Source organism: Nocardiopsis sp. MT53, assembly GCF_019598965.1.
Lineage (GTDB): Bacteria > Actinomycetota > Actinomycetes > Streptosporangiales > Streptosporangiaceae > Nocardiopsis > Nocardiopsis changdeensis.
Window position 1 is genome coordinate 2,342,710 of sequence record NZ_CP080599.1, and the last position, 226,104, is coordinate 2,568,813.

At 73.5% G+C, this 226,104-nt stretch carries 208 protein-coding genes and 3 pseudogenes (2 of these 211 cut by a window edge); 75 read left to right on the forward strand and 136 right to left on the reverse strand.

Features of this window, described 5'->3' with window-relative positions:
- From K1J57_RS10300 to K1J57_RS10410, 23 genes are all read right to left on the reverse strand, one after another.
- On the reverse strand, positions 1 to 288 hold the 5' portion of the coding sequence (locus tag K1J57_RS10300) for a hypothetical protein (protein ID WP_220564204.1). The gene continues 141 nt to the left of window position 1, outside the view; only the first 288 of its 429 coding nucleotides appear in the window; the start codon lies at positions 286 to 288; its stop codon lies off the left edge, out of view.
- A 144-nt stretch (positions 289 to 432) separates the two neighbouring features.
- Complete coding sequence (locus K1J57_RS10305; RefSeq protein ID WP_220564205.1) at positions 433 to 630, reverse strand: hypothetical protein; 198 nt, start codon at positions 628 to 630, stop codon at positions 433 to 435.
- A 211-nt stretch (positions 631 to 841) separates the two neighbouring features.
- The gene (locus K1J57_RS10310) at positions 842 to 1,258 is read right to left on the reverse strand and encodes a hypothetical protein (protein ID WP_220564206.1); all 417 of its coding nucleotides are present in this window, start codon (positions 1,256 to 1,258) and stop codon (positions 842 to 844) included.
- Between the two features lie 156 nt (positions 1,259 to 1,414).
- Positions 1,415 to 1,639, reverse strand: a complete 225-nt coding sequence (locus K1J57_RS10315) for a hypothetical protein (protein WP_220564207.1) — start codon at positions 1,637 to 1,639, stop codon at positions 1,415 to 1,417.
- Positions 1,640 to 1,673: 34 nt separating this feature from the next.
- A complete protein-coding gene (locus tag K1J57_RS10320) occupies positions 1,674 to 2,033 on the reverse strand; it encodes a hypothetical protein (RefSeq protein WP_220564208.1) in 360 nt (119 codons plus the stop codon).
- Complete coding sequence (locus K1J57_RS10325) at positions 2,030 to 2,905, reverse strand: hypothetical protein (RefSeq protein WP_220564209.1); 876 nt, start codon at positions 2,903 to 2,905, stop codon at positions 2,030 to 2,032. The genes K1J57_RS10320 and K1J57_RS10325 overlap by 4 nt, the downstream gene beginning before the upstream one ends.
- 110 nt (positions 2,906 to 3,015) lie before the next feature.
- Complete coding sequence (locus K1J57_RS10330) at positions 3,016 to 3,261, reverse strand: hypothetical protein (RefSeq protein WP_220564210.1); 246 nt, start codon at positions 3,259 to 3,261, stop codon at positions 3,016 to 3,018.
- 258 nt (positions 3,262 to 3,519) lie between these two features.
- The gene (locus tag K1J57_RS10335) at positions 3,520 to 5,484 is read right to left on the reverse strand and encodes an AAA family ATPase (RefSeq protein WP_220564211.1); all 1,965 of its coding nucleotides are present in this window, start codon (positions 5,482 to 5,484) and stop codon (positions 3,520 to 3,522) included.
- Positions 5,481 to 5,768, reverse strand: a complete 288-nt coding sequence (locus K1J57_RS10340; protein WP_220564212.1) for a hypothetical protein — start codon at positions 5,766 to 5,768, stop codon at positions 5,481 to 5,483. The genes K1J57_RS10335 and K1J57_RS10340 overlap by 4 nt, the downstream gene beginning before the upstream one ends.
- Positions 5,769 to 5,833: 65 nt before the next feature.
- Complete coding sequence (locus K1J57_RS10345; RefSeq protein WP_220564213.1) at positions 5,834 to 6,376, reverse strand: hypothetical protein; 543 nt, start codon at positions 6,374 to 6,376, stop codon at positions 5,834 to 5,836.
- Positions 6,373 to 6,699, reverse strand: coding sequence for a hypothetical protein (locus tag K1J57_RS10350; RefSeq protein WP_220564214.1), 327 nt, complete (start codon positions 6,697 to 6,699; stop codon positions 6,373 to 6,375). Before K1J57_RS10350 ends, K1J57_RS10345 begins: the two co-directional genes overlap by 4 nt.
- Complete coding sequence (locus K1J57_RS10355) at positions 6,696 to 6,914, reverse strand: helix-turn-helix domain-containing protein (protein WP_220564215.1); 219 nt, start codon at positions 6,912 to 6,914, stop codon at positions 6,696 to 6,698. The genes K1J57_RS10350 and K1J57_RS10355 overlap by 4 nt, the downstream gene beginning before the upstream one ends.
- Positions 6,911 to 7,660 carry a hypothetical protein gene (locus tag K1J57_RS33975; protein WP_277615498.1) on the reverse strand — a complete coding sequence of 250 codons (750 nt, stop codon included), beginning with the start codon at positions 7,658 to 7,660 and terminating at the stop codon, positions 6,911 to 6,913. The genes K1J57_RS10355 and K1J57_RS33975 overlap by 4 nt, the downstream gene beginning before the upstream one ends.
- Positions 7,657 to 8,070 (reverse strand): hypothetical protein, encoded by a 414-nt coding sequence (locus K1J57_RS10365; protein WP_220564216.1) that lies wholly within the window; start codon positions 8,068 to 8,070, stop codon positions 7,657 to 7,659. The genes K1J57_RS33975 and K1J57_RS10365 overlap by 4 nt, the downstream gene beginning before the upstream one ends.
- Positions 8,067 to 8,258, reverse strand: a complete 192-nt coding sequence (locus K1J57_RS10370) for a hypothetical protein (RefSeq protein ID WP_220564217.1) — start codon at positions 8,256 to 8,258, stop codon at positions 8,067 to 8,069. The genes K1J57_RS10365 and K1J57_RS10370 overlap by 4 nt, the downstream gene beginning before the upstream one ends.
- Positions 8,255 to 8,989 carry an exonuclease domain-containing protein gene (locus K1J57_RS10375; RefSeq protein ID WP_220564218.1) on the reverse strand — a complete coding sequence of 245 codons (735 nt, stop codon included), beginning with the start codon at positions 8,987 to 8,989 and terminating at the stop codon, positions 8,255 to 8,257. The genes K1J57_RS10370 and K1J57_RS10375 overlap by 4 nt, the downstream gene beginning before the upstream one ends.
- Before the next feature lie 60 nt (positions 8,990 to 9,049).
- Complete coding sequence (locus K1J57_RS10380) at positions 9,050 to 10,201, reverse strand: hypothetical protein (protein WP_220564219.1); 1,152 nt, start codon at positions 10,199 to 10,201, stop codon at positions 9,050 to 9,052.
- A gap of 1 nt (position 10,202) precedes the next feature.
- Entirely contained in the window at positions 10,203 to 11,183 is a 981-nt protein-coding gene (locus tag K1J57_RS10385; RefSeq protein WP_220564220.1) for a hypothetical protein, read from the reverse strand.
- The gene (locus K1J57_RS10390; protein WP_220564221.1) at positions 11,176 to 11,493 is read right to left on the reverse strand and encodes a hypothetical protein; all 318 of its coding nucleotides are present in this window, start codon (positions 11,491 to 11,493) and stop codon (positions 11,176 to 11,178) included. The genes K1J57_RS10385 and K1J57_RS10390 overlap by 8 nt, the downstream gene beginning before the upstream one ends.
- Positions 11,490 to 11,825: a hypothetical protein gene (locus K1J57_RS10395; protein ID WP_220564222.1), complete on the reverse strand. Its 336-nt coding sequence runs from the start codon at positions 11,823 to 11,825 to the stop codon at positions 11,490 to 11,492. The genes K1J57_RS10390 and K1J57_RS10395 overlap by 4 nt, the downstream gene beginning before the upstream one ends.
- A complete protein-coding gene (locus K1J57_RS10400) occupies positions 11,822 to 12,283 on the reverse strand; it encodes a hypothetical protein (RefSeq protein ID WP_220564223.1) in 462 nt (153 codons plus the stop codon). Before K1J57_RS10400 ends, K1J57_RS10395 begins: the two co-directional genes overlap by 4 nt.
- A 71-nt stretch (positions 12,284 to 12,354) precedes the next feature.
- Positions 12,355 to 12,567 carry a hypothetical protein gene (locus tag K1J57_RS10405; RefSeq protein WP_220564224.1) on the reverse strand — a complete coding sequence of 71 codons (213 nt, stop codon included), beginning with the start codon at positions 12,565 to 12,567 and terminating at the stop codon, positions 12,355 to 12,357.
- Positions 12,564 to 12,854, reverse strand: coding sequence for a helix-turn-helix transcriptional regulator (locus K1J57_RS10410; protein WP_220564225.1), 291 nt, complete (start codon positions 12,852 to 12,854; stop codon positions 12,564 to 12,566). Before K1J57_RS10410 ends, K1J57_RS10405 begins: the two co-directional genes overlap by 4 nt.
- A 202-nt stretch (positions 12,855 to 13,056) precedes the next feature.
- On the opposite strand from K1J57_RS10410, the gene K1J57_RS10415 reads away from it, so the two are divergent.
- The 3 genes from K1J57_RS10415 to K1J57_RS10425 all read left to right on the forward strand — a co-directional run bounded on the left by K1J57_RS10415 (position 13,057) and on the right by K1J57_RS10425 (position 15,885).
- On the forward strand, positions 13,057 to 13,545 hold the full coding sequence (locus tag K1J57_RS10415; RefSeq protein WP_220564226.1) for a hypothetical protein: 489 nt from the start codon (positions 13,057 to 13,059) through the stop codon (positions 13,543 to 13,545).
- A 292-nt stretch (positions 13,546 to 13,837) separates the two neighbouring features.
- Positions 13,838 to 14,146, forward strand: coding sequence for a hypothetical protein (locus K1J57_RS10420; RefSeq protein ID WP_220564227.1), 309 nt, complete (start codon positions 13,838 to 13,840; stop codon positions 14,144 to 14,146).
- Positions 14,147 to 14,223: 77 nt separating this feature from the next.
- Entirely contained in the window at positions 14,224 to 15,885 is a 1,662-nt protein-coding gene (locus K1J57_RS10425) for a recombinase family protein (RefSeq protein ID WP_220564228.1), read from the forward strand.
- Between the two features lie 10 nt (positions 15,886 to 15,895).
- Here the strand turns inward: K1J57_RS10425 and K1J57_RS10430 are convergent.
- The 4 genes and pseudogenes from K1J57_RS10430 to K1J57_RS10445 all read right to left on the reverse strand — a co-directional run.
- A pseudogene (locus K1J57_RS10430) lies at positions 15,896 to 16,396 on the reverse strand (AMP-binding protein); the annotation flags it as partial.
- 46 nt (positions 16,397 to 16,442) lie between these two features.
- Entirely contained in the window at positions 16,443 to 17,225 is a 783-nt protein-coding gene (locus K1J57_RS10435; protein ID WP_220565447.1) for an amidohydrolase family protein, read from the reverse strand.
- 154 nt (positions 17,226 to 17,379) lie between these two features.
- Positions 17,380 to 18,219: an EamA family transporter gene (locus K1J57_RS10440; protein ID WP_220564229.1), complete on the reverse strand. Its 840-nt coding sequence runs from the start codon at positions 18,217 to 18,219 to the stop codon at positions 17,380 to 17,382.
- Positions 18,220 to 18,350: 131 nt separating this feature from the next.
- Positions 18,351 to 18,836 (reverse strand): Lrp/AsnC family transcriptional regulator, encoded by a 486-nt coding sequence (locus tag K1J57_RS10445; RefSeq protein WP_220564230.1) that lies wholly within the window; start codon positions 18,834 to 18,836, stop codon positions 18,351 to 18,353.
- A 192-nt stretch (positions 18,837 to 19,028) separates the two neighbouring features.
- Between K1J57_RS10445 and K1J57_RS10450 the strand changes: the two genes are divergently transcribed.
- A complete protein-coding gene (locus tag K1J57_RS10450) occupies positions 19,029 to 20,354 on the forward strand; it encodes a CynX/NimT family MFS transporter (RefSeq protein ID WP_220564231.1) in 1,326 nt (441 codons plus the stop codon).
- A 728-nt stretch (positions 20,355 to 21,082) separates the two neighbouring features.
- On the forward strand, positions 21,083 to 22,318 hold the full coding sequence (locus tag K1J57_RS10455; protein ID WP_255647152.1) for an MFS transporter: 1,236 nt from the start codon (positions 21,083 to 21,085) through the stop codon (positions 22,316 to 22,318).
- A gap of 24 nt (positions 22,319 to 22,342) precedes the next feature.
- On the opposite strand, the gene K1J57_RS10460 is transcribed toward K1J57_RS10455, so the two are convergent.
- From K1J57_RS10460 to K1J57_RS10480, 5 genes are all read right to left on the reverse strand, one after another.
- On the reverse strand, positions 22,343 to 23,083 hold the full coding sequence (locus tag K1J57_RS10460) for an anti-sigma factor domain-containing protein (protein WP_220564233.1): 741 nt from the start codon (positions 23,081 to 23,083) through the stop codon (positions 22,343 to 22,345).
- Complete coding sequence (locus tag K1J57_RS10465) at positions 23,080 to 23,691, reverse strand: sigma-70 family RNA polymerase sigma factor (protein ID WP_220564234.1); 612 nt, start codon at positions 23,689 to 23,691, stop codon at positions 23,080 to 23,082. Before K1J57_RS10465 ends, K1J57_RS10460 begins: the two co-directional genes overlap by 4 nt.
- Positions 23,692 to 23,793: 102 nt before the next feature.
- Positions 23,794 to 24,429, reverse strand: coding sequence for a fasciclin domain-containing protein (locus K1J57_RS10470; RefSeq protein WP_220564235.1), 636 nt, complete (start codon positions 24,427 to 24,429; stop codon positions 23,794 to 23,796).
- A gap of 71 nt (positions 24,430 to 24,500) precedes the next feature.
- A complete protein-coding gene (locus K1J57_RS10475) occupies positions 24,501 to 26,102 on the reverse strand; it encodes a molybdopterin-dependent oxidoreductase (RefSeq protein ID WP_220565448.1) in 1,602 nt (533 codons plus the stop codon).
- Between the two features lie 53 nt (positions 26,103 to 26,155).
- Positions 26,156 to 27,751, reverse strand: coding sequence for a molybdopterin-dependent oxidoreductase (locus K1J57_RS10480; RefSeq protein ID WP_220564236.1), 1,596 nt, complete (start codon positions 27,749 to 27,751; stop codon positions 26,156 to 26,158).
- A 145-nt stretch (positions 27,752 to 27,896) separates the two neighbouring features.
- Here K1J57_RS10480 and K1J57_RS10485 point away from each other — a divergent pair, with 145 nt between their 5' ends.
- The 4 genes from K1J57_RS10485 (at position 27,897) to K1J57_RS10500 (ending at position 33,356) form a co-directional block, all read left to right on the forward strand.
- On the forward strand, positions 27,897 to 29,498 hold the full coding sequence (locus tag K1J57_RS10485) for an OmpA family protein (protein WP_220564237.1): 1,602 nt from the start codon (positions 27,897 to 27,899) through the stop codon (positions 29,496 to 29,498).
- A 381-nt stretch (positions 29,499 to 29,879) separates the two neighbouring features.
- Positions 29,880 to 30,221: a hypothetical protein gene (locus K1J57_RS10490; RefSeq protein WP_220564238.1), complete on the forward strand. Its 342-nt coding sequence runs from the start codon at positions 29,880 to 29,882 to the stop codon at positions 30,219 to 30,221.
- Positions 30,222 to 30,264: 43 nt separating this feature from the next.
- Positions 30,265 to 32,811: a hypothetical protein gene (locus tag K1J57_RS10495; protein ID WP_220564239.1), complete on the forward strand. Its 2,547-nt coding sequence runs from the start codon at positions 30,265 to 30,267 to the stop codon at positions 32,809 to 32,811.
- Complete coding sequence (locus K1J57_RS10500; RefSeq protein ID WP_220564240.1) at positions 32,811 to 33,356, forward strand: hypothetical protein; 546 nt, start codon at positions 32,811 to 32,813, stop codon at positions 33,354 to 33,356. Before K1J57_RS10495 ends, K1J57_RS10500 begins: the two co-directional genes overlap by 1 nt.
- A gap of 216 nt (positions 33,357 to 33,572) precedes the next feature.
- Here the strand turns inward: K1J57_RS10500 and K1J57_RS10505 are convergent, their stop codons facing one another.
- The 3 genes from K1J57_RS10505 to sigJ all read right to left on the reverse strand — a co-directional run bounded on the left by K1J57_RS10505 (position 33,573) and on the right by sigJ (position 36,014).
- Positions 33,573 to 34,061 (reverse strand): general stress protein, encoded by a 489-nt coding sequence (locus tag K1J57_RS10505; RefSeq protein ID WP_220564241.1) that lies wholly within the window; start codon positions 34,059 to 34,061, stop codon positions 33,573 to 33,575.
- 338 nt (positions 34,062 to 34,399) lie between these two features.
- Positions 34,400 to 35,035 (reverse strand): AAA family ATPase, encoded by a 636-nt coding sequence (locus K1J57_RS10510; RefSeq protein WP_220564242.1) that lies wholly within the window; start codon positions 35,033 to 35,035, stop codon positions 34,400 to 34,402.
- 97 nt (positions 35,036 to 35,132) lie between these two features.
- The gene (gene sigJ, locus K1J57_RS10515) at positions 35,133 to 36,014 is read right to left on the reverse strand and encodes an RNA polymerase sigma factor SigJ (protein ID WP_220564243.1); all 882 of its coding nucleotides are present in this window, start codon (positions 36,012 to 36,014) and stop codon (positions 35,133 to 35,135) included.
- A gap of 140 nt (positions 36,015 to 36,154) precedes the next feature.
- On the opposite strand from sigJ, the gene K1J57_RS10520 reads away from it, so the two are divergent.
- The 3 genes from K1J57_RS10520 to K1J57_RS10530 all read left to right on the forward strand — a co-directional run bounded on the left by K1J57_RS10520 (position 36,155) and on the right by K1J57_RS10530 (position 39,325).
- Positions 36,155 to 37,315, forward strand: a complete 1,161-nt coding sequence (locus K1J57_RS10520; RefSeq protein WP_220564244.1) for a serine hydrolase domain-containing protein — start codon at positions 36,155 to 36,157, stop codon at positions 37,313 to 37,315.
- Positions 37,312 to 38,751 (forward strand): MFS transporter, encoded by a 1,440-nt coding sequence (locus K1J57_RS10525; RefSeq protein ID WP_220564245.1) that lies wholly within the window; start codon positions 37,312 to 37,314, stop codon positions 38,749 to 38,751. Before K1J57_RS10520 ends, K1J57_RS10525 begins: the two co-directional genes overlap by 4 nt.
- Before the next feature lie 76 nt (positions 38,752 to 38,827).
- Entirely contained in the window at positions 38,828 to 39,325 is a 498-nt protein-coding gene (locus K1J57_RS10530) for a carboxymuconolactone decarboxylase family protein (RefSeq protein WP_220564246.1), read from the forward strand.
- Positions 39,326 to 39,728: 403 nt separating this feature from the next.
- On the opposite strand, the gene K1J57_RS10535 is transcribed toward K1J57_RS10530, so the two are convergent.
- From K1J57_RS10535 to K1J57_RS10545, 3 genes are read right to left on the reverse strand one after another with little or no spacing between them, the layout of a single operon-like run.
- Complete coding sequence (locus K1J57_RS10535; protein ID WP_338151200.1) at positions 39,729 to 39,962, reverse strand: DUF397 domain-containing protein; 234 nt, start codon at positions 39,960 to 39,962, stop codon at positions 39,729 to 39,731.
- The gene (locus K1J57_RS33440; RefSeq protein ID WP_255646951.1) at positions 39,923 to 40,039 is read right to left on the reverse strand and encodes a DUF397 domain-containing protein; all 117 of its coding nucleotides are present in this window, start codon (positions 40,037 to 40,039) and stop codon (positions 39,923 to 39,925) included. Before K1J57_RS33440 ends, K1J57_RS10535 begins: the two co-directional genes overlap by 40 nt.
- A 1-nt stretch (position 40,040) precedes the next feature.
- A complete protein-coding gene (locus K1J57_RS10545; protein WP_220564252.1) occupies positions 40,041 to 40,889 on the reverse strand; it encodes a helix-turn-helix transcriptional regulator in 849 nt (282 codons plus the stop codon).
- 296 nt (positions 40,890 to 41,185) lie between these two features.
- Here K1J57_RS10545 and K1J57_RS10550 point away from each other — a divergent pair, with 296 nt between their 5' ends.
- Genes K1J57_RS10550 through K1J57_RS10560 form a run of 3 tightly spaced genes read left to right on the forward strand, consistent with a single transcriptional unit; the run spans position 41,186 to position 42,947 of the window.
- Positions 41,186 to 41,740 carry an ATP-binding protein gene (locus K1J57_RS10550; RefSeq protein WP_220564253.1) on the forward strand — a complete coding sequence of 185 codons (555 nt, stop codon included), beginning with the start codon at positions 41,186 to 41,188 and terminating at the stop codon, positions 41,738 to 41,740.
- 8 nt (positions 41,741 to 41,748) lie between these two features.
- Positions 41,749 to 42,657, forward strand: coding sequence for a hypothetical protein (locus K1J57_RS10555; protein ID WP_220564255.1), 909 nt, complete (start codon positions 41,749 to 41,751; stop codon positions 42,655 to 42,657).
- Complete coding sequence (locus tag K1J57_RS10560; protein WP_220564257.1) at positions 42,654 to 42,947, forward strand: hypothetical protein; 294 nt, start codon at positions 42,654 to 42,656, stop codon at positions 42,945 to 42,947. Before K1J57_RS10555 ends, K1J57_RS10560 begins: the two co-directional genes overlap by 4 nt.
- A gap of 60 nt (positions 42,948 to 43,007) precedes the next feature.
- Here the strand turns inward: K1J57_RS10560 and K1J57_RS10565 are convergent, their stop codons facing one another.
- A complete protein-coding gene (locus K1J57_RS10565) occupies positions 43,008 to 43,835 on the reverse strand; it encodes an alpha/beta fold hydrolase (RefSeq protein WP_220564258.1) in 828 nt (275 codons plus the stop codon).
- Between the two features lie 319 nt (positions 43,836 to 44,154).
- Here K1J57_RS10565 and K1J57_RS10570 point away from each other — a divergent pair, with 319 nt between their 5' ends.
- The 6 genes from K1J57_RS10570 to K1J57_RS10595 all read left to right on the forward strand — a co-directional run bounded on the left by K1J57_RS10570 (position 44,155) and on the right by K1J57_RS10595 (position 51,644).
- Positions 44,155 to 45,381, forward strand: coding sequence for a Cmx/CmrA family chloramphenicol efflux MFS transporter (locus tag K1J57_RS10570; protein ID WP_255646952.1), 1,227 nt, complete (start codon positions 44,155 to 44,157; stop codon positions 45,379 to 45,381).
- Between the two features lie 141 nt (positions 45,382 to 45,522).
- Positions 45,523 to 46,626: a winged helix DNA-binding domain-containing protein gene (locus tag K1J57_RS10575; RefSeq protein WP_220564260.1), complete on the forward strand. Its 1,104-nt coding sequence runs from the start codon at positions 45,523 to 45,525 to the stop codon at positions 46,624 to 46,626.
- A gap of 114 nt (positions 46,627 to 46,740) precedes the next feature.
- Positions 46,741 to 48,273, forward strand: a complete 1,533-nt coding sequence (locus K1J57_RS10580) for a hypothetical protein (protein ID WP_220564262.1) — start codon at positions 46,741 to 46,743, stop codon at positions 48,271 to 48,273.
- A 169-nt stretch (positions 48,274 to 48,442) separates the two neighbouring features.
- Entirely contained in the window at positions 48,443 to 49,072 is a 630-nt protein-coding gene (locus tag K1J57_RS10585) for a hypothetical protein (RefSeq protein ID WP_220564264.1), read from the forward strand.
- A 239-nt stretch (positions 49,073 to 49,311) separates the two neighbouring features.
- Positions 49,312 to 50,718, forward strand: coding sequence for a dihydrolipoyl dehydrogenase (gene lpdA, locus K1J57_RS10590; protein WP_220564266.1), 1,407 nt, complete (start codon positions 49,312 to 49,314; stop codon positions 50,716 to 50,718).
- 230 nt (positions 50,719 to 50,948) lie between these two features.
- On the forward strand, positions 50,949 to 51,644 hold the full coding sequence (locus K1J57_RS10595) for a hypothetical protein (RefSeq protein WP_220564268.1): 696 nt from the start codon (positions 50,949 to 50,951) through the stop codon (positions 51,642 to 51,644).
- 137 nt (positions 51,645 to 51,781) lie between these two features.
- On the opposite strand, the gene K1J57_RS10600 is transcribed toward K1J57_RS10595, so the two are convergent.
- Complete coding sequence (locus K1J57_RS10600) at positions 51,782 to 52,447, reverse strand: TetR family transcriptional regulator (protein ID WP_220564270.1); 666 nt, start codon at positions 52,445 to 52,447, stop codon at positions 51,782 to 51,784.
- A 120-nt stretch (positions 52,448 to 52,567) separates the two neighbouring features.
- On the opposite strand from K1J57_RS10600, the gene K1J57_RS10605 reads away from it, so the two are divergent.
- Entirely contained in the window at positions 52,568 to 53,353 is a 786-nt protein-coding gene (locus tag K1J57_RS10605) for an SDR family NAD(P)-dependent oxidoreductase (RefSeq protein ID WP_220564274.1), read from the forward strand.
- A 72-nt stretch (positions 53,354 to 53,425) separates the two neighbouring features.
- Here the strand turns inward: K1J57_RS10605 and K1J57_RS10610 are convergent, their stop codons facing one another.
- The gene (locus K1J57_RS10610; RefSeq protein ID WP_220564275.1) at positions 53,426 to 55,792 is read right to left on the reverse strand and encodes a trehalase-like domain-containing protein; all 2,367 of its coding nucleotides are present in this window, start codon (positions 55,790 to 55,792) and stop codon (positions 53,426 to 53,428) included.
- 728 nt (positions 55,793 to 56,520) lie between these two features.
- Between K1J57_RS10610 and K1J57_RS10615 the strand changes: the two genes are divergently transcribed.
- A complete protein-coding gene (locus K1J57_RS10615) occupies positions 56,521 to 58,428 on the forward strand; it encodes a hypothetical protein (protein WP_220564276.1) in 1,908 nt (635 codons plus the stop codon).
- Positions 58,429 to 58,456: 28 nt separating this feature from the next.
- Here the strand turns inward: K1J57_RS10615 and K1J57_RS10620 are convergent, their stop codons facing one another.
- Positions 58,457 to 59,158: a class I SAM-dependent methyltransferase gene (locus K1J57_RS10620; protein WP_220564277.1), complete on the reverse strand. Its 702-nt coding sequence runs from the start codon at positions 59,156 to 59,158 to the stop codon at positions 58,457 to 58,459.
- Positions 59,159 to 59,299: 141 nt separating this feature from the next.
- Between K1J57_RS10620 and K1J57_RS10625 the strand changes: the two genes are divergently transcribed.
- From K1J57_RS10625 to hisG, 3 genes are all read left to right on the forward strand, one after another.
- Positions 59,300 to 60,127, forward strand: coding sequence for an SDR family oxidoreductase (locus tag K1J57_RS10625; RefSeq protein ID WP_220564278.1), 828 nt, complete (start codon positions 59,300 to 59,302; stop codon positions 60,125 to 60,127).
- Positions 60,128 to 60,267: 140 nt separating this feature from the next.
- Positions 60,268 to 60,531: a phosphoribosyl-ATP diphosphatase gene (locus K1J57_RS10630; protein ID WP_220564279.1), complete on the forward strand. Its 264-nt coding sequence runs from the start codon at positions 60,268 to 60,270 to the stop codon at positions 60,529 to 60,531.
- 77 nt (positions 60,532 to 60,608) lie between these two features.
- Positions 60,609 to 61,463 carry an ATP phosphoribosyltransferase gene (hisG, locus tag K1J57_RS10635; RefSeq protein ID WP_220564280.1) on the forward strand — a complete coding sequence of 285 codons (855 nt, stop codon included), beginning with the start codon at positions 60,609 to 60,611 and terminating at the stop codon, positions 61,461 to 61,463.
- 126 nt (positions 61,464 to 61,589) lie between these two features.
- Here the strand turns inward: hisG and K1J57_RS10640 are convergent, their stop codons facing one another.
- Positions 61,590 to 63,017 carry a cellulase family glycosylhydrolase gene (locus tag K1J57_RS10640; RefSeq protein WP_220564281.1) on the reverse strand — a complete coding sequence of 476 codons (1,428 nt, stop codon included), beginning with the start codon at positions 63,015 to 63,017 and terminating at the stop codon, positions 61,590 to 61,592.
- Between the two features lie 54 nt (positions 63,018 to 63,071).
- Here K1J57_RS10640 and K1J57_RS10645 point away from each other — a divergent pair, with 54 nt between their 5' ends.
- Together K1J57_RS10645 and K1J57_RS10650 are read left to right on the forward strand one after the other, a co-directional pair.
- Positions 63,072 to 63,584, forward strand: a complete 513-nt coding sequence (locus tag K1J57_RS10645) for a hypothetical protein (RefSeq protein ID WP_255646954.1) — start codon at positions 63,072 to 63,074, stop codon at positions 63,582 to 63,584.
- Positions 63,585 to 63,744: 160 nt separating this feature from the next.
- Positions 63,745 to 66,459: a hypothetical protein gene (locus K1J57_RS10650; RefSeq protein WP_220564282.1), complete on the forward strand. Its 2,715-nt coding sequence runs from the start codon at positions 63,745 to 63,747 to the stop codon at positions 66,457 to 66,459.
- Positions 66,460 to 66,664: 205 nt separating this feature from the next.
- Here the strand turns inward: K1J57_RS10650 and K1J57_RS10655 are convergent, their stop codons facing one another.
- The 3 genes from K1J57_RS10655 to K1J57_RS10665 form a co-directional block, all read right to left on the reverse strand.
- Positions 66,665 to 67,051 carry a DoxX family protein gene (locus K1J57_RS10655; RefSeq protein WP_220564283.1) on the reverse strand — a complete coding sequence of 129 codons (387 nt, stop codon included), beginning with the start codon at positions 67,049 to 67,051 and terminating at the stop codon, positions 66,665 to 66,667.
- Between the two features lie 69 nt (positions 67,052 to 67,120).
- Positions 67,121 to 67,333, reverse strand: a complete 213-nt coding sequence (locus tag K1J57_RS10660; protein WP_220564284.1) for a YbdD/YjiX family protein — start codon at positions 67,331 to 67,333, stop codon at positions 67,121 to 67,123.
- Between the two features lie 6 nt (positions 67,334 to 67,339).
- Complete coding sequence (locus tag K1J57_RS10665) at positions 67,340 to 69,556, reverse strand: carbon starvation CstA family protein (protein ID WP_220564285.1); 2,217 nt, start codon at positions 69,554 to 69,556, stop codon at positions 67,340 to 67,342.
- Between the two features lie 239 nt (positions 69,557 to 69,795).
- Here K1J57_RS10665 and K1J57_RS10670 point away from each other — a divergent pair, with 239 nt between their 5' ends.
- Positions 69,796 to 70,485 (forward strand): spermidine synthase, encoded by a 690-nt coding sequence (locus K1J57_RS10670; protein WP_220564286.1) that lies wholly within the window; start codon positions 69,796 to 69,798, stop codon positions 70,483 to 70,485.
- Between the two features lie 76 nt (positions 70,486 to 70,561).
- On the opposite strand, the gene K1J57_RS10675 is transcribed toward K1J57_RS10670, so the two are convergent.
- The 7 genes from K1J57_RS10675 to trxA form a co-directional block, all read right to left on the reverse strand.
- Complete coding sequence (locus K1J57_RS10675; RefSeq protein WP_220564287.1) at positions 70,562 to 70,777, reverse strand: EF-hand domain-containing protein; 216 nt, start codon at positions 70,775 to 70,777, stop codon at positions 70,562 to 70,564.
- A 112-nt stretch (positions 70,778 to 70,889) separates the two neighbouring features.
- On the reverse strand, positions 70,890 to 71,801 hold the full coding sequence (gene pstA / locus K1J57_RS10680; RefSeq protein WP_220564288.1) for a phosphate ABC transporter permease PstA: 912 nt from the start codon (positions 71,799 to 71,801) through the stop codon (positions 70,890 to 70,892).
- Positions 71,798 to 72,805 carry a phosphate ABC transporter permease subunit PstC gene (gene pstC, locus K1J57_RS10685; RefSeq protein WP_220564289.1) on the reverse strand — a complete coding sequence of 336 codons (1,008 nt, stop codon included), beginning with the start codon at positions 72,803 to 72,805 and terminating at the stop codon, positions 71,798 to 71,800. The genes pstA and pstC overlap by 4 nt, the downstream gene beginning before the upstream one ends.
- Before the next feature lie 164 nt (positions 72,806 to 72,969).
- Entirely contained in the window at positions 72,970 to 74,061 is a 1,092-nt protein-coding gene (gene pstS, locus K1J57_RS10690; RefSeq protein WP_220564290.1) for a phosphate ABC transporter substrate-binding protein PstS, read from the reverse strand.
- Between the two features lie 371 nt (positions 74,062 to 74,432).
- Positions 74,433 to 75,218, reverse strand: coding sequence for a response regulator transcription factor (locus K1J57_RS10695; protein ID WP_220565451.1), 786 nt, complete (start codon positions 75,216 to 75,218; stop codon positions 74,433 to 74,435).
- 58 nt (positions 75,219 to 75,276) lie between these two features.
- The gene (gene pstB, locus K1J57_RS10700) at positions 75,277 to 76,149 is read right to left on the reverse strand and encodes a phosphate ABC transporter ATP-binding protein PstB (protein ID WP_220564291.1); all 873 of its coding nucleotides are present in this window, start codon (positions 76,147 to 76,149) and stop codon (positions 75,277 to 75,279) included.
- Positions 76,150 to 76,448: 299 nt separating this feature from the next.
- Entirely contained in the window at positions 76,449 to 76,823 is a 375-nt protein-coding gene (trxA, locus tag K1J57_RS10705; RefSeq protein ID WP_220564292.1) for a thioredoxin, read from the reverse strand.
- Positions 76,824 to 77,051: 228 nt separating this feature from the next.
- Between trxA and K1J57_RS10710 the strand changes: the two genes are divergently transcribed.
- Both K1J57_RS10710 and K1J57_RS10715 read left to right on the forward strand, forming a co-directional pair.
- Positions 77,052 to 77,414 (forward strand): YidH family protein, encoded by a 363-nt coding sequence (locus K1J57_RS10710; RefSeq protein ID WP_220564293.1) that lies wholly within the window; start codon positions 77,052 to 77,054, stop codon positions 77,412 to 77,414.
- The gene (locus tag K1J57_RS10715; RefSeq protein ID WP_220564294.1) at positions 77,411 to 77,785 is read left to right on the forward strand and encodes a DUF202 domain-containing protein; all 375 of its coding nucleotides are present in this window, start codon (positions 77,411 to 77,413) and stop codon (positions 77,783 to 77,785) included. The genes K1J57_RS10710 and K1J57_RS10715 overlap by 4 nt, the downstream gene beginning before the upstream one ends.
- Positions 77,786 to 78,094: 309 nt before the next feature.
- Here the strand turns inward: K1J57_RS10715 and K1J57_RS10720 are convergent, their stop codons facing one another.
- The 3 genes from K1J57_RS10720 to K1J57_RS10730 all read right to left on the reverse strand — a co-directional run bounded on the left by K1J57_RS10720 (position 78,095) and on the right by K1J57_RS10730 (position 80,717).
- A complete protein-coding gene (locus K1J57_RS10720) occupies positions 78,095 to 79,078 on the reverse strand; it encodes an NAD(P)-dependent oxidoreductase (RefSeq protein WP_220564295.1) in 984 nt (327 codons plus the stop codon).
- A 104-nt stretch (positions 79,079 to 79,182) separates the two neighbouring features.
- Positions 79,183 to 79,896, reverse strand: coding sequence for a PIG-L deacetylase family protein (locus tag K1J57_RS10725; protein ID WP_220564296.1), 714 nt, complete (start codon positions 79,894 to 79,896; stop codon positions 79,183 to 79,185).
- 119 nt (positions 79,897 to 80,015) lie between these two features.
- Positions 80,016 to 80,717, reverse strand: coding sequence for a WbqC family protein (locus K1J57_RS10730; protein WP_255647153.1), 702 nt, complete (start codon positions 80,715 to 80,717; stop codon positions 80,016 to 80,018).
- A gap of 394 nt (positions 80,718 to 81,111) precedes the next feature.
- Here K1J57_RS10730 and K1J57_RS10735 point away from each other — a divergent pair, with 394 nt between their 5' ends.
- Positions 81,112 to 82,599: a glycosyltransferase gene (locus K1J57_RS10735; protein WP_220564298.1), complete on the forward strand. Its 1,488-nt coding sequence runs from the start codon at positions 81,112 to 81,114 to the stop codon at positions 82,597 to 82,599.
- A gap of 145 nt (positions 82,600 to 82,744) precedes the next feature.
- Positions 82,745 to 83,155: a DUF3817 domain-containing protein gene (locus tag K1J57_RS10740; protein WP_220564299.1), complete on the forward strand. Its 411-nt coding sequence runs from the start codon at positions 82,745 to 82,747 to the stop codon at positions 83,153 to 83,155.
- Here the strand turns inward: K1J57_RS10740 and K1J57_RS10745 are convergent.
- From K1J57_RS10745 to K1J57_RS10755, 3 genes are all read right to left on the reverse strand, one after another.
- A complete protein-coding gene (locus tag K1J57_RS10745; RefSeq protein ID WP_220564300.1) occupies positions 83,131 to 83,961 on the reverse strand; it encodes an SURF1 family protein in 831 nt (276 codons plus the stop codon). The genes K1J57_RS10740 and K1J57_RS10745 overlap by 25 nt on opposite strands.
- A gap of 396 nt (positions 83,962 to 84,357) precedes the next feature.
- Complete coding sequence (locus tag K1J57_RS10750; protein ID WP_255646955.1) at positions 84,358 to 84,543, reverse strand: hypothetical protein; 186 nt, start codon at positions 84,541 to 84,543, stop codon at positions 84,358 to 84,360.
- A 123-nt stretch (positions 84,544 to 84,666) separates the two neighbouring features.
- Positions 84,667 to 85,179, reverse strand: a complete 513-nt coding sequence (locus K1J57_RS10755) for a DinB family protein (protein ID WP_220564302.1) — start codon at positions 85,177 to 85,179, stop codon at positions 84,667 to 84,669.
- Positions 85,180 to 85,321: 142 nt separating this feature from the next.
- Between K1J57_RS10755 and K1J57_RS10760 the strand changes: the two genes are divergently transcribed.
- Positions 85,322 to 86,086, forward strand: coding sequence for an alpha/beta fold hydrolase (locus K1J57_RS10760; protein WP_220564303.1), 765 nt, complete (start codon positions 85,322 to 85,324; stop codon positions 86,084 to 86,086).
- A 1-nt stretch (position 86,087) separates the two neighbouring features.
- Here K1J57_RS10760 and K1J57_RS10765 read toward each other — a convergent pair whose 3' ends face one another.
- Entirely contained in the window at positions 86,088 to 86,480 is a 393-nt protein-coding gene (locus K1J57_RS10765; RefSeq protein ID WP_220564304.1) for a VOC family protein, read from the reverse strand.
- Positions 86,481 to 86,778: 298 nt separating this feature from the next.
- Between K1J57_RS10765 and K1J57_RS10770 the strand changes: the two genes are divergently transcribed.
- Genes K1J57_RS10770 through K1J57_RS10785 form a run of 4 tightly spaced genes read left to right on the forward strand, consistent with a single transcriptional unit; the run spans position 86,779 to position 89,422 of the window.
- Complete coding sequence (locus K1J57_RS10770) at positions 86,779 to 87,750, forward strand: ABC transporter ATP-binding protein (protein WP_220564305.1); 972 nt, start codon at positions 86,779 to 86,781, stop codon at positions 87,748 to 87,750.
- Positions 87,747 to 88,604 carry an ABC transporter permease gene (locus K1J57_RS10775; protein ID WP_220564306.1) on the forward strand — a complete coding sequence of 286 codons (858 nt, stop codon included), beginning with the start codon at positions 87,747 to 87,749 and terminating at the stop codon, positions 88,602 to 88,604. The genes K1J57_RS10770 and K1J57_RS10775 overlap by 4 nt, the downstream gene beginning before the upstream one ends.
- 46 nt (positions 88,605 to 88,650) lie before the next feature.
- Entirely contained in the window at positions 88,651 to 88,845 is a 195-nt protein-coding gene (locus K1J57_RS10780; protein ID WP_255647155.1) for a helix-turn-helix transcriptional regulator, read from the forward strand.
- A gap of 37 nt (positions 88,846 to 88,882) precedes the next feature.
- A complete protein-coding gene (locus K1J57_RS10785) occupies positions 88,883 to 89,422 on the forward strand; it encodes a hypothetical protein (RefSeq protein ID WP_220564308.1) in 540 nt (179 codons plus the stop codon).
- Between the two features lie 39 nt (positions 89,423 to 89,461).
- Here K1J57_RS10785 and K1J57_RS10790 read toward each other — a convergent pair whose 3' ends face one another.
- A complete protein-coding gene (locus K1J57_RS10790; RefSeq protein ID WP_220564309.1) occupies positions 89,462 to 90,124 on the reverse strand; it encodes a class II aldolase/adducin family protein in 663 nt (220 codons plus the stop codon).
- 320 nt (positions 90,125 to 90,444) lie between these two features.
- Here K1J57_RS10790 and K1J57_RS10795 point away from each other — a divergent pair, with 320 nt between their 5' ends.
- From K1J57_RS10795 to K1J57_RS10820, 6 genes and pseudogenes are all read left to right on the forward strand, one after another.
- Entirely contained in the window at positions 90,445 to 91,968 is a 1,524-nt protein-coding gene (locus tag K1J57_RS10795; protein ID WP_220564310.1) for an aldehyde dehydrogenase family protein, read from the forward strand.
- Positions 91,969 to 92,030: 62 nt separating this feature from the next.
- The gene (locus K1J57_RS10800; protein ID WP_220564311.1) at positions 92,031 to 93,596 is read left to right on the forward strand and encodes a GMC family oxidoreductase; all 1,566 of its coding nucleotides are present in this window, start codon (positions 92,031 to 92,033) and stop codon (positions 93,594 to 93,596) included.
- Positions 93,593 to 94,732, forward strand: a pseudogene (locus tag K1J57_RS10805) (glycine betaine/L-proline ABC transporter ATP-binding protein); the annotation flags it as partial. The gene K1J57_RS10800 and the pseudogene K1J57_RS10805, both read left to right, overlap by 4 nt.
- A 511-nt stretch (positions 94,733 to 95,243) precedes the next feature.
- A complete protein-coding gene (locus tag K1J57_RS10810; protein ID WP_220564312.1) occupies positions 95,244 to 97,232 on the forward strand; it encodes a proline/glycine betaine ABC transporter permease in 1,989 nt (662 codons plus the stop codon).
- Entirely contained in the window at positions 97,225 to 98,184 is a 960-nt protein-coding gene (locus K1J57_RS10815) for an ABC transporter substrate-binding protein (protein WP_220564313.1), read from the forward strand. The genes K1J57_RS10810 and K1J57_RS10815 overlap by 8 nt, the downstream gene beginning before the upstream one ends.
- A 163-nt stretch (positions 98,185 to 98,347) precedes the next feature.
- On the forward strand, positions 98,348 to 100,249 hold the full coding sequence (locus K1J57_RS10820) for an endonuclease/exonuclease/phosphatase family protein (RefSeq protein ID WP_220564314.1): 1,902 nt from the start codon (positions 98,348 to 98,350) through the stop codon (positions 100,247 to 100,249).
- Here the strand turns inward: K1J57_RS10820 and K1J57_RS10825 are convergent, their stop codons facing one another.
- From K1J57_RS10825 to purS, 6 genes are all read right to left on the reverse strand, one after another.
- Positions 100,250 to 100,504: a hypothetical protein gene (locus K1J57_RS10825; RefSeq protein WP_255646957.1), complete on the reverse strand. Its 255-nt coding sequence runs from the start codon at positions 100,502 to 100,504 to the stop codon at positions 100,250 to 100,252.
- 121 nt (positions 100,505 to 100,625) lie between these two features.
- Positions 100,626 to 102,920 carry a phosphoribosylformylglycinamidine synthase subunit PurL gene (gene purL / locus K1J57_RS10830; protein WP_220564315.1) on the reverse strand — a complete coding sequence of 765 codons (2,295 nt, stop codon included), beginning with the start codon at positions 102,918 to 102,920 and terminating at the stop codon, positions 100,626 to 100,628.
- Positions 102,921 to 102,998: 78 nt separating this feature from the next.
- A complete protein-coding gene (locus K1J57_RS10835; protein WP_220564316.1) occupies positions 102,999 to 103,517 on the reverse strand; it encodes a hypothetical protein in 519 nt (172 codons plus the stop codon).
- Positions 103,518 to 103,563: 46 nt separating this feature from the next.
- Positions 103,564 to 104,259 carry a phosphoribosylformylglycinamidine synthase subunit PurQ gene (gene purQ / locus K1J57_RS10840; RefSeq protein WP_220564317.1) on the reverse strand — a complete coding sequence of 232 codons (696 nt, stop codon included), beginning with the start codon at positions 104,257 to 104,259 and terminating at the stop codon, positions 103,564 to 103,566.
- Positions 104,260 to 104,545: 286 nt separating this feature from the next.
- Entirely contained in the window at positions 104,546 to 105,040 is a 495-nt protein-coding gene (locus tag K1J57_RS10845) for an ATP-binding protein (protein ID WP_220564318.1), read from the reverse strand.
- Positions 105,041 to 105,270: 230 nt separating this feature from the next.
- On the reverse strand, positions 105,271 to 105,516 hold the full coding sequence (purS, locus tag K1J57_RS10850) for a phosphoribosylformylglycinamidine synthase subunit PurS (protein WP_220564319.1): 246 nt from the start codon (positions 105,514 to 105,516) through the stop codon (positions 105,271 to 105,273).
- 377 nt (positions 105,517 to 105,893) lie between these two features.
- Between purS and K1J57_RS10855 the strand changes: the two genes are divergently transcribed.
- The 6 genes from K1J57_RS10855 (at position 105,894) to K1J57_RS10880 (ending at position 112,206) form a co-directional block, all read left to right on the forward strand.
- Positions 105,894 to 106,499, forward strand: a complete 606-nt coding sequence (locus tag K1J57_RS10855) for a sigma-70 family RNA polymerase sigma factor (RefSeq protein WP_220565453.1) — start codon at positions 105,894 to 105,896, stop codon at positions 106,497 to 106,499.
- A 409-nt stretch (positions 106,500 to 106,908) separates the two neighbouring features.
- Positions 106,909 to 108,015 carry a pyruvate dehydrogenase (acetyl-transferring) E1 component subunit alpha gene (gene pdhA, locus K1J57_RS10860; RefSeq protein WP_220564320.1) on the forward strand — a complete coding sequence of 369 codons (1,107 nt, stop codon included), beginning with the start codon at positions 106,909 to 106,911 and terminating at the stop codon, positions 108,013 to 108,015.
- A 3-nt stretch (positions 108,016 to 108,018) separates the two neighbouring features.
- On the forward strand, positions 108,019 to 108,996 hold the full coding sequence (locus K1J57_RS10865) for an alpha-ketoacid dehydrogenase subunit beta (RefSeq protein WP_220564321.1): 978 nt from the start codon (positions 108,019 to 108,021) through the stop codon (positions 108,994 to 108,996).
- A gap of 14 nt (positions 108,997 to 109,010) precedes the next feature.
- Positions 109,011 to 110,405, forward strand: a complete 1,395-nt coding sequence (locus K1J57_RS10870; protein WP_220564322.1) for a dihydrolipoamide acetyltransferase family protein — start codon at positions 109,011 to 109,013, stop codon at positions 110,403 to 110,405.
- A gap of 240 nt (positions 110,406 to 110,645) precedes the next feature.
- Complete coding sequence (locus K1J57_RS10875; RefSeq protein ID WP_220564323.1) at positions 110,646 to 111,053, forward strand: YciI family protein; 408 nt, start codon at positions 110,646 to 110,648, stop codon at positions 111,051 to 111,053.
- A gap of 7 nt (positions 111,054 to 111,060) precedes the next feature.
- Positions 111,061 to 112,206, forward strand: coding sequence for an RNA polymerase sigma factor (locus tag K1J57_RS10880; protein WP_220564324.1), 1,146 nt, complete (start codon positions 111,061 to 111,063; stop codon positions 112,204 to 112,206).
- Positions 112,207 to 112,394: 188 nt separating this feature from the next.
- Here K1J57_RS10880 and K1J57_RS10885 read toward each other — a convergent pair whose 3' ends face one another.
- The 4 genes from K1J57_RS10885 to K1J57_RS10900 form a co-directional block, all read right to left on the reverse strand.
- A complete protein-coding gene (locus K1J57_RS10885) occupies positions 112,395 to 114,290 on the reverse strand; it encodes a serine hydrolase (RefSeq protein ID WP_220564325.1) in 1,896 nt (631 codons plus the stop codon).
- A 222-nt stretch (positions 114,291 to 114,512) separates the two neighbouring features.
- Positions 114,513 to 115,589: a CU044_5270 family protein gene (locus tag K1J57_RS10890; RefSeq protein WP_220564326.1), complete on the reverse strand. Its 1,077-nt coding sequence runs from the start codon at positions 115,587 to 115,589 to the stop codon at positions 114,513 to 114,515.
- A complete protein-coding gene (locus K1J57_RS10895) occupies positions 115,577 to 116,131 on the reverse strand; it encodes an RNA polymerase sigma factor (RefSeq protein WP_220564327.1) in 555 nt (184 codons plus the stop codon). Before K1J57_RS10895 ends, K1J57_RS10890 begins: the two co-directional genes overlap by 13 nt.
- A 120-nt stretch (positions 116,132 to 116,251) precedes the next feature.
- Positions 116,252 to 117,181, reverse strand: coding sequence for an AEC family transporter (locus K1J57_RS10900; protein WP_220564328.1), 930 nt, complete (start codon positions 117,179 to 117,181; stop codon positions 116,252 to 116,254).
- A 120-nt stretch (positions 117,182 to 117,301) separates the two neighbouring features.
- On the opposite strand from K1J57_RS10900, the gene K1J57_RS10905 reads away from it, so the two are divergent.
- Positions 117,302 to 118,639 carry a PQQ-binding-like beta-propeller repeat protein gene (locus K1J57_RS10905; protein WP_220564329.1) on the forward strand — a complete coding sequence of 446 codons (1,338 nt, stop codon included), beginning with the start codon at positions 117,302 to 117,304 and terminating at the stop codon, positions 118,637 to 118,639.
- 79 nt (positions 118,640 to 118,718) lie between these two features.
- On the opposite strand, the gene K1J57_RS10910 is transcribed toward K1J57_RS10905, so the two are convergent.
- The 6 genes and pseudogenes from K1J57_RS10910 to K1J57_RS10935 all read right to left on the reverse strand — a co-directional run bounded on the left by K1J57_RS10910 (position 118,719) and on the right by K1J57_RS10935 (position 123,942).
- Positions 118,719 to 119,621, reverse strand: a complete 903-nt coding sequence (locus K1J57_RS10910; RefSeq protein WP_220565943.1) for a hypothetical protein — start codon at positions 119,619 to 119,621, stop codon at positions 118,719 to 118,721.
- Between the two features lie 1,338 nt (positions 119,622 to 120,959).
- Positions 120,960 to 121,646: pseudogene (locus tag K1J57_RS10915) on the reverse strand (protein kinase); the annotation flags it as partial.
- A gap of 41 nt (positions 121,647 to 121,687) precedes the next feature.
- Positions 121,688 to 121,999, reverse strand: coding sequence for a hypothetical protein (locus K1J57_RS10920; RefSeq protein WP_220564330.1), 312 nt, complete (start codon positions 121,997 to 121,999; stop codon positions 121,688 to 121,690).
- A 14-nt stretch (positions 122,000 to 122,013) separates the two neighbouring features.
- A complete protein-coding gene (locus K1J57_RS10925; protein ID WP_220564331.1) occupies positions 122,014 to 122,310 on the reverse strand; it encodes a WXG100 family type VII secretion target in 297 nt (98 codons plus the stop codon).
- 36 nt (positions 122,311 to 122,346) lie between these two features.
- On the reverse strand, positions 122,347 to 122,595 hold the full coding sequence (locus K1J57_RS10930; RefSeq protein WP_255646960.1) for a hypothetical protein: 249 nt from the start codon (positions 122,593 to 122,595) through the stop codon (positions 122,347 to 122,349).
- A 222-nt stretch (positions 122,596 to 122,817) separates the two neighbouring features.
- Positions 122,818 to 123,942, reverse strand: a complete 1,125-nt coding sequence (locus tag K1J57_RS10935) for a hypothetical protein (RefSeq protein WP_220564333.1) — start codon at positions 123,940 to 123,942, stop codon at positions 122,818 to 122,820.
- Between the two features lie 777 nt (positions 123,943 to 124,719).
- Here K1J57_RS10935 and K1J57_RS10940 point away from each other — a divergent pair.
- A complete protein-coding gene (locus K1J57_RS10940) occupies positions 124,720 to 125,298 on the forward strand; it encodes a hypothetical protein (RefSeq protein WP_220564334.1) in 579 nt (192 codons plus the stop codon).
- 275 nt (positions 125,299 to 125,573) lie between these two features.
- Positions 125,574 to 126,614, forward strand: a complete 1,041-nt coding sequence (locus K1J57_RS10945; protein WP_220564335.1) for a PQQ-binding-like beta-propeller repeat protein — start codon at positions 125,574 to 125,576, stop codon at positions 126,612 to 126,614.
- 336 nt (positions 126,615 to 126,950) lie between these two features.
- On the opposite strand, the gene eccCa is transcribed toward K1J57_RS10945, so the two are convergent.
- On the reverse strand, positions 126,951 to 130,904 hold the full coding sequence (gene eccCa / locus K1J57_RS10950; protein WP_255647157.1) for a type VII secretion protein EccCa: 3,954 nt from the start codon (positions 130,902 to 130,904) through the stop codon (positions 126,951 to 126,953).
- A 288-nt stretch (positions 130,905 to 131,192) separates the two neighbouring features.
- Here eccCa and eccD point away from each other — a divergent pair, with 288 nt between their 5' ends.
- On the forward strand, positions 131,193 to 132,527 hold the full coding sequence (eccD, locus tag K1J57_RS10955) for a type VII secretion integral membrane protein EccD (protein WP_220565454.1): 1,335 nt from the start codon (positions 131,193 to 131,195) through the stop codon (positions 132,525 to 132,527).
- On the opposite strand, the gene K1J57_RS10960 is transcribed toward eccD, so the two are convergent.
- The 6 genes from K1J57_RS10960 to K1J57_RS10985 all read right to left on the reverse strand — a co-directional run bounded on the left by K1J57_RS10960 (position 132,524) and on the right by K1J57_RS10985 (position 142,705).
- On the reverse strand, positions 132,524 to 133,042 hold the full coding sequence (locus K1J57_RS10960; RefSeq protein ID WP_255646961.1) for a hypothetical protein: 519 nt from the start codon (positions 133,040 to 133,042) through the stop codon (positions 132,524 to 132,526). The two genes, eccD and K1J57_RS10960, sit on opposite strands and share 4 nt — an antisense overlap.
- A gap of 256 nt (positions 133,043 to 133,298) precedes the next feature.
- Positions 133,299 to 135,320: an acyl-ACP thioesterase gene (locus K1J57_RS10965; protein WP_220564337.1), complete on the reverse strand. Its 2,022-nt coding sequence runs from the start codon at positions 135,318 to 135,320 to the stop codon at positions 133,299 to 133,301.
- Between the two features lie 47 nt (positions 135,321 to 135,367).
- Entirely contained in the window at positions 135,368 to 137,425 is a 2,058-nt protein-coding gene (locus K1J57_RS10970; RefSeq protein WP_220564338.1) for a serine/threonine-protein kinase, read from the reverse strand.
- 10 nt (positions 137,426 to 137,435) lie between these two features.
- Positions 137,436 to 139,589 carry a WD40 repeat domain-containing serine/threonine protein kinase gene (locus K1J57_RS10975; RefSeq protein ID WP_220564339.1) on the reverse strand — a complete coding sequence of 718 codons (2,154 nt, stop codon included), beginning with the start codon at positions 139,587 to 139,589 and terminating at the stop codon, positions 137,436 to 137,438.
- A gap of 112 nt (positions 139,590 to 139,701) precedes the next feature.
- Positions 139,702 to 141,759, reverse strand: coding sequence for a serine/threonine-protein kinase (locus K1J57_RS10980; RefSeq protein ID WP_220564340.1), 2,058 nt, complete (start codon positions 141,757 to 141,759; stop codon positions 139,702 to 139,704).
- 583 nt (positions 141,760 to 142,342) lie between these two features.
- Positions 142,343 to 142,705, reverse strand: a complete 363-nt coding sequence (locus tag K1J57_RS10985) for a hypothetical protein (protein ID WP_220564341.1) — start codon at positions 142,703 to 142,705, stop codon at positions 142,343 to 142,345.
- Between the two features lie 595 nt (positions 142,706 to 143,300).
- Here K1J57_RS10985 and K1J57_RS10990 point away from each other — a divergent pair.
- From K1J57_RS10990 to K1J57_RS11000, 3 genes are all read left to right on the forward strand, one after another.
- Entirely contained in the window at positions 143,301 to 144,575 is a 1,275-nt protein-coding gene (locus K1J57_RS10990; RefSeq protein ID WP_220564342.1) for an MFS transporter, read from the forward strand.
- Positions 144,576 to 144,639: 64 nt separating this feature from the next.
- On the forward strand, positions 144,640 to 145,422 hold the full coding sequence (locus tag K1J57_RS10995) for a GNAT family N-acetyltransferase (protein WP_255646962.1): 783 nt from the start codon (positions 144,640 to 144,642) through the stop codon (positions 145,420 to 145,422).
- Positions 145,423 to 145,487: 65 nt separating this feature from the next.
- Positions 145,488 to 145,847, forward strand: coding sequence for a VOC family protein (locus tag K1J57_RS11000; RefSeq protein ID WP_220564343.1), 360 nt, complete (start codon positions 145,488 to 145,490; stop codon positions 145,845 to 145,847).
- Here K1J57_RS11000 and K1J57_RS11005 read toward each other — a convergent pair.
- A complete protein-coding gene (locus tag K1J57_RS11005; protein WP_220564344.1) occupies positions 145,844 to 146,455 on the reverse strand; it encodes a hypothetical protein in 612 nt (203 codons plus the stop codon). The genes K1J57_RS11000 and K1J57_RS11005 overlap by 4 nt on opposite strands.
- A gap of 60 nt (positions 146,456 to 146,515) precedes the next feature.
- Positions 146,516 to 147,091, reverse strand: coding sequence for a TetR/AcrR family transcriptional regulator (locus K1J57_RS11010; protein ID WP_220564345.1), 576 nt, complete (start codon positions 147,089 to 147,091; stop codon positions 146,516 to 146,518).
- 135 nt (positions 147,092 to 147,226) lie between these two features.
- Between K1J57_RS11010 and K1J57_RS11015 the strand changes: the two genes are divergently transcribed.
- A complete protein-coding gene (locus tag K1J57_RS11015) occupies positions 147,227 to 148,771 on the forward strand; it encodes a carboxylesterase/lipase family protein (protein ID WP_220564346.1) in 1,545 nt (514 codons plus the stop codon).
- An 86-nt stretch (positions 148,772 to 148,857) separates the two neighbouring features.
- On the opposite strand, the gene K1J57_RS11020 is transcribed toward K1J57_RS11015, so the two are convergent.
- The 13 genes from K1J57_RS11020 to K1J57_RS11080 form a co-directional block, all read right to left on the reverse strand.
- Positions 148,858 to 150,675, reverse strand: a complete 1,818-nt coding sequence (locus K1J57_RS11020; RefSeq protein WP_220564347.1) for an acyl-CoA dehydrogenase — start codon at positions 150,673 to 150,675, stop codon at positions 148,858 to 148,860.
- A gap of 210 nt (positions 150,676 to 150,885) precedes the next feature.
- A complete protein-coding gene (locus K1J57_RS11025) occupies positions 150,886 to 152,637 on the reverse strand; it encodes a thiopeptide-type bacteriocin biosynthesis protein (protein WP_220564348.1) in 1,752 nt (583 codons plus the stop codon).
- 42 nt (positions 152,638 to 152,679) lie between these two features.
- Complete coding sequence (locus tag K1J57_RS11030; protein ID WP_255646963.1) at positions 152,680 to 154,131, reverse strand: hypothetical protein; 1,452 nt, start codon at positions 154,129 to 154,131, stop codon at positions 152,680 to 152,682.
- Entirely contained in the window at positions 154,128 to 155,915 is a 1,788-nt protein-coding gene (locus K1J57_RS11035) for a TOMM precursor leader peptide-binding protein (RefSeq protein ID WP_220564350.1), read from the reverse strand. Before K1J57_RS11035 ends, K1J57_RS11030 begins: the two co-directional genes overlap by 4 nt.
- Positions 155,906 to 157,486, reverse strand: coding sequence for a hypothetical protein (locus tag K1J57_RS11040; protein WP_255646964.1), 1,581 nt, complete (start codon positions 157,484 to 157,486; stop codon positions 155,906 to 155,908). Before K1J57_RS11040 ends, K1J57_RS11035 begins: the two co-directional genes overlap by 10 nt.
- Positions 157,479 to 158,615: a lantibiotic dehydratase C-terminal domain-containing protein gene (locus K1J57_RS11045; protein WP_220564351.1), complete on the reverse strand. Its 1,137-nt coding sequence runs from the start codon at positions 158,613 to 158,615 to the stop codon at positions 157,479 to 157,481. Before K1J57_RS11045 ends, K1J57_RS11040 begins: the two co-directional genes overlap by 8 nt.
- On the reverse strand, positions 158,612 to 161,302 hold the full coding sequence (locus K1J57_RS11050; protein WP_220564352.1) for a lantibiotic dehydratase family protein: 2,691 nt from the start codon (positions 161,300 to 161,302) through the stop codon (positions 158,612 to 158,614). Before K1J57_RS11050 ends, K1J57_RS11045 begins: the two co-directional genes overlap by 4 nt.
- Positions 161,299 to 162,177, reverse strand: coding sequence for an ABC transporter permease (locus K1J57_RS11055; protein WP_220564353.1), 879 nt, complete (start codon positions 162,175 to 162,177; stop codon positions 161,299 to 161,301). Before K1J57_RS11055 ends, K1J57_RS11050 begins: the two co-directional genes overlap by 4 nt.
- Positions 162,174 to 163,160, reverse strand: a complete 987-nt coding sequence (locus K1J57_RS11060; protein WP_220564354.1) for an ABC transporter ATP-binding protein — start codon at positions 163,158 to 163,160, stop codon at positions 162,174 to 162,176. Before K1J57_RS11060 ends, K1J57_RS11055 begins: the two co-directional genes overlap by 4 nt.
- Positions 163,161 to 163,482: 322 nt before the next feature.
- On the reverse strand, positions 163,483 to 163,659 hold the full coding sequence (locus K1J57_RS11065) for a thiazolylpeptide-type bacteriocin (protein WP_073380607.1): 177 nt from the start codon (positions 163,657 to 163,659) through the stop codon (positions 163,483 to 163,485).
- Positions 163,660 to 163,952: 293 nt separating this feature from the next.
- Positions 163,953 to 164,135, reverse strand: coding sequence for a thiazolylpeptide-type bacteriocin (locus K1J57_RS11070; protein WP_220564355.1), 183 nt, complete (start codon positions 164,133 to 164,135; stop codon positions 163,953 to 163,955).
- A 216-nt stretch (positions 164,136 to 164,351) separates the two neighbouring features.
- Positions 164,352 to 164,759: a hypothetical protein gene (locus K1J57_RS11075; RefSeq protein ID WP_220564356.1), complete on the reverse strand. Its 408-nt coding sequence runs from the start codon at positions 164,757 to 164,759 to the stop codon at positions 164,352 to 164,354.
- A 473-nt stretch (positions 164,760 to 165,232) separates the two neighbouring features.
- Positions 165,233 to 165,778 (reverse strand): GNAT family N-acetyltransferase, encoded by a 546-nt coding sequence (locus K1J57_RS11080; protein ID WP_220564357.1) that lies wholly within the window; start codon positions 165,776 to 165,778, stop codon positions 165,233 to 165,235.
- 304 nt (positions 165,779 to 166,082) lie between these two features.
- Between K1J57_RS11080 and K1J57_RS11085 the strand changes: the two genes are divergently transcribed.
- A complete protein-coding gene (locus K1J57_RS11085; RefSeq protein WP_220564358.1) occupies positions 166,083 to 166,868 on the forward strand; it encodes an alpha/beta fold hydrolase in 786 nt (261 codons plus the stop codon).
- A 458-nt stretch (positions 166,869 to 167,326) separates the two neighbouring features.
- Here K1J57_RS11085 and K1J57_RS11090 read toward each other — a convergent pair whose 3' ends face one another.
- The 8 genes from K1J57_RS11090 to K1J57_RS11125 form a co-directional block, all read right to left on the reverse strand.
- Complete coding sequence (locus K1J57_RS11090) at positions 167,327 to 168,223, reverse strand: macrolide 2'-phosphotransferase (RefSeq protein WP_220564359.1); 897 nt, start codon at positions 168,221 to 168,223, stop codon at positions 167,327 to 167,329.
- Between the two features lie 107 nt (positions 168,224 to 168,330).
- Positions 168,331 to 169,977 (reverse strand): DUF6745 domain-containing protein, encoded by a 1,647-nt coding sequence (locus K1J57_RS11095; protein WP_220564360.1) that lies wholly within the window; start codon positions 169,975 to 169,977, stop codon positions 168,331 to 168,333.
- A gap of 92 nt (positions 169,978 to 170,069) precedes the next feature.
- Positions 170,070 to 171,050 carry an arsenic resistance protein gene (locus K1J57_RS11100; RefSeq protein WP_220564361.1) on the reverse strand — a complete coding sequence of 327 codons (981 nt, stop codon included), beginning with the start codon at positions 171,048 to 171,050 and terminating at the stop codon, positions 170,070 to 170,072.
- 4 nt (positions 171,051 to 171,054) lie between these two features.
- The gene (locus K1J57_RS11105; protein ID WP_255646965.1) at positions 171,055 to 171,219 is read right to left on the reverse strand and encodes a MerR family DNA-binding transcriptional regulator; all 165 of its coding nucleotides are present in this window, start codon (positions 171,217 to 171,219) and stop codon (positions 171,055 to 171,057) included.
- A gap of 59 nt (positions 171,220 to 171,278) precedes the next feature.
- Positions 171,279 to 171,701: a hypothetical protein gene (locus K1J57_RS11110; protein ID WP_220564362.1), complete on the reverse strand. Its 423-nt coding sequence runs from the start codon at positions 171,699 to 171,701 to the stop codon at positions 171,279 to 171,281.
- 121 nt (positions 171,702 to 171,822) lie between these two features.
- Entirely contained in the window at positions 171,823 to 176,811 is a 4,989-nt protein-coding gene (locus K1J57_RS11115; RefSeq protein ID WP_220564363.1) for a DNA repair ATPase, read from the reverse strand.
- 11 nt (positions 176,812 to 176,822) lie between these two features.
- Positions 176,823 to 178,907 (reverse strand): flotillin family protein, encoded by a 2,085-nt coding sequence (locus K1J57_RS11120; RefSeq protein ID WP_220564364.1) that lies wholly within the window; start codon positions 178,905 to 178,907, stop codon positions 176,823 to 176,825.
- A gap of 258 nt (positions 178,908 to 179,165) precedes the next feature.
- Entirely contained in the window at positions 179,166 to 179,804 is a 639-nt protein-coding gene (locus tag K1J57_RS11125; protein WP_220565457.1) for an OB-fold-containig protein, read from the reverse strand.
- A gap of 431 nt (positions 179,805 to 180,235) precedes the next feature.
- Between K1J57_RS11125 and K1J57_RS11130 the strand changes: the two genes are divergently transcribed.
- Positions 180,236 to 183,007: a BTAD domain-containing putative transcriptional regulator gene (locus K1J57_RS11130; protein WP_220564365.1), complete on the forward strand. Its 2,772-nt coding sequence runs from the start codon at positions 180,236 to 180,238 to the stop codon at positions 183,005 to 183,007.
- A 37-nt stretch (positions 183,008 to 183,044) separates the two neighbouring features.
- Here the strand turns inward: K1J57_RS11130 and K1J57_RS11135 are convergent, their stop codons facing one another.
- Positions 183,045 to 183,425 carry a nuclear transport factor 2 family protein gene (locus K1J57_RS11135; RefSeq protein WP_220564366.1) on the reverse strand — a complete coding sequence of 127 codons (381 nt, stop codon included), beginning with the start codon at positions 183,423 to 183,425 and terminating at the stop codon, positions 183,045 to 183,047.
- A 376-nt stretch (positions 183,426 to 183,801) separates the two neighbouring features.
- On the opposite strand from K1J57_RS11135, the gene K1J57_RS11140 reads away from it, so the two are divergent.
- The gene (locus tag K1J57_RS11140) at positions 183,802 to 186,654 is read left to right on the forward strand and encodes a BTAD domain-containing putative transcriptional regulator (RefSeq protein ID WP_338151201.1); all 2,853 of its coding nucleotides are present in this window, start codon (positions 183,802 to 183,804) and stop codon (positions 186,652 to 186,654) included.
- A 28-nt stretch (positions 186,655 to 186,682) separates the two neighbouring features.
- Here K1J57_RS11140 and K1J57_RS11145 read toward each other — a convergent pair whose 3' ends face one another.
- A complete protein-coding gene (locus K1J57_RS11145) occupies positions 186,683 to 186,913 on the reverse strand; it encodes a hypothetical protein (RefSeq protein ID WP_220564367.1) in 231 nt (76 codons plus the stop codon).
- 244 nt (positions 186,914 to 187,157) lie between these two features.
- On the opposite strand from K1J57_RS11145, the gene K1J57_RS11150 reads away from it, so the two are divergent.
- Positions 187,158 to 187,676 carry a hypothetical protein gene (locus K1J57_RS11150; protein ID WP_220564368.1) on the forward strand — a complete coding sequence of 173 codons (519 nt, stop codon included), beginning with the start codon at positions 187,158 to 187,160 and terminating at the stop codon, positions 187,674 to 187,676.
- An 8-nt stretch (positions 187,677 to 187,684) separates the two neighbouring features.
- Here the strand turns inward: K1J57_RS11150 and K1J57_RS11155 are convergent, their stop codons facing one another.
- Entirely contained in the window at positions 187,685 to 190,351 is a 2,667-nt protein-coding gene (locus tag K1J57_RS11155) for a DUF4135 domain-containing protein (RefSeq protein ID WP_220564369.1), read from the reverse strand.
- Between the two features lie 183 nt (positions 190,352 to 190,534).
- Here K1J57_RS11155 and K1J57_RS11160 point away from each other — a divergent pair, with 183 nt between their 5' ends.
- The 3 genes from K1J57_RS11160 to K1J57_RS11170 all read left to right on the forward strand — a co-directional run bounded on the left by K1J57_RS11160 (position 190,535) and on the right by K1J57_RS11170 (position 193,152).
- Positions 190,535 to 191,098 carry a hypothetical protein gene (locus tag K1J57_RS11160; RefSeq protein WP_220564370.1) on the forward strand — a complete coding sequence of 188 codons (564 nt, stop codon included), beginning with the start codon at positions 190,535 to 190,537 and terminating at the stop codon, positions 191,096 to 191,098.
- Positions 191,099 to 191,352: 254 nt separating this feature from the next.
- Positions 191,353 to 191,799: a YciI family protein gene (locus K1J57_RS11165; RefSeq protein WP_220564371.1), complete on the forward strand. Its 447-nt coding sequence runs from the start codon at positions 191,353 to 191,355 to the stop codon at positions 191,797 to 191,799.
- Positions 191,800 to 191,847: 48 nt separating this feature from the next.
- Entirely contained in the window at positions 191,848 to 193,152 is a 1,305-nt protein-coding gene (locus K1J57_RS11170) for an RNA polymerase sigma factor (protein WP_220564372.1), read from the forward strand.
- 21 nt (positions 193,153 to 193,173) lie between these two features.
- Here the strand turns inward: K1J57_RS11170 and K1J57_RS11175 are convergent, their stop codons facing one another.
- Both K1J57_RS11175 and K1J57_RS11180 read right to left on the reverse strand, forming a co-directional pair.
- On the reverse strand, positions 193,174 to 193,593 hold the full coding sequence (locus K1J57_RS11175) for a PIN domain nuclease (RefSeq protein ID WP_220564373.1): 420 nt from the start codon (positions 193,591 to 193,593) through the stop codon (positions 193,174 to 193,176).
- Positions 193,584 to 193,784, reverse strand: coding sequence for a type II toxin-antitoxin system VapB family antitoxin (locus K1J57_RS11180; RefSeq protein WP_220564374.1), 201 nt, complete (start codon positions 193,782 to 193,784; stop codon positions 193,584 to 193,586). The genes K1J57_RS11175 and K1J57_RS11180 overlap by 10 nt, the downstream gene beginning before the upstream one ends.
- A 131-nt stretch (positions 193,785 to 193,915) precedes the next feature.
- Here K1J57_RS11180 and K1J57_RS11185 point away from each other — a divergent pair, with 131 nt between their 5' ends.
- On the forward strand, positions 193,916 to 194,905 hold the full coding sequence (locus tag K1J57_RS11185) for an NAD-dependent epimerase/dehydratase family protein (protein WP_220564375.1): 990 nt from the start codon (positions 193,916 to 193,918) through the stop codon (positions 194,903 to 194,905).
- 47 nt (positions 194,906 to 194,952) lie between these two features.
- Here K1J57_RS11185 and clpB read toward each other — a convergent pair whose 3' ends face one another.
- From clpB to dnaK, 5 genes are all read right to left on the reverse strand, one after another.
- Positions 194,953 to 197,565 carry an ATP-dependent chaperone ClpB gene (gene clpB / locus K1J57_RS11190; protein ID WP_220564376.1) on the reverse strand — a complete coding sequence of 871 codons (2,613 nt, stop codon included), beginning with the start codon at positions 197,563 to 197,565 and terminating at the stop codon, positions 194,953 to 194,955.
- Between the two features lie 95 nt (positions 197,566 to 197,660).
- The gene (locus K1J57_RS11195; RefSeq protein WP_220564377.1) at positions 197,661 to 198,143 is read right to left on the reverse strand and encodes a heat shock protein transcriptional repressor HspR; all 483 of its coding nucleotides are present in this window, start codon (positions 198,141 to 198,143) and stop codon (positions 197,661 to 197,663) included.
- Between the two features lie 5 nt (positions 198,144 to 198,148).
- Complete coding sequence (gene dnaJ / locus K1J57_RS11200) at positions 198,149 to 199,315, reverse strand: molecular chaperone DnaJ (RefSeq protein WP_220564378.1); 1,167 nt, start codon at positions 199,313 to 199,315, stop codon at positions 198,149 to 198,151.
- A 126-nt stretch (positions 199,316 to 199,441) separates the two neighbouring features.
- The gene (gene grpE / locus K1J57_RS11205) at positions 199,442 to 200,179 is read right to left on the reverse strand and encodes a nucleotide exchange factor GrpE (RefSeq protein WP_220564379.1); all 738 of its coding nucleotides are present in this window, start codon (positions 200,177 to 200,179) and stop codon (positions 199,442 to 199,444) included.
- A gap of 36 nt (positions 200,180 to 200,215) precedes the next feature.
- Positions 200,216 to 202,066, reverse strand: coding sequence for a molecular chaperone DnaK (gene dnaK / locus K1J57_RS11210; RefSeq protein ID WP_220564380.1), 1,851 nt, complete (start codon positions 202,064 to 202,066; stop codon positions 200,216 to 200,218).
- 342 nt (positions 202,067 to 202,408) lie between these two features.
- Between dnaK and K1J57_RS11215 the strand changes: the two genes are divergently transcribed.
- The 3 genes from K1J57_RS11215 (at position 202,409) to K1J57_RS11225 (ending at position 206,585) form a co-directional block, all read left to right on the forward strand.
- Positions 202,409 to 203,239: a sensor domain-containing protein gene (locus K1J57_RS11215; RefSeq protein WP_255646967.1), complete on the forward strand. Its 831-nt coding sequence runs from the start codon at positions 202,409 to 202,411 to the stop codon at positions 203,237 to 203,239.
- Between the two features lie 117 nt (positions 203,240 to 203,356).
- Positions 203,357 to 204,052, forward strand: a complete 696-nt coding sequence (locus K1J57_RS11220; RefSeq protein ID WP_220564381.1) for a GPP34 family phosphoprotein — start codon at positions 203,357 to 203,359, stop codon at positions 204,050 to 204,052.
- Between the two features lie 331 nt (positions 204,053 to 204,383).
- Positions 204,384 to 206,585 (forward strand): (Fe-S)-binding protein, encoded by a 2,202-nt coding sequence (locus tag K1J57_RS11225; protein ID WP_220564382.1) that lies wholly within the window; start codon positions 204,384 to 204,386, stop codon positions 206,583 to 206,585.
- Between the two features lie 27 nt (positions 206,586 to 206,612).
- On the opposite strand, the gene K1J57_RS11230 is transcribed toward K1J57_RS11225, so the two are convergent.
- On the reverse strand, positions 206,613 to 207,278 hold the full coding sequence (locus K1J57_RS11230) for a DUF998 domain-containing protein (protein ID WP_255646968.1): 666 nt from the start codon (positions 207,276 to 207,278) through the stop codon (positions 206,613 to 206,615).
- 625 nt (positions 207,279 to 207,903) lie between these two features.
- On the opposite strand from K1J57_RS11230, the gene K1J57_RS11235 reads away from it, so the two are divergent.
- From K1J57_RS11235 to K1J57_RS33980, 4 genes are all read left to right on the forward strand, one after another.
- Positions 207,904 to 208,893, forward strand: coding sequence for an ABC transporter ATP-binding protein (locus K1J57_RS11235; protein ID WP_220564384.1), 990 nt, complete (start codon positions 207,904 to 207,906; stop codon positions 208,891 to 208,893).
- A gap of 39 nt (positions 208,894 to 208,932) precedes the next feature.
- Positions 208,933 to 209,775, forward strand: coding sequence for an ABC transporter permease (locus tag K1J57_RS11240; RefSeq protein ID WP_220564385.1), 843 nt, complete (start codon positions 208,933 to 208,935; stop codon positions 209,773 to 209,775).
- A gap of 70 nt (positions 209,776 to 209,845) precedes the next feature.
- Entirely contained in the window at positions 209,846 to 211,057 is a 1,212-nt protein-coding gene (locus K1J57_RS11245; RefSeq protein WP_220564386.1) for a sensor histidine kinase, read from the forward strand.
- Positions 211,054 to 212,253, forward strand: coding sequence for a sensor histidine kinase (locus tag K1J57_RS33980; RefSeq protein ID WP_277615499.1), 1,200 nt, complete (start codon positions 211,054 to 211,056; stop codon positions 212,251 to 212,253). The genes K1J57_RS11245 and K1J57_RS33980 overlap by 4 nt, the downstream gene beginning before the upstream one ends.
- Before the next feature lie 2 nt (positions 212,254 to 212,255).
- On the opposite strand, the gene K1J57_RS11255 is transcribed toward K1J57_RS33980, so the two are convergent.
- Complete coding sequence (locus K1J57_RS11255) at positions 212,256 to 212,435, reverse strand: hypothetical protein (RefSeq protein WP_220564387.1); 180 nt, start codon at positions 212,433 to 212,435, stop codon at positions 212,256 to 212,258.
- A gap of 310 nt (positions 212,436 to 212,745) precedes the next feature.
- Between K1J57_RS11255 and K1J57_RS11260 the strand changes: the two genes are divergently transcribed.
- Positions 212,746 to 212,937 (forward strand): hypothetical protein, encoded by a 192-nt coding sequence (locus tag K1J57_RS11260; protein WP_220564388.1) that lies wholly within the window; start codon positions 212,746 to 212,748, stop codon positions 212,935 to 212,937.
- 165 nt (positions 212,938 to 213,102) lie between these two features.
- Positions 213,103 to 213,756, forward strand: a complete 654-nt coding sequence (locus K1J57_RS11265; RefSeq protein WP_220564389.1) for a response regulator transcription factor — start codon at positions 213,103 to 213,105, stop codon at positions 213,754 to 213,756.
- A 26-nt stretch (positions 213,757 to 213,782) separates the two neighbouring features.
- On the opposite strand, the gene K1J57_RS11270 is transcribed toward K1J57_RS11265, so the two are convergent.
- The 17 genes from K1J57_RS11270 to K1J57_RS11350 form a co-directional block, all read right to left on the reverse strand.
- Positions 213,783 to 215,570, reverse strand: a complete 1,788-nt coding sequence (locus tag K1J57_RS11270) for an ABC transporter ATP-binding protein (RefSeq protein WP_220564390.1) — start codon at positions 215,568 to 215,570, stop codon at positions 213,783 to 213,785.
- Positions 215,567 to 216,874 carry a pitrilysin family protein gene (locus tag K1J57_RS11275; protein ID WP_220564391.1) on the reverse strand — a complete coding sequence of 436 codons (1,308 nt, stop codon included), beginning with the start codon at positions 216,872 to 216,874 and terminating at the stop codon, positions 215,567 to 215,569. Before K1J57_RS11275 ends, K1J57_RS11270 begins: the two co-directional genes overlap by 4 nt.
- Complete coding sequence (locus K1J57_RS11280) at positions 216,874 to 218,160, reverse strand: pitrilysin family protein (protein WP_220564392.1); 1,287 nt, start codon at positions 218,158 to 218,160, stop codon at positions 216,874 to 216,876. The genes K1J57_RS11275 and K1J57_RS11280 overlap by 1 nt, the downstream gene beginning before the upstream one ends.
- Positions 218,157 to 219,110: a hypothetical protein gene (locus tag K1J57_RS11285; RefSeq protein ID WP_220564393.1), complete on the reverse strand. Its 954-nt coding sequence runs from the start codon at positions 219,108 to 219,110 to the stop codon at positions 218,157 to 218,159. The genes K1J57_RS11280 and K1J57_RS11285 overlap by 4 nt, the downstream gene beginning before the upstream one ends.
- On the reverse strand, positions 219,104 to 219,721 hold the full coding sequence (locus K1J57_RS11290) for a flavoprotein (protein WP_220564394.1): 618 nt from the start codon (positions 219,719 to 219,721) through the stop codon (positions 219,104 to 219,106). Before K1J57_RS11290 ends, K1J57_RS11285 begins: the two co-directional genes overlap by 7 nt.
- Positions 219,714 to 220,709, reverse strand: coding sequence for an LLM class flavin-dependent oxidoreductase (locus tag K1J57_RS11295; RefSeq protein WP_220564395.1), 996 nt, complete (start codon positions 220,707 to 220,709; stop codon positions 219,714 to 219,716). Before K1J57_RS11295 ends, K1J57_RS11290 begins: the two co-directional genes overlap by 8 nt.
- Before the next feature lie 35 nt (positions 220,710 to 220,744).
- Positions 220,745 to 221,572, reverse strand: coding sequence for an ABC transporter permease (locus tag K1J57_RS11300; protein ID WP_220564396.1), 828 nt, complete (start codon positions 221,570 to 221,572; stop codon positions 220,745 to 220,747).
- Entirely contained in the window at positions 221,569 to 222,297 is a 729-nt protein-coding gene (locus tag K1J57_RS11305; protein WP_220564397.1) for an ABC transporter ATP-binding protein, read from the reverse strand. The genes K1J57_RS11300 and K1J57_RS11305 overlap by 4 nt, the downstream gene beginning before the upstream one ends.
- Positions 222,298 to 222,400: 103 nt before the next feature.
- Entirely contained in the window at positions 222,401 to 222,577 is a 177-nt protein-coding gene (locus tag K1J57_RS11310; RefSeq protein ID WP_220564398.1) for an LxmA leader domain family RiPP, read from the reverse strand.
- A 58-nt stretch (positions 222,578 to 222,635) separates the two neighbouring features.
- Positions 222,636 to 222,812 carry an LxmA leader domain family RiPP gene (locus K1J57_RS11315; RefSeq protein WP_220564399.1) on the reverse strand — a complete coding sequence of 59 codons (177 nt, stop codon included), beginning with the start codon at positions 222,810 to 222,812 and terminating at the stop codon, positions 222,636 to 222,638.
- Positions 222,813 to 222,841: 29 nt separating this feature from the next.
- Entirely contained in the window at positions 222,842 to 223,024 is a 183-nt protein-coding gene (locus K1J57_RS11320) for an LxmA leader domain family RiPP (protein WP_220564400.1), read from the reverse strand.
- A 25-nt stretch (positions 223,025 to 223,049) separates the two neighbouring features.
- Entirely contained in the window at positions 223,050 to 223,214 is a 165-nt protein-coding gene (locus K1J57_RS11325; protein ID WP_220564401.1) for an LxmA leader domain family RiPP, read from the reverse strand.
- 25 nt (positions 223,215 to 223,239) lie between these two features.
- The gene (locus K1J57_RS11330) at positions 223,240 to 223,398 is read right to left on the reverse strand and encodes an LxmA leader domain family RiPP (RefSeq protein WP_220564402.1); all 159 of its coding nucleotides are present in this window, start codon (positions 223,396 to 223,398) and stop codon (positions 223,240 to 223,242) included.
- 195 nt (positions 223,399 to 223,593) lie between these two features.
- On the reverse strand, positions 223,594 to 223,758 hold the full coding sequence (locus K1J57_RS11335; protein ID WP_220564403.1) for an LxmA leader domain family RiPP: 165 nt from the start codon (positions 223,756 to 223,758) through the stop codon (positions 223,594 to 223,596).
- Between the two features lie 76 nt (positions 223,759 to 223,834).
- On the reverse strand, positions 223,835 to 224,791 hold the full coding sequence (locus K1J57_RS11340) for a T3SS effector HopA1 family protein (RefSeq protein WP_220564404.1): 957 nt from the start codon (positions 224,789 to 224,791) through the stop codon (positions 223,835 to 223,837).
- Positions 224,788 to 225,852 carry a class V lanthionine synthetase subunit LxmK gene (gene lxmK / locus K1J57_RS11345; RefSeq protein WP_220564405.1) on the reverse strand — a complete coding sequence of 355 codons (1,065 nt, stop codon included), beginning with the start codon at positions 225,850 to 225,852 and terminating at the stop codon, positions 224,788 to 224,790. Before lxmK ends, K1J57_RS11340 begins: the two co-directional genes overlap by 4 nt.
- On the reverse strand, positions 225,842 to 226,104 hold the 3' portion of the coding sequence (locus tag K1J57_RS11350) for a bifunctional 2-polyprenyl-6-hydroxyphenol methylase/3-demethylubiquinol 3-O-methyltransferase UbiG (RefSeq protein ID WP_220564406.1). The gene runs 478 nt beyond the window's last position; only the last 263 of its 741 coding nucleotides appear in the window; its start codon lies off the right edge, out of view; its stop codon occupies positions 225,842 to 225,844. The genes lxmK and K1J57_RS11350 overlap by 11 nt, the downstream gene beginning before the upstream one ends.

Genomic DNA, 226,104 nt, shown 5'->3' on the forward strand with positions numbered 1-226,104 from the left:
CGAGTAGTCCAGGCCGGTGTACGCGGCCACCTGCTTCATCGTGAGCGGCCGGTCGGCCGGGATGTCGGTGGTCTCGGGCGGGAACCACATCCACGTGCGGACAAGGGCGTCGACGTCCTGGGCGTCGTAGCGGACCGGCTTGACGCCGGGCGGGGTCAGGCGGCGGACGCTGGCCTTCCACTCCTCGGACAGGACCCAGGTGTTGTTCACGACGCCGCGGGACCGGCCGTACTTGGCGGCGATTTCGGTGACGGTGAGCCCTTCGGGGGCCGGCGGCTGGGTTACCATGGCGGTGCCTCTCTGAGGTGTTTTCAAACGGACGGCGGCGGGTTTGCCACTTGGGCTCTGCGGGGCCTGGCCCGCCGCCGTTGTGCTGTGCGGGGTGGCGGAGAGAGAGGGGGCGCCCCGCCCGGGGGCGGGGCGCCGTGTGCGTCAGTCCTCGTAGTCCCACTCCTCGGTCGGGTCCCACCAGGCGGCCCCGCTGGGGTCCTGGTCGGTGTAGTCCCGGCCGCTGACCTGGCAGATGCTGCCGACCTGGCAGGCGGGGCACGGGGTGCCGCCGCACGGGCAGAGGTGGTCGGTGGGCACGTGCCGTTCGGTGTCGGCGTCCCACGTGGTGGACCGGATCATTCCTCGGTCGCAGCCCTGCAAGCAGGCGTTTACGCAGGTGAAGGTCATGACTGACTCTCTCTCTATGGTGTTTTCAAACGGCTCCGGTGGGGTGCCATCCCCTCCGGCATGTCTCTATTAAACCACAGTCACTCTCCATTGCGCAACACCGAACGTGGGGCGGAAACAGAGAAGCCGCCCCGGCTGGGTGCCGGGGCGGCGGGGGTGTGAGCTAGTCGTCCATGGCCTGTCCGCCCAGCTCCTCGCTGGCGACGTGGAGGCTGATGTCGGCGTCGCTGATCACCAGTTCAGCGGCCCGGAACATCCACTCCTCCAGCTTGTCGCCTTCGCCGTCGACCATGAACTCGGCCATGGTGGCGACGTGCTGGCTGCACATCAGGGCCTTGGCAAGTCCCTGCTGGAGGATCTCCCGTCCCTGATCGGGGATGATGCTGACCAGGGGTTCTTCGTCCATGAGGATCATGGTGCGGCTCATGGCGTCCCAGATCTCGGTAGCCGTGTCCGGGGTGAGGACCGGCGGGAGGGTCACGGGCGTGACGTCCGCGAGGATCTCCCGGGCCAGGGCCAGGACGTGAAGGAGTCGGAAGGACAGGTGTGCCAGGCGGGCCCGGCGCTCGTCGTGGTTCACGACGTTCTCACTCTCTGTTGTGTTTTCAAACTGCGTGTCGGGTTGGGGTGCCATCCCCTTGCCGACATCTCTATTAAACCACACCCTCTCTCTATTACGCAACACCACGGGTCACAGAAAACCCCGGGCGTCACAGCCCGGGGCTCCCGTCCCAGCTCACACCCGACGCCACCCCGACAACACCGGCTCCGCCGGGGTGCCCTCGAAGGTGACCTCGAAGTCCATCCCCGGCAAGTCCTTCGGGTCGGAGACGCCGACCTCGGAGGCCAGCTGAGCGGCGTCCACCCGCACGGGGTCCGTGTAGTCGCGCTCCGGGAGCGTCACCTCCGCCCAGGGGCCGATGAGCAGCAGGCAGCGGGCGCGGACGATGGTTCCGGTCATGGTCGTGGTCCTCTCGGTTCGGTAGTGCAGGGGGTCAGCGAAGGCGGTTGCCGCGCGCGTCGCGCGGGGCCCGGGTGGCGTCGCGGCTGATGCCGAACGCGCCGAACGCGGCGACCAGGGTGAGCGGGCCGGCGGCGGCGAGCCACCACCCGCCGGCCACCCAGGCCGCGGCGGCGGGGAGGCCGAACACGGCCAGGATAAGCGCCCCGAGGACGATCCCGGCGGGGTGCCGGGTGGGCTCGGGCGCGGCCGGGCGCGCGCCCGGGTGGCGGGTGGCGCGGTGCTGGGTGAGCGCGCCGACCGGGTCGAGGCGTTCGGACGTGGCCCAGGTGGTGCACAGGTCGCAGGTGATCCGGCCGTCGTCGGTGACGGTGCCGATGGGGTGGGCGGTCATGCTGTGTGGGTCTCCTCGGTCGTGGTGGGTGTGAGCAGGGCGAGGGCGTCCTCGACGAGGTAGAGCGGCCGCTGTCGGCCGTCGTCGGTGGCCCAGCAGGGCACGAGCCTGCCCCGGTGCGCCCAGCTCTTCAGGGTCCCGAGGGGCACGGGGTGCCCGAGGGTGGTGAGGGCCTGGCGGACCTCGGTGAGGGGGAGCACCTGGGCGGCGAGCTGGGCGCGGACGTCGGTGCGCCACTGGGCGGTGTCGACGAGCCCGAGGCAGTCGCGGTCGTGGCACTGGGCGGTGGCGGCGTCGGGGCGGGCGTAGACGGGGCGGCCGCAGTCGGGGCAGAGCCCGGCGAGGGTGTAGCCCGGGGTGTCGGCTCCGTAGAGGTGATACCGGGCCTGGTCGACGGCGGCCGTGATCTCGTCCACCAGGTGCCCGCCCTCGGGGTGGCGGCGGATGTCCGGGATCAGGGTGCGCAGGAGTGCGGCGACCGTGGCCCCGCGCGGAACCGGCTGTGCGGCGCGACGGCGGGCGCACGAGGGGTGGCCGCACCCGGCACGGCAGAACGGGCCTATGGGGCGTCCTGGGGCTTCCTGGGCGTCTCCGGCGAGGGTTCGGCGCCACATGCCCAGGGTGCGCACGAGGACGTCTCGGGCTTCGGAGGCGTGGAGGTCGAGCGGGAGCGGGGGCTCGGTCGGCCGGGTGTGGCCGGCGGGGCGGGGCCGGCGGGCCTGCCGGGTGATCTCGACGTCGAGTTCGGCCAGGAGGCCGGGGACGTCGGCCAGGGCGACGGCGAGCCGGTGTGTGCAGGCGTCGCACACGAGCGTGGCCGTGGTGGTGGTCCGCTCGCATTCGGGTGTGCGGCACAGGCCCGGGGTGGTCATGGGGTGGTGCTCCTCCTGTGGGTGGGGACGGGGACGGGGGACGGCTACGTGCGCGCGGGCCGGGGGCCGACCGAGCGCCTGGTGGTCGGTGGTGCCCATGGGGGTGGTGCCTAACGTCGTTGTGGTGGGTCGGCCGACCGAGCGGCGAGCTGGTCGATGAGGTCGAGGGTGGCGTCGCGGAGGTCGTCGGGGAGGTTGCTGGTGCGGAGCATGCGGCGGGCGCCGGTGATGCTGCGGGCGTCGGTGAGCACGACCGCAGCGCACCCGGCCGCCTTCCGCTCGAGGGAGCTGCGGGCGGAGGTGGCATGCAGCTGTTGGGCGCGGGCGGCGAGTTCGGCGGTGGTGGGAGAACACATTGGGGTTCTGGGCCTCTCTAATTAAAAAAAGATGATGTTATTGGTGATATTGGGTTTGACCTGGGGTTTTGTGTGACGGATATGGTGACGGGTTTGGTGTCATTGACGGGATTGGGGCTGACCTGCGGTTATGTGTTCCGCGGTCGGTGTTTGTGCAGGTCAGCCCCAATGTCGTCAATCCCGTCACATACTCGTCAGGTGTTTGTGCAGGTCAGGCCCAATGTCGTCATGTCCGTCTGTGTCTGTGTGTCATGAGCGTCATGCGGCGGCGTTTGTGTTCGGGACGGCATCGGGGAGGGTCCAGTAGGCGCGCTTCTCCTTCCCGAACCCGGTCATCTGGGAGACGATCTTCAGCTTGCGCTTGGCGCGGTCGATGGCGGAGTCGGAGAGCCCGGCGGCCTTCCCGGCCTTCTTGATGTCCGCGGCCAGCTCGGACCCGCCCATGTCCTCGAGGTAGGAGCGGAGCCACACGGCGGCGTCGGCGGTGGTGGAGGCGTCCATGTCGGGGTGCAGGCTGGCCTGCATCTGCTCCTTGACGCTGGTCGCGGTGGTCTCGGGCCCGAGCACGAACCGGCTGAGGTAGGCGGGTTCGGTTTCGTCGGGGATTTCCACGGTGACGGGCTGGATGGTGTACGTGTGCGAGGGGAGCCCGAGGCGGCCCAGGTTGTTCTTCTCCAGCGACATGACGAACTCGCCGGGGCCGTCGTCGTCGGCGTCCTCGACCCGTGAGAACACGATGGCGGCGCGGATGAGCTGCCCGAACGCCCCGGACCCGGCGATGCGCGCGAGCGGGTCGGCGGAGCCGCTCTTGGTGAAGTGGGCGAGTCCGAGGATGCTGAACTCGTAGCGGTCCGCGGCGGCGACGAGCGGCTCGAGGGCCTGGCGGACCTCGTTCGCCCGGTGGTCGTTGATCTTGCCGTCGATGAGGGACAGCAGCGGGTCGGCCACCAGGAGGGCGACGCTGTAGAGCTCCGCGGCCTGCCCGAGGCGGGTGATGTCCCTCGGGAGGGTGAGGCGGGCGTGGGCTTCCTGGTCGTCCTCGACGTCGATGCGGAACACGAGATCCAGGTCGGCGCCGGCGGCGATGAGCCGGGGGGCGATGGTGTACGCCCAGGAGTCTTCGGTGGCGGCGTAGATGACGGCGCGGGGCTTGCCCCATAGCTCCCCGGGGAGGGTGCCGGTGGTGATGCGGGCGGTCATCCACGCGGCGAACTGGGACTTGCCCAGGCCGGGGCCGCCTGCGGCGATGGCGAGGGAGTGCATGGGGATGCGGCCGTGGCTGGTGGGGGGCTGGCCTTCGGGGGTGGTGTCCCAGAGCCAGCGGACGCGGCGGATGCGGATCTTGGATGCGGGGGTGAGGAGGAGGCGCCGCTCCTCCCCCGGCGCGGTGTTCTCCTGGGGTTCGGGGTGGGTGGTGTCGGCCGGGGCCGGGGCGGTGTCGAGGTCGACCAGCTGGTCGAGGGTGCCTCCGGCGGCGAGGTGGTCGGAGAGGTCGGCGCCCTTGCGGTCGAGGGGGGAGCGGACGGTGCGCACGCTGGCGGCGGCGCCGGTGATGGCGGCGGCGATCTTGCGGGCGTGCTCGATGCCGGGTTCGTCGTTGTCCGCGATGATGATGACGTGGGCGCCGCGGAGGGCTTCGGTGTATCCGTCCTCCCATCGGGCCTTGGCGCCGTTGACGGCGGTGGTGCCGACGTGTCCGAGGCGGATGAGGGCTTCGGCGTCCTTCTCGCCTTCGACGACGTAGACGGTTCCGCCGGTGGTGGCGGCCTGGCGGACGGCGGCGAGGTTGTAGAGGACGCGCACGCCGCGGGGCAGGCCGGGGCGGGTGGTGGCGGGGTTGTGCGGCATGAACGACTTGGCGCCGCAGTTCGGGCACCGGAAGCGGCGTTGGACGTAGAGGATGTACCCGTTCTCGTCCTTGTAGTCGTATCCGGCGACCTGGTCGAACGTCTTCCACGGCTTGTCGTGGTGGCACTGGGGGCGGCGGGTGTCCTCGTCGAAGAGGTCGCCCATGGCCAGCCCGAGCTTGGCCACGACGTCTTCGGCGTGGCATCCGGCGTGGCAGGACACGCCCAGGGTTCCGGTCTTGTTCCCGTAGCCGACGGACAGGGACGCTTCCCGGTCTTCGTGGGCGGGGCAGCGGGCGGACAGCTGGGAGCTTCCCCGGGGGTTGCATCCGGCGGCCTCGAGCGCTTGGCGGACGCGGTCGAGAGCGGTGGTCAACGGGTTCCTTCCAGGGCTCGGGCGATGGCGGCGCGGATGCCCTTGATGGTGGGGGCGTGGGTGCCGATCACGTCGATGTGGTGGGCGGCTCGGAGGGCTCCGGCGAGGGTGCGGGCGGTGCGCTGGGTGATGCGGTGGGCGTCACCGACGTCGAGGAGCACGCAGCACCCGGCGGGCACGGGGGAGAGGCCTCCGTGTTCCTGGGTGGGGTGGGGTGTCTCGGCGTGTCCGTCGCGCACGGTGAGGCGGATGCGCACGGTCACGGTGACGGTGGTGTCGGTCATGGGGTCCCCCCGGGGTGTGGGGCCCGCCCCCGGTGGGGTGGGGGCGGGCCGGTGCGGTCGGCGGTCTACTCGTCCAGGGCCAGCTGTTCGCCGTCCTCGTCGGCGTCGGGGCGCTGCCCCAGGAGGACCAGGAGGCCCGTCGAGATGCGCTCCATCTCGTGCCACATCTCGCTCGCGGAGAGGTGGGCGACGGTGGCCTTGTGGGCTTCGTGCTGCCACTGCTCGACCCCGGCGCGCAGGCGGGCGGCGGCCAGGCTGGCGACGTCCCGCCCGGCGTGCCGGAGGGTGTGCTTGGCGATGCGGATCTCGCCTTCCTCGTCGAGGGTGCCGGTGGCGGTGCGGGTCACCCACAGGGCGCGCTGCACTTCGCGGACGGCCTCGGCCTGGTCGACGTCGGGGATCTCCACCGAGGACAGGCGGAGCTTGAGGGAGGCCTCCTTGTCCTCTCCGGCCATGGGCTCGATGCGCTCGACGGGGCGGAGGGTGCCGACGATGAGGAGTTCGTCGGCCTGGCCGGCGCGGGCCTTGGCCATGAGGGTGTCCATGTGGGGGTCGAGGACGTCCCCGACCTGCGCAGTGATCTTGGCGTCGATCTTCGGGGTGGTCATGCTGCGCGGCTCTCTTCCTGGGCGCGGAGGTGGGAGTTGTAGCGGGTGATGGTGCGTTCGCTGACGCCGAGACGGCGGGCGGCCTCGGGGACGGGCACCCCCCACGACCGGAGTTCGAGGTAGTCCTCGAGGCGGCCGCGGACGGATTCGGAGATGAGCCGCATGGGCCGGTTCACCGGGGCCTGGGTGAGGGGCCAGTCGTTCAGGCGGCCGTGGTACTTCTCGCGGTGCCAGCAGGCGGTGATGAGGCCGCGGCCGTGGTGGGGTCCGGTGCGGCCGCATCCGCAGATGCATGTGACGGTGCGGGATCGCTCGGAACTCACTGCTTGGGGTCTCCCTTCGGGGTGAGGGTGATGTCGTAGCCCAGGGCGGCCGCGTAGTCGGTGAGGCCGTCGAGGTCGGGCACGTTGAGGCCCTTCTCCCACCGGTAGATCGTGTTCAGGGCGTAGCCAGCGTGAGCGGCGGTGTCCTTGAGGGTGATCTGATGGGCGCGGCGGTGGGCGGCCAGCTGGGCGATGATCGGGTGTGGGGCGCTCACTGGGTGATCACCTCCGGCCAGGTGGCGCCCTGCACCGCTCGGCCCTGGGCGGGGGTGAGGGGGGCGGCGGTGGCCCAGGCGTTGCCCATGTCGGCCAGGGCCAGGGCGTCGGCCTCGTCGCTGCTGGTGATCTCCACGTCGGGGAATCGGGCCGACATGGCCTTGGTCATGGACACCTTGTCGGCGTTGCCGCGCCCGGTGGCCCAGAGCTTGAGCGTGGACGGGGGGATGATGGCGACGGGCACGCCCAGGCGGTCGAGGTCGTCCCTCACCATCCAGCGGAGCGCGGCCATCTCGTCGTGCCCGGCCTGGGTGGCGCGCCCGTAGGCGGGGCCTTCGAGGACGGCCAGCGAGTAGGGGCGGGCGTATCCGGTGATGCGCTCGCGGATGTAGCGGAGCCGCTCGAGGCCGCGGAGCTGGCGGGGCCGGATGCGTTCGGCCCACCCCAGGGAGGAGGCGACACCGGTGGAGGTGAGGGACAGGTCCAGGCCCAGCACGAACATGGTGCCGGCCGGGACCAGTTCGTCGGCGTCGTAGTGCGCGGGGAGCTGGTGGGGGTCGTTGTCGAGGAGGACGCCGTAGCCGCCGTAGGCGCCGATGTTGGCGATGGTGCCGGGGGTGCCGACCGGGACGGCGTAGTCGGCGGGGAACCCGGGGGTGGAGGGTGCGGGGGCGGTGGTGCGGACGCGGTCGCCCACCTTGTAGGGGGCGGTGCCCATTGCGGGGTCGGCGGTCGGGGTGGTCATCGGGTCTGCTCCTCGGTGTCGTCGGCGGGCTCGGTCCAGGTGGTGACGGGTCCGGTCTCGCCGTCGACGTCGGACACCTCGACCTCGACCACGGCCGGGGCGTCGTCCTCCTCCGGCGCGGCGGGCACGAGCGCCCACGCGGTTTCCGGGGCCTCGATCTCGCCGGCCAGCTTGCGGAGCGCCTGGGCGACCTCCGCGTGGGCGGTGGCCGGGTCGTCGAGGTAGGCGGCGGTGACGGTGCGGGCCTTGTGGGTGCCGACCTGGAGCCGGACCCGCACGGGCACGGTCTGGGTGGCCCCGATGCGGGCGGCGGCCAGGTCGTCGACGAGCCGGGCCTGCTCGAGGGGGTGGAGGAAGAGGCGTTCGCCCATGGCGGCGAAGTGGGACATGAGGCGGGAGAGGGTGGTCATGAGGTCGCTCCGAGTCGGCTGAGGGCCGCGTTGACGTTGTGCAGGTGGAGGCGGAGGTTGGCGCGGCGGTGCGGGTCGCTGGTGCCAGCGAGACGGCGGAGGGTTTCCTCCCGGGCGACGCGGAGCCGCTGGGCGCGGTCGTAGCGGGTCTCCAGCCAGGCGGCCGCGGGCGGCAGGACGGCGCTCATCGGATCTGCTCCTGCACCACAGCCGGGGCGGGGATGAACGGCCAGTCGCGGGCGACCGTGGCGGCCGGGTCGTTCTTGCGGAGCCACCGCTCCAGCCCCGCCGCCTGGTCCCGCTTCCACTCGACCTGCATGCCGTGCAGGTCAGCGACCGGCATCCGGCCGATGTGGTCGTACCGGGAGGCGATCACGTAGGCCACCCGGGCGGCGGCCAAGCTGTCGGCGGCGGACCCGTGGGCGTCCTCCTCCGCCAGGTCGATGCCGTAGTGGCGGGCGGCGTCGACCAGCTTCCTCGAGCCCTTCCGGTACTTGTCGACGGCCTTGTCCAGGACCAGCGGGTCGACCACGGGCCGGATGGCGGCGATCCCGGCGGCCTCCCGGTGGTGCCCGTACCGCAAGCATTCCCGGTGCAGGAGGGACAGGTCGAACGGGGCGTTGTACGCCACCGTGACGGCGCCCTGCTCCGCCCAGTGCAGGAGGTCCCCGGCGATCTCCCGCACGGCGGACGCGGGGTGCTGGCCTCGGGCCTGGGCGTGCTCGGTGGTGATGCCGTGGATGGCGGCGGCCTCGTCGGGGATGTCGATGCCGGGGTTGATCAGCCACCCGGAGTGGACCTTCTTCCCCTGGGCGGGGTCGATGGTCCACCGCGACCAGGTGACGATGCGGTCGGATTCGATGTCGACGCCGGTGGTCTCGGCGTCGATGGCGCACAGGGCGCCGGTGTGCCAGGTCATGCGTGCCTCTCGGTGGTGTGCGGGGCCGGGGGAGGGTGCGCCTCCCCCGGCCCGGGGGGGTCAGAACGGGGGGCGGTCGCCAGCGGGGGCGGGGGTGTGGTCCTCGACGACCTGGGCGACGGACTCGCCGGGGACGCCGGGGCGCGGCACCCGACCGGCTCGGAGGGCGTCGGCGAACGCGGCCAGCTGGGCGCCGGTGGCGTCGTCGACGAGGGCGCCCTCGTGCTGGGCGGAGTAGGCCTCCATCAGCTCCGTGGTCGACCAGTCGTCCGGGGCGGCGGCGACGCACGCCATCCACATGGCGTCGGCGTCCGGCTCCGGCGCGGCCGGGGGAGCAACCGGCGCCGGGGCCGGGGCGGCGGGTTCGGGCTCGGCGCGCTGCCGGAGTTCCGCGGCGCGCGCCTTCATCGCGGCCGCCACCGAGTCGGGCGCGCCGGCGGCCTGGGCCTGGGCCCACAGCGCGCGGAGGGCGTCGAAGTCGGGGGCCTCCGAGGCCTCCGCGATCCAGTCCCGCTGGGGCGGCGCCTCGATCTCCGCCGGGCCCTTCCCGGCCGACACCGCCGGGGCGATGCCGCCCTCACCGGCCATCAGGGCCGTGGGGGTGGCGTCCACTTCGAGCGTGGGCACCATCCACGTGCGGGTCTGCCCGTCGCGCTTGGCGGTGCGCTCCTCCAGCGCCAGCCACGCGCTCACGTAGCCGCCGGTCTGGGCCAGCATGTTTGCCACCCCGGGCAGCTCCACCGCGGCGTAGTAGCCGTGGCTCTCGAGGCGCCACACCCCGACGCCGGGCACGTCGCGCAGGACGACGTTCAGGCGCGTGGTCGGCTTGCACTCGCGGGCCTCCGGGTCGGGGCCGCACGGGCACATGATGTCGCGGAGGACCTCGGTGCGGCCGTCGCAACGGCGCTGGCACCCGCCCCCGGACCACAGCTCGTACCACTGGGTGACCGGCTGGGGCGGGATGTACACGGGGAGCCGGTCGGCGGTGGTGAACACCTCCCACTGGGAGGGGCCGCCGTTGGCCGGGGTCCACGGCTGGACCTGGCCGCCGTACAGCTCCGCGACCTTCTCCAGCAGCGGGCGGCTGGCGGAGGTGAGGCGGAACCGATCGAGCTTGGCCGGACGCGTCCGGCCGTTCTTGGTGGGGAGGACCTGGCCGATGCGGATGCGGCCCAGCTCCCGGATGCGCTGCTGAATGTCGAGGATCGGCACGTCAGGCCGCCTTCCTGGTGGTGGTGTGGGTGGGCACGGGGAGGGCGTCGCCCACCAGGTGCGGGGACAGGTCCGCGTTGAAGTCGGCCACGTGCCGGATGTGGCGGAACGCCTCGAACACCTCGGGGCCGCACTTCACGGGGATGAGCCGGTACCCCTCCGGACGCAGGTGCAGGACGACCCCGACGTCGTGGACCTCGTCGGCCGGGAACGGCACCCGCGTGCCGTCGCGGAGCCACCCGTATTCGGCGTGCGCGTAGGCGGACATCTGCACTCCGGCCTCGGGGTAGACGCCCTTGACGTCCAACTCCCCGCCGGTCTTCGTGTCGCCCATGAGGAGGGCGCCACCGGCGATGTGGGGGGAGCGCAACAGGTAGTCGAGGGTGCCCGCGTAGCTCTCCGTGTAGCTGGCCACGACCATCTCCGACGCCTCGAAGGTCACCTCGAAGTCGTCGACGAACCGGCGGAAGTGCTCGAGGTAGGGCGCGGTCTCCGGGTCGGTGAGCAGCTGCTCGGGCACCGGCTCACCGAGGACGTGAGCCTCGATCAGCGCGTGCACCGCGGAGCCGACTTCGGCGCGCTCGTCCTTCTTGCGGGTGTGGGCGCGGCGGAGCCAGTCGTAGGCCTCGACCCGGGTCTCCTCCCGGCGGGACGCCTTCACCAGCCGCGGCAGGCTCTCCATGGCGGTCTCCGCGACCAGGTTCCCGGCCCAGTGCACCAGGGCGGGCTTGGGAGAGCCCTGTCCGAGGATGGTGGTGACGGAGCGGAGCATGGCGCCGGTGGTGTGGCACTTGTAGAACCCCGCGGTGGACCGGCGCGGGATGCGGGCCGGGCCGACCGGGCGGCCGCCGCCGGGGCACGGCATCTTGATCCCGTCGCCACCGTCGCACTTGTGCTTGCGCAGGGTGCCCGTCTTGGTGACGGGGTACTCGCCGCTGCACACGTCGCAGACGGCGCGGTCGGGGAGGTCGAGGTCAGGCACTGAGGGCCTCCTCCTGGTCGTGAACGGTCGGGGTGGGGGTGGGGCGGGGGGCGTGCCACCAGCAGCGGCGGCCCTGGATGTAGAGGCGGGTCGGGCGGCGGCCGCACCGGCGCCCCTGGGAGCCCAGGTACAGGCGGCAGGGCTCGGCGGTCGCGGCCGCCAGCCAGGCAGCGGGGATGCGGGACAGGGCCGCGCGGGCGCGCAGGCGCCGGCGGGCGCGGGGGGCCTCGGTGCGGGCGGCCTTGCGCTCCGCCCAGGTGGCGGACATGGCCGCGACGTCGGCCGGGTCGGTCCAGTCGGAGGCGCTCACCGGGCACCCCCCACGTGGTGGCGTCCGGCCGGGGGCTCGAGGTCCGGGACCTGCCCGGCGCGCTGCACGGCGTGGGTGGTCTCGGAGATCACGGCCTCAGCGGCGGCCAGCTGGCGGAGCGCGTCGTCGCGCTGGGACTGCGCTTGGGCGGCGGCGGCGCGCTCCTGGCGGGCGACCCGGCGCGCCCGGTTGGCGCGCTTGATGGCGGCGGCCGCCATCCGCTGGGACAGGAGGGTGCCCTCGCACCCGAGCAGGTAGCCCAGGACGATGCCGAGCAGGACAGCGCCGATCGCGAACATCGGGAGCAGGGCCATGGCGGTGTCGTGGCTCACCGGGCACCCCCGGCGATGGCGCGCGAGGAGATGTGCCCGGACAGCTGCACCGGCACCCCATCGACCTGGCCCCAGGCGATCAGCTCGACACCGCCCGAGGCGGTGCGGTGCTCCTCCACCGGCGCGGCGATCACCTCAGCCCACGCGGCGACGGTCTCCCGGACGGTGCCGTTGGGGACGGTGATCCCGTCGTGCAGGGTCCCCCACACCTCGACGTGCATCTCGTCGCCCGCGGGGACCTGGATGGACCAGGCGACCGGCGTCCGGTCGGCCAGGGTGCGGAGGTGGGTCACGACGTGCGCGGCGTGGGTGATCTGGTCGGCTACGGGCATCTCGTCGTGGGGGGTGCCCGGGACGGGGGTGTCCTGGAGGGCGTCCTCCAGGGCCGCGCCCGCCTGCACGATGAGGTCCCACGCGCGGCGGGTGGCCGCGGAGGCGGGGTTGGTAGGCTGATTCACAGAGAACTCGCTTTCTCGACTTGGCCCTCGCCCCGGATGCAGCCGGGAGGGGGCCGTTTTCATGGGTGGGGTCAGGCGGCGGCCTGGGCGGAGCGGGCGGCCAGGGCCTCCGCGCGCCAGCGCTCGTTCATCTCCGTCAGCTCGTCCACGGACGGCCCGCCGGGCCGGTAGGCCAGGAGGGCGGCCTCCCGCGGGGAGAGGGAATCCCGGACCCGGCGGGCGTCCGCGAGGATGCGACCGGCGGCCCGGATACGGCGAGCAAGTTCGGGCGGGTGCGCGCTCATGCGGCCTCACTCCCCATGGGGTGTTCGTGGTGAGGAGCCTGTGGGGTGTCGAGCCACAGATCCCCGAAGGAGAGCCCGAGACGGCCGATGATCCGGAGGTAGGTGTCCGGGTGGGGGCGCGTCCGGTGACCGGACTGGAGCTTCTTGAGCCCGGACTCGGATCGTCCGATTTCCCTGGCCAGGCGGGCGAGGGAGAGTCCGGCGCGGGTGCGTGCCTTCCGGAACGCCACCCGATCGAAGACCAGGTTCTCCGCGCCCTCGTCGTGGTGAGTTCGTGGTGAGGTCATGGGTAGGACGGTACCCCATGGGTTCACCATAGGGATACACCTTTATGTCGGTGGGGATAGGCCGGAACCCGAACGCTCGTGCGCTACAACCCCTGTGGCTAAGGGGTTTTCGTCATCCGGGGAAAGTCAAGACCGGCCCAAAAATTGGCAGAATCCGGCCTCGATTGGGTACCTAATGGGTACCGTCTGTACCCTCGACCCCATGGCTTCCCCATACGCACCCTCACCCGAGCGACTCCGCCTCGGACGTCTCATCGACCAGCGCAAACGCCGCAAGAGCTGGACTTGGACCGAGATCGCCGCCCGCGGCATCCCCCTCGAGACCCTCCGCCGCGCCCGACTCGGCACCGCCCCCCTCACCAAGGAGACCTTGGAGCGCCTGGACCACACCCTCCAGTGGGAACCCGGTTCGGCTCAGACCGTCCTCAACGGCGGCAACCCGGTCCCCCTCGAAGGGCCCACGGTCGAGCAGGAGCAGCGCGTCCTCTCCACCCCGCTCGGGGAGGCGGCCTACACGGTCATTCGGGAGATCGAGGAGGACAGCGAGGACCTGGACCCCGAGGAGCGCGAGGAACTCGAGGCCGCCCTAGCGGAGCGCTTGAGAACCGAGATGACCCTTTTCGCGAACATGAAGCGCGCCGAACTCGAACGCCGCCGGGGCCGGCGCGCCCGGTCCGGAGACGAGGGTTGACACGAAAACTGTCCGCTTTTGGCCTAGATGGAGGTAAACCTCACTCCCCGTAGTAACACCAGGTAGTAGCGTGTCCAGTTTTTCGGCGGTATGCCTCGAAACCCTGGCCTCGAACATGGGTTCGCCCTACGATTGGGTCCCCACGCACCCACCAGGAGGCATAGTGGACCCTTGTCGTATCCCCCGCCCCGCACGCTCCGGCCGACCGGCCAACACCCTGCACTACCCCCGGCCCCGCGTTCACCCCGCGCCGATCAGCATCACCCTCGGAGACCTCCCCCGCGGGGAGACCATGCACATCTACGAAGTGGGGGATGGGCACTGCCTGGTGGTGATCAACCTCCGCTACGTCGACGACCCGGAACGCATCGAACGGGCCTACCTGAACCTCCCGGCCGACCACCCCGCGCGCCCGGCCGTCTGGCAGATGCTGTGCGTCCCGGACCCGCTCATCGACCCGGTCGGGTACGCAGAGGCGCACTGGTGGCGAGACCTGACCATCGTCGACATGGGCCTGATCCTCCGCATGGAGGCCCTGGGCCTCATGCGCCCGTGGCCGCACAGCCACACCGCCGGACCAATCCTCACCCCCTCCCGGTAACCCCCGGGGCGGCATCGTGGGGTGGAGCTCCGGCGGGGGCCTCGAGCTCCACCCCCAACCCGAGGAGAGAGCAGCACGTGAACCACACACCCCCGACCCTGACCCTCCCGCGGCCGCCCGGCGCCGCCGGAGTCCCCCTGGACCTCATCCCCGCCATCGGCTACATCCGCGTGTCGAAGAGCCGCGAGGAGATGATCAGCCCGGAGATCCAGCGGCAGGCCATCAAGGACTGGGCCCGCCGGAACGGCCGCTGGATCGTCGACTGGGTCGAGGACCTCGACGAGTCCGGCCGGTACTGGCAACGGCGGATCATGAGCGTCATCGAGCGCGTCGAGGCCGGCGAAGCCCGCGACGTGATCGTCTGGAAGTACAGCCGGTTCGGCCGGGACCGGTCCGGTAACGTCGTCAACCTGGGCCGGTTGAACAGGGCGGGCGGCGAGCTGGAGTCCGCCACCGAGGACATCGACGCCTCCACGTCCGTGGGCAAGCTCAGCCGCGGCCTGCTGATGGAGATCGCGGCGTTCGAGTCCGACCGCATGGCGGAGTCCTGGGCGGAGACGTGGACATGGCGGCTCGACCAGGGCCTCCCCGCGCGCGGCGGCCCCCGCTGGGGATACGAGCACGTGGGCCGCATCCCGAACCCGGTCGGCCCCGGGTCGTTCCGAGACCCGAACACCCAGGAGGCATACCTCCCCATCGAGGAGATGGTCCCGCACGCGGTGTGGGCGTTCGAGGCGTACAACAACGGGTCCGGGTACAAGCCCATCGCCCGGGAGTGGAACCGGCGCGGCCTGGTCACCATCGCCGGTGGCCCCTGGGCCGAAACCACCGTCCGCGGCGTCATGCTGGCCGGGTTCATGGCCGGACAGCTCCAGATGCACGACCCCGCATGCACCCGCGACCACCCCCGCCGGCACCGCGGCGGCTGCACCCAGCGCATCCGTGTCCCCGGCGCCCATGAGCCGATGATCACCGTCGACGCGTGGGAGACCTACCTCGAGCGGTCGGCGCGCCGGGCCGCGGCTCCGGTCGCGGACCGCACGGCGAAGCACCTCCTGTCGGGCGGGATCTTCCAGTGCGGGCACTCCGGCGACCGCATGAAGGGCGCCCCGAATCAGGGGAAGATCCAGTACAAGTGCGTGGGCTGGGCCAGCTTCGGCCGGTGTGCTGCCCGGACCGTCCGTGAGGAGGTGGTCGTCCCTCACCTCCTGGCCGACATTGCGGCGTGGGCCGACGACCTCGAGGCCGCGGCCGCGGAGCGCGCCCGGGAGCAGGAGGAGGCCCCGGCCGCTCCCGTCGTGGACGAGACCGACCAGGCCCGGAAGGAGGTCGAGCGGCTCGACCGGAAAATCGGGCGCCTGGTCGACCTCTACATGGACGGCGACATGGAGAAGAGCGAGTACGCGGACCGGCGCGGCAAGCTCGACGCCGAGCGGGCCGCCGCGGCCGCGCGGCTGGAGGAGCTGGAGGGCGCCCAGCAGGCGGACCCGGCGGAGTACATCCCCGTGGCGCGCGGCCTGGTGGAGGAATGGGCGTCGCTGCCGCTGGCGCACCAGCGCGAGCTACTGCATCAGCTGGTGGAGAGGATCGAGATGTTCCGGGAGTCGGCCACGAAGGCGTGGATCGTCGTGCGGCTGGCGGATGGCACCGAGCACCGGCACGACGTCAGCCACGACTACACGGGGAACACGAAGGCGGCGATCGAAGCGCGCCGTCGTGCCCTGAAAAAGGTCCTGTAGATGCGACCTAGTTGATGGTCAGCAGCTGGTGCTCGTCGATCCCGGGCCGGTCGAACGCCGGGTCCGACCCCGCGACCAGCGCCTCGTAGTCCTCCCACCCCTCCCGGGCGCCCTCCAGCGCGACGAACCGCTCCACCCCCGGCATCCGGTCGCGCACGCCGTCGACCGCGTCCAGCTGGTCGGCGTGCGCGCACAGCACCTTCGCGCCGGAGTGGTTCACGATGTAGACGAAGTCCTCGGCGGTCAGCCGGAAGTTCACCGGCACCAGCACCGCCCCCAGCTGCGGCACCGCGTAGAACGACTCCAGCTGGGCGTGCGTGTTGGGTGCGATGTAGGCGACCCGGTCGCCCGGGGACACCCCCATCCCCTGGAGGGCCGACGACCACCGGTCGCAGCGGTCGAAGAACTCCTCGTAGGTCAGCCGCAGGCCGCGGTCGACCACCGCGAGCCGGTCGGGGTGCAGCCTGCGGGTCCGGCGGGCGAACTCCAAAGGCGTGAGCGCGAGTTCCATGGCGGCCTTTCTCTGCGTCGTGCGGGCTCCGCGCGGTGCGGGCGCGTCAGAGGTCGAACAGTCGGGTGGCGTTGTCGTGCAGGACGCCGCGCATCCAGTCGTCGCCCAGGCCGAGGCCGGCCAGGGCGTCGAGCTGCTCCACGTAGGGGTAGGGGATGTTCGGGTAGTCCGTGCCGAGCAGGACGCGGTCGGCCAGGTCCTTGAGCCGGGGGTACCCGTCCGCGGGGAAGGGGGCCTTCCGCTCGGTGAAGCGGGTGAACACCATGGTGGTGTCCAGGTGCACGCCGGGGTACCGCTCGGCCAGGTCGAGGAAGGCCGTGTACTCGGGGGTCCCGGCGTGGGCGATGATCGCGGTCAGTCCGGGGTGGCGGCGCAGCACCTCCCCGAACGGGCCCGGCCCGGTGTGCTCGCCGGGCTGCGGTCCGGACCCGCAGTGCACCACGACGGGGATCCCGGCGTCGGCGAGCGCGCCCCAGGCGGCGTCGAGCAGGGGGTCGCGCGGGTCGTAGCCGCCGACCTGCACGTGGGCCTTGAACACGCGGGCGCCCGCGGCGATGGCGGCGGGGACGTAGTCGCGCGCTTCGGGCTCGGGGTAGAAGGTGGCGCTGTGCAGGCAGTCGGGGTGGCCGGCGGCGAACCCGGTGGCCCAGTCGTTGAGCCAGGCGGCCATGCCGGGGCGGTGGGCGTAGAACAGCGAGGTGTACCGCCGCACGCCGAACCCCCGCAGCCGGGCGACCCGGGCCTCCTCGTCGTCCCGGTAGGTGATGGGCCAGTAGCCGCCCAGGGCGTCGAAGTAGGCCCACACCTTGCGCAGGACGTTGTCGGGCATGAAATGGGTGTGCACGTCCACGAGCCCGGGCAGGCCCAGGCCCTGCCAGTGGCGGCGGACGGCGTCTGACTCCGTTGAGACGTCGGTCACACGGACACGATACGAGGGCGACCGGCCGCGGACCAGCCCGGGGAGGCGGATGGCCGAATCCCGTTCAGGAGGCCAGGAGTAGGACCCCGCAGACGACGATCGCGGAGGCGGCGACGCGCACCGCCCCGAAGCGCTCCTTGAACAGCAGGCTGCCCAGCAGCGCCGCGAACACGATGCTGGTCTCGCGCAGCGCGGCGATCCCCGCGAGGGCGCCGCTCAGTTGGGCCCACAGCACGATCCCGTAGGCGGCCGCGCTGATGGCGCCGCCCGCCAGCCCGACCTTCCACACCGGCCGGAGCTGCCGGAGCAGCCTCCCCCGCCGGGTGGCCACCGCCACCAGGAAGAACACCGGTCCCTGGAGGACCATGATCCACGTGATGTAGCCCAGCGGGTCCTGGGTGAAGCGCACCCCGTAGGCGTCCACCACGGTGTACGCGGCGATGGCCAGGCCGGTGGCGAACGCGGCGGGCAGGGCCGTCAGCTGCGCCCGGGAGGGGCGCCCGCCGGCGAACACGAGGGTCATCAGCCCTGCGGAGACGGCCAGCACCCCCAGCAGGTGGGGCACGGACACGGTCTCGCCCAGCAGGGTCACCCCGACCAGCGCCACCACCCACGGGGCGGTGCCGCGGGCCAGCGGGTACACCTGCCCGAACTCGCCGCTCCGGTAGGAGACCATCAGCAGGCCGAAGTAGACCAGGTGGGTGAGCACGGAGGCGGTCAGGAACGGCCAGGCCTCCCGGGGCGGCGGGCCGACCACGAACAGCAGCGGCAGGGTGGGGACCATGCCGCCCAGGCCGATGAGCGCGAAGCCCAGGAGCCGGTCGGTGATGCCGTGGGCGATGGCGTTCCAGGCGGCGTGCAGCAGCGCGGCGAGGAGCACCGCGGCCACGATCACAGGAGTCATGGAGGTTTCGTCTCGGTGGCGGACAAGGCCGCCCACCCTACTCCCGGCCCCTCCCGGGTGCGCGGCCGCCCGCCGGCCCCTGTCGCCCGCCGCCCGCCGCCCGCCGGCGGTGCGGCCGCGCGGGGCCGGGCTCAGGCCCGGCGGCGGGCGCGGGCGTTGGTGGGGGCGATGCGGTCGTTGCGCAGGTGCTCGAACACGATCGACGCGCGCACGTCGGCCACCTCGGGGCGTTCGGTGAGCTTGTCGATGACGAACGCGTAGAGGCTGTTGTTGTCCGGCAGCGCCACGTGGATGAGGAAGTCCTCGCTGCCGGAGGTCACGAACACCGACAGCGTGTCCGGCAGCGAGCGCACCCAGTCGCGGAACGCCTCGATGTTGTGCCGCGAGGGCTTGTCCACGCTCACGGTGATGAGCGCCTGCACCGGGCGGCCGATGAGCTCCAGGTCCACGTCCAGCAGTGAGCCGCGGATCACACCCCTTTCCCGCAGTGCGCGGGTGCGGTCCAGGGTCGTCGTGGGCGAGGCGCCCACCGCGGCGGCCACATCGCGGTTGGTCTTCCGTGCGTCCGCCTGGAGTTCGGCCAGGATCGCCGTATCAAGTTCGTCGAGATCAGCCATATGTGCATCTTAGCCGTATTAAGTACGGAAAGTTGTGTATACAGCCGAGCTATGCCTAACATTTAGGCGACAAGGTCGTATTTGGCTCGCCCGAGAAGAGACCCTTCGGAGGCAGGCGATGACGCTCGCCGGTCGGCCTGGCTCTGGTGCAACGCCGCACCACCGCTGAACAAAGGGACGTCCGTCGCCGTTATGTCACCCTCGTCGATGACGGCCGTCGCCGACCGACCGTCGGTACGGCCCGCCCCGGCGCCCACCACAGCCCGCCGGGGCCGCATCCTCGCCCTCGTGGCCATCGCCTGCGCGGCGCTCAACCTGCGCCTGGTGGTCACCTCTCTGTCACCCCTGTTGACCACGATCTCCGCGGAGTTCGGGTTCACCGCCACGGTCATCGGTGTCTTCGGAACACTGCCGCTGATCGCCTTCGCCGTGTTCGGTCTGGTCACGCCGCTGATCATGCGGCGGATCGGCTCCGAGGCCACGGTCGTGCTCAGCATGCTCCTCACCGCCGCCGGGCAGGCGCTGCGCGCCTTCGCCCCCGGCACCGGCACCCTGCTGCTGCTCACCGCAGTGGCGCTCACCGGGGCCGCCCTGGGCAACGTCGTGCTGCCCCCGCTGATCAAGCAGTACTTCCCCGACCGGCTGGCCGCGCTGAGCACGGTCCAGATGGTCGCCATCCACCTCGGCGCCCTGTTCCCGCCGCTGGTGGCGGTGCCCCTGGCCGAGGCCTTCGGCTGGCGGGTCGCGCTGGGCTCCTGGGCGGTCGTCGCCCTGGTCGCGGGCCTGCTCTGGATCGCCCGGTGGGCCTTCCCGGACGGGCGCGGCACCGGCCGTACCGCCCGCGCCGACCAGGGACCCGAACTGGCCCGCCCGCTGTACCGGGTGGGCATGGCATGGCGGATGGCACTGCTGTTCGGCCTGGTCACCTGGAACGTCTTCACCCTGTTCACCTGGCTGCCGACGCTGCTCACCGACGCCGGGCACACCTCCGCCTACGCGGGGACGATGGTGTCCCTCATGGTCGGGGTGAGCCTGCTGTTCGGGCTGGTCGCGCCGACGGCCACCGCCCGGGCCGCCGACACGTTCCCGATCGTCGCGCTGGGCGTGGCCGGGTACGCCGTCGGATATCTGGGCCTGGCCGCGGGCCCGGCCTGGCTGGCCCCGCTGTGGACGTGCTTCCTGGGCCTGGGCACGAGCCTGTTCGTGGTCGTCATGACCATGGTCAACACCCGCGCCACCACGGCCCGGGGCTCGGCCTCGCTGTCGGGGTTCGTCCAGGGCGTGGGCAGCGGCGTCGCCCTGGGCGGCCCGCTGCTGTTCGGCCTGCTCTCGGAGCTGACCGGCGGGTGGACCCTGTCGTACCTGCTCGTCGCGGGCGGATCGCTGGCCGGGGCGGCCGTGGTGGCCTACCTCGAACGCACCCCGTGGACGGTCGAGGCGGCCGCGGCCGGGCAGCGGCCCGCGCGCCGTGGGCGGCGCTCCGCCGGCGGACACCGCTCCGGGGAGCGGCGGGACTGACCGCACCCGGGGCGACCGCCCCGGCACGGCCACCGCGTGGGGTTCTCACCCAGGAGCCCCACGCGGTTCTCTTTTCTCTTTTTCCCCATGTAGAGCACGTATTTCACGTGCACCTGCATTCTCGCGGGTTTCTTCGCGGCACACATGAACGGAGTTCCCACTCTCCGGTCAAGAGGATTCCGGGCCGATTTCCCGGAGGTTCGTGGCCGGACGTGGCCACGTCGGGAAGCCCTGTGTTATGGGGACTCCGGGAGGCACGTCCGCCGCCGGGGAGACCTTTTCCGACCTGCGGAGAGAAGGTTTCCGACGGGAAACGCCGATGTGCGCGAACCGACACCGGAAAGACGTTTAATGTTGGGAACGCAAGCATAATGGCGGTATGACGACCTCACCCCCCGGACAGCCCCCGGGGAGGCTTCCCTGACCCCGGAGACGGTGTGCGCCGGCCGGCCCGTAGACGGCCCCGCACGCGCCCATCGAGCAGAACAGGCCGGCATCGCGTCATCCCCGGTACCGGAGGGACCCTCAGGGGAGTCGATCACCATGGCGGCGGACCAACTCCGTTTTCACCCCGCTCTCACCGTCCGGCGTTCCCCCGTGCCCGGCACGGCCGACCGCCCTCCGCTCCCCGGCGCGGACGCGCCGCCGCCCGCCGGGCCGGCCCCCGCGCCCCCGGCCCCGCGGTGCGCGGGCCCCGCCCGCCCGCCGCCGCGGAGGCCCCGCCCCCGATCGCGGCCGACCCGCCCCCGCTCATCCGCAACCGGGACTTCCAGGCCCTGTGGACCAGCCGGTTCTTCGCCGGACTGGGCAAGGAGAGCGGAGAGGTCGCCTACCCGCTGCTGTGCCTCATGCTCGCCGGGTCCGCGTCCCAGGCCGGGATCATCGGCGCCGCCCAGGTGGTCACGACCATGGTCACCGCCGTCGTCGGAGGCTCGCTCGCCGACCGCTCCAACCGGCGCGCCGTCCTGCTCTGCTGCGACCTGGGGCGGCTCGTCCTGCTCGGGGTGTTCGGGATCGTGCTGCTCGGCGGGAACACCTCCTTCCCGGTCATCATCGCCGTCGCCGTGTGCTCCTCCGCGCTCATGGGCGTCTCCAACCCGGTGGCCATGGCCGCCATCAAGCAGTTGGTGCCTCCGCCGCAGGTGGCGGACGCCTCCGCCCAGAACCAGATCCGCTTCTTCAGCACCAGCGCGCTGGGCGCGCCCGTCGCCGGGTTCCTGTTCAACCTGGGCCGGGCCTTCCCGTTCCTGGTCGAGGCGCTGGCCTACCTGGTGTCGGCGGCGCTGGTGCTGTTCATCCGGCGCCCCATGCAGGCGTCCGGGTACCGCGCCCGCGAACCGTGGACGCTGCGCGGGATGGTGGGCGGTTTCGTGTTCCTGGCCCGGCACCCCATCCTGCGGCCGATGCTGATGTGGATCGTCGGCTTCAACGTCGCCTTCACCCAGACCGGCGCCTTCCTGGCGCTCATCGCCACCGCCGAGAGCCAGGGGGCGGGCCACTTCCAGATCGGCCTCACCGTGTCCCTGGCCGGCGCCGGCGGCCTGGTCGGGGCGCTGGCGGCCGGGCCGGTCATCAAACTGGTGCGGCCCTCGGCGACGTTCCTGGCCGCCGCCTGGTCGGCCCCGGTGTGCGCGCTCGCGCTGGTGGTCGCGCCCAACGTGCTGTCCCTGGGCCTGCTGGTCGGCTGCGTGTTCGCGATCGTCCCGTGCGTGAACGCCGTGTTCTACGGCTACATCGCGGCGTCGGTCACCGACGAGTACCAGGGCCGGGTGCTGGGCGCGGTCACGTTCATGTGCCTGGTGTCCCAGCCGGTGGGGATCCTCGGCGTGGGCCTGGTGTTCGACGCCGCGGGGCCGAACTGGGTGTTCCTGTCCATGGCCGTGGTGTCGGGGCTGGCCGCGCTGTTCAGCCTCTCCCCGGTCATGCGGGACCTGCCCCGGCCCGAGGACGTCACCGTCGCGTGAACCGTCCCCGGGCCGCCGGGCCCCTCAGCCCCGGATGGGCATCGCCATGATGGGCTCGGAGGTGGGCTGCTCGGAACCGCCGAGCGGTTCGACGGTCACCGCGACCCCCTCGGTGCCGGCGCCCCGGGGGGCGGCCGGGACCGGGGCGACCACGCCCTGCTCGTCCACCGGCAGCACCCCGGCCGAGTACACGGAGCCGTCGGCCCGCGTGAACCACAGCTGGTAGTCCTCGTCCTCCAGCGGCTCCAGGCCGTGGCCGCTGAACACCAGGCTGCCGTGCGCCTCGGAGTACACCGCCGCGACGAAGACGCCCTCCATGGGCTCGGCGGTGGTGTACTCCGCGCCCGGGTCCGACAGCACCGCGGCCACCAGCCGCTCGTTCTCCTGGAGGTCCCGGATGCGCTGCGCCTGCTCCCAGGCCACCGCGCCCAGCGCGACCGCCACGGCCAGGCAGGCGGCCACCACCCATGTCGACCCGCGTGTCCACCACCGGCGGACGGGCTCGGCCAGCCGGTCGGGCGGCGGGGCCAGCTGGCGGGTGCGGGCCACTTCCGCCATCACCCGGGCGCGCAGCCCCTCCGGGGGCCGGGTCCGCGCCGCCTCGCCCAGCAGTGCGGCCGTCTCGGTGAACCCGCGCACCTCCTGCACACACGAGTCGCACCGGGCCAGGTGGTCCTCGAACCGGACCGTTTCCTCCGGGGGCAGGGCGTTCAGGGCGTAGGCCCCCGACAGGGTGTGCGGGTCCTGCCGCAGTCTCCGGTTCACCACTCCACCCCCAGGCAGTCGCGCAACCGGATCAGGCCGTCGCGCATCCGCGTCTTGATCGTGCCCAGCGGAGTGGACAGGAGCCTCGCCACTTCACGGTAGGTGTAGCCGCCGTAGTAGGCCAGCCGTACCGACTGCCTCTGGAGTTCGGTGAGCGTGTCCAGGCAGCGCCGCACGCGTTCGCGCTCCAGGCGGTCGGTGACCTCCTCGGCGACCTCGTCGTAGGGGCGGTCCGCCTCGGCGGCGGCCGCCCGCGCCTCCCGGGCCGCGCCGACCTGCTCCGAGCGCACCCGGTCCACCGCGCGCCGGTGGGCGAGGGTCATCAGCCACGCCCGCGGGGTCCCGCGCCGGGGGTCGTAGCGGCAGGCGGTGCGCCACACCTCCACCATGACCTCCTGGGCCACCTCCTCGGACTGGGCCGGGTCGCGCAGCACCCGCCGCACCAGTCCGTACACCGACGGGGCGACCCGGTCGTACACCTCCCCGAACGCGGCCTCGTCGCCGCGCGCCACCCGCCCCAGGAGGTCGGCGAGGGTGTGTTCGGGCCCGGGCACCGCTTCCGGTTCCACGGCCCGGGGGCCCTGCGGGTGCGCCGCGTCGTGATCCATCCGGTCCTCCCTGCCGCGATGGCGGGCCGCGCCGTCCGGCGCGGCCCTGAAGCGCCCGGACGACCCGGCCTACGCTCGCGGGCCGTCCGGGAGTCGTGCCGACTACTCCGGCATCAGCACGGTGTCGACGATGTACACGGTGGCGTTGGCGGTCTGGACGTTGCCGCAGACCACCTTGGAGTCCCCGTTGACGGTGAAGTCCTCGCCGGCGCCCTCCGTGGTGACGTCCCCGCCCTGGAGCGAGGTGAACGTCCCGTCCTCCAGGTCGGCGGGCGCGTGGCGGCCCTCGACCACGTGGTAGGTGAGCACCTCGGTGAGCTGCTCCTGGTCGGCGAGCAGCGCGTCCAGGTCCTCCTGCGGGATCTTCTCGAAGGCGTCGTTGGTGGGCGCGAACACGGTGATGTCCTCCGCCGAGTTCAGCGTGTCCACCAGGTCGGCCTCGGTGACCGCCGTGACCAGCGTGGACAGCACCGGGTTGTTGGAGGCCGCGGTGGCCACCGGGTCCTGGGCCATGCCCTCGAAGCTGCCCGCGCCGTCGGCCGGGACGGCCTCGCAGCCGGGTCCGAAGTTCTCGCCCGCGGTCTCGGTCATCTCCCCGCCGCCGTTGTCCGTGCCCTGTTCGGTGCTCTCCTCGGTGGCGGCGCCCTCGGCGGGGGCCTCCTCGCCCATACCGCTGCACGCGGTCAGACCCAGGGCCAGAACGGCGGCGGCACCGGCGAGCATGCTCTTGCGGATCATCTCTATCTCCTTTGACTCTTCTTTTCTCGAGAACCGTGGGATCGGTGGGAAATCGTGCGGTGCGCCGGGCCTCAGGTCGCGGTGAACGCGATCCGGTGCCATCCGGTGGCCCCGCTCGGTATGGGTTCGGCGCGTTCGGAGGTCTGCACGGTGCCGGTGGCGTCGGTGGCGCGGACCTCCACGTCGTGGCGGCCGGGTCCGACGGAGACCTCGGCGACCCACTGGACCCAGGTGTCGATGCCGGGGACCCCGGCGAGTTCGGCGTCGGCCCAGGGCCCGCCGTCGATGCGCACCTCGACGGCGTCCACGCCCCGGTGCTGGGCCCAGGCCACCCCGGCCAGGACGACCTCCCCGGACGGGACCCGGGCCAGCGGCGCGGGCACGTCGATCCGCGACATGGTGCGGATCGGGGCCCTGACGGCCCAGCCGCGCTGCGCCCAGTAGGCCCGTTCGTCGGAGAAACGGGTGAGCTTCAGGTCGGTGACCCACTTGGTGGCGCTCACGAACCCGTACAGGCCCGGGACGACCGTGCGGACGGGGAAGCCGTGTTCGTGGGGGAGCGGGGTGCCGTTCATGCCCACCGCGAGCAGCGCGTCGCGGCCGTCCATGACGACCTCGGTGGGGGTTCCGCAGGTCCAGCCGTCGTGGGAGGTGGCCAGGATCTGGTCGGCACCGGCGTGCACCCCCGCGCGGCGCAGCAGGTCGGCCAGGGGGTACCCCAGCCAGCGGGCGTTGCCGGCCAGGTCGCCGCCCACCTGGTTGGAGACGCAGGTCAAGGTGATGTCCGCCTCGACCAGGGGCAGGTCCAGGAGCTCGTCCATGGTGATCTCGAAGGGACGGTCGACCATCCCGTGCACCCGCAGCCGCCACCGGGAGGCGTCCGGCCGGGGAACGGTCAGCGCCGTGTCGATCCGGTAGAAGTCGCGGTCGGGGGTGACGAACGGGGTCAGCCCCGGAACGCCCAGCTCGGTCGCCGCGGGCAGGGGCGGGAGCGGTCGCGCCGCGGCGGGCAGGACCACGGACTCCGGCCCTCCGGCGCCGCCGAGCCATCCCGGCACCAGGCGGGACAGGGCTCCGGCGGCCCCCGCCCCGGCGGCGATCCCCAGGGAGGTCAGCACGAACGCGCGGCGTCCCGGCCGGTGCTCGACCGGGCCCGCGGGCGCGCCCCCGTCACCGGGGTCCCGTCCGGCCGGTCGCGTGCGCCGGGCAGCGCGCAGCAGTACCGCCAGGCACAGGGCGCCGACGGCCACGGCGGCGAGGACGGGGATCACGGTCCTCACATCGCCGCCGCGGCCGACGAACACCGCCGTGACGCCCGCAGCGCCGAACACCGCCAGGCCCGCGTAACCCAGGGACGGCCGCCGCAGCGCGACCACCCCGAGCACGACTCCCGCTCCCAGGAGGGTGACGACGATGCCCGAGAGCAGCACGACCTTGTCGGCGGTCCCGAACAGCGCGATCGCCCACTCGGTCAGGGCCCGGGGGGTGTTGTCGACGACGGCGTCACCGACGGCGACCACGGGAGAAGGGGTTCCCAGGAGCGCGGCGGCCAGTTCTCCGGCGGCCGCGCAGGCCGCCACGGTCACCGCGCCCACGCACGCGCCGGGGAGGAGCCGCCCTCTCCTGCGAATCCTGTCCCCGGTGTCCTGCGTTCTCGTGGTCACATGGGGTATTCGGAGCCGGACGGGGGGCGGATGGGTCCCGGACCGGATTTTTTTTCCGGGGGCTACTCGGCGGTGAACCTCAGGTAGTGGTGGCCCTCGGCGCCGTCGGGGATGGTCTCCACCTCGACGTGGGACTGGGTGAACCCGGTGGCGTCGGTGGCACGGACCTCCAGCGCGTGCATGCCGGGCTCGACGGAGACCTCGGTGACCCACTGGACCCAGGTGTCGATGCCGGGGACCCTGGCGAGTTCGGCGGTGGACCACTCGCCCCGGTCCAGCCGGACCTCCACCGCGTCGATGCCGGTGTGCTGGGCCCAGGCCACCCCGGCGACGGCCACGTCCCCGGCGGGGACCCGGGTGAAGTCGCCGGGGACGTCGATCCGCGACATGGTCTTGACCGGTCCGCGCTCCGCCCAGCCGCGGTCGGCCCAGTAGGCCTGTTCGTCGGAGAAGCGGGTGAGCTTCAGGTCGGTGACCCATTTGGTAGCGCTGACGTAGCCGTACAGGCCGGGGACGACGGTGCGCGCGGGGAAGCCGTGTTCGTGGGGGAGGGGAGCGCCGTTCATGCCCACGGCGAGAAGGGCGTCGCGGCCGTCCATGACGACCTCGGTGGGGGTTCCGCAGGTCCAGCCGTCGTGGGAGGTGGCCAGGATCTGGTCGGCGTCGGAGTGGACGCCGGCGCGGCGCAGCAGGTCGGCCAGGGGGTGCCCGAGCCAGCGGGCGTTGCCGACGAGGTCGCCGCCCACCTGGTTGGAGACGCAGGTCAGGGTGATGTCGGCCTCGACCAGGGGGAGGTCGAGGAGTTCGGCCATGGTGATCTCGAAGGGGCGGTCGACCATCCCGTGCACCCGCAGCCGCCACCGGGATGCGTCCAGGCGGGGGACGGTCAGGGCGGTGTCGATCCGGTAGAAGTCGTCGTTGGGCGTGAAGAAGGGGGACAGGCCGGGGATCCCGAGGTCCGTGCCGGGCGCGAGCGCCGGGAGCGGTTCGGCGGCCGCCGGCAGCCGCAGCGCCCCGGGGCCGCCGGTCCGGCCCGACAGGGACGGCAGCCACAGTCCGGCCCCGCCCGCCACCGCTCCCGCGGCGATCACCCCCGCGGACGCCACCACCGTGCGCCTCCCCGGGCCGCCCGGAGCGGTGTCCGAACCGGTGCCGGGCCCGGCGTTCCCGGGCTCCGCGTCCACGGGCGCGGCTTCGGCGGGCGCGGGGACGGCCGGGGACGCGGCGGGCAGGGTGCGGCGCAGGAGGGCCAGGGCCAGGGCGCCGGCCAGCGCGGCCACCAGGACGGGGACCGCGGCCCACGGGTCGTCGGTGCGGCGCAGCCAGGCGGCGGCCAGACCCGCCAGTGCGACCGCGCCCAGGACCGCGTATCCCGCGGCCGGTCGGCGCAGGGCGAGTCCGCCCGCGGCGCAGGCCACCGCGACCAGCACCAGCAGGACCCCCGTGACCAGCACCGCCTTGTCGGCCGCGCCGAACACCGAGATCGCCCACGCCACCAGCCCGAAGGGGCTGTGGTCCACCACCGCGTCGGCCACCACCGTCACCGGCGGCGACACCCCCAGCAGTGCGGCGGCGGGCTGTGCGGCTCCCAGCGCGGTGGCCGCCGTCGCCAGGCCGATGAGCGGCCCCGCGAAACGGGGCGGGGCAGGTGCTGACATATCAGCAAGAATCGCCCATCCCCCGCTCCGGCGCCAGGCCCGGCGGACTTTCCGCCCGTTGTGGGGCACCTCGGTCGGTTCGACTCCCGGAGTGCTGGAGGATGTTTCCCGTACGTCGTCTCCCCAACGATCGGAGTTCCCCCACATGGTGCGGAAGACGCCCCTCGCCGCGGCCGCGCTCATGGTCTCGGGCAGCCTTCTGCTCAGCGGCTGCACGGTCACCGCGGATATATCGGACTGGTGGTCCGAGACGTTCGGGGACGCGTCCGGGCCGCCCGAGGTCCGGGAGGAGTTCCCCTACGTCCGGGAGGGCCGCATCTTCCAGGACACCGGGCAGGACACCGAGATGCGCTTCTCCGTCACGGGGCTGGAGCGCACCGACGAGTACACCGTCATGTACTACGAGATCACCTATCTCGACGACTTCTCCGGCCCCAACCGGAACCTCAGCATGGCCCACACCCTCGTCGACCCCCTCACCGGGCGCGTCTACCGGCAGTTCCTCGACGAGAACGGCCTCAAGTACGGCTCCGAGAGCCCCAACCAGGACGGCCTCTACCCCGTCCACGACGGGGTCACCAACGAGTACGTCCGCTACTTCCCGCGCATCCCCGACGAGGTTCGGCAGGTCACCTTCGTCGGCAGCGGCCTGGGCGCCATGACCGGCATCCCCATCCAGGACGTCGAGGAGGAGCGCCCCGACCCGGAGAGCCCCAACGGCCCCGACCACCTCTCCCTCGACGACCCGCCGCCGAGCGGCGAGAACCTCACCTTCGCCAACCGGCGCCCCGACGGGGACGCCGTCGCCGACGAGGGCTGGGTGCAGAGCTTCGTCGACTCCGAGATCGCCTCCACCACCCGCGACGGCGACCGCGAGATCATCTCGCTGCACTCCGACGTCATGTTCGAGTTCGACCGCTCCGACCTGACCGAGGAGGCGGAGGAGGTCGTCCGCCGGGCGGCCACCTCCCTGGCCGCCAACGTCGACCCCGACGAGCCGACCATCACGATCATCGGCCACACCGACGGCATCGGCGACGACGCCTACAACGACCGCCTCTCGGTGCAGCGCGCCGAGAGCGTCCGCGACCTGCTCGCGGAGGAGATCGGCCCGGGCTTCACCCTGGAGGTGGAGGGCCGCGGCAAGAAGGAGCCCATCGCCCGCGAGGGCGGCCCGGACGACGAGCAGGCCCGCGCCCGCAACCGGCGGGTGGAGTTCTCGTACATCTTCAACGACACCACCGAGGCGACGGAGGAAGAGGAGTACGACGACGACGGCCTGAACACCGCCCAGCGCAACGTCACCTGGCCCGCCCCCTACGACGACGACCCGGGTTCGGTGGTGGCCGAGAGGGAGCAGGACGGCATCCGCCTGGAGGTCTACCCGCTGCGGCGCGACGGCGCCTACGTGATCGGCACGGTCGCCCTCACCAACACCACCGACGCGCCGCTGATCCCGGAGATGGGCGGCTCCGACGTGGTGGCCGGCGGCCCGGAGCAGTTCAGCAAGGGCACCCTGGGCGGCTTCCAGCTGTTCGAGCCGGAGAGCGGCCTGGTGCGGTACGTGGCGCAGATGGACTTCGGCGAGGGCCGCTACAGCAGCTTCGCGGAGGAGGTGCACGTCCTCCAGCCGGGCAACACCTACAACCTGGTGGCGGTGTTCCCGGCCCCGGCCACGAGCGTGGAGGAGCTGACCCTGCGCGCCGGGCCGTTCGGGGAGTTCGAGGAGGTCCCGGTCGAGTACTAGGGAGTGTTCTTTTGAACCTCCGCTGCGCTGCGGCCCGCCCGTCGAGCGGCGGAAGGTCCTCAACGGACGGCCTGCGGCCTCAGGCCGTCCTCGAGGATGTCTCCTCCGGGCCTCCAGAACCCCGCCGGGCGCCTCGCGAACCCCCGGCGGCACAGGAGAGAGTTCGAAGAACAGGCTCTAGGCGGCACCACGGGGGTCGTCGGCATCGTGCCGGCGGCCCCCGTTCCCGTGTCCGGGCCATCGCTCAGGGCGCGGGGAACGGGGACACGGGACGCCCGGTGATCACGAAGCCGTAACCATGCGTGAAAACCTCAACTGTTACTTTTTCCTCGCGATCTACAGGTAATGGCGGTCTCCGTGTGACGAAGGTGGTGTCCCGCGATGAGCGGTGGAACGGGTGCGAATCCGAACGAGGCGCGGCAGGGCGGTGAGGACGCCGAGGCGCTGGCCACGGCGATGGCCGGCCTGGCCGACGCGTTCGACCTAACGGTCGACGACGCGATCCGGGTGGCGGGCGAGGAGGACGTCGAGGCCGGGTGGCGGTCCTTCCGCGAGCGCCACCTCCAGGGGTTCGTGGACGTGCAGGGCCACGGGCTCCAGCTGGCCGACAACATCCAGGCCGGGGCGAGCGAGATCGCCCTCAACGACCTGGAGAGCTCCCAGGAGCTGTCCGGCGCCGCCCACCACGTGCCGCCCGGCCTGGGCAACGTCAACTTCTACTGACACCCCTTCCCCTTCTCCCCCGAACCCCCTTTGAGGAACCCCCGTGGCTTCTTTCGACCTCTCCCTCACCCTGCGCACCACCGACGCGATACCCGCCCTGATCCGCGCCCGGACCGCCGACTTCGAGGACCTCAACGGACGCGTCCTGGGCGACGCGGGAGACCTCCAGGCGGCCCTGGACGGCGCGGCCGGGCAGTTCACGAGCATCCTGGCCTGGGACATCAGCACCCTGTCCGCCGAGGACCGGCAGCTGTGGACGGGCGCCGCGGTGGCGCTGACCTACGCGGCGATGGTCAGCGACATGTGGGCCGACCACGTGGAGGAGTTCCGCGAGGGCCGCGAGGAGCTGCTGGAGGAGTGGAACACCGCCGTCGCCGACTGCGAGGGGCGGGTGCCGGGCGAGTACTCCGCCAGCCGCATCACCTCGACGTTCCCCGAGCGCCGGGGGTTCTGGAGCGACGAGAACACCTGCCGGGACCTGTACGAGGAACTGGTCGAGAAGCGCACGAGCGTCAGCGGCCGGTTCGACACCCTGTGGACCGCCTACCAGGAGCACGCCGAGGAGATCGGCGACATGCTGGAGGAGGGCGCCACCAAGGTCAACGTGCAGAAGCTCATCGACGGCGGGTACGCCAACTGGGCGTTCTACAACCTGGACCCGAACCGGTACACGATGCTGGTGGACGGCCGGGAGCTGACCGAGGAGAACGCTCAGGAGTGGTCCACCGAGCTGGCCGCCTACTGGTCCGGGGACAGGCCGCTGGACGACCGCTACCACGAGCTGATGCTCATGATGGCGATGATCGGCACCAACGCCAAACAGGCGCAGAACACTGGAGGCGGGTTCCGCTCCGAGGAGATCGACTTCCTGGAGGCCTTCTACACCAACCTGGAGCTGGAGACCGGCGGGCACTACATGGGCGTCCTGGCCGTCCCGGAGCTGATGGACGGCGGCCACATGAGCGGCGAGGAGCGCGAGCACGCCCTGGGGGTGCTCGGCGACGGGCTGCTCACGCTCTCCGACGAGGACCTGGGCGGCGGGTACGACCTGCTGCCGGAGAGCGTCCGCCGGGCGACCGAGGGGCCCTTCCTCTACGAGACGGGCGCCGACGAGCCGCCGTACCTTCTGGCCACCTACCAGGACGACGCGCGGGCCCTGTCGCAGCTGCTCCGGTACACCGACGACGAGCTCCAGGGCGGCGACGCGTTCTCCACCAACCTCACCCTGGGCGCGGGCGCGTACATGCACTACTGGGGCGTGGAGGGCGAGAACGGCTGGGTGGTGTCGGAGGACCTGGCCCCGCTGGTGGAGGTCGGCACCCGCAACGAGGACGCCAACCACTACGTGCTCACCGGCGAGTACCCGGACGGCCGGGAGACCATTCCGGGCCTGCCGGATTTCGCCCCGCACGAGCGGACCAACGCGGTCGAGGGCCTGCTCACCTACGACTGGCACGACGACGGCGCGACCGCGCGCGGGCTCATCGACTGGATCGCCGAGGACGCTCTGAGCGAGGACGCCGAGGTCCGCGACCGCGCGGGGACGGCCGCCGCGGGGTTCATCGAGACGGTCACCACGGCCGAGATGCAGGAGGCGCTCACCGACACCGGCATCGACGTGGGGGACAGCGAGGACGCCTCGTTCACCGAGTTCAACCCCGAACTCGCGGACGCGTTCGCGGGGGTCTTCGATTCCTACATCGTGAGCTTCGCCGAGAGCGCCATCGAGGACGGCGCGAACAACGACGAGCTGATCACCGGCGTGGGCGAGTACAACCCGGACACCGGGGCCTTCAACATCGGCATCCAGGAGCGGTCCGCCTACATGCAGTACCTCATGGGGGACGAGGACTCCGCCGCGCGCGTGATCACCTCCACCGCCGCCTACGAGTACGCGGCGACCGAGTTCTACATCGCGACCGGGGACACCGAGCTCGCCGCCCGCGGCCCGGCCACCCTCCACTCCCTCATCGAGCTGGGCATCTCCATGGAACTCGATGACAGGGTCGGGGACGACGCGTCCGCGCAGCAGCGCCGGGAGGAGCTGTACGGGTTCGCCTTCGACGAGGCCGGGGGGCTCGCGGAGAAGATCCCGGTCGTGGGGGCCCTGATCAACAAGGGGCTGGAGCTGGGGTCGGACCCCATCGTCGAGCACCTGGCGGCCTCCAACGTGGAGATCACCCCGAACGTTCCCAGCCACGGGAACGAGAGCGAGGAGGCGCGCCGGGTGAACCAGCAGGTGGAGTTCCTGGCCCACATCCTGACCTCGGGCAACGAAGCGGTGGTCCAGGGGCCGGGCGAGGAGCGGATCCGGGAGCTGGAAGAGTACGGAATCGTCACCTACACGCAGGACGGATCCATCCGGGTCGAGACCGACCGCGGCAAGTGGGATGTGACGAACGAGCCGGGAGGCGGGGCGGACGAGGCCGCCAACGCGCTGCACGCGGCCCTGAACAGCACGCAGATCGACCCGCTGAACAGGGAGCCCGCGAACGGCAACACCATGTACAACGAGTTCGCGACCCCCTACAACACCCGTTATGAGCTGGTGCAGGAGATAGGGCGCCGGGAGACCGAGGACGACGAGTGATGACACACGGGGCATGGCGGCGCGCGCCCGGGCGCCGCGCGGTGGCGGCCGCGCTCGTACTGCTGCTCACCGGCGCGTGCGCACCGGAGCGGGAGGAGCCCGGGCCGTCGGCGGAGGCGGAGGCCTCGCGCGGACCGCACGCGGAATGGGTGCAGCGGACCGTGCGGGCCTTCACGTTGGAGCGCATGTTCGTCGAGCAGGACCCGGATCCGGTCACGCCGCACGCCGGCGACAGGCCGCGGGAGGTGCTGGCGGAGGCCGGCGTCCTGGTGGAGGACGGTGAGGGGGCGAGGGTGGAGACCGACCCGGACCTGTGGTCCTCCTCCCTCGGCGAAGGGCTGAGCGGGGACGGCCCCCTGCTCCAGGAGGTGGACCAGGCCCTGGCCGACTTCCTGAGGGAGAACACGGTCACCTGGTGCGGCCCCGAGGTGTCCGGCGACACCTTCGTCGACTCCTACCCCGGCTCCGGAGGCGACTCCTTCGACACGCACGAGGAGTACGAGGCGGACATCGCCGAGTACGTCGGCTGCGGGGACGGCGGTTGACCGGACCCGCGTTCCTGCGCGCGGCCCTCGGTGCCGCGGTATCGGGACCCGGTGGGCGGTGAGGCGTTCGTGGACGCCTACACGGAGGAGTTCGAGGGCGTCTTCGACACGACCGGGGAGTACGAGGCGAGCGTCGCCGACTACGTCGACTGCGGGGACGGGCGCCCGTGAACGGGGCGGCCCCGGCGCCGTGGGGCGCCGGGGCCGCCGCGCCGGTCAGTAGGTGGGCGAGGTGAGGGCGAGGCGGGCGAGCAGGTCGCGGCCGCGTTCGGCGCTGCGTGGCTCGGACAGCACCTCGTACTGCTCGGCGACGATCTCCGTCCGCGACGCGAACGTCCGCTTCCCGCCCAGGGAGGCGTAGCCCATCGCCGCGAACGCGGTGCTGGCGCCCACGCCCGCGAGCAGCCCCGCGAGGATCGACCCGAGGAGGCCGCCCGGGGTGAACATCCCCAGCACGACACCGATGAGCAGACCGAACCACACGCCCGACAGGGCCGCCGAACCCAGCACCCGGCCCCAGGTCAGCCGGCCGGTGACCCGCTCCACCACGCGGGGCCCGGTGCCGACGATGGTGAGGTCCTCGACCGGGAAGCCGTTGGCGGCCAGGTGGTCGACGGCGCGCTGCGCCTCGGTGTAGGCGGTGTAGGACCCGATCGACCACCCCGTGGGCGGGGTGGGCAGGGTCCGAGGGTCAGGGGAGAACATGTGCACCTCCGGGTGCGGGTTCCATGGTCGCCGGACCGCCCCCGCAGGGGTCCGGCGGTCGGGTGGCCCGGGGCCCGCAGGACGGGCGGACCCCGGGTCGGGGGGCCGGGAGTCCCGGTGCAGCGGGACACCCGGGGCGGTCAGCGCCGCGTGGCGGCGCGACGGTCCGGGGCCGGGGAAGAACGGGCGGCGGGCGGTGCCATGGCCTGTGCCTCCTCCCTGCGTGCGCGGCGGCCTGCGAGGTCTGTACCTGGATCAACGGCCTTGCGTCGGTGGGTGTTCCCTAAGTTGAGCTTCTCTAACTCAACTCTAAAGAAGGTGCGGGGCGTGCGGCCGGATCAGGGGCGCGGTGTGCGCGGGCGGCCCACGGACTCCTGGGCGGAGACGGCGGAGAGCACGGCGTCGGCGGTCTCCCCGGCGGTGCGGGAGCCGTCGACGGGCAGTTCGGCGAGGTGGAGCCGCTCGACCTCGGCTCGCACGAGCTCCTGGAAGCGCAGGGTGCGGGCCAGGAACACGTCGATGAGGTGCCGCTCCGGTGCGGAGGCGGCGGCGTGGCCGGAGCCCGTGTACATGCGCTCGCGCAGGAGGGCGTCCGGGGCGGTGAGCCACACGGCGCCCGTGCGCGGGGCGGTCAGGCCCGCCACGCGGGTCGGCCACAGCGCCGACCCCTCCAGCACCAGGCCGGGGCCCTCGCCGGCGGCGTGCTCGGCGACGATCTCCTCGACGCGCGGCCACTGGCGCTCGTAGTGGGCGAGAACGGAGTCGATCAGCTCGTCCAGGGGCAGGGTGCCGTAGTGCTCGGCGACGTGCGGCGGCACCTCCCGGTCGGGCGTCCGCCAGGGGCGGCCCGGGTGCCGGGCCAGGTGGTCGGTGGTGGCGTGGGAGAAGCCGAGCCGCTCCGCGAGCGCCCGCGCGGTGGTGGACTTGCCGGTGTGGGACGTGCCGCCGATGAGGATCACCCGGATGCCGCTCATGCCTCCGACCCTAGCCGCGCGGGACCCGCGGACGGGGCGAGAGGGCGGAGAAGGGGCCGGGGGCGCCGCGGCACGGGAACGGCGCCCCCGGGGCGCTTCAGTGGTCGGCCAGGTCGAGCCGGGCCAGCCGGTCGGGGTCGGACAGGATGTCGATCGCGGCGATCCTGCCCCCGGAGACGGTGAAGCTCATGACGGAGAACGGTCGGCCGTCGACGGTGTTGACCAGGCCGGCCAGGCCGTTGACGAGCGCCGGACGGGTGTCGGTGCCGGTGGCCATGCGCTGGAAGGTGGAGAGCCGCCCGGCCACGGCCTCGACGCCGCGGACGACCTTCAGGCCGTTCGTGAGCGCGCCGCCGTCGGCGCGCAGCACCACGTCGGGGTCCAGGACGGACACCAGTGCCTCGAAGTCGCCGCCGCGCGCGGCGGCCAGGAAGGCGTCCACCACCTTCCGCTGCTCGACCGGGTCCGGGTCCGGGCTCGGGGCCGCGCCGCGGACCCGCTGACGGGCCCGGCTGGCGAGTTTCTTGGCCGTGGCGGGGGTGCGGTCGACGATGGGCCCGATCTGCTCGAACGGCAGGCCGAACATGTCGTGCAGCACGAAGGCCAGGCGTTCGGCCGGGGAGAGCGACTCCAGCACCACCAGCAGCGCCAGCCCCACCGAGTCGGCCAGCAGCACCTGCTGCTCCGGATCGGTGCGCTCCTCCCGGCCGACCACCGGATCCGGCAGGCGCTCCTCCAGTGACTCCTCGCGCCGCGCCTTGCGGGCGCGCAGCACGTCCAGGCAGACCCGGCCGACCACGGTGGTCAGCCAGCCGCCGAGGTTGTCGATGTCGTCGGAGTCCGAGCGCGCCAGGCGCAGCCATGCCTCCTGGACCGCGTCCTCGGCCTCGGCCAGTGAGCCGAGCATGCGGTAGGCGACCGCCCTCAGGTGGGGGCGGTGGCCCTCGAACCGTTCGGCCAGGAAGTCATGGGATGTCATGCCGGGGGGCCTCTCTTCTTCAGCGGATTCAGTACTGATGACGCGCGGGACCCGCGAAAGGTGACCACCGACGGGTCGGTCACCTTCGCCCCGTTCGGCCCGTCAAGGCGGCGACCGACACGAGGGAAGGGTTGCCGAGGATGAACAGGATCCGGGTCCACGGAACGGTGGAGGACGGCTTCGAACCGGTGGAGGAGGTGTTCGCAGAGGTCGTGGCCGAGCAGGACGGCCTGGCGGGCTCGCAGCTCACCGCCTACGCGCACGGCCGGCGGGTGGTGGACCTGTGGGCCGGGGACGGGGTGGACGGCGACACGATGACCGGTGTCTACTCCTCGACCAAGGGTGCCGCGACGCTGGTGGTGGCACTGCTGGTGCAGGAGGGCGTCCTCGGCCTGGACGAGCCGGTGGCCCGGCACTGGCCGGAGTTCGCCGCCGCCGGCAAGGACACGGTCACGCTGCGGGACGTCCTGTCCCACCGCTCCGGCGTCATCGGCGTCGACGGCGGCCTGTCGGCGGCCGAGCTGGCCGACGACGCGGTGATCGCGCGCCGCCTGGCCGGGCAGCGGCCGTACTGGCGTCCCGGGGCGGCCTACGGCTACGGGGGCTTCGTCTCGTTCGCCATGGTGGGCGAGGTGATCCGGCGGGTGACCGGCCGGTCGCTGCAACGGATCTACGAGGAGCGCATCCGGGAACCGTACGGACTGGACCTCTACCTGGGGCTGCCCGAGTCCGAGGAGGAGCGGTTCCGGCCGATCCTGTGGTGGGAGGCCGACCCGGAGCGGGAGGCCGCCTTCTGGGCGGGCGTCCCGGGCCCCCGGAGCCTCGTCGGCATCGGCTACGGGCTCGACGGCACGCCCCCGCTGGACCAGGTGGGCTTCGCCAACACGCGTGGCGTCCGCGCGAACGGCCCGGCCTCGGCCGGGGGAGTGGGCAGTGCGCGCGGCCTGGCCGGCCTGTACGCGGCGGCCGTCTGGGGCATCGACGGGCGGCCCCCGCTGCTGGAGCCGGACACCGTCGGCGAGTTCGCCCAGCTGCACTCCGTCGGCGCGGACCTGGTCCGCGGCGATCAGGGGAACTACGCGCTCGGCTTCCAGGCCAAGGGGCTGCGGTACCCGTTCCTGAGCGCGAACGCCTTCGGCCATGACGGCTCGGCCGGCTCGGAGGCCTTCGCCGATCCGGTCGGCGGCATCGCCTTCGGCTATACCCGGCACCGTTTCGGCTTCGGCTGGTCCTATCCCGAACACGACCGACTCGCCGCCGCGGTGCACGCCGCCGTCGCCTCCCGGGGAGAACGCGCATGAGCGACCACACCCCCGCCCGTCCGGACAGAAACGGCCTCGCACTGCTCGTGATGGCGGCCGCGCAGCTGCTGATGGTGATGGACGGCACCATCGTGACCGTCGGCCTGCCCGTCATCGGGGCCGACCTCCGGATCCCCGAGGGCGAGCTGGACCGGGTCCTCACCTCCTATGCCCTGGCCTTCGGCGGCCTGCTGCTGGTCGGGGGCCGCGCCGGCGACCTGTGGGGCCGACGCAGGCTGTTCCGTGTCGGTCTGGTCGTCTTCCTGCTCGCCTCCCTGCTGGGCGGTGCGGCCGGTAGCGGTGCCGTGCTGATCACCGCACGCGTGCTGCAGGGCGTCGGCGCGGCCATCGTCGCCCCGGCGGCGCTGTCCCTGCTCGCCGAGACCTTCCCCGCCGGGCCCCGGCGCAACAGGGCACTCGGCGTGTACGGAGCCATGGGCGGCCTCGGCTCCGTCGTCGGCCTGCTCCTGGGAGGCGCGCTCACCGAGTACCTGGGGTGGCGGTGGATCATGTTCGTCAACATCCCCATAGCCCTGCTGGTCCTGGTCGGCACCGTCGTCCTGGTGCCCGGAACCCGCCGCCCCGGCGGCCTGGACCTGCCCGGCGCCGTCACCGCGACCCTGGCCCTCGGCTCGCTGGTCTACGCGATCAACCGCGCCGGATCCCATGGGGTGGGCGACGGGACCGCCCTGGTCTTCGGCGCGTGCGCCGTCGCGCTGTTCTCGGTGTTCCCGTTCATCCAGCGCGGCGCGCGCAACCCGATCCTGCCGCCGGGTGTAGCGGCCGACCGCGGCAGACTCGGCGCCAACCTGGTCATGCTGCTCATGGGCGCGGGACAGCTGGCCACCTTCTACTTCCTCACCCTGTACATGCAGACGGTCCAGCAGTTCTCGCCCATGACCACCGGCCTGGCCTACCTGCCGTTCGCGATCGGTGTCGGTATCGGCTCCGGGGTCGTCGGACCTGCATTGCAGGCCCGCGCCTCCACCCGGACCGTGCTGGTGGTCGGCACGGCGACGGCCGCCACGGCGATGGCGTGGTTTGGCCTCCTGGCACCCGACCAGAACCCGCTGCTGGTGCTGTTGCCCGCGCAGCTGGTGGGGGGAATCGGCCTGGGGACCGGGTTCGTCGCCGCCACCATCGGCGGCGTCAGGGGCATCGCATCACAGGACTCGGGCATCGCCTCCGGCCTCGTCAACACCAGTCAGCAGATCGGCGGCGCCCTGGGTTTGGCCGTGCTGGCCGGCGTCGCCGTCGCCACCACTGCGGCCCAGCCGCCGGGGACGGGCCTGGACGAGGCGCTCACCAGCGGATACACCGTCGGCATGCTCGGCGCGGGCGCCTTCTACGCGGTCGCCCTCCTCACCGCCGTCCTGCTGCTGCGACCACGCTCCGCGGAGCGGGACACCGAACCCCTCGAAAGAACCGCCGGATGAGGACGCCTCCACCGGTCACCTTCGATCCGCACGATCCGTCATAGAGGCAGAACACCGAACGGAAGGAAACACCACCATGACCGCCACCGAGCAGCAGAACCGCCAGTCGCGCCTCCCCGACCCCGTCGCGCTCGTCCCCGAGCTCAAGGACATCGCCGGCGCCCTGTTCAAGGCGACCGGGAACGGCACGGTTCCGCGGACCACCATCGGCCTGGTCCAGCTGCGCGCCGGGCAGATCGCCGGCAGCACCTACCTGACGAGCCTGCACACCGGCAACCTCCGCCGGGCGGAGGCGACCGAGGAGCAGATCACCGCCGTGGCCTCCTGGCGGGACGCGCCCTACTTCTCCGACGCCGAACGGGTCGCGCTGGAGCTGGTCGAATCCGTCCTGACCCCGAACGCGTCGGGCGAGCGCGTCCCCGACGAGCTGTACGCCAGGGCTTCGCAGCACTACGACGACAAGGCGCTCGCCACGCTGATCATGGCGATCGGCCAGGTCTGCTTCTTCCTGCCGCTGGCCCTCATCGGCAAGCCCCTGCCCGGGGTGTCCCCGGCGGAGCAGTGGAGGGCGTAGCGGCCCGGACCCCATGAGGTCGGCGAAGCCCGTCCCGGGGTGACGCCGACCGAGGAAAGCCCCCGTGCTCCGACCGGAGCACGGGGGCTTCGCGTTGGGCGGGGGCGGGCGCGGGGCGGGCATGGGGAGGCCGCCCGTCCCCGCGGCGACCGGCTTCGGTCGGCGGTGGCGGGCTGGGGGCGGGGTCTCCTGGTGGGTCGGAAGATATCCACAGGCTGTGGACGAATTTCCGGTACCGGTCCGTGGCCGGGGCGGAACGCGTGGCCGGGGCGTCGATGCGGCGCGAAGCGTCCGAGGTCGGTGGGTATCGGTCGGCTCATGCCCGGGATGCGGTTTTCGGGGGACAAGCAAGAGAAATCGGCCGACCGGTGGGTACCGGTCGGCCGTTGAGCGGGGTCGAAGCCTAGGAGGCCCGATTCTTCACGCCGTGGAGGAACGCGGTCCAGGCATCGGGGTTGTAGTCGAGGTGGCCCAGGGGGCGGTTCTGGGTGTCACGGACAAGGACGAGAGGCCCCTCGGCGACCTCGACGCAACTGCCTTCTCCACTGCTGTGGCTGCTCTTGTGCCACTTCTCCACGGCGATCCTCTCGCTCGGGCTCAGGCGTGGAGCTTCACGCCCTGGAGGAAGGATGCCCACGCTTCGGCGGAGTAGTCGAGGTGTCCGAGAGGACGGTTCTGGGTGTCCCGGACGAGGACGCTCTGTCCCTCCGCCACCTCAACGCAGCTGCCCTGCCCCGAGCTGTAGCTGCTCTTGTGCCACAGCGGCCGACCGGACTCGTGCCTGCTCTTCAATGCTTTCCCTGACCTTCCTGACGAATTCGACGCTGGCGCCCATGGACAGTGCCTCGGCTTGCAGGAGCCCAAAGATGGTCATGCACTTCTGCACGGTCTCTTGATCGTCGATGAGCACCTCACCGCTCGCGTACTCGGCGGAGGCCAGCGGCGGATTGTCGGGAAAGGTGTAGATCCGGAACGGGCCTGCGGTCCCGGGGTGATAGTGGGACCGCGGGGGTGTGACCTGGAAGCGGATCCTGCCTTCCTCGGCAAGCTGGAGGACCCAGTCCAACTGGGTGATTTGAGTACGTTCGTCCCCCATGATGAGGTCTAGGACGAACGCCTCTACCACGATAGACACTAGCGGAGGGTGGTCCCTCATAAGTATCTCTTGCCTCTTTTTCCTCGCCAGCACCATCTCTTCCACTACTGAGGTGCTGGCCCACGGCAGGGAGTCGCGAATCGTGGTGCGGGCGTACTCGGGCGTCTGGATCAGTCCGGGAAAGATCTGAGACTGGTACTCGCGGAGCTCGGTTGATTTCTGCTCCAGCTTCGGGACCTTTTTGTACCAGGGTGGGATGGTTTCGGTCTCCTGGCTCCTCTCCCACGCGCGGACCAGTTGGCCGTTGGCCTGGAGGGCCTGGTCGAGGAGGGTCACCTGGTCCTCGCTCATGCCCCGCTTGCCGTTCTCCCAGGCGGATACGTGAGCGGCGACCACGCTGGCGTAGGGCGCCAGCTCCGCCTGGGTCAGCTTGGCCTTGCGGCGGAGGGCCTTGAGTTCCTTGCCCACCCTGGCCCATTCGGGCTTGCGGCGATCCGACATTCGTCACCTGCTCAAAGGAGGGGGAAACCGGGGATAACCACGATGCAACGCCCTCTCAACCGCCCGCAACCGATTCACCGAAATGTTGTCCCTGTGGTTGATTCGCTGGCCTTTCCCCGAACCGCTGGCCCAAGGTGTTGTCACGAAGGCGCACGGTGACCGAAAGGGTCTTTGTACCCTTCTCGGTTCTTCTGGGTGGTTCTCGGCGTCGTCGGACAACGGTGCGGAAGGCGGATGAGCGCAGAATGGGATCGGTGACCCGCATGGAACCCCGTCGAGAGCGGAACACGGCCTCCAGCGACGACATCGAAGAGGTGGTGCCGCGACCGCCCTGTACCGCGCCGCCGGGCAGGATTCCGCTCCAGCGCCGGACCGCCGACCCGCGCGACCGGGTCGCGATCCTCGTGGACGTCGAGAGCGGGGAACTGGGGCACTCCATCACGGTCCCGGGCGTCGCCGAGCAGACGGGGGTGCTGCGGCGGCAGCTCTCCGCGCTCGCGCTGCTACCCGAGGCGCAGACCGACGTCCTTCAGGGCCTGGTCAGCGAGCTGTTCACCAACGCCGTCCGGCACACGCGCAGCGGGCTCCCCGGGGGCCGGGTCGTGGTGACCCTGCACCGGCTCCGGGGGCGGGTGCAGGTCAGGGTGACCGACCAGGGGCCGCGCGGCGGCGGTGTCGGGACCCCGCACGTGCGCGAACAGGACCTGGACCGGGAGGGCGGGTTCGGGCTGAGGCTCGTCGCCATGCAGGCGGACAGGTGGGGGACCCTGTCCGAGGGCGGGCGGACCACGGTCTGGTTCGAGCTGGATCGCGGGTGAGCCCGGCCATGTCCTGGAACCGCGCCGACGACGGTGAACAGTACGAGGCGGCCCGGCGGCTCAACGCCGAGGCGGGCCGGATGTGGACGGTGATGTGGGCCCCGGCCCTGCGCGCGTACGTGGCGTTCTACCAGGGGGCGGCCGTGGTCCGCTGGCAGAGCGCACCCACGGCGGAGGGACTGGTGGAACGGCTGCGCGAAGCCGAACGGCTTCTCGGCGCGGACACGGGGAGGGCGTGGGCGCCGGCTCCCCGGCGTGACGGGGACGGCGCCCGGACCACCGGCGCGCACCGCCGCCCTTCGACCGCACCGCTCCCGCCGCAGGCTGAGACGCCGACACAGCGCCCCGTGCCCACACCGGTCCCCGCCCCGCTCCCGCCCACGGCGGAGGCACCCGTGGCGGAGGCGCACGCGATGTGGGCGCCCGCGACGGAGCCGGTGCCGCCGATGACCTCCCCCGGCCGCCCCTCCCCGGCAGGGGACACCGGAGCCGACGGCCGTACCGCTTCGGCGGGGGCGGCCGGGGCCGATGTCCATCCGCCTCGGGCAGGCGCCACCGCCATCGATGGCCGGACCGCCGTCGGCACGCGTGCCGCGGGGCGCCTTCCCCGTGCCCTCGGCGCACCCGACGGCACCGGGTCCCTCCCCGCGCACGTCGTGCCCGAGGCGGAGCGGACGGACCCGGGCGCGTTCGCGCGCGGCGGCGTCCGCACCGGGGACGTTCCCGTGCGCACCGGCTCCAGGGGCCTCCGGCACGCCCGGCTCGGCGGCGCCGACGACCGCGCCGCCGTGACCGCGCGGTTGCGCGGCCCGCGCACCGGGACCCGCGCGGTGGTGATCCCTGGAGAGGGACCGCCTCCGCAGGTGTGGGGACCCCTCGGGGCCGGGGGACACGCGCGCGGGGGTTCGGCACCGTGAGAACCGAGCCCGCGACCGTGCACGAGGCGCTGCTCATGCTCCAGGACCGGAAGGACACGACCCGTGGCGCGCACCGGGAGGCCGCGACGCGGACGACCGGCTGGGAGTGGCCGATCCCGCAGCCGACCCTGGAGGAGGTCATCGCCTCCCTGGAGATGGTGTACGACCTGGCGGAGGGCACCGCGGAGGACGCCGAGGCGATCCTTCGCCTGGTGCACACCCTGCGCGGCCTGCACACGGGCCCCGCACACCGTTCCGTCCTCGACCACCTCCACTCCGCCCATCGCTGACCCCGGCCAGGCACCGGCCCCGCGTCCCGCCCCGGGCCCCGGCGGGACGCGGGGTCCGGTTCAGGACACGGGTGGTCGGGTGGCCGACCAGCGGCGGAGTTCGTCGGCCAGGGCGACCGGGGCGTCCAGCTGGATCAGGTGCCCGGCCTCCGGGACGAGGGACAGCGTGCTGCCCGGGATCGCCTCCCGCAGCCGGTGGGCGCGGTCGACCGGGATCCAGGTGTCCTCCGTCCCCCACACGATGTGCACGGGGAACGGCAGCTCCGCCAGGTGCGGTTCGACCTCCTCCGTGAACCGCTCGTCGGCCTGGGCGATCTGGCGGTAGAACGCCTCCTTGCCCTCCTCGCCCAGCCACGGGCCGACCAGCGCGTCGAGGTCCTCGGGCCGCAGCCCCCGGTGTGACGCCCCGGCGATGTAGGCGCGCAGGGCCCCCTCGTGCACCGCGTCCGGCAGGCGGGCGAACACCGACGCGTTCTCCCGCACCAGCCGGAAGAACGGCGACCCCCACGGTCGCAGCGCCACCACGTCCACCAGGCACAGCGCCAGGTACGCGGCATCGTGCAGCAGCGCCGCGCGCAGCGAGACGGCGCCGCCGTAGTCGTGGGCGATGACGCGCGGGCGCTCCAGCCCCCAGTGGTCCAGGAGCGCCGCGAACGCCTCGCCCTGCACCCCCAGGTCGACCGGGTTCCCCGGGTCCTTGGAGGAGGCGCCGTAACCCGGCATGTCCCACAGGTACACGGTGAAGTCGCGGGCCAGCGCGTCGGCGAACGGCGACCAGAGCCGCGAGGACCACGGTGTGCCGTGGCACATGACCAGGGGCGGTCCCGCACCCCGGAGCCCCCAGGCGATCCGGTGCCCGCGCCACTCGAACATCTTTTTCACGTCCATGGTTCCAGGGTGCCGGAGATCGGGGCCGGAGGAGGGTCGTCCACAGGGTGGATTCCGGAGCGGCCGGCACGGAGCGCGTGGACCGGAAAACGTGTGGACACCGGCCCGGGGCCGGGGGATAGGTTCTGTTCCGTGTCCTCTCCCGAAGCGTCCAGACACGTGCCGCCGGTCCGCCGGTAGGCACGTGACGCCGCCGACGCCCTCAGCCGTCGGCCGAGATCCCAGGCCCCCGCAGCGGGGTCTGCCTCCCATGCGCTCGTGAACACCGGCGGTGCCGCGTGCCCGCCTTCCCTTCACACGACGCTCTCGGGAGACACCCGTGCCATTCCTGCTGTACATGCTCGCCCTCGCGGTCTTCGCGCAGGGCACGTCGGAGTTCATGCTCGCCGGGCTGCTGCCCGCCGTCTCCGCCGACCTGGACGTTTCCATTCCGCAGGCGGGGCTGCTGACCTCGTCCTTCGCCGTCGGCATGGTGGTCGGCGCGCCCGTGATGGCCGCGCTGGGCCGCCGGTGGTCACCGCGGTGGACCCTGACCGGCTTCCTCGGCCTGTTCGCCGCCGGCCACGGCGTGGGCGCCCTCACCGACGACTTCTCCGTCCTGCTCGCCACCCGGGTGGTCGCGGCCCTGGCCAACGCCGGGTTCCTGGCGGTCGCCCTGGCCGTGGTCGCCGCCGTGGTGCCCGCGGGCCTGCGGGCCCGCGGGCTGGCGGTGGTGCTCGGCGGCACCACGCTGGCGCTGGTCGCGGGGGCCCCGCTGGGGGCGGTCCTGGGGGCCGGGTTCGGCTGGCGGTCGACGCTGTGGGCGGTGGCCGCGGTCTCGCTGCCCGCGCTCGTCGCGGTGGCCGTCGCCACCCCGAACCGGGCCGGCGGCACCCGGCCGGACGCGGACCGGGATGACCTGCCCGGCGCCGGTGCCCCCGGCCCGGGCGCCGAGCTCGCGGTCCTCGGCCGCGCCCGCCTCCAGGTCGTCCTGCTGCTCGCCGTGCTCGTCAACGGTGCGACGTTCTGCGTGTTCACCTACCTCGCCCCGCTGGTGACGGACGCGGCGGGGCTGTCGCCGGGCGCGGTCCCGGTGGTGCTGGCGCTCTTCGGGGCCGGGGCGTTCGCCGGGGTGCGGGCGGCGGGGGCCTTCGCCGACCGGCACTGGCGGACGCTGCTCCTCTGGGGCGGATGCGGGCTGCCGGCGTGCTGGGGCCTCCTCGCCGCCACCGCTGCGCACGCCGCCGCCGTGGTGGCGCTGGTCCCCCTCGCGGGCGCGCTGTCGTTCGCGGTGGGCGGCACCCTCATCGCCCGTATCATGGCGAACGCCGCGGAGGCGCCCACCATGGGCGGTTCGTTCGCGACGGCGGCCCTCAACCTGGGCGCCGTCGCCGGGCCCGTGCTGGGCGGGATCGCCTACGCCGCGGCCGGGGCGCACGGCCCGGTGCTGGTGGCGGTGGCCCTGGTGCTCGCCGCCCTCGCCGCGGGCGGCGTCCAGGCCCTGGCCGCCGCTCGGACGGCCGCCCGGACGGCGGGTGCGCCGGCGCCCGACGACGTCCGCGACTGAGTCCGCGGACGGCCGACGCGAGCGGCCGCCTCCCCGCCCGCCACGGGCGGGGAGGCGGCCCCGGCACGGCCCGGGAAATGTCGGGGGCGGACGGTACAGTGCGGGGAACGCCCGCCGCCGAGTCCGTCGAGGGAGCCGTCCATGGCCGGGACCGTCCTGCGCACACGCGCGCTGAACCGGGCCACACTCGACCGGCAGCTCCTCCTCTCCCGCACCGGCCTGCCCGTGGCGGACGTGGTCACCCACCTGGTCGGCCTCCAGGCCCAGACCACCCACACCTGGTACCTGGGGCTGGAGAACCGCATCGAGGGCCTGGACCCCCACCGGGTCGGCCGCATGCTCACCGACGGCGAACTGGTCCGCGTCACCCTCATGCGCGGCACCCTCCACCTCGTCACCCCGCGGGACTGCCGCTTCCTGCGCCCCACCGTGCAGCCCGCCATCGACCGCGGGTTCTCGGGCAGCCGCCACGGCCAGGCCACCCGCGGCATGGACCTCGACGCCGTCGCCCGCGCCGGGTACGACCTCCTGCTCGCCCGCCCCATGACCCCGAACGACCTGGCCGGACACCTCTCCGAGCGGTGGCCCCGGGTGGGCGGCGAGCACCTCGCCCAAGCGGTCAAGGACCGGCTCCCCCTCGTGCAGATCCCCCCGCGCGGGGTGTGGGGCGCCACCGGGGCGCCCGCGTTCGCGCCCGCCGACACCTGGACCGGGCTGGCCATGGACGCCGACCCCGACCCGGAGGGCCTGGTGCTGCGCTACCTGGCGGCGTTCGGCCCGGCGAGCGTCAAGGACATGCAGGCGTGGTCCTCGCTCACCCGGTTCAAGCCGGTCTTCGACGGCCTGCGGGACCGCCTCGTCGAACTGCGGGCCGAGGACGGCACCGTCCTGTTCGACCTCCCCGACGCGCCCCGGCCCGACGAGGACACCGAGGCCCCGGTCCGCTTCCTCTACGACTTCGACAACGTCCTGCGCGGCCACGCCGACCGCAGCCGCGTGCTGCCGCACGAGCACCGGGCGCGCCTGGTCTCCCGCAACGGCATGCCCCCGGGGACGGTCCTGGTGGACGGGTTCGTCCGCGCCTCCTGGAAGGTGGTGCGCGCCCGGGGGGCCGAGCCCCACCTGGAGGTCTCCCTGTTCGAGCCGATCACCGCCGCGGACCGCGAGGCGGTCGCCGCCGAGGGCGAGCGCACCCTGGCGTTCCTGGAACCCGGGGGACACGGGATCCGGTTCGTCGAACCCTGATCCCGCACCGGTTCCCCGGACCGTATCGCCTGCCCGCTTCGCCCGTGGGTGCCCTGATGTGGACGTATGCCTCCGGACCACGGACAATACGGGGTGATATGGAAGGATTCTCGGGTGACTGAAGAGTTCCGTGCCGCGTTCCAACGCGTGCTCGACACCGCCGCCGAACAGGCTCCCGGGTTTCCCGCGGCCGTGCACGACGTCTTCCGGCTCTCCTCCCAGGTCCCGCAGGAGGAGCTGGCCGTCGCCATGGAGGCGCTGGCCCCCGTGCTGTCGGACTGCGAACCCGTGGCCGGCATCGCCGCCGACCTCGCGGTCCTGGCCGGCGCGCTGGTGGAGGCCGGTGCGCCCGCGGGGCAGGTGGGGCTGGAGGTGCTGCGCCAGCTCGGCAGTTACGGACAGGCCGCGGCCGCGTTCATGCACGCCTGGGACAAGACCGGCGGCGGCCCCCCGCCGCACCCCGGCGAGGTGGGCGAGGCCGAGGAACAGCGGGTCGAGGAGGTCCTGGGCGAGAACGCGCCCCTGGCCACCGTCGGCTGGTGGACCTGCCTGCGCTACGGGCTCGCCGCCAAGGCCATGCTCGGCGACTCCCGGGTGCGGGCGGCCGTGCGCGCCGACTCCGGGGCCCTGGAGGGCCTGAGCCAGATCGTGCACGCCCTCTCCACCCGGCTGCCCGAGTTCACCGAGGTCGGCGAACTCCTGAAGATGGCCGAGGCGGACAGCGCGCTGGTGCTGGACCGGGCCTCCTGGCGGGCCTTCCGCGTCCGGTTCGACGGCATCGGCGACAACTTCCAGCTGCACACGCTGCTGGCCGACGCGCTCATCGGCAAGGAGGGGCAGCGGCTGCCCGGCACCCGGCCGGACCCGCGGTGGACCGCCGCCTGCCTGGACGGCGCCCCGGACCCGCTGGCGGACGTGGTGCGCGGCGAGTGGGACCTGGTCGGCGGTGACGGGACCTGGGTCGGCAACGAGGCGTGCCCGGCGGACATCCCCTTCGTCGACGGGGAGCGTGTGCTGGTGCTGGAACCGCAGACGCTCGCCCACTCGTGGCGGGCGGGGCGGCGCCACGCGCACATCCCGGGCAGCCTGACGATCGTCGAGGAGCTGCACCCGGACGAGGCCACCGGGTGGTGGTCGCGGATGCACCCGGCCGGATCGGTGCGCCACCCGCTGGCGCCCGCCATCGAACACGGGGACACCGGAGCGCACCGGCCGCCCCGGCACTTCGGCGTGGCCGCGCACTTCGAGGAGGTCGACGCGGGGCCGCTGTCGTCGACGTTCCCGGCCCTGGAGCCGGACGTCCTGTCGGACGACCTGCCGGGCGGGCTCCCGCAGGAGGCGTCGCCGGACGGCCCGTGGGCCGAGGCGTACCCGCGCGAGGCGGTGGGGTGGGCCGACGACCCCGCGCCGCGGCCCGAGCCCCGGGTCGAGCCGCAGATCGAGGCGTGGCCGCTCGTCGAGCGCGCGCCCGACCCGTGGTCGGCCGTCGAACCCGAACCCGAGCCCCGGGGGTACATCCCGCCCGACGACGGCCGCCCGCCGGGCGCGCACCTGATGCCGCCTCTGCCGCCCGGGGTGTCGGACAGCTGGGCGTGGGCCCCGCACTGGAAGTGGCCGCCCCCGCCCGGACCCGCGCCGAGCCCGTGAGACCCCGCCGCCGAAGGCGGCACCCGGGCACGCCGTAGCGCACCCGGTATCCCCCGAACACCGAACCCGGAGACCCCCCATGCCCGAGCCCGCCCGGACCGCTGCCCCGGAATCCGCCCCCGCCGAGCCTGTCGAGCCCGCCCGAGACTCGGCGGCCGCTGGGGACGCCGTGACCGAGACCCCCCGGACCCCCGGGCCGGAGGAGCCCGAGACGGCGGGCGGCCCCGCCGGGGAGGACGGGGACGCCGGGACCGCGGCGGTCCCGGACACCGCCGGCGTCGTGGAGAGCGCTTCCGGCCCTGCGAAGTCGTGGGCGGCCCGGGTGGCGCTGGTGGCGGCCGCCGGGCTGGTGGTGGGCGGAACCGCCTACCTGGGAGTGGAGGTCGCCGACGCGTTCGCGCCGGCCGCCACGACCGGGACGGCCGAGTCCGGGCCCGACCGGGACACCGGCGAACGCCGCACCACGCCGCTGCTCGCGGACCCCGGCGAGGGTGTCCCCCAGGGGACCGCCGCCGACCCCGTGGCCGGCGGCGACGCGACGGCTCCCGCCCAGGGCCCCGTCGGCGCACCGGTCGAGGGCACCGCGCCCGCCGACGGGAGCGGCGGCACCTCCGGAGGGGAGGACCCGCGCGCGCAGATCCTCGACGACATCCTCAACACGCCCCAGGAGCGCCCGCCCCTGGTCAACGACTGCGACCAGGCGTGCGTCGACGCCCATACGGCACGCGAGGAGGAGGGCGTCGAGCCCGTGGTCGTCGAGTTCCATCCCGAGGACTACGAGTTCCCCACCACCCCCTGATCCGGGAACGGGCCGGCGGGTCCGCGCGCCGTGGGCGCGGACGGCGCCGCGTCGGCGGCGGGCCGGGGCCCGGGCGGGAATACGCAGGTGGACGCCCCGGGGGCCGGTGTCCGACCGGCACGGCAGCCGTGGTCGCCCACAGGGAGCACGGACCCGACTAGGCTGGCGTTCGGCAATCCGACACCCCGGCAGGCCGACCGCGCTGGGTGAGTCACGAGCACACTCAAGGAGATCCCGTCATGGGGCAGCGACACTTCGATCTGGTCGTTCTCGGCGCGGGCCCGGGCGGCTACGTCGCCGCGATCCGGGCCGCCCAGCTCGGCCTGAACACCGCCGTCATCGAGGAGAAGTACTGGGGCGGCGTCTGCCTCAACGTGGGCTGCATCCCCTCCAAGGCCCTGCTGCGCAACGCGGAGCTGGCCCACCTCTTCACCAACGAGGCCGACCTCTTCGGCATCAAGGTCGACGGCAAGGTCGAGTTCGACTACGGCAAGGCGTTCAGCCGCAGCCGCGAGGTCGCGGACGGCCGCGTCAAGGGCGTCCACTTCCTCATGAAGAAGAACAAGATCACCGAGATCGACGGCCGCGGCACCTTCGTCGACGACCACACCATCGAGGTCGCGGGCGGCGACGGCTCCAGCGAGACCGTCACCTTCGACCACGCGGTGATCGCCGCCGGCTCCTCCACCAAGCTGCTGCCCGGCACGCAGCTGTCGGAGCGGGTCGTCACCTACGAGGAGCAGATCCTCGAGTCCGAGCTGCCCGGCAGCATCATCATCGCCGGAGCGGGCGCCATCGGCGTCGAGTTCGCCTACGTCCTGGCCAACTACGGCGTGGACGTCACCATCGTCGAGTTCCTGGACCGCATCGTCCCCCTGGAGGACGAGGAGGTCTCCAAGGAGCTCTCCCGCGCCTACAAGAAGCTCGGCGTCAAGGTCCTGACCTCCACCCGCGTGGAGGGCGTCGAGGACACCGGGAGCAACGTCAAGGTCACCGTCACCACCACCGGGGGCGACCAGCAGGTCCTGGAGGCCGACAAGCTGCTCCAGGCCATCGGGTTCGCGCCCAACGTCGAGGGCTACGGCCTGGAGAAGACCGGCGTGGAGCTCACCGAGCGGGGCGCCATCGCCATCGACGGCCGGGGCCGCACCAACGTGCCGCACATCTTCGCGATCGGCGACGTCACCGCCAAGCTGATGCTGGCCCACACCGCCGAGGCCATGGGCATCGTCGCGGTGGAGACCATCGCCGGGGCCGAGACCCAGGAGATCGACTACAAGTTCATCCCGCGCGCCACCTACTGCCAGCCGCAGATCGCGAGCTTCGGCTACACCGAGAACGAGGCCCGCGAGGCCGGGTTCGACGTGCAGGTCGCGAAGTTCCCGTTCATGGCCAACGGCAAGGCGCACGGCATCGGCGACAGCCGCGGGTTCGTCAAGGTCCTCTCCGACGCCAAGTACGGGGAGATCCTGGGCGCCCACATGATCGGCCCCGACGTCACCGAGCTGCTGCCGGAGCTGACCCTGGCCCAGCAGTGGGACCTGACCGTCCACGAGGTGTCGCGCAACATCCACGCCCACCCGACGCTGAGCGAGGCCGTCAAGGAGGCCGTGCACGGGCTGTCCGGGCACATGATCAACTTCTAGGCCGTCCGCCGCGGGGGTCCGTCCCGCGGCGTGCGGAACGAAGGGCGCCGGGGCCGGTCCCCGGCGCCCTTCCCCGTGTCCGGTGCCGGGAGCGCCGGGCGCGGCCGCGGCCCCGGCGGGCGTCCGTCGTCCTGTTGTGCCGGACCGCGGCGGACTTGCTAAGTTTCCCTGTGTCCCCCGCCGGAACCGTCCCCTTTCGTCCGGCACACTCCCGACACCGAGAGCCACCCATGCGACTGATCCCGTCCTCCCCCCTGTCGTGCCTGGGCACGGCCGTCGCCGCCGCCGTGATCGGTGGATTCGTCCTGGTCGGCTGCGACGTCGTCGAGTTCGACGAGTTCGACACGGACTTCGGCCTCTTCTCCGGGGACGGGGAGGCGTCCCCGAGCCCGGAGGCGAGCGCGAGCCCGAGCCCGGAGGACGGGGAGGGGCAGGAGGAGGACGCGCAGTACGCGCTGCCGGAGTCGTGCGCGGAGGTCGGCGCAGCAGAGGTCGTCGGGGACCTCGCGCCGGGGACCGTGCTGGCCGAGGACCGCGGCGAGGTCGAGGGGTTCGCCGACGCCGAGCAGCTGACCTGCTCGTTCAGCGACGGCTCCGGGACGCCGGGCGCGGCCACGTTCACCCTGGTGTTCACCCTCAACGTCGACCCGAGCCTGAGCCCCGACGTGGTGGCGGTGCCGGGCGCCGAGGAGGAGATGAACTGGGAGGTGGACATCGACGTGGACGTCGACACCTACCACACGGACGAGTCCGACTCCCTGGGCGGCGACCTGGAGTACGTGGGCACGGTGGACGGCGGCACCCGCCACCTGTACCTGTCGCTGCCGGGCGAGCTGTACGTGACCGCGATCGCCTACGGCGGGGAAGTGCCGCGCGAGGACCTGGAGCGCGTGGTGATGCTGGCCGCGGAGCGGGTGCGCGGCTGACCCCGGCCGCACGCAGGGATCACGGACGTCGAGGCCGCCGGCACCGCCGGCGGCCTCCGCCGTGTCCGCTCCCGGTCGGCGCAGGGGGGCGCTGCGCTGGGGCGGGTTGATCACCGATGTCCAGGTCGGCCCCCCGGTCAGCGCAGGAGGTCGGGCAGCCCCCCGGCGAGGGCGTGCAGGCAGCGCGCGGCCAGGGCGGCGGGGCCGTCCTCTCCGCCGGGCGGTGCGTCCCCGGCGGACCAGGTCTCCATGGACAGGCGGATGGCGTCGGTGACGGCGGCCGCCGCCAGGCGCACCGTCAGGTCGTCGTCGGGGCGGCCGGCGGCCGCCGCCAGCAGCGGTACCAGGAGCTCCTCCGACTCCTGGTTGACCCGGTACCAGACGGCCCGCAGGGTGGCGTCCTCGCGGGCGGCGCGCAGCAGCGCGCGCGTCCACTCCAGGGCGCGCTCCTCCTCCGGCCCGCCGGGCGTCAGGGCGTCCACGACGGACCGCTCGACGGCCTCGGGCAGCCCCGGGGCCGGCCCGCCGTCGCCGGCGGGCTCCTCCAGGGCGGCCAGCGCGTCCCGCCAGTGCTGCGCACCGGTGCTGAGCAGCGGGGCGACGGCGTCCTGCTTGGTGCGGAAGTACCGGTAGAACGTGCGCAGCGCCACGCCGGCGGCGGCGGCGATGTCCTCGGCGGTGGTGTTGTCGACGCCGCGCTCGGCGAAGAGCCGGGCGGCGGCCCGGGCGATCTCCACCTGCGTCGCGGCCTTGCGGCGGGCGGTGAGGGAGGGGCGGGACCCCCCGGATTCTGCGGTGACCATCGCGCTCGATCCTAAGTCCCTCCCAAGGCGGCATAAAAAGTCGAAGTGGCATGTTGTGCCAAATGGACATTTCATGCACGAGGCCGCGCCCGGCCGGACGCGGCGGAGGAGGTAAGGGCCGTGAACCGTTACGAGGGACGACGGGTCCTGGTCACCGGCGGCGGGTCGGGCATCGGCCAGGCCACCGTGCTGCGCATGCTGGCCGAGGGCGGCAGCGTCGTCGCCGCCGACGTCAGCGAGGCCGGGCTCAAGGACACCGTCGACCGCGCGGGGGACCTGGCCGAGCGGCTGACCACGGTGTTCCTGGACGTCTCCGACGAGGATTCGGTGCGCACCGGCGTCGGCATCGCCGTCGAGGCACTGGGCGGGCTCGACGCGCTCGTCAACGCCGCCGGGATCCTGCGCTCCTCGCACACCGAGCGGACGGCGCTGGCGGACTTCGAGCGGGTCCTGCGCGTCAACCTGGTCGGCACGTTCCTGGTGATCCGCGAGGCGCTGCCCGAGCTGAAGCGGGGGAACGGCCCCGCCGTGGTGAACTTCAGCTCCACCTCGGCGGCGTTCGCCCACCCCTACATGGCGGCGTACGCGGCCAGCAAGGGCGGGATCCAGTCGATGACCCACGCGCTGGCGTCGGAGTTCGCCGGCGCCGGGATCCGCTTCACCGCCGTGCAGCCCGGCTCCATCTCCAGCGGGATGACCGACGGCAGCGGCGCCAGCGGTCAGAGCCGCGGGCCCGGACTGCCCGACGACGCCGACATGGCCCTGTTCGCCAAGCTCGGCCCCGCCCTCGGACAGGGGTTCGCCGGGCCGGAGACGGTGGCGTCGGTGGTGGCGATGCTGGCCTCCGACGACGGCGCGTTCATCACCGGGACCGAGGTCCGCGTCGACGGCGGCACCCACTTCTGATCCCGGGGAGCGAGAAGGGGCCGTGCCGCGGATGTTCCGCGGCACGGCCCCTTCCCTTGTTCTCGGAGTCGGTCAGCCCTGGTCCAGGAGGCGGGCGCAGCGGATCAGGCCCAGGTGGGAGTACGCCTGCGGGTGGTTGCCCAGCGCGCGTTCGGTCACCGGGTCGAACTCCTCCGGCAGCAGGCCGGTCGGACCGGCGCAGTCCACCAGGTGAGCGAACAGCTCCTCGGCCTCAGCGCGGCGCCCCGTGGCCAGGTAGGCCTCGATCAGCCAGGTCGTGCACAGGTGGAAGCCGCCCTCGCCGCCGGGCAGGCCGTCGTCGCGGTGGTACCGGTACACGGTGGGGCCGCTGCGCAGCTCGGCCTCGATGGCGGTCACGGTGGCCTGGAACCGCTCGTCGGAGGGGTCGATGAGCCCGGACAGCCCGATGTGCAGCGAGGCCGCGTCCAGGTCGGTGCCGTCGTAGGCGGTGGTGAACGCCTGCGCGTCCGCGTTCCACCCCTTGTCCACGACCTCGGCGGCGATCTGTGCCCGCAGGGGCTCCCAGCCGGGGTCGGGGGCGCGGTCGTAGGCGGCCGCCAGGGTGAGCGCGCGGTCCAGGGTGAGCCAGCACATGACCTTGGAGTAGACGCGGTGCCGGGGCTCGTCGCGCTCCTCCCAGATGCCGTGGTCGGGCTCCTGCCAGCGCCGGGCGACGGCGTGGGCCATCTCCTGGACCAGCTCCCAGTCGCGGTCGGCCAGGGTGCCGCGCACCCGGGCGAGGTGGGCGATGAGCTCCACGACGGGGCCGAACACGTCGAGCTGTACCTGGTGGTCGGCGAGGTTGCCGACCCGGACGGGGCGGGACCCGGCGTAGCCGGACAGGGAGTCGATGACCTCCTCGGGGCCCAGGTCGGTGCCGCGCAGCGAGTACAGGGGCTTGAGCAGCTCGGGGCCGGGGAGGGTCTCCACGACGCGGTGCACCCAGTCCAGGAACGCCTCGGCCTCGGCGGTGGAGCCGAGGTCGACCAGGGCCTGGACGGTCAGGGCCCCGTCGCGCAGCCAGCAGTACCGGTAGTCCCAGTTGCGGATGCCGCCGATCTCCTCGGGCAGGGAGGTGGTGGCCGCGGCCATGACGCCGCCGGTGGGGGTGCACAGCCCGCGCAGGGTCAGCGCGGAGCGCGCCACCAGCCGCCTCTCGGTCTCGGGCAGGGACAGCCCGCCGAGCCAGTCGGCCCACTCGGCCTCGCCGGTGCGGCGCCGCTCGGCCTCGGGGAGGTCGCCGGGGGCCAGGGAGTCGGTACCGCAGCGCAGCTCCAGCACCACGGGGCGCTCGGAGGTGGGCTGGACGGTGGCGTAGGCGATGTCGTCCACGCCGTCGTGGTCGATGCGCCAGGACACGCCGGGCGAGTACAGGGCGATGGGGAACTCGGCGCCCTCGACGACGAGGCCGTCGTCCTTGGGGGTGATGCGCACCGGGGCGCGGCCGAAGTCGGGGCGCGGGGCGAACTCCACCACGGCCGGGGTGGTCCCGGTGATCACCCGCACCAGGTCGGTGCGGCCCGGGGCGGTGTCGGTGGCCAGGTAGTCGATGACCTCCAGCCGCGAGAAGCGCGTGCGCACCGTCATGGTGTCGCGCTCGTACCGCTGGCCCAGGGGCAGGCCCTTGTGGGCGGGGGCGATCGCGAACACCCCGGCGGAGCGGCCGCCCAGCAGTTCGGCGAACAGGGCCGGGGAGTCGGGCTCGGGGTGGCACAGCCACAGCAGGCGGGCGTCCGGGCCCACGAGGGCGACCGAGGACCGGTTGGACAGCAGCGACATGCGCTCGATCGGGGTGGGGCGCTCCCCGAACACCCAGGATCGGCGCTCGGCGGCCAGCAGGGAGAGCAGCTGGGCGGCGGCCGGGGTGTCGGCCACCCGGTGGGCGGCCACGGAGGGTTCGGTGGTGTCGCCGACCCGGATCCCGGCGTCGGCGCCGGACAGGTGCAGGAAGACGGGCTCCTCGCCGTCGCCGCCGCCCATGTACAGCACCGCGGTGGCCTCGACCTGCCCGCGCAGGACCTCCAGGGCCTCGGCCTTGCCGTGCGCGGAGGGGTCGGCGGTCAGGTCGGTGTCGAACTCGGTGCCGTGGGCGCCGACCAGGCGCACCTCGCCGGGCAGCCGGGACAGGGCGGCCAGGTCGCGCAGCGGACGGGCGGAGATGACCGCGCACACCGTGCCGGGGAGCTCGGCCAGCTCGCGCAGGGCGCGCACTGCTTCGGGCAGCGGGCGGCGGTCGGGGCGGCCGTCCGCGTCCAGCGGGGCCAGGGCTCCGTCGTAGTCGCAGGCCACCAGCAGCCGGGAGGTGCGGGCCAGTGCCGACACCCGTCGGCGCGCATCGGTGGACAAGGGGTCGGGGGTCACGCCGGTGGGCTCTTCCGGCATGCCCGGGGCCGCGTTCACCGTTTGGGTGAGCGTCACTGTGCCTCCTCCGCTGGTCCACGCAACGACCTGGGAAAAATGGGTGATCTGTAGGACTCCGTGCGCATACGCCGGGTTCACACGAGACTGGTGTGGAAAACGTAGAACCCGGGGCTTGTGGCACGGGTGGGGCCTCAGGGGACTTGAAGCAGATCTCAGGAACTTTTAACGCGGATGTGGATGAAAGGGATCGCGCGCAGCGTCAAGATCCGGTCCTCCGGAAGTCAACGCGAGACTACCTGCGGTCTGTTGCCCCTGAGGCCCGTGGGGGGCGTGATGCAGGTCACTCTAGAGGTGTTTCGGGTGAATGGCGAGGGTGTGTCCGAGATGGAAGCGGGCGCCGAGCGTTGCGAATGCGGAGAAAGCACGCAAAGCCGACTTGACCGGGACTCTTCCCCTTCTTGGCCGAGAGGATGGTGTGCGGTGTGCCACCGGCCGATCGGGATTTTTCGTCGGCGCCGACCCGCGGGAGCCGGGCGGGGAGCGGCGCGGGCGCTGGGGGAGATGGGCGCGGCGGCCGCGCCCGCCCTGCCGCTGTTGCGGCGGTTGTGGGCCGCCCCGCGGCGGCCGTGGCGGCAGGGGCGGCCCGGCTCCGGATGGCGGGACGTCCTCCATGATCGGGAACTGCTGGCGCTGCTCGACAGGGCCATCGCGCGTGTCGGAGGAGGGTGAGGCACGACCTCCGAAAGGGCTTGCGTTGCGGCGGGCGGAGCTGTTCGGTGGTTCCCATGGCCGATGACGAACGCCTGCGCGGGCTGGACGGGGTGCCCTGGGGCGATCTCGTGGACTGCCACGGACAGGACGGCACCGGGGTCCGCGACGACCTCGCGGCGGCGCTCACAGGGGACCCCGCGGAGGCCGTCGAGGCGCTGGAGGACCTCTGCGTGAGCCTCGCCGACCGGGGGTACGGGTACCGGCTCCCGTCGGCGGTGCCCGCGGCGCTGCCGTTCCTGGCGCGGGCGGCCGCCGACGCCGGGCGCCCGAGCCAGGTCCGGCTGGACGCCCTCGACCTCGTCGGGGACGTGTGCTCCGGCTGGGACCTGCCCGCACCGGCCACCGTGCGGGAGGTGCTGCTCTCCCTGCTGGCCGACCCCTGCCCCGAGGTGCGCGTCAAGGCCGCCGAGGCCCTGGCCCGGGGGCGGGGCGGGGACGCCGCCGTGGTGGAGGCCCTGCGCGAACGCCACGGGGCCGAGGCCGACCCCGGGGTCCGGCTCCGGCTCCTGGCCGCCGCCGTCCGGCTCACCGGGAGGGGCGGACCGGTTCCGGGGTGGCTGCGCGACCGGTTCGAGAACGGGGACCGCGACGAGCGGGTACTGGTCGGTTCCGGGGCCTTCGGGGACCCGGTGCCGACCGCCCGGGCCGCCATGGACGACCTGGTCCGGGAGCCGCGCCCCCGGTGGTTCCGGGCCGCCGGGCTGGGCGCCGACGGCTGTGACGACCGGCGCTTCCGCTACGCCCAGGTCTGGATCCACCGGGCGCTGGACCGCGACGGGCGGGAGCGGGTCGCCCGGGACCTGCTCGGGCACGCCGACGCACGGGTGCGCGCGGCCGCCGTGCGGGCGGCGCTGGACCTGGTCGGGGAGTTCCGTTCGGCGGCCGGGCCCTGGGCCGGGCGGGTCGCGCCGCTGCTGGACGACCCCGACCCGGAGGTCCGGCGGTGGGCGGTGCGGTCGCTGTCCGCGGTCGGGGAACATGCGCTCCCGTGGGCGGACCGGCTGGCCGGCATCGCCGCGGAACCCGGCGGCGACGCGCAGGCGCTGCTCGCCCTGGCCCGGCTCCGCGACCCCCGCGCGCCCGCGCTCCTCCCGGCCCGCTCCGGCCTGCCGCTGTTCGGGTTCGACCCGGTCCCCTCCAGGGACCCGTGGGGCTGGGACCCGACGTTCGAGGAGGCCATGGAGGCGTTCGCGCCCTGGGCCGACGAATTGCTGCCGCACCTGCGCGAACGGATGGGGGGCGACCCCTGGGAGGCCCGGTGGGCGGCCCCCGCCCTGGCGGCCTGGGGTCCCCGCGCGGCCCCGCTGGCCGACGCGGTCGCCGGCCTGCTCGGCGGCGGCGACCGCGACCCCGGCCTGGTGGCGGCGCTGGCCGCGATCGGCCCCGCCGCGGCGCGGCACGCCGACCGGGTGCGGGAGTCCGCGGCCGGACCCGGACGGGCCCACGCGTACCTGCGGCTCACCGGTGACACGGGGGCGGCGCTGGACCTGCTGGGCCCCTTCGGCGCCCGGTGGCACGATCGGGAGTGGGCGCTGCTCGCCGAGGCCGGTCCCGCCGCCGCCCGCTACGAGGCCGACCTGCGGGAGTACACGGACCTGCGGGGGGCGCACGACGCCCGGGCCCTGCACGCCCTGTGGCGGGTCACCGGGGACACGCGTGCGGTGCTCGCCGCGCTGCTCGACACCGACCACCCCTACCTGGGGGAGCGGGTGCTCACCGGCACCGGCACGGCCGCCGTGCGCCTGCTCGGCGGGATCGGCCCCCCCGCCGGGCGGGCGCTGCCGCGGCTGCGCGCGCTGCTCGGCTCCGACCGCACCGCCCACGTGTCGCCGCGGGCTCTGAGCAGGCGCGGTATCGCCCAGGACCGGGACCTGACCGCCCTGCTGCGCGACGCGGTCGCCCGGATCGGAGGAGGGGGCTGAGGGGCCCGCACCGGGCGGGCCCCGGCGGTCACGAGGTCTTCTCGGGCTTGCGCAGGTGGTGCACGAACGCGGGCGGAACGTTGGCGATCACCCGGTCGGACCGGACGCCGTACCGGTCGATCCAGTCCTGCACCACCCAGCTGGTGCGCGCCTGGCGCAGGTAGTCCTCGCGCCGGGCGATGACCGCCTTCACCTCCTTCGTGTACAGGTAGCCGTAGAAGGAGAGGTGGCCGCCGGGGCGCAGCACCTCGAAGTAGTACTCCAGGATCTCCCGGACGGCGTCGGCGGTGAAGTTCGCGAACGGCAGCCCCGACAGGATCACGTCGTAGGTGCGGTCGGTGCCCATGTCGCCGACCAGCTTGGCGTGCACCCGCGCCTGAGCGGCGATCGGTGACAGCGCGGGGTCGGTCTCCAGCAGGTGTTCGAGGTGGGCGGCGAACTCGGGGTTGGCCTCCACCAGGTCGGCGGTGTCCCCCGGACGCATGGCGGCGGCGATCCCGCGGGTGATGGCCCCCGTGCCCGCGCCCACCTCCATGATCCGCAGCGGCTCGTCGGGTACCGGACGGACACGGACGTGTTCGGCCATCGCCCGGGCCAGCGCTGGGCTGCTGGGCAGGATGGAACCGGTGGCATGGAACGTCCGCAGCGCCTGGGTGAAGAACAGCCTGGTGTCGCGCAGGCGTTCGTCGAGGGCGGCGAGGGGTCCGGCGGTGCTCTTTGTCTCGGACATAACCGAACGCTAACCCCTGGCGGCCTCCGATGGGAGACACCGGTGTTCCCGCGCCGTGAATTGCGGGTGTGGACCATCCCACCGCCCCGGCGGGAACCCCGGCCGCGGCACCGCGCCGGCCCTGGTGGTTAGGCTGGCCCCATGAGCGAAGCGGACGAGGGCACCCGTACCGAGCACCCCCGGACGGCGCTGGTGACAGGCGCCTCCTCCGGCATCGGCGAGGAGTACGCGCGCCGCCTGGCCCAGCGCGGCTACGGCCTGGTGCTGGTGGCCCGGCGCAAGGAGCTCCTGGAGTCGCTGGCCGAGGAGATCCGCGACATCTACGGCACCCCCGTCGAGGTCCTGCCCGCCGACCTCGGCTCGCGCGGCGGGGTGGACGCGGTCGCCGGGCGCCTCACCGCCGACGGCACGGGGGAGCGACCCGCCGTCGACCTGCTCGTCAACAACGCCGGGCGCGGCGACGGCGGAGCGTTCACCGAACAGGACCCCGCCGACATCGACGCCATGCTCGAACTCAACGTGCGGGCCGTCCTCCAGCTGACCCGGGCCGTGCTGCCGGTGCAGATCGCCCGCCGCGAGGCCGGGGAGCAGGCCAGGCTCGGTGTCATCACCGTCTCCTCGCTGGCCGGGGAGCCCGCCGTGAACCCCGGCGGTTCGGTGTACGGGGCGGGCAAGAAGTTCCTCACCCTGTGGAGCGAGAGCGTGTCCGCGGAGGTGCGGGGCAGGGGCGTGTCCGTCACCGTGGTGCTGCCCGGGTTCGTGCGCACCGACATGACCCGGGGCGTCCAGGAGAAGGGGCTGCCCGAGTTCGCGTTCGTGCCCAAGGAGCACATCGTCCGCGACTCGCTGCGGGCCTGGGCGGCCGGGCGCTCCCACGTGGTCCCCGGTGCCCAGTACAAGACCGCCGACGGCCTGCTCAAGGTCCTGCCGCGCTCCCTGGTGCGGCTGGTGGCCCGCCGCATGGTGTGACGGGCCCCCGCCGGGGGCGGGCGCGGCGGTGGATGTGACGTGTTCCCCGACCGCATGGTGAGACTCCCGCCCCCGCGTGCAGCGGATGGTGGCCGCAACGCCTAGGCTTGTCAGTGCACTGTCGGTCGAGGAAAGACACCATGAAGACCTTCGAAGAGCTGTTCGCCGAGCTGTCCGAGAAGGCGCGCACCCGACCCGAGGGGTCCGGGACCGTCGCCCAGCTCGACGCCGGCGTCCATGCCATCGGCAAGAAGGTCGTCGAGGAGGCGGCCGAGGTCTGGATGGCCGCGGAGTACGAATCCGACGAGCAGGCCGCCGAAGAGATCTCGCAGCTCCTCTACCACCTCCAGGTCCTGATGCTGGCCCGTGGCCTGCGGCTGGAAGACGTCTACAGGCATCTGTAGGTCGGCGCGCCCCGACCACGGCGCGTACGGCCGCTCGACGTCTTCGAACACGCAGAGCCAACACGAAAGCCAGACACATGCCCGACATGCTGAGAATCGCCGTGCCCAACAAGGGCCAGCTGTCCGAGCCCGCCGTCGAGATGCTGCGCGAGGCCGGCTACCGGCAGCGCAAGAGCAGCCGCGACCTGGTGATGGTCGACCCGGACAACGAGACCGAGTTCTTCTTCCTGCGCCCCAAGGACATCGCCGTGTACGTCGGCGAGGGCATCCTGCAGGCCGGGATCACCGGCCGCGACATGCTGCTGGACTCCGGCGCCCCCGTGGACGAGGTGCTGCCGCTGGGGTTCGGCGGGTCCACCTTCCGGTTCGCCGCGCCCAACGGCGCGAACATGACGGTCGCCGACCTCGACGGCAAGCGCGTCGCCACGTCGTTCGACGGGCTGCTCCGCTCCTACCTGGAGAAGGAGGGGGTCGACGCGCGCGTCATCCACCTGGACGGCGCGGTGGAGAGCTCCGTCCAGCTGGGGGTGGCCGACGCCGTCGCCGACGTGGTGTCGACCGGCACCACGCTGCGCCAGGCGGGGCTGGAGACGTTCGGGGAGCCGATCCTGGTGTCGGAGGCGGTGCTGATCCGCCCCGTGGACGCCGGGCCCGACGCCAAGTTCGACACCCTGCTGCGGCGGCTGCGCGGTGTCCTGGTCGCCCGCGACTACGTGATGATGGACTACGACGTGCACGCCGAGCGCCTGGAGGCGGCGGTGGCGCTGACCCCCGGCATGGAGGGCCCGACGGTGTCCCCCCTGCACCGGGAGGGCTGGGTGGCGGTGCGGTCGATGGTGCCGCGCCGGGACGCCCAGCGGATCATGGACGACCTGTGGCAGCTGGGCGCCCGGGCGATCCTGGTGACGGACATCTACGCCTGCCGCCTGTAGGCGGCGGGTGGGGGAGGGGCCCGCGGGCGACCGCGGGCCCCTCCGCGTGTCCGGGGCATGCGTTCCGGAGGGCGCGGGCGGCCGCCGCCCTCCGACGGGGGTGCCGGTGCGGGCCGGGCGGGCCGCTCAGGCGGGAACGACGGTGATGGTGTACTCCGTGCCCTCCCCGTGGTCCGGGATCTCGACGGACAGCACGCGGCGCTCCGCGTCCCAGTCGGAGGTCCAGCCGTCCGGGGCGTCCACGGTGAGCTCGTGGTCGGGGAAGGCGTGCGCCGGGAGGTGGATCTCGGTGGGGCCCGACACGCCCTCGCGTTCGGTGAACCGGAGCCGGAACCGGGCCGGGGCGGCGTCGTAGGAGACCTCCACCGGCCGCCCCGCCACCGCCCGGGGGTAGGCGCGGGACATGACCTCCGCCAGCGGCCCCGGGGCGAGGTCGGTGTCCGCCCACGGCCCCCAGCCGTCGTGGTCGTTGGACCAGTAGGCGCGGCCGGAGGACATCGACTCGGTCTCCTCCAGCATGCGGCGCACGTAGGCGTCCGCGCCCGGGCCCGACATGTCCAGGCCGAACTCGCCCAGTACGACCGGCGCCCCCAGGCGTTCGGCGGTGACGCGGACGCTGTCGGACCACAGGTCGATGCTGCGGTCCACGGTCGCGCGGGAGTCGCCCTCGTAGGGCCGCCCGAGGTCCATGGGCAGCGGGTAGGCGTGCGGGGCGTAGACGATGCGGGGCCCGCCCTCGCGCGGGTCCTCCAAGCGGGGGAGCGCGGAGGGGAAGCCCCAGTTGACGCCCACGGCCTGGCCCTCGACGAAGATCCAGGCGTCCTGGTCGGCCTCGCGGATGCGCTCCAGGCAGCGCCGGTACAGCTCGGCCAGGGGGCCGGCCTCGAAGTCCGGGCCCTGGAGGCTGCCGCCGAACGGCTCGTTCATGAGGTCGTAGCCCAGGACGGCGGGCTCGTCGGCGAAGCGGGTGGCCACGTGGTTCCAGGCGGCGGCGTAGTCGTCCATGAGGTACGGGTGCTCGCCGGTGGTGTTCCAGAAGTGGTCGAAGGAGCGCATGACGCCCGGCTCCAGGTAGACCAGCTCCCACATGTCCTGGGACTCCACCGGCAGGCCGTCGTTGTGGGTGGCCCACCGCGGGGCGCCGTTGCCGGAGTGCTCCTGGGGGCTGGTGTAGCGGCCGTAGAGGTCCTGGTGCATGTCGAGGAGGACGTGGTAGCCGCGTTCGGCGTACCAGTCGACGCGCTCGGCGACGGCGTCGAGGTAGTCCTCGTCGTAGACGCCGCGTTCGGGCTCCAGCGCCTGCCACTGGATGAGGAAGCGGACGAAGTTGGTCCCCATGAGGTCGTACTCGGCCTGGACGGCGTCCTCGGTGATCCAGGGGAGGCGCTCGGGGTCGGACTTGGCCGAGCCGGAGGTGTTGAAGCCGTGCAGGAACAGGGCGCGCCCCCGGTCGTCGGTGATGTAGCGGGTGGGCCCGGGGTTGTGCCGGGTGGCCGCGGCGAGCAGGCCGGGCAGCAGGACCAGGACGGCGAGGACCGCCGCGAGACGTTTCAAGTCGCGTCCTTCGGGGGGTGGGGAAAAGAGACGTACGTCACTATCCTGCAAAACGTGAATCTTATTCGCAATATCCCGGCGGCCACCTCCGCCGCCGCGCTGCTGCCGTGCCTGCTGTTCGGCACCACCGGCTTCCTCACCTGGCTGGGCGCGCGGGGCGCATGGCTGCTGCTGCCCAGCGCCCTGGGGGCGCCGTTCGCCGTGCCCGGGCTGCGGTTCGTGCCGCTGGGCGAACAGCCCTGGTCGGCGCTCGCCGCCGAGCTGGCCGGGGTGGCCGTGCTCGCCGCCGTGGTGTGGTGGGCGACGGCGCGGTCCGTGGCGCGCCGCCCCGACGCCTCCGCCGTCCGGGCGTTCCTGGCGGGGTGGGGCGCGTTCGCCCTCGGGGCGGCGGCCGCCGGTGCGCCGCGCGCCCTGCTGCCCGCCTGGGAGATGGGGCTGGGCCCCGTCGGGTGGTACGCGATGCTCGCGGGCGGGCTGGTCACGGGGTTGCTGTGGGGTTCGACACTGGGCTGGATCTGCGGATTCGCCCGGCTGGCGACCCGGCCGCGGACGGCGGTGGCGGCCTGAAGGCCCGGGTGGGACGGGGTTTCGGACGCACCTGAACCTGTCGTCCGTCGGTTTGATGGTGTTCACGCGCTGTTCGTCCACGGTGATCCCCCGTGGCCGAAGGTGGTCGTTTCCGGGGGAGGACTCCGGCACTGACGGAGGACTGTGTCACGATGCCCGAATGATCGAAGACTTCCGCCGCGCCGTCGCCGACGTCGTCGAGGCCGCCCAGTCGCGGCCCCACGAGGTTCTACCGCTCGCCGGAACGCTGTTCCAGCTGGCCGGGCACGTTCCCGTCGAGGAGCGGGCCGCAGCGCTCGCGGCCATCGCCGAACGTCTCCGCACGCCGGAGCGGATCGCCCTGGGGGCCGTCGCCGACCTGGCGGTGCTGTGCGGAGCCCTCGTCGAGGTGGGGACCCCGGCCGGGCCCGCCGGAGTCGAGATCACCCGGCGCGCGCGGGAGATCGGCGCGCAGGCGCTGCGCTTCGCGGACGCCTGGGAGTCGACGGGCGAGGACGACCCGCCGCACCCGCGGGAGACCGGCGAGTCGCACCGGGCGCGGGTGACCCCGGTGCTCGGCGACGCCGACATGTACTCGCTCGCCTCGTGGGCGACCATGCAGCCGTACGGGATCGCGATCCGCGCCGTGCTGGGCGACGCCGAGGTGCGCGCCGCGCTGCGCCAGGACCCGCGGGGGCTCGCCGAGCTGCAGGCGCTGTCCTCCCGGATGCGCCGCCACGTCGAGGAGTTCGGCGAGGTGTACGAGCTGCTGCTGATGGCCGAGGCCGACCGGATGCTCGTCCTGGACCGGGCGTCGGGGCGCGCGTTCCGGGTGCGCTTCGACGGGGTGGGGGACAACTTCCAGCTGCACACGCTGCTGGCCGACGCGCTCATCGGCCCGGAGGGCCGGGGCGTGCCGGGGCAGCGGCCGATGCCGGACTGGGTGGCGTCCGCCACCGACCTGCGCGACGACCCGCGGCTGTCGATCGTCGAGGGCGAGTGGGACCTGGTCGGCGGCGACGGCATGTGGGTGGGCAACGAGGCGACGCCGGGATCGGTGCCGGTCGTCGACGGCGAGCGGGTGCTGGTGCTGGAGCCGATCTCCCTCAAGCACACCTGGCGGACCGGCCGCCGCCACCCGCACATCCCGGGGTGGCTGCGGGTCGAGGAGGAGCTGGGGCGCGACGAGGCCGCCGCCTGGTGGGGGCGGGTGCACCCGGCGGGCACCGTCGTGCACCCCCTGGTGCAGAGCCAGGAGGAGACGTCCCCGGTGGTGGATGTGCCGCCGGAGGACTGGAGCCCCGCCGACGCGGCGCCGGCTCCGGGCCGTCCCGACCCCCGCGACGCCGACGGCTCCTGGAACGCGGTCGGCGCCTCGGGCGCCTCCGGCGCGCACAACGCCGGGGCGTACGAGGGCGACTCCGGCTCCCACGGCCACGGCGGACCCGGAGGAGCTGCCGGTGCCTCCGGTGCGCACGGTGCCTTCGGGCATGGCGGTGCCACCGGTGCTCATGGCGCTCCCGGGTACGCGGATACGGCCGGGGCCCCTGGTGGGCACGGTGCTCCTGGTGCGCCGGGGGCCGGCGATGTCCCGGGCGGCTGGACGCCTGCGGCCGGGGCCCCGGGTGCCCACGGGCACGGTGGTGTCGCCGGTGCCTCGGGCGCGGCTGGGACCTCTGGTGCGTACGGTGACTCCGGCCATGGCGGTGCCGGCGGCGCGGGCGCGCCCGGTGCTTCCGGATACGGAGACCCGGCCGGGGTCTCTGGTGGACACGGCGCCCCCGGGCACGGCGGTGCGTCCGGGGCACAAGGCGCCTCCGGGTACGCGGATGCGGCCGATGCGGCCGGGGCACACGGTGCCCCTGGGCATGGCGGTGCGCACGGGTCCTCCGGGTACGCGGATGTGCCCGGTGCTTCCGGGTACGGAGACACCGCTGGGGCCTCTGGTGGACACGGTGCTCCCGGGCACGGTGGTGCGTCCGGGGCACATGGCGCCTCCGGGTACGCGGATGCGTCTGGGGCCTCTGGACACGGTGGTGCGGCCGGGGCACATGGCACCTCCGGGTACAGAGAGCCGGCCGGGGTCTCTGGTGGACACGGTGCCCCCGGGCATGGCGGTGTGCCCGGGGCCTCTGGGTACGCAGATGTGGCTGGTGCGTCTGGTGGGCACGGTGGTCCTGGGCATGGCGGCGCGGCCGGTGCGCCTGGGACCTCTGGCTACGCGGATGCGCCCGGGGCACACGGTGCCTCCGGCTACGCGGATGCGGCCGGTGCTTCTGGTAGCCATGGTGCGTCCGGGCATAGTGGTGGCTCTGGTGCCCCGGGCGCGGCTGGGACCTCTGGTGCTTATGGTGGCTCTGGCCATGGTGGTGTTGGCGGTGCGGGTGCGCCCGGTGCTTCCGGGTATGGAGACATCGCTGGGGCCTCTGGTGGGCACGGGGCCTCTGGCTATGGAGATGTGACCGGGGCCTCGGATGCACACGGTGCTTCCGGGCACGGTGGTCCTGGGCATGGTGGTGCCGCTGGGACCTCTGGTGCGTACGGAGACACGGCTGGGGCCGGCGCTCCCGGGTACGCGGACGCGCCCGGGTACGGCGATATGGCCGGGGCGGGTGACGGCTCGGGTGGTCGCCCGGTCGCCGATGTGGGCGGCGGGTCGGCCGGGGCCACCGGTGCGCAGGGGACGTGGGACGCCTTCGGGAGCGGTGGGGCGAGCGCGCCTCCGGGAGCCTCGCTGGTGCCGCCGCCTCCCGCGGACCGCTGGGAGGTCGAGGCGGAGCCGTCGATCGTTCCGGGACCCGAGGCGGACCGTGAGCCGCCCGGCGCCGGGCTGCTGGAGCCCATGCCGGAGGGGGTCTCCGACAGCAGCGGGTGGGGACCGTCCTGGAAGTCCTGACCGCCGTACCGTCGGCCTCCCTAGGGCGTGTTCGGTGGATGCTTTCGAGCGTTTCGGCGCTTGCGCCGAATGCCGGGAGCGGCCGCGAGGCGATCTCTCGCAAGACGGCCGGCGCGGGTCAGCCCGGGTTCGGCTGTCCGAGCGCAGGCGGCGCGGCGAGAGGAGGCCTCGCGGCCGCGACCCGGAATGATCCGCCGAACACGCCCTAGGAGGCCGGGGGCTCGGGGCGGGACTGGAGCGCGGCCCAGATGAGCGGGATCTGGAGCGGGACGCGCCCCCAGGCCACGATGCGGTTGTCGGCCGGGCCGGGCAGGCGCCCCGTGCCCGAGTCCATGGCCATCCGGATGTTGGCGGGCCACACGGCGAGGAGGAGGACGGCGCCGGCCGGCCCCGCCCAGCGGCGGCGGGTCAGCAGGCCCAGGCCGCACGCGGCCTCGGCGACGCCGCTGCCGTACACCCAGGCGCGCGGCGCGGGCAGGGAGCGCGGCATGATCGCCTCGAACGGCTTCGGGGCGATGAAGTGCAGTACGGCCGAGGCCAGGAACAGGCCGCCGAGGGCGTACGGGGCGGCCGTGCGCGGGTTCTTCGTCACGACCCTTAAGTTACCCGCGGGTCATAAAACGCGGAAGGGCCCCGGAGCGGACTCCGGGACCCCCGTCACCTAGCAGCAGCGCGACCCGGGATTCGTGTCGCCCTTGTCCGTGTGGTGGCGCCAGAAGACGCGCTCGCTCATGGGCTCCTCGCCCGGGTGCTCCCGGTTGTGGTGCTCCAGGTAGATCTCGTAGGCCCGCTCGCCCACGACCCCGCGGGCGATCTGCCACGCCTCGCGCAGTCCGTGCAGCAGCCTCGGACCGAGTGCCGAGCCCGTCGTCATCGTCCGCTACTCCTTCTTCTCCTCGGAGGAACCGCCCACGCTCTCCAGCTGCCGAGCGTACTCGCGCTCCTCACGGCTCGGGATGAGCCCGTCCGGGGCCCAGGTCTTGGACCTCTCGTACGGGATCTCGGTGATGGGCAGCGTGCCCTCCGGGGCGCGCAGCGCCTTGATCCACACCCGGACCGAGTCGGCCAGGATGATGACCACCAGCAGCGCGAACAGCACCGACAGCGTGCCCTGGACCGTCGTGTTCACGACCACCTGGCGCATGGCCTCCTCGCCCTGCACCGCGCCCACCCCGGGCTCGCCGTTGGCGAGCGCCTCGGAGAACTGGCTGCGCTGGGCGAAGAACCCGATCTTCGGGTCGTCGGAGAACACCTTCTGGTAGCTCGCGGTCAGGGTGACCACCGCGTCCCAGGCCAGCGGCACCAGGGTGACCCAGGCGTACTTGGCCCTGCCGGACTTGATGATCAGCGTGGTGCACACCGCCAGGGCGATCGCCGCCAGCAGCTGGTTCGCGATGCCGAACAGCGGGAACAGCTGGTTGATACCGCCCAGCGGGTCGTTCACGCCCGCCCACAGGAAGTAGCCCCAGCCGCCGACGATCAGCGCGCTGCAGATCCACGCGCCGGGCCGCCAGCTCGTGTCGCGCATCGGCTTGTACACGTTGCCCAGGGTGTCCTGGAGCATGAATCGGCCGACGCGGGTTCCGGCGTCGACGGTGGTGAGGATGAACAGCGCCTCGAACATGACGGCGAAGTGGTACCAGAACGCCATCATGGCCTGGCCGCCGAACACGTTGGAGAAGATCGTCGCGGCACCCAGCGCGAACGTCGGCGCGCCGCCGGTCCGGGCGATGATCTCGCTCTCGCCGATGTTCGTCGCGATCTGCTGCAGCGTCGCCGCGTCCACCGTGAAGCCGAGCTGGCTGACGGTCTGCGCGGCGGACTCCACGCTGCCGCCCAGGGCGTTCATCGGCATGTTCATCGCGAAGTACACGCCGGGGTCGATGATGCACGCGGTGATCAGCGCCATGACGGCCACGAACGACTCGGTGAGCATCGAGCCGTACCCGATCATGCGGACCTGGGTCTCCTTCTCGATGAGCTTGGGCGTGGTGCCCGAGGAGATCAGCGCGTGGAATCCCGACAGCGCACCGCAGGCGATCGTGATGAACACGAACGGGAACAGCGGCCCGGCCACCACGGGGCCCTGGCCGTTGAACGCGAACTCGGTGAACCGCGGCAGCTGCAGCGACGGCATCGCGATGAGGATGGACACCGCGAGCAGGACGACCACGCCGACCTTCATGAAGGTCGACAGGTAGTCGCGCGGCGCCAGCAGCAGCCACACGGGCAGCACCGAGGCGACGAAGCCGTAGACGATCAGGCCGATGGTCAGTTCGTTCTTGCTGAAGAGGAAGACCTCGCTCAGCACCGCGTGCTCGGCCACCCAGCCGCCGCCGACGATGGACAGCAGCAGCAGGACGACGCCGATGGCGGAGGTCTCCATGACCTTGCCGGGCCTGACGAACCGCAGGTACACGCCCATGAACAGGGCGATGGGGATGGTCATGATCAGCGAGAACGCGCCCCACGGCGACTCGGCCAGGGCGTTCACGACGACCATGGCCAGCACGGCCAGCAGGATGATCATGATGGACAGCACCGCGATGAGCGCGGCGATGCCGCCGACCGGGCCGATCTCCTCGCGCGCCATCTGGCCGAGCGAGCGGCCGTTGCGGCGGGTGGAGAAGAACAGCACGACCATGTCTTGCACGGCACCCGCGAAGATCACACCCAGGATGATCCAGATGGTGCCGGGCATGAAGCCCATCTGCGCCGCGAGGACCGGGCCGACGAGGGGTCCGGCGCCGGCGATGGCGGCGAAGTGGTGGCCGTAGAGCACCCGGCGGTCGGTCGGGTGGTAGTCGGCGCCGTTGTTGAGGCGCTCGGCCGGGGTGGCCCGGGTCGGGTCGGCCATCAGCACCTTGTACTGGATGAACCGTGCGTAGAAGCGGTAGGCGATGGCGTAGGAGGCGAGCGCGGCGAAGATCAGCCAGGCGGCCGAGATCTCCTCGCCTCTGCCGATGGCGATCACGCCCCACGCGACCGCTCCCACGAGGGCGACGCCGGCCCAGACGGCGATGCTCTGTGGTGTCCACTTCGGCTTGTCCGGCGCCGGCGGGGGCCCCGCCTTGCCATTGACCGGAACAGAGGACATCTGATCCTTCTCTCTAACCTGTCGGGAACCCGGGGAGGAATCCGGGAGCCATATCGCGACAATCGTGCAGGACCTACCCGTGTTGCGGGCGTCACAAAGGAATCGGTTGCATTGCAGATTCAATACTTTGGGAACTTTCCCGAAACCATCTGGTAAGTGGGGAGAACCGCGCGTGCCCTGCCCGTACGGCTTTCCGGTCCGGCCGACACGGTGGGTGCGCGGGCGGGCACAATGGCGGAATGGAGACACCACAGGTGGCGGAGGAGAAGGAGACGCTCGCCCGCGTCACGGGTGAGACGGGCGGAGACCTGGTGCTGCGCCGGGTGGGCGCGCACTACGAGATCTACAGCAACGGGGTGTTCCTCATGGACACCCGGGACGGCACCTCGGAGCGCGAGATGGTGCGCGCGAGCCTGGCGGCGCTGCCGCGGGGGCGCGGCCGGGCGCGGGTCCTCATCGGCGGCCTGGGGGTGGGCTTCTCGGCGCGGGAGGCGCTGGACGACCCCCGGGTCTCCCTGGTGGAGGTCGTCGAGCTGGAGCCGCAGGTCATCGCCTGGCACGACGGCGAACTGGGCGAGGCCGCGGGCTACGTGCACCGCGACCCCCGCTGCCGGGTGCACAACGCCGACATCGTCGCCTGGACGGAGGCGGCGGCCGGGCGGCCGCAGCGCTACGACGCGATCTGCCTGGACACCGACAACGGCCCGGACTGGACCGTGACCGAGGCCAACGGCCGGCTGTACCGGGCGGCGGGGCTGGACCTGCTCAAGGGGCTGTTGGCCCCGGGCGGGGTGCTGGCGTTCTGGAGCGCCAACCCGGTGGAGTCCTTCGAGGCCCTGCTGCGCGAGCGCTTCACCCACGTGGAGGCGATCGAGGTGACGGTGGCCCACAGCATCCCCGACACCGTCTACCTCGCCCGGGAGGCCTGACCGCGGAGCGGTTCCGGCCGCGGGACGCCGTGCCCGCCGCCGGGACCGCGGTCAGGGGGCGGGCACGGCGGGGGCCTCAGCCGCGGGAGGACATGAAGCGGGCGAACTCCTCCAGGGAGATGCGGGAGTCGCCGTCGGAGTCCATGGCGCTCACCGTTTCGGCGGCCTGCTCGTCGGTGCACTCGTCGCCGAGGTTGCGCATGAGGGCGACCAGCTCGGAGGCGGTGATGCGGCCGTCGCCGTCGGCGTCCACGAGGGCGAACGTGGCGGCGTACTCGGAGGTCTCGGGCATTGTCTCTCCCAGTCGGGGGTCCGTTGGTGCGGAAAGGCTACCGGTAGGACGAAGGGCCGCACCGGGCGGTTCTCGCACCGGGGCGGCCCTTCGTTCGGGGGGCGTGTTCAGGTCACTTGCCGACCGAGGCCCGGGAGCCGATCCAGCGGGCGATGACCGTGAACAGCAGCACCAGCAGGAACAGGCACAGCGCCGCACCCCACGCGCGGTCGATGCCCGCCTCGAACGGCTGGGCCGCGCCGCGGTACAGCTGCATCGGCACGGCGCCCTGGGGGGAGCCCTGGAACGCGGTGACGATGATGCCGGTGCCGAACGCCGTCAGCAGCAGCGGCGCGGTCTCGCCGATACCGCGGGCGATCGCCAGCATCGAGCCGGTGGTCAGGCCCGGGGCGGCGGCGGGCAGCACCGTGTGGACGATGGTCTGCCACTTGCGGGCGCCCAGGCCGTAGCTGGCGTTGCGGATCTCGTCCGGGACCAGCCGCAGCATCTCCTCCGCCGAGCGTGTGACGATCGGCAGCATCATCACCGCGATCGCGACGGCGCCCACGAACGTGCCGAAGCCCATCGCCCCCCAGCCGATCACCAGCAGGCCGTAGACGAACAGACCCACGAAGATCGACGGGATGCCGGTCATGACGTCGGTGAAGAACCGGATCGCGCCGGTCAGGCGGTTGGGGCCGAACTCCACGATGTACACGGCGGTGGCGATGCCGAACGGGATCGACATCGCGACGGCCAGCGCCATGATGTACAGCGTGCCGAAGAACCCGGCGGCGTAGCCGCCGCCCTCGCGCCGGGGCGGGGGCTCGGTGGCGGTGAAGAACTCCAGGTTCACCACGCCGATGCCGCGCCGGGTGACCTCGAAGATGATGAGGAACAGCGGGATCATCGCGAGGATCATCGCGCCGGTCAGGACGACCGTGGCCGCGCGGTTCTTGAACCGCCGGTAGCCGGTGCCGGGCGGGCGCACGCTCAGCGGGACGTGCTGCGCCGGGGTCGGGGGTGTGGTGGTCGCGGTGCTCATACGGCGGCGTCTCCCGTGAACTGCCCCAGGCGCCACACGACGACGCGGGCCAGGACGTTGATGATCATCGTGACGAGGAAGAGGGCGACACCGATCGCCATCAGCGCCGTCCGGGTCTCCGGCGAGGACTCGCCGAAGGTCGCGGCGATGTGCGAGGCCATGCTGCTGCCGGCGCCGAAGAGGCTGGCGCCCCAGGACTGGGAGCCGCCGATCAGCATCAGGACGGCGATGGTCTCGCCGAGGGCGCGGCCCAGGCCCAGCATGGTCGCGGCGACGATGCCGGAGAAGCTGGCGGGCAGCACCACCTTGGTGATGACCTCCCACCGGGTGGAGCCCAGCGCGTAGCCGGCCATCTGCTGCTCCAGCGGCTGCACCACGATGACCTCGCGGATGATGGCGGTCATGATCGGCAGGATCATGATGGCCAGCACGATCCCGGCGGGGAAGTAGCCGACGCCGCGCACCGGGCCCTCGAAGAGGAAGAACCAGCCCAGGGTCGACTCGACCAGGTCGAAGAAGGGCCGCATCACGTTCGGCAGGAACCAGTGCAGGCCCCAGAGGCCGAAGATGACGCTGGGCACCGCGGCCAGCAGCTCCACCGTGTAGGAGAGCGGCTTGGCGATGCGGCGCGGGGCCATGTGGGTGAGGTAGACGGCGACCATGATGGACAGCGGCAGCGCGATGACGATCGCGATGGTCGCGGTGACCAGGGTGCCGTAGATGAACGGCCAGGCGCCGTAGGTACCGGTGATCTCGGTCCGGGAGCCGCCCGCCGTCCAGTCCTCCCCGAGGAGGAAGCCGAAGAAGCCCTCCTTGGCGAACACCGGCCAGGCCTCGGTGGTCGTCCGGACGACCATCAGCGCCAGGATGACCAGCACGACGGTCCCGCAGGCGGCGACCGTCCACTTGAAGATCGGGTCGGCCAGGCGCCCTCTGCCGGCCGACAAGGTCCTCCGTGGGGAGTCCTCGGGGGCCTGCGGGGCCTCGGGGGCCTCGGTGGACATGTGCTTCTCCTCTGTGGCTTTCGTGGGGAGTGGAGAGCGTCCCCGCCCCGGCACCACGGGGCGGAAGAGGGGTGGAAGGGCGGCGGCCGGGCCGGTCGGCCCGGCCGCCGCGGAGGGTCTCCGGGAGGGGGAGGGGAACCTCGCGCCTCGGGGAGGGGGCCGCGCTAGTTGGCGGAGTTGGTCTTCTCCAGCTCGGCGACGACGCGGTCGGTCAGGGCCTCGCCCAGGGGGGCGTAGCCCAGCTCGCCGGCGAGGTCGCGGGCGCTCTGGTCGGTCAGCGCCCAGGTCCAGAAGTCGATGATCGCGTCGGCGTTGGCCTGCTCGTAGCCGCAGGTGTAGGTGAAGATCCAGTTGGAGCCGGCGATCGGGTAGCCGTCACCGCCGACGTTGTCGATCGCGAACTGGAAGTTGTCCGGGACCTCGACCTCCTCGGAGGCGGCCATGGTGGCCTCCAGGGTGGGCTCGATCGGGGTGCCGTCCTCGTTCACGATGTGGGCGACGGCCAGTCCGGCCTCCTGGGCGTAGGACTGGTTGACGTAGCCGATACCGCCGGGGTTCTGGGTGATGCCCTGGGTGACGCCGTCGTTCTGCTGGCCGCCGACCAGGCCGTCGGCCCAGTCGAGCTCCTTGCCCTCGCCGTACTCGTCGGCCCAGGACTCGACCTCGGTGGACAGGTAGTGGCTGAACACGTAGGTGGTGCCGGAGCTGTCGGAGCGGTGGACCGGGATGATCTCGTCGCTCGGCAGTTCCATGTCGGGGTTGAGCTCGGCGATCGCCGGGTCGTCGAAGGTGGTGATCTCGCGGGAGTAGATCCCGGCGATCGTCTCGGCGTCCAGGACCAGGCCGTCCAGGGCCTCGTTGCTGAACGCGATGACCACGGCGCCGAAGACCACCGGGAACTGGACGGCCTCGCAGCTGCGGGCCTCCTGGGCGGCGGCCAGGTCCTCGTCGTCCAGGGGCTCCTCGGAGGAGCCGAAGTCGACGGTCTGCTCCAGGAACTGCTCCACACCGGCACCGGAGCCGACGCTCTGGTAGTTGATCTGGACGCCGGGCTGGACGTCCTGGTTGTAGGTGTAGATCAGGTCCTGGAAGAGCGGGTCGGGGAAGCTGGCGCCCGCGCCGGTCAGCGAAGCGCTGAGCTGCTCGGCGGCAGCGTCACCGCCGGTGTCACCACCGGTGTCGCCTCCGCCGCCGCACGCAGTGGCGAGCAGGGGGATGGCCGCCAGGACGGCGAGCTTGGAACGCCCGTTGCGCATGTCGAAGTTCTCCTCGTTGAATCACCGCTGTCGGGGCTGACGTGAAACGACGTTAAACGCGGAGAAAGTCGTGTCGCCATCGAAATGGCAGACCTTCGGTGGAAGTCGGGTGAATGGAGGGTGAATGGTGGTCACATTCCGGTAACGAGCGGCGTGTGATGGTTCTGTGTCCGGGGTGTCGCCGTGGCGAATCCCACTGTGATGACCTGCGGGTATGCCAAGTAGAGCGGGGAGTGCGGGGTCATCGCGCCGATATTGGGGATTTTTCGATCATTCACTTTCGCGTGCGTCTTCGAGAGAAGTGACGCGAACATGAACAAGGGGTCGCCCCGGACGTGCCGGGGGACCCTTGGAGAAAGTTCAGAGCATGCTTATCCGCCGTTCGCAGTGTCCAATCGGTAGCCGATTCCGCGCACGGTGTGGATGAACCTCGGACGGGCCTCGGAGTCACCCAGCTTGTGGCGCAGCCGGCGGATGTGCACGGCGATGGTGTTGTTCACCGGGGGCAGCGGCTTGTGCCAGACCTCGGTCCACAGCTCCTCGCGGCTGACCACCCGGCCGTGGTGGCGCAGCAGGAAGTCCATGATCCCGAACTCCCGAAGCGCCAGGTCCACCGGATGGCCGTCCACGAACAGCCGGTGCCCCAGGGCGTCCAGCTCCAGGGCGCCCGAGCGCAGCGACGTGCCGGGGCCGGAGACGTGCTCCAGGGAGTGGTGGCCGTCCACCCCCGGCAGCGAGCCGCGCAGCAGCGCGGCCAGCTCCGGGATGCGGTAGGGCCGGTTGACGCAGGCGGTGGCCCCGGCGGCCAGCGCGCGCAGCGCGCGCTGGGAGTCGCCGGGGCCCACTCCGATGAGGATCGGGATGTCGGTCGCGCGCCGGGTCACCCGCACCAGCGTCTCCAGGTCGACCTCGGGCGGGGTGGCGCTGGTGACGATCGTGTCCGGGCGCAGCAGCCCCACCCGCAGCAGGGCCTCGGCCCCGTCGACGCACACGGTGATGTCCACGTCGTGGCCGCTGAGCGAGAGCACCAGCTGGTGCGACTGCTCCGACTCCGGCTCCACCAGCAGGACCCGCAGCGGGCCTTCCGCGCGCTCCACCGCGTCGTCCGGGGCGCCCGCGGGACGGGGGACGGACGTGGAGGCGGGGAGCGCGGTCATGGTCATGGTTCCACTTCGTCGGGGAGGGCGTGTCGAAGAGGTCTGCGGGGCTTTCCGATCAGCCGAAGCGGCCGGAGATGTAGTCCTCGGTGCGCTGGTCGGCCGGCTTGCTGAAGATGGTGGCGGTCTCGTCGAACTCCACCAGGCTGCCGTAGCGCTCGCCCTTCTCGTCGACGCCCGCGGTGAAGAACGCGGTGCGGTCGGAGACGCGCGCGGCCTGCTGCATGTTGTGGGTGACGATGACGATCGTGTACTCGGCCGCCAGCTCGTACATCAGGTCCTCGATCTTGAGCGTGGCGATCGGGTCCAGTGCCGAGCACGGCTCGTCCATGAGGATGACCTCGGGGTTCACCGCGACGGTCCGCGCGATGCAGAGGCGCTGCTGCTGGCCGCCGGAGAGGGCGAAGGCGCTCTCCTTGAGCTTGTCCTTGACCTCGTCCCACAGGGCGGCCTTGGTGAGGGTCTCCTCGACCAGGTCGTCCATGTTGCCGCGCATGCCGTTGATGCGGGGTCCGTAGGCGACGTTGTCGTAGATCGACTTGGGGAACGGGTTGGGCTTCTGGAAGACCATCCCGATGCGCCGGCGGACCTCGATGGGGTCGACGTGCGGGGCGTACAGGTCCTCGCCGTGGTACTCGACCCTGCCCTCGACGCGGGCGCCGGGGATGAGGTCGTTCATCCGGTTGAGCGTCCGCAGCACCGTGCTCTTGCCGCAGCCGGAGGGGCCGATCATCGCGGTGATCTGGCGCGGGCCGACCTTGAGGTCGACGTCGCGCACGGCCTTGTTGGAGCCGTAGTAGATGGAGAGGCCGGAGACGTCGAAGACGGGGTCTCCCAGCCCGGGCACCTCGCGGTTGTACCGGACGGTGTCGGGGGCGACTCCGCGACCGGAGTCGGTGCCACGAGTGGACGCGGTGTTGCTGATGGACATGGTGCCACTTCCGGGTCGGACGGTGCTTGCGGGCTCATGGGGGGTGAACCGCCGGGGCGCGGTCGAACCCATGCAAATATGTCCGGGTGAAGTGACGGTGAACGATCCCCGTGGCACGGATGAACGTGGGCGGTGGACTCGGATGTGTGATGACGCGGACCGTTGCCCACCGGTCACCGAACCGCACGGATCGGTTCCGCGGAGCCGGATCCGGCCTGGTGAGCGGCCGGAGGGGTCCGGACACGGCGGTGCCCCGGCCGCTGGGCCGGGGCACCGGTGCTCTGCGCGGGGCCGCCCGGTCAGGCGCCCGCTTCGCCGGACTGCTCGGCGATCTTCTGCCTGACCTCTTCCATGTCCAGCTCGCGGGCCTGGGTGATCAGGCTCTCCAGCGCCTCCGACGGCAGGGCGCCCGGCTCGCTGTAGATGACGGTCTGGTCCCGCACGATCATCAGGGTCGGGATGGACTGGATCTTGAACTCGAAGGCCAGCTCGCGCTGGGCCTCGGTGTCCACCTTGGCGTGCACGATGTCGGCGTTCTTCACCGAGGACTGCTCGAAGACCGGGGCGAACTGCCGGCAGGGACCGCACCAGTCCGCCCAGAAGTCGATGAGGACGAAGTCGTTGTCCTTCAGCGTGTCCGCGAAGTTGTCCTTGGTGAGTTCGACGGTGGCCACGGAATCTCCTGCATCTGTCGGTGTCGGACGGACCGGTCGGACCGGGCCGTCCTCCTCTTGGTGGACTACAGCGATCGTGCCCACTCGTTTGTTCCACATGCTCGCAGGGAGTACCCGGAGTCCGGACTGAACTGGAAGTTTCCTACACAACACGTGGTCAATACCTGTTTGGGTGGAAAGTGAAGATGGGGCTACGGTGGCGGGACAGGAGAGAAGAGGGGGACTCCGATGGGTGCTGACACGGCCGACGCGGACACCAAAGAGGGTGGAGACCCCGTCGACTACCGCTTCACCCTGGCCAACGAGCGCACCTTCCTCGCCTGGGTGCGCACCGCGCTGGCCCTGCTGGCCGGAGCGGTGGCCGTCCTGCACCTGCTCCCCCTGGGCTGGGACGCGGGGCCGCGCACGGTGGTCGGCCTGACCCTGGCCGTCCTGGCCGCGGTCATCACCGTCTACGCCCCGATGCGCTGGTACCGGGTCCAGCGCATCATGCGCGACGGCGGCACCCTGAGGATGAGCGTGCTGCCGCTGCTGACCACGTTCGCGGTGGGGCTGGTGTGCCTGGTGGTGCTTTTGGGGCATCTGTTGTGAGCAACCCGATCGACCGGGAGGACCCGGGCCTACAGCCCGAGCGCACCCTGCTCGCGTGGCAGCGCACCCTGATCCTGCTGGTGGTGGTGGGGCTGCTGTTCCTGCGCGGCGAGCTGACCACCGGGGCGAACCCGATCCCCCAGGCGCCGCCCGTGGTCCGGATGGCGCTGATGATCGCCTTCCTGTTCGTCGCCGCCATCGTGGGCCTGCACCTGTGGCTGCGCTGGCGCCGCAGCCGCGAGGGCCTGCGCGATCCCGCCGGCACCGGCGGGCCGCCGCGCGCGGTGTCCGCGCCCTGGGCCATGGTCCTGCTGTGCGCGTCCGTCCTGGTGCTGGCCCTCGTCCAGATCGCGGCGGTGCTCGCCGGCTGACCGTGTCCCCGGACCGGACGGGGTCCCGGCGGGAGGGGCCACCGTCACGGCCCGTCCGCACCGCGGTCGGCCGCCGGTCCCGGAGGGCCGGGGCCCGCGCCTGCGGGCGGACGATCGTGTTCGCACGGTACGGGCGGTCGCCGCCCCCTGCGGGGCGCCGTCGTCTCTGCCGTCTCCCCGGGGCAGGGGGGAGAGCGGACCCCCTCGGCGGGGAGGTCTCCATGAGCGGGGATGGAGTGGGACGCCCTCGGCGGGCGAGAGGCGGGAGGCGTCCGCTCCGGACCCGGTCCGGGCGGGAGCGGGCCGGTGCTAGGCGGGCTGCGGGACGGTGGCCTGCGCCCGGCGGTGCTCCACGATCGAGTTGATGATGGCGTTGAGGTCGCGGGTCGGCTCGTAGCCGATCAGGTCCTTGGCCAGCGAGGTGTCGGGGTAGCGGCGCTGCATGTCCTCGTAGCCCTCGCCGTAGGCCTCGTCGTAGTCGATGTAGACGATCTCGCTGTCCGAGCCGGTCAGCTCCACGACGCGGTCGGCCAGCCCCTTGATGGACACCTCCTCGTGCCCGCCCAGGTTGACCGCCCGGTTGTAGGCCGCCGGGGTGTCCATCAGCTCCAGCATGCCGGGCACCACGTCGAACACCGAGCCGAAGCAGCGGCGCTGCGTCCCGGTGCCGTAGACGGTGATGGGCCGGCCCGCGAGCGCCTGGTCGACGAACCGGGGCACGACCATGCCGTAGCGGCCGGTCTGGCGGGGCCCCACCACGTTGAAGAAGCGGGTGATCACGCACGGGACGCCGGACTCGGAGCCGTGCACGTAGGCCACCAGCTCGTCCAGCCCCTTGGCCGCGGCGTAGGACCAGCGGCTCTTGGTCGGCGAGCCGTAGATCCGGTCGTCGTCCTCCTTGAGCCCGTCGGCGTCGTTCTTGCCGTAGACCTCGCTGGTGGACGCGACCATGTAGGGCACCCGGTGGCGGACCGCGGCCTCCACCACGTTCTCGGTGCCGTGCAGGTTGATCCGCAGCGACCTCAGCGGCGCGTCGACGATGTTGTAGACGCCCACCGCCGCGGCCAGGTGGAACACCGTGTCGGCGTGCGAGACCAGGTCGTCGACCAGGTCCCGGTCCAGGATGTCCCCTTGTACGAAGCGGAACCCGGGTGAGCCCTCCAGTTGGACCAGGTTCTGTAGGGACCCGGTCGAAAGGTCGTCCAGGACGACCACCTCGTGCCCCTGTGCGACGAGGCGGTCGCACAGGTGGGAGCCGATGAAGCCGGCTCCTCCGGTGACCACAGCCTTCATGGTTTCCCCTCCATTTTCAGGCGTTGACTTGTTTCTTCACTGGGGAGATGACGCGAAATGGGATGGGTGGGGGGTTCCGGTGCCGGGGCGGGGCCCGGCGCCGCTCAGGCCAGACAGCGCAGGATGTGGAAGCCCTCGCCGAAGGCGACGCCGGCCTGCATGCCCCGTAGGACGGCCAGGCTGCGCAGGGTCAACTCCGAGCGGGTGTGCGGGTGCCGGTGGCTCTGCGACCCGTACAGCTCCATGCCGAGGAGTTTGTCCCCCACCTCCTTCTCGGACAGTTCCACGATGAGGTTGGGCGAGGGCGCCTGCTCCAGCCGCCACTGGTCGGCGGCCTCCTCGTAGGCGAGCACCAGGCGGGGGTGGTGGCGCAGCTCCCTGTCGGACGGGCGCAGGGCGGTGTGCACCGCTTCGGCCGTGGCCTGGTGGTCCTGGTTGTAGCTGGTCCGGTGGGGGGCGATGACCACGGTCGGCCGCAGCCGCGAGACGGCCAGCGGGCTGGTGCTCTCGATGATCTGGGTGAGCTCCACGCGGGGGACGGCGTCCAGTCTCAGGTGGTACTCGTCGCCGGGCAGCGCCATGTGCCAGTCGTCCCAGCGGAAGTGGTCGGCGACCTTCTTGATCTCCGCGTAGCGCTCCTCCGCGGTGGAGAAACCCTTCGGCGACTGGTCTGCGGTGTCCCCGACGGTCATGAACTGCACGAAGACCTCGGCGCCCTCGGCCTTGGCCTTGCTCATGAGGCCGCCGCAGCCGAGCGTCTCGTCGTCCGGGTGTGGTGCGAAGACCAGGATGCGTTCCTGGGACCAGTCCGTCGTCATGCTGGTTTCCCGTCCTTTACCGAGTGTTGGGGCGCGCGCCCGCGAGCGGTACGGCTGCGGGGTGCCCCGGGTGACACGGCGGCCGCGGTGCCGCCACGGGGAGATCGGCTCGTGTGAGATCAGCTCTGTGCTCTCGCCCGACGGAGGATCTCCAGGGCGTCCGGACCCGCGTTGAGCAGCAGGTCGATCGCCGACAGCCGGGGGGCGAAGTCCTCGGGCTCCCGCTGGTGCTGGCGGTAGACCGGGTGCCGGAACCCCTGCCACTCGACGTCGATCCCGTAGCGGAGCAGGATCTGCGGGTCGAGGTAGCCCCGGGCCCCGTCGCCGGACAGCAGGACGTCCGCTCCGGTCTTCGCGCAGATCTGGGCCAGCAGCTCGGTCTTGCGGCCGGGGAAGTCACCGATCTCGCTCGCGCGCAGGACCGGCGTGTCGATGCCGAATCCGCGCATCACCATCCGCGTCGTGGCGATGGCCAGGGTCGCGAGGTCGTCCCACTCGGTCTCGTACAGGTGGGCGATTTCTTCCTTGTACTCGTTCCAGTAGGGCGTCTTGGGGTAACAGTGTTCTGCCAGTGCCTTGAGGTGCTTTGCCCTCCATTTCTGGTTGTTGTCAATCTCTTTGTCCAGAATGCGGTCGTCTCGACTGCCCTGGGTCACGGGAACCGTCAATAGCACCGGGCGGCCACGTCCGGCCACATAGTTCCGGTTCTGCCATCCGCGGCGCTCGAACTGCACCGTGTCGAGGAAGACGAAGAGGTCGCAACGGTCGAGTTTGTCGACCGTTCCCAGCCAGGGCAGGTAGTGCGGCTGGTGGACCGCCACCCGGACGCGCCGGTCCGGGGAGGTGTCCCGGCCGGTCAGCGGGCCGGAGCCGGGTTCTCGATCCGAGGCGGCGGGAGCAGGATCGGGTGATGGGGAAGCAGGGTCGCCGATCACGCCGGGCACTCTCCTTGTCTCCGTCCGTCTCGGAACACGTGGGCCCCCGCGTATCGGGGCCGTCCGGGGATAAACCGACGGCGCGTGCGCCCCCGGTCCCCGATCTCAAATATCTTCTAATGGGTACCACTTCACGCAAGCCCGTGTATACGATTTCCGTGGCCTACATAGGACGCGAACTCGGGTGAACCCCTCCAGGTGGCAGGGCGTCAACCTAACGCCGACTTAGCGGGTTATTGTCGGTCCGAAACCGCTGACTTTCGGGAGGGGTCCCAAGGCTGTGCGTATCGTGCGTTTCGTCGGCGGCCTGCTGATCGGGCTCATCGCCCTGGCACTTGCCGCCGCGCTCTTCGTCTTCTGGCTCGACTTCGCGACCGACATGGCCGCCGCGGCCGGACTCGGCCCCGTCGGGTACGTGTTCCTGTGGCTCGCCTTCGGCGCCAACCTTCTGCTCTGGACCGCCGTCGGGCTGCTGCGCCTGGGGGACGACTCCGTCCGCGCCGTGCTGCGGCGCGGCGCCGCGGCCGACGAACGCCGGGCCGTCCGCTCCCGCGAACGCGTCCTCGTCGGCGCCGGCGGCCCCTCCGGGGACGCCGGGACCGAGGGCGATCACGCCCCGGAGGCCGGGGACGGCCCCCGGGACGCCACCATCGCCGTGGTCATCCCCGCCCACAACGAGGAACCGGTCATCCACGGGGCCATTGGCTCGGCGCTGGGCCTGTTCCCCCGGTGGGACATCTACGTCGTGTCGGACTCCTCCAAGGACTCCACCGCCGAGATCGCCGCCAAGACCGGCGTCAACGTCCTGGAGCTGCTCACCAACCGCGGCAAGGCCGGGGCCATCGAGGCCGTCATCGAGGAGTTCGCGCTCACCGAGAACTACGACGGCGTGCTCATCCTCGACGCCGACACCGAGCTCGACAAGGGGTACGTCGACGGGGTGCGGCGCCAGCTGCGCGACCCCAAGGTCGCCGCCGTCGCCGGGTTCGTGGTGTCGGAGTGGAAGCCGCGTGAGCGGACCTTCGTCGGCCGGATGATCTCCGCCTACCGCGACCGCCTGTACTTCATGCTCCAGTACTTCATGCGGTTCGGGCAGACCTGGCGCGGCACCAACGCGTCGTTCATCGTCCCCGGCTTCGCCAGCGTGTACCGCAGCGAGGCGCTGCGGGAGATCGAGGTCAACCCCGAGGGCCTGGTCATCGAGGACTTCAACATGACGTTCGAGGTGCAGCACAAGCGCCTGGGGCGGATCTCGATGCGGCCGGACACCAAGGCCTACAGCCAGGACCCGTTCACGTTCTCCGACTACCGCAAGCAGGTGGGCCGGTGGACGCTGGGATTCTGGCAGACGGTGCGCAGACACGGGATCTGGCCCAGCACGTTCTGGGTGTTCCTCGGGCTGTACATCCTCGAGGTCGTGGTGGTCTCGGTCATCCTGCTGCTGACCACGGTCGTCGCCGTGTTCGTCCTGATCGGCACCGTCGCCGGGGAGGCGTTCGTGTCGGTGCCCCTCGTGGGGACGTCGTTCACGGCGGTCACGGCGTTCCTGCCGCTGACGGCGCTGGCCATGGGCCTGCTCATCCCCGACTACATGCTCACCTGCGTCATGGCCGCGATCCGGCGGCGGCCGTCGTACCTCGTGTACGGGCTGCTGTTCTTCCCGATCCGGGTGGTGGACGCCTTCATCACGCTCCGGATGATCCCGCGGGCCTGGACCGCCCGGTCGGACGGCCGGTGGGCCAGCCCCGACCGCGTCTCGAAGAAGTGACACCGTGCGGCGCGGGGGCGCCGCGCGGTGTGGGAGACGGCACGTGGCACCCCGGGGACGGCCGGTTTCGGACAGCGTTTAGCCTCGGGAAAGGGCCCCGGATCTCCGCGGGGTGCGAGACCGTCCGAGTGGGTGTGGAGCAACGGTGGACAAGAGCCGTGTGTCGTTGGGGTTGTACCGGGTGCTGGCCTATGTGACCGGTGTCTTCCTGCTGGGCCTGACCTTCGTGGCCATGCCCGCCAAGTACCTCGTCGGGGAGACCGCGCGGTTCTCCCTGATGCCGGCGCCGTTCGGCCTGGACCACTGGTTCGGGCCCGAGTCGCCGCTGATGCTGTTCATCGCCATGCCGCACGGCTACATCTACATGGTGTACGTGCTGGTGGTGCTGTGGGTCGCCCTGGACCGCCGCTGGAGCGCGCCCAAGACGCTCGGTGTGGTGCTGGCCGGCACCATCCCGATCCTCGGCTTCGTGGTCGAGCACCGTGTCGTGAAGGCGGAGAAGGCGAAGGAGGCCGGGGCGGCCGCCCCGGCTCAGGAGCCCGCCGCCGCCGGCTGATCCCCGGGCCGCTCCCCCGGACCCGCGGCCTCCTCCGACCGGGCCCCCTCCGCCTCGGAGGGGGCCTTCGTGTCGCCGGAGGCCCGCGCGTCCGCCAGCTCGCGCCGCATCAGCAGGACCCAGAACACCAGCGCGGAGACGCCGAACATCGCCCACTGGAAGGTGTAGCTCAGGCTGCGCCAGTTGACCGTGAACCCGGTGGGCGGCTCGGGCGGCGGCACCGGCGTGAGGCCCTCGGCCGCCGGGTCGCCCTCGGGCAGGATGACGTACCCCTCGTAGAGGGGGTGGTCCCACTCGTTGACCAGCAGCGAGGTGGCGATCCGCTCCACCGTCCCGTCCTCGGTGGCGACCGGGGTGAACCCGCCGTCGGAGACCGGCGGCAGCAGCCAGCCGGTGACGGTCACCTCCCCGCCGGGGACCTCGGGGGCCGCGGCGCCCTCGGGGATCCAGCCGCGGTCGACGGTGACGGCCGCGCCGTCGTCGGTGACCAGCGGCAGGATGACGTCGTGGCCGCGGGCGCCGTCCTCGGTGCGCGGCACCAGCAGCGTCTCCTCGGGGGAGTAGCGCCCGGTGACGGTGACCGCCGTGTTGGCGAAGGTCTCCGGGTGCATGTACTCGCCGGGTTCGAGGAGGCCGTCCAGCGGCACGGCGCCGGCGAGGTCCTCCACCGGGTTGGTGATGACCTCGCGGTCCGGCTCGAAGGCGCGGACGAACTGCCAGGCGGTACCGGCGACGCACACCGCGGCGACCAGGAGGATGCCGAGGTGGATGCCGAGCCATCGGGGACGGAGCAGCGGTGATCTCACCCGACCAGGCTATGTGCGCCTCCGGAGGAGTCGGTCATGACCCCGGGTTGACACTGCACGCGGTGGCTTGGGCCGGTATCGACGGAGGAATGGCGATCACTTTAAGTAAGTTCTCGTGACAGAGGGTTGTCTACCGAGGTCGGGGTGGGTAGTGTCTCTATCAACGCGGAACGACAAAGTCGCTCCGGGGCCCCAGGGGCCGCCGAGCGCACCGAGCCGACCGCGTGCGGACCTTCCAGGCCGCGACTCCAGGGGGGAGGAGTCGCAGGCCGTTTCCCAGGCGAGGGGCGCTTCCGTACTTTGAGGGGGGATGCGGAAGCGGCCCTCGCCGCCTTTGTGCGGCGGGGTGCGCCTTCGGGCGCACCCCGTCCGCGTGTCCGGGGTCACCGCCCGGTGTCACTGCGCGGCGGTCGCGGCGCGGCGGGCCTGGGGGAGCGTGTAGGCGAGGGCGACGCCGAAGCAGGCGGAGAGGGTGACGCCCAGCAGCAGGTCGGTGAGGACGGCGGCGAAGCCCATGCCGACCGCCAGTCCGAGGGAGAGTCCGAGGGTCCAGTCCGGGGAGGTGCTCTGTGTCTTCGTCATGTGCACCATCCTCGCCGCCGGGCCGCGGGGCCGGTAGGCGCCGTTGTCACCGGCCCGGGATGACGGTTGTCACCCCGGGCGCCGGCATCCCTCACATGTCCTGTTCGGGGGCGGTGCGGGGGCTCAGCCCATGGTCTTCTGGCCGTCGAAGGACTCGCGGATGATGTCGGCGTGGCCGCAGTGCTGGGCGGTCTCTCGGAGGATGTGCAGGAGCACGTCGCGGACCGACCAGGAGGCGCCCTGCTCGAACCACGGGGCCTCCGGGAGCGGGTGGCTCTTCTCCAGGTCGGGCAGGGAGAGGACGTACTCCTCGGTCGCGGCCGCGACGAGGTCGTAGCGGGCGAGGGTGCCCTCCAGGGTCTCGCCGTCCAGCAGGTTGAAGCTGTCGGCCTGCTCCTGCCAGGAGGCCGGGTCCTCGTAGTCGACCGGCTCGGCGGGCGGGCCGTCCTGGGCGAACCGGATCCAGTTCTCCTCCATCTGCGTCACGTGCTTGACCAGGCCCGCCAGCGTCAGCTCGCTGTCGGTGGTGCGCCGGGTGGCCTGGTGGTCGTCCAGCCCTCTGACCGCGAACCGCAGGAAGTCGCGCTGGTCCGCGAGCATCTTCAGGATGGAGGTGCGCTCGGTGTCCGTCGCCATCGTGGCCGCCTTCTCTCTTCGCCGTCTCGGTGGTACCACCCTAGAAAGCGTGGAGGTCAGGTTCTGTCCTCCACCGGCGGCGGATACCGGTGGCCTCCCGGCGCTTGCGGATACCCTGGCGTTCTGGCGACCCGGAGGCCCCATGACCATTCCGCTCCAGTACCGGATCGACGGACCGCGGCACGCGCCCGTCGTGCTGCTCGTGCCGCCGTTCGGCACCACCATGTCGGTGTGGGAGCCGCAGATGCCCGAGCTGACCCGCAACCGCCGGGTCCTGCGGATCGACCACCGCGGCCACGGCTCCTCGCCGGCCGCGGCCGGCTCGTGCGGCATCGAGGACCTCGCGCTGGACGTGCTGGCGCTGCTGGAGAAGCTGGACCTGGCACGGGTGTCGGCGGTGGGCGCCGGGTTCGCCGCCTCGCTGGTGGTGTGGATCGCCGCCAACTCGCCGCGCACCCTGGAGCGGATCGCCCTGCTGGCCGCGGCGCCGCGCACGCCCCCCGCGCACCGGTGGAGCCGGCTGGCGGACCGGGCGCGCGAGGCCGGGATGGAGTCGGTGCTGGCCGACGTGTCGCTGCCGTGGTTCACCCCCGACATGGGGCGGGAGCGCCCCGACGTGGTGGAGCGGTTCACCGACGAGCTGGGCCGGATCGACCCGGCGACGTTCGCCTCGGTGTGCGACGCGGTGCACGCGATGGACCAGCGGCACCTGGTCGCGGGCGTGCGGGTGCCCGCCCTGGTCGTGTCGGCCGCGCACGATCCCCTGCTGCCGCCCGGGCACGGGCGCAGGCTCGCCGACGGCATCGCCGACTCCCGGTTCGAGGTCGTCGCGGGAGCCGCGCACCTGCTCGGTGTGGAGCGGGCGGACCGGGTCAACGAGCTGCTGGTGGAGCACGTGGCCCCGTGACTCAGATGAGCGGGCGGCTGACCTCCAGCAGGTAGCCGTCCGGGTCGCGGAAGTGGGCGGCGCGGATCCCCCACGCCGTCCAGTCGCGCGGCGCCATCACCTGGCGCGCCCCGGCGGCGACCAGCCGGGCGGCGGTGGCGTCCACGTCGTCCACCTCGAACACCACGGCCATGCGGTCCTGGTGGGGCAGTCCGGGGTCGGCCGTGTCGGTCTCCAGCGCCTCGGCCATGACCTCGCGCTGGTTGAGCGCCAGGCGGGTGGTGGAGTCCACGTCGAACTCGGCGTAGCGGCTGTGCTCGTCACCGCGCAGCACGGGGAGCTTGAGCACGTCGGAGTAGAACCGGAAGCAGGCTTCGTAGTCGTCGACCAGTAGGCGGATGTAGCTGCAGCGCATCTCGGGGGCCTCCCAGCGGGGTCTGCGGTCGTCGGCACCAGTGTGGCGCCTCGGGGTGACGCCCTTCCTGAGTATCCGTACCCGGTTTCCGGGTCCAGGGGGGTGCCGACACGGTGGCGGGGGATTTCCCGCGGACGTCCGGATGCGGCCACGCCCCTGCGCCGAGCCGTGCCTTCGCCGGGGATGGCCCACGTGCGGCGATCCGTATCATCCCTACTTTCAGATGTAGTGCTTGTCCTGTCTTATGTAGTACATGTACTATCAATCGCAGTAGAGAGACGATGAGAGAGGAGCGGCCATGGCGGAGCCCAGAGCACGATCGGTGGCCCGGGAGGTGTCGTACGGGACCCCCGAGCCGGCCGCGATCACCGTTCGCGGCCTGCGCATGAACTACGGGGCCACCGAGGTCCTGCGCGGTGTCGACCTGACCGCCCGCCGCGGCGAGGTCGTCGCCCTGCTCGGCCCCAACGGGGCCGGCAAGACCACCACCGTCGAGATCCTGGAGGGTTTCCGGGCCCGTTCCGCCGGCGAGGTCGAGGTGCTGGGCTCGGACCCGGCCCGCGGCGACGAGCGCTGGCGGTCCCGGATCGGCGTGGTCATGCAGTCCTGGCGCGACCACGCCGCCTGGAGGGTGCGCGACCTCGTCGACCACTTCGGCCGCTTCCACGCCCCCTACTCCGAGCCCGGCCGCCCGCGCCCCTACGACACCGACGAACTGCTGGAGTCCCTGGGCCTGGCCGAGCACGCCCACAAGCGGCTGCGCACCCTCTCCGGCGGCCAGCGGCGCCGCGTCGACGTCGCCCTGGGCCTGGTCGGCCGCCCCGAGCTGCTCTTCCTCGACGAGCCCACCACCGGCCTGGACCCCCAGGCCCGGCGGGACTTCCACGAGCTGGTCCACCGGCTCACCGACGAGGACGACACCACCGTCCTGCTCACCACCCACGACCTGGCCGAGGCCGAGAAGCTCGCCGACCGCGTCCTCATCCTCGCGGGCGGGCGCATCGTCGCCGACGGCAGCGCGGACCGGCTCTCCTCCCTGGTCGGCATGCAGAGCGAGGTCACCTGGAGCGTCGGCGGGGAGCGCCACGTGCACGCCACCGACAACCCGGCCCGGCACATCGCCGAGCTGTACCGGGTGCACGGGGACGGGGTCACCGACCTCAAGGTCCTGCGTCCCTCGCTGGAGGAGGTCTACCTGGACCTGGTCCAGCGCTCCGAGTCCGGCGACGCCGAGCGCGCCGCCGCCGAGTTCGCCGAGGAGATCCGATGAACCCCGCCCTCAACGCCGTCCGCGCCGGGTTCTCGCGCGGCTGGACCGAGTTCAAGAACACGTTCTCCAACCCGGGGGAGGTCGCCGGCGGCTACCTGCTCACCCCGGCGGTCTTCGTGGGCGTCTCCCTCTTCACCTCCGACTCCTCGTTCGGGACCGAGGGAACGTCCACGGGCGCCTACCTCATGGCCTCCGGGGTGACGATGCTGCTCATCCTGCTCGGGACCATCACCATCGCCCAGGTCGTCGGGAGCGAGCGCGAGGACGGCACCCTGCTGCGCGCCCGCGTGGTCCCCGACGGGATGGTCGGCTACACGGTGGCCAAGACCTGGTACCTGCTGACCATGTCGCTCATGTCCCTGTTGTTCATGCTGGTCCCCGGGATGGTCCTCATCGACGGGTTCGCCGTCCAAGGCGCCGCCGGCGCGGTCACCCTGGCCTGGGTCTGCGTGCTGGCCCTGCTGGCCCTGGCACCGGTCGGCGCCGTCGTCGGGGCGGTCCTGAGCAATCCGCGCACCGGTGTCGGCATGCTCATGCTCCCCGTCATGGGGCTGACCGGGATCTCCGGGGTGCTCTTCCCCATGACGCTGATGCCCGGCTGGCTCCAGGCCGTCGCCCAGTTCTTCCCCGTCTACTGGGTCGGGCTGGGCGTGCGCTCCGCGGTCCTGCCCCCGGCCCAGGCCGCCGCCGAGCTGGCCGGGTCCTGGCAGCTGCCGCAGGTCGCCGGGGTGCTGGCGCTGTGGGCCGTGGTCGGGTTCGCGGCCGCGCAGTGGGTGCTGCGCCGGATGACCCGCAAGACGTCGGGGTCGAGGGTCCAGCAGGCCCGGGAGAAGGCGATGCAGCGTGCCTACTGAGAAGAAGAAGGCTGCGAACGCCGAGGCCATCTACAACCGCATCGCGATGCTGCGGGCGGAGCGGGACGTCTCGCGGCGCCAGCTCGCCGAGGCGCTCGGGGTGCACTACCAGACGGTGGGCTACCTGGAGCGGGGCGAGTACAGCCCCAGCCTCCACCTGGCCCTGAGGATCGCCCGCTACTTCGAGGTCCCGGTGGAGGTCGTGTTCTCCACCGAGCCCTTCCCCCGCATCGGCGGTTGAGCCGCCGCACCCGACCGCACCACCACGAAGGATCGCCATGTTCATCGGACAGCCGAACAACCGGACCCAGGAGCGCATCCGCTCCATGATCGAGAACCCGCGGCGCCGGGCGTTCTGGGCGGCGCGCTCGCGCCGCCGCGCGGCGGTGGCCGTCTTCGTCGCCCTCACCCTGGCGGCGGCCCTGTTCCTCGCCCTGCCCCTGGTCGTCGGCGCCTCGCTGTCGTTCCCCGGGATGGCCGGGTTCGTCGGGCTGCTGCTCGTGAGCGCGGTGCTGTCGACCCACATCAACATCGCCGCCCGCTGGGTGGTGGGCTACCACGGCCTGGACGAGTTCCAGCGGGCGGAGATGGACCGGGCCACCCGCCTCGGCCACCACGTGACGGCCGCCCTGGCGACCCTGCTCGTCGCGGTGACCGCCGGATTCGCCACGGCGGCGCCCGGAACGGACATGGGGGCCGAGGTGCCGCTGGCCGTGCTGGCGCCGCTGGTGGTGGTCACCACCATGGCCCACGCAGCGTTCCCGGCCTGCTACCTGGCCTGGACCCGCCCCGACGAGCTCCCCGACGACGAGGACTGACGGCCGGGACCCCCGGAGCGGCGGGGGAGGGCGGGCCGGTCACCAGATGTCGGGGCCGGCCCAGCCGTAGGTGTCGCGGTGGGAGACGGCGGCGAGCTCGTCCTCGGAGAGGACGCGGGGCTCGCCGAGCCGGCGGGCGCGCAGGTAGGCGGCGCACAGCCAGTCGAGCAGGCGCAGGTTCTCCAGGGCGTGCTCCAGGCCCCGGCCCAGGGCGACCCCGCCGTGGTCGGCCAGCAGCGCGGCGTCGCGGCCCTTGAGGGCCTTGACCGCCTGGTCGGCGATGTCGCCGCTGCCGTAGAGGGTGTACGGCGTTACCGCGATCGCCCCGCCCAGGGCCGCGGCGCGGTGGTGGATCGGCGGCAGCTCGGCCAGCACCGAGGACACGGCGACGGTGTCGGCCGTGAACGCGTTGACCACGGCGCTCGACTCCCGCCCGTGGTCGGCGGTCCGCCGGTGCACGGCCATGTGCAGGGTGGTCTCGGCCGCCGGGTCGCGGCGGCCCTCCAGCATCCGGTCGTCCAGCGCCATCACCGGGCAGTCGGCGGGCTGGACCTGGTCCAGGGGGACCCCGTGCGGGGTGACGACGACCAGGTCCCCGTTGCGGACGCTGAGGGTGGCGGATTCGCCGGGGGCGATCCCGGGGAGTGCGGCGAGGGTCCGGGCGGCCAGGCAGACGTCCCGTCGTTCCTGCTCCAACAACATCTGGCGACTTCCTCGAGGGTGCGCGGTCGGACCCTGGGCGGGCCGTCGGTGCCGGACGCCCGTGAGCCGGGCGAACCACTTAGGTGCACCTAAATGTACGTCAAAGTCTCTTCCCCGTATTCCCCAGGCCCGGGCGTGGGCTCCGCCCCCGACCGCCGCGGCGTGTGGTTCCTTACGCCTGGGTCACGTGGTGCGGACCACGGGTGACGACGCCTCTTGCGGTCATTCGCGCTGTTCAGGGCCTGTTCGTAGGCATTGTGACGCAAGTGTCCCGTGAGGAGAGGTTGTTTGTGACCAGCGGACGAGGGCACACCGGGCCCGTGAACGAACGCCATGACACCCTCCCGGAGGCGCCCTACCTGGCGCCCCCGGGCTCGACCCGCGCCACCAGCATTCACATCGACGGGCAGTGGCGGGCCGCCCGCGACGGCCGGGTGCGGGAGATCATCGACCCCGCCGACGCGTCCGTGCTGACCGTTGTCAGCGAGGGCGGCCGGGCCGACACCGAGGACGCGATCGCCGCCGCCGGGCGGGCCTTCGCCGGCCCGTGGCGCGGCACCGCGGCGGGCGAGCGCACACGCCTGCTGGAACGCATCGCCGACCTCCTCCAGCGGGACCGGGCAGACATCGCCCTGGCGGAGTCCCTCGACACCGGCAAGACGGTGGAGGAGGGCGGCATCGACGTCGACGACGTCACCGGGGTCTTCCGCTACTACGCGGGCCTGGCCGACAAGGACGCCGGCCGCCTGGTGTCCGCGCCCGAGGGGGTGCAGAGCCGGATCGTGTACGAACCCGTCGGCGTCTGCGGCCTCATCACCCCCTGGAACTACCCGCTGCTCCAGCTCTCCTGGAAGCTCGCCCCGGCCCTGGCCGCCGGGAACACCTGCGTGATCAAGCCCACCGAGGTCACCCCCGTCACCAGCCTCAAGCTCATGGAGCTGGTGGTGGAGGCGGGCGTCCCCGCCGGGGTCGTCAACCTGGTCACCGGCAGCGGGCCCGAGGCGGGCGCGCCCCTGTCGGAGCACCCCGGCGTGGACCTGGTGTCCTTCACCGGCGGCCTGGCCACCGGGCGGCTGATCATGGCCGCCGCCGCGCCCACGGTCAAGAGGGTCGCGCTGGAGCTGGGCGGCAAGAACCCCAACATCGTCTTCCCGGACGTGGACCTGGACACCGCCGTGGATTATGCCCTCTCCGCCGCGTTCTTCCACTCCGGCCAGGTCTGCTCGGCCGGGGCCCGGCTCATCGTGCACGAGGACGTCCACGACGCCTTCACCGCCGAGCTGGCCCGCCGCGCCGACGCCATCCGCATCGGCCGCGGCCAGGACGAGGGGGTGCGCTGCGGCCCGCTGGTGTCGGAGCGGCACCGCGCCAAGGTCGAGGCCGCCGTCGCCCGCGGCCTCGAGGAGGGCGCGCGCGTCATCGCGGGCGGCAGGCGCCCCGACGAGCCCGGGCTCCGGGACGGCTACTTCTACCGCCCCACCGTGTTCGTCGACTGCGACCGCTCCATGGACATCGTGCAGACCGAGGTGTTCGGCCCGGTCGTCACCGTCGAGCGCTTCCGCACCGAGGAGGAGGCGATCGCCCTGGGCAACGACACCGACTACGGGCTCTCCGGCGGCGTGTGGACGGACGACACCGCGCGCGGCGAGCGCGTGGCGGCGGCCCTGCGCCACGGCACCGTCTGGATCAACGACTACGGCCCCTACTTCCCCGGAGCCGAGTGGGGAGGCTTCGGCCGCAGCGGCATCGGCCGCGAACTCGGCCCGTCCGGGCTCGCCGAGTACCGGGAGGCCAAGCACATCTACCGCAACCTGGCACCCGAACCGCAGCGCTGGTTCGGCTGACCGCGAAGGCACGGGCCGGTCTCCCCGCCATCCCCCGGCAGAACAACGAGAGGAATCACGCCGTGTCCCACGACCGGACCTACGACTACGTGATCGTCGGCGGCGGCACCGCGGGGTCGGTGCTCGCCGACCGCCTCACCGAGGACCCCGCCACCACCGTCTGCCTGATCGAGGGCGGGCCCGACGACCGGGACCTGGAGCACGTGCTCCGCCTGCGCGACTGGCTGGGCGTCCTCGACGGCGACCTCGACCTGAAGTACACGACCACCGAGCAGCCCCGCGGCAACTCGCACATCCTCCACTCGCGGGCCCGCGTGCTGGGCGGGTGCTCCTCCCACAACACGCTCATCAGCTTCCGGCCCTTCGCCGAGGACCTCGACGACTGGGTGGCCGCCGGGGCCGAGGGCTGGGACAACGCCACCGTGCAGTCCTACGCCGACCGGATCAAGTGCAACATCGTCCCGGTCGCCGACAAGGACCGCAACACCATGGTCCGCGACTGGGTGGAGTCCGCGGCGAAGGCCGCCGGGGTCCCGGTCGTCGAGGACTTCAACGCGCTGACCTCGCACGGCGGCGGGTTCTCCGGGGGCGCCGGGTTCCTGTCCATCGCCTACGACCCCTACACCGGGTACCGCTCCTCGGCGTCGGTCGCCTACCTGCACCCGGTCATGGACGTGCGCGACAACCTCACCGTCCTGTTGGAGACCTGGGTGGACAGGGTCGTCCTGGACGGGGACCGCGCCACCGGGGTGGAGGCGACGGACGGGGACGGGACCCGTGTCTCGGTGTCGGCGCGGCGCGAGGTGATCCTGTGCGCGGGCGCCGTCGACACGCCCCGGCTGCTGCTGCTCTCCGGCATCGGCGACACCGCGCACCTGCGCGAGGTCGGGGTGGAGCCCCGCCACGACCTGCCGGGCGTGGGCGAGAACCTGCTCGACCACCCCGAGTCGATCATCATGTGGAGGACGAGCCGGCCGGTCCCGCAGAACACGGTGATGCACTCCGACGCCGCGCTGTTCGTCCGGCGCGACGGCTCCGATCCGCGCCCGGACCTGATGTTCCACATCTACCAGGTCCCCTTCGACGACAACACGAAGCGGCTGGGCTACACCTCCCCGCCCGACGGCTACGCGGTCTGCATGACCCCGAACATCCCGCGCTCGCGCTCGCGCGGCCGCCTCTACCTGACCAGCGCGGACCCCCGGGACAAGCCCGCCCTGGACTTCCGGTACTTCACCGACCCCGACGGCTACGACGAGCGGACCATCGTCGACGGCCTCAAGCTCGCCCGGAGGGTGGCCGAGGCCGAGCCGTTCCGCTCCTGGATCGAGGCCGAGGTCGCCCCCGGCCCCGGCGTGCGGACCGACGAGGAGCTGTCGGAGTACGGTCGCCGCGCCGCCCACACCGTCTACCACCCGGCGGGCACCTGCCGCATGGGCGCCGCCGACGACCCGATGGCCGTGGTCGACCCGCGGCTGCGGGTGCGGGGCCTGCGCGGGCTGCGGATCGCCGACGCGTCCGTCTTCCCGACCCTGCCCACTCCCAACCCCATGGTCACGGTCCTGGCCCTGGGCGAGCGCGCCGCCGACCTGGTACGCGAGGACCACCGCCGCGAGGAGGCCCGATGAGCGCCCCTACGACCGAACCCGCCACGCCGCCGGGCGGCGGGCGGGACGTCACCTTCTCCGTCCGCAACCTGTGGAAGATCTTCGGCAGGAACGCCGACACCGTCATCGGCAGCGGGCTGGAGCGGGCCGACCGGGACCGGATCAGGGAGGAGACCGGCTGCACCGTCGCGGTGCGCGACGTCTCCTTCGACGTCCGGCCGGGTGAGATCTTCGTGGTCATGGGCCTGTCCGGCTCGGGGAAGTCCACGCTCATCCGCTGCCTGACCCGCCTGATCGAGCCCACGGCGGGGCAGGTCCTGCTCGACGGCGAGGACATCGGCGAGGCCACCCCGCAGCGGCTGCGCGAGCTGCGCCGCCACAAGATCGCCATGGTCTTCCAGCACTTCGGGCTGCTGCCCAACCGCAGGATCATCGACAACGTGGCCTACGGCCTGGAGGTGCGCGGCATGGCGCGCCCCGAACGCTACGAGCGGGCCGAGCAGATGATCGGCATGGTCGGCCTGTCGGGCTACGAGGACTCCCGGCCGGGCGAGCTGTCCGGCGGCATGCAGCAGCGTGTCGGCCTGGCCCGCGCGCTGGCGGTGGACCCCGAGGTGCTGCTGTTCGACGAGCCGTTCAGCGCCCTGGACCCGCTCATCCGCCGCGACATGCAGCAGGAGGTCGTCCGGCTCCAGCGCGAGCTGGCCAAGACCTCGGTGTTCATCACCCACGACCTCCAGGAGGCGCTCAAGCTGGGCGACCGCATCGCCATCATGCGCGACGGCGAACTCGTCCAGGTGGGCACCCCGGAGGAGGTGGTGGGGCGGCCGGCCGACGCGTACGTCGCCGACTTCACCTCCGACGTCGCCCGCACCACCGTGCTCACGGCCCGCTGGCTGGTGCGCGATCCCTTCCCCGAGGAGAGCACCGACGGGCCGGTGACCGAACCCGGCACCGTGCTGGCGGAGGTGCTGCCGATGCTCGCCGCCAGCACCGCCCCGGTGCGGGTGGTGGAGGACGGCCGGCTGCTCGGCTACGTGGGCCGCGACGACGTGCTGCGCGCCATCGCCGAGGACCAGCTGGCCGACGCCTCCGTGGCCGCCGCCATCGAGGAGGAGACGGTGGGCGAGCTGTCCGAGGACCTCGTCGACCACGGCTCCGACAACCCCGCGGCCGACACCGCCCCGGATGCTCCCATCGACACCGGCAACCCCACCGATCCCAATGGCCCGGATGGCCTCACCGGCTCCGGTGATCCCACCGACACCGGCGGGCTCGGCGGCCCCACCGACACCGGTAGCCCCGATGACCCCATTGGCTCTGGTGGCCTCACCGGCCCCGACGATCCTGGTGGACCCGACCGCCCGGGAGGTCCCACCAGTCCCGGCAGCCCCGGCAGCGCCACTGGCCCCGGAGGCCCCAATAGCCCGGGAGGTCCCATCGGCCTAGGCGGGCCCGCCGACGCCGGCGGGCCCGGCGAGTCCGGTCGGGCGGGGGAGGGAGGGCCGGCGGGGGCCTCGGCGGTGCCGGCGCCTCCTGAGGCACCTGCGGCCTCCGACTCCCCGGAAGGCCCGGAGGCCCCGGGCTCCGGGCGGGTCCCGCAGGCCCCGGCCGGGACCGACCCCGCGGGGCACGGGGGTCCCGCACCGACCGGGTCGGGTGGCTGACATGGCCGTGACGACCCCGGCGGGGGGAGCCGGAGCGTCCGACCCGGCGCTCCGGGAGCGGGCGGGCCGGCCCCGGGCGTCCGCGCGCCGGGACCCGGCCGCGGCACTGCGGTCCCCGTGGGTCCGGGCGCTGGTGGTGTTCGCCGTGCTGGTGGCGGGCTACTGGGCGGCGCGCCTGGCCTGGGGCGGCGGACCCGGCTTCCCGACCGGCACCGGTGAGCGGTTCATGGCGTGGCTGGACGGGATCTACGCCTGGATCGTCGTCAACCGCAACGACAGCCCGCTGTTCCTGTACTTCTTCAACTACATCTCGGTGGGGCTGGGGTCGGCCGTCGTGCTGATCAACCGGTTCCTGGAGTTCCTGACCTGGCCCGGCGTGACCGTGCTCGGCGCCATCGTCGCCTGGCGGGTGGCCGGATGGCGGGTCGCGCTGCTGGTCCTGGCCACCTTCGGGGTGTTCGCCCTGACCGGGCTGTGGGACGAGTCGATGCGGACGCTGGCGCTGATCATCACCTCGGTCACCATAGCCCTGCTGGTCGGCGTCCCGCTGGGCGTCCTGGCGGGGCGCAGCGACGGCTTCCACCGGGCGGTCCGGCCGGTGCTGGACTTCATGCAGATCATGCCGGCGTTCGCGTACCTGCTGCCGTTCGTGCTGCTGTTCGGCATCGGCGACCCGGCGGCGGCCGTGGTCACCGCGGTCTACGCGATCCCGCCCGCGGTGCGCATCACCGCGCTGGCCATCCGCGAGGTGCCCCGGGGCGCCATCGAGGCGACCACCTCGCTGGGGTCTACGCCCTGGCAGATCCTCACCAAGGTGCAGCTGCCCAGCGCCCGGCGCACCATCCTGCTGGGCGTCAACCAGACCATCATGCTGGCCGTGTCCATGGTCGTCATCGCGTCGGTCATCGGCGCGGGCGGCCTGGGCGACGCCATCTACCAGGCCCTGTCCAAGGTCAACGTGGGGCAGGCGCTCCAGGCCGGGCTGGCGATCGTCATGCTCGCCATCGCCATGGACCGGGTGACCGGCGCCGTCGGGCACGGCTCGCGGGGTGCGAACAGGCTTCCCGAGCGGTACCGGTTGCCGCTGCTGGGGGCGGACCTCGCCGTCCTCGTCACCACCGTGGCGGTGTGCCGCCTGGTGGGGGTGGGGGGCTGGCCGCGCGAGCTGTCCGTCGACATCAGCGGCCCGGTGAACGCCTTCGAGGACTGGCTCCAGGCGGCGGTCGGCCCGTTCACCACGGCGCTGGGCACGTGGACCCTGGACTGGGTGCTGGGCCCGCTGAGCGAGCTGCTGGGCGGCTCGCCGTGGTGGCTGGTGATCCTGTGCGCCACCGCGCTGGGGTGGGTCTTCGGGGGGTGGCGCGTCGCGCTGGTCTCCGCCGGGTCGTTCGCGGCCGTCGGCCTGCTCGGGGTGTGGGACAACGCCATGGACACACTGTCCCAGGTGCTGGTGGCGTCGGTGCTGACCGTGGCGCTGGGCGTGGTCGTCGGGGTGCTGATGTCGCGCAGCGACGTGTTCGCCGCGATCCTGCGGCCCGTCCTGGACGCCATGCAGACCCTGCCGCCGTTCGTGTACCTCATCCCGGCGGTGGCGCTGTTCGGCATCGGGCGGGTGCCCGCCCTGGTGGCGGCGGTCATCTTCGCGCTGCCGCCGGTGATCCGTCTGGTCAACGACGGGATCCGGGGGGTGTCCCCGGCCTCGCTGGAGGCGGCCGCCTCCCAGGGCTCCACGCGGTGGCAGCTGCTGACCAAGGTCGAGCTGCCGCTGGCGCGCGGCTCGCTGCTGCTCGCCGTCAACCAGGGGCTCATCCTCGTGCTGTCCATGGTGGTCATGGGCGCCCTGGTGGGCGCCGGGTCGCTGGGCTTCGACGTGGTGTTCGGCCTGGCGCAGAACGAGCTGGGGCTGGGTCTGGCCTCGGGCCTGGCCATCGTGTGCCTGGGCCTGTTCCTGGACCGGGTCACCCAGGGAAGGAGGGTGCAGCGTGTGTAGGGGACCCCTCGTCAGGATCCTGGCGGCCGCGACCGCGGTCGCCCTGGTCTCCTCCTGCGCGGTGCGCACCGACCAGCTCGCCCGGAACCCGGGCACGGTGCGCATGGCGCTCAACGGCTGGGTCGGCTACGAGGCCAGCGCCGAGGTGCTCGCGTACATCCTCCGCGAGGAGATGGACTACCAGGTGCAGCTGGTCCGGGTGGACGAGCAGCCGTCCTGGCAGGCCATCGACCAGGGCGTCATCGACGTCATCGTGGAGAACTGGGGCCACGAGGACCTCATGGAGCTGTACGGCCCCGAGGGCAACGGCACCGTGGTCGACGGCGGCCCCAACGGCAACGAGGGCGTGATCGGCTGGTACGTGCCCGCCTACGTGGCGGAGGAGTACCCGGAGATCACCACGCTGGAGGGGCTGCGGGAGAACACCGACGTCTTCCGCACCGCCGAGACCGGGGACCGGGGCGAGTTCCTGGGCGGCGCGCCCGGGTTCGTCACCCAGGACCAGGGGATGATCAACGCCTTCGGCCTGGACCTGGAGATCGTGTTCGCCGGGTCCGAGCCCGCGCAGATCACCGAGGTGCGGCGGCGGTACGCGGCCGGGGAGCCGGTGCTCTTCTACTTCTACGACCCGCAGTGGCTCCAGGAGGAGCTGGACCTGGTCAAGGTCGACCTGCCGGACCACGAGGAGGGCTGCGACGCCGACCCGGACTCGGTGCCCTGCGACTACCCGGCCTACGACCTGAACAAGATCTTCCGGGCCGGGTTCGTGGAGGAGAACGACCCCGCCTACCGGTTCCTCGACAACTGGACGTGGACCAACGCGGACCAGAACGAGGTGGCCCGGATGATCGCCGACGAGGGCCTGGACCCCACCGAGGCGGCCGAGATCTGGGTCCGGGAGAACCCGGACGTGTGGCGGCCGTGGCTCCCGGAGGGCTTCGGGAACCGCTGACCGCGGTGTGGGGGGCGGGTCGCGGTTGTGACGCGGCCCGGTCACGGCAGGCATGACGAGGGGTTTCGGGGGAATCGGGGTATTCGTGCCCCTTGCCCGTGCGAGCGCAGCACATGAGAATCATTCATGTTCGCTGGTGCGGGCGCCGACCCCCGGGAGGACCATGCGCTGGGACCGATTCGCCGTCGCGGTGGGAACGGTGCTGTTCCTGGACGCCCTGCGGGTGTTCCTGCCCTCGCTCACCACCCTCTTCGGGCGGGCGGGGGAGACCCCGGCCGAGCTGATGGGCCTGTACGCCCTCGCCTGGTTCCTGGCCCCCGTCCCCTTCGTCGCCGCGGCCCGGTACCTGGACCCCTGGCGCACCGCGCTGGCCGCGGGCGCCGTGCTCGCGGCCGGGCGCCTGGCCCTCCAGGCCACCGACGGCGGCGCGCCGCAGCTGTACCTGGCGTCGTTCCTGGTGGGCACCGGCACCGTGTGGCTGACCGCGTCCGCCATGACCGCCGTCGACCGGCCCCGGACCACCGGGCACGGGGTGATGGTCGGCGTCGTCACCGGCGTCGCCGCCACCGCCGTGATCCACACCCTCCTCAACACCGTCGACCTCGCCTGGCGCGACGGCCCCTGGGCCTGGGCCGGGGTGCTCGTCGAGGTCGCCCTGTTCGCCTGGGCCGCCGCCGGGACGCACCGGCACGGGTCGGGCCATACCGAGCCCCGGCCCGCGCCCGCCCGGGCCTGGCTCGCCCTGGGCCCGCTGCTGTTCCTCTCCGGCCTGTACACCGCCAACCCGGCCGTGGGCGAGGTCATCGGCCAGACACCGGTGGCCGCCGCGCTCGTGGCCACCACCGCCGTCCTGTCCGTGATGGTCGCGGCCGACCCGCGCTGGTCCACCGGGCACCCGGCCGCCCCGTTCGCCGTCCTGGCCGGGGCGCTCGCCGTGCTGGCGGCGTCGCCCACCGAGCTCGGCGGCGTCCCCGGAGTGTGGCCCGCCTGGGCGCTCGCCGCCCTGCCGATCGGCCAGCTCGCCCTGGCGGGCTGCGCCGGGTGGGCGGTCCACCGCACCGGCCGGCCGACGCGCGCGGCCACCGGGTGGGCGGCGTTCGGCGGGCTGTTCCTGCTGGCGGTCGCGGTCTTCGGGTTCTACGCCGCCTACGACCTGTACTACGACAACACCGCGGTGCCGTTCCTGGCCCTGGTGCCCCTCGCGATCGCCATGAGCGGCCGCGGCCCCGTCCCGGCCCGCGCCGGGCGCCCCTGGCTGACCGCGGGGGCGGCCGCGCTGGCCCTGGTGCTGACCGTCGCCGTGCCGTCCTGGCACACGTCCTTCCGCGGCGGGGCGGAGCGGGCCCACGAACCCGTGTCGGGGCTGCGGCTGGCCGCCTACAACGTCCGCATGGGCTACGGCATGGACGGGCGCTACGCCCTGCACGACCAGATCGCGCTGCTCCGCCAGGACATCCCAGACATCGTCGTGCTCAGCGAGGTCGACCGCGGGTGGCTGCTCAACGGCGGCCACGACGCGCTGTCCCTCACCGCCGAGCAGCTCGGCATGACGGCCTACTGGGCGCCCGCCGACGGGCCGCTGTGGGGCGACGCCCTGCTCACCTCCCGCGAGGTCACCGAGGTGCGCGGGCACGCCCTCACCCCCAGCGGGCCGACCGGCGCCCAGGCGCTGGAGGCCGTCGTGCGGTGGGACGGCGGCACCGAGGTCAGCGTGATCGCCACCCACGTGCAGCCGCGGACCTACGACTTCACCGCCGAGAGCGCCCGCGCCCAGCTGCACGACCTCGCGGCGATCGTCGAGGGGGCTCGGGCCGAGGGGCGGCCGGTGGTCCTGGCCGGAGACCTCAACATCGAGCCGGGGGACCCGGCGTGGTCGATCCTCACCGACGCGGGCCTGCACGACCCCTTCGACCGGCCCTTCAACACCATCCCGACCCTGGCGGGGGAGCCCGCCGAGATCGACCACATCCTCGTCACCGAGGAGTTCGCCGCGGCGAACCCGGACAACCCGGACGTGCCGTACTCCGACCACCGGATGGTCTCGGTCGACCTCGAGCTGGAGTGATCAGCGGCCGGGGCGCTCGTACCGCAGCCGCCGGGCCACCCAGTACACGTTCACGCAGGACGCCGCGAACCCGGCGGCCAGCACCACCACCAGCCACACGGGCGCGTCCATGACCACCGACGCCGCCGTGCCCGCCGCCAGCACCAGGCAGCCGAACACCGCCAGCACCAGCCGGAACCCCAACGCGCTCGCCGGGCGCTCCGGACTGCCCAGCGGTCCCTTCAACCGTCCCCGGCGCAACTTCTCACGTCCCACGGCGACCACCTCCGGTGACTACCACTACCCGTACCCCCGCCGGCCCCACACCCGGCCCCCGCACAACGCTGCGGGGGCGGGACACCGTGACGGTGTCCCGCCCCCGCGGGGCGAAGCGTTCCTACAGGTCGCCCAGGAGGGCGGGGAGGGCGGACTCGTAGGCCCCGCGCAACTCGGCCAGCGGCACCTCCACGGCGCCGCCCGCGTGCGACACCACCAGGGCGTCGCCGCCCACGGTGCCGATCTGCTCCACCGGGACCCCGTGCCGGGCCGCCAGCGCCACGAACTCCTCCTCGTCGCCCGGGGCCACCGCCACGACCGCGCGGGCGCCGGACTCGCTGAACAGGGCGGTGAACACGTCCTCGGACACCGTCACCCGCACGCCCGTGCCCCCGCGCAGCGCCGACTCGGCCAGGGCCACGCCCAGGCCGCCGTCGGACAGGTCGTGGGCGGCCCGGGCCAGCCCGCGCTCGGCGGCCTCGGCCAGCACCTCGCCCAGTGCCGCCTCGGCGGTCAGGTCCACCCGCGGCGGCAGCCCGCCCAGGTGGCCGTGGACCGTGTCGGCCCACGCCGAGCCGCCGAACTCCGGCCGGGTCTCGCCGAGCAGGAACACCCGCGCGCCCTCGGAGTCGAACGCCGACTTCAGGCGGGTCCGCACGTCGTCGATGACGCCCAGCACGCCGATGACCGGGGTCGGGTTGATCGCCACGTCGCCGGTCTGGTTGTAGAAGCTCACGTTGCCGCCGGTCACCGGGGTGCCCAGCGCCTTGCAGGCGTCGGCCAGGCCGCGGGCGGACTCGGCGAACTGCCACATGACGCCCGGGTCCTCCGGCGAGCCGAAGTTGAGGCAGTTGGTCACCGCGAGCGGCCGGGCGCCGGTGGCCGCCACGTTGCGGTACGCCTCCGCGTACGCCAGCTGGGTGCCCGCGTACGGGTCCAGGCGGGTGTAGCGGCCGTTGCCGTCGGTCGACAGCGCCACGCCCCGGTGGGAGTCGTCGGAGATGCGGATCATCCCGGCGTCGTGCGGGGTCGACACCACGGTGTCGCCGCGCACGTAGCTGTCGTACTGCTGCGTCACCCAGCTCGGGTCGCCCACGCCCGGGGCGCCGAGCACCCGCAGCAGCTGCTCGCGCAGCTCCGCGTCGGTCGCGGGGCGGGGCAGGGCGCCGGCGTCGTCGGCCTGGAGCGCGTCCTGCGACTCCGGGCGGGCGTAGGGGCGCTCGTAGACCGGGCCCTCGTCGGAGGCGGTCCGCGGCGGCATGTCCACCACGGTCTCCCCGTGCCAGGTCATGACCAGGCGCCCGCCGCGCTCGGCCTCCTCGTCGGTGACGTCGGTGACCTCGCCGATCTCGGTGGCCAGGATCTGCCACTTGTCGCAGATGGCCAGGAACTCGTCCATCTTGGCCGGCTCGACGATGGCCATCATGCGCTCCTGCGACTCGCTCATGAGGATCTCCTCGGGAGTGAGCCGCGGGTCGCGCAGCGGCACCCGGTCCAGCCGGATGTTCATGCCGCCGGTGCCGCCCGCCGCCAGTTCGGTGGTGGCGCAGGAGACGCCCGCCGCGCCCAGGTCCTGGATGCCCACGACCAGGTCCTTGGCGAACAGCTCCAGGCTGCACTCGATGAGCAGCTTCTCCATGAACGGGTCGCCGACCTGGACGCTGGGCCGCTTGGCGTGCGACTCGTCGTCGAAGGTGGCGCTGGCCAGCACCGACGCGCCGCCGATGCCGTCGGGGCCGGTGGTGGAGCCGAACAGCACCACCTTGTTGCCGGGGCCGGGCGCCTGCGCCAGCTTGATGTCCTCGTGCTTCATCACGCCCACGCACAGGGCGTTGACCAGCGGGTTGCCGATGTAGCCGGGGCCGAAGCCGATCTCGCCGCCGATGTTGGGCAGGCCCAGGCAGTTGCCGTAGAAGGAGATGCCCGAGACCACGCCCGGCAGCACCCGCTTGGTGTCGTCGGCGTCGGCCGGGCCGAACCGCAGCGCGTCCATGACCGCCACCGGACGGGCGCCCATGGTGAGGATGTCGCGGACGATGCCGCCCACGCCGGTGGCCGCGCCCTGGTGCGGCTCCACGTAGGAGGGGTGGTTGTGCGACTCGATCTTGAAGGTCACCGCGCGGCCGTCGCCGACGTCGACCACACCGGCGTTCTCGCCCATGCCGACCAGCAGGGCGTCGCTCTGGGGGGCCTTCTCGCCGAACTGGCGCAGGTGCACCTTGGACGACTTGTACGAGCAGTGCTCGCTCCACATGACCGAGTAGATGGCCAGCTCGGAGGAGGTGGGGCGGCGGCCCAGGATCTCGCGGACCCGCTCGTACTCATCCTTCGCCATGCCCAGTTCGGCGTACGGCTGAGGCGTGTCCGGGCTGCTCTGCGCCACGGCGACGGTGTCGAGACGAGGTACTTCAGACATGCGTGGTTCCGTTCGGGATGTGCTGGTGTGAGCCGGGCCGCGGCGTCCGCCGACCGGCGCGGAAGGTCGTGGGCGGGGTCATCGGGTGAGGTCCGCGTAGCGGAGCATCAGCACCGCGGGGTCCCCCGCGTTGCCCGTGGAGGAGTCGGCGATCATGACGGTCTCGTCGGTCAGCACGGTCTGCTCCGGCGGCACGTCCTCGGGCGACTCGGCGCCCTCGGGGAGCATGATCTTCCAGTCCCGGTCCAGCAGGTGGTCGTAGACCTCCTGGACGGTGGCGCGGGCGTCCTCGGTGACCTCCTCGTCCTCGGTGAGCACGGTGACCAGCCGGGCGCAGCCCTCCTGCCGGCAGTACACGTCGGTCTCCGGATCGGAGACGTAGGCCAGGCCGGGAGGCGGATCGCCGAGCGACGAGGGCTCGGGCACGTCGGGCGCCTGGGCGGGCGGGGCCGTGCCCTCCTGCCCGGTCTGCTGCGCACCGGGCGGCACGGCGCCCAGCGAGTTGAACAGGCCGACGGCGGCCGACACCACCAGGCCCACGACGACGATGGAGGCGAGTACGTACATCGTGGTCCGGGAGCGCAGGAGCGCCATCATCGCGAGGATCGTCCCCTTGTCGGTGTGCGGTGGGACCGGGCCGGGCTCAGACGCCGGCCGGGCTCTTGGCGCCCAGGTGGGCGAGGATCGAGGTGAAGAAGCCCAAGCCCTCGGTGGAGGGGCCGGTCAGCGCCTCCACGGCGTGCTCCGGGTGCGGCATGAGGCCGACGACGTTGCCGTGCTCGTTGGTGATCCCGGCGATGCCGCGGCGGGAGCCGTTGGGGTCGGAGCCGGCGTACCGGACCACGACCCGGTTCTCCGCCTCCAGGGCGTCGAGGGTGGCCTCGTCGGCGACGTAGCTGCCCTCGCCGCTCTTGAGGACGACCAGGATCTCCTGTCCCTCGGCGTAGTCGCCGGTCCAGGCGGTGGCGGTGCTCTCCACCCGCAGCCTCTGCTCGCGGTTGACGAAGCGCAGGGTGGAGTTGCGGGTGAGCGCGCCCGGCAGCAGGTGGCTCTCGCACAGGATCTGGAAGCCGTTGCAGATGCCCAGGACCGGCAGGGCCCCGGAGCGGGCGGCCGGGACGAGCTCGGACATCAGCGGCGCGAAGCGGGCGATGGCGCCGCAGCGCAGGTAGTCGCCGTAGGAGAAGCCCCCGGGGAGGACGACCGCGTCGACTCCCCTGAGGTCGGCGTCCGCGTGCCACAGGGCGACGGGCTCGGCGCCCGCCAGCGCGACGGCGCGCGCGGCGTCCTTGTCGTCGAGGGAACCGGGGAAGGTGACGACGCCCACACGGGCTGTCATGAGCACACTCCGAGTCGTTGGTCGGGTCCCTCCCCGCGGCTGCGGGGAGTTTCGGCGAGGAGGCTGGCGGCGCCTGTCCGGCCCCGAGGGGGCACCGCGTCCGCACTTGGCAGCGTACCCGCTCACCTGTGCTCGGGTACGACCCTCACCCCTGTTCCGCGACTCCCGTTCGTACGATTCTCCCGATTCCGGCGGCTCGGAAGGGCCCGCGGGTGTACGACCCGACAGGTGCCGTGGTGTGCGACACAGTGGCGGCGGGGGCGCCGACGGGCCCTCCCGGGACCTCTCAGACCCGGTCCAGGGCCAGCGCGCCGAACTGTGCGGGGACGCCCCCGGCCGCGGCGCCCTCGGGGTCCGCGTCGCAGTTCGCCCGGCGTTTGCGCAGGAGCACGGTGATCCGCGGCTCCCCCTCGAAGGACACCTCGTCCATGAGGCGGCGCATCAACAGAATGCCCCTACCCGATTCTGAGTCCAGTCCGGGTAGGGGCGGCGGGCGTTCCGAGGCGAAACGGGCGGCGAGCGCTTCGGGGTCCGGCGCTCTCCCGGTATGGGAGATGCGGACCTCGCACCAATGCCGGTCGATCTCGGCGTCCACCCGGTAATCGGAGGAGGGACCCCCGTGCTCCACGGCGTTGGCGCAGGCCTCGGAGGAGGCCAGCAGGAAGTCGTCGACACAGTCCCGGCACATTCCGGCCCGGAACAGGAGTGTTCCGAGGATGTCGCGTACGACCGCGACCGTGTACGCCCGCCGCGGCAGGGAGATCGAGAAGACGGCGTCCATGAAATAACACCTCTCGTGCTCCGTCGTCGGTCATGGGCCCGGCACGTCAAGGAACCTTCCCGAGGGCGGCGGACGTAAAACGACCGACGGCGCCCTCATGGGACGCCGCCGGTCTTTACATTGCACATCCGGCGCTGCGGGCACTTCTCGCGCTTTTGGGCGAAGGCCGTTAATCCGGCATGTCCGTCCGCTGCCGTGAAGCGCTGCGCGGTGCCGCGGAGCCGCGCGGGTCAGGAGGCCACGTGGACCCGGAAGTCCTCGATCACGGTGTTGGCGAGCAGGGTCTCGGCCAGGCGGCGGACGTCGGCCAGCTTGGCCTCGTCGACCTCCCCCTCGACCTCGACCTCGAAGCGCTTGCCCTGGCGGACCTGTTCGATCCCCTCGAAACCCAGGCGCGAGCAGGCGCCGGCGATCGCCTGGCCCTGCGGGTCCAGGATCTCGGGCTTGAGCATGACGTCAACAACGACGCGGGCCACAGGGTCCTCCACAAGAGAAATGGGTGTGCCGCCCTCTTCGTCCGCTCCCGGCTCCCCGGCCGGGCGGACGCCTCTCCGTACTGCTCGGAGCGGGCGACGCCAGAGTACGGCACGCGCGGGGGCCGCCGGTGCGGGTGAGTCCTTCGTCACCCCGGGCCCGCCGCGTGGCCGGAACCGGTCGGGGAATACCCGGACCGCCTGCGGGTAGTGGGATCCGGGGATGTTTACCGCAACCTGAACCCCGCAAGCGAGTGTTTCGGTACGTTCGTGACTCGGATCACCACGATTGATGTCATCATTGAGAGCACAAGGTGGCGTCTAACAGGGTGGAAGTGATCGTCCGGTCGTCCTGAGGGGGAATCTTGACGACTATCGAAATGGAACCGATCGCCGCGCGGAACAGTGACGGGCAGGAGCCCGAAGAGGCTTTGGACTTCGCCACCGCCGTCACGCCGTTCGCGGACCAGCTCTATCCCACGGCCCTGCGGATGACCCGCAATCCGGCCGACGCAGAAGACCTCGTCCAAGAGACGTTCGCCAAGGCCTTCGCCAATTTCCACCAGTTCCGCGCCGGTACCAATCTGCGTGCCTGGCTCTACCGGATCTTGACCAACACCTTCATCAACAGCTACCGCAAGAAGCAGCGCGAGCCGCGCCAGGAGACCACCGACGAGATCAAGGACTGGCAGCTCGCCGCCGCCGAGGCGCACACGTCCTCGGGCATGCGGTCGGCCGAGAACGAGGTCCTGGACCACCTGCCCGACTCCGACATCAAGCAGGCGCTCGCGCGGCTGCCGGAGGAGTTCCAGGAGGTCATCTACCTCGTCGACATCGAGGGCTACGCCTACAAGGAGGTGGCCGAGCGCATGGGCACCCCGCTGGGGACCGTGATGTCCCGGCTGCACCGCGCCCGGCGCCAGCTCCGTGAGATGCTGGCCGACTACGCGCGCGACCGCGGCATGCGGGTCCCCGCCGCCCGCTGACCGCGCCTCTTCGGAACGGCACCGCGCGGGAGGGCTGGAACCCCGCCCCCGCCCGGCGCCGAGGTCCGCGACCCCGCCCCCCGGAGGGTTTTCGGACCGACCGCTCCGCCACGCTCCGTGGCCGGACCCGGCCGCCCGTCGCTCCGCGGCCGGACGTTGCGCAAGCCGACGACAAAGTCGTCGGAAGGCCTTGTACATGCTAGGAAGCCCTGCTAATCGGGCTGGTCCGGCATCGGGGAACATGGATCCGCGGCGTAAAAGGTGATGGCCGGGTCTTGCGCTCGCCAGGGTGAGTTCTGTCACCATATGGTGAGGTCCGCCGTACACCCATCACCCCGGGTGCACGTGCGGCGATCCGGCCGATCAGCGCCCACCCGCGCGAAACCGGCCCCGAGTACCGAGGAGCGACGTGTCGGACACCACCGTGCACGAGGAACCGGAGCTCATCCAGCTCCTGACACCGGAAGGGGAACTGACGGGGCACCCCGACTACCCCCTGGAGATCACCGCGGACGAGATCCGCGACCTGTACCGGGACCTGGTCCTGGTGCGCCGCTTCGACGGCGAGGCCGTCTCCCTGCAGCGCCAGGGGGAGCTGGGCCTGTGGGCCTCGCTCCTGGGCCAGGAGGCCGCTCAGATCGGCTCCGGCCGCGCCCTGCGCGGGACCGACATGGCCTTCCCCTCCTACCGCGAGCACGGCGTCGCCTGGTGCCGCGGCGTGGAGCCCAAGGAACTGCTCGGCATGTTCCGCGGCGTCACCAACGGCGGCTGGGACCCCCACGAGCACGGGTTCCACCTCTACACGATCGTCATCGGCAGCCAGGCCCTGCACGCCACCGGCTACGCCATGGGCGTGCAGCGCGACGGCGCCGTCGGCGAGGACGGCACCGCCGTCATCACCTACTTCGGCGACGGGGCCACCAGCCAGGGCGACACCAACGAGGCGTTCAACTTCGCCTCGGTGAACAACGCCCCCGTGGTCTTCTTCTGCCAGAACAACCAGTGGGCCATCTCCGAGCCGCTGGAGCGCCAGGCCCGCGTGCCCATCTACAAGCGCGCCTCCGGCTTCGGCTTCCCGGGCCTGCGCGTGGACGGCAACGACGTGCTGGCGGTCCTGGCCGTCACCCGGGCCGCGCTGGACAACGCCCGCGAGGGCAACGGGCCCACCCTGGTCGAGGCGTTCACCTACCGCATGGGCGCCCACACCACCAACGACGACCCGACCCGGTACCGCAACGCGGCCGAGCTGGACGAGTGGAAGGCCAAGGACCCGATCCTGCGGGTGCGCCGGTACCTGGAGAACAACGGGCTGGCCGACGAGGAGTTCTTCGCCTCGGTCGACGCCGAGGCCGACGCCCTGGGCGAGAAGGTCCGCACCCAGTGCCGGAGCCTGCCCGACCCCGAGCCGCTGGACATCTTCCACGAGGTGTACGCCGAGCCCAACGTCCACATCGACCGCCAGCGCGCGGAGTACGCCGATTACCTGGCCTCCTTCGAGGCGGAAGGGGTCCGATAGGCCATGACCAACCTCACCATCGGCAAGGCCATCAACGCCGGCCTGCGCGCGGCCATGGAGCACGACCCCAAGGTCCTCGTCATGGGCGAGGACGTCGGCCGGCTCGGCGGCGTCTTCCGGGTGACCGACGGCCTGCACAAGGACTTCGGCGCCGACCGCGTCATCGACACCCCCCTCGCGGAGTCGGGCATCGTCGGCACCGCCATCGGTATGGCGCTGCGCGGCTACCGCCCCGTGGTGGAGATCCAGTTCGACGGGTTCTTCTTCCCTGCGGCCAACCAGACCTTCACCCAGCTCGCCAAGATGCGCCGCCGCTCCGCGGGCGCCCTCAGCGTGCCCCTGGTCATGCGCATCCCCTACGGCGGCGGTATCGGCGCCGTGGAGCACCACAGCGAGTCGCCCGAGTCGTACTTCCTGCACACCGCGGGCCTGCGCGTGATCAGCGTCGCCAACGCCGTGGACGCCTACTGGATGATCCAGCAGGCGATCCGCAGCGAGGACCCGGTGATCTTCCTGGAGCCCAAGCGGCGCTACTACGAGAAAGCCGAGGTGGACACCGAGGCGTCCATCGCCGAGGCCGCCCCCATGGGCGCGGCCCGGGTCGCCCGCCCCGGCACCGACGTCACCCTGCTCGCCTACGGGCCCATGGTCAAGACCGCCCTCCAGGCGGCCGAGGCCGACACCGAGCACTCCATCGAGGTCATCGACCTGCGGTCGCTGGCCCCCGTGGACTACCCGACCGTCGTCGAGTCCGTCAAGAGGACGGGCCGCCTGGTGGTCGCCCACGAGGCCACGCTCACCGGCGGGCCGGGCGCGGAGATCGCCGCCCGGATCACCGAGGAGTGCTTCTACCACCTGGAGTCCCCGGTCATCCGCGTCGCCGCGTTCGACACCCCCTACCCGCAGTCGCGGCTGGAGGAGTACTACCTGCCGGACCTGGACCGGGTCCTGGACGGGGTCGACCGGGCGTTCGCGTACTAGGGGATCAGGGACACATGGCGATTCAGAAGAACGCCCCCGCGGTGGGCGGCGTGCACTCGTTCAAACTGCCCGACGTGGGCGAAGGCCTGGTCGACGCGGAGATCCTCACCTGGTTCGTCAAGCCCGGTGACGTGATCGAGGTCAACCAGAACATCTGCGAGATCGAGACGGCCAAGGCGGTCGTCGAGCTGCCGAGCCCCTTCGCGGGCACGGTCAAGGAGCTGCTGGTCGAGGAGGGGCAGACGGTGGACGTCGGCACGGTGATCATCACCGTGGACGACGGCACCGGCGGCGGTGACGACGCCGCGGCCCCGGCCGAGGAGGAGCGGGAGAAGCCGCTGGTGGGCTACGGCGAGAAGGCCGCCGCCACCCAGCGCCGCGCCCGCCGCCGCCCGGCCTCCTCCGGCCCGGTCTCCCCGGCACCGGCGCCCAGGCCGGCCGCCGCCCCGGCCCCGCCGGTTGCGGTGGCCCCCGCCCCCGTGGCCACGCAGGGCCGCCCGCTGGCCAAGCCGCCGGTGCGCAAGCTCGCCAAGGACCTGGGGGTGAACCTGGCGACGGTCGCCCCCAGCGGCGCGGGCGGGATCATCACCCGCGACGACGTCCACGCGGCGGCCCAGGGCGTGCAGGCCGCCCCGGAACCGGCCGCCGCGCCCCAGGAGGCGCCCGCGGCCGCCGCGGCGCCCGCCGGGTCGGTGGACCGGTCCGCGCGGGAGCGGCGGGTCCCGATCAAGGGCGTGCGCAAGGCGACCGCGGCGGCGATGGTGGGCAGCGCGTTCACCGCGCCGCACGTCACCGAGTTCCTCCAGGTGGACGTCACCCGCACCATGAAGGCGGTCGCGCGGCTGCGCGAGCACCCCGACTTCGCGGGTGTGCGGGTGTCGCCGCTGCTCATGGTCGCCAAGGCGCTGCTGCTGGCGATCAGGCGCAACCCGGACGTCAACGCGTCCTGGGACGAGGCGAACCAGGAGATCGTGGTCAAGGACTACGTGAACCTGGGGATCGCGGCCGCCACCGAGCGCGGCCTGGTGGTGCCCAACATCAAGGACGCCGGGGCCAAGACGCTGCCGCAGCTGGCGGTCGCGCTCAAGGAGCTCACCGAGACCGCCCGCGCGGGCAAGGTGACCCCCGCGGACATGTCCGGCGGCACGGTCACGATCACCAACGTGGGCGTGTTCGGAGTGGACGCGGGCACCCCGATCCTCAACCCGGGCGAGGCGGCGATCCTGGCCTTCGGCCAGATCCGCGACATGCCGTGGGTGCACAAGGGCAAGCTGAAGATCCGCAAGGTCACGACGCTGTCGCTGTCCTTCGACCACCGGCTGGTCGACGGGGAGCTCGGCTCGAAGGTGCTGCGCGATGTCGGCGCCGCGCTGGAGGACCCGGAGCTGACCTCGCTCGCCTGGGGGTAGTCTCCTGTGAACCGCACCGTCGGGGCTGACGGTGCGACGTGGCCCCCGGGGGAGACCCCGGGGGCCGCACTGTTCTCCGAGGCCTCTCTCCCGGGGCATCGCGGCGCACGGCGGCGGGGGCGGGCGGGTCCGGGGATTTTTTCGGGAACGGTCCGCGCGGGATGTCGAGGATCCGCGGGCGGCTCCGTCCCCGGGGCGGAGGCGGCCGGAGGGGCCGCACCGGAACAGAGGAGAGAGACCATGGCCAAGTACCTGCTGCTCAAGCACTACCGGGGCGCCCCGGCGGCGGTCAACGACGTGCCCATGGACCGGTGGACCCCGGAGGAGATCGCGGCCCACGTGCGGTACATGGACGACTTCGCCGCCCGGCTGGAGGAGACCGGGGAGTACGTCGACAGCCAGGCGCTCTCCCCCGAGGGCGTGTTCGTCCGCTACGACGGCGAGGGCCGGCCGCCGGTCACCGACGGGCCGTTCGCCGAGACCAAGGACCTCATCGCCGGCTGGATGGTGATCGACGTCGACAGCCACGAGCGCGCCGTCGAACTGGCCGGGGAGCTGTCGGCGGCCCCCGGCGCGGGTGGCCGGCCGATCCATGAGTGGCTCGAACTGCGCCCGTTCCTGGGCGCGGCGCCCACGGTCACGGAGTGACGCCGGAGTGGACGGGACACTGCTCCGGAGCCTCACCCCGGGCGTGATCGGCATCCTCGTCCGCCGCGGAGCCGACTTCGCGGCGGCCGAGGACGCCGTGCAGGACGCCCTGGTCGAAGCTGTCCGGGTCTGGCCGGACGACCCGCCGCGGGACCCGAAGGGCTGGCTGGTCACCGTGGCCTGGCGCAGGTTCCTCGACGCGGCCCGGGCTGACACCACCCGCCGCCGGCGGGAGGACCTCGTCGATGGGGAGCCGGAGCCCGGGCCCGTGTCCGGAGTGGACGACACGCTCTGGCTGTACTTCCTGTGCGCCCACCCGTCGCTGACGCCGTCGTCCGCGGTCGCGCTCACGCTGCGGGCCGTCGGCGGGCTGACCACCCGCCAGATCGCCCGGGCCTACCTGGTGCCCGAGGCGACCATGGCACAGCGCATCAGCCGGGCCAAGCGCACCGTCGCCGGCGCGCGGTTCGACCGGCCCGGCGATGTCGCCACGGTGCTGCGCGTCCTGTACCTGGTCTTCAACGAGGGCTACTCCGGCGACGTCGACCTCGCCGCGGAGGCGATCCGGCTCACCCGGGGGCTCGCGGCCGCGGTGGACCACCCCGAGGTGTCCGGGCTGCTCGCGCTCATGCTGCTCCACCACGCCCGGCGCACCGCCCGGACGGACGCCGACGGCGCCCTGGTGCCGCTCGCCGAGCAGGTCCGGGGCCGGTGGGACACCGCGCTGATCGCCGAGGGGGTGGGGATCCTCCAGGGGGCCCTGGCCCGGGACCGGCTGGGTGAGTTCCAGGCCCAGGCGGCCGTCGCGGCGCTCCACGCCGACGCGCCCACCGCCGAGGAGACCGACTGGGTGCAGATCGTCGAGTGGTACGACGAGCTCGTGCGCCTGACCGACAGCCCGGTCGTCCGCCTCAACCGGGCGGTGGCCGTCGGCGAGGCCGACGGGCCGCGCGCCGGGCTGGCGGCGCTCGCGGAACTGGACGACTCGCTGCCCCGCCACACCGCCGTGGCGGCGTACCTCCGCGAACGCGACGGGGACCTGGCGGAGGCGGCCCGCCTGTACGCGGAGGCGGCGCGGCGGGCGACCGATCTGGCCGAGCGGGACCACCTGACGCGCTGCGCGGCCCGGATCAACACCCGCCTGCGCGGCTGACGGGCCGGTGCCGGGGCCGGGGGCGTACGCGGGGGAGGAACGCGCAGGGGGCCGGTGCGCCGTGCGCACCGGCCCCGCCCGCGAGGCGGGATCCGCCCCCCAAGGGGGAGGGGGGCGGATCCACTACTGCTGTTGTTCCCCGGCGTGTCGGCCCGGACACCTTCGGTTTCCGCGGTCTCCGGATCGGCTCAGAACGGGAGGGCCACCATCCCGTACACCGCACCGGTCGCGGCCAGCGCGAGCCCGGCCAGGGCCGCCAGCGGCAGGTGCACCCGGGAGAACGGCCGCAGCCACCCGCGCACCAGGCAGACGCCCACGAACACCGCGGAAACCAGCGCCAGCACCGCCGTCACCGTCATCGGCAGCGTGAGGGCCGGGGAGCCCTCGGACAGCCAGACCTGGGCCCGGTTCAGGTCCGTCACCCCGTAGACCAGCAGCCCCGCCGCCGTGGCGGCGGCCAGCGCGGTCGAGGTCAGCAGCACGCGCGTGGCCAGTGTGAACCCGTTCCCGGACCGCTGGACCGGGACCAGGACCGTGGCCAGCACCAGCAGCGCCGCTCCGGCGACGACCAGGTGCAGGGAGGGGGAGCCCAGGGGGCCGGTGCGGGTGTACACGCTGGTCGGGTTCATGTCGGTGGCGATCGCCGCCACCTCGCCGTCGCGTTCGACGAACGCCAGGAGGTCCTCGCCGTTCTCGGCGGCGAACACCCCCTCGGACACCGGCAGCCAGCGGTCGTCCACGGCCAGGGCCCCGCTCACCGACAGCGTCCCGTCGCCCGCGTCGCGGACCGTCACGTTGTCGAACAGCGCCACCAGCCGGGCCGGGCCCGAGGCCGCCAGGCGGGAGGTGACGTAGGAGCCCTCGTAGGCGCCGAGGTCGGCGTCCGGGTCGGGTTCCCCCTCGGGGAGGGACTGGGGCGCGAAGGTGTCGGCGAACGCGCCGACCACCGCCATGCGCAGGTCGACCAGCGGGTTCGCCCCCGCCGCGTCGTCGCCGTTGACCGCGACGAACACGCCCGCGTCGAGACCGGGCACCACCGCGTACCCCGTGTGGACCCCCGCCAGGTCGCCACTGTGGCCGATGAGCGGGACCTCTCCCGCCCGCCACTGGTAGGTGCCGTAGCCCATCCCGGTGGTCTCCGGGTGCATCCCGGCGTGCTGCTCCAGCATCGCCTCGGCCACGCCCGGGGCCAGGGCCTGCTCCCCGTCGATCCGCCCGCCGTCCAGCAGCGCCTCCATGAAGCGGGCCATGTCGCCGACGGTGGTCACCGCCGCCCCCGCCGGGACGTCCCCGATGAAGGCGTCCCCGGCCGGGGTCCCGTCCGCCAGGTGCGAGGTCACCAGCGGCCGGTCGGCGCGGACGTCGGCGAGCTGCTCGAAGGAGGTGTCCTCCATGCCCAGCGGCGTGAACACGGTCTGCCGGACGTACTCCTCGAACGGGACCCCCGACACCTCCTGCACCACGTACCCCGCCAGCGCGATCCCATAGTTGGAGTAGCCGGTGTACTCGCCCGGGGCGAACAGCCGCTCCGGGACGGCGGTGCGCACGACCTCGTCGAGGGGCGTGCCCTCCTCCGCGCCGAGGCGTTCGACCACCTCGGCGAAGCCCGCGGTGTGGGTGAGCAGGTCGTGCAGGGTCACCGTGGGGCCGGTCAGGCGGGCCTCCTCGGGCAGGTACGCGTTGACGTCCTCGGCCAGGTCCAGGCGCCCCTCGCCGGCCAGGGTGAGCACGGCGGCCGCGGTGAACGACTTGGCCACGGACGCGGTGGGGAACAGGTGCTCCTCCGCGTCCAGCGGGGTGCCCTCGGCCAGGTCGGCGTACCCGTGGGCGGCGGTGGCGACCTGCTCGCCCTCCAGGACCACGGTCACGGCCGCGCCGGGGGAGCCGTACTCCTCCAGGAGTTCGGCCACACGGGTGTCGGTGAACTCGCGGGCGGTCTCCGGGGTCAGGGGAGTGGCCTCGACGGGGGCCGCCGGGGCCGCGGGGGCGGCGGCGCGGGCCGCCGGGGCGGCCGCGGCCGTGATGGCGGGCGCGGTGATCAGGAGTGCGGCCGCGCAGAGTGCGGCGGCGCTTCGGCCGGGCATGGTGACCTCTCGTCAGGGGGTTCCTCTCCCTTCGAAACTAGGGTTCGGACCCCTGCGGGCACACGGGCGCCGACCACCCGAACCGGGGTGGAGCTGGCTCCACCACCGAGGGGGAGCCGGGGCCCGGACCGTCCCCGGCGGGCCGGTTCCGGGCCGGAACCGACGGCCGAGGCCCGCCCCCGCGGCGGGGGCGGGCCTCACGGTCCGGGACGGTGCCGGGCGCTAGGGGCGGGCGCCGACCTCCCCGACCCAGCCCGACCAGACGTAGCCGACCTGCTCGGCGGTCAGCGGGTAGGACAGGCCGTAGTCCTCGGCGGAGCCGAGGGCGGGGTCCTCCGCCAGCAGGGTGGTGTCGCGGTACAGCAGCGCCCCGTTCCCGGCGTCGTAGAGGAAGCGGTACTCCGACACGGTCGCCCCGTCCTCCACCTCCACGGAGAACAGCTCTCCCTCACGGCCCAGCTGATCGGTGGCGGTGCCCAGGTGCTCCAGGCCGTCGAGCCCGGCGAGCACGCGCTGCACGGCCGCCTCCTCCGGGCCGGCCAGCGGCCGGGTCCCGTACAGGAACTCCACGGCGTTCACGATCCCGGCCGGGGAACCGTCCTCCGGGCCCTCCCCGAGCCCGGCGAGCACGTCCGCCAGGGCGTCCGGGTCGGTGGGCAGCTCGGCGGGCCAGACCAGGGAGGGGTGCAGGGTCTCCTCGGAGGACTCGCTTCCCTGCTCCAGGAACCGCTCGTGGTCGGCCTCCTCGCCGCCCTTGTCCAGCGGCGGCTGCGGGTGGGCGTCCGCCCGGTGCTCGCCGCCCGGGCCCGTCCACTCGTTCCACTCGTAGGGGACGTACCGGTAGCCGTGGGTCTCGTCGGGGTCGTCGTCCCCGGCGTTGGCGGTGAGCCGGATCAGCTGTGTCCCCGTGGTGGAGACGAAGGCGACGTCCCCCGAGCCCGGGGCCGGGCCGCGTTCCCCGGAGACCTCGGCCAGGGCGAGCAGGGCGTCGGTCCCGTCGACCGGGTCGCCGCCGACGACCTCGATCGGCTCGGGCGGGGCGGCGTAGGCGGCGGGGATGCCGCCCGGCTCGTCGGCGGGCAGGAGCAGGGTTCCGGCGCCCACGGCCAGGGCCGCGGCGGCGGCTCCGGCGGCCAGGACGGGGATGCGGCGCCACAGGGGTCGGGACACGGCGGGGGACTCCTCGATTCGGGCGATGGCGTTGGCGCGGGCCCGGTGGCGGGCCTCGGGGGCGGGGGCGGCGCCCGCTGCGGGGTCGGCGCCGTTCAGAGCGGAGCGCAGAGCGGTCAGGTCGTCCATGCCGCCTCCTTCGGGGCGTGGCCGGCGGGGTGTTCGTTCATGTGGGCGGTGAGTTTCTTGCGGGCCCGGTGCAGCCGGGCGCGGGCGGTGACGTGGGTGCAGCCGACGACCCGGGCGGCCTGGCGGCAGTCGAGCCCCTCCCAGGTCACGAGCATCACGAGTTCGCGTTCCGGTTCCGTCAGCCGGGCCAGGGCGGCCAGGGCCCCGGCGCGTTCGACCACCCGGTCGGCGTCGTCGGCGTGGACCGCCGAACCCGGCTGCCGGCCCAGGGACTCGGCGATCAGGTCCTGCCGGTGGTCCTTGCGCAGGTGGGCCAGGGTGATCCGGCGTGCGCAGGCGTACAGCCAGGGCAGTTCGCGCCCGGGCGGCAGGCGCTCGGCGCGGCGCCAGGCCACGGCGAACGCCTCGGAGGCGACATCGTCGGCGTGGTCCGGGCCCACCCGGCGCCGTGCGTAGCGGTAGACGGCGTCGTAGTGCTCCTCGAACATGGCGTTGAAGTCGCGCTGGCCGGAGTATGCGTCCCCGGCCGTGCCGCGTCTCATCGGCGTACCTCCCGTCCTCTCACCTGGATGTGTCGGGGGAGGGGGCGGGTGTTAGGGCGCGGTGCGGACTTTTTTTCCGGCCGGTCCGGCGGGGGCGGTCCGGCAGGGGTGGGCCCGGCGTCAGCCCAGCAGGAAGGTCACCGCGAAGAGCACCGGGACCGTCGCGAACGTGGAGATCAGCACGGTGTCGCGGACGGTGTCGACCTCGACGCCGAAGCGCAGGGAGTAGGTGAACACGTTCTGGGCCGTGGGCAGCGCCGCCAGCACCACCACCGCGAACAGGTCCGGGCCGGACAGGCCGAAGGCCAGGGCGCCCAGCGCCCACGCCACGAGGGGCTGCACGACGGACTTCAGGGCCACCGCGAACAGCACGGAGCCGCGCTGCGGGCCGCGCCCGGGCATGCCGGAGCCGTGCAGGGAGATGCCGAACGCGAGCAGCATCGCCGGGACCGCCATACCGCCGATCAGCTCGAACGGCTCCAGGAACGGGGCGGGCGGCGACCAGCCCACCGCCGAGACCGTCACCCCGGCCAGGGAGGCCAGCAGCAGCGGGTTGCGCACGGGGGTGCTCAGGGCACGGCGCAGCACCGGGCCCGCGCCGCGGACGTCGCCGCCGGACAGGTCCAGCACGGTCACGGCGACCGGGGCCATGACCAGCATCTGCGTCAGCAGGATCGGGGCCACCAGGGAGGCGTCGCCCAGGACGTAGGAGGCGATGGGCAGGCCCAGGTTCCCGGCGTTCACGTAGGAGGAGGTCAGCGCGGACATGGTGGTGCGGGAGACGCCCCAGCGGCGCAGCAGGCCGGTCGCGACCACGACGAGGACCACGGCCGCCACGCTCAGGGCGCTCACCACGACCTTGCCCGACCACAGCACCGACAGGTCGGTGTCGAGCAGGATCGTGAACATCAGCGCGGGGCCGGCCACGTAGAAGGCCAGGGCGCTGAGCACGTCGCGGGCGCCGTTGCCCAGGAGCGAGAGGCGTCCCAGCATGTAGCCGATGACGACGACGGTGGTGATGACGCCGAAACCGGTGACCACGCCGGACACGGCACCTCCAAGGGCTCGGGGACCTTTGGACGGTACCCCCGTACCGGGGAGGGCTGCCAGGGTGCGGGTCACACCGGCTACGCTCTACCGCACTCCCCACCCGTCCGGAAGGCGGTCCCCGTGGTCATCCGGAGAGCCCGTGCCGCGGCCCTGTGCGCGGCCGCAGCGGCGATCGTGTGCGCCGCGGCCCCTGCTCCGCACCCGGACCCGGTGGACCGCGCCTCCCACGGCGGGCCGGTGCACCGTCCCCGGGAGGTCGGCACGGTGTCGGAGGTGGCCTGGGAGTGGTCCGCGCCCGAGGGCCGGGGGCTCCACCGGGTGCTGGCCGGGGTCTCCGGCGCCCTGATGGTGCTCGACGACGGCGTCATCGCCCTGGCGGGGGACACCGGTGCGGAACTGTGGCACCACCGGGAGCGGGGCCGGCGCGTGGCGCGGGCCGCCGTCACCCCCGACCGGGAGACCCTGCTGCTGGCCTACGCGGGCGACGGCTTCCGGGACGTGCTGGCGCTGTCCACCGGGACCGGGGAGGTCGTCGGCGCGTACCGGGAGGGCGGGGGCCGGGAGGGCGGGGGTCGCGAGGAGGGGGAGCGCGGGGAGGAGCACCTCACCGACGGCCTGCGGGTCTCGGTCCGGGGCGGGGGCGCGGCGGTCACGGTGACCGCGTGCTCCCTGTTCGACGGCGGGCGGGCCTGGTCCCACGGGGTGGACCCGCCGGTCCCCGACCCGGAGGCCTTCCACCACGGGGACGTCGCCGTCACCCCCGGGGCGGTGGCCGTCACCGGCACCTTCACGGACGGGGACGGGGACCACACGGCCGTCGCGGTCGCGCTGGAGCCGGACACCGGGCGGGTCCTGTGGGAGCTGGAGTACGGGTTCACCGACCACACGGCGGCCGTCCCGGAGCTGACCGCCTCGCCGGACGGCGCGGTGCTGATGTGGGAGCTGCCGTACACCGACCCGGGCGGGCGGCTGCTCCACCGGCTGCTGGAACCGGCCACGGGGGAGGAGGTCCCGGGGACCTTCCTGCGCGACGTGGAGCGCCGCCGGGTCGCCTTCGGGGCGGACGGGTACGTGGACCACGCCTGGGACACCGACACGGACAAGGTCGAGTACCGGTACGTGGGGTTCGACGGCACCGTGCGGGAGGCGGTCACCGCCCCGGCCCGCCCGGGGGAGTCGGAGACCCACCGGGGGTGGTGGCTGTCCGACGGGGTGCTGCGCCTGCACTTCGTGGAGGGGCCCGACTCCGTCCGCGGGCCGGTGACCGCGGAGGTCCTCGCCTGGGACGGCGGGGTGCGCAGGATCCCGCTGGGTCCGGCCGCGGAGGGGACCCGGCCGGAGCCCGGGCCCCACGCCTACCGCGCGGGCCCGGTCGCCGTCCGGGTGCCGGGGGCCGTCCTGGTCACGGAGGACACCGAGCGGTGGCACGGGCCCGGACGGGTCGTCGCGCTGCGCTGACCCGCACGGGGCGCCGCGTGCCGGGGCGGTGCGGGTCGGGGCGGTGTGCGCCGGGGCGGCGCGTGTCCGCGGGGCACGCCTACTCGCGGGGCGAGGGCGGGGCCGAGGGCTCCGCCTCCTCTTCCTCCCGCGCCTCCTCCTCGGCTTCGCGCTCGGCCTCCTCCTCCGCCTCGCGGGCGGCCTCCCGGGCCGCCTCGCGCGCGGTGCAGACCTCGGCGGCGGGGGCGGAGGAGCCGTCCACCGCGATGACGGTGAAGCAGTACTCCATCGCGGTGTCCTCGGTGAGGACCTGCGCGGACACCACCCCGGGGCCGGTGCGGGCCAGGGTCGCCGGGTCGTGCCCCCGGGGGCCGCCGAGGACGAAGAAGGACGCGGTGCCGCCGCTGTTGTCGGTCCAGGTGAGCATGACGTTGCCGAGGTTGTCCTGGAGGGCGACCGCGGTGGGGGCGGCCACCTCCGGCGGGGCACTGGGCGAGACGGCCTCGTCGGCGGGCTCCTCGGACGGCCGCGGCTCCTCGGCGGGCTCCGCGGCGGCCGTCGTCTCCGCCGCGGGCCGCGGCGCCGCGGACGCGAACACGCCGGAGACGGCGGTGACCAGCAGGATGCCGCAGACCGAGACGGCGATGTGCAGGTGGCGGCGCCACCGGGAGGGGGTCTCGTCGAAGGCGGCGGGGAGCCGGCCGGCGGTGTCCTCCTCCTGCTCGATCGTGTCGACGGGCAGGAAGGAGGCCCGGCCGTCGCCCGTCCAGCCCTCCAGCCGCGACCAGGCGCGCAGCGGTGAGATCTCCTCGCCGCGCAGCTTGGCCATCATGATCTCGGCGGTCCCGCCGGCATCGACCGCGGGCAGCCTGCTCCCCTCCAGACCGGTCGGCGCGGCGGGCGGGGCGGGGTTCCACGTGGCCGCCGCCGGGTGCGGGCCGGACGGCGGCGCGTACGCCGGATGCGGGCCCGTGCCCGGGGCCGTGCCCTCGGGCGGCCGCACGGGGTGACCGCCGCCCGGGACGCCGGGAGGTGCGGGTGTCGCGGCGCCCCACGCGGCGGCCGGGTGCGGACCGGAAGGAGCCGCCGCGGGCGCGGACGGCGGGGTGTGGGCCGCGCCGGGGGGACCCGGCGGCCGTCCTCCCGAAGCAGGTCCGTGTCCGGGATACGGGCCGGAAGGGGCTGTCGCGGAGTGCGGTCCGGGCGCGGGGGGCCCTGGCACACCCGGGGCGGTGGGAGGCTCGGGCCCCCACGCGGCCGCCGCGGGGTGCGCGCCCGAAGGCGTGTGCGCCCCGGGAGCGCCCGGCCCCGGGGTCTCCACGGTGTGGCCGCTGGCCGGTGCGGCGGTTGCGTTCCACGTGGCCGCTGGGGGCTGCGCGCCGGAGGGGCCGGCGGTCGGGGCGGTGTGCGGTTGTGCCTCGGGGGGTGTACCGCCCGGAGCCGGTGTGGCGTGGGGTGCTTCCGAGAACCACGAGGCCGCTGTGGGGTGTGCGCCGGAGGGCACGCCCGGTGCGGGAGGTGCCGACGGTGCGGGAGCACCGGTGGAAGGCGCTTCCGGGTTCCATACGGACGCGGCGGACTGTACCCCGGAGGGTGCTGAGGCGGCTGCGTCCCATGCGGCTGAGACGGGGTGTGCGCCGGAGGGGGAGTCCGGTGCGGGAGGTGCCGACGGTGCGGGAGCACCGGTGGAGGGCATCTCCGGGTTCCAGGCGGACGCCGGGGGCTGCGCGCCCGAGGGTGCTGGGGCGCTTGTGTCCCAAGTGGCCGCGGCAGGGTGTGCGCCGGAGGGTGCGGTTGGCTGCGCGGGCGCGCTGGTGGAAGGGGGCTCAGGATTCCACGAGGCAGCCGCGGGCTGTACCCCGGAGGGTGCTGAGGCGGTCGCATCCCAGTCGGCCACGGCGGGATGCGCACCGGAGGGTGTCGCGGGATCGGCGGGCGGTGTTCCCGGGACCCACGAGGCGGCTGTGGGATGCGCGTCGGAGGGCACGCCCGGTGCGGGAGGTTGCGCGGGTGCGGGAGCGCCGGTGGGGGATGTCTCGGGGTTCCATGTGGCCGTCGGGGGCTGTACCCCGGAGGGGGCTGTGGCGGATGCGTCCCAAGCGGCTGCGGCGGGGTGTGCGCCGGAAGGCGCGGTCGGCTGCGCGGGTGCCGGAGCGCCGGTGGGGGATGCCTCGGGGGTCCAGGCGGCCGCCGGGGGCTGCACGCCGGAGGGGGTGGTGTGCGGCTGGGGCTCGGGGGCCGGGCGGGGGGACCGGGCCTGCTCGAAGGCGTTGGCGAAGGCCGCCGCGCTCGGGTAGCGCTCGCCGGGGTCCTTGGCCAGCGCGCGGGTGAGCACACCGCGCAGCTTGCGGGACACGTCGTCCCGGGGCACCGGCCGCACCTCGTGGGTGAGCACGCGCTCCGCGTACGTGCGCGGGTCGAACGCCCCCTCCGCGAACGGCGGCCGCCCCACCAGCAGCGTCCACACCGTCGACGCCAGCTGGTACACGTCCGACGCCGGGGTGCGGGGCTCGCCGCGCAGCGCCTCCGGCGCGGCGTGCAGGAACGACTCCGCCCGCGGGTCGGGCGGCGGCGGGGCCTCCCCCGGGCGGTGCACCGCACCGAACCCCGTCAGCACCGGGGTGCGACCCGCGCGCAGCACGTTCCCCGGGCACACGTCCCCGTGCAGCATCCCCCGCCGGTGCATCGCCTCCAGCGCCTCCGCGATCCGGCGCGCGACCGCCGCCGCCTCCTGCACCGGCGCCGGCCCCTTGCTCGCCAGCAGCTCCGCGAACGAGCCGTCCGGGTAGAACGGCAGCGCCACGAACACGTTCCCGTCCGCGGTGTTCCCCGCGTCCAGCAGAGGCACCACGCCGGGCACGCCGCTGAGGTCGCGCAGCCGTTCGAGCTCGGTCCGCCCGCGGTTCGACGGCATCACCTTGAGCACGACGTCGGCCCCGCTGGTGGACCGGGTCGCGCGCACGATGCGGGCTCGACGCCCCTGCGTCAACGGGACCGGCGTCTCGTACCCGGGCGCCCATGAGGACATGAGAGGAAGGACCCCCTAGGTGTGGGTGGACGGGCGGCGGGTCAGGGCCGCGCGGACGTCTCCTGGGCGTTCGCGCCCCACCCGCGTTCTTCGTTGACCTCCTGCTGTCTGCCGAAGGCCCCCACCAGGGCGATGACGCCGCAGATCAGCGCGACGAGGATGAGTCCGCCGATCACCGCGGGCCACACCTGCTGGCGCCGCCGCCAGTAGCGGCTGGACCCGTACAGCAGCGCCGACCGCAGCTGGCGGTGGCGCAGCGCGTCCGCCTGGAGGACGTACTTCTCCTCGTCGGGCGTGTAGTGGAACGCCTCGGGGAGCTGCGGCTCCGGGTCGGCCGGGGGAGGGGTGGACATCGTCGCCGAGCCTACTAGAACAGACCGTCCAGGTAACGGGTGAGCTTGCTGTAGTTGTCCGCGGTGTCACTGGTGGCCGCGATCAGCGTCGCGAACGCCGCGTTCACCTCGGAGAAGTGGGTGTCGAACTCCTGCGCCTTGCTCTGGAACTGCGGGCTGCCCGACCCCTCCCACTTGCTCACGGTGGACTCGGACTGCTCGTGGATCTGGCTCATGATCGCGGTGAACCGGCCCAGGTGCGCCTGCTGGTCCTCGGCCAGGCCCTGGATACCGGCGACGTCGCCGTAGACGTCGAAGTTGGAGGCTCCCATGGGGTACGCCCTTTCTCGAAAAAGAGGGAACGGGGGTCAGGCGTTGATCGGCCGGGAAAGCCCGCCGAGGTCGGCGGCGGACTGGCCGAGGACGTCACTCGATTCCTGGTCGGTGAGGTTGAACTGGCTCTGCCCCTCGTTCAACTTGATGCCGTTCTGGCCGCACCAGGTCATGAGCTCCTCGAAGCGCTCGGAGAGGGCCTGCTTGGCATCGTTGAAGTCCTTGAGGGACTGGCCCTGGAGGACGTTGGCGTCCTGGCTCATGTCGTCGATGAGCTGCCCCATCTGGGTTCGGAGATTGTCGGATTCCTGTCCGAGCTGTTCTCCGCCGCTCGCGAGGGCGTCGTGATTCTCAATACCGACGTGTGACATCGTGACCTTTCCGGTTGTTCGGGGGCGGGGGTTCCTCCGGGTGGCTTTTCGGCCACCGTGAGAAAGGAGGGGACGATACGGACGATAGTAAATTCCGGGCCTGAGGGTCAACGCGGGGCGGACATCCGAAATGTCTCATTCTGTAGGGCTTTCCGCGGGTACCGGAGTACGCACCCACCGTACGGCCAGCGGCCACCCGTCCATGGACGCGTCGTGGAACCGGGGGAACAGCTCCTCGGTCCCGGCGACCTCCCCGTCCTCGCCCAGGTCGATCCGGAACCAGGCGGTGGGCGTCTGCACCAGGGCCGCGTCGCGTTCCGCCGGCAGCGCGTACTGCTCGACGGGCCCGTCGGCGTCCTCCAGGACCCGGGCGGCGGTGTGCGCCTGTCCGTCGACGGACACCAGGTAGGCGCCGGCGGCGGGCTCGCCGCCGGTGGCGGCGGACCGCAGCAGGGCGGTCCCCGCGCCCCACACGGGCGCGTCGTCGAAGCTCTGCCAGGGGACGCCGTCGATGGTCAGGGTCGCGTTGACCACGCTGCCGGAGGTCTCGCGCACCACGAGGTTCCCGCCGCCGCTCACGGTGCGGGTCTGCACGCTGTCGCGGATGTGCAGGGCCCCGTCCGGGGTGAGCGACCAGTCGCTGGGCCGCCGGTTCTCGCCCAGCGGCAGGCTGCCCTCCTGGTTGGGGGTGCCCGCAGGGGCGTCCAGGGGCACCGACAGCACCCGGGGCGGGTTGGCGTCGGCGGGGTTGTCGGAGACGAACCACAGCCGGTCGCCGTGCACGGCCGGCGCGGACAGCACCTCCCCCGCGGGCGGGGTGATGCTCTCCACCGGCAGGTAGAAGAACGCGGAGGGCTCCTCCCCCTCGGTGGGCTCGGCGGTGGGCGGGGTCTCCTCGGAGTCCGTGAGGACGGCGACGTGGACGGCGTTGGGCTCGCGGGTGGCGTACACGTAGTACGTCCAGTCCTCGGAGAAGCGCGCGTGCACGGGCGGCGCGGTGGCCATGGGGTCGACGGAGCCGTCGGGCAGGTCGAACCGGTGCAGGGGGCGCCCCGTCTCCGCGTCGTGGAAGACCAGGGCCTGGTCGGCCTCGGGGTCGCCGCCCTCGTAGCCGCGGTGCACGAGGGCCAGGCCGACGGGTCCCTCCTCGGCGAGGTCCTCGACGGTCCCGGGGGTCTCCTCGCCGGGTTCGTCCGCCGCTGTGCCTGTGCAGGCGGTGAGCGCGAGCAGGCACACGGTCAGAGCCAGGGTGCGCCGCATGGGGGACTGCCTTTCGGGGGAACGGTGCCGGGTTCCGAGCGTGCGAGGGGTGGGATGCCCATAGGAAGATTACGGTTCGACCGGTGACAAAACGTTCACCGGTGGGACTCGGAATGGAACGCGGTACCCGCGAACGCGAGGTGACGGGGCGGTCCCGGTGCGCTCCGATGGCCGGTTCCGGCCACGCTGGCGGCGGCGGTGTCCCCTGCCCGGGGCGGAGTCCTGGGACTTTCAGTCGAGGCGTTCCACGGGCCCGTCCATCGGGTCGACACCAACCGCTGCTCCTCTCGGAACGGCCGCCCCCTGCGGCCGCCAGAGCGCTCCCGGCACCCCGTCAGGCGGCCTCTCACTGCTGTTCATCGCCGCGCATCGACGGCGGTCGACTGGGATGGCGGACCGAGGGGTTCCGAAGCGGCCTTCGCGTCGACCGTGGATGCCCGGATGTGCCGACCGCCGCAGCCCGGCGGCAGTCCGTCCCGGGTCAATGGGGCCCGGTCCGTCCGTGGGGCGGGGACAGGGCGGAGGGTGGCGCGGTATCTATTGTCGAATCTGTTGAGAGAGGGTCGTGTCCGGACTTTCCGAGCGAAGTGTCGTCCGGAACGATCAAGGAGAGAGGTTCATGCATTGAAGTCATCGACTATTTTCGGGGTGGAATTCGAGACTGCTTGAGGGTGCTTCCTTCTGGGGGTGGCGATCTTGGAAGAATTCTTTGTTTCGATGTTTCTAGTGATGCGGACGGGGATGTCGAGTGGTATGTGACGGCTTTCATCGAAAGGCGTGATCGGTATGCGTATTTCTTTGGAGGGGGAGGGTGGTCCGGAGGGTTGTCCGATTGCTCTGTTGAAAACCCGGTTTCTGTCCCTTGGGTTTTCGGTCTTCCTGTTCGGGGTGGCCGGGTGTTCGATCGGTTCCGGACCTGAAGCGGAGCCGGAGCCGACTCCATGGCACGAGTGGCATGATGCCGAGTGGGTGACCCGGACAGCGCGGATCGCGGTCCTGGACCGGATGGTGGAGGAGTACGGATCAGAAGAGGCTCTGTCCGGAGCCGGTGAAGAGGGCATCGAGGCTCTGGTGGAGAACGGGATTCTTGTATCTACGGAGGAAGGCTTTCGGGTGGAGCAGGATCCCGAGGACGGTTGGGCTCCCTGGGAAGAGTTCGCATACGACCTGAACCTGATCGATGACACCCTTGACCGCCTCCTGCGTGAGAACATCGTGGGCTGGTGCGGAGACGAAGTATCCGGTGAAGTCTTCGTTGATGATTACAAGGACCGGTTCGTGGACACCTTCGATTCGCAGGAGGAGTATCGCGAGAGCATCGCCGACTACGTCGACTGCGGTGACGGGCGCTTGTGAAGCCCGCTGAACCGTGTTCTCCCGAGAATGGATGTAGGAATGCCATGTGCTACCGAATGTTCTTGCGAAGTGAAGCGTGGGCGGCGGGGATCGTTCTCGCGCTTTTGACCACGGCCTGTGGAGTTCACGAGGAGGCCTCACGGCCGCTGCACCGCACCGGTGACGAGGCCTTCCAGGCTCCGGATCCGGTCACTTCGGTCTCCGGGGTCGGCTGGGAGTGGGAACCGCCCGAGGGTGCTCGGGCCCGTGACGTCCATTCGACTCCTGTCGGGGCCGTGGTGGAACTCGACAGCGGATTCGTCGGACTTCGGGGCGATACCGGTGAGGAAGTGTGGACCTATACGGTCCCCGGCGTCGATGAGGTTCACACCGAGATCTCCTCCGACGGCACTCGAGCGGCCGTGCGCTACACCGATGGCGAGGGGGAATCCGTCGCGGTCCTACTCGACACCTCGACCGGCTCGATCGTGTTGGAGGACGCCCACTGGGACGGGGATTCTCGCTTGCCGGGTGCGGAACTCCAGATCCGTCGCCACTACGACGAGGACGGCTTTTCCGTGGAGGCCGCCGGTCTGGACGACGGACGGACCGCGTGGCGCCAGGAGGAACCCGTGACGTGTTCCGAGGGGCCCTCCCGGCAGGTCCGGGGCACTTACCACGTTGACGCGGTCGTGCTTTTGGCCTACTGCGCCGACGATGTGTCAGAGGAGGCCATGTACTCGGCCGGACAGCAGGCCACCCACCTCCTCGCAGCCCTGGACCCCGGCAGCGGGCGGGAACTGTGGCGCTACGAGGTCTCAGTGGACGACACCCAGGGTTACTTTCCGGAGAGCCGACTGACCCGGTACGGGGACACGCTGGTGGTGAAGCTGCCGGGGGTTCCGGAACAACTGCTGTTCGACACGGCCACAGGCGATCTCCTTGAGGAGGTTCCCGGGCACGTTCTCGATGTGACCGCGGAGGCCTACCTGGCCCGCATGGGAACGATCGAGGAGCCTGTGTTCGAGCTCCGGGGGTTCGACGGCCAGGTTCTCCACGCGATTCCCACCGATCCCGGGGATGTCGTGGCGGTCGTGGACGAGGACCTGCTGGGGCTTCGCGTGGAGCGCGGCCCGGACGGCGACACGATCGATGTCGAGGTCACGCCTTGGCAGGGCGGGGACGGCACTCTTGTGGAGACCGGTCTGGTCGTGGAGTCCGCGGACAGGGGTGAGCCGGGCCGTCTGCTCAGGGTGCCGGGTGCCGTGCTCCTGTACCCGTCGGTCGACTCGTCGACGGGGGACGACGCGATCGAGCACATCGTCGCCCTCCAATGACGCGGTTCGGAACGGCTCTGGTTCCGGTGGAGCCCGCGGACGGGAACGGGCCGTCGCCTGAGGTGGGGAGGCGGACGACCCCGTGCCTCACGCGCGTGCGGGTACGCGATGGCCCCTACCTCTTCACGCGGACGGACAGGGCGGTCCGGCGTGCCGTAGCGCGGTCCCGGCCACGGCTGCGCCGGGGCCGTTCCGGTAAGGCCTGAGAGCCCTTCGGAACCGGGGAGGCCGCGGGGGAGGACGCCACCGGATGCCGGCCTGCGGGGACGGACGGACCGGAACCGTGGCCGGTTCCGGCCAGGTGGGCGCGGGGAGGCGGGGCCTCCCCGCGCGGGGTCAGGCCGGGGGTTCGCTCCAGCCGACCTGGAGGAGGTCCGGGCGCTGGCCGCGGCGGGCCAGCAGGGCGCGGCCCGGGGGGAGCTGGCGGGAGGCGGTGCCGTTGGAGAGGCGGCCCTCCATGCGGTCGCCGGAGAACAGCACGCCCGGGCTGGCCATGTCGTTGAGCGCCTGGAGCACCGGTTCGAACAGGGCGCGGGCCGCGCCGCCGGTGCGGCGGGCCGCGATGACGTGCAGGCCGAGGTCGGCGCCCTGGGGGATGAACGGGGCCAGTGGCGCCAGCGGGTTGGCCCGCGACCCCGTCATGTCCATGTCGTCCACGACGACGTACAGGTCCAGGCCCTTCCACCAGCTGCGCTCGCGCAGCTGCTTGGGGGTGACGTCCGGGCCGGGCAGGCGCTCCTTGAGCGACCCGGCGAGGTTCCTGGCGACCGCGTTCGTCTGCTCGGTGGTGGTGCAGTACGCCAGCAGGTACTCCTCCGGCACCAGCTCCAGGTGGCTGCGCCGGAAGTCCACCATGACGATGCCGATCTCCTTGGCCGGCCGCCGCATGATCTGCTTGACCAGCCCGCGCAGCAGGGCGCTCTTGCCGCTCTGCGGGTCGCCGAACACCACCAGGTGCGGGTCGCGGGTGAGGTCGGTGGTGGCCGGGGCCAGGGTGCTCTCGGCCATGCCCAGCACCAGCTCCAGGCGGCGGCCCCGGGGTGCGCGGCGGCCCTTGAGCAGGTCGTCCAGCTCCACCCGGGCGGGCAGGGTCTTGACGCCCTGCACCGCGCCCTGGGGCCAGCGCTCGCCGACGCGGGCGATGAGGTCGGCCAGCCCCTCGGACAGGTCGGCGTCGGTCGCCGACCCGTCCACCCGGGGCAGCGCCACGTGGGTGTGGTGCTCGGCGGCGGTCAGGCCGCGGCCCGGGGTGTCCTTGGGGACCTCGTCGGCGACCTTGCGGCCGATCCCCGAGTCCATGGGGTCGCTGAGCCGCAGCTCGAACCGGCCGCCGAAGAGCGCCTGGAGCCGGGACCGCACCTGGGAGGACGCGGCCCCGGTGAGGACGGTGTGCACGCCCAGGGAGGGGCCCCGGGTGGCGATGTCCATGAGGAACTCGTCGGCCTCGTCGAAGGTGTCCCGGACCGACGACCAGCCGTCGATCATCAGGAACACGTCGCCCGAGACGCTCTCGGGCACCTTCCCCTCGGCGCGCGCCCGGCGCAGCGCCGCGGGGGAGTCCAGCTTGTACTTGCGGAACGCCCGCTGGCGCCGGTCGAGCTGGGCGCGCACGTCCACCAGCACCCGCTGCACCTTCTCGGGGTCGGAGCGCCCGGCCACGCCCGCCACGTGCGGCAGCCCGTCGAGCGACTGGAGCCCGCCGCCGCCGAAGTCGATGGCGTACACGACGACCCGGCCCGGCGGGTACCGCCAGGCGAGGGAGGCGACCAGGGTGCGCAGCATCGTCGACTTGCCGGACTGGGGGCCGCCCAGGATCACCACGTTGCCCTCGCCGCCGGTGAAGTCCAGCTCCGCGGGCACGGTGCGCTGCTCGCGCGGGATGTCGGTGAGCCCGAACACGGCGCGCATCTCCTCGGCCGGCGGCTCGGCGCCCGGCCCCGCCGGGACCCTGCTTCCGCCGTCCGCGCCCTCCACGCCGTCCGCACCGTTCTCGCCGCCCTCGCCCAGTTCGGCGAGCACGGTGTCGAGGGTGAGCAGCTCGGGCAGCGGCGGCAGCCACACCGGCCGCACCGGCGCCGCCCCGGAGGCGACCAGCCGGTCCACGATGACCTGGAGGATGGTCCGCTTCTCCGCCTTGGGCGCCTCCTGGCGGCCCTTGAGCGAGCCGATCAGGGAGTCCACCAGGGACCCGGCGCCGGTGACCTTGTCTAGGCCGTTGTAGGACAGCAGCGGCAGCACCGGCTCGTGCTCGTCCTTCTCCTCCTGCGCGGGCGGCTCGTAGGGCCCCGACACCATGGCGGCCTTGAACCGCTCGAACACCGAGGTGTCCACCTTCAGGTACCCGGAGCCGGGCTCGGGCGGCAGGTGGTAGGCGTCGCCCACACCGATCGCCTCGCGGCTCTCCGCCTCGGAGAACGTGCGCAGGCCGATCCGGTAGGACAGGTGCGACTCCAGCCCCTTGATCTTCCCGGACTCCAGGCGCTGGGTGGCCAGCAGCAGGTGTACGCCGATCGACCGGCCGATGCGCCCGATGGCCACGAACAGCTCGGCGAAGTCCGGGTGGGCGGTGAGCAGCTCGGAGAACTCGTCGATGATGATGAGCAGGTGCGGCAGCGGCTCCAGTGAGGGGTCGTTCTCCCTGGCCGCCTCGTAGGCGTGCAGGTTGGGCAGGTTCCCGGCGTCCTTGAGGATCTGCTGGCGGCGCACCAGCTCGCCGAAGGTGGCCTCGCGGAACCGGGCCACCAGCGAGTCGTCGTCGGCCAGGTTGGTGATGAGCCCGGAGCTGTGCGGCAGCCGGTCGGTGTCGGCGAAGGTCGCGCCGCCCTTGAAGTCCACCAGCAGCAGTGCCAGGTTCTCCGGCGAATGGTTGATGACCAGCGACGCCACCATGGTCCGCAGCATCTCGGACTTGCCGGAGCCGGTGGCGCCGACCACCAGCCCGTGCGGGCCCATGCCGCCGAACGCCGCCTCCTTCAGGTCCAGCAGCACCGTGTTGCCGCCGGGCCCGATCCCGATGGGCACCCGCAGGTAGTCGCCGGTGCTGCGGCGCGCCCAGGTGCGGCGGGTGTCGAGGTGGGCGACGTCGGGGACACCGAGGATCTCGGGCAGGCCGACGGTGGAGTGCATGGCGTCGTCGCCGTCGGAGGCGGCGATGCCGTAGGGCGCCAGGAGGCGGGACAGGGTGGTGAGGTGGGCGACGCCGGCCCGGTCCGCCCTGCCCTCCAGGGGCGGGTGGAGGGGGACCCCGTCCTCGGTGGCGAGCCCGTCGCCGTCCTGGGTGAGGATTCCGTCGGCGTCGATGCGCAGGCGCAGGTCGACCGCCTCGGGCTCCTCGCGCTTGTCGGAGACCAGGGCGATGACGTGGATGCCCAGGTCGGCCAGGGAGGCCACCGGGGGTTCGGCGGCCAGCCCGGACAGGGTGGACTGGTGCTCGCCGTCGAGGACCACCACCAGCCGCTGCGTGCCCGGGCCCGGCGGGCGGCCGCGCCGCCGTTGCAGGTCAACGGTGCGGCGTTCGATCTCGTCGGCGAGGAGTTCGGCGGCCTGCACCGTGTTCCCGGCGACGAACCGGGCGGGCATGGGCCCGTCCTTGGCGTCCTCGAACGTGTTGTGCGGCAGCCACTTGAGCCACTCCCACCGGTCGCGCAGCCGCTGGTCGCGGACCACGCCCACCCGCAGGTCGTGCGGGGAGTGGAACACCGCGAGCTGGGCGACGAGCGCCCGGACCAGGGAGCGCCCGGCGGCCCGGTCGCCGATCACCGAGACCACGCCGTACTCGCGCAGCGGCAGCACCAGCGGCATCTCGGGCACGTCCGCGTAGAGGTCGATGAGCTGGTCGGCGGCGCCCTGGCAGACGGGGTCGTAGACGATGAGCGGGGAGGAGGTGTCGACCTTCAGCTTGAGCCGCCGGGCCAGCGGCCGGGTGCCCGTGCCCAGGCGCGCGTCGAGGAAGTCGGGGTCGGTGGCGCGCCGCTCCCAGCGCCGGGCGCGCGACCGCGCCGGCTCGGTGAGCAGGTCGGGGGCGGGGTGGCGGAACGCGTTGTCGGCCCGCTGGGTCGAGGCGACGTCCCGGACGATCTCGCGCAGCTGGTCCAGGTAGTCGAGGTAGCGTTCGCGCTGCTCGCGGATGCGCTTGCGGGGGCCGTTGTGCTGGGCGACGAACATGATGATGCCCACGACCACGCTGGCGAGCATGATCATGACCCCGGCGACGGCCATCAGCGGGCGGTGGCCCATGGTGATCGACATCAGCAGCGACCCCGAACCGGTGATGATCGGCATGATGATCATGGCACCGGAACTCGACGCGGGCGCGTTCTCGGGCATCTGCGGAGGGGCTGCGATGACCAGCGGGGACGTCCCGGGGGCGGGGGGAACGCTGCGGGCAGGCCGGGGGACCGTCCTCGTCGCCACGGGCACCTCTCTTCCGTCCACCTACAGGGGGCTGGTGTCTGGGTGACTACGCTAGGCATGATCTCGCGAACGCCGCGAATCGCCTAATTTCACTTCAGTCCAGCCCCCGACCGGTCATGGCGCCGCACAAGGCGTCCGAGCCGAGACGACGAAGGAACGATGGGTGTGAGTGGATACTGCCGGGTGACCGTCACCGGTCCGGAACGCTGGGCGGATCTGGCCCTGCCCGGGACGGTGCCCGTGGCCGCGTTGATGCCGCGCATCGTCGAGGTCTGCGCCCCCGACGACGGGTCACTGGAACCCGCGGCCTGGACGCTCACCACCGTCGACGGCGCCCCCGTCCACCCGGACGAGCCCCTGGAGGGGGCCGGGGTGCACGACGGCGACGTGCTGCTGCTGGAACGGCGCACCGCCCTGGGGAGACCCGCGCACGTGGACGACGTGCGCGGGGCGGTCGAGGACAGGATCGACGCGACGGCGCGGATCTGGAACCCCACCACGACCTTCGCGTTCGGCCTGCTGGCCGCCGTGATCGGGCCGCTGGCGGTGCTCGGGCCGGCGATGCGCCTGTACCCGTCGCCCTGGCACCTGGCCGTGGCGGTGCTGGGCACCCTGTTCGCGATCGGCGCGATGGTGATGGCCGCCCGGCGGCCGCTGCCCGCCGTCGCGCACGTGCTGCTCGCCGCCTCCTGCGTGTGGGGCGGGGTGGCGGCGGCGACCGCCGCCGGGCTGGTCACCCGCTCCGAGCCCCTGGTGACACTGGCGTTCGCGCTGGTCGGCGCGCTGCTGGTGGCGGCGGTGGGCTGGGCGCTGCACGAGACGGGCCTGCCCTACATCGCCGGACTGGGCGTCGTGGCGCTGGCGGCCGCGGTGCTGGTCGTGGTGGGCATCTTCGTGTCGCCCGTGTACGGGGCGCGGTCGATGGGGATCCTGCTGGCGCTGTGCGTGGGCGTGCTGCCGCGGGTGGCGATGGTGATGGGCGGGCTGTCGGGGCTCGACTACGAGGTGGGCCGTTCGGGGCAGGTCGCCACCGAGCGGTTCGAGGACACCTTCACCAACAGCGACCGGCTGCTGCTGGGCATCGTGACGGGCGCGGCGGTGTCGGGGGGCGCCGTCGTGGTCCTGCTCGGGGTGCTCGCCGAGGGGCTGCCGGACCTGCTGCTGTGCGGTCTGCTGTCGACGCTGCTGGTGCTACGCTCGCGCCTGTTCGACCGGATCCGGCACGTGCTGCCGCTGCGCCTGGCCGGCCTGGTCGGGTTCGGCGCGACCGGGTTCGCGGCGGCCGGGGAGTACGGGTTCCTCGCCGCCTGGCTGCCGGGGGCCGCGCTGCTCGCGGGCGTGGTCCTGGCCTCGCTGAGCTGGGTGCGCCTGACCGACGTGCCGCGCGCGTCGCTGCGCCGCCTCCTGAACTGGACGGAGATCCTGGTGGTCATCGCGATGTCCGGGGTCTTCGCCTGGGCGATGGGGCTGTTCGGCCTGGTCGCCCGTATGACCGGCTAGTCCGTGGCCCGGTGCGGTGCCGCCGCTTCGGACCGGTCCGGGGCCGGGGGCCCCTCCCCGTGCTCCGGGGCGGCCGCCCCCGCGGCGGCGCCCTCGGTGAGGGCGGCGAGCCGGCGGCGCCGCCGCACCTCGCGCAGGGACACCCCGACGATGCGGGTGGCCACCACCGCGCCGATCACCGCCAGCGGCAGGACCAGCGCCGTCACCGGCTGCCGGATCCCTTCGTAGCGGGCGCCGGAGCCGTCCAGCACCAGGAACCCGGCCGGGCGTGCCCGCACGGCGCCGACCCCGCCCGCGCCGTCGCCCCCGGTGGCCAGGAACCGCCCCGAGCCGCCGCCCATGAGCGTCAGCGACGCCACCCGGGCCACCGGGACGACCGTCGTCGCCCCGTCGGAGACCGGCGCGCCGAACACGGTCTCGACGCGCGCCGAGCCGCCGGTGCGCTCGATCAGGCCGGACAGGGCGGCCACGGCCGGGTGGCGTGCGGCACGGCGCGCCGCTGCGGATTCCGACATGTTCGTTCGTCCCCCCGGGAGTGAAAGCGGTCTTTCACGCTATAACGCCCATCGCCGCGCCGGGCGGAATCCCCGGCCCCTGGCGCGTTCCGGCCACCCGGGCCCGCCGCTTCCGGCCGCCATGCCCGGTCCGCTGCGTCCGGACCCCCACCACGGGCCCGCCACGCCCGGTCCGCTGCGTCCGGACCCCCACCACGGGCCCGCCACGCCCGGTCCGCCGCGCCCGGACCCCCGCCACCGGCCCGCCGGGCCCCGGTCAGAAGAGCGGCTCCCCGGGCTCGAAGGTGTCCGGGTCCACCGGGACCACCCGGTCCTCGGGGGTGATGACCACCAGGGCCTCCCCGTCCGGGTGCTCCGCCGCGCGCCGGAACCGGAGCGGCTCCTCGGCGCCGGCCAGCAGGTCCTCGCCGCTGCGGACGTCCCACACGTACGAGGTGTGCTCGGCGGTCTGGTCCCCCTCCGCCCCGGTGAAGACGTACCAGTCCGCGTAGAGCCGCTCCCCGTCGGGGGAGAACCCCAGGTGCCCCAGCTCGGCCCTCGTCCCGGCGTCGGCGAACCCGTCCATCGTGAACGACCGCACCTCGCGGCGCCGAGCGTAGTCCCACCACACCAGCCGGTCCCCGGAGACGAACACCACCTCGTCGGTGCCGGGGACCACGAGGAAGTCCGGCTCGGTCAGGTCCCGGACGGTGTGCAGCTCCTCGCCGCTGCGCACGTCCCACACCGTCATCTGCGAGGCGTCGGCCGTGATGATCCGCTCCGAGTCGGGCATGGACGCCCTGATGACGGAGTCCTCGACCACCTGACCCACCGGCTCCCCGGTGGCGGTGTCCACCAGGCCCACATGGGGCTCCTGCATGTGGGCGTCGACGAAGACCGTCATCAGCGAGCCGTCGGGGCTGAACCCGACCTCCCGGACCGACTCCGGCTCGTCCACCCACACTCCGTCGGGGCCGCTGGGGCCGCGCTGCGGGCCCAGGTGCTCGACGGTCGTCCCGGACGGCAGGTCGAACGAGGTCGCCATGGTCACCGGCGTGTCCACGCCGTCGAGTTCGCGCTCCACCCCGGCCGCCACCAGGCAGCCCGTCGGGGAGAACACCGGGACCATCGGCCCGGACACCCCGGCCAGCCGGGCCACCTCCTCCCGGGTGTCCCAGTCCCAGATGCTCAGCCCCTCGGTGGTGAGCACCGCCAGCAGCTCCCCGGAGGGGTCGAAGGACAGCGCCCAGGCCGGGGCCCGCTCCCCGGACAGCCGGTCCTCCGGGGCGGGGTAGGCGACCCCCTCCGAACAGGGGGAGCCCTCGGACATCACCGGGGCCGCGGGCTCCTCCTCCCGGCCCGCGCCCTGCCAGGCCCACACGCCGGCGGACGCGACGGCGGCCAGCGCCACCGCGCCGGCCGCCAGCGCGACGGCCCGCCGCGGGCGGGGGCGCGGCCGCGGCCGCGGGTCCGCGGCGGGCGGGGCGTCCCCGGCGGCCTCGACCAGCGCCCGCTGCTCCCCGGCCCGGGCGCGCACCGCCGCCAGCACCTCCCGCGGCCAGGGGTCGGCCGCGCGCGGCCCGCCGAGCATCCGCACCAGGTCGGCGGTGCCGGGCCGCAGCACCGGGCTGTTGCGCAGGCACGCCTCCACCAGGCCGCGCAGTTGCAGCGGTACCCGGGGCAGCCCGGCGGGGCCCTCCAGGCCGCTCGCGGCGTACGACACCGTGGCCGCCCACGAGAACACGTCGGTGCCCGGGCCGGTCCCGCCCTCGGGGGCGGCGAACGAGGGGTGCGGCGCCCGCAGGTCCACACCGGCGACCGCCCACTCCAGGCCGGGGTCGGCCAGCAGGGCCCGTTCGGTGGTGACCAGCACCCCGGCCGGCCACAGCGACCCGTGCGCCCGGCCCGCCGCGTGCACGTCGTCGAGCGCCAGCGCCAGGTGCAGGGCGAGCGCGTGCAGGGCGTCCGTGGACAGCGGGCCGACCTCGGCCACCAGGTCGGGGAGCCCCATGCCGTAGGGGTGCTCCACCGCCGCCCACGGCACCGCGCCGCGCAGGTCGGCGGCCAGCACCGTGCACACCCGGTCGCTCTCCAGCCGGTACCCGGCCTCCACCAGCTCGCCGAACACCGCGCGGAACCGGGCGTCGGTGGCGTGCTCGGAGCGCACCACGCGCACGGCCGCGGGCGGCCCGCCCGGGGCGGAGGCCAGGTAGACGCGCGCGTAGGCGTCCTCACCCAGCCGGGAGTGGAGCCGGTAGGGGCCGACGGAGGGCGGGTCGTGCGGGTGCAGGGGCTGCATGGTCCTTCAGCGGGTCTCCGGGAGCGGGGCGGGGCGGCCGGCGGGGGTCAGCCGATGCGGTCGATCAGCCTCATGCGGGCGGGGTCGATCACCCAGACGGGCGCGTTGTCGATGGGGACGGCGGCGAGCACCTCGTCGCCGGGGTGCACGGCGAGCCACTCGATGAACCCCTCGTCGCCGTCCTCGGTGATCTCCCGCCCGGTGGACAGCTCCCACACCTTGGTCCCGAACAGCGGCAGGTCGTCCTCGGTGATGACGATGTCCGACCCCTTGTAGTTGGCGTACAGCCGGTCGGCCGTCGGGTTCACGGCGACCTCGCTCAGGGAGCCGCCCTCGGGGACCTCCGCGGTGAACTCCCCGAGCCGTTCCCCGTCGGGCAGGGAGGTGCGGACGATCCGGCCGTCCTGGGTGACGTGGAACATCTCCGACCCGGAGAACGCGATGTTGGAGCCCAGCGTGGACCGCACCCCCTCCAGGCTCAGGACCTCCTCGCGGGTGCCGACCTCCCACAGGGTCAGCACCCCGTTGTAGTCCACGCCGACGACGTGTCCGCCGTCGGGGGTCGTCCGTATCTCGTCGGCGGGGCCCGGCCCCTTGTAGAGGCCGGTGGCCTCGCCGGTCTCCAGGTCCAGCTCGACCACGGAGGCGTCCGACCGCCAGTCCGAGTACAGCAGGGATCCGCCGTCGGCGGCGAACGCCACCGTCTCGACGTCGGTGCCCTCCTGGAGGATCCGGTGCTCCCCGGTCTCGACCGTGATGACGTGGACACCGTCGGAGTCGGCGTACGCGATGCGGCAGCCGTCGGGGGACACCACGGGGATCGCCCCGAAGCCGTCCGTCTCGATGCCGATGAGGCCCAGCTCGGTCTTCTCCCGCCAGTCCCACAGGGCGATGCCGCTGTCGCCCCCGGCCACCATGACGTCGCCGTCGGGGGAGAACACCGGGGTGAGCATCTGCGAACCCGGGGCCCGGGGGTGCTCCCGGGCGGCTTCGGCGTACCCGGGGGCGATGTGCTCGGCCAGGTCGCACCGCTCGCGGGAGCCGGGGCGCTCTCCGGGCCCCCCGTCCTCGCCCGGGGACGACACGGTGGCCCAGGTGCCGACCCCGCCGACCAGGGCCAGCGCGGTGGCGGCCGCGCCCGCGGCCAGGAGCCGCCGACGGCGCCGCCGGGTCCGCTCCAGCGCGCTCCTGTCCAGCGGGTGGGCGTACACGGACGACTCCACGGCCTCCCGGTACTCGCGGGCCGTGGCCTCCAGGAGCGCGGCGGCGGGCGGCGGCAGCCAGTCCGCGGCGGAGGCCGCGGGCGGGACCGGGCCGCCCAGCACCTCCAGGACCTCGCCCGTGGTGGGCCGCCGGGCCGGGTCCTTCTCCAGGCAGGCGGTGACCAGCGGCCGCAGGGAGTCGGGCACCCCGGTCAGCACCGGGTCGTGGTGGGTGATCCGGTACAGCACCGCCGACGGGTGGCCCTCGCCGAAGGGGCCGCTGCCGGTGAGGGCGTAGACCAGCACGCCGCCCAGCGCGAACACGTCGGACACGGTCCCGCCGGGCTCGTTCCGCACGTTCTCCGGCGCCATGTACCCGGGGGTGCCGATGATCCGGCCGTCCTCGCCGTGGGCGTCCCCCAGCGCGCCCGCGATGCCGAAGTCGATCACCTGAGGGCCGGACGCGGACACCATCACGTTGCCGGGCTTGAGGTCGCGGTGCACCGTCCCGTCCGCGTGCACCCGGCCCAGCGCCTCGGCGATCCCCCGGCCCAGGAACCGGACCGCCTCCTCGGTGAGCGGGCCGGTGAGCTGCACCAGGTCGTGCAGGGAGGGGCCCATGACGTACTCGGTGGCCATCCACGGCGTCTGCCCGGCCGGATCGGCGTCCAGCACCCGGGGGGTGTAGGGGCCGTGCACGCGGCGGGCCAGGTCCAGTTCGCGGGCGAACCGGCCGCGGAAGTCGGGGTCGTAGGCGTACTCGGCGCGCACCGCCTTGACGGCGGCGACGGTGCCGTCGGGGCCCGTGCCCAGGTAGACGCGGCCCATGCCGCCCACCCCGAGCAGCGCCCGGATCCGGTAGGGGCCGACAGCACGCGGGTCGCCGAGGGTCAGTGGTCGCATGGCGGGCTCCTCAGGTCAGCTCGGCGACGGTGGCGTAGTCGCCGTCGAGGATCAGGATCCGGCCCCCGCCGTCCGCGACGACCGCCAGGTGCTCCCCGTCGGGATGGGCCGCCAGCGGCGCGTACACCGACACGTCGGCGTCGCGCACCAGCTCCCCGGTGGCCGCGTCCCAGACGCTGCCCCGGTCCTCGGCCCACCCGAAGGCGGCGCCGTACAGCAGGCCGCCGTCGTGGGAGTAGCCGAGCCCGGTGACGGAGTCGTGCGCCTCGGACGGGGCGTCCATGGTGCGCAGCACCTCTCCGGTGGCGATGTCGACGGTCCGGACCTCCCCCTCCCGGTTGTGGACCGCCATGGTCCGGCCGTCGGGGGACAGGGCCGCGTAGCCGATCACCCCCTGCTCCCCCGGCAGTGTGTGGACGACCTCGCCGGTCTCCGCGTCCCAGACGGTCACGTCGGAGGGGTCGTCGCCCCAGTCCGTGACGAGGCCCACCAGGTACGCGTCGCCGACGGCGAACTCCAGTTCGCTGAGCGCCCCGTCCACCGGGATCTCCAGGTCGCCGGGGTCCCCGGTCTCCACGTCCCAGATCTGGATGAGCCGGTCGTTGTCCGGGTTCCCGCCCTCCGCGGCCAGCACGGCCACCCGGGACCCGTCGGCGGTGAAGGCCGGCATGTCGTAGAAGCCCCGGCCCTGGTTGTCGTAGCCGATCCGGGTGAGCTCCTCGCCGGTCTCGGCGTCCCACAGCATGACGTACTCGTCGTTGAGGCCGTAGCCGACGGCGGTCAGGCCGTCGGGGCGCAGGTCCGCGGCCTCGGGGGCGGGGGAGTCCAGGGTCCGGACCAGCTCCTGTCCGCGCCAGTCCCAGACCGAGACCCCGGAGATGCCGAAGACGTACAGAGTGTCCCCGTCCTCGGAGAACACCATGTCGTAGATCCAGCCGGCCAACGGGGACTCCCCGCCCTCCGGGGGTTCGGCGGACGGGCTCCCCGACGGGTCGGCGGCGGCCGTGGCGGAGGGGTCCGCCCCCGGCTCCCCGGCCGGCGACCCGCGTTCGGGCAGGGTCAGGGCCAGCGCGGTGCCGCCCAGCAGGACCGCCGCCGCGGCCGCCGCCGACACCGCGGTGATCCGGCGGCGGCGTGTGCGGTCCCGGCCGCCGGGTCCGGACGGGGACCCCGTCCCGGCGCCGGGCACGACGGCCTCCGGTCCGGGCACGACCGCCTCCGGCCCGGGCACGGACGGAGGGGGCGGCGCCATCTCCTCGGTGGTGCGCTCGGCCTCCTCCACGGACCGGGTCCGGTCCCTCCGGAGGTCGATCTGCTCGGTCACCGGCGAGGGCAGCCAGCCGTGCTCGGCGGAGGGCAGCGGCAGCGCCACCAGCCCGGCGAGGATGTCGGCGGCCTCCGGGCGCGCGTCCGGGTCCTTGGCCAGGCAGCGGGCGAGCATGTCGCGCAGCGGCCCCTCCGGGGCGGCCGCCAGGTTCGGCACCCCGGTCATCACGCGCCGCAGCACCCCGCCGACCGGGCCCCCGCCGAAGGGCGGCTCGCCGCTCGCCGCGAACAGCACCGTCCCGGCCAGGGAGAACACGTCGCTCTTGGGGGAGACGCCCTCGCCCACCACCTGCTCGGGCGAGGTGTAGGCGGGGGTGCCGAAGGTCTGCCCGGTGCGGGTCAGCACCGTGCCCTCCACCGCGCGGGCGATGCCGAAGTCGATCACCTGCGGTCCGCGGGGGGACAGCAGCACGTTGCTCGGCTTGAGGTCGCGGTGCATCAGCCCCGCCTCGTGGATGGTCCCCAGCGCCCGGGCCAGGCCCAGGGTGAGGACCAGCAGCGACTCCGGGGGGAACGGCGCGCCGGACAGCACCGCCTCCTTGAGGGTCGGCCCCGGGACGTACTCGGTGGCCATCCACGGCACGTCCGTCTCGGTGTCGGCGTCCACCACGGCGGGGGTGAACGGCCCGCGCACCCGGCCCGCGGTGCGCACCTCGCGGGAGAACCGCTTGCGGAACAGCAGGTCGTGGGCCAGTTCCTCGCGGACCACCTTGAGCGCGGACAGGTGGCCGTCCGGGGTCCGGGCCAGGTAGACCCTGCCCATGCCGCCCTCGCCCAGGCGGGCGAGCAGGCGGTGGGGCCCGATGCGCTGCGGATCGTCGGGGGACAGTGGTCGCACGGCGGACACGTTCCTCACGGGTGCGGGGTACGGGGGCGGAGAGGGTCCTCCGTCAATGTAGCGGTCCCGTGATGAACCGTTCGAGGAGTGCCCGAACCGGGACCCCGGGTGATCACCCGGCCAGCAGGCCCATGAGCGTCATTTCCATGTCGTACACGGCGATATCGCCGGTCTCCTGGCGCACGCCCGCCACCCGCGACCCGTCCGGCGAGATCGCGACGGGGAACAGCGCGGGCGGCGTCCACTGGGTGTCCTCCGGCGCGCCGCTCGCGAAGTCCCACACCGCCATGCCCGCCTCGTCGGTCCCCGGGCCCAGCAGGGCGGCCAGGACCAGGTCCGAGGAGGCGCTGTAGACCACGTCGACGGGGACGCCGTGGCCCTGGTCCGGGACGAACTCGCGCACCTCCCGGTCCGTGCTCGGGTCCACCAGCAGCACCCGGTCGCCGCGGGGCACCAGCACACCCCCGTCCCCGGGGACCACGTCGAACGCGCCCGCCCCCGCACCGCTGCGGTCCCGCACGACGCCGATCCGGTGCTCCCCGGAGGTGCGCCAGGCGACGACCCCGCCGCCGGACTCCCCGGCCGCGACGGTCCGCCCGTCGCGTGTGTACCGCACGTCGGCCAGGGCGCCCGATCCGGAGAGCGAGCCGGTCTCCTCCCAGGACACGGTGTCGTACAGGTGCAGGTAGCCGTGCCCGGGGCCGCCGTCCGTGGCCAGGGCCAGCTCCCCGCCGTCGGGGCTGAACGCCGTCGCCAGCACCTGCCGCTCCGCGGCCACCGTCCGGCTCCGCCCGGTGGCCAGGTCGGTGACCAGGGCGCCCTGCCGGGAGGCCTGGGCCACCAGGCAGCCGTCCGGGCTGAAGGCCGCCGGGGCGGGCGGCAGCAGCGCGCGGTCGTTGGGCAGGTGCGCCACGGCCAGGGAGGAGCGCCAGTCCCAGAGGGTGACCCCGTCGTTGGTGGCCACGGCCAGGGTCGCGCCGTCCGGGGAGAACGACAGCTCCACCAGGGTGTCGGCGGAGAAGTCCACCTGCGGGTCCTCGGGCGGGGGCAGGCTCTCCGCGACGCCGTTGCGCAGGGGGCAGGCCGAGGCGGCGGGCCCGGAGCCGCCCCGCGGGCCGGAGAGCGTGTACACGCCCGCCACCCCGATCAGCAGCAGGACCGCGAGCACCGCGCACAGCCGCAGCAGGACGCGCCCGCGCCGCCGGGGCCCGGGGGCGGCGCTCACGGGGAAGGGGTCGAACCCGGGCCGGGGCAGCGGTCCCAGGACGGGGGCGGCCACGGAGCGGTAGGACTCCTCCGCCCGGGTGACCGCCGCGCGGCTCCGGGGCGGCAGCCAGTCGGGTTCCGGGGGCTCCTCGGGCAGCGGACCGCCCAGCTCGTCCAGCAGCCGCGCCGCCGTCGGCCGGTTCTCCGGGAGCTTGTCCAGGCAGGCTCCGACCAGGTCGCGCAGCGCGTCCGGGAGGCCGGACAGGTCCGGGGGCTCGCGCAGCACCCGGCGGACCACCGCGGCCGGGTCGTCGGCCCCGGACACGGGCCCCGCGTCGAAGGGGGCGCGGCCGGTGGCGGCGAACAACAGGACCGAGCCCAGCGAGAACAGGTCCCCGGCCGGCAGCACGGTGCGCCCGGCCAGGTATTCGGGCGCGGTGTAGGCGGGCGGGCGGGAGTCCCGGAGCGCGGCGGAGTCCGCCAGGGCGCGGCCGATGCCCAGGCCGATCAGCCGCGGCCCGGCGGCGTCCACGAGCACGTGTGCCGGGGACAGGTCGCGGTGGACGCACCCCTGGCCGTGCAGCCGTTCCAGGGCCTCGGCCAGGCCCCGGGCCAGGAGGAGCAGGGAGGACTCGGGCAGGGGGCCGCCGCCGCGGACGAGGTCGCGCAGGCAGGGGCCGGCGACGAAGCCGGTGGCCACCCAGGGGTGTTCCGCGGACAGGTCGTGGCCCAGCAGGGGAGGGGTGAAGCGGCCGCGCACGAGGGAGGCCTCGGCGGCGTCGCGGGCGAAACCGGTGCGGAACCCGGGGTCGGCGGCGAAGTCCCGGCGCACGGCGCGCACCGCGGCGGGGCGGCCGTCGGGGGAGACGCCCAGGTACACGGCGCCCAGATCGCCGGAACCGAGATGGGCGATCAGGCGGAAACCACCGAGGCGGTCGGGCTCGTCGGGGGTGAGGGGGCGCATGGGTCCTCTGGGGGGTCCAGGGGTGGGTGAGGACGCGGTCGGGGCGAGAGGGGTAGGGGACACCTTAGTCCGTTGTCGGCCTCGTTAGGGCACGATTCGGGACCAAGGTCGCCCTTGATGCTGTTTCCCGCGCCTCGTCCGCCTATGCGGCTGATCGTCGCCGATCTCCTGGGGGCTCTGGGGCGGAAGAGAAGAAAGTCCTTGAATGAGTGGACCGCCCCGGTATCGCGGCGAGGCGGGCCCGGGCCGGTGGGCCTCCGGGGCGGTTCGGGGTGCCGTGCCGGGTCGGCGGTGTGCCCGCCGCCGGGGAGGCCGGGTGGGCCCGGGGCCTTGTGGGCACTCGGGGTGGCCCGGGGTGTGCCGCGCCGGGACGTCGGTGGGCACACCGCCGGGGAGGCCGAGCCCCAAAGGGCGGACGGGCGGGGCCGCGGGCGGCCGTGTGGCGGGCGCCGGGGGAACAGCACGACGGCCGACCCACCGTGCGGTGGGTCGGCCGTGGAAGTCCTAGGGGGCGCGGTGCGCCCTGCCGTGGCTCACCCCGTGTCCGCCGGGCGCGGGCCCGGGCGCGGGGGAGGGGCGGCGGTCAGGCGGCGACCGGCTGGGAGCGGTACGACGGCTCCGGGGGGAGGGCGACCGGGTTGAGCTTCTCGGCGGCGCCGACCGGGTCGCTGGCCGGGTGCGACATGGTGCCGCCCTGGAAGAGGTCGTTCCAGAAGAAACGGCCGTCGCGGCACCACACGTTGACGTCGTGCTTCACCGACATGACGGCCATGTCCGAGGTCCCGGACCAGTAGAACTGGCGGGAGGTGGAGGCGGAGAGTTCGCCCAGCAGGGCCGTGATCGCGCGCTGTGCGCAGAAGGCGTGGCGGGGCTTGTGCTTGACCCGTCTGGCAAGTGCCGACTTCACCCGGGAGGCCCGGGGGTTGTTCAGTCGCCAGTGACTCAAGGTCGTCTCCAGTGTCTCGGTTGCCGCGGTCATGGCCTGTGTGGCGGTTGCGGCCACGTCGCCGCGGTTCGAGGTCCGCCGTCCCGTCCTGGGGCGTTGACGGCTTCCCTCCACAAAGTTGGTGAGGTTCAGAGGTTGTCGTTACCTCGTAGTTATTCTTTGCGTTCCGGATGCTAGCAGCACCTCACCCCCGGCAGTCGAGAGTTCTGAGAGTGACCAATGTCACATTTAACGAAAGGGTCTCGACCACGTGTCGTATGAGACATGCAGGTCAGGCCATGTTTTTCGAACAAGTCATCGAGGCGCGGGATGACGATTACTCATCGGTAATCCCGGGTCGCCTGTCGGGAGAGTCACCCGGTTCCGGGACTCCTGGTGCGCCGACCATCGCTCTGTGTCACTTTGCCCGGCTTGCATGTCCTTGACCCTTGGACCGGCCGCCTTTGCCCCGTCCGGGGGATGTGGCGCCTTTCGCCGGGATGGCGGCCGACCGCCGACGGCGCGGCGTTCCGGGACCGTCCGCACCCCCGGTGTGGGGACGGGCCGCCGCACTGGAGGAGACTGGAATGGTCAGACCTCTACGAGAGAAGTGCCCGTGACCCAGACTCAGACATCCGGTGACAGGACGAAGGAGACGACCGTTCCCGCAGAGCCCTCGGGCGGTGCCCGCGCCTGGGTGGTGTGGGGCGTCGCCGTGATCGGTTACTTCCTGGCGATGGTCCACCGCAACGGCCTGGGCGTGGCCGCCCTGGAGGCGCAGGCGCGCTTCGACGTCGGGCCCGCGGTGCTCTCGCTGCTGCCGATGCTCCAGCTCCTCGTCTACGTCCTGCTCCAGGTGCCCACGGGTCTGCTCGCGGACCGCCTCGGCCCCCGCTTCACCCTCGTCATCGGCATGGTCGCGATGGCGATCGGCTCCTGCCTGTTCGCGCTGGCCCCGGGTATCGAGGCCGCGATCGCCGGGCGCTTCCTCATCGGGCTGGGCGACGCCCTGGTCTTCCTCAACGTCATCCGCCTGGCCGCGCTGTGGTTCCCGCGCTCCCGCTACGCCCTCGTCAGCGGGCTGACGGGCGTGGTCGGCGGCACCGGCCAGGTCGCCAGTGCCGCGCCCCTGGCCTGGGCGCTGGGCGGGGTCGGCTGGGTCGCGGCGTTCCTCACCACCACCGGGCTCACCCTGCTGGTCGCGCTGCTCGTCCTGGCGGTCGTGCGCGACCGCCCGGAGGGCGCGGCCGGGCACTCCACCGTCATCGACCCCATCCCCGTGTGGGCGGCGCTCAAGGAGGCGCTGTCCGCGCGCGGGCCGCGCATCGGCATGGCGCACCACGCGGCGATCATGGCGCCCTTCACGATGATGATGGTGCTGTGGGGCTACCCCTTCCTCGTCACCGGGCTGGGACTGGCCGAGGGCACCGCCGCCCTCACCCTCACCGCGCTGGCCGCCGGGGCGCTGTGGACGGCCCCGCTGGTGGGCGTGCTGGTCGGCCGCAGGCCGGCGCTGCGCGGAGGGCTGGCCCTCACCCTGGTCTCCGTCATCGGCCTGGGCCTCGTGCTGCTGGTCGCCTGGCCCGGCGGGGTGCCCACGGGGGTCGGCCTGGCGGTCATGGCGGTGTGCGCGGTCGGGCAGACGCTGGCGCCCACCATCTCCTTCGACTACGCGCGCGACGGGATCCCCGCCGGGCGCACCGGGGTCGCCTCCGGGCTGGTCAACATGAGCGGGTTCACCACGGCGGTGGCGTGCACCGTGGCGGCCGGGGCGATCCTCCAGGCGCTGCCGCCGGGGCCGGACGCGTTCCGCCTGGCGTTCCTGCCGATCTGCGCGACGACGCTGCTGTCGGGCGGCGTGCTCGCCGCCCTCGTCCTGCGCCGCCGCTGAGGGCGGCCGGGGCGCGCGGGGAAAGCGCGTGCGCGGGACGCCGGGGGCGGAGAGGATGTCCGTCATGCTCGCCTTCTACGACGCGCACGTGCGCGCCCTGCCCGACCCCCTGCCCGCCGGTGTCACCGCCGAACACGACGGGCCGCTGGTGCGGCTCCTCGGCGGCCACCGGGGGTTCGTGGCCGCTCCCGCCGACCTCCGGGTGGACGGGGCCGACCTGGACCGGCTCATCGCCCGCCAGCGGGACCGCTTCGCCGGGCTCGGGCAGGCGGTGGAGTGGAAGACCCACGGCCACGACCTGCCCGCCGACCTGACCGGCCGGCTGCGCGCCGCGGGGTTCGAGCCGGAGGAAGAGGAGACGGTCATGATCGCCCCGGCGGAGGATGTCGCCGCCGAGCCCGTGCCGCCCGAGGGGGTCGTGCTGCGCCGGGTGGAGGAGCGGGCCGACCTGGAGCGCATCGCCGCCTTCCAGGGCCGCGTGTGGGGGGACGACCGGTCCTGGGTGGCGGACGACCTCGCCGCGCAGCTCGCCGCGAACCCCCGGGGCACCGTCGTCCTGGTGGCGGAGGCCGGGGAGGAGGTCGTGTGCGCCGCGCGCCTGGAGGCCCGCCCGGAGGAGGGGCACGCGGGCCTGTGGGGCGGCTCCACGCTCCCGGAGTGGCGCGGCCGGGGGATCTACCGGGCGACCGTCGCCGAGCGCGCCCGCCTGGCGGTCGCCATGGGCGTCCGCTACCTCCAGGTCGACGCCTCCCCCGACAGCGCCCCCATCCTGCGCCGCCTGGGCTTCACCGCCGTCACCACCACGACCCCCTACGTCTGGACGCCCCCGGCCGCCGACGGCCGGTAGGAGGGCACGGCGCCGAGGCGTGGCGGGGCCGCGGGAAGGTCGGCGGGATGGCGGAGGATGGGCGCATGACGTCACCACAGCACCACCGCATCGACTACATCGAGCTCCCGGCCGACGACCTGGAGGCCTCCAAGCGCTTCTACGCCGAGGCGTTCGGGTGGGGGTTCAACGACTACGGCCCGAACTACGCGGGCATCCGGGGGCCCGGCGACCGGGAGGTCGGCGGGCTCAACCCGCAGGGGAGCGGACACCGCGGCGGCGGCCCCCTGGTGCTGCTGTTCTCCGACGACCTGGACGCCACGGCCGCGGCGGTCGAGCGCGCGGGAGGCCGCATCCTGGCGGGCCCCTACGCCTTCCCCGGCGGGCGGCGCTTCCACTTCGCCGACCCCGCGGGCAACGAACTCGGCGTCTGGGCCGAGTCCTAGACCAGGCCGGCGGCGCGTAGCGACGCCAGGGCGCGGTCGGGGTCCAGGGCGGGGTCGTCCCCGCCCCGCAGGGCCCCGGCCAGCGCCCGCACGGCCGCCTCGTCCGCGGTCCCCCGCTCCAGGCGGTCGAGGAAGGCCAGGACGGCCTCCTCGGACTCCCGGCCCTCGACCGGCGTCTGCGCGAGCACCCCCTCGGGGCCGCCGCCCGCCCAGGGCACCGACATGGCCAGCCCGTCGTCCTCGAGGTCGTCCGGGTAGGGCGCCCGCGCCCAGGCGCCGTCCTGCCACCAGTACAGGTAGCCGATGGTCATCCCGGCCGCCTCGTGCCTCAGCTCGTCCCACGGCAGCCACTCCGGGCCCCCGGCGAGGAAGTCCACCGGGTCGTCCCGCAGGTGCCCGTGGCTGCCGTCGGCGTCCTGGCCCCAGAAGAACGCGCGCCCGTCCGGCCGGCGGCCCAGGGACCACCACCAGGAGCCCCCGCCCCCGTCGGGGCACAACACCTCGTCCCCGTCGAAGGTGATGTCCGCGTCGAACAGGTGCAGCAGCACGGCGCGCGCCCACAGGCGGTCGGCCGGCAGCAGGTCCTCGGGCAGGCTCGGTCGGTGCATGCCGGGACTCTAGCGGGTCCCGACGACGCGGAAGGGGGCGGGGCCGTGCGGCCCCGGGGCTCAGGAGGGTCCGGCGATCCTCGCCAGCCCGCGCAGGCCCTCCAGGACCTCGGCCGCGGTCGGGGCGTTCTCCGGATCGCTGAGGCTCTGGATCATCACCCCCGTCATGAGCGCGGTCTGGGCCATGCCGAGCGTGCGGGCGCTGCGGTCCGTGACCTCCTCCTCCGGTGTGCTCAGCAGTATCGCCGCCATACCGCGCCACCCCTGGCCCACGCCCTCCGTCAGCTGCGCGCGGAGCGCGGGCTGGCGCCGCGCCTGGAGGAACAGCTCCACACTGGCGGTCCACAGGTCCGGGTGCTCGGCGAACTGCCCGACGAGCCGCTCCCACATCCGCTCGAACCCCTGCGCGTCGTCCCCGCCCCCGGGCGAGAGGGCGCGGCCGAGCTCGTCGCCCCACTCGTCGAGGAGCGCGAACAGCGCCTGGCCGAGCAGGGTCTCCCGGGACCCGTAGTGGTAGCCGATCGCGGCCGTGCTCACCCCGGCCGCGGCGGCGATGTCGCGCACGCTCGTGCGGTCGTACCCCTTCTCGCGCAGGCACCTCTTGGCCCCGGCGAGCAGATCTTCGCGGTTACCCATGGCGGTGACCCTACCAAGTTCTTGCTCGATCGAGTCACGCGATCGTTTTGCGCACTTGTTTTGCACGATCGTGTTGCGCGATCGTGCAAATTCTTGTTACGGTCCCTCCATCAGCCGGTCGACGAGGAGGAAACCGTGAAGAAGTTCTGGTCCGCGGGTCTGGGGATCACGCTGCTGGCGGCGACCGCCTGCGCCCCGGCGGCCGCGGTGTCGGACGCAGTGGACCCCGCGGTCGTGGTCACGGCCCAGGGCGCGGTGCGGGGGGAGGCCGACGGGGCGGTGCGGTCCTTCCAGGGGATCCCCTACGCCGAGGCCGACCGGTTCGAGGCCCCCCGCCCCGCCGCGGGCTGGGACGGTGTGCGGGACGCCACCGAGCCCGGGGAGCCGTGCGCGCAGCCCGCCGGGTACCCGATCGGCGAGTACAGCACCGAGGAGGACTGCCTCGACCTCAATGTCACCACTCCGGCCGGTGCGGAGGACGGCCTGCCGGTGATCGTCTGGATCCACGGCGGCAGCATGATGTTCGGCATGGGCGACCTGTACGGCCCCGACCGGCTCGCGGCCGGCGGCGCCGTGGTGGTGTCGATGAACTACCGCCTGGGCGTCACCTCCTTCCTCACCCACCCCGACCTGCCCGAGTCGGGCGCCCTCGCGCTGGACGACCAGCGGGCCGCCCTGCGCTGGGTGCGGGAGAACATCGCGGCCTTCGGCGGCGACCCGGGCAACGTGACGGTCATGGGCCAGTCCGGCGGCGGCCTCGGCATCTGCGGGCACCTCGTGTCCCCGGAGTCCGAGGGGCTCTTCCAGCGGGCGATCGTCCAGAGTGCGCCCTGCTCCGCGCCGGGTGCCGCCTCCCGGGACCGCGGGACGGCCGAGGCGGAGGGCGCCGAAGTGATCGACGCGGTCGGGTGCGCGGACGCCGGGGACGTGGCGGCGTGCCTGCGGGAGGTGCCGATCGGGGAACTGGTGGAGGCTTACGGCCCGTGGCGGGAACCGCGCCCGGTCAGCGGGACGCCCGCGCTGCCGCTCCCGGTCGACGAGGCGCTGGAGGCGGGGCGGTTCCATCGGGTCCCCGTCCTGATCGGGGTCAACCACGACGAGGAGAACGGCATGGTGCTCGGCACGGAGCTGGCGTCCGGTGCCCCCATGGCGGACGGGGAGTACGAGCCCGCGGTGAGGGAGGCCTACGGCGACGACGCCGACGCCGTCCTCCGGCGCTACCCGCGGGGCGACGCCGCGGGACCGAGCCTGGCACGGGTGCGGACCGACTCCGTCTGGTCGGTGCCGACCCTGGACACCGCCCGGGCGCTCTCGCGCCGGACCGACGTGCGGATGTACGAGTTCGCCGAGCGGGGGACCCCGTGGTTCGCGGGCTACGACGAGCCGAGCTTCCCGGCCGACTCCCAGCACATGGCCGAGCTGCCCTACATCTTCGACCTGGAGCTGTTCCAGGGGCTCACCCCCGCGCAGGCCGCGTTCGGCGACCGCCTGATCGGGGCCTGGACGCGCTTCGCCGCCACGGGCGACCCCTCCGGCGGCGGTGAGGCGGAGTGGGACCGGCTGCGCGACGACCGCGGCCCGGCCGGCTGGTACGTGCAGTCCCTCGACTCGGGGGAGTGGGGGCGCGCCGACTTCGCCCGGGAGCACGGCTACGGCTTCTGGAGCCGCCTCGGGGGCTGAGGGCCGCCGGGACCGGAACGCGGAAGGGGGCGGGGCCGTGCGGCCCCGCCCCCTTCGCGGTGGCGGTTTCGGTTCCGGGTCCGGGCCTAGAAGGCGGACTCGGGGACCTCCATGAGGTCGTTGGTGACGTTCTCCGCGATACGGCGCTCGGCGGCGATGCGCGGCAGGAACTGGTCGGCGAAGAAGCGCGCGGCGGCGATCTTGCCGGTGTAGAAGTCCTTGTCGTCGCCCTGGGCGCCGTCGATCCTGTTCAGCGCGACCTCGGCCTGGCGCAGCAGCAGCCAGCCCAGGACCACGTCGCCGAAGGCCATGAGCAGGCGGACCGAGTTGAGGCCCACCTTGTACAGCTCGCGCGGGTTCTCGGCGGAGCCCATCGCGTGGCCGACCATGACCTCGACGATCTTCTCGACGTTCTCGGTCGCCTCGAGGAGCAGCTTGCGCTCCTCCTTGAGCTGCCCGTTGCCCGCCTCGCTGTTGGCGAAGGCCTTGATCTCGCCCGCGAGGGTGCCCAGCGCCTGGCCGCCGTTCTTCAGGATCTTGCGGAAGAAGAAGTCCTGGGCCTGGATGGCGGTGGTGCCCTCGTAGAGGGTGTCGATCTTGGCGTCGCGGATGTACTGCTCGATCGGGTACTCCTGCAGGAAGCCGGAGCCGCCCAGGGTCTGCAGCGACTCGGCCAGCAGCGCGTAGGAGCGCTCGGAGCCGACACCCTTGACGATCGGGAGCAGGAGGTCGTTCATGGCCTCCAGCGCGGAGTGGTCCTCGCCCTTGGCCTTGGCGATCTGGATGGCGTCCTGCTGCGTGGCCGTCAGCGTGACCAGGGCGCGCATGGCCTCCACGTAGGACTTCTGCGTCATGAGGCTGCGGCGCACGTCCGGGTGGTGGGTGATGGTGACCTTCGGGGAGTCCTTGGCGCCGGCGAGGTCGTTGCCCTGCACGCGCTCCTTGGCGTACTCCAGGGCGTTGAGGTAGCCGGTGGACAGGGTGGCGATCGCCTTCGTCCCGACCATCATGCGCGCGTACTCGATGATGAGGAACATCTGGCGGATGCCGTCGTGCTTGTCGCCGACGAGGTAGCCGATGGCGGGGTGCTTGTCGCCGAAGGTCAGCTCGCAGGTGGTGGAGGCCTTCAGGCCCATCTTGTGCTCGACGTTGGTCACGTAGGCGCCGTTGCGCTCACCGAGGGAGCCGTCCTCGTTGACCAGGTACTTGGGGACGAGGAAGAGCGAGAGGCCCTTGGTGCCGGGGCCCGCGCCCTCGGGGCGCGCCAGTACCAGGTGGAAGATGTTCTCGGTCATGTCCTGCTCGGCCGAGGTGATGAAGCGCTTCACGCCCTCGATGTGCCAGGTGCCGTCGCCCTGGTCGGTGGCCTTGGTGCGGCCGGCGCCGACGTCGGAGCCCGCGTCGGGCTCGGTCAGCACCATGGTGGCGCCCCAGCCACGCTCGATGGCGAGCCTCGCGAACTCCTTCTGCTTCTCGTTGCCCTCGGAGTAGAGGATGCTCGCGAAGCCCGGACCAGCGGAGTACATGTGGATGGACGGGTTGGCGCCCAGGATCAGCTCGGCCGCGGCCCACACGAGGGAACGGGGCGCGCCGAGGCCGTCGAGCTCCTGCGGGAGGTCGAGGTTGTACCAGCCGGCGTCCATGTAGGCCTGGTACGACTTCTTCAGGCTCTCGGGGATCCGGACGGTGTTGGTCTTGGGGTCGAAGACCGGGGGGTTGCGGTCCGCGTCCTCGAACGACTCGGCGACGACGCCGGTCGCGAGGCGGTTGACCTCGTCCAGGATCGTCCGCGCGGTCTCCTCGTCCAGCTCCTCGAACGGGCCCTGGCCCAGGATGTCCTGGCGGTTGAACAGCTCGAAGAGGTTGAACTGGATGTCGCGCAGGTTGCTCTTGTAATGCGTCATGGACAGCTCCGCTGTGTCCCTGGCCGCGGTGTCTGTACACGCGGATCTACCGACTAGTAACAAGTCAATGTTACTACCGAGTAGCGCTCTGCGCCAGTAGGGAGAGGAGGCTGTGTCCCGTCGGACAGGGAGATGTGGCGAAACGCCTGGTGGAACGGGGCGGGCCGGACGGCCGGGGAGCGGTCGGGCGCCCCCGCCGGCGTGCGGCCCTCAGACGGCGCCCCCTCCGCCCACCGGGACCAGGGTCAGCACCACCCGGTCGATCCCGTCCAGGTGCAGCAGCGTGTGCGCCGCGTCGTCGGCGAACCCCGAGATCACCAGGCTGCGCAGCCCCAGGGCGGTCGCGCACAGCGTCACGTTCTGCGCGATGTGCCCCGCCTCCTGGAACAGCAGCCGCAGCGCCCGCTGCCCGTACCCCGCCCGCAGCCGGCCGACGTCGCCGACCAGGAACACGAACGCGCCCGCGCTCGCCGTCACCATGCCGGGCATCCCGTCCGCCGACGGGCGCAGGAAGGGGGACAGCGCCGTCAGCCGCTCCACCGGCACCGGCCCGTCCGCCCGCACCAGCGCGTGCCCCTGCGGCCGGTAGCGGTAGGTGCCCGGCTCCAGGCCCGCCACGTCCCGCACCACCGCCCACACCTCGGTCGCGTACGCCCCGCCCGGGCTGGGGTGGTTGCGCGGCGGCCGGTGCCGCCCCGGCTCCCCGGCGCGTTCGGCGCTGATCCCGGCGGCGTGTCCCAGCAGCGACGACAGCTCCGCCAGCGTCGGCCCGGGCCCGTAGCCGCCGTGCGCGCTGGACCTGCGGGCCAGCACCTCGCCCAGCGGGGCGGTGAGCGGCGGCGGGGGAGGCAGCTCCGTGACGGGCGCCCAGGGGAAGGGGTCGTCGGCCGCGGGCCGTCCGTCGGGGGTGGCGGGCGACGGGCGGGCCTCCGCCGGATCGGCCGGGGGCGGGACCGGCCGGGGCAGCTGCGCCGTGGCGATGGCCTCGGCCCGGTACTTGGAGGCCTCCGCGTAGACCCGGTCCGGGGCGGCCGCCCCGTCCGCGAAGTAGTCCGGGGCCGCCTCCCAGCGCGGGTACGCCAGCGACACCAGCCAGACGATCCGCCGCTCGTCGTCGATGTCCAGCCCCAGCCGGTTGTGGTGCATGTGCAGCAGCGACCACACGATCCGGGTGAGGTCGTTGGCCAGCGGCCGCCCGGCGTGCAGCGCCCGCAGCCGGTCCACGGTCTCCCCGAGCGCCCGCGTCCACAGGTGGTGGGTGCTGCCGCCCTCCTGCGACACCAGCCGCTCCAGCACCGAACGCCGTTGCAGCCACTTGGCCGGGGCGGAGTGGAACAGCCGCTCCGCCTCCAGCCGGGGGGTGTCGCCGCCCCGCGCCACCTCCGCCGAGAAGTCCCAGGCGGCGTGGTAGCCGCGGGCCTGGCGCACCGCCTCCACGTCGCCCAGCCCCAGCACCCCGAACGCCAGCGACACCATGTCGGCGGCGACCGCCTGCCGCTGCCCGGCCCGGGGCGCGGCCCGCAGCACCGCCAGGGCGACGGCGGTGCTCGCGCAGAAGAAGTCCTCGCACACCTCCAGCGCGTCCGGGCCGCCGTAGCGCTCGGTCTCCGGCTCGTAGACCGCGTCGGCGACCTCGCCGTCGGCGTGCCAGTCGGAGTGGTCGGCCTGCGGCAGCCCCCGGTAGTAGGTGTCCGGGGCCAGTTCCAGGGCCGCGGCGGAGGTGCGGGCGGCCGCCGTGCGCATCCGGGCGGCGAACCCGCGCACCGCGTCGGGGTCGCCGTCCAGGAACCGCACCCGCAGGTGCGGGCCGCCCGCCCAGTAGCGGATGAAGAACCACGCCTTGGCGCCCCCGTCCGAGACCAGGGCGTCGGCGGCCGGGGCCAGGTGTTCGAGCAGGAACGCGTCGATGTCCTCGCGGCTGCGGTGGAGGTGGACGTACACGGCGGACCAGGTGCGGCTCATCGGGGTCCTTCGGGCTCGCGGCGAACGGGGGAGGGGGCCGGGTCAGAGCAGGAGGGCGCGCGTAGCGCTTCCGTTGAGGGTGGTGGGGGGTGACGGGTCGGGGAGGACGGCGTCCACGGGCAGGTCCAGGTAGGCGCCGCGCTCGGCGCGCACCCACAGCTGGTAGGCGGGGGTCGTGTCGGGGCCCAGCCCGAGCACGGCCGCCCATTCGGACTCCGTGTAGTTGCGCATGGGCCGGGCGCACAGCCCGCTCCCCGCGGCGGCCAGGCAGCCCCACTGGGTGATCCAGCCGAGCAGGGGGTGCAGGGCGGTCTGGGCGCGGTCGCCGAACGCCCGCGCCCACGGCCCGAAGTCCGCGGACAGGGTGTACCCCAGCGAGGAGGAGGCGTTGGTGTCCCCGGTGCGCGGCACCGGACGGTCGGGGCCGGTGCCGCCGCCGGGGTACAGCTCGGCGGCGACCCGGTCGTCGACCCGGTCCCCGGCGAGCACGACCCGGTCCAGCCGCAGGGTGCCCGCGGGAGCGGCCGGGACCGCGGCGGCCAGCGCCGCCGCCAGGGCGGCGGTGACGCCGGCGCCGTCCTCGGGGGACACGTACGCGCTGGTGACCAGGTTGGCGGTGGACACCCCGCTGGTCCGCGCGTCGAGCCAGTCCCGCAGGCCCGTCCCCGCCGCGGCGCGCGCCGCCACCGCCGCGACCCGGGCGAGGGCCCCGGCGCCGACCTCCACCGCCCCGGCGGCACCCGCCGGTCCGGCCGCCGGCCGGGCCTCCGGGACGGCCGCCGCGTCGTCGGCGGCCCCGGTCGTTCCTCCGGCCTCCGCACCGGGCTCGGTCGTGAGCAGGGCGCAGGGGACGAAGCCCTCGGGCACCGGGACCCCCGCGGGGGCGAACAGGGTGCGGGGGGCCAGCCCGGCGCGGGTCAGCGCCAGGCCCAGGGTCGCGGCCAGGTGGCCGCCCTCCAGCAGCGCCAGCGACGGCCGCAGCCGCCCGTACTCGGGCGGGTAGCGCCGGTGGTCCACCGCCACCGCGACCCGCGCCCCGGCCAGGGCGGCCTCCAGGTCGTCGGGCACCGGTGACCCGGCCCAGGGGTGCAGGGCGCAGGTGCGCGGGTCCATCCGCAGGCACCACCCCCCGCCCCCGGCGGGCAGCAGGAAGACGTCGGCGCCGAACAGCCCGCGCGGCGACGGGTAGGCGCGGTGCACCGGGTAGCGGTCGGCCGGGGAGACCCGGCGCACCCGCACCGCCTCCGCGCAGGCCGCCGCCAGGCGCGCCCCCGGGGACCAGCCGCCCCCGATCGCGGGCCCCGCGGCGTCCGCCGCGCGCAGCGCGGCCAGCGCTCCCCGCGCCGGCTCCGGCAGCGGCGCACCGGCCGCCGTCCGCAGCGCCGGATCGCCCAGCGTCCGGCCGAAGAACAGGGTCCGCACCGGTTCCACGTCCTTGTCGTGGGACTGCGCGTGGAACGCCGCCAGCGCCCGCGCCTCCTGCGCGGCCGTCACGGGAACGGGTGCGGGACCGGGTACATCTCGCCGGGTCGCTCCCACGGGACACCTCCCTCGAACAGGTCGGACGCCCGGGCCAGCCGTTCCAGGCCGCGCGTCCTGCGGTGGGTGTGGCCGAACGTCATCGGCAGCGCCCCCGGCACGATCACCTTGACCGACCGCACCCCGGCGGCCTCCGTGTACGGGGCGCTGCTCTGGTCCACGACGACCACGTCCAGGTCCAGGCCGTGCAGCACCGCCAGGCGCTCGCGCAGCACCGCGCCCAGGTCGGCTCCAGCGAACGAGGACGGCCCGCGGGCCGCGAACTCCTCCGCCGGCACCGTCCCGGACGGGTGCTCCAGGAACTCCCAGTGCGGACGGGCCTCCCACAGCCCGTGCATACCGGTGTGGTCCTCCAGGGTTCTGACCAGCGTGAAGTCGTCCAGCATCGGGCGGCACCGCTCCACGCTCACCGACTCCCGCATGCGCACCCACTTGGGGTACATGAGCGCGTTGGTGGCGGTCTCCTCCACCGCCGCCATCAGCGCCCGGTGCGGGTCGGCATGGGTGCCGGTGGCCAGGCTCATCGCGGGCGCCAGCCCGGAGCGCACCGCCTCCTCGGGGGCGGTCACCGTCGCGAGCGCGGTGGGCACACCCAGGTCGGAGGTGGCGTCCAGGACGCGCAGCCGCAGGCCACGCTCGGCGAGCAGGTCCAGCAGGTGCGCCAGCCCGGGGTGGTCCGCGGTGTCGACCTCGCGCAGCCGGGTCCGCGAGTACCAGGCGAGCAGGAAGGCGTCGCGCTCGATCACCTCGAACAGCCCGTACAGGACGGCCTCGGCGAGGTCGCCGCCGACGGCGCAGCCGTTGGACGACTCGTACAGGAAGCGGGTGTCGGCGGTGCCCGCGTGCCAGAACGCCACGTGCTCGGGGACCAGCACCGGGCGGCGCTCCCGGGTGGACCACCCCCAGACCCAGTGGGTGGGGGTGTGGGGGGTGTAGGGGACCGGGTCGAAGGCGGGATGGCTGTACCACTCGGGTTCGTGGAGCCCGAGCCGGGCGGGGTCGATGGCGTCCCCGGCCAGCGCGGCGTAGGAGCCCCACACGCGGGGCGCGCCGGTGTGGCGGTGGCCGCCGGTGACGCGCTCGACGCCCTCCAGCAGGGCGGGGACCTCGCTGTCGGTGAACCGGGTGGAGCGGCCGTAGCCGCCCTCCCGCCGGGTATGGCCGGGGGCGACGGTCTCGCAGGTGACCAGGGACAGGGGGGACTCCTCGTCCCGGTACAGGTGGGCGGCGGGGCCGAACCGGAAGTCCAGCAGCCGCTCGCGCAGCGCCTCGCGGTCCATCCGCCGCACCCGCAGCGCGTGCCCGGGGACCGGGCGCGGGGCGTCGAGGTCCAGCCCGCCGGGCACGCCCAGGCCCTCCCCGCCCGGGAAGCAGCGGGCGCACCGCGGGTGGGGGACGAAGGTGTGCCGGGTGACCTCGCCGGTGCGGCAGTCCAGCGCCCACAGCGCCCGCCGCAGGGCGTCGGGGTCGGCCGCCGCCGCCCGGACCAGGGCGGCCCAGGCGTCCTCCCACAGGGGGAGGAGCTCGGGCTCGCCGCCCTCGGGGCAGGAGTCGCCCTCCAGGTCGCGCCGCCACAGCCCCGCGCACCGGGAGCACCCGGTCCCGTCGCCGACCCACGGCCCGACGACGGCCAGTCCGCCGCTCATCCCCAGGTGCAGCACCCCGTCTCCGGCCGCCAGGGTGAGGGGCTCCGCCAGTGTCGCCCCCGCCGGTGAGGGGATTGGGGTGGTCACGTCCATACGGCCACCGCCGAGTGCACGCCGTGGGCGGCCCAGGGGGCCGCGCCGCCGGGGGCGGCCACCTGGACGCGGCCGCTGTGGGCGGCCCAGGCGGCCAGGGAGGCGGCCGCCTCGGGGGTGCGGGCGGCGTGGGCCGCCAGGCCGGGCAGGTCCTCGCCCTGGACGGCGGCGACGGCGCGGAGCAGCGCCTCGCGCAGCGCCGCGTCCGGGTCGGCCGCCGCACCGGAGGCGAGCACCGCGGGTTCGGAGGTCCCGGCGGCGCGGACCTCGGCCCGCCACAGCCCGGCGCCCTCCAGTTCGTGGAAGCGGACGGTCGCGGCCACACCCGCTCGCAGCGTGAGCGCCGCCCACAGGCGACGGGCGGCCGCGGACATCGGACCCGGCGGGTCGACCTCCTTCCACGGCACCCCCGCGCGCAGCACCAGGTCGCCGACCGCGTCGCCGACCGCCTCGGCACGCGTCGACCCCAGGCCGCGGCCAGTGTCCCCGGGGGCGGACCCCCAGGCCACCGCGTGCAGCGAGCCGATCAGCGCGTCCAGCCGGGCCTGGGCGGTGGTGGTGCCGCAGCCGCTCGCCCCCCGGCGTCCGGTGCGGGCCAGTCCCACCGGGAGCTGGGGCAGGTCGCCCGGCGCGGGCTCGCCCACCGGGCCGAACACCCGGTCCCACAGGGACGCGAGCGCGTCCAGCCGGTCGGTGGTCAGCGGCGCGGGCTCCGGCGCCGCCGGGAAGTCCTCGGTGCGCCCGGCGTCCAGCGGCGGCAGCAGCGGCAGCCGGTGGGGCTCGGAGACCAGTTCGTCGGTGGTCACCAGGAACTCCGGGCTCGCCGCCCCCGCCGCCCCCTCCGTCACCCGGGCCACATGCGCCACCACGGCCAGCGCCAGCTGCGCCGCCACCAGCGTGCGCGCCGCCTCCGAGCCCGGCGCGCCCGGGTCGGCCCCCGCGGGCTCGTCCAGCGCCGCGGCCCAGGCGCGCAGCGCGGCGAGCGCCTCCGGGGAGGCCGGGGCGTCGCGCGGCCCCGCCGCCCACACCCCGCGTTCGGCGATGATCACGTGCAGGGCCTCCGGGTGCCCCGGCACGGCGGACCGGACGGCGGCCAGCACCCCCGGTTCCGGCGGCCCGGTGTCGGCGGACACGTCGCGGAACCCCGCCCGGCCCAGGGCGCGGCGCACCGCGGCCTCCACCGGGACCGACTCGGCGCGCACCCGCACCGCCGTGCCCCCCAGCGCCCGCAGCGCCGCGAACGGCCGCGAGGTCAGCGCCTCCAGGTGCGGGTAGGCGGCCTGCTCCGTCTCCTCCAGCTCATGCTCCTCCTCGGCCTCGCGCAGGAACCCGTGCTCCTCCAGCTGGTCGAGGACGCCGGTCAGCACCGGCCGCCCCTTCTCGGGGAACCCGCCGACCAGCGCCTCCCGGGTGAACCCCGAGCGCAGCACCGGCTCCAGCGCCCGCCACACCGCGTCCGCCGGGGCGCCGCGCAGCACCACCGCGGTCGCGCCCATGCTGACGGCGACCCCCTCGGCGGCCAGCGACCGGGCCCGCACGGCCCTCTTCAACCGCAGCATCGGCTCAGGCACCGCCCCTCCACGGCAGGGTCGGCTTCAGCCCCGGGTCGCCCTGCTGGTGCTCCACCACCCGGCGCACCGTCTCCTCCCAGGTCTCGCCCACCACCTCCTGGGCGGCCTCGGTGAACAGGTACGCGATCGAGTACCGCTGGATCGGGGTCACCCCCATCAGCGGCAGCAGGTCGAAGAAGCAGTTGATGAGGAACCGGAACGCCGCGAACCCGTACCCGTCCCCCAGCCGCGTGAAGTCCAGCTTGCGGAACTCCCGGTGGAAGTCGCTGTAGGACCGCTCGTCCGACCCGCTCCACCGCACCCGCACGTCGTCGCCGAACCGCGACGCCGCGGTCAGCCGGTCCTGGTGGGGGTAGGGCAGGATGTGGTCCCGCCGCGCCAGCTCCACCGCCTCGGGCAGCCACCGCCGCGTCCACTCCAGCCAGCCCGGTGCCGACGGGTCGGCGGCCCGCCCCTCGTGGATCGGGGCCAGCAGCGCCACCAGCTCCCCGCGCTGGGACCGGTAGGACTCCGCCAGCCGCGCCTGCGCGGTCCCGTCCGGGTCCGACCAGTGGAAGTACTCCTTCCAATGGGACAGGAACGCCTGGTACCCCGACCGCAGGCCCCACTCGGGGTACTGCGACGCGATGGCCCCCATCCCCGCGAACACGTGCGCGAACACGCCCGTCCCGTCCACCCGGTCGGCGACCAGCCCCAGCCCGTCGGTGAGCACCCGCCCCTTGAGCGCGATCGCCTCCGGCCCGCGCAGGAACGTGTCCACCGGGTCGCCGTCCAGCCGCAGCACCGAGTTGTCCGGCTCCAGCGGCGTGTAGGGGGGCTCCACCAGCTCCAGGCGCCCCAGCCGTTCGGAGAACGCCTCGTACCTGTCCGGGTCCAGCGTCGCCGCGGACGGCCGCCGCTCCAGGAACGAGCGCGCCCGCGCCTCGGCCAGGTCCGCGGCGTCGGCCACCGCACCGTCCCGCCCGTCCAGGTACAGCACGCAGTGCGGGCCCAGCCGCCAGTGCAGGTGCAGCCACGCCGCGGTGATCCCCGGCCGGGCCGCCGCGTCCCGCGCGGCCGGGACCAGGCACTCGCCCAGCAGGGCCGCCTTGTCGCTGTCGTAGTAGGTCACTCGGAGTCCGACGGTCACGGGACCAGCCTCACTTCGCCTGGGGGATCGGCCGCCTCGGTGGCGGCGGGGACGACGGCCAGTTCGAGGAACACCTCGGTGGCGTGCCGGCCGCGCGGGCCGCTGAGCCCCGCGTCCGCCGGGTCCGGGGACATCTCCTCGACGAGCAGCAGCGGGCCCAGGTGGTCGAGCCGCTTGGCGGCCGTGGCCGTGTGCAGCCTGCTCAGGAAGTCCATGTGCTGTGGCTTGGGCGCCATCGCGCGCTCCAGCGGGCCCAGCCGGGAGCCCTGGAGCGGGCGCGCGAACACCTGGTCGGGGATGCCGCGGGCCATCCGCATCGTGTTGACCCGCCGGTGCAGCTCCGCGGCGGACTCGCCGGGGCGGGCCGCCAGCTCCGCGGTCTCCAGCGCCCACCGGCGGCGGAACAGGGTGACGGACCCGGCGCGCACGCGCGGCACCGCGCCCGCGAACCCGTCCTCCTCCCAGCGGGCGTGCAGGTCCATCACCGTGTCGCCGAAGGAGAAGAACGGCGAGTCCGCGACCATCGCCACGAGCATCTCGTCGTAGGGCAGCGCGTGCGGGACCAGGAAACCCGTGTACAGCGGGTCGATCTCCCGGTCCGCCGCGTCCGCCGCGCCTGCGCCGGCGCCGCCGCGCCGCACCAGCCGCAGCCCGTCCGGGGTGTGCACCAGCGCCAGGTCGGCGGTGGCGGGGCCGGGCAGCAGCACCGGCTCGTCGCGCAGCGCCAGCTCCTCCCCGGCCAGCGGCGGCGCCAGGTTCGCGTTGAACCCCAGCGCCGACCGCATGTGGACGGTGGGGGTGCCGGGCGGGCCCGATCGCCGCACGTGCTCGGCGACCCGGTCGCGGGCCCGCGCCGGCAGAGCGGACAGGAACCGGCTGAAGTACCGGGCCCGCCCGCCGTACAGGTGGTTGAGGACGAGCCGGCCGCCGTCGGGCTGGCCGAACACCGCCAGGGAGCGGCGCGCCGTGAACTCGCGCTCGGGCAGGAGGCCGGCGATCTCGGCGACCACCGACGGATCGACCGCGACCTCCTCCCCGGTGGACCGGGCCAGCTCGGCCAGGTGGTCGACCGCCCGGCGCCGGGCCGCCACCAGGCGGCGCAGGCCGTCGCCCGGGTCGGGGACGCCGTCCAGGTCCCCGGCCATCAACCGCTGGGTCAGGGGGAACGCGGCCCGCGCGTGCACCGCGAACCCGTCCAGGTCGTCGCAGCGCCCGCCCGCGCCGTAGCGGGACACGAACACGCTCTCCAGCGCGCCCGACAGCATCCGCTGGTCGTCCAGGGCGAACAGCAGCGGCATGATCCGCCGCAGGTCGGCCGTCCACTCCCGGGACCACGCCCGCGGCACCGGGGCTCCCCGGGACACGTGGCAGTCCTCGACCAGGGGCGAGGAGGCGGCCTCCGGCGGAGCCGGGTCGGCCCCCGGCGGGGTCACCGCCGCCGACCACAGGCGCGACAGGCGCGTCACCGACCGGGCGCGCTCTGCGCCGTCCGCCTCCGCGAACCCCTTGAGGACCTCCTCGGTGGCGTCGAACGCCTCCTCCATCCGCGCCGCCGCCCGGCCCGGCAGCCGCCGCACCAGGTCGTGCCAGCGCCGGTCGTACTCCGGGTCCTGCTCGGCGGCGGGCGCCCAGGGCACCAGCACCCCGGCGTCGATGAGTTTGGCGAGCACGTCCCGCAGCGCCTCCGGGGGCCGCCCCAGGTCCGCGGCCAGCCCCTCGCCCAGGACCCGCAGCACCACCGGCCGGGCCGCCCGCCGCTCCAGCGAGGAGAGCAGGGCGCCCCAGGCCCCGGCCAGGGGCAGGCGCACCTCCTCCTCGCCGAACGCCTCCGCCCGCGCGCCCGGCGAGGGCGGCGCCCAGCGGCGGCGGCGCACCAGCAGCCGGTCGCCCTCGCGGCGCGCCCCGCCGGTGAGCACCCACTCCAGCTCCGGGCGCGCCTCCGGGTCGGCGGCCAGCGCCCGCGCGGCCTGGCGCACCAGCAGCCGGCGCAGCCCCGCCACGGTGGTGGAGCGCAGCGGCTCCCCGTCCCGGGTCGGCGAGGACGGGTGCTCCAGGTCGTCGAAGTGCACGCCGGTGTACAGCGAGTACGGGCTCACCTTGACCGTGGACCGGGAGTGGTAGCGCACCAGGGCCGGCTCGGCCTTGCGCATCCGCTTGTCCGGGGCCCGGTCGGCCGGGGCCGCGGCCCGCGCCGCCACCGCCCGGTGCAGGTCCGGGCTGGACAGCGCGGTGCTGCGGTCGGTGGCCGGGTCGCGCGCCCACGCAGCGAGCTCGGCGCGCTCCTCGGCCAGCGCGGCCGGGTGCGCGTCGTCCAGGGCTGCGGTGGCCGCCCGGGTCCGCTCCCAGCTGTCGGTCCACTCGCCCAGCGCGCCGATCCGCCAGGTCAGCGGATCGCCGACCAGGGGCGCGCGCGGCGGGCGCCGGTTGAAGACGTCGCGTTTGACGGCGAGCGCGGTCCGCCGGTCCGCCTCCTCCTCCAGCGTCGGGGCGAGCAGGTGGAGGGCCTCCAACAGGTGGTCGCGGATGCGTTCGCGGTGCGCCTCCTCGTCGGCGAGGGTGCGCAGCAGGTCCCGCTCCAGGTCGGCGCGGGCCGAACGCAGCGGGCGGTAGGGGTACAGGTTCACGCGGGAGACCAGGTACGGGCCCTCCACGTGCTCGAAGCGGTCGGCGGGACCGGGTGTGCTCACGCGCCCTCCGTGCCCGCGTCCGCGTCCTTGCGCTTGCCCGCGCCGAACCCGCGCGGCTCCCGCTCCGACGCCCACCGGAACCAGCGCAGCGCCACCACGGTGCCCAGCAGCGACCAGCCCAGCAGCAGCCACACCGACGGCCAGTCCCACAGCGGGCCGCCCTCCGACAGGGCCCCGTGCAGCAGCACCGTCAGCGGGCGCCCGGGCAGCACGTCCACGATCGCGCCCAGGGTGTCGCCCAGCGGCAGGATGATGAACCCGCCCGCCAGGAACGCGGTGGGGAAGAAGATGCCGTTGATCATCGGCACCGCGGCGTCGGCGTTGGGCGGCAGCAGGGAGGCCGCCGCCCCCAGCGGGGCCATGCACACGAACCCGAGCGCGACCGCCGCCAGCAGCAGCGGGACGCGCTCCGCCGGGACGCTCACGCCCATGAACACGCCGATCACGACGATCACCGCGAGCACGACGACCGTGGTCAGCAGAGTGTTGGCGAGGTAGGCGCCCATCACCGTGACCGGCTTGACCGGGGTGGTCCGGAAGCGCTTGAACAGCCCGTGGTGGCGGCGGATGGCCAGCCCGATCGCCACGTTCGCGAACGCCACCGACATCAGGGCGAAGCCCAGGACGCCGCCGAAGCTCAGGTTGGCCTGGGTGATGGAGTAGTCGCCCAGGTCCAGGACCGTGTCGGCCTCGGAGCGGAACGCGAACCCGAAGCCGAGGTAGAACATCACCGGCATCAGCACGATGAACGCCAGCGTGATCGGGGAGCGCCAGAACTCCTTGAGCTCCCCGTCGACGTGCAGCAGGAAGGTGCGCAGCCCGTTGGCGCGGGCGCCCGCGCGGCGTGCGGCGGGCGCGGTGTCGGTGGTGCTCATTCGGCCTTCCCCGAGGTGGTCTTCTCCGCGCCCGCGTCGAGCATCGCCAGGTAGGCGTCGTCGAGGGTGGGCGGCACGATGGTCAGCCCGCTGATGGTGGCCCTCTCCCGCTCCGCCCAGGCCTGGACGTCGCGGACCACGGAGTCCTGGTCGTCGGTGTGGATGCGCACCCGCCCGTTGACCAGGCTCGCCCCGGCGGGAAGGCGGTCGGCGCCGACGCCCGGGTCGGCGAACTCCACGACGGTGAACGCGGAGGAGGACCGGACCAGCTCGTCCGGGGTGCCCGAGGCGATGAAGGAGCCGTCGCGGATGACGTCCACCCGGTCGGCCAGCTCCTGCACCTCGGCGAGGTCGTGCGAAGTGAGGATGACGGTGGTGCCGCTGTCGCGCAGCCCCGCGACCAGGCCGCGGATGCGGCGGCGCGACACCGGGTCCAGGCCGGTGGTGGGCTCGTCGAGGAAGAGCAGCTCGGGGCGGCCGGTCAGGGCCAGGGCCAGGTCGAGGCGGCGGAGCTGGCCGCCGGAGAGGGACTTGACCAGGGCGCCGCGCTTCTCGGCGAGGTCGACCTGTTCGAGGATCTCGTCCAGGCCCACCGGGTCGGGGTAGTAGGAGGCGTGGCGGCGCAGGATGTCGCGCACGGACAGGCCGGGTTCGAGCATGGACTGCTGGAGGACCACGCTCATCCGGGTGCGCAGCCGGGCGAAGTCGCGGCGGTTCCCGGGATCGAGCCCCAGGACGGACAGCCGGCCGGAGGTGCGGCCGCGGTGGCCCTCCAGGATCTCGATGAGGGTGGTCTTCCCGGCGCCGTTGGGGCCGAGCAGGGCGGAGATCGTACCGGTGGGCACCCGGTAGTCGATGCCGTGGAGGACTTCGCCCTTGCCGTAGTCCTTGGTGATGCCCGCGGCCTCGATGGCGTGTTCGGTGGGGACTTCTGCGGCGGCGGGTGCGGGGTCGCCGGAGCCGCCGGTGTCGCTGGGGTGCACGTGCTGCCCTCGGTGTTCTCGTGGGGTTCGCGGGTGGGGGCGGCCCCCCGACCGGTGGGGAACCGCCCTGGGTGCAGGGCTCGGACCGGATCCGGGTCCGGGTCCGGGTCAGCGCCGGGCCGGAAGCGGATGGTCGATCCGGTTGGAAACCGGACACCCGATCCGTATCGGCCTCGGATGGCCGATCCGCTTCAGAGCCGGATGGCCCGTCCGGATAGGAGCCGGATGACCGATCCGGTTCCAGATCGGATAGTCGATCCGCTTCAGATCCGGATGACCGATCCGGATCGAGACCGGATGACCGATCCGGTTCGGGGCCGGATCAGCCGCACGAACCCGAGGAGCAGCAGCTGCTGGAACCGCAGCACGAGGTGGAGGTGCAGCTGCTGGAACCGCTGGTCGCGCCGGTCTCGGGGACGGCGACGGCCTCGCGGACGCTCATGACCTCCATGTCGGAGAAGTCGAGGTCGGGCAGTTCGATGGAGGGGGAGTCCTGCATGGGGGAACCTTTCGTGGAAGAGAAAACGTCACCCGTTCGTCCACGCTTTGACCGGTCGACCGGACGCGGCTTTTCCCTATCGAGTCGGTGGGTCTTTCCTTGCGGAGAGACCGTCCCCGGGTAAGGGGGTGGCCGAAAACGGTCAACGGGTTTATCGCCTGTGCAGCGTGAATGTGCGACGGGGGGTTTGGGGGTCGTGGAACGGGGGATGTGGAAAGGTCGCTCCGCACGTGGAGCGCGATCCGTCGGTCACACGCCGGGACCCGGTCCCGGCCTGTCGGCGGTGTGCGGGGTCAGCCGCAGGAACCGCCGGAGCAGCAGCTGCTGGAGCCGCAGCAGGAGGTGGAGGTGCAGCTGCTGGAGCCGCTGGTCGCGCCGGTCTCGGGGACGGCGACGGCCTCGCGGACGCTCATGACCTCCATATCGTCGAAGTTCAGCTCGGGCAGGTCGATGTCCAGAGCCGTGGATTCGGGCATGGTGAGCCCCTTCGTTCGTTTCGTGCGCGGTCCCCCGGGCGGCACGAAAATAACATGCGGCGCGGAAAGCGGATAGGGGCTGTATCGACCATTCTCCGTAGCGTGTCCTCGGGTTCGCGTTCCCGTAACAATGGAAAACGACCGGGAGGGCTGTGCGGTATGGGGTCCCGAAAGGTCTGGAATTCCAAGGATTGTTTCCGGTGGGGTCCGCGGTGCTCAGCGGCGGTGTGCGGCGGGACCCGGGCGCACGGCTCCGGGCGCCGCCGGGCCCGCGCCCCGTTCGCCGTGCCGCAGATCCGGGCCGGCCGGGCGCGCCGCCAGGGCGCGGAAGAGGCGGAGGACGGCGGCGGACCCGCCCAGCCACAGGGCGAGGACGACCGGCAGGTTGAGGTCGTCCGCCCCCTCGAGGAGGGCGAGGGCCACCAGCAGCGCCGAGGAGGCCAGCGCGCACAGGAACGAGACCGGGTTCCGCAGCCGGAGGAAGGCGTACCAGAGCAGGAGGGGGGAGATCAGGCCCAGGGTCGCCAGGGAGACCAGGCCGGCCAGGGCCGGGCCGATCCACGCCCAGGCCGGGTCCGGGCCGGGGGGTCCGGGCCGCCGAACGGGGGAACCGTTGATGGCCATGGCCTCATGGTAGGCGCCGGACCCGCGGATCAGAAGGCCGTACCCGGCACCCGGGGAGTACGTCCGGGGAGTGCTGACCGGTACCCGGGGGAGCGCCGGGAGGTGCGTCCGGGGGAGTGCCCGGCTCCCGGGACGTGCGTCCTGTGAGGGCCGTGTTCGGCGGCCCGGGCGTGTGCCCGGGGCTGCCCTGCCCGGCACCCGAGTTGTGCCTGGGAAGTGCGGCCGGGGCCGGTCCCCGGGGGTATCGTGCCCGGCGTCCGGAGAGCACGCCGGGGGTGCCGTGACACCCCCGGCGTGTGGCCGGGGCTGCCCTGCCCGGCACCCGAGCTGTGCCTGGGAAGTGCGGCCGGGGCCGGCCCCCGGGGTATCGTGCCCGGCGTCCGGAGAGCACGCCGGGGGTGCCGTGACACTCGAAGCGCGCGGCCGGGGGCGTGCCCGGCGCCCGGAGGAGCACCGGGGCCGGCGCCCGGGGGTCAGGCGGTCTTCCACTCCGGGGCGAGGACCGACCAGATCTCGGTGTCGCGGCGGCTGCCCCGGTACAGGAAGTTGCCGCGCATGACACCCTCCCGGGTCATGCCCAGGCGGCGCGCCACCGCGATGCTCGCCGTGTTCTCGGTGTCCACGTGCCACTCGACGCGGTGCACCCCGCGCTCCTCGAACGCCCAGCCGATGAGCACCCGGGCGGCCCGGGTCACGAGCCCGCGGCCGGAGGCAGCGGGCTCCAGCCAGCAGCCGGCCTCGGCGGTGCCCTGGGAGGTGTCCAGCTGCGGCAGCAGCACACCGCCGACGAGCTTCCCGTCCAGCCGGATCCCGCAGATGCGACCCGTGTCGGCGGCGGTCCTGTCCGCGTACCGCTGGAGGTAGGCGCGGCTCGACTCCAGGTCGGTGACCAGGTCGGGCAGGCCGACGTAGCGGCCGATGAACTCCCGGCCCCGGTCGATGTGGTCCAGGAACTCCCGGGCATGCCAGGGTTCGAGCGGGCGCAGCTCGGCGCCGTCTCCGAGGGGTGTGCTGTACATCGGGCTCCTCGACCGGAACGGTCAATGGTGAAAGGGGACGGGCGCGGATGGGGGATCGGGCCCACCCTACGCGGGACATATGAGAGGTTCCTCCTGATTTTCTGGAGGAAAGCGGCGGGAGGACGGCTCCCCACCGCACGGGCGCGGGAGGCGCGCGCAGCCCGCGGCCGGCCGCTCCGGCGGCGCCCCGTCGGAGGGTGCGTTCCCCGGCCGTCGACCGCGATGGTGCGCGCGCGTCCCGGCGCGGGCGCCGTGGTGTACTGTCCGGGACGGCTCGGCGGCGCTGCGAGGACGGGACACGGGTATGCCAACGGCGGAGATCAACGGCCACTCACTCTTCTACCGGGAGTACGGGGAGCCGTCGGCCCCGCCCCTGGTCATGGTCCACGGCCTCCACGGCGAATCGGGTGACCTGGCCCCGGTGGCGGAACGCCTGGCGGAGTCCTTCCGGGTCGTCACGCCCGACATGCTGGGGCACGGCGAATCGGCCCACCCCGAGGAGTTCGTCCTAGAGGACCAGGGGCACGCCCTCAACGGGCTGATCGCGTCGCTGGGGTACGGCTCGGCCGCCGTTCTGGGCCATTCCATGGGGTCGTACGTCGCCGCGCAGGCCGCCGTCCTGGAACCCGCGCGGGTGTCGAAGCTGGTGCTGGTCGCACCGAAGGCGCACGGGTTGACGTCGTCGTCGGCGGCGTACGCCGAGCGCATGGGGTTCGACCTCGCCAGTGCGTCGGCCCGGGACGCACTGGAGTTCATGGCGGGGGCGCTCTGGTCGCCGGACACCTCGGACGACCGGCGCACGCAGATCCTGCTGAGCCTGGGCTCCGACCCGGCGTCCCCCGAGGAGAAGGCCGCGGTGGAACGGTCCCTGGCCGGGTTCGACCTGCGGCCCCACCTGGGCGGGATCACCTCCCCGACCCTGGTGGTCTCCGGCAGCGGCGACGGGCTGAACACCCCGGAGATGGGCCGGGAGGTGGCGGTGTCGATCCCCGACTTCCAGTTCCGGGTCTACGAGCACTCCGGCCACATGCTGCCGTACGAGGAGACCGACCGCCTCGTCGCGGACGTGACGCACTTCGTCCTGGGCTGAGCCCCGGTCCGCCGGTCGCGGGCGGCCGGGCGGGCAGGGCGCGGAACGGGGAGCGCTCTTCGGGCCGGGAGGCGCCGGCCGCGGGCCGGCACCGGGCCCGCCCGGGTCCACCGCACTACCTGCCCGGAGGCCCGCCCGGGTCCACCGCGGTACCCGCCCGGAGGCTCGCCCGGATCCACCGCGGCACCTGCCTGGGGGACTCGCTCGGGTCCACCGCGCTACCTGCCCGGAGGACCGCTCGGGTTCACCGCGGTACCCGCCCGGAGCACCGCCCGGGTCCACCGCGGTACCTGCCCGGAGGACCGCTCGGGTTCACCGCGGTACCCGCCCGGAGGACCGCCTGGGTCCACCGCGGCACCTGCCCGCGCCACCCGCCCGGAGGACCGCCCGGGCCGCCCGGGGGTCCCCCGGGCGGCCCGGGCGCGGGGCACGCGGGCGCGGCGCGGGCGGGCGGCGTGTCAGGCCCCGGGGTCCAGCGCGGCGGCGGCCGCGGCGAGGTCGGCGTCGTCGCGCGTGGTCAGGGCGTACAGGGCGTGCCCGATGGGGGAGGCGTCCCACAGGTGCCTCGCCTGTGCGACCAGGCCGGGGTGGACGCGGCCGCCCGCCTCCCCGTACGCGGACACGGCGGCCCGCAGCATCTCCTCGCCCGCGGCCCCGTACTGGGCGGCCAGGTCTCGGGCCGGGTCGTCCACGCGGGCCGTGGTCCAGTCCAGGACGCCGGTGATGGTGCCGTCCCCGTCGAACAGGACGTGGGCGGGGTAGATCTCGCCGTGCGTCATCACCGTGGCCGGGGGCCAGCAGGTGTCGTCCTCGAGCCAGTCCTGCCAGGCCCCGGCCAGGGCGGGCGCGACGGTGAACTCCTCGCGCACCCGCGCGATGTCCTCCGCCCACGACCGGCGCACCTGCGCCGGTGTGCGCACCTCGACCCCGGCGGCCCCGGCCCGCTCGGGGGTGATGGAGTGCAGGCGCGCCAGCAGGCGGCCCAGCCGCTCGGCGTAGCCGGGGTCGGCCGGGTCCATGTGCCACTCCGGCTCCCCGCCGGGCAGGGTCAGCCCGGGGGAGCCGGGCAGCGCCGGGTAGGCGACCAGGTCGGGTCCGCGCACCTGCCAGTCCGGCACGGCGATGCCCCCGGCCGCCAGGGCCGGGGCCACCAGGTCCAGGACGCGGGCCTCCGCGGCCATGCCTGCCGAGACGTCCGCGCGCCGCGGCACGCGCAGCACCCACCGCCGCCCCTCGGTGTCGTCGGCCATCACGACCCGGTAGTCCAGGCCCGCCTCGTTCACGTCCGCGGACTCCGGGAGCAGGTCCAGCCCGTGGGCGGCGGCCAGGGCGATGACATCGTCGATCGTGCTCATGGGACCACGCTCTCATCCGCGCGCGTCCCGTTTCCACGTCCGCGCCGCCCGGTCGCGCCGCCGTCCACGGACCGGGGCGCCCGTGCCCGGGGGAAGCCCGTCCGCCCTCAGCCCCGGAACCCGTAGCCGTTGCCCTCCGCGGTCATGATCAGGGTGAGGGCCCCGGACATCGCCCGGGAGGCGGCCCGGCGCTCCTCCAGGAGCCCGGGGGTGTCCGGCGGGGCCAGGCCCAGGGCCTTCGCCGCGGGGCGCGGGTCGTCCTCGTCGGGGTCGTCGGGGTCGAGGTCGCGGAACCGCTCGGCGGCGAGGAGTTCCAGCGCCTCGACCAGGTCGTGGCCCAGGACCCGGAACCCGCCCTCGGAGTCGGCGTACAGGACGGGGCGCCGGGGCCCCTCCCCGCACAGGTAGTAGGTGCCGCCCGCCCCCTCGTAGGCGAACGGCTCCAGGCGCCGGCCGCCGATGAGGTGGACCTCCTCGACGTGGGGGTCGCCGCCCCCGTACTGCTCGTCGAGGTCGGTGTACACGTCGAACGCGGCCAGGTGGTCCTCGGTGTCGGCGTCCCGCCGGGCGCGGCGGAGCAGTTCCGGCTCCTCGGCGGGGCCGGTGAGCCAGCCCGCGGCGGCCGCCGGATCGCCGATGTCGGCGGGCACGAGGCCGGCGGTGCCGTCGGCGCCCACGACGACGCGCACGGGGAGGCCGAGCACGGTCTCGGGCAGGTCGTACAGGGAGTGGGTGGAGTCCTCCGCGACGGGGGACAGGCCGAGGTCGGCGGCCACCCGCGCCCAGCCGAGCCGCTCGGCGGCGCACCTGCGCTGGTCGGGCACGCCGAAGCCGCGCACGGCCCCGGCGCCGAGCTCCGCGTCGGCCCGGGCCTGGATCTCGGCGTCGGGGGCGCCGGCGATGTCCGCGGCGGACCAGCCGGGGGAGATGAGGCTCGGCGGGACGAGGTGCGCGTGCCAGGCGTGCACCGAGAAGCCGTCCCCGAAGCGGACGGCGGGGCCGTGGGGGTGGTGGAGGCGGCCGCGGGCGTCGGTGTGGACCTCCGCCGGGGGCGGGGTGAGGACCGCGACGTGCTCGAACGCCCACCACCAGCCGACCGTCGGGGCCAGGTCCGCCAGGGCGTCCAGCCCCTCGGCGGCGGCGTCCGCGGCGAGGTCGCGCAGCAGGAGCGAGGCCAGCACCGGGGCGGGGGCGACGGGCGTCCGGGCCTGCTGCTGGAGCGTTCGCCAGTGCCCGTCGGAGGCCGCCGGTCCGTCCGTGGCGGGGACCGGGAGTTCCAGGTCCCGGGAGAGCGCGGCACGGGCTCCGGCGAGGGCCCGGTCGAAGAGGGCCGGGTCGGCGGGCGCGGCCGCCCGGGTGCGGAACTGTTCGCCGACCCGGTAGGAGTTCCAGGCCGGGGCCGGGACCAGCGCCTCCGCGGCCGTGAGGGCCCCGGACACGAGGCCCTGCGGCAGGTCCAGCCTCCAGAGCCGTTGCAGGAGGCCGTGGTCGGTGAGCGGGTCCGGGGCCGGCAGGGGCGCGCCGGCCCGGTCCCGCAGCGCCGTGTCGGACCGGAGGATGTGGACGGCGAGCAGCCCGGCGAGCGGGGACGCGCACCGGACGACGGCGGGCGGCGCCGCACCCCGGCTCCGGTAGAGGTCGCCCACGGCGCGTTCCGCCGCGCCCGGGTCGGGATCGGCCGCGCGCTCCCGCCACCGTGCGGCCAGCCCCTCCAGGGTGCGGTGCTGCTCGTCGGTCAGTCCGTTCGCGGACACGGTCACTCCTCGCGTGGATCGGTCGGTGCCCTGTGTGACGGGTGGTGCCGCCCCCCGGTTCCGGACACGGCCGCCCCGCCCCGGGCGGGGGCTCAGGGGCTGTGGGGTTCCGGGGTGGCCGGGGCCGGGCGGCGGGGGCGCACCAGCTGGGCGAGCAGGGCCAGCACCGGCAGCTCCACCAGCGGGCCGGCCACCAGGGCGACCGCGATCAGGGGCCGGTCGGGGAAGGCCGCGACCGCGATCGCCAGCGCGATGGGCGAGTTGCGGGCCGTGGCGGTCATGGTCAGCGTGACCGCCCGGTCGGCCGACAGGCGCAGCACCCGGGACAGGCCCGTGGCGATCAGCGGCAGCGTCACGAAGAAGACCACCAGCGGGGGCAGCAGCGCGAGCAGGTCGGCGCCGTGCTCCAGGACCATGCGCGACTGCCAGGCGAACATCGCGAACACGGCCGCGTACAGCAGCGGCAGCACCAGGTGCGAGGCCGGGCCGGTGACGCGGCGCTCGCGCCAGGCGGCTCCCCCGAACCGGGCCGAGGCCCACCGCAGCAGCATCGCCAGCGTCAGCGGGACCACGAGGACGAGCAGGACCGACTCGGCCAGTGTGGCGCCGTCGACCATGGCGGCTCGCCCGCCCAGCAGCAGCACGTACACCGGCAGCAGGAGCAGCTGGAGGACGAGGTTGACCGGCAGCAGGGCCGCGGCGATGCCGGTGTGCCCGCGCGCCATGGCGGTGAAGACCAGGTACCAGTCCGTGCACGGGGTCACCAGGAGCAGCAGCAGGCCGATGCGCAGGTCCGGTTCGCCGCCCAGCAGGCCCGCGCCCAGCGCCCAGGCCAGGGCCGGGGTGAACACGAAGTTGAGCACCAGACTGACGGCGACCAGGGTCTTGGCGTGGTGGACCTCACCCACGTGGGCGGCGTCCATCTGCACGAACACCGCGGTGAGCATCACCAGCAGGGCGGGCAGCACCGCGTGCCCGGCGACCGGGCCGACGTGCGGCAGCAGGCCCGCGGCCAGGCCCGCCAGGGCGGCTAGGGCCACGAACAGGCTCTGGAGGCGTTCGGCCGTGGACACCGGGTCAGCCCTTTTCGGTGGAGCCGGGCCCCAGGGCGCCCAGCAGGCGGGCGGCCTCCCAGGCCGGGGAGCGCTGCGCCGGGAGCAGCCCCCTCTCCCCGTAGTAGCGGAGGGTGGTGGCCGCCACGCCGGAGCGTTCGGCCGGTTCGGAGACCCGCATCAACACCATGCGCACACGGTAGGCCTTCGAGCCGACTCGAAGGTCGAGCCGCCGGACGCGGGGCGCTTTCAGGGCGTCCGGCCGTGCGCGCGTGACAGGTAGGTGGTGAGGGGGACCGGGCGGCCGTGGGGGTGGTGGCGGGCGTGGAAGGCGTACTCGCCGGTCGGCGTCGGGACGACCACCGCGCGGACCTCGGCGGCGGGCGCCACGACCGCGTCCAGGGCGCCGACCTCCGGGTACGCGACGAACGCGCAGGGCGTGGCCCGACCGCCCCGGCGGAGCAGCACGACCGCGCCGTCCTCCCGGACCGCCTCGGCCCCGTGCAGGGCCTCCACGGTCCAGGCGCAGCCGCCCGAGCGGGGCAGGTACTCCCCGGCCATGCGGGCGACCACCTCGCCCACCCGTGTGTCGTCGGGCGGCTCCCACACCCGGGCGTGGGGTTCCACGTCGTCCCCCATCGACACGGAGTCCCGGTCCACGACCACCCTCATGCGCCGCCTCCCCGTTCGCCGTCCCGGCGGCCGCCGGGGCCGTCGGTGTCCGCCGTGTTCCCTCCGTGCGCCGCGGGGCCGGGCGCGTGCCCGGCCCCGCGGCCGTGTCCCCCGGACCGGGTCAGTCCCGGTCCAGGGCGCTGCCGATCTCGCCGACGCGGTCGGCGAGCAGCCCGATCGCGCCGATCGCCCGTGTCACCGGGTCGTCCTCGGCCCCGCCCAGGGCGCGGGAGCGGCGGAACGCCGCCTTGACCTCCGCCCAGCGGGCCTTCTGCTCCGGGGTCATGGTCCCCCGCAGCTCGGCCAGCTTGAGCAGGTTGGCCTCCGCCCCCGAGGTCAGCGTCTGCGCCTCGCCCAGGTAGTGGTCGTCGATGATGGCCTCCACCTCGGCGTCGTTCATCACCGGCACGATCTTCTCCGCCAGCCGGTTCATGTTCCGGTACGACCCCTGGAGGCGGAACGGCGGCTCGGTGCGGGCGTCCTCGGACTGGGCCGCGGAGGCGATGTACGCCTGGTTGTTGGCCAACACCACCTCCTGGACGCGCAGCAGCTTGCGCAGCACCGACACGATCCGCTCGACCTCGACCGCCGAGTACGGGTGGCTCATCCGGTCGACGGTCACCGACTCGTCCCCCTGCGCCATGCGCACGAACAGGTGAACGTCCTCCCGGTCCCGGGTGGACAGCGGCGCCAGCGTCGGGTTGGAGGTGAGGGCGTTCTCGATGTAGCTCAGCGAGAACAACTCCTCCTTCCCCGACAGCACGTCGCCCAGGTTGTACACGTCGGCGCGGTTGGCCAGCATGTCCGGGATCCGGAACCGCTTGCCCTGCTCGGTGTACGGGTTGCCGGCCATGCAGACCGCGAACCGCTTGCCGCGCAGGTCGTAGGTGCGGGTCCGCCCGTTCCAGACGCCCTCCATCCTGCGCTGCCCGTCGCACAGCGAGATGAACTTCTGGAGCAGCTCCGGGTCGGTGTGCTGGATGTCGTCCAGGTACAGCATCGTGTTGTTGCCCATCTCCAGGGCGAAGGAGATCTTCTCGACCTCCTGCCGGGAGGTGGCGTCGGGCGCCTCCGCCGGGTCCAGGGAGGTGACCCCGTGCCCCAGGGCGGGCCCGTTGACCTTGACGAACACCAGTCCCAGCCGGCTGGCCACGTACTCCATGAGCGTGGTCTTGCCGTAGCCCGGAGGGGAGATGAGCAGCAGCAGGCCGCTCTGGTCGGTGCGCTTGTCGTCGCCCGCGGCGCCCAGCTGCTTGGCGAGGTTGTCCCCGATCAGCGGCAGGTACGCCTCGTCCAGCAGCCGGTTGCGGACGAACCCGCTCATCACCTTGGGCTTGTACTCCTCCAGCCGCAGCCGGTCGCGCTCGGCGGCCACCAGGGCGTTGCGCCGCTTCTGGAAGTCCCGGTAGGCGGGCACCTCCTCCAGCCTGAACCGGCGGGTGCGCGGCAGGATCTCGTCGAGCCGCACGTCCAGGGACCGGTCCCGGATCCGGGGGTGCGAGCCGAGCAGGCCGGTGACGGTCTCGTGCACCGCCGCGGAGGACTCGTACCGGTCCACCCCGGCGAGCGCGATCGCCGCCGCCTCGGGCAGGTCGCCGGGGTCGACGTCGTCGCGGGTGGCCGCGTACGCCTCCAGCCACGCGCCGACCAGCTGGTACCGGGCGGCCAGGTCGTCGCCGAGCCCGCGCAGGTCCTCCTCGAAGGACTTGCGCGTGGTCTCCCGGGTGCTGCCCAGTGCCCGGGAGAACCGGTCCAGCAGCGTGCGCGCCCCCGGACCGGACACGAAGCCGCGCTCGGCGGGGCTGTCGGCGGCCAGCTCCTCGAACAGGTAGTCGCCGACCAGGTCCAGGTCGGCGTCCTGGTACAGCCCCGTGTCGGTGAGGAACGCGTCCACGGCCCCGGCCAGCTCGGTGCGCAGCGCGTCGGCGGCGGTCGAGCGCCGGGCCCCGAACACCGCGCGGGCGCGGGCCAGCGACGCCGCCCGGGTCGCCCAGGAGGTCCGCCGGCCCTGGTCGGCGCCGAACGCCCAGAACAGCTGGGCGACCGCGCGCGTGCGCCCCGGGTAGCGCAGCAGCCCGGCGCCGGCGCGCAGGCGCAGCAGGGACGACAGGATCTTCGCGGCGTCGTGGTCGTGCACGCCCCGCTCGTAGCCCTCGTCGTAGCGGGACTCGGCCGCCTCGCGGACCAGGGCCGACAGCGAGGCCCCGTTCTCGGGGTGCAGTTCGGCCTCGTGCAGCCGGGCCAGGCCGTCCGCGCTCTCCTCGGCCGCCGCCAGGATCGACGTGGCCAGGTACTCGGCCCGGTACACCTCGGGGCTCTCCGACACCAGCAGGCGGTCCCACAGGTGCCGGGTCCGCGCGAACTGCGGGTCGGTCACCGGCTCCCGGAAGTCGGTGCCGGTGACCGCCACCGCCATCTCCCCCTGGAAGGGGGTGAGGGTGAGGTCGATCGGCTGGGAGTTGATCGCGAACCGGTGCCTGCCCAGCCGGATGGTGTCGCCGTCGTACAGGTCGGTGCGGTCCTGGAGGGACCGCCCCGCCTCCTGGCGGGCGGCGAGGATGCGGCCCTGGAGCTCCTCGGCGCGCACGGTGTCGCCGAGTTCGCGCATCTCGTCGGCGGTGCGGCGCAGCCGCGCCACCATCGCGTCGGAGGCGAAGTAGGTGTTGACGTCCTCCAGGGTGGACAGCGACGCCACCCTGCGGTGCACGCCCTCCAGCACGCGTTCGGCGGAGGCCGCCAGCCGGTCGGCGCGGCGGGCCCGCTCGTCCACCAGCGACTGCTTGCGGGTGGAGAACGCCTCGTACACGTCCTCGCGCTTGTCCGAGAGCTCCCCGAGGAAGTCCTCGAACTCGGCGAACCGCGACTCCAGGTTCTCCAGCTGGAGCATGATCCGCCCCAGCTGCTCGTCGCAGCGCTCGGGGGTGTCGGCGGCCGCCAGCGCCCCCGTGACGGCCTGCCCGAGCAGCGCGAACTCGGCCGCGAACTCGGCCCGGCCCTCCAGGGCCAGCAGCTCCTTGCGGCGGGCCTCCAGGGTGGCGCGGGCCCGGTTGATCCCGGCCAGCACCTCGCTGATCCGCTCCAGGATGCGGGTGCGCACCTGGGCGTCGCCGATCTCCAGCGACCCGATGACCTCGGTGACCGTCTGGAGCCCCTCGGTCTGCGCGGCGATCCGCTCGCCCACGGCGGTGGCGGCGCTGACCGCTTCGAGGGTCTCGGCCTCCTCCACCAGCCGCTCCACATCGGAGTGGTAGCCGGCGAAGGCGTCCTCCTGCTCCAGGAACGCCACGGTGCGGCGGCCCACGGAGCCGATCTCCTCCTCCAGGGACCGGTCCAGCCCGGCGAGCAGGTCGGCGTCCACGTAGCGCATCTCGCCCAGCGTGGCCGCCTGCCCCTGGGCGCGGCGCAGCTCGGTGAGCCGGGTGATCCAGCCCTCCGCGGTCCGGGGGGCCTCCCCCCGGGAGGTGCGGATGAGCGCCGTCGCCCTCTCCTGCGCCGCGGCCAGCGCCTCGGCGGCCTGGGCGGTGAGCGCCTGGACGGTCTCGAACTCCTCCAGCACCCGCTCGGCGGTGGCGCGCACCTGGGAGAGGGGGGCGGCCAGGTCGCCCAGCTCCTCCTCGCCCAGCCAGTGGAACCGGTCCGACACCCGGCGGCAGGCGGCGATGAGCGCCTCGAACACCTCGGTGGAGGGGCTCATGTCCTGGGCCATCCGCGCCACGGACAGGCAGTCCGACACGCCCCGCACCAGCTCGGCGTTGCCGATCCGCTCCAGCGGGCCGCTGCCCACGGGCTGGGCGGCGGCGTACTCGTCGGACACGAACGGGGTCTGCCACACCTGCATGGGGTGGACCCGGGTGGGCTCGCCCGACGTCTCCCGGAACACCGTCATGGTGCCGTCGTCGAACAGCGAGTACCCGTGGCAGACGATCGGGTTGGCGACCTCCTTGCGGATGGTGTTGTACGGCAGCAGCAGGCTGCGGCCGTCCGCCCGCGAGTGGAAGACGTACAGCACGTCCTCGCCGTTGGGCGAGCGCACCACCCGCTCGAACTCCAGGTCGGTGACGTCGGTGTCGAACGTCCGCGCCACGCCGGTGGACAGGTAGTAGCCGCCGGGGAAGATCAGGCCCTGGTCGTCGGGCAGGCGCTGACAGGACTGCCCGATCCCGTCGAGGCGCAGGACGTCCTTGGTGTGCCGGTTGAAGACCAGGTGCCGCCACACGATCTCGTTGTAGGGCCGGATCCGCAGCAGGATGAGCGGCCCCACCTCGGCGTGGAACACCGAGGCGTCGGCCAGGCTCTGCAGCGCCTCGTCCACGGGCTCGCTGTAGACGCCCTCGCCGACCTCGGTGTTGTTCTCGATCTTGATGGTGAGGTCGCCGCCGACCGTCTCCACGAACAGCTCGTCGAGGATCGAGATGTGCGGGTGGCGGCCCGGGACGTGGTCCTCGCGAGTGGCCTCCACCCACGAGAACTCGTGCGAGGGCGGGAAGACGTGGTCGCGTTCGCCGCGCTCGTCGAGGTAGGCGATCTCGCCGGTGGGCGCCACCGTCCACCGCAGCACCCGCACGTCCTCCGTCTGCGGGCCGATCTGGAACACGGCCAGCAGCCGGTCCTCGACCTTGCGCAGCTGGAGGAGGCGGGCGTCGCGGTAGTAGCGGTAGAGCTGACCGAAGTCCTGCCGGAACCGCGCGTCCTCCAGCAGACCCGGGAGGGTCCCGGCGGGCGCGTCGGTGAAGGAGAACCCGTCGCCGTCGTGCTCGTAGCGGTGCAGCGAGAACACGTCGGAGACGTGCGTCTCCCGCTGCATGCCGATGAAGACGTTGTAGCCGAACAGGATGGTGTCACCGGTGCCGCCCCCGACGGAGCCGCCCACGCTGACGATGTCCCGCGGCGTGCAGTTGTGCTCGGTGCGGATCCGCTCGGTGCCGAGCAGGGTCAGCTCGGTGCCGCCGAACACCTCCAGCCGGCGGGTGTTCAGTTCCTCTGTACGGCGGGCCAGCTCACCGGTCTGCTCGCGGAGCCGGGCGCGGAGCACCTCGTAGGTGCCCGCGTCCAGCTCCTGCGCGTCGACGGTGTCCGGCCCGGGGCCTGCGGTCTCGGGGGCCTCGGTCACGGACGGCTACCTCACTGCTTCACGGCGTTGGCGGGGGCGAGCGCGGTCACCGGCAGCTGGTCCAGGCCCATGGAGCGGGCCGCGGACAGCAGGCCGTTGAGCTTGCCGTTGTCGCCCTGGCCGCCGTTGATGAGCTGGAGCAGCAGGGCGGACACGGTGAGGTTCTTGACGTCCTCGGTGTCCAGCGACGACACGACCTTCTTGATGTCGCGGACGAAGTCGCCCTCGCCGTTCAGCCAGCTTCCGCCCAGCGCCTGCATCGTCTCGGAGCTGCCGACGAAGCCGTCCACGGCCTTGCCCAGGCCGATGGAGTTGACCATGCGGTCGAAGAAGACGCCGTCGCCGCCGACGATGTTGATGTCGGCGTTCTCCAGGCCGGTGGCCAGCACGGTGGCCTGGGCCTCCGCGACCTGGCGGTGGACGTCGATCCCGGCCAGGCGGACCTCCTTCTCGGCCTCCAGGCGCAGGCGGTACTCCTCGTGCTCGCGGCTGACCTGGTCCAGGGCGGCCATGGCCCCGGCCTTGTCGGTGAGGCCCGCGGCCTCGGCGCGCAGCTTGGCCTCGATGCCCTCGGCCTCGGCGAGCATCTTCGCCTGGACGGCCCTGGCCTCGGCCTCGGCCTTGAGGCGGGAGACCTCGGCCTCGGCGGTGCCGACCTTCTCGATGGCCGCGGCGTCCTGCTCGCGGACCTGGACGTCGGCCAGGCCCTGGGCGGCGGCCTCGGCCTGGATGCCCTCGGCGAGGCGGATCTTGGCGCGGGTGTCGAGCTCGGCGGCCTGCTGGCGGGCCTCGGCGAGGGTCAGTTCCTCGGCGGCCCTGTGCTTGGCCGCGGCCTCGGCTGCCTCGGCGGCCTTGATGTCCTTGACCAGGCGCTCCTGGGCCTCGGCCTCGGCGTGGATGATGATGGCCTGGCGCTGGCGCTCGGCCTCCTCGACCGCGCGCAGGCGCTTGATGGCCTCCTCCTGCTCGGCGACGGTGCGGTCCACGGCGACCCGCTCGCGGATGACGTCGGCGACCTCGCGCTTCTCGGCCTCGACCTCCTTGTCCTTGGAGATCCGGCTCAGCTCGGTCTCGCGCTCGCGGCCGATGACCTCCAGCATGCGGTCCTTCTCGATCCGCTCGGTCTCGATGGCGATGACGCGCTCGCGGTTCTTCTCGGCGACCGCGATCTCGCGCTGCTGGTTCTGGTGCTGGACGCCCAGCGCCTCGGAGGTGCGGATGTTGGCGGTCTCGGCCTTGAGGCGCTCCTCGGCCTGCACGCGGGCCGTCTCGGCCTCCTCGCGGGCCTTGATGATCTCGATCTCCCGCTTGGCCTTGGCCGCCGCCTCCTCGCGCCGCTTCTCCAGCTCGGCGAGGGTCTCGGAGGTCTCGGTGTTCTGGCGGTCGATCTCCTTCCTGCGGTCGTTCTCGAAGGCGTTGGTGCGCTTGTGCTCGGTGGCGGTGCGCTCGGTGATCTTCGAGATGCCCTGCGCGTCGAGGATGTTGTTGGCGTCGTGCTGGTGCAGCGGGGTCTGCTCCAGGTAGTCGATCGCCACGTCCTCCAGCACGTAGCCGTTGAGGTCCTGGCCGATGACCTCGACGATCTGCTGGCGGAACTCCTCGCGCTGGGTGAACAGCTCCTCGAAGTCGAACCGCTTGCCGACGGTCTTGAGGGCCTCGGCGAACTTGGCGTTGAACAGCTCCTGGAGGGTCTCGGGGTTGCTGGCCCGCTCGGTCCCTATGGCCTTGGCGACCCGCTTGACGTCCTCCTCGGTCTCGTTGACCCGGATGAAGAACTTCACGCTGATGTCGGCGCGGATGTTGTCCTTGCAGGTGAGGCCGTCGCGGCCGCGACGGTCCAGGTCCAGGGTCTTGACCGAGATGTCCATGTACTCGGCCTTGTGCAGGACCGGCAGGATCACCGCACCGGTGAAGGTGACGTGGACGTCGCGCGTCTTGGAGATGATCAGCGCTTCACCCTGCTTGACCTTCTTGAACATCTTCAGGATGGAGACGATCAGGAGGAGCAGGACGAGGAGGGCGACGGCCAGGGAGATGCCGACGGTGAGGAACGCCGCGTCGGCGGCCTCTCCGGTGGATGGGGCGCTCAGCAACACGTATGGGGGCCTTTCTGCGATTGACCGTGCGGGGTCGAGTGGCCGTGCGGGGGCGGCGCGGGCGGGGGTGCGGGGCCCGGACGCTCCCGGAAGGGGGCTCGTGGAATGGGACGCGGGCCCCCGGCCGGTGGTTCCGTCCCCCGCGGGAAAGGCTCGTGCCCGAGGGCCTCGCGCACGAGCCGGTGGCCGGAGGACCCGGGGTGCCGGCGGGCGCGGGCCCGCCCGGGGCGGTCTTGCCCGGGTCAGCCCCGGCCGGGATCAGCCCTGGCCGGGGTCCAGCGCCGCGTCGAAGCCGGTGACCAGGAAGACGTCCCGGTCGTCGCTGTGGTCGAAGATCAGGGCGGTGCTCCCCGACGGCAGCACCTCGCCGCCGATGGTGCGCACCGGGATGGTGATGGAGGCCCCGCCCGCGGTCGTGATCTCCGCGTGGCCGAAGCCCTCGTTCGCCGAGCCGATCCGGATCACGCAGGTGCGGCCGACCAGTTCGTGCTTGGACGACCCCTTGCCCTTGGGCAGGAACCGCTGCACGGCCATGACCGCGCCGCTGGTGAACGCCCACGCCGCCACGACGGCGATGACGAGGACGACCGCTCCGAGCGCCCAGAGCAGGGCGCCGTCGGGGGTGAGGAGACTGGTCACGATCCCGCCCATCATGCTCACGAACCAGGCGGAGAGCACCAGCACGGTGATCTCCACGGTCACCGGGGCCCTGCCCAGCCCCACCCGCCCCATGACCGCGCTCGCGCCCGCGGGGTCGCCGTCGGAGTCCGCGGAGTCGAGGACGTCGGTGTCGGCCAGGCCGACCGCGACCACGATCCAGTAGAGGACGATCACGAGGAGCATGGGGGTGAACAGTACGGTCGGGAAGCCGAAAGCCGTGCTGAGGAACAGCCCCACGCGGATCACGCCCCTTCGCGTCCATCCCGGTCCCCGGCGGCGCACGGGGGATGGTGGCCGTCAGGACGGGGACCGTGCCCGGAACTTTACCCAACGTCCCAGTTGAACGCGGTCCGGGGGGCCGGGCGGCGTGGCCGGAACCGGCCACCGCCGCGCGGATTTCCGCGACGCGCGCACGGGCACCGGGGTTTACGGCGCAGTATTTCCGCACAGTGAATTCTTCGAGGTCATCGGGTGTCGTTTTCCCGGAACGCCCGGCCCGGCATTCCCCGGAACGCGCCCGCCGACAGGCGGATATCACATTGAGCGACGGGGCGGGATTCAAAGGTATTCGGATCCGGGTGCGGCGGAGGGCTGTGGCGCTTCCCGAACGCCTCATTTAGGATCTGCTGCACCGCACAAGCGCGCCTACGGAGGGCGAGGTCTATCTCGTGAACCCCGGAAGCGGTTTCAACGGAGTCTTCTTCCGCCTTCTCGGGCCGCTCCAGGTCGAGGCGGGTTCCGAGCAGGTGCACATTCCCCCCGGCCGCCAGCAGGTCATTCTCCGTGCGCTGCTGCTGGAGGCGGGGCGCACCGTTTCCACGGACCACCTGGTCGACGTGACCTGGGACTGCGATCCCCCCGACACGGCCCGCACCCAGGTGCAGATCTGCGTCTCGCGGCTGCGCAAGAGCCTGGCCCCCCTCGGCACGCCCCTGCTCACCTCCCCGCCGGGCTACCTGCTCCGGGTGGAGCCGGAGGCCGTCGACGTCCACCTGAGCCGCGTCCTCGCCGAGAGGGCCGGGGAGGCCGTCACCGGGGGCCGCCCGGAGGAGGCGGTCGCCCTGCTGCGCCGGGCGGCGGGCCTGTGGCGCGGCCCGTCCCTGGGCGGCCCGTCCGGCCGCCTGCTGCGGCCCCTGGCCGACCGGCTGGACGAGGACCGCGCGTCGCTCGTCGAGGCGTACCTGGACCTGGAGCTGGAGCTGGGCCGCCACGACCTGGTCGTCGGGGAGATCGACGACCTCGTCCGGAGGCACCCCCTGCGCGAGCGGCTGCGCTACCAACTCATGCTCGCCCTGCACCGCTCCGGGCGCCGGGCCGAGGCGCTCCGGGTCTACCGGCGGGGCCGGGAGCTGAGCACGGCCGAGCTGGGGCGCGAACCCGGGCCGGAGCTGCGCGCCCTGGAGGCCGCCGTCCTGGCGGGGGAGTCGCCGCCCGACCCGGAGCCGGCCCCGGCGGCGCCCGCCGCCCCCGCCGCGGTCCCGGCCCCGCGCTCCCGGCCGGGAGCCCCGTGCCCCCGCCAGCTCCCCGCCGACACCGCGGACTTCTCCGGACGAGGGGAGCAGGCGGCGGCGCTGGAGGCCGCCCTCACCGGGCCGGGCCGCGACGGGGGCCGGGCCGCCCTCTGCGCCGTCGTCGGCCTCCCCGGCGTCGGCAAGAGCGCCCTGGCCGTGCACGTGGCCCACCGGCTGGCCCGCGCCGGCTTCCCCGACGGGCAGCTCTACTGCGACCTGCGCGGCGGCAGCGGGACCCCGCTGGACCCCGCGCGGGCGCTGGCCCGGTTCCTGCGCGCCCTGGGCGTCCCCGACCGGGCGCTGCCCGAGGGGCTCGGGCCGCGCGCGCGGATGTACCGCGACCTGCTCGCACGGCGGCGGGTCCTGGTGCTCCTGGACGACGCGGCCGACGAGCGGCAGGTCGCCGACCTGCTGCCCCCCGGGCCCGGCTGCGCCGCGATCGTCACCGGCCGCTCCGGCCTCGCCGGGATCCCCGGGGCCGACCTGGTCGAACTCGACGTGCTCCCGCAGGACCAGGCGCTGGAGCTGCTGCGCCGGGTGATCGGACCCGAACGGACGGACGCCGACCCCGAGGCCGCCGCCGAGCTGCTGCGCACGGTGGGCAGGCTGCCCCTGGCCCTGCGGATCGTCGCCGCCCGGCTGGTCGCACGGCCCCACTGGTCCCTGGCGTCCATGGCCGCCCGGCTCGCCGACGAGCGGCACCGCCTCGACCAGCTCTCCCACGGCGGGCTCACCGTGCGCGCCGGCCTGGTGCCGGGCTACGAGGGCCTGGCCCCGGACGCCCGGCGGACCCTGAGACTGTTCGCGCTGGCCGAGGGCCCCGGGCAGCCCGGGCAGCCCGGCTGGGCCGCCGGGGCGCTGCTGGACGACCGCAGGCCCCGCCCCGACGAGCTGCTGGAACCCCTCGTCGACGCCCGGATGCTCGCCGCCGACGGCACCGACGCCGCGGGCGGCCCCCGCTACCGGTTCCACGACGTCGTCCGCCTGTTCGCGCGCGAACGCCTGGCGGAGGAGGAGACGGAGTCCGAGCGTCGGGAGGCGGCGGCCCGGCTGGTCGGCGGCTGGCTCTTCCTGGCGGAGGAGGCCGACGTGCGCACCGGGGGCGGCTCCGGCCGCATCGGCGCGGGGGGCCGGTGGCGCCCGCCCCCGGCCGATGCCCTCCTGCGCGACCCGGCGGCCTGGCTGTCGGAGGAGCGGTCCCGCCTGTGCGCGGCCGTGGACCTGGCCGCCGACCACGGTCTCGACGAGCTGTGCTGGAACCTGGCGCTGGCCCTGGTCCCCCTGTTCCACCGGCGCGGGTACCTGCGGGAGTGGGACCGGGTCAACGACCGGGCCGCCGAGGCGGTGCGCGCCGCGGCCAACCGCCGCGGGGCGGCGGCGGTCGCCTACTCCCGCGGCTGCCTGGACCTGGACCGGAGGAGGCTCTCCGACGCCCGCGCGGCCTTCAAGGAGGCCCTGGCGGCGTTCGGGGAGCTGGGCGACGTGACCGGCCGCGCCTGGTGCACCTGGGGGCTGGCCCGGCTGGAGCGGGCCGCCGGGCGCCGCGAGCGCGCCCTGGAGCTGTGCGGGCGGGCCCTGCGCGACTTCCAGGAGGTCGGCAACCCGGACGGGGAGGGCCGCGCCCTCGTGCTCAGCGGACACCTCCGCACGGCCGCCGGCGCCGTCGACGCGGGGGAGGCCGACCTGGCCCGGGCGCTCACGCTGTACGAGCGGACCGGGGACCCCCGGGGCCGCGCGCGGGTGCTGAGCCGGATGGGCCGGATGGCGCGGGACCTGGGTGACGAACGGCGGGCGCTGCGCCTGCTCACCGAGGCGCGGGAGCTGGCCGGCGGGGAGGAGCGGGTGCCGCGTACGGTGCCCGGCACCCGGGACCCCGGGGACCGGGGCGGGACGGCGGCCCGGACGGCCCGGGCGCCGGAGCAGGCGTGAGCGGCGTCCCCGCCCGGGGCGGCCGCGGCCGCCCCGGTCACCGCGGGGCGCGGTCCCAGGAGGCGATGAGCCCGTGCTCGGACAGGGAGAACACGTCCCTGTAGACCAGCGTGGCCATGCGGGACGTCTCGGTGAACGCCCCCTCGGCGACCACGCCCTCCCCGCTGACGCGCACCAGGTCCACCCGGTGCAGGCCGCGCCCGGCCAGGTGCTCCCGCAGGGCCGCCTCGACCCGGCGCCGGCCCCGGGTGTCGGGGACGCCGGGCAGGCTCAGGCGGGTGTACTCGTCCAGAAGGGAGGCGCAGCCGTCCAGGTCGGCGCGGTCGACGTAGTCGTAGAGGAGGAGCACGTGTTCGGCGCCCGCCCGCGCCACCCTTTCGCTGCGGCCGGGGGTGTGCTCCTGGCCGTGTGCGGTCATCCGGCACCTCCCCGGCCGGGGGTGCGCGGAACACCGCGGACGGCGGAGGCGTGGTTCATGGCGACTCCCGGGCGCTCGTGGTTCGGGGCCCACGCTAGGAAAACCCCCTGTCACCGGCCTATCCCCGGGCTATCCCGGCGCCTGCGCCGCGCTTCCCGGTAGCCGATATATCACTTAACGTGATATTTGCAGTTCCCTTCCGTCCGTCTTTCAACCATCCGAAATTTGGGCCTGGGTTCCAGCGGTGGGAATGTGAGAATTCGACCACGACGACCTCGGCTTTCGGTCGAATAAAGTTCGCTTCTCTTCGCAATGCGTGTGATATAACTCCGTTTCGGGAGTCGTTCTCTTTGATTTCAGAACGGTGGGGAGCTGTGTGATCACGACGGGCGACCGGCCTGGCGACGACGGAATGGCGTTCCGCGTGCTCGGCCCCATCGAGGTCCGGGGCGCCGCGGGCCCGGTCCGGGTGCCCGTCGGCCGGCAGCAGACCGTCCTGGGCATCCTGCTCCTGGAACTGGGCCGTGTCGTCTCCACCGACCAGATCGTCGACATCCTCTGGGAGCACAGCCCGCCGGAGACCGTCCGGACCCAGGTGCAGATCTGCGTCTCCCGGCTGCGGACCCTGCTCAAGCCGACCGGCGCCGTCATCGAGACCCGGTCCCCCGGCTACGTCCTCAACGCCGCCCCCGAGACCGTGGACGCGCACGTCTTCCGCTCCCGGGTCCGCGAGGCGACCGCCCTGTCCCAGCAGGACCGGGGCGAGGAGGCCGCCGCCCTGCTGCGCTCCGCGGTCGGCCTCTGGCGCGGGCCGGTGTTCGGCGGCGTCGGCGCCGAGGCCCTGCGCGCCCGGGCCACCCACCTCGACGAGGAGCGGATGGCCGCCGTCGAGTCCTATCTCGCCATCGAACTCGAACTGGGGCGGCACCAGCGCCTCATCGGCGAGATCAACGGACTGGTCGAGGAGCACCCCCTCCGCGAGGGGCTGCGCGCCCAGCTGATGCTGGCGCTGTACCGGTCCGGCCGCCAGGTCGAGGCGCTGGAGGTCTACCGCCGCGGACGCGACCTGCTCATCGAGGAACTGGGCCTGGAACCCGGATCCGAGCTGCGCGAACTGGAGCGCGCCATCCTCGCCGGCGACCCCTCCCTGGAGCACGCGCCCGCGCAGGGCCCGGCCCACGCCGCGGGCGGCGGGCCCGCCACCGCGTTCGGCGGCGGGGTCACCCCCTTCCAGCTGCCCTCCGACACCGTGGACTTCGTCGGCCGGGACGGCACCATCGACCGGGTCGAGGGCGTCCTGGCCGAGCCCGGCAACGGAGCCCGGGTCGTCGTGCTCATGGGACGCCCCGGGGTCGGCAAGAGCTCCACCGCCGTGCGCGTCGCCCACCGGCTGGGCCCCGAGCGCTATCCCGACGGACAGCTCTACTGCGACCTGCGCGCCACCCGGGGGACCCCGCTGGACCCCGGCGAGGTCCTGGGCCGCTTCCTGCGGGCGCTGGGCGTGCCCGGCCCCGCCGTCCCCGACGACGTGGACGAGCGCGCCGCCATGTACCGCGGCCTGCTGGCCACCCGCCGGGTCCTCATCGTCCTGGACGACGCCGCCACCGAGTCCCAGCTGCTGCCGCTCATCCCGGCCGGCCCCGGCTGCGGGGTCCTCATCACCTCCCGGGCCAACCTCACCGGCCTGCCCGGCGCGACCTTCCTCCCCCTGGAGACCCTCACCGAGGACGCCTCGCTGGCCCTGCTGCGCCAGGTCCTGGGCGACGCCCGGGTCGACGCCGAGCCCGAGGCCGCCCACGCGCTGGTGGGCGCGGTGGGGAGGCTGCCCCTGGCGCTGCGCATCGTGTCCGCCCGCCTCGCCGCCCGCCGCCACTGGTCCCTGTCCTCCATGGTGGACCGGCTGGCGGACGAGCGGTACCGCCTGGACGAGCTGGCCCACGGCGACATGACGGTGCGGGCCAGCCTGTCGCTGACCTACGACGGCCTGGAGGCCGGGACGGCCCGCGCCTTCGGGCTGCTCGGCCTGGTCGAGGGCCCCACCATCCCCATGTGGTCGGCGGCCGCCCTGCTGGGGGACGACCGCCCCTTCCCCTCCGACATCGTCGAACCGCTGGTGGACGCCCACCTGCTGGACATCGTGGGCACCGACCCGTCCGGGGACCCGGTGTACCGCTTCCACGAGCTGGTGCGCGACTACGCGCGGGAGAGGTCGGCCGACGTCGAGGACGACGCCTCCCGCGGTGCCGCCATCGACCGCCTCATGGGCGGCTGGCTGGCGCTGCTGGACGCCGCCAACGACGACCTCATGGGCGGGGAGTACCTGCGGGTGCGCGGCGGGGCGCCCCGGTGGTCCCCTCCCGCGCGGTACGTCGAGCGCGTCCTGCGCGACCCCTACGCCTGGTTCGAGGGCGAGCGCGCCAACCTCCGGCACGTGGTGCTCCAGGCGGTCGAGCTCGGCATGGACGAGCAGAGCTGGGACCTGCTGGTCGGCTTCTCGGTCTTCCTCACCCGGCGCGGCTACATGCAGGAGCTGGCCGAGCTGCACGACCGGGTCGAGCCGTTCGTGCGGGAGCGCGGCAACCGGCTCGGCATGGCCTCCCTGTGGGCCACGGTCAGCGAGGCGCTCAGCCACCGCTACGACGGGCCCACCCGGGCGGCGCTGCTGGAGCGGTCCCTGGAGGCGTACACCGAGCTCGGGGAGGTGCGGGGCCAGGCGATCGCCCGCCGCGCGCTGGCCACCCTCACCGCCGAGGCCGGGGACGAGAAGCGCGCGCTGGGCCTGTGCGAGGAGGCGCTGGAGGGTTTCGTCGCCGTCGGGGACCTGGGCGGCCAGTGGCGCAGCCTGATGCTCACCGGCTACCTGCGCGGGCGCGGCGGCGACGTCGACGGGGGCCGCGCGGAACTCGACCGGGCCCTGGAACTGGCCGGGCGCACCGGGGACCCGCGGGCCAGCGCCCAGGTGCTGCGGCGCAGTGCCCAGCTCGACCTGCTCCGGGGGGACGTCGGGCAGGGGATAGGGCGGCTGCGGGAGGTGCTGGCCGTCGTCGAGGAGCTCGGCGACCTCGTCGGCCAGGCGATGGTGCTGCGCGACCTGGGGACCGCCTGCGCCCAGGCGGGCCGGATCGATGAGGCGCGGGGATTGCTGGAGCGCGCGATGGCGGCCTTCGACCAGCTCTACGAGGAGAGGGAACGAGCCGAGGTGGCATCCGTGTTGGCCGACCTCGGCTGACCGTTCGCCATCGTCCTCACCCCGCCCGCTACTTCTCCCAGCGGTCGGCCGGGGTGTCCACCTCCACCGTGACGGTGGCGGGGCCCTTCTCCCCGGGAGCCGACGGGACGTCGACGGTCACCGAGACGGCGGCGCCGGGGCCCGTCTTCTCCCAGCGGTCCTCCAGGGTGCCGGCCCCCGTGTCCGCCAGGGCGGGGGAGGCGCCCAGGGAGACGGCGACGGCGGCGGCGAGGGCGAGGGAGAACTTGACGATCCGCATGGTGACCTCCGTTGGTGAGGGCCCCGTCTTCTCGGGGGATGGCCACATCCTGCCCCGCGCCGCCGCCGAAGGCTTATCACAGGGCTATTCGCACCATTGCACGGCGCTGACAAGGGCCTATCCCGCCCGGGGATAGGTCGCGGATAGCGGGTGGATGCCCCCCTTTCCGATGATCGTGGGGAGCCGATCGCGGGAGGAGATCCCGGGGCATCGGACCGGGATCGCCTTGGAATGCGGAGTGGTGATGAACGACGTCCCCATGCTTGAGACCCTGGGAGAGTGCCGTGTCGACGGGCGCCCCGTGCGCCACCGGCGGGCCGCGGAGCTGGCCGCGGTCCTGCTCCTGTCCGACGGGGCGGCCCCCCGCGACTGGCTCTCCACCGTGCTGTTCGAGGGCGACCCCTCGCCGTCCAGCCTGCCGACGCTGGCCATGCGGGCGCGGCGGATCGGCCTGGACGTCCGGTACGAGCGCGAGATCGGCGCGTACCGCATCGGCGAGGGGGTCCGCTGCGACGTCGTCGAGTTCCTGTTCCTGCTGTCGCACGGCTACGTCGCCCAGGCGATGGAGTTCTACAAGGGCCCCTTCATGGTGCGCAGCCAGAGCCCCTTCGCCGTCCAGACCCGGGCCCACCTGGAACAGCGCATCGTCGAGGCCGTCGTGGACACTGGCGACGCGCGCCTGATGGCCGACACGCTGCGGGTCGTGCGCGACCCGGGGATGCGGCGGGCGCTGGTGCGCGACGCGGACGCGGCGCTGGTCTGACGGGCCGGTCAGGGCGGGGAGACGAGCAGGAGGGAGGGGACGGCATGCGGAAAGGCCAGGCGGAGCAGGCTGTACCCCGCTCCGGCCGCGCCGGACAGCGCCGGGGCGGCCCCCGGGGTGAGGCACCAGCCGCGGGCGCGGCCGTGCGCGCACAGGCCCGCGGCGGCGCGCAGCGGGGCCTCCTCCGCGCCTCCGCCGCGCCACCGCGCGGCCGACACCAGGAACTCCAGGACGCCCAGGTCGCCGTGGCAGGCCCCGTGGTCGCCGGTGGAGCGCAGGCCGCCGCGGAGCAGGGCGTCGCGGACGGCGCGTTCCAGGGACGCCAGGTCCTCCAGGGCGGCCGAGCGGACCGCCGGCTCACGCGCGTCGGCCAGCAGGGACAGCCGGGAGAGGCCGATCCCCGCCAGGCCGTGGCACCACGACACGTCCGCGGGCGGACGCCGCTCCAGCGCCTCACGCTCCCGGGACAGCAGCCGGCCGACGGCCCCGCCGTACCCCGCGCCGGGCAGCGCGGCGTCCATGCGGGAGAGCGCGACCAGGACCCCGGTGGAGCCCGAGGCCATGCCGGGCTCGGGGGGCGCGGCGGCGGTCTCCTCGGCGAGCACCGAGGCGACGCGGTCGGCGACGGCCAGCGCCCCCGCCCCGGGCAGCGCCGCGTGCAGCGCCAGCGCGGCCAGGACGGTGCCCGCACGTCCCCCGGCCAGGCCGGGGGAGCCGGTGCCGGTGTGCCCGCGCAGCAGGTCCAGGTGCGCCAGGGCGCCCCGGGTCCGGGCGTCGTGTCCGCGCACCGCGCCGGCCGCGGCCAGGTGGACCAGTGCGGCCGCGGCCCGGCCGAACCGGTCGGGGGCGCGGGGGGAGAAGCGCAGGGCGGCGGTGTGGTCGGCGGCGGCCTCGGCGCGGGCCCGCAGGCCGGGGCCGCCGTCGAGGTCGGCGAGCCGGGCCAGCAGCGGTCCCGCCCCCGGGTCGCGGGGGGAGAGGCCGCGGGCCAGGTCCGCGGCCGCGGCGAGCGCGGTCTCCCCGTCCAGCGGGTGGTCGCCCGGGCGCGGGTCGGCCGCGTCGGGGTCGTCCGGGCACAGGTCGCGGGCGGTCCGGCGGACCAGCGCCACCGCCCCGCCGGCGCCGTGGCGGTCCAGGGACCGCAGCCGGCGGCGCACGGACGCGGCCGGCGCCTCGGCGAGCACGCCCGGGACGGTGCGGCCCGCGCTGTCGACCAGGTCGACGGCCCCCGCCGGGCCCGACAGGTGCGGCAGGTCTCCCCTGAGCAGGTCGGTGGACTCCGCCCGCAGCAGCGCCGACCACAGCCGGGCGTCCCCGTCCCCCGGCAGGGGCCGGGGCAGCAGCAGGGAGCGGGTGAGGCCGTCGCGCAGCAGGTCCGGGCGGTCCCCGGCGTCCAGGGAGGCCGTGTACAGGGCGGCCGGGTAGAGGTCGTGCCGCAGCAGGGCGCGGGACAGCCCGCCCAGCGGGCCCTTCCGCGACAGCCAGGTCCCCCGGTCGGCCACCAGGGCGTCGTAGGCGAACGCGAACCCGTCCGTCAGCGCGCCCGTGTGCCCCTCCAGCGGCAGCACCCCGCCGCCGGAACCGGGCAGGTGCTCGTCGTCCTCCAGGGGCTCCTCGTCCAACGGGTCGTCCTCGTCGCCGTCCTGTGAGACCGCCGCGTCCACGGGTCGCTCGGGCGGCCGGACCACCCCCGCCAGCAACCGCTCGGCGTCCGTCAGCACCGGGTGCGCGCCGTGCGCGACGATGTCCCGGTGGCGCGGGGCACTGCCGCTCAGGGCGTGGGCCAGCGCGGTGACGGCGCCCAGCCGCCAGTAGAAGGCGACGCCCTCCCCCTCGGGGCAGGGCTCGTGCTCGACGCGGAGCGTCCACCCGTGGTCGGGCAGGCGCAGCACCGGGACCGAGGCCAGCCGGTGCGCGGGGCCGCGCGCGTTGAACCAGGAGACGATCCCCTCCCACAGCACCGCCGCGTCCGGCGGGCGCGGGGTGCGGACCATCCGGACGTCGCCGAACGAGACCACGGCCCCGGCCAGCCCGCCCGGGCGGCGCACGTACCCCGAGCCGAAGTCCACCAGGGTCACGGCGTCCAGCCGGCCCCCGTGCAGCCGGTCCAGCTCCGGGAGGTCGGCGACCAGGTCGCGGGCCAGCTCCAGCCGGGACTCCTCCCAGCGGGAGAGCACCTCCGCGACCCGGCGCAGCAGCACCGTGTACTCCTCCCACAGCTCGCGCTGCACCCGCGGCCGCGACAGCAGCTCCAGGTAGGCGCGGAACCGGGCCTCCCCGCTCGCGCCGCCGATCCGGCCGGAGAGCTGGGCGAACTGCATCTCCAGGGCCACGGTCGGGGTCATCAGGCGGCTCAGCTCCTCGTCCGGCCACGCCCCGGCCAGCAGGTCCGGCAGCCCGGCCAGGCGGGGGTCGGCCCCCCGCACCAGCGCGGTCGCCGCGTCGTGCAGGGCCCTCTGGTGTCCGTGCACGGCGTCCAGCGCCGGGCGCAGGAACCCGGCCGCGTCGGCGTCGGCGAGGAACGCCTCCCGCGCGCGTCCGGTGTCCCGCCCCAGGGCGATACGCGCGTCCGCGCGGCGCACCCACGCCTCCGGCGCGCCGGAGGCGGGCGCGTCCCCGGCGGCGTCGTCCGCCGCCCGCCGCCAGGGGAGTTCCTCGACGGTCCATTGCCTTTCCATGTTCGGCTCCCGTTCCGACCGGGGTCCCGATGACGTACCGGTGCTGTGGACCCAGTCTCACCAGGGGCGTTCACGTCGCCATCACGCCGGGGCCGGCGCCGATAGGCGGCCGATAAGCGGGCGATGGGGCCCCGGGCGACAGTAGGTGTGCAGGGATCGGACCCGTGCCGAGAAGGAGGCGTGATGATGAGGACCGTGGAGGTGTCGACACTGGGCCGCTGCGCTGTGGACGGCACGGCCGTGGCCAACCGCAGGGCCGTGGAGCTGGCGGCGCTGGTCGCCCTGTCGAACGGCTGCGTGCACCGCGACCGGGTGCTGGTGGAGCTGTTCGAGGCCGACCCGGCCCCGTCCAGCCTGCCGACCCTGGCCATGCGCGCCCGCCGGGCGGGCATCCCGCTCGGCTACGACCGGCGCCGGGCCTGCTACACGCTGGACGGCGCGGTCCGCTTCGACGTCGTGGAACTGCTCCGGCTCGTCCGCGCCGGGGACCCGGAGCGGGCCCTGGACCTCTACGCCGGCCCCTTCCTGTCCACCAGCCAGAGCCCCTTCGCCGCCGACACCCGGGCGGGCGTCGAGGGCGCCCTCGTGCGGGCGGTCCTGGCCCGGGGCGACGTCGCGCTCATGACCCGGGCGGACCGGTTGGTCAAGCACCCGGAGCTGAGCGAGGAACTGGTCAGGCGCGGCGCCGATCCGGCCACCGTCTCGCTGAGCCGCTCCTGGCTCTCCGGGCTCGGCTTCCCCGGCTGAGCCCTCCCGGCGGTGACGGGACCGCGGGCGGGAGGAGGACCCCGAACGACCGGAAAGGCCGCCCTTCCAGGTACCCCCTCCCCCCTGTGCCGGGGTGGTCTCTGGTACGTGCACCAGTCTCCGGCGCCGGATTCGCAGGGGCTTCACACGGCCCGGAAAAAAATTCTCGGAAGGATGTCGATCCGGCGGCCGCCCGTTCGACGAACAGGTGAGAGCGGGGGAGGGACCCCCACACCGCACGGAAGGCGAACACCATGCGCTACATGATGTCGATCATGTCCGACCCGCAGGCCGAGGCGAACACCGAGATGACCCCGGAGATCTTCGAGGCGATGGCCGCCTACAACGAGGAGCTGGTCAAGGCCGGCGTGCTGCTCGCCGGGGACGGCCTGGCGCCCTCCGCCGAGGCCGTCCGGGTGACCTTCTCCAACGGCGGGGCCCGGGTGACCGACGGCCCCTTCGCGGAGGCCAAGGAGTTCATCGCCGGGTACTGGATCCTCCAGGTGTCCTCGCCCGAGGAGGCCGTGGAGTGGGCCAAGCGCTGCCCCCACCCCCCGGCGGGCGACTCCGCGGAGCTGAACCTGATCCTGCGCCGGATCATGGACACCGACGACTTCAGCGACGACATGATGCCCGCGGAGCTCAAGGACCGCGAGCGCGAACTGCGGGGGCGGAACGCCCACGAGGCCCACGAGGGCTGACCCCGGGGCGGGTTGCGGCGGTGTGTCCCGCGGTGCTCTGATGGGCCCGTGAGTCACACCGATACCCGGCGCGCGGTGGAGGCGGTCTGGCGAATCGAGTCGGCCCGCCTCGTCGCCGCGCTCACCCGCATGGTCGGCGATGTCGGCCTCGCCGAGGAGTTCGCCCAGGACGCGCTGGTCAGCGCCCTGGAGAAATGGCCGCGGGAGGGCGTACCCGACCGGCCCGGCGCCTGGCTGACCACCGTCGCCAAGCGCCGCGTCGTCGACCGCTGGCGGCGCGACGAGCGCTTCCAGGACCGCATGGCCGAACTCGGCCGGCAGGTCGTCGAGAACGACGGGCAGGGCGGGTTCGACGCCGTCCTGGAGGAGGACTACGGCGACGACCTGCTCCGGCTGATGTTCGTGTGCTGCCACCCGGTGCTGTCCACGCAGGCCAGGGTCGCCCTGACCCTGCGGATGCTGGGCGGGCTGACCACCGAGGAGATCGCCCGCGCCTTCCTGGTGCCCGAGTCCACCGTCGCCCAGCGCATCGTCCGGGCCAAGCGCACCCTGGCCGAGAAGAAGGTGCCCTTCGAGGTGCCCGTCGGCGGGGACCGCGACGCCCGGGTGGCCTCCGTGCTGGAGGTCGTCTACCTCGTCTTCAACGAGGGGTACGCGGCGACCTCGGGCGACAGCCTCCTGCGCCCCGAGCTGTGCGAGGAGGCCATGCGGCTGGGCCGGGTGCTCGCCGGGCTGCTCCCCGAGGAGCGCGAGGTGCACGGGCTGCTCGCGCTGATGGAGCTGCACGCCTCCCGGTTCCGCGCCCGGGTCGCCCCGGACGGGTCCCCGGTGCCGCTCGCCGAGCAGGACCGCTCCCGCTGGGACCGGATGCTCATCACCCGCGGCATGGCGTCGCTGCTGCGTTCACTGCCGCCCGACCCCGCCCGGCCGCGCGGCCCCTACGCCCTCCAGGCGGCGATCGCCGCCGAGCACGCCCGGGTCCTGGACCCCGGCGACACCGACTGGACCGTCATCTCCGCCCTCTACCTGGCGCTGGCCCGGCAGACCGGGTCGCCGGTGGTGGAGCTCAACCGGGCGGTGGCGGTGTCGATGGCCCACGGCCCGGCGGCCGCCCTGGAGATCGTGGACTCCCTGGAGGGGGCCCTGGACGGCTACCACCTGCTCCCGTCCGTCCGCGGCGACCTGCTCGAACGCCTGGGCCGGGAGAAGGAGGCCGAGGCGGAGTTCCGCCGCGCCGCCTCCCTCACCCGCAACGAGAGCGAGCGCTCCCTGCTGCTGGCCCGCGCCGACCGCCTCGCCCGGTCGCCCACCGTCTCGCTCAGGGGGGTCATCACCGCGGAGGACGAGGACTGACAACGGGCCGGTCCCGGGGAGTCAGAGCGTGCCCGCGGGGACGATCCAGGAGACGGGCTGGCCGGTGACATCCGCGATCAGGTCGTAGTCCTTGTCGTAGTGGACCACGGTCGCCCCGTGGACCTCGGCCGTGGCCGCGATGATCAGGTCGGGCAGGGCCCGCCGGTGGTGCCCTTTGCGGGCAAGGTCGTGCTGGACCTCCAGGGCGCGCCGCATCGCCTCGTTGCCGGTCTCCAACCAGGGCAGGAGGCCGTACTGCTCCTTGAGGCGCTCGTAGTCCCTTGTGTTGCGGGCAGAGTAGAGCAACTCCAGGGCGACCATCTCGCACATGGCGATCGATCCGCCGGACGAGACGAGGCCGTGCAGGCGCTCCCGTGCTTCGGGGCTGCGCCGCACCATCTCGTAGGCGGACTTGTCGACCAGGTACAGGGTCAGCGCCATGCCTCGCCCATCGTCTGTTCGTCCAGGTCCAGGTCCAGGTCGCCGATGAGATCGATGAACCGGTGCGACCTGTGGCGGGCGGCGATCTCGCGGAGCGCGCGGTTGACGGTCTCGACCTTGGTGGTGGTGCCGAGTTCCTCGGCGGCTGCGGCCAGTGCCTCCTCGTCGAGGTCGATGACGGTTCGGGACATGGAGATCACCTCTTGGTTGATATCAACATGGCTTCTTTGATGATATCTCCTCTGGCGGTTTCTGGGTGTGGTTTCTGCCTTCGGCAGTAAGGGCTGGCGCACACGCCCGGCGGAGGGCCAGACTGCGGTTCATGAGACTTCTGGTACTGGGCGGCACGGAGTTCGTCGGGCGGGCTGTGGTCGAGGACGCGCTGGAACGGGGGTGGGACGTCACCGTCCTGCACCGGGGGACGCGGCCCGCGCCCGAGGGGGCGACCGTGCTCCACGGCGACCGGCTGGCCCCCGACGGCCTGGCCGCGCTGGAGAAGGGCGAGTGGGACGCCGTCGTCGACACCTGGTCGGCGGCGCCCAGGGTGGTGCTGGAGGCCGCCCGGCTGCTGGCCGACCGGGCGGGGCACTACACCTACATCTCCAGCTGCTCCGTCTACACCTACCCCTCGGCGGCGGGCTCGGACGAGTCCTGGCCCACGGTCGACGCCGACCCCGGGGCCGACGGCACCGAGTACGCGGCGGACAAGCGCGGCGGCGAACTGGCCGTCGAGGCGGCCTTCGTCGACCGCTCCCTGTTCGTGCGGGCCGGGCTCATCCTCGGCCCCTACGAGAACATCGGCCGCCTGCCCTGGTGGCTGAACCGGATCGCCCGGGGCGGCCCCTTCCCCGCGCCCGGCCCGGCCGACCTGCCGATCCAGTACGTGGACGCCCGCGACCTGGCCGCCTGGACCCTGGACGCCACCGAGGCGGGGCTGTCCGGGCCGTTCAACCTGGTGAGTCCGCCCGGGCACGCCACTGTCGGCGAGCTGATCGACGCCTGCGTCGCCGCCACCGGCTCCGGGGCCGAGCCCGTGTGGCTCACCCCCGAGCAGGTCGCCGCGGCGGAGGTGGAGCCGTGGTCCCAGCTGCCGGTGTGGCTCCCGCCGGGCGAGCTGCACGACTCCCTGCACGGCAACGACGTCTCCAAGGCGGTGGCCGCGGGGCTGCGCTGCCGCCCGGTCGCCGAGACCGCCGCCGACACCTGGGAGTGGCTGGTGTCCATCGGCGGCACCGCCCCGCAGCGCCCCGACCGCCCCGCGGTGGGCCTGCCCGCGGGCGCCGAGGAGCGCCTGCTGGCCGGACGCGCCTGACACGCGCGCGGGGGCCGCCCGGTCCGGGCGGCCCCCGCGGTCGGGTCCTACTCCGCCGGCGCGCCGAGCGGTCGGGACGACACGACCAGCCTGTCGGCGGCGTCGTTGACGTCCACCACCACCGTGTCCCCCTCGGTCAGCGCGCCCGACAGCAGCTCGCGGGCGAGCGGGTCGCCGATCGAGGACTGCACCAGGCGGCGCAGCGGCCGGGCCCCGTAGTTGGGGTCGTAGCCGGTCATCGCCAGCCACTCCCGCGCCCCCGGCGTCACGTCCAGGTTCAGGCGCCGGTCCGCCAGGCGGCGGGCCAGCTTCTCCACCTGGAGGTCCACGATCCGCGTCAGGTCCTCGATGGACAGCGCCTCGAACATGATCACGTCGTCGAGCCGGTTGAGGAACTCGGGCTTGAACGTCGCCCGCACCACGTCCATGACCCGCTGCTCGCGCGTCGCCTCGTCCAGGGTCTGGTCCACCAGGAACTGCGAGCCCAGGTTGGAGGTGAGGATGAGGATGGTGTTGCGGAAGTCCACCAGCCGCCCCTGGCCGTCGGTCAGCCGGCCGTCGTCCAGGACCTGGAGCAGGGTGTCGAACACCTCGATGTGGGCCTTCTCCACCTCGTCCAGCAGCACCACCGTGTACGGCCGGCGGCGCACCGCCTCGGTGAGCTGGCCGCCCTCCTCGTAGCCGACGTACCCGGGGGGCGCGCCGACCAGGCGGGACACCGAGTGCTTCTCGGAGTACTCGCTCATGTCGATGCGGACGATCGCCCGCTCGTCGTCGAACAGGAACTCCGCCAGCGCCTTGGCCAGCTCGGTCTTGCCGACGCCGGTCGGCCCCAGGAACAGGAACGAGCCCGTCGGCCGGTCGGGGTCGGAGATGCCCGCGCGCGCCCGGCGCACGGCGTCCGCCACGGCCACGACGGCGGACCGCTGGCCGATCAGCCGCCGGCCCAGCTCCTCCTCCATGCGCAGCAGCTTGGAGGTCTCGCCCTCCATCATCCGCCCCACCGGGATGCCGGTCCAGGACGAGACCACCTCGGCCACCTCGTCGGCGCCGACCTCGTCCTTGACCATGGAGTCGGTCTCGGCCTCGGCGGACTCCTCCGCCTGGGAGGCCTCCTCCAGCTGCTTCTCCAGCTGCGGGATCTCCCCGTACATCAGCCGGGACGCCGTGGCGAAGTCGCCCTCGCGCTCGGCCAGCTCGGCCCGGGTGCGCAGCTCGTCCAAGTGGCCCTTGAGGTCGCCGACCCGGTTCAGGCCCGCCTTCTCCTGCTCCCAGCGGGCGACCAGCCCGTTGAGGCGCTCCTGCTTGTCGGCCAGGTCCGCGCGCAGCCGCTCCAGCCGCTGCCGGGACGCCGGGTCCGACTCCTTGTCGAGCGCCATCTCCTCCATCTTCAGGCGGTCGACGGTGCGGCGCAGCTCGTCGATCTCCACCGGGCTGGAGTCGATCTCCATGCGCAGCCGGGACGCCGCCTCGTCGATGAGGTCGATGGCCTTGTCCGGCAGGAAGCGCGCGGTGATGTAGCGGTCGGACAGGGTCGCGGCGGCCACCAGCGCCGAGTCGGAGATCTGCACCTTGTGGTGCGCCTCGTAGCGGCCCTTGAGCCCGCGCAGGATCGCGATGGTGTCGGTGGCCGTCGGCTCGCCCACGAACACCTGCTGGAAGCGGCGCTCCAGGGCGGGGTCCTTCTCGATCCGCTCCCGGTACTCGTCCAGCGTGGTCGCGCCGACCATGCGCAGCTCGCCGCGGGCCAGCATCGGCTTCAGCATGTTCCCGGCGTCCATGGACCCGTCGCCGGAGGCCCCGGCGCCGACCATGGTGTGCAGCTCGTCGATGAACGTGATGACCTGGCCCTCGGAGTCCTTGATCTCCTGGAGCACCGCCTTGAGGCGCTCCTCGAACTCGCCCCGGTACTTGGCGCCCGCCACCATCGCCGACAGGTCCAGGCTGATCAGCCGCTTGCCGAGCAGGGACTGGGGCACGTCGCCCGCGACGATGCGCTGGGCCAGGCCCTCCACCACGGCGGTCTTGCCGACGCCGGGCTCGCCGATGAGCACCGGGTTGTTCTTGGTGCGGCGGCTGAGCACCTGGATGACCCGCCGGATCTCGCCGTCGCGGCCGATCACCGGGTCCACCTTGCCCTCGCGGGCCCGCTCGGTCAGGTCGACGCCGTACTTCTCCAGCGCCTGGTAGGTCTCCTCGGGGTTCTCCGTGGTGACCCGCCGCTTGCCGCGCACCCGCTCGAACGCGTCGAGCAGCGCCTCGGGCGTGGCGCCGGAGTCCTTGAGCAGCCGGGCCGCCTCGCCGCCGTCGGCGGCCAGGCCCACCAGCAGGTGCTCGGTGGAGACGTACTCGTCCTCCATCTGCTGCGCGCGCTGGGCGGCGGTGTTGATGGAGACGATGAGCTGGCGGGAGGAGCCGGGCGAGGCCGCCGTGGACCCGGTCACCCGGGGCAGCGCGTCGACGGCCTCGTCGACCCTGTCCTTGAGCCGGTCGGGGTCGGCCCCGACCTCCTTGAGGAGCGGGCGGGTGACGCCCTCGGCCTGGTCCAGCAGCGCGGTCAGCAGGTGCACCGGCTCGGTCTGGGGGTTGCCCTTGGTGGTGGCCAGGCGGATGGCCACCGACAGGGCCTCCTGGCTCTTCTGGGTGAGCTTGTAGTTCATGTGCGGTGACTCCTTATGCAAGCCGTGTCACGCAGGGTGATGTGTCGCGGCCGACCGGACCCCGTGCCCCCGTGCCGGGCCGGCCGTCGCGGCCGTCAGGCCCCGTCGCCGCCGATCCGGTCGGGGCCGGGGCCCTCCTGTCCGGAGTCCCTCCGCTGACCATCGTCCTCGGCGGTGTTGAAGATCGTCACGCGGGTGCGCCGGACCAGTTCGCCGCGCACCGCGGTCCCGCTCTCGGAGCGGGGCGGGCGGGCCCGCCGGGCCACCGCCCGGCGCGCCGCCTCCAGTTCGTTGGCGAGGTGGAACACCTGCTCGCGCAGCTGCTCCGCCTCGTGCTCCAGTTCCAGGATCCGCTTGATCCCGGCCAGGTTGATGCCCTCCTCCTGCGACAGCCGCTGCACCTCGCGCAGGGTCTGCACGTCGCGCATGGAGTAGCGCCTACCGCGTCCGGAGGTCCGGCCCGGGGACACGATCCCCAGCCGGTCGTACTGCCGCAGCGTCTGCGGGTGCATGCCCGCCAGTTCGGCCGCCACGGATATCACGTAGACCGGCGCGTCCACGCCGAAGGAGTCGTTCATCGGTCTCACGCACCCTTCGCCCGCGCTTCGAGCCCGTCGCGCGGGTCGTGGTCGGACGTCGCCGCGCGGAACTTCTCCAGGGCCTCGCGGGCATCGCCGTTGAGGTTCTTGGGGACGGAGACCTCCAGGGTGACGATCATGTCGCCGGTGGTGCCGTCCTTGCGGGTGGCGCCCTTGCCGCGCACCCGCAGCTTGTGGCCGTTCTGCGTGCCCGGCGGCACCTTGACCGTCACCGGGAAGCCGCCCAGGGTCGGGATGCGCACGTCGGCGCCGAGCACCGCCTCGGGGAACGTGACCGGAACGGTGATCGTGACGTTGTCGCCGCTCCTGCCGAACACCGGGTGCTCCTTCACGTGGACGACGACGTACAGGTCGCCGGCGGGCCCGCCGTTCTCGCCCGGCGCGCCCTTGCCCTTGATGCGGATGCGCTGGCCGTCGGCCACACCGGCGGGGATGCGCGTCTGGATGGTGCGGGTGCTCTTGCCGCGCCCGCTGCCGTGGCAGGTGTCGCAGGGGTCGTCGACGACCAGGCCGCGCCCCTTGCACTCGCTGCACGGCTCCGACAGGGAGAAGCCGCCGAGGTTGGTGTTCTCGTGCCCGGTGCCCGAGCACTTGGGGCACATCCGCGGGGCGGTGCCCGCCTTGGCCCCGGTCCCCTTGCAGGTGGGACAGGGCGCCTCGCTGGCCAGCTGGAAGGAGCGGGTCACCCCGTCCGCGGCCTCGCGGAAGGTCAGGGTGGCCTCGGTCTCGACGTCGGCGCCGCGCCTGCTGCGCGTGCCGGTGCCGCCGCGGCCCCGGCCGCCGAACAGGCCGCCGAAGAGGTCGCTGAGCCGCTCGCCGCCGGTGCCCCCGCTACCGGCGGTGCCGCCCTGGCCGAACAGGTCGCTCATGTCGAACCCGCCCGGACCGGTCCCGCCGCCGGGCCGGTACGAGCCGCCGAACAGGGACCGCGCGTCGTCGTACTCCTTGCGGCGCTTGTCGTCCGACAGGACGTTGTACGCCTCGGAGATCTCCTTGAAGCGGTCCTCGGCCTTGGGGTCGCCGGTGTTGGCGTCGGGGTGGTTCTCGCGCGCCAGCTTGCGGTAGGACGACTTGATCTCGTCCTTGGAGGCGGTCTTTGAGACTCCGAGGACCTTGTAGTAGTCCTTCTCCAGGTAGTCCTTGGTGCTCATCGACTGGGTGCCTTCTCCCGCTGCTCTGATCGCGTCCGATGTTTCCAGGTGGTCCCGGATCGCCCGGGACCGGGGTCGGCTCTGCGGGCCACCCGTGGGTGGCCCGCAGAGCCGCGGGTCCGACCGCTACTCCTCGGCCCTGCCGCCGGAGTCCTCCGCGTCGCCGGCGGGCGCCTCGGCGGAGCCGGACTCCTCGGAGCCCTCCACCGGGTCGCCGACGACCACACGGGCCGGGCGCAGGATCCGCTCGCCCATCCGGTACCCCGGCTGGAAGACCTCCACCACCGTCTGCACCGAGATCCCGGGGACCGGGACCAGGGTCAGCGCCTCGTGGACGTTCGGGTCGAAGTCGTCGCCCTGCTCGGCGAACCGCTCCAGGCCCAGCTTGGCGACCGCGCCCTCCAGGGCCTCGCCCACCGCCTTGAACCCGCCGGTGAGCTCGTCGTGGTCGCGGGCCCGGCCGATGTCGTCGAGGATCGGCAGGAGTTCACCCAGGACCTGGGCGGTGGCGACCTCCCGGACGGCCACCCGGTCCCGCTCGACGCGCTTGCGGTAGTTGGAGTACTCCGCCTGCACGCGCTTGATGTCGTTGGTGAGCTCCACGACCCGCTCGTCGGCGTTGATCGCCTCGGACACCACCTGCTCGGGGGTGTCGGGGATCTCGATCCCCTCGACCTCCTCGGCGTCGGCTCCGGTGTCCGCCCCGTCGTCGGCCCCGGCCTCCGGGGCCTCCTCGGGCTCCTCCGCCGCGGCCCCGCGCACCTCGCCGGTCTCCGGGTCGATGCGGCGGTTGTCGCGGATCACCGGGCCCCGGCGCTCCTCGCCGTCGCCCGCGCTGCCGTTCGCGTTGTCAGACTGCGCCATCTGGGACGCGCCCTCCTTCCTCTCGGCCGAAGCGGGTCAGGACCGGTCGCCCTTGTTGTCCTCGTCGACGATCTCGGCGTCGACGACGTCGGCGTCGTCCGCCGAGGCGTCGGAGGCGGACTCGCCGGCGGCACCGTCGGCGCCCTGCTGCTGGCCCTGGCTGTAGATCGCCGAACCGATCTTCTGGCTCGCCAGCGCGACCTTCTCGCTCGCCGTGCGGATGGTGTCGACGTCCGACCCCTCCAGGGCGGTCTTCAGGTCGGCCAGCGCGGCCTCGGTCTCCGAGCGCACGTCCGCCGGGATCTTGTCCTCGTTGTCCTTGATGACCTTCTCGGTCTGGAACACGAGGGACTCGGCGTTGTTGCGGACCTCGGCGCTCTCGCGGCGCTTGCGGTCGTCCTCGGCGTACTGCTCGGCCTCGCGGACCATCTTGTCGATGTCGTCCTTGGACATCGCCGAACCGCCGGAGATGGTGACGGACTGCTCGCGGCCGGTGCCCAGGTCCTTGGCAGTGACGTTGACGATGCCGTTGGCGTCGATGTCGAAGGCCACCTCGATCTGCGGGACGCCGCGCGGCGCCGGGGGCAGACCGGTCAGGTCGAAGACGCCCAGCTTCTTGTTGTCGCGGGCCATCTCGCGCTCGCCCTGGTAGACCTGGATCTGCACGGACGGCTGGTTGTCGTCGGCCGTCGTGAAGATCTCGGAGCGCTTGGTCGGGATGGTCGTGTTGCGCTCGATGAGCTTGGTGAACACGCCGCCCTTGGTCTCGATGCCCAGGGACAGCGGGGTCACGTCCAGCAGCAGGACGTCCTTGACCTCGCCCTTGAGCACGCCGGCCTGGAGCGCGGCGCCGATCGCCACGACCTCGTCGGGGTTGACGCCCTTGTTGGGCTCCTTGCCGCCGGTCAGCTCCTTGACGAGCTCGACGATGGCGGGCATGCGGGTGGAGCCGCCGACCAGCACCACGTGCTCGATCTCGCTCAGGCTGATGCCCGCGTCCTTGATGACCTGCTGGAACGGGATCTTGGTCCGCTCGACCAGGTCGGCGGTCAGCCGCTGGAACTCGGCGCGGGTGAGCTTCTCGTCCAGGTGCAGCGGGCCCTCCGCCGAGGCGGTGATGTAGGGCAGGTTGATCTGCGTCTCGCTGGAGGAGGACAGCTCGATCTTGGCCTTCTCCGCGGCCTCGCGCAGGCGCTGGAGCGCCATCTTGTCCTTGGAGAGGTCCACGCCGTTGGCGTTCTTGAACTTCTCGACCAGCCAGTCGACGATCGCCTGGTCCCAGTCGTCGCCGCCCAGGTGGTTGTCGCCGTTGGTGGCCTTGACCTCGACCACGCCGTCGCCGACCTCCAGCAGGGAGACGTCGAAGGTGCCGCCACCGAGGTCGTAGACGAGGATCGTGGCCTCGTCCTCCTTCTCCAGGTGGTAGGCGAGGGCGGCGGAGGTGGGCTCGTTGATGATGCGCAGGACGTTGAGGCCCGCGATGGTGCCGGCCTCCTTGGTGGCCTGGCGCTGGGAGTCGCTGAAGTAGGCGGGGACGGTGATGACGGCGTCGGTCACGTCCTCGCCGAGGTAGGCCTCGGCGTCGCGCTTGAGCTTCTGCAGGATGAAGGCGCTGATCTGCTGGGGGTTGAAGGTCTTGTCGTCGATCTTCACCGTCCAGTCGGTGCCGATGTGGCGCTTGACCGACCGGATGGTGCGGTCGACGTTGGTGACCGCCTGGCGCTTGGCGACCTCGCCGACGAGGACCTCACCGTTCTTGGCGAAGGCGACGACGGACGGGGTGGTGCGGGAGCCCTCGGCGTTGGTGATGACCGTGGGCTCACCGCCCTCCAGGACCGCGACACAGGAGTTCGTCGTACCGAGGTCGATTCCGACCGCACGTGCCATGTTGCTTCCTCCGTCAAAGTTGAGTCGTTCGGGCGTAAGTTTGCTTCGTCCGGCGAGGGTTGTCAAGTCAGTTGAGTCGAGGAGACTCAAGTTACTTTCTACGACCTGACAACGAGCGACCCTGCGGGGTTGTTCCCGACTCCGGCGGGTTTCACGAGGAAGATGACGGAACCCCGGGGGAACCCGGGGGGATCCTTGACCGTGACTCGGGGTCGACCCCGGGGAGAACCGGGGACGGGTCGGGGGTGGTGTGCGCACCACCCCCGATACGGGGGGCCGCGACCCGCGAAAGGGGTGCGCGCGGCCCCGACGGGACGGGGGCCGCGGCCGTAGCTTCGGGACATGGACACAACCGCCCACCCGTCGCCCTCCACCACCCTCAACGGACGCCTTCGGCGCGGTCCCGCCCACCCGTCGCCCTCCACCACCCTCAACGGAGAGCCTTCGGCTCACCCCTTTTCCCACTCGTCTCCCTCCACCGCCCACCTCCGGCACGGCTCTCCCGCCCCCCGTCCCTGGCCCGTACAGCTCCTCGCCGACACCCGGCACACGCTCCTCGGCCTGCCCCTCGCCGTGGTCTCGTTCTCCCTGGTCGTCACCGGCCTGGCCGCCGGGCTGGGCGCCGCGGTCGCCGGGGTGGGGCTGTTCGTCCTGGTGGGCACCCTGTACGCGGCCCGCGGGATCGCCCACGTGGACCGGATCCGCCTCGCCGACCTCACCGGCGGTCCCGTCCTGCGCGCCCCCTACCGCGCCCCCGCCCCCGGCGCCGGACCGCTGCGCCGGGCACTGGCCCCGCTGGCCTGCGGGCGCAGCTGGCTGGAGGCGCTGCACGCGGTGGTGCGTTTCCCGGTCGCCCTGGTCGCCTTCGTCGTCACGGTCACCTGGTGGGCCGGCGCGCTGGCCGGCCTGCTCTACCCGCTCTGGGGGTGGTCGCTGTACACCATCCCCGGGTACACCGACCTGGGCTCGCAGCTGTCGATGGACCACCCGCTGGTCGCCACCGCCCTGCTGCACATGGCCGCGGGCGCGCTGTTCCTGCTCACCCTGCCCGCGGTGGTGCGCGCCTGCGCCTACGCCGACGCCTCCGTCGGCCGGGCGCTGCTGCTCCTGCCGGAGGACCCCCGGGTGCGCGTGTACACCGCCCCGGCGGACCGCGTCCCCGCCGGGGTCTGACCGTCCGGCCCCGGGGCCCCGGCCCCGGTGCGCGCCCGGCCCGGCGTCCTTCCCCGGTGCCGCCCGCCCTGGAAGACTGGGGAGCGGACGCACACGGACTCCCGAGAGGCGGCACCGATGACGCAGGGCCCCGGGCGGCCGCTCCTGGCCGAGGACGTCATGCTCGTCCTGTTCCAGCCCGCCTCGGGCACGATCGCCGGCGAGAACACCCTCTTCTACGTCCTGGGGGGAGCCGTCCTCACCGAGCTGGGGGCCGGGGGCCACGTGGCGGTCGGCGGCCCGGGCCCGGGCGGCGCGCGCGTCGAGGCGGTGGAGGGTGGCGCCCCGGCCGACCCGCTCCTGCGCTCCGGCTGGGACCACGTCGCCACCGGGCCGCGGAGCGCCGGGACGGTGCTCGCCGCGATCGGCCCCCGCCTGCGCGGCCCCGTGCTGGACCGCCTCGTCGAGCGCGGCGACATCCGCCGTGTGAAGCGCAGGACCCTCGGCCTGTTCGACTCCACGGCCCTGGAGGACGGCGGCGGCCGCCGGGCCGGGCTCGTCGAGGGGGTCCGCGCCGTCCTGGAGGACGGGGCGCCGCCGGAGCCGCGGGTGGCCGCGCTCGCGGCGCTGGTCTCGGCGAGCGGATCGCTGCCGCAGTTGCACCGGGAGATCCCCTGGAACTCCGAGGTCATCGCCCGTGCCAAGGCGCTCGAACGGGGCGACTGGGGCGCCGGGGCCGCCGCCGAGGCGGTGGCCCGCACCACCACCGCGGCCGTCGCCGGCTCCGTGGCCGCGGCCCTCGCCGCCGCGAACGCGCTCCCCCCGCAGGGGTGACCCGCCGCTCCGCGCCCGTCGGCCCCGGCCGGCGGGCGCCGTCGTGCGGGGCCGGTGGGATGACCGATGCCGGGCGGTGCGGGGGAGCGGTGGAATGGGCGGACGCGGTGCGCGCGGGGGTGCCGCGGGGCGCCGCCGCGGCGCGTGTCACGGGGTGAACAGGGTGGACCCGCGTGGTTTCGTTGCGGCAGGAGTCACTAGCGTTGCCCCTGCGCGGTCGGGGTTTCCCGCAGAGCCGGTGGCCGTCGCATGATTACCCGCTAGTAACATAGATTTCGACCGCCGGTGTGTGGCGCACCGGCCGACGCAGCAGGATGGGAGGCCACGGGCGATGCTGTACCTGACACTGGGCATCATCACCTCGGTCCTCGCCGTGGTCGCCTTCACCATGTTCGGTCTGGCAGTCCGCCAGATCGTGCGGACCGTGAACGTGGGCCGACCGGTGGAGGCCGAGCGCAAGGGGCCGTTCGGACAACGGCTCACGATGGCGATCATCGAGATCGTCGGCCACGGCAGGATGCTCAAGCGGCCGTGGGTGGGTGTGGCCCACTGGTTCGTGATGGTCTCCTTCCCCCTGCTGGTCTTCACGGTCATCGAGGCACAGGGCGAGGTCTTCGACCCGCACTTCCACCTGCCGTTCATCTACGACTGGACGGTCTACGGCCTGGCCATCGAGCTGATCGCCGGGGCCAGCCTCGTCGGCATCCTGGGTCTGACCGCGTACCGGGTGCTCAACCGCCCCGCGCGCAAGGGCCGCGACTCGCGGTTCATGCACTCCAAGCAGTGGACCGGCTACTACGTCGAGGCGTACATCATCGGCCTGCTCCTCGCGATCTTCGCGATCCGCGGGCTCAAGGTCGCCACGGACACCTTCCCGTTCCCGGTCTGGGCCACCCCGATCTCCCACGCGGTCGGCGCGGTCATGCCCGGCGAGGCGGCGGTCGCCGACCCCGCGATCGCCCTGATCGCGGCGTTCAAGCTGATCATCAGCTACGCGTTCTTCATGGTCCTGGCGCTCCAGCTCACCATGGGCGTGGGCTGGCACCGCTTCATCGCCCCGGTCAACATCTACTTCAAGCGCAACGCCGACGGCTCCCCGTCGCTGGGCGCCGCCAAGCAGATGATGAACAAGGACGGGAGCGCGCCCCTGGACTTCGAGGAGGCCGACCCCGACGAGGACCCGTTCGGCGCGGGCAAGATCGAGGACTTCACCTGGAAGGGCCTCCTCGACTTCACCACCTGCACCGAGTGCGGCCGCTGCCAGTCCCAGTGCCCCGCCTGGAACACCGGCAAGCCCCTTTCCCCGAAGAAGGTCATCCTCGACCTCCAGCGGCACGCCTACGAGAAGGCCCCGTACCTGCTCCAGGGCATCAACGCCGAGACCCTCGCGGAGAAGCCCGACGACAGCCACGCCGGCGTCGACGTCCTCGCCCTCCTGGAGAAGCCGCTGGTCGGCACCGAGGAGGAGGGTGGCGTCATCCACCCCGACGAGCTGTGGTCCTGCACCAACTGCGGCGCCTGCGTCGAGCAGTGCCCGGTGGACATCGAGCACATCGACCACATCCTCGACATGCGCCGCTACCAGGTCATGGTCGAGTCCAACTTCCCGTCCGAGGCCAACACCCTCCTGAAGAACCTGGAGAACAAGGCCAACCCGTGGGGCATGTCCGAGGACAAGCGCATGGACTGGATCGAGGAGCTGGCCTCCCAGGAGAACCCGGTCGAGGTGCAGGTCGTCGACGACAAGCTCGACGCGGACACCGAGTACCTGTTCTGGGTCGGCTGCGCCGGCGCCCTGGAGGACCGGGCCAAGAAGACCACCAAGGCCATCGCCGAGCTGCTGGACATCGCGGGCGTCAAGTTCGCCGTCCTGGGCGGCATGGAGGCGTGCACCGGCGACCCGGCGCGTCGTCTCGGCATGGAGTACGTCTTCCAGATGCTGGCCCAGCAGAACGTCGAGACCCTCAACGAGGCCGGCGTCACCAAGATCGTGGCCAGCTGCCCGCACTGCTTCAACACCCTCGCCAACGAGTACCCGCAGCTCGGCGGCACCTACGAGGTCGTCCACCACAGCCAGCTGCTGGCCAAGCTGGTGGACGAGGGCAGGCTGACCCCGGTCGAGTCCATCGACGAGAACATCACCTACCACGACCCGTGCTTCCTGGGCCGCCACAACAAGGTGTACACGCCGCCGCGCGACATCATGGCGAAGGTGCCCGGCGTCAAGACGCAGGAGATGCACCGCCACAAGGAGCGGGGCTTCTGCTGCGGCGCCGGCGGCGCCCGCATGTGGATGGAGGAGCGGATCGGCAAGCGCATCAACACCGAGCGGGTGGACGAGGCGCTGACCACCAACCCCGACACCGTGTCCACCGCGTGCCCGTTCTGCCAGGTCATGCTGGGTGACGCGATCAACGAGAAGAAGTCGCAGGGCGAGGCGAAGGAGACCCTGGAGGTCGTCGACGTCTCCCAGCTGCTGCTGCGCTCGATCAAGGGCGGCAAGCCGCAGGAGGCCGAGCCCGCCGACGCGTAGAGTCGGCCGGACTCGGCACGGGGGCGCTCACCGAGGGGTGGGCGCCCCCCGCGTCTTCTCGGAGCGGAGCAGCAGCAGGGCCAGCACCGCGATCCAGGCGAATCCGACCAGCAGGGACGCCCGCTGATAGAGCCCGCCCACGGCGACCAGGCCGGGGTTCTGCTGGAAGCCGGCGCTCGCCCACAGGAAGCAGGCGAAGAAGGCGGCCGCGGTGAGCACCGAGTACCCGGCGACCACCCAGCGCCGGTCGGCCAGGGACCGCAGGGCGTAGAGCACGCAGGCCAGCGGCAGCCCGAAGAAGAACAGCGCGGACGCCGCGTCGTGCAGGACGCCCAGCGGCGTGTAGACCAGCTCGTGGGGGGTGCCCGGCGGGTAGCCGCTGACCGGGTCGGTGCGGAACAGCCCGGCGCCGACCAGGCCGGCGCCGCACAGGCCCAGCAGCCACGGGACGGGTCCGGTGCGGCCGACGCGGCCGAGCTCGCGCCCGGCGCCGACCGCGAAGGCCGTGAGCAGCGCGCCGGTGAGCAGGAAGTTCAGCACCTGGACCCCGCCCGCCCCGTTGAGCGCCAGCGAGCTGATCGGGTGCCGGGCCAGGGAGTATTCGGGCCGCAGCAGACCCGCCAGGGTGGACACCCCGAGGAAGAGGGGGCCTGCGGCGACCCCGCACCACAGGAGCCCGCGGTTGGGTGACATGGACATCCTTCGTCGTCGTGGACAGGGGGACCACAGTAGGCTCGGCCCCGCCGGTCCGGAAAGTCCGGTCGCGGCCCTTTCCGGATGGAGCCGGCCGCCGGTCGTCAGAGGAGATGCCGCGGGGCGGCCGTCGGTTGGGGGACCTTCCCCGGGACCGGGGGCCGGACGGGAACTCCAAATAACGGACCGTTTACGGTACGGGCGTTCGCCGGCCCGTATATGCGGAACTGCGGAAAGGCCGAAAACCACGTCCCGGTCACCCGGCGCGGCGGGGTTCGGCGGGTCAGGGCCGGGTTTCCGGTTATTCCTCCCGAGCGCATCGGGCGGGGAAATCACCCATCGGATATGACTTCCTGGGAAAAGATCACGGGGAACCCCGAAAGGGCGGAGTTCGCGCCCCACGCCCCGTGTTTTTCGTGTAGAACTCTTACCAGCACCCCCGACCGGGCGCCCGGCGCCCACCCGGGGTGTTGCCGCCCGTACGCGGTGAGGAAGGGGCGCGTGCGGGCGGCACCCCGTGCCCGGGACCCGTGACATCTGTCATCGTCGGCCCCGGTGGATTCCCACACGCGATCGGTGACAACGGCGTCTGTGGCCCCGGCCCCGGTTCCGGGAGTCTGGAGCCATGACGACGACGAGCACCGAATCCCTCCCCGACCGCACCGCCCCCGACGGCCCGGCGGTGGTCGTCCGCGACCTGCACCAGCACTACGGCGACTTCGAGGCGGTCAAGGGCATCTCCTTCGAGATCCGCCCCGGCGAGCTGTTCGCCCTGCTGGGCACCAACGGCGCCGGCAAGACCACCACCATCGAGACGCTGGAGGGCTTCCGGCGTCCCAGCTCCGGGACCCTGCGGGTGTTCGGCACCGACCCCTACGGCCAGCCCGCCGCCCTGCGCGGCCGCACCGGCGCCGTCCTCCAGGGCAACGGCCTGATGGAGGACCTCACGGTCCGGGAGTCCCTCGTCCTCGCCCACGACCTGGTCTCCGACCCCCGCGACGCCGACGAGCTGCTGGAGCTGGTCGCCCTCACCGACAAGGCCCGCATCCCGGTCCGCCAGCTCTCCGGCGGGCAGAAGCGCCGCCTCATCCTCGCCCAGGCCCTGGTCGCCCGGCCCGAGGTGCTCTACCTCGACGAGCCCACCACGGGCATGGACCCCGAGGCCCGGCACACCACCTGGCGGATCATCTCCGAGCTCAAGCGGCAGGGGGTCGCGGTCCTGCTCACCACCCACTACCTGGAGGAGGCCGAGCGCCTGGCCGACCGGCTCGCCATCATGCACCGCGGCGAGATCCGGGTCGAGGGCACCCTGGAGGACGTCCTCGCCTCCTGGGGCGACCGGGTCACCTTCCGGGTGCCGGAGGAGGTCGGCACCGACGACCTGCCCGAGCCGTCCGGGGCCGAGGCCGCGGTGCGGACCCGCGACGGGCGGCTGTGGGCCACGTACACCGTCGGCGGCGCCGACGTCGAGTCGCGGGCGCACCGGGTGGTCTCCGAGCTCGTCGCCTGGGCCGCCGAGCGCGGCGTGGTCCTGCGCAACCTCCAGGTGCGCGGCGCCTCCCTGGAGGACGTCTTCCTCCAGGTGGCCGGCGCCACCGGCCTCGCCGAGCAGTAACCCTTCCCCCGCCGACCTTCCGCACCCGGAGCGCATCCCATGACCCTCACCGCCGAACCCGCCACCGCCGTCCGCCCGCCCGCCATGAGCCCGGTACGCCAGACGCTGCGCCTGGCCCGCACCGAGTTCACCCTCTTCGTCCGCTACAAGACCGCCTGGATGTTCCTGGGCCTGGCGGTGTTCATGTTCCTCGTCCCGATGAACCTGCCCGACGACCCCGTCATGGGCGACATCGGCAGCGCCGACCTCGCCATGATCGCCGCGATGGGCAGCATCGGCCTGATCATCGGTATCGGCCACCCCTCGAACGTGTTCACCGCCCGCCGCGAGTCGCTCGTCCTCAAGCAGCTGCGGGTCAACGGGGTCACCCAGGGCGCGCTGTTCGGGGCGGTGGTGCTGCTGGTGGTCCTCATGTCCCTGGCCATCGCCGTGCTGGGCGCCGCCCTGATCTACGCCAACTCCGGCTCGCTGCCGCAGGACCCGGTCATGCTGGTGCTCGCCATCACGCTCAGCGCCGTCTCCATGAGCTTCCTGGGCCTGTGCGTCACCCCGCTGGCGCGCACCGCCGAGTCCGCCCAGATGGCCTCGATGGTGCCGATGATGTTCCTGCTCTTCGCGGGCGGCAACATCCTCCCGACCAGCATGTTCCCGGACCCGCTCGTCGAGGTGCTGGGCTTCCTGCCCTCCACCGCCGCGGGCCAGCTCGCCCAGGCCTCCTACACCGGCTACGACGTCTTCTCGGGCTACGCGTCCGCCGCCCCGGCCGGGTTCGGGGAGCTGTGGGCCGCGGCCGTGCCCGCCGTCGGCCTGCTGCTGCTGTGGACGCTCCTGTTCGCCGTGCTGGCCTTCCGCACCTTCCGCTGGGACCCCCGCCAGGCATGACGCCCCGGCACCCGGCCCGGTACCGCCCGCCCCGTCCGGGGCGGGCGTTCCCATGGGGGAGACTCGAACGGTGAACCAGGAGACCGCGTCCCCGAGCGCCGCGCAGCGGCGCCACCTGCGGACGGCCCGCCGGATGACCACGTACACGGTGTTCGTGACGCCCGTGATCGTGGTCCTGTGGCCCGTGATCGAGTTCGTCCAGACGCGCGTGCACGGCAACCCCGGCTGGCCGGAGGCCGTGTCCCTGGTCCTGCTCACCGGATCCTCCGTGTGCATGGGCCCCCTCCTGGTCGACCGGATGCGCGGGGAGGCGGCCCCGGACCCGCGCCTGTACGTCGCTTCGGTGCTCCTGGCCTGGTCGGGGGCGCTGTTCCTGCGGGTCGAGGTGTACATGGTCTCCGCCCTGGGCGCGTGGCTGTCGGTCATGCTGCACCTGCACCGCGACGGGCGCCGGTCCGCCCTGCTGGGACTGCTGACCGCCCTGGTCCCGTGGGTCGCCTGGCCGTTCCTGTACCCGGACTCCCACGCCGGGGTGTTCGCGGTCTTCTGGGCGGGCGGGGTCCTCATGTGGGCCCTCTTCTACCTGGGCTGCACCGTCTCCTTCCGGCTCTGGGACATCGTGCGCGACGCCTTCGCGGCCCAGGAGGCCAAGGCCCGGCTGGCGGTGGCCGAGGAGCGGCTGAGGTTCACCCGCGACCTCCAGGACCTGCTGGGGCAGGACCTGAGCGTGCTGGCGACCCGGGCCGCGCGGGCGGAGCGGAACGTGTCCCGGGCCCCGGAGGAGGCCCGCGCCGAGGCGGCCGAGGTGCACGCGCTGGCCCGCGACGCGCTGCGCCGGGTCCGCGCCGCGGTCAGCGGCTACCGGGAGCTGGACCTGGCCGAGGAGGTGCGCTCGGTGACGGCGGCCCTGGAGGCCGACGGGACCCGGACCACCGTGACGGGGCTGGGCGGCCTGGACCCCTCCCCGGCGGAGGCGTCCCTGGCGGCCTGGGTGGTGCGCGAGGTCGGCACCGACGTGCTCCGGCGCAGCGGCGCCACCCGCTGCCGCATCGCCTTCTCCCGGGACCCCGGCACCGGGCGGGCGGTGGTGGAGGTCTCCGACGACCGGGCCCGCCGGGGAGGGGAGACCGGACCCGCCGGTGTGACGGACGGGCTGGCCGACCGGGTGGGCCGGGAGGGCGGCACCCTGGAGGCGGTGCGCACGGAGGACGGCGGCCACCTCCTGCGCGTCCACCTGCCCGTCGGCGCGACCCCCTCTTCCGAAGCCGAGGAGACCCGTTGACCTCCCCCCGTGAACGCGAGGGCGCGCCGACGCCCTCCGAGGACCGGCACGACCGCACGATGCGCTTCGCCCGCCTGATCATCATGGTCACGATGGGCATGGTGGCGATGATGCTGGGCGGCATCCCGCTCTTCGAGGTCGTCCTCTCCGGGCCGTCGGACGACCCGTGGCGGCCGCTGGCCGCCCTGGGCACGTCGCTCCCCCTGACCGTGCTGGTCCTGCTGCTGATGCGGGACCGGATCGACGGCCGCAGGGTTCCCGACCCCCTCCTCTACTGGGGATCGCTCGCCCTGCTCGCCGTCACCTCCGTCCTGCTCCGGGACGCGATGCTGACGATGGGCCTGTACGCCTCCTGGTGGTCCGTGGGGGTGTTCGCGGCCCCGCGCCGCTGGGGGGTCCCCGTCACGCTGGTGCTGCTGGCGGCCCCGTGGGCGATCTACCTCACCGAGAGGCCGGACCTCCCCTTCGCCTCCCACCTGCTCTTCTGGGCCGGGGCCATCGTGTGGGCGCTGCTGATGGCCTCCGGCTCCATGGCCACCATCTGGCTGTGGGACATCACCCGGCAGGCGGTGGAGGGGCAGTCCGCCCGGGCCCGGCTGGCGGTCACCGAGGAACGGCTGCGGTTCGCCCGCGACATGCACGACCTGCTCGGGCACAGCCTGTCGGCGCTGGCGGTCAAGGCCGAGCTGGCCGGGCGGCTCGTCGACCGGGCCCCCGAACGCGCGGAGAAGGAGCTGCGCGAGGTCCACGGCCTCGCCCGGGAGGCGCTGGGCCAGGTGCGCGCGGCGGTCGACGGGTACCGGGAGCCGGACCTGGCCGAGGAGGTCGCCTCGGTGCGCGGCGTCCTGGAGACGGCCGGGGTCCGGGTGGAGGTCACCGGACTGGAGGACCTGGAGGGCCCGGAGGTCCCCGCGGGGACGACCGCGCCGATCGCGTGGGCGGTGCGCGAGGGCGGCACCAACGTGCTGCGGCACAGCGACGCCACCCGCTGCCGGATCGACTTCTCCCTGGTCGGCGGGGAGGGCGGCCGGGCCCTCGTGGTGGAGATGTCCAACGACGGGGCCCGCGGCGCCGACGGCGGCAGGGGGAACGGCCTGAGCGGGCTGTCCGAGCGGCTGTCGGCGGCGGGCGGCGGGCTCACGGCGGCGCGCACGCGCGAGGGCGGGTTCCTGCTGCGCGCCGTACTGCCCCTCTGACCTCAGCGGGCCCGGGCCGGGCCCTCGGGGCCGGGGGCCAGCCCCAGCACCCGGTCCAGCTCCTCCCGGGCCAGGCGGCGGTCGGCGTGGGCGGCGGCGACGAGCACCTCCGCGTACAGCTCGATCTCGTCGAGCGCGACGTGGTCGTGCAGCGGAGCGGGCCGGTGCGGTTCGGATGCCACACGCGTTCACCCCCCGGGGGGTACAGAGGTGTCCTGGACGGGCGCAGGCCCCCTGGGGAGCGGACGGTGGAGGGCACGGGGACCCGTCCGGAGGACCCGGACCCAGGGTACGCGGCCCCCTCCGGGACCCGCATGACCCGGGAGGACCAGTGCCGGGACCACCCGGTCCGACCAGGAGGACGGGCCCCTCCGGTCCACCCGTCACTCTTCTCCCACCACCCGCTCACTTTTCGCATTCGTGTGATCGTGCTGTGAAGGCCCCGGGAGATCGTGGGGGTGACCGCAAAGGGCATACGGGAGGAGAAACACCATGGCCCAGAACAAGGGAACCCCGCGCAAGGTACTGATCGGAGCCGCCATCGCGGTGCTCGCCGCGAGCGCCGCCGTCGCCGTCCTCGACCCGTTCCCGGGCGCCCAGCTGGGCGCCGGGCTGGTCGGGGCCGTCGCCCTCGTCGCCTTCGCCGTGCTGTCGGTCGGCGGCCGCAACTCCGTCAAGGCCTGACCCGAACGAAACCGTCCGGCCCGTCCTCCCCGCCCCGGGGGACGGGCCCTTTCGCGTCCCCGCCGCCGCGGATTCCCTCACACGCCGCGCCTTCCTGTGATGGCGGCGCGACCCGCGGCCGTGAACCTCGGCTCAGACGACTCGGCGCACGGGAGAGGAACGGCGATGAACGCACACGAGGCGAAGACCGTCCGCATCGGCCTGCACCTGGGCGGAGCACTGCTGGCCCGGCGCATCCGCGCGGTGCTGGCGGGGCGCGACTGGTCGGTGACCGAGCTCGGCGCCGCACCCGGCCCCGGCGAGCTGGACGGCCTGGACGTCCTGCTGCTGCGCAGCGGCGCGATCGCCGAGCTGCCCGGCCGCCGCGAGCACCCCGGCCCGGCCTGCGTCGTCTTACTGGAGGGCGAGTCCGACCCGCGCTTCGTCGAGGTGGCCCGCTGGGGCGCCCACGCCATCGTGGACCGGGACGACCTGGACGGCAACATCACCCACGCCATCGAACAGGCCCTGGCCGGGGCGGTGTGGATCTCGCCGACCTTCGCCGGCCGGTGGATGGAGCTGATGCCGCCGATCCTGAGAGCCGACCTCGGCACGGCCGAGCCCCTGTTCGGGGAGAGCCTGACCCGGCGCGAGCAGGAGGTGCTGGACCTGCTCACCCAGGGCCTGTCCAACTCGCAGATCGCCGACCGGCTCATCCTCAGCACCGGGGCGATCAAGTTCCACGTCTCCAACCTGCTGCGCAAGTTCGGCTGCGACCGCCGCTCCCAGCTCATCGCCCGGCACGGCGCGGGCGCCGGGCGTGTCCGGACCGCGGTCTGAACACGCCCGGCGCCCGGGGCGCGGGGTCAGCCCTGCGCACCGGCCCCCACCGGGGCGGCCTCGGCGCCGGCGAACTGGTGCATGGACAGCTCCATGTACAGCTCGTCGGACTCCACCAGCTCCTCGTGGGTGCCCGTCGACCGGATGCGGCCGCGCTCCAGGACCAGGATGCGGTCCGCCTCGCGCACGGTCGCCAGCCGGTGGGCGATCACCATCACGGTGGTGATCCGCGACGCCTCCCGGATGGTCTCCTGGAGGGCCTGCTCGTTGATCGAGTCGAGCTGTGAGGTGGCCTCGTCCAGCAGGAGCAGCCGGGGACGGCGCAGCAGGGCCCGGGCGATCGCCACCCGCTGGCGCTCGCCGCCGGAGAGGGCGACGCCGCGGTGGCCGACCAGGGTGTCCAGACCGTTCTCCAGCCGGCCGACCAGCCCCTCCAGACGGGTGCGGGAGATGATGTCGGCCAGCTCCTCCTCGGTGGCCTCGGGGGCGGCCATCAGCAGGTTCTCGCGCAGGGTGCCGGAGAGCACCGGGGCCTCCTGCTCCACGTACCCGATCCCGGCGCGCAGCCGGTCCAGCGGCCACTCGGTGATGTCCCGGCCGTCCATCCGGACGCTGCCGGCCTGGGGCTCGTAGAACCGCTCGACCAGTGAGAAGACCGTGCTCTTGCCCGCCGCGGAGGGGCCGACGAACGCGGTCATGCCCCCGGCGGGGACGTCGAAGGTCAGCTCCTCGAACAGGGGCACCTGCGGGTCGTACCCGAACCGCACGTTGCGGAAGGACACCGACGCGGGCCGGTCGGCGGACGCCGGGGTCCAGCTCACGGCGCCGGTCTCCTCCTCGTTCGGCATCGCCTGGACCTCGCGGATGCGCTGGAGCGAGGCCAGGCCCGCCTGGAGGCCGCTGATCGAGCTGGTCAGCTGGGTGATCGGACCGGTCAGGTAGAAGAGGTACAGCAGGAACGCCACCAGGACGGACAGGTCCAGGCCGCCGGTGGCGGCGCGGGCCCCGCCCACACCCAGGATGATGAGGAACGACACCTGGACCAGCAGCCCGGTGGACATGCTCCCGGCGGAGAACCACACCGCGGCGCGCTTCCCCTGCTGGAGCGCCCGCTCGGAGGCGGCCGTCACGACGGCGATCTCGCGCTCCTCCGAACCGCTGGCCTTGATGGTGCGCAGCGAGTTCAGCGACCGCTCCAGGGTCGAGCCCATCTCGCCCAGGGCCTCCTGGACGTTCAGGCTGGCCCGCCGGATGCGCGGCACGACGGCCCCGAACGCGAAGCCGACCACCACGACCACGGCCAGCAGCAGGGCCAGCAGCCCCAGGTCGAGGTAGCCCATGAGCACGATGATGCCGACGAACTGGAGTGCGCCGATGAACAGGTCCACCAGGTCGCGGGTGGTCGCGGTGCGCAGCTGGTTGCTGTCGGACACCACCCGGGAGAGCAGGTCGCCGGGGCTGCCGTGGTCGAGCACCGACATGCGCAGCCGCATGATGCGCCGCACCAGGTCGCGGCGCACACCGTGCACGATGCCCTCGGCCGTGCGCTCGGTCAGGTAGTTGCCGACGGAGGCCAGGACCGTCGCGAACACCAGCAGCGCGGACAGCACCAGGATGAGTGTGACGTCGGGGCCCCCGCCCACCGCCATCCCGTCCAGGAAGTACTTGGCGACCATCGGCTGGGCCAGGGTGAGCAGCGCGGCGACGGTGGTGATCAGGCCGCCGGACCACAGGGCGAGGGAGTGCGGCCGGGCGTAGGACAGCAGGCCGCGCAGGCCCACCGGGGGTTCGGGTGCGGGCGCGTCGGTGTTCACAGGACGACCTCCTCGGCCGGTTGGTGGGGTGTGGTGGGTGCGGTGAGCGGCTCCGGGGTTCCGAGTAGGGAGGCGTCGCCACAGACGATCCCGGTGAAGCGTTCGGGACGGAAGAACTCCCGGGAGACGTCCACGACCTCGTCGTGGGTCACCCGGGCCAGCTGGTCGGCGAAGTCGGCGAGCCGCATGGGGTCCTCGCCGTTCAGGGCCATGTCCATGAGGCTGCCGGTGACCTCGGCCAGCGAGGTCAGGCGGGTGCGCATGCATCCGGCGGCGAACCGCTGCGCCGCGCGGAACTCCTCCTCCGTGGGCGGGTCCAGGACCATCCCGGACAGCTCCTCGGCGATCCCGGCCAGGACCGGTCCGGCGGTGGCCGCCGCGGTCTCGGCCTCCACCGCGATGAGGTTCGCGCCGGGGAAGGAGTCGACGTAGGCGTTGACGCCGTACACGTAGCCGTGGTCGTTGCGCAGGTTGCGGCTGAGGCGGGTGGACACGGCCCCGCCGCTGAGGGTGTTCAGGGCCAGGAACAGGGGCGCGTAGCGGTCGTCCTCGCTGGACACCGCGTCGGCGCGCAGTCTCACGTGGGCCCGGTCGGTACCGGGGACGTGGACCACGGCGGGCGCGCCCGGGGCCAGTGCGGGGACGGGGGGCACGACCCACCCGGGGGCGGGGGAGTCCCAGCCGCCGAAGGCGCGGTGGACGGCCGCGAAGACCTCCTCGGCGTCCAGCGAGCCGCCCACGACGAGCAGCATCGCCTCCCGGGGGCCCCAGGTGCCCGCGGGGACCCGCAGGTCCTCGGCGGAGGGCTCGGCGGGCAGCGGGTGGCGCCCGGCGCCCGCCCGGTTGCCCGCCAGGTGGTCCCCGTAGAGCCCCCGGTACAGGCCGTCGACCGCCCGGTGCTGGGGGTACGCGGCGGACGCCTCCAGCAGGGCGCGCTGGCGCCCGTACTCCCGCTCCGCCTCCCCGGGGTCGATGTCGGGTGAGCGCACCGCCTCGGCCAGGTAGCGCAGCGTTCGGTCGAGGTCGGCGGTGCCGCAGCCCCCCGACAGGACGGTCGCCCAGGGCGAGGCGGAGCCGTGCACCTCCACGGCGGAGGACTCCAGGTCCTCGCGGGAGGTGTCGCCCGCTCCGGTGTGCAGCACTGCGAGCGAGGCCCGCAGCTGGGCCCGGAACAGCTCGCCGGGCGTCCGGCTCGTCCCGGGGACCACCATCCGCAGCTCCGCCAGGGGGGTGTCCCCGTGCGGCAGGCAGCACACGCGCAGCCCGTTGGGCAGGGTCCGGCTCCGCAGGTCGTGGACGCGCATCAGTGTTCCCCTCCTTCTCCGGGGGAGAGCACCAGCAGGGCGCGGTGCTCCCGGGTCAGCAGCCGGGCGGCGGCGGCGACGTCCTCGGCGGTCGCCTCCGTGAAGCCGCGGTGGACGGTCGCCGGCAGGTCGCCGTCGCCGAACAGCAGCTCCCCGCGGCCGACCGCGCGGGTGCGGGCGGCGAGCTGGTCGGTCCGGCGGTGGAAGGCGGCCAGCCGCCGGGCCCGCGCACGGGCCAGCTCGGTGTCCGTGGGGCCGTGCTCGGCCAGCCGCCCGACCTGCCCGCGGACGGCGTCGAGGATCACGTCGCGCTCCACGTCGGCGGGGTGGACCGCGGACAGGACCCACATGTCGGGGTCGCGCGCGTCCAGCAGGTCGAAGAGCCCGTCGCGGGCCGACACCCCCAGGGCCTGACCGGTGACCTCCGCCAGGCGGCGCGGCACCAGCGCCCCGGGGCCGCCGGCCAGCAGCTCGGCGACCAGGGCCAGACCGAAGTGCGCCGCCGGGTCGACCGCGGCGTCGGGGGTCCGGTAGCCGAGGGCGAACCCGGGCCGGGCCGCCAGCGGGTCGTGCGCGGTGCCCGTCACGGTCCCCTCGGGCTCCGGCTCCCAGTGGTGCGGGCGCGGCGGCGCGGGCCGGGCCGGGAGCGTCCCGAAGTGGGCCTCGGCCAGGTCGAGCGCCCGCAGCGGGTCGATGTCGCCGCTGACGGTCAGCACCGCGTTGGACGCCGTGCAGTACTCCTCCAGGAAGCCCCGGCAGTCCTCCAGGGTGGCCCGGGACAGCGCCGCCGGGTCGCCGAACCCGTCGTGGGCGTTGGCGTAGGACCGGAACAGCACCGGCGACAGCGCCGGCCACGGGAACCGGCCGTAGGGCTTGCGGCCCTTGGCGCCGATCTCCTCCTCGATGACCCGGATCTGGGTGCGCAGCCCCGCCTCGGTGAGCTCCGGCTCGCGGACGCGCCGGGCCTCCAGGGCCAGCATCTCCTCGGCGTGGTCGGAGGGGACGACGGTGTAGTAGTCGGTGTAGTCCTGCCGGGTGGAGGCGTTGCAGAACCCGCCCAGGGCCTCGATGCCGGTGAAGTGCCCGGCCGCGCCGTCGCCCTGGAACAGCAGGTGCTCCACCAGGTGGGCGAGCCCGGGGAACTCCGGGGGGTCGGACCGGAAGCCGGTGCCGAAGTGCAGGGCGATCCCCACGGCGCTCACCGAGCGCAGCGGGAGGACGCGGACGCGCAGCCCGTTGGACAGGGTCCGGTGCAGGGTGCGCGGCGGTGCGGTGGCGGTGGTCATCGCCGGTTGTCCTCCGTTCCGATGGTTCCGGTGGTGTGGTCCAGCAGCCCGGCCCCGTGCCGGTCGAAGGCGTCGGCCACCACCTCCAGGTGGGAGTCGACCGACGAGTGCCAGCCCACGTAGGCGCAGAAGTCGTGCACGTGGACCAGGACCCGCAGGGCGGCGTAGCGCCCGACCGCGTCCAGGTCCGGGCCGGGCCCGTACCCGGCGAGCAGGCGGTCCAGCAGGCGGCCCACCTCCTCCCGGGAGGCCGGCACGACCTCGCGGTGCTCCACCAGCTCCCCGGCCAGCCAGCCGAGGTCGAACTCGGCCGGGCCCACCGCCAGCTCCTCGCCGGTGAGCAGGACGCCCTCGGACCCGGAGGAGACCGAGGGGATGAGCACCCCCAGGCCGGGCGCCCCGTGCAGCAGGGCGCCGGGGACGTCCCGGCCGTACCGGGCCAGGTCCTCGCACCATTCCCGGGCCAGGTCGAGCCGCCGTCGGCCGAGCACCCGCCCGGCGACCCGGTGCAGGTGGGCGGCGGCGTGCGGGCCCCGGCCGCCCTCCAGCCACCGCAGCAGCCGGGCGGGCCCCTGCGGGGACGCCAGGACGGGCTCGGCGGGGACCGGCAGGGCGTGGATGCGGGACAGCAGTTCGCCGGTCCCGGTCATCAGGCCGCCCGGGCCGGTGACGTCCGCCTCCTCCTGGAGCATCCGCTTGGCCACCGAGGACGGGCCGGGGGCGGAGAAGACCCGCCAGGTCTGCCCCGGGTCGGGCGGCAGGTCCACCCGGGCCCGGACGGAGCCGGGCAGGTCCTCCAGGGGCCGGCGCAGCCGGATGGGGGCGGTGCCGATGGGCACCGAGCGGTCGATGCCGCTGTTGCGGATCCACACGAACCCGTCGGTGATGGTGTGCAGCACGGTCGTGTGCACGTAGGCGGTGCCGAAGTCGTCGACGATCCTGGTCAGCACGGCGTCCCCACCCCCACCAGGGTGCGGCGCAGGGACTCCACGCCGGTCAGGACGTCGGGCAGCGGGGCGGCGACGGCGGCGTCGTAGCCGCCGGTGTGCGCGCTCATCCCCGGGACCGGGTCGACCACCACCACGTTGTCGCGCTCGCGCAGCGCCTCCACGTGCTTGCGGTACACCAGCGATCCGGCCGCACCCGGGGGCACGGACGGCGCGACGGCCACCGGCGCGGACGTGCACTGGAGCGCGAGCATCGCCGGGGTGTCGCCCAGGCCCACGGCGAACCGGGCCAGGAAGTGGAACGACGCCGGGTAGACGATGACGGCGTCCGGCCAGACCGCCAGGTCCACGTGCAGCGGCTTCTCGGTGGGGTCGTCGGACCAGGCGTCCACCAGCACCGGGTTGGGCTCCATCGCGGTGAGCGCGGTGTGGGACACGAACCGGGTCGCCGACGAGGTCAGCACCACCCGGCGGCGCAGCCGCGGGTAGCCCATGCTCAGCCAGGGGGACCAGGACGTCATGTGGGTGGCCGCCAGCGAGCCGGTCACGATGACCAGCAGGCGTTCGGCCCCGAGTTCGGGGAACAGGTCGGGGTGCGGTGCCTCCTCAGCCACGGAGCTCCTCCCATGCCTGGGCGATCTCCCGGACGTCGGCGACGGCCGAGCGGATGCCCTCGGTGTTCACGACCCCGGCGGGGTTGACGACGATCTCGCTCACCCCGGCGTGCTCGTAGTCGAGCAGGCCCTTGGCGACCTCCTCCGGGGTCCCGTACAGGTACACGCCCTTGTCGACCAGGGCGGCGGCGCCCGACTCGGGGTCGGCCGGGTCGGCCGGCACCCCCGCCCTGCGCAGCATCTCGGTGTAGTGCGGCAGGCCCAGGTGGGTGCTCGCCCCGCGCAGCGCCAGCCGCCGCGGGTCGCGGCCCGGGCGCGCGACCGCCGCGTGGACCACGGTGGCGATCCGCGGCGGGGCGGGCCGCCCGGCCCGTGCGGCGCCCTCGGCCAGCGCCGGGGCGATGGTGTCGTGCACGTGGTGGGCGGGGGTCAGCCACGTGATGGCGACGTCGGCCGCGCCCCCGGCCCGGCGGGCCATCCCGCTGCGCAGCACGCCCAGGCCCACCTCGACGCGGGGGAACCGGCCGATCTCCGGCAGGACCAGGCCCTCGCCCTGGTGGAACGCCTCGTTCACGGACTCCTCGGCCGGGCCGCCGTCGAGCAGGTCGCGGACGGCCAGGGCGTACTCGGCGGAGGTCCGCGCCGGGGTGTCGTAGGGCCGCCCGCGCAGCGCGCCGACCAGGCCCGGCGTGGCCGGGCCGTAGCCCACCACCACGGGCTTGCCGGTGATGCGGGCCAGGCTGCGGGCCTGGACGGCCGCCTCGAAGGGGTGCCGCAGCGGCATCAGGGTGACGCCGATGCCGACGGGGACGCGGTGGCCGCGCCCGGCCAGGTAGGCCAGTACCTGGTGGGTCTCGGCGTTCAGGGACTGCCCCATCCACAGCCGGTGCAGGGCGGTCTCCTGGACCAGCTTCGCCACGGGTTCGACGAGCTGGGGGCGTTCGGGCTGTTGGGGCTGGATCACGCTCAGGTGCGCTCGGGCCGACATGGCGATCTCTTCCTTCCGATGGCGCGGGGGTGGGGTCAGGTCCGGGTCCGGTCCGGGGCCGAGCCCGAGGCGCGTCGGGTCATCCGGCGCAGCAGGGGGACGGCGGCGGCGAGCAGCAGGGCCGTCCAGACGGCCGTCACGGCGGCCGCGACGAGCGGGTTCCAGGTGTCGGCGCCGCCGAACCCGAGGGGCGTGCCGCCGGTCAGCCCGGCGTCGACGCCGTTGGCGATCCACTCGAACGGCAGGACCCGCACGGCGGCCCGCAGCGGTTCGGGGAAGAACGCGGCCGCCCCGGTGCCCGCCAGCGCGGCCGGGACGTACACGGCCAGCGCCGAGTAGGAGAGCAGGTCGCCCCCGGCGGGCAGGACCGCGCCCAGGAGCAGGCCCAGGGCCACGAAGAACAGCAGGCCCAGGACGAGGGAGCCGAGGGCGCCGGGCAGGGCGGCCGGGCCGCCCGCGGACAGGCCCCCGACGGTGAACGCCAGGCCCAGCAGGGCGCCGATCGACACGGCGCTCACCGCCAGGACGTGCAGGCACTTCTCCACGACGTAGGCCTGGAGCCCGCCGGGCAGCAGCCGCAGCCGCAGCAGGGTGCCGTCGGCCCGCGCCGCCAGGACCGCCTGGGCGACGGCGAAGGTCCCCGACTGCACCATGACCAGCATCAGGAAGGTCATGGCCAGGCTCGACGGGGAGGTGATGAAGAAGTCGGAGTCCTCGCGGGGGGCGGCCACCATGCAGGTCGTCCCGTAGACCAGGACGAAGAGCAGCTGGAAGTCCAGCAGCAGGCGGTCGGGGGAGGCGAGGGCGAGGCGGGCGCCGGTGCGGAACCGGTCCGCCCCCGCCCGCAGGGCGCGGCGGTTCACGGTGCGATCCCCTCTCGGGAGTCCAGGTGGGCCAGGTAGGCGTCCTCCAGGGAGCCGGTGCCGTGTTCGGCGGCGAGCTCCTCGCCGGGGCCGTCGAACGTGATCCGCCCGGCGACCAGGACGGCGATCCGGTCGGCGATGCGCTCGGCCTCGGCCATGTCGTGGGTGGTCGCCAGGACGGCGACGCCCTCGGCGGCGATCGAGCGGACCGCGTCGTGGAAGGCGCGGCGCGACCGGGGGTCCAGGCCGACGGTGGGCTCGTCCAGGAACAGCGCCTCGGGGCGGCCGGCCACGGCCAGGGCCAGGTCCATACGGCGGCGCTGCCCGCCGGACAGCTCGCGCACCCGCCGGTCCGAGAAGTCGGTGAGGCCGAACCGCGCGGTGAGCTCCGCCGGGTCGGCCGGGTCGTCGTGGTAGAGGGCGACGTGCCGGAGCAGGGCGTCCACCGGCCAGTCGGCGTGGTCGCGCCAGGACTGGAGCACGACGCCGACGCGTCCGCGCCAGGCGTCGTCCGCGTCGCCGGGGTCGCGGCCCAGCACCTCGACCGTTCCGGAGGTCCGCCGTCGCAGGCCCTCCAGGATCTCCATGGTGGTGCTCTTGCCGGCCCCGTTGGGGCCCAGCAGGGCGAGCACCTCGCCCCGGTGGACGTCGAGGTCCACGCCGCGCAGGACCTCGCGCGCTCCGTAGGCCATCCGCAGACCGGCGGCCCTGACCAGTGGGGACATCGACGTGCCTTCCTCTCTCTCGTCGGGAGATGACCGCGGGGCCGCCGATGCGCTCGGCTCGGCGGCCCCGGGCGGTTCATTCCTTCAGGGGGTGATCAGGTGATCAGCAGCCCCAGTACTTGGTGCCGCTGACGGAGGCACCGGAGGCGGCGCTGGCGCTGACCGCGATGGAGACGACCACGGTCGGGGTGACCTCGGGGTTCTCCGACTCGGCGGAGTCGGCGATCTCGGCCGGGGTGGTGTAGTCGTCGGCGCCTTCGAAGAGGTTCTGCTCGGTCATGTCATTCCTTCTTTCGTGTGTTGTGTTTCCTGGTGGAACGGATCGGTGCGGACCGCGGTCAGCAGCCGACCCGGAGGGTGGTGGTCACGGTGACGCTGGTGACCGGCTGGAGGGTGGTCGGGAGCGTGGGGGTCGGTGCGAGCGTCGCCTCCGGGGACTCCGACTCGGCGGAGTCGGCGATCTCGGCCGGGGTGGTGTAGTCGTCCGCGCCGCCCATCAGGGATTCGGTGCTCATGCCGTTCCTTCCTTCCTGCCGCAGGGGTGTCAGCAGCCGACGCGCAGAGTGGTGATCACGGTGGTCGCCGGCCCGGTGGTCGGCAGCGTCGTGGCGGGGAGCGTGGTGATCGGGATGAGCGACACCTCGGGCACCTCGCTCTCGGCGGAGCCGGCGATCTCGGCCGGGGTGGTGTAGTCGTCCGCCCCGCCCATCAGGGATTCGGTGCTCATGGCCGTGTCCTTCCGAGACGGTGGCTCAGCAGCCCAGGGCCTTGGTGGCCCCGGCGCTGGCCGCGGCGCCCGAGACGAACGAGATGGTGACGGTGGGGGTGATCTCGGGGTTCTCGACCTCGTGCTCCTCGGCGATCTCCGCCGGGGTGGTGTAGTCGTCGGCGCCCTCGAACAGGTTCTTCTCGGTCATGTCCGTGTCCTTTCGGGTGGGCGGTTCAGCAGCCGATGGCCTTGGTGGCGGCCGCGCTGGCCGCGGCGCCGGAGACGAACGAGATGGTGGGGGTGATCTCGGGGTTCTCGACGTCGGTCTCCTCGGCGATCTCGGCCGGGGTGGTGTAGTCGTCGGCGCCCTCGAACAGGTTCTTCTCGGTCATGTCCGTTCCTTCTCTTCCGTGTGCTCTTCGTTGTCCGGTCCGTGCCGGCGGGGGGTTACCGGCGGGGCTTCACCGACGGTGAAGCCCGCCAGGAAGTCGGGGATGGAGGGGGCGTCGGCGACGCCCCCGTTTCCCGACGTGGGTGGGGTGGACTCGGAACCGGTGGTCACGGCCCTCGCCTCCCGAAGGGGTTCGTCAGCAGCCGAAGGTGTTGGTGAGCGCGAGGCTCGCGTTGAAGCTGCCGATGGCGGACGCGATCGAGGCGGGGGACGCCTCGGGGTTCTCGACGTCGTTCTCCTCGACGATCTCGGCCGGGGTGGTGTAGTCGTCGGCGCCCTCGAACAGCGTCTTCTCGCTCATGCGGTGTCCTTTCGTTGGGTGTTTTCCTCTGGTGTCCCGGGGCGCGGTGTCCCGGCCCCGGAAGTTCGTGCGGCCGTCAGAGGCCGATGTCGGGCGAGCCGTGCCCGCGGTGCAGGGCTCCGGCCGGAACCCCGCCCTCCTCCAGGGAGCGGGCCGCCTCCGCGGCGCGGTCGGTGCCCTCGCGGACCGCCCGGACCAGGCCCTCGGCGATCAGCCGTGAGCGGTGCTGGCCGAAGCTGAGGGTCCGGTCGCGCAGCTGCTCGTCGTCCGGCTCCCAGGCCCAGGCGACGCCGGGTGCCAGGGGCGCGGTGTAGAGGGAGGCTCCGGTGCCCAGGCCCTCGGTGCCGCGCAACCCCTCCACCAGGGCGGGGACCGCCGGCCAGGAGGAGCTGCCGAGATAGACGACGATCGCGTCGTTGCGCGGGTAGGACGACCGGGTGGACAGGGCCTTGGCCTGGTAGCGGACGCCCGCCTCCTCCAGCAGGGTGAGCGCTCGGCCCCAGACGCCGGGGGCGCCGAGGTGGTCGGGGACGCTCAGGTACAGGCGGAGGATGTCCCCGCCGTCCAGGGAGTGCCCGCGGGAGCCGTGGACCATCAGGAAGCCGGGGGAGCGCCGCGGCAGCACCGACGGGATGCGGATGCGGGACCCGCCCGGGGCCTCCTCGACCCCGGCGCGCGGCACCCGGACCCGGACACCGCCCAGGCGGACCACGACCTCGTCCTGCGCGCCGCCGTCGGCGGCGGCGCCGGGGACCTCCATGACGCTCGTGTCGTGGGGGACCCGCTCCCGTAGGGCCTCGACCATGCGGGGGTCGCTGACGGCCGGGTTGCGCTTGGCGGCGCGGGGCGGCCGGCCGGTGTGCAGGGCCAGGTAGAGGGCGTTGGCCAGGGAGGCGGTCAGGTGCTTGGCGTCGGTCCCCTCGAACCGGTGCCCGCGGACCTCCCCCTCCTTGCCGTCGGGGGCGAAGTCGATCTCGTCCAGGGCCCGCCGCAGCGGTTCCGCCAGCGGGGGCGCGGTGGTCGTCGCACTCACACTCGTTCTCCGAATCCGATCGCGGGGGCGTAGCCCTGCGGGTTCAGCAGGGCGCGTCGCCCCACACCCGCGGCGGCCTTGTTCAGGGGGGTCAGGTAGGCGGCGTGCTGGGCCGCGGCCAGCACCCGGTTGAACAGGTGGTGGCCGACGTAGGCCGTGGCCCTGACCGCCAGGTCGATGTCGCCGCGGGCCTCGGGCCGGGCCTCCAGGTAGGCGGCCCAGAACGCCTCGATGTTGCTGCGCAGCAGCTCGAAGCGGCGGGCGCCGCCCGAGATCGGGTCCTCGGGGGAGGAGGTCATCGCCATGACGCCGCGGTGCAGCCACTCGCCGGCGAACGCGCCGATGTCGGAGGCCGGGTCGCCCGGGCGGATCTCCTCCCAGTCGGTGAGGTACAGGACGTCGCCGTCGCTGAGGAACTGGTCCAGCCGCAGGTCGCCGTGGACGAGCCCGGTGCGGTGCCGTCCGGCGCCGCCGGGGGGCACCGCCAGGGCGGAGGCCACCTCCCCGTCGTCGTGCAGCAGCCGCCACAGGTCCAGTTCGCCCGCGCTGGCCGCCGCGTAGGTCTCCAGGTCGATCGAGTCCAGGGTGCGCGGCGGGTCGGCGGGACGGGCGCCGGCGCTCAGCTCCTCGGGCACCTCCAGGGAGTGGAGGGCGGCCAGGGCGCGTCCGGCCTGCTCGGACATCTCCTCGGTGAAGAGGTCGTCCCGGGCCAGGTCGGCGCCGTTGACCACGTCCTCCAGCAGCTCGAAGGCGGCCAGGCCGTGCTCGGTGTCCACGGCGTGGACGCGGGGGCCGACCAGGTCGGGGCTGTCGGCGGTGAGGCCGTCGACCAGGGCGATGCGCTCCAGGCGGGCGCGGACGTCCTCGGCCGGTCCGTTGAGGCGCTTGACGAACACCCCCCGGCCGGATTCGGTCTCGCCGGCCCAGATGTCGTTGCGGCCCAGGTAGGAGGTCAGGGTGTCTTCGACGAACCCGCCGAAGCCGTTCCGCTCCAGCAGGGCGGTGACCTCGGGGACGTCCTCCAGGGGGATGGGGTCGAAGGTGGTGGGCTTACTCGCCATCGGGGTTCACCTCGTAGACGGACACGAAGGACTGGCTGTGGTGGGTGAGGGGCTCCCGGTTCCAGCCCGCGTACCGCTCGCGCAGTCGCAGGCCGGCCAGGCGGGCCATGAGGTCCAGCTCCGAGGGCCAGACGTAGCGGCTCAGCTCGACCAGGCGGGAGTTCTCGTCTCCGACGAAGGTGCGGACGATGACCGCGAGCTGCGCCATCCGGTCGACGTAGGTCGTGTAGAGGCCGACCGTGCCGTCCTGGA

Excerpts from the sequence above, each read along its gene's own strand:
- K1J57_RS10765 (WP_220564304.1), bottom strand. The coding sequence starts at position 86,480 with ATGCGCTGCAGCTACATCCGCCTACTGGTCGACGACTACGAAGCCTGC.
- K1J57_RS10375 (WP_220564218.1), bottom strand. The coding sequence starts at position 8,989 with ATGACCTGGCACACCGGCGCCCTGTGCGCCATCGACGCCGAGACCACC.
- K1J57_RS10365 (WP_220564216.1), bottom strand. The coding sequence starts at position 8,070 with ATGACCACCCTCTCCCGCCTCATGTCCCACTTCGCCGCCATGGGCGAA.
- hisG (WP_220564280.1), top strand. The coding sequence starts at position 60,609 with ATGCCCGACATGCTGAGAATCGCCGTGCCCAACAAGGGCCAGCTGTCC.
- K1J57_RS11035 (WP_220564350.1), bottom strand. The coding sequence starts at position 155,915 with ATGGACGTGACCACCCCAATCCCCTCACCGGCGGGGGCGACACTGGCG.
- K1J57_RS11265 (WP_220564389.1), top strand. The coding sequence starts at position 213,103 with ATGAACGCACACGAGGCGAAGACCGTCCGCATCGGCCTGCACCTGGGC.
- K1J57_RS10620 (WP_220564277.1), bottom strand. The coding sequence starts at position 59,158 with ATGTCCGAGACAAAGAGCACCGCCGGACCCCTCGCCGCCCTCGACGAA.
- K1J57_RS10980 (WP_220564340.1), bottom strand. The coding sequence starts at position 141,759 with ATGCGCCCCCTCACCCCCGACGAGCCCGACCGCCTCGGTGGTTTCCGC.
- K1J57_RS11325 (WP_220564401.1), bottom strand. The coding sequence starts at position 223,214 with ATGACCGAGAAGAACCTGTTCGAGGGCGCCGACGACTACACCACCCCG.
- K1J57_RS11240 (WP_220564385.1), top strand. The coding sequence starts at position 208,933 with ATGACCCTCACCGCCGAACCCGCCACCGCCGTCCGCCCGCCCGCCATG.
- K1J57_RS10345 (WP_220564213.1), bottom strand. The coding sequence starts at position 6,376 with ATGACCACCCCGAAGATCGACGCCAAGATCACTGCGCAGGTCGGGGAC.
- K1J57_RS10550 (WP_220564253.1), top strand. The coding sequence starts at position 41,186 with ATGGAACCCCGTCGAGAGCGGAACACGGCCTCCAGCGACGACATCGAA.
- K1J57_RS10925 (WP_220564331.1), bottom strand. The coding sequence starts at position 122,310 with ATGGGAGCCTCCAACTTCGACGTCTACGGCGACGTCGCCGGTATCCAG.
- K1J57_RS10315 (WP_220564207.1), bottom strand. The coding sequence starts at position 1,639 with ATGACCGGAACCATCGTCCGCGCCCGCTGCCTGCTGCTCATCGGCCCC.
- K1J57_RS10725 (WP_220564296.1), bottom strand. The coding sequence starts at position 79,896 with ATGACGACGGACTGGTCCCAGGAACGCATCCTGGTCTTCGCACCACAC.
- dnaJ (WP_220564378.1), bottom strand. The coding sequence starts at position 199,315 with ATGAGCACCAAGGACTACCTGGAGAAGGACTACTACAAGGTCCTCGGA.
- K1J57_RS11315 (WP_220564399.1), bottom strand. The coding sequence starts at position 222,812 with ATGAGCACCGAATCCCTGATGGGCGGCGCGGACGACTACACCACCCCG.
- K1J57_RS11220 (WP_220564381.1), top strand. The coding sequence starts at position 203,357 with ATGACGCAGGGCCCCGGGCGGCCGCTCCTGGCCGAGGACGTCATGCTC.
- K1J57_RS11080 (WP_220564357.1), bottom strand. The coding sequence starts at position 165,778 with ATGTACAGCACACCCCTCGGAGACGGCGCCGAGCTGCGCCCGCTCGAA.
- pstS (WP_220564290.1), bottom strand. The coding sequence starts at position 74,061 with ATGCGCAACGGGCGTTCCAAGCTCGCCGTCCTGGCGGCCATCCCCCTG.
- purL (WP_220564315.1), bottom strand. The coding sequence starts at position 102,920 with ATGTCTGAAGTACCTCGTCTCGACACCGTCGCCGTGGCGCAGAGCAGC.
- K1J57_RS10895 (WP_220564327.1), bottom strand. The coding sequence starts at position 116,131 with ATGAGACGCGGCACGGCCGGGGACGCATACTCCGGCCAGCGCGACTTC.
- K1J57_RS10565 (WP_220564258.1), bottom strand. The coding sequence starts at position 43,835 with ATGGACGTGAAAAAGATGTTCGAGTGGCGCGGGCACCGGATCGCCTGG.
- K1J57_RS10890 (WP_220564326.1), bottom strand. The coding sequence starts at position 115,589 with ATGGACGACCTGACCGCTCTGCGCTCCGCTCTGAACGGCGCCGACCCC.
- K1J57_RS11055 (WP_220564353.1), bottom strand. The coding sequence starts at position 162,177 with ATGAGCACCACCGACACCGCGCCCGCCGCACGCCGCGCGGGCGCCCGC.
- K1J57_RS10370 (WP_220564217.1), bottom strand. The coding sequence starts at position 8,258 with ATGAGCGCCGTCCTGCCGCCCGCGGCCGCCTGGCTGGAGACCCGCTAC.
- K1J57_RS10675 (WP_220564287.1), bottom strand. The coding sequence starts at position 70,777 with ATGCCCGAGACCTCCGAGTACGCCGCCACGTTCGCCCTCGTGGACGCC.
- K1J57_RS10865 (WP_220564321.1), top strand. The coding sequence starts at position 108,019 with ATGACCAACCTCACCATCGGCAAGGCCATCAACGCCGGCCTGCGCGCG.
- K1J57_RS11230 (WP_255646968.1), bottom strand. The coding sequence starts at position 207,278 with ATGTCACCCAACCGCGGGCTCCTGTGGTGCGGGGTCGCCGCAGGCCCC.
- K1J57_RS11215 (WP_255646967.1), top strand. The coding sequence starts at position 202,409 with ATGGACACAACCGCCCACCCGTCGCCCTCCACCACCCTCAACGGACGC.
- K1J57_RS11295 (WP_220564395.1), bottom strand. The coding sequence starts at position 220,709 with ATGTCGGCCCGAGCGCACCTGAGCGTGATCCAGCCCCAACAGCCCGAA.
- K1J57_RS11020 (WP_220564347.1), bottom strand. The coding sequence starts at position 150,675 with ATGACGCATTACAAGAGCAACCTGCGCGACATCCAGTTCAACCTCTTC.
- K1J57_RS11110 (WP_220564362.1), bottom strand. The coding sequence starts at position 171,701 with ATGAGGGTGGTCGTGGACCGGGACTCCGTGTCGATGGGGGACGACGTG.
- K1J57_RS10660 (WP_220564284.1), bottom strand. The coding sequence starts at position 67,333 with ATGACGACGGGCTCGGCACTCGGTCCGAGGCTGCTGCACGGACTGCGC.
- K1J57_RS11085 (WP_220564358.1), top strand. The coding sequence starts at position 166,083 with ATGCCAACGGCGGAGATCAACGGCCACTCACTCTTCTACCGGGAGTAC.
- K1J57_RS11225 (WP_220564382.1), top strand. The coding sequence starts at position 204,384 with ATGCTGTACCTGACACTGGGCATCATCACCTCGGTCCTCGCCGTGGTC.
- K1J57_RS10415 (WP_220564226.1), top strand. The coding sequence starts at position 13,057 with ATGGCTTCCCCATACGCACCCTCACCCGAGCGACTCCGCCTCGGACGT.
- pstA (WP_220564288.1), bottom strand. The coding sequence starts at position 71,801 with ATGAGCACCGCGACCACCACACCCCCGACCCCGGCGCAGCACGTCCCG.
- K1J57_RS10440 (WP_220564229.1), bottom strand. The coding sequence starts at position 18,219 with ATGACTCCTGTGATCGTGGCCGCGGTGCTCCTCGCCGCGCTGCTGCAC.
- K1J57_RS10820 (WP_220564314.1), top strand. The coding sequence starts at position 98,348 with ATGCGCTGGGACCGATTCGCCGTCGCGGTGGGAACGGTGCTGTTCCTG.
- K1J57_RS10340 (WP_220564212.1), bottom strand. The coding sequence starts at position 5,768 with ATGACCGACACCACCGTCACCGTGACCGTGCGCATCCGCCTCACCGTG.
- K1J57_RS11135 (WP_220564366.1), bottom strand. The coding sequence starts at position 183,425 with ATGACCGCACACGGCCAGGAGCACACCCCCGGCCGCAGCGAAAGGGTG.
- K1J57_RS11090 (WP_220564359.1), bottom strand. The coding sequence starts at position 168,223 with ATGAGCACGATCGACGATGTCATCGCCCTGGCCGCCGCCCACGGGCTG.
- K1J57_RS10935 (WP_220564333.1), bottom strand. The coding sequence starts at position 123,942 with ATGCGGCGCACCCTGGCTCTGACCGTGTGCCTGCTCGCGCTCACCGCC.
- K1J57_RS10520 (WP_220564244.1), top strand. The coding sequence starts at position 36,155 with ATGAACAGGATCCGGGTCCACGGAACGGTGGAGGACGGCTTCGAACCG.
- sigJ (WP_220564243.1), bottom strand. The coding sequence starts at position 36,014 with ATGACATCCCATGACTTCCTGGCCGAACGGTTCGAGGGCCACCGCCCC.
- K1J57_RS10650 (WP_220564282.1), top strand. The coding sequence starts at position 63,745 with ATGATCGAAGACTTCCGCCGCGCCGTCGCCGACGTCGTCGAGGCCGCC.
- K1J57_RS10710 (WP_220564293.1), top strand. The coding sequence starts at position 77,052 with ATGGGTGCTGACACGGCCGACGCGGACACCAAAGAGGGTGGAGACCCC.
- K1J57_RS11145 (WP_220564367.1), bottom strand. The coding sequence starts at position 186,913 with ATGCGGATCGTCAAGTTCTCCCTCGCCCTCGCCGCCGCCGTCGCCGTC.
- K1J57_RS33975 (WP_277615498.1), bottom strand. The coding sequence starts at position 7,660 with ATGACCACCCCGACCGCCGACCCCGCAATGGGCACCGCCCCCTACAAG.
- K1J57_RS10720 (WP_220564295.1), bottom strand. The coding sequence starts at position 79,078 with ATGAAGGCTGTGGTCACCGGAGGAGCCGGCTTCATCGGCTCCCACCTG.
- K1J57_RS10760 (WP_220564303.1), top strand. The coding sequence starts at position 85,322 with ATGACCATTCCGCTCCAGTACCGGATCGACGGACCGCGGCACGCGCCC.
- K1J57_RS10695 (WP_220565451.1), bottom strand. The coding sequence starts at position 75,218 with ATGACCGCGCTCCCCGCCTCCACGTCCGTCCCCCGTCCCGCGGGCGCC.
- K1J57_RS10470 (WP_220564235.1), bottom strand. The coding sequence starts at position 24,429 with ATGATCCGCAAGAGCATGCTCGCCGGTGCCGCCGCCGTTCTGGCCCTG.
- K1J57_RS11165 (WP_220564371.1), top strand. The coding sequence starts at position 191,353 with ATGCGCTACATGATGTCGATCATGTCCGACCCGCAGGCCGAGGCGAAC.
- K1J57_RS10505 (WP_220564241.1), bottom strand. The coding sequence starts at position 34,061 with ATGTTCTCCCCTGACCCTCGGACCCTGCCCACCCCGCCCACGGGGTGG.
- K1J57_RS10490 (WP_220564238.1), top strand. The coding sequence starts at position 29,880 with ATGAGCGGTGGAACGGGTGCGAATCCGAACGAGGCGCGGCAGGGCGGT.
- K1J57_RS11175 (WP_220564373.1), bottom strand. The coding sequence starts at position 193,593 with ATGGCGCTGACCCTGTACCTGGTCGACAAGTCCGCCTACGAGATGGTG.
- K1J57_RS10630 (WP_220564279.1), top strand. The coding sequence starts at position 60,268 with ATGAAGACCTTCGAAGAGCTGTTCGCCGAGCTGTCCGAGAAGGCGCGC.
- K1J57_RS10810 (WP_220564312.1), top strand. The coding sequence starts at position 95,244 with ATGGCCGTGACGACCCCGGCGGGGGGAGCCGGAGCGTCCGACCCGGCG.
- K1J57_RS10970 (WP_220564338.1), bottom strand. The coding sequence starts at position 137,425 with ATGCGACCACTGACCCTCGGCGACCCGCGTGCTGTCGGCCCCTACCGG.
- K1J57_RS10780 (WP_255647155.1), top strand. The coding sequence starts at position 88,651 with ATGCTGCGGGCGGAGCGGGACGTCTCGCGGCGCCAGCTCGCCGAGGCG.
- K1J57_RS11335 (WP_220564403.1), bottom strand. The coding sequence starts at position 223,758 with ATGAGCGAGAAGACGCTGTTCGAGGGCGCCGACGACTACACCACCCCG.
- K1J57_RS11260 (WP_220564388.1), top strand. The coding sequence starts at position 212,746 with ATGGCCCAGAACAAGGGAACCCCGCGCAAGGTACTGATCGGAGCCGCC.
- eccCa (WP_255647157.1), bottom strand. The coding sequence starts at position 130,904 with ATGATCATCATGCCGATCATCACCGGTTCGGGGTCGCTGCTGATGTCG.
- K1J57_RS10435 (WP_220565447.1), bottom strand. The coding sequence starts at position 17,225 with ATGCCCGACAACGTCCTGCGCAAGGTGTGGGCCTACTTCGACGCCCTG.
- K1J57_RS10450 (WP_220564231.1), top strand. The coding sequence starts at position 19,029 with ATGTCACCCTCGTCGATGACGGCCGTCGCCGACCGACCGTCGGTACGG.
- K1J57_RS10530 (WP_220564246.1), top strand. The coding sequence starts at position 38,828 with ATGACCGCCACCGAGCAGCAGAACCGCCAGTCGCGCCTCCCCGACCCC.
- K1J57_RS10575 (WP_220564260.1), top strand. The coding sequence starts at position 45,523 with ATGGCCGGGACCGTCCTGCGCACACGCGCGCTGAACCGGGCCACACTC.
- K1J57_RS11075 (WP_220564356.1), bottom strand. The coding sequence starts at position 164,759 with ATGGCCATCAACGGTTCCCCCGTTCGGCGGCCCGGACCCCCCGGCCCG.
- K1J57_RS10485 (WP_220564237.1), top strand. The coding sequence starts at position 27,897 with ATGGTGCGGAAGACGCCCCTCGCCGCGGCCGCGCTCATGGTCTCGGGC.
- K1J57_RS10755 (WP_220564302.1), bottom strand. The coding sequence starts at position 85,179 with ATGGCGACGGACACCGAGCGCACCTCCATCCTGAAGATGCTCGCGGAC.
- K1J57_RS10995 (WP_255646962.1), top strand. The coding sequence starts at position 144,640 with ATGCTCGCCTTCTACGACGCGCACGTGCGCGCCCTGCCCGACCCCCTG.
- K1J57_RS11065 (WP_073380607.1), bottom strand. The coding sequence starts at position 163,659 with ATGCAGGACTCCCCCTCCATCGAACTGCCCGACCTCGACTTCTCCGAC.
- K1J57_RS11000 (WP_220564343.1), top strand. The coding sequence starts at position 145,488 with ATGACGTCACCACAGCACCACCGCATCGACTACATCGAGCTCCCGGCC.
- pstC (WP_220564289.1), bottom strand. The coding sequence starts at position 72,805 with ATGTCCACCGAGGCCCCCGAGGCCCCGCAGGCCCCCGAGGACTCCCCA.
- K1J57_RS11105 (WP_255646965.1), bottom strand. The coding sequence starts at position 171,219 with ATGGTGTTGATGCGGGTCTCCGAACCGGCCGAACGCTCCGGCGTGGCG.
- K1J57_RS10870 (WP_220564322.1), top strand. The coding sequence starts at position 109,011 with ATGGCGATTCAGAAGAACGCCCCCGCGGTGGGCGGCGTGCACTCGTTC.
- K1J57_RS10790 (WP_220564309.1), bottom strand. The coding sequence starts at position 90,124 with ATGTTGTTGGAGCAGGAACGACGGGACGTCTGCCTGGCCGCCCGGACC.
- K1J57_RS10625 (WP_220564278.1), top strand. The coding sequence starts at position 59,300 with ATGAGCGAAGCGGACGAGGGCACCCGTACCGAGCACCCCCGGACGGCG.
- dnaK (WP_220564380.1), bottom strand. The coding sequence starts at position 202,066 with ATGGCACGTGCGGTCGGAATCGACCTCGGTACGACGAACTCCTGTGTC.
- clpB (WP_220564376.1), bottom strand. The coding sequence starts at position 197,565 with ATGAACTACAAGCTCACCCAGAAGAGCCAGGAGGCCCTGTCGGTGGCC.
- K1J57_RS10835 (WP_220564316.1), bottom strand. The coding sequence starts at position 103,517 with ATGATGGCGCTCCTGCGCTCCCGGACCACGATGTACGTACTCGCCTCC.
- K1J57_RS10960 (WP_255646961.1), bottom strand. The coding sequence starts at position 133,042 with ATGTCGGAATCCGCAGCGGCGCGCCGTGCCGCACGCCACCCGGCCGTG.
- K1J57_RS10500 (WP_220564240.1), top strand. The coding sequence starts at position 32,811 with ATGACACACGGGGCATGGCGGCGCGCGCCCGGGCGCCGCGCGGTGGCG.
- K1J57_RS10670 (WP_220564286.1), top strand. The coding sequence starts at position 69,796 with ATGGAGACACCACAGGTGGCGGAGGAGAAGGAGACGCTCGCCCGCGTC.
- K1J57_RS10465 (WP_220564234.1), bottom strand. The coding sequence starts at position 23,691 with ATGGATCACGACGCGGCGCACCCGCAGGGCCCCCGGGCCGTGGAACCG.
- K1J57_RS10920 (WP_220564330.1), bottom strand. The coding sequence starts at position 121,999 with ATGTCCACCCCTCCCCCGGCCGACCCGGAGCCGCAGCTCCCCGAGGCG.
- K1J57_RS10525 (WP_220564245.1), top strand. The coding sequence starts at position 37,312 with ATGAGCGACCACACCCCCGCCCGTCCGGACAGAAACGGCCTCGCACTG.
- K1J57_RS10785 (WP_220564308.1), top strand. The coding sequence starts at position 88,883 with ATGTTCATCGGACAGCCGAACAACCGGACCCAGGAGCGCATCCGCTCC.
- K1J57_RS10930 (WP_255646960.1), bottom strand. The coding sequence starts at position 122,595 with ATGGGGCAGCTCATCGACGACATGAGCCAGGACGCCAACGTCCTCCAG.
- K1J57_RS10305 (WP_220564205.1), bottom strand. The coding sequence starts at position 630 with ATGATCCGGTCCACCACGTGGGACGCCGACACCGAACGGCACGTGCCC.
- lpdA (WP_220564266.1), top strand. The coding sequence starts at position 49,312 with ATGGGGCAGCGACACTTCGATCTGGTCGTTCTCGGCGCGGGCCCGGGC.
- K1J57_RS11195 (WP_220564377.1), bottom strand. The coding sequence starts at position 198,143 with ATGAACGACTCCTTCGGCGTGGACGCGCCGGTCTACGTGATATCCGTG.
- K1J57_RS11005 (WP_220564344.1), bottom strand. The coding sequence starts at position 146,455 with ATGCACCGACCGAGCCTGCCCGAGGACCTGCTGCCGGCCGACCGCCTG.
- K1J57_RS11180 (WP_220564374.1), bottom strand. The coding sequence starts at position 193,784 with ATGTCCCGAACCGTCATCGACCTCGACGAGGAGGCACTGGCCGCAGCC.
- K1J57_RS10320 (WP_220564208.1), bottom strand. The coding sequence starts at position 2,033 with ATGACCGCCCACCCCATCGGCACCGTCACCGACGACGGCCGGATCACC.
- K1J57_RS11010 (WP_220564345.1), bottom strand. The coding sequence starts at position 147,091 with ATGGGTAACCGCGAAGATCTGCTCGCCGGGGCCAAGAGGTGCCTGCGC.
- K1J57_RS10845 (WP_220564318.1), bottom strand. The coding sequence starts at position 105,040 with ATGGACGCCGTCTTCTCGATCTCCCTGCCGCGGCGGGCGTACACGGTC.
- K1J57_RS10325 (WP_220564209.1), bottom strand. The coding sequence starts at position 2,905 with ATGACCACCCCGGGCCTGTGCCGCACACCCGAATGCGAGCGGACCACC.
- K1J57_RS10480 (WP_220564236.1), bottom strand. The coding sequence starts at position 27,751 with ATGTCAGCACCTGCCCCGCCCCGTTTCGCGGGGCCGCTCATCGGCCTG.
- K1J57_RS11310 (WP_220564398.1), bottom strand. The coding sequence starts at position 222,577 with ATGACCGAGCAGAACCTCTTCGAAGGCGCCGACGACTACACCACCCCG.
- K1J57_RS10875 (WP_220564323.1), top strand. The coding sequence starts at position 110,646 with ATGGCCAAGTACCTGCTGCTCAAGCACTACCGGGGCGCCCCGGCGGCG.
- pstB (WP_220564291.1), bottom strand. The coding sequence starts at position 76,149 with ATGTCCATCAGCAACACCGCGTCCACTCGTGGCACCGACTCCGGTCGC.
- K1J57_RS10885 (WP_220564325.1), bottom strand. The coding sequence starts at position 114,290 with ATGCCCGGCCGAAGCGCCGCCGCACTCTGCGCGGCCGCACTCCTGATC.
- lxmK (WP_220564405.1), bottom strand. The coding sequence starts at position 225,852 with ATGGCGAGTAAGCCCACCACCTTCGACCCCATCCCCCTGGAGGACGTC.
- K1J57_RS10420 (WP_220564227.1), top strand. The coding sequence starts at position 13,838 with ATGCACATCTACGAAGTGGGGGATGGGCACTGCCTGGTGGTGATCAAC.
- K1J57_RS10445 (WP_220564230.1), bottom strand. The coding sequence starts at position 18,836 with ATGGCTGATCTCGACGAACTTGATACGGCGATCCTGGCCGAACTCCAG.
- K1J57_RS11070 (WP_220564355.1), bottom strand. The coding sequence starts at position 164,135 with ATGCCCGAATCCACGGCTCTGGACATCGACCTGCCCGAGCTGAACTTC.
- K1J57_RS10555 (WP_220564255.1), top strand. The coding sequence starts at position 41,749 with ATGTCCTGGAACCGCGCCGACGACGGTGAACAGTACGAGGCGGCCCGG.
- K1J57_RS11160 (WP_220564370.1), top strand. The coding sequence starts at position 190,535 with ATGATGAGGACCGTGGAGGTGTCGACACTGGGCCGCTGCGCTGTGGAC.
- K1J57_RS10600 (WP_220564270.1), bottom strand. The coding sequence starts at position 52,447 with ATGGTCACCGCAGAATCCGGGGGGTCCCGCCCCTCCCTCACCGCCCGC.
- K1J57_RS10410 (WP_220564225.1), bottom strand. The coding sequence starts at position 12,854 with ATGACCTCACCACGAACTCACCACGACGAGGGCGCGGAGAACCTGGTC.
- K1J57_RS11155 (WP_220564369.1), bottom strand. The coding sequence starts at position 190,351 with ATGGAAAGGCAATGGACCGTCGAGGAACTCCCCTGGCGGCGGGCGGCG.
- K1J57_RS11150 (WP_220564368.1), top strand. The coding sequence starts at position 187,158 with ATGAACGACGTCCCCATGCTTGAGACCCTGGGAGAGTGCCGTGTCGAC.
- K1J57_RS10965 (WP_220564337.1), bottom strand. The coding sequence starts at position 135,320 with ATGCAGCCCCTGCACCCGCACGACCCGCCCTCCGTCGGCCCCTACCGG.
- purQ (WP_220564317.1), bottom strand. The coding sequence starts at position 104,259 with ATGACAGCCCGTGTGGGCGTCGTCACCTTCCCCGGTTCCCTCGACGAC.
- K1J57_RS10405 (WP_220564224.1), bottom strand. The coding sequence starts at position 12,567 with ATGAGCGCGCACCCGCCCGAACTTGCTCGCCGTATCCGGGCCGCCGGT.
- K1J57_RS11305 (WP_220564397.1), bottom strand. The coding sequence starts at position 222,297 with ATGTCCCCACTGGTCAGGGCCGCCGGTCTGCGGATGGCCTACGGAGCG.
- K1J57_RS11280 (WP_220564392.1), bottom strand. The coding sequence starts at position 218,160 with ATGACCACCGCCACCGCACCGCCGCGCACCCTGCACCGGACCCTGTCC.
- K1J57_RS10665 (WP_220564285.1), bottom strand. The coding sequence starts at position 69,556 with ATGTCCTCTGTTCCGGTCAATGGCAAGGCGGGGCCCCCGCCGGCGCCG.
- K1J57_RS11025 (WP_220564348.1), bottom strand. The coding sequence starts at position 152,637 with ATGAGCCGCACCTGGTCCGCCGTGTACGTCCACCTCCACCGCAGCCGC.
- K1J57_RS10330 (WP_220564210.1), bottom strand. The coding sequence starts at position 3,261 with ATGTGTTCTCCCACCACCGCCGAACTCGCCGCCCGCGCCCAACAGCTG.
- K1J57_RS11330 (WP_220564402.1), bottom strand. The coding sequence starts at position 223,398 with ATGACCGAGAAGAACCTGTTCGAGGGCGCCGACGACTACACCACCCCG.
- K1J57_RS11275 (WP_220564391.1), bottom strand. The coding sequence starts at position 216,874 with ATGCGCGTCCACGACCTGCGGAGCCGGACCCTGCCCAACGGGCTGCGC.
- K1J57_RS10595 (WP_220564268.1), top strand. The coding sequence starts at position 50,949 with ATGCGACTGATCCCGTCCTCCCCCCTGTCGTGCCTGGGCACGGCCGTC.
- K1J57_RS10750 (WP_255646955.1), bottom strand. The coding sequence starts at position 84,543 with ATGACGAAGACACAGAGCACCTCCCCGGACTGGACCCTCGGACTCTCC.
- K1J57_RS10855 (WP_220565453.1), top strand. The coding sequence starts at position 105,894 with ATGGAACCGATCGCCGCGCGGAACAGTGACGGGCAGGAGCCCGAAGAG.
- K1J57_RS10770 (WP_220564305.1), top strand. The coding sequence starts at position 86,779 with ATGGCGGAGCCCAGAGCACGATCGGTGGCCCGGGAGGTGTCGTACGGG.
- K1J57_RS10775 (WP_220564306.1), top strand. The coding sequence starts at position 87,747 with ATGAACCCCGCCCTCAACGCCGTCCGCGCCGGGTTCTCGCGCGGCTGG.
- K1J57_RS11185 (WP_220564375.1), top strand. The coding sequence starts at position 193,916 with ATGAGACTTCTGGTACTGGGCGGCACGGAGTTCGTCGGGCGGGCTGTG.
- K1J57_RS11320 (WP_220564400.1), bottom strand. The coding sequence starts at position 223,024 with ATGAGCACCGAATCCCTGATGGGCGGGGCGGACGACTACACCACCCCG.
- K1J57_RS10615 (WP_220564276.1), top strand. The coding sequence starts at position 56,521 with ATGGCCGATGACGAACGCCTGCGCGGGCTGGACGGGGTGCCCTGGGGC.
- K1J57_RS10510 (WP_220564242.1), bottom strand. The coding sequence starts at position 35,035 with ATGAGCGGCATCCGGGTGATCCTCATCGGCGGCACGTCCCACACCGGC.
- grpE (WP_220564379.1), bottom strand. The coding sequence starts at position 200,179 with ATGGCGCAGTCTGACAACGCGAACGGCAGCGCGGGCGACGGCGAGGAG.
- K1J57_RS11235 (WP_220564384.1), top strand. The coding sequence starts at position 207,904 with ATGACGACGACGAGCACCGAATCCCTCCCCGACCGCACCGCCCCCGAC.